Origin of the sequence: Pseudomonas sp. 2(2015) (assembly GCF_000955865.1) — a bacterium.
Taxonomy (GTDB): domain Bacteria; phylum Pseudomonadota; class Gammaproteobacteria; order Pseudomonadales; family Pseudomonadaceae; genus Aquipseudomonas.
This window is the reverse complement of the sequence record NZ_JYOF01000015.1, coordinates 3,535-233,537: the sequence shown is the minus strand read 5'-3', so window position 1 is coordinate 233,537 and position 230,003 is coordinate 3,535. Positions and strand designations below refer to the sequence as shown.

The window sequence follows — 230,003 nt, the reverse complement described above, 5'->3', positions numbered from 1 at the left end:
GTAATAATCTTCGTCCAGCGGCGGTTCGTCGTCGCGGTCCATGCCGGCCGGGCTGTAGCCGATACCGTCGTCGGGCGTCGGCATATCCACTGCGGTTGCCTGCTGAACCGGCGCCGGCGGCGCTTCAACGACAAGCGGTTCAGGCTCGACCTCGACCTCGACCTCGACGGCGACAGGATCGTTCCAGGGCAGATCGACCACCGGCTCAGGCGCAGAGACCCCGACAGGGGTGGGCTCTGGCTCTGCAACGGGTTCCGGTTCCGGTTCAGCAACCACAGGCACCGGTGCAACCGCCATGGCTGGCGCAGCCTGGGGGGCTACTGCCACCGCGTTTGCAGAATCAGCTGTGGCCTGGCTGATCCCCACCGGCTTTAGCACTGGTCTCGGTGCATCGTCGCTGTCGGCGGGGCGGAACGCCAGCATGCGCAGCAGGACCATTTCAAAGCCGCCACGCGGATCTGGTGCCAATGGCAGGTCGCGACGGCCGATCAGGCCCATCTGGTAATAAAACTGCACATCTTCGGCCGGCAATGCCTGGGCCAAAGCCAGCACCCGGTCACGATCGCCCTGGCCGTTGTCAACCGCCTCAGGCAGCGCCTGGGCAATGGCCACGCGGTGCAGCACATTGAGCATTTCGGCGAGCACGCCGTTCCAGTCCGGCCCCTGCTCGGCCAAATGGCGAACGGCTTCGAGCAAGGCCCGGGCGTCACCTTCGAGCAACGCCTGCAGCACGCCATACACCTGGCCATGATCCAGAGTGCCGAGCATCGCCCGCACATCTGCGGCCAACACCTTGCCTTCACCGAAGGCGATGGCCTGGTCGGTCAGGCTCATGGCGTCGCGCATCGAGCCGTCCGCGGCGCGGCCGAGCAGCCACAGGGCGTCGTCTTCGAAAGGGACGTTTTCGGCCCCGAGCACATGGCTCAGGTGCTCGACGACCCGTTCGGGGGTCATGTTCTTCAGCGAGAACTGCAGGCAGCGCGAGAGGATGGTCGCCGGCAGTTTCTGCGGGTCGGTGGTGGCGAGGATGAACTTGACGTAGGGCGGCGGCTCTTCCAGCGTCTTCAGCAAGGCGTTGAACGAGTGGCTGGAGAGCATGTGCACTTCGTCGATCAGGTAGACCTTGAAGCGCCCGCGGCTCGGTGCGTACTGCACGTTGTCGAGCAGCTCGCGGGTGTCTTCGACCTTGGTGCGACTGGCGGCGTCGATTTCGATCAGGTCGACAAAGCGCCCCTCGTCGATCTCCCGGCACACCGAGCAGGTACCGCAAGGCGTCGAGGTGATGCCGGTTTCGCAGTTAAGGCACTTGGCGATGATCCGCGCAATGGTGGTCTTGCCCACACCGCGGGTACCGGTGAACAGGTAGGCATGGTGCAGGCGCTGGTTGTCCAGCGCGTTGATCAAGGCCTTGAGCACATGGGTCTGGCCGACCATTTCGCGGAACGAGCGCGGACGCCATTTACGTGCAAGAACCTGATAACTCATCGAAAACCGTCGCGACTGCAAGCTGAAGACCGCTAATCGTAGCGGAGCGGGGGCAAAATTGCACCCTGCCGATCTCGGCTAAGCTGTCAGGCGGGCCGGCATCAGGGAGGATGCAGCATGTGGCGAATCGTGGGTGCACTGCTGCTGATCAGTTCTGCCAGCTTCGCGCAGCAACCGGTGCTGCGCTTTTCGGTGGCCGAGAGCTGGACCATGCCGCTGATTCGGGTGGAGCAGGAGCAGCCGGTCGAAGGTATTTTGCATGACCTGATGCTCGCTGTTGCCCGCGAGGTCGGGCATCACCCCGAATTTCACGTCCTCCCGCGCCTGCGCCTGCAGCAAGCCATGGACAACGGCGATGTCGATGTGCGCTGTTATGTTGCCCAGTCCTGGCTGAACACTACCTCGGATGCCTATTTGTGGAGCCTGCCGCTGTTTCAGCAACGCGACTGGCTAGTCGGTCAACCCGACCAGACACCGCCGCTGACGCCCACGCAATTGGCGCCCCAGGCCATTGGCACCGTGCTCGGCTACACCTACTCGACCATCGAACCGCTGTTTGCCAGCGGCCATTTGCATCGCGAGGACAGCCGCAATCAACTGTTGGTGCTGAACAAGTTGCACGCCCGCCGTTACCACTATGCCATCAGCAACCAGCTGTCGCTTGACTGGTTCAACCGGCAACTCCCTTCTGAGCAGCAACTGCGCCCGCTGACTGTGGTCGAGGAGCAGACCCTGGCCTGCCTGGTGCGTAACGATCCGGCCTTGCCGGTCCAAGGCATCCTGCAGGCCTTGCTGCGATTAAAAGCGTCCGGGGAGATTGAACGAATGATCGAGCGCTATACACACATCCGTGGACAACCGCCCCAATCAAGCTCCCCGCCGCCCTCATGACCGGTCAGCCACCGGGGGCAGCCGGTATGCCCAGCGCTTCGCGGGTCAAACGCAGCAACAGCGCGGCCTCATCCATCGCCTGTTGCAACTGCCGGCCGCGTTCAAGCTGCAAACGTTCGGCCTCGGGCAGGCTGGCCTCGCGTAACCGTTGCGCAGCGCTGAGCTGATTGAAGCGGGAATCCAGTTCAAGCCACGCCGAGGCATGCCGCTGATGCAGGTACTCGACCCAGTTCGGTTGCCTGGTCATGAAGCGCGGCAAGCGCGCCTGTACCTGCGCCCCTTGCACATGGGCCAGCGCCGCGTCGAGCTGCGCGGTTGAAAGGGCAAGATCGGTGAGGATCAGATCCCGGGCATCGCCCGGCAACGCAAGCCGCCCGTACAGCTCTTGTTGGTAAAGCAACTGCAACTCGTCTCTGCGCGCAAACAGTTCGGGCTCCAGCAGCACCTGATCGATCACAAAGCGCCGCAACTCCTCACGATTGAAGGAGGCCCGGGCGAAATCCAGCAGTTGTCGCGGCCCGTGCTCCTGCAAGGCATCCAGCAAGGCGCGATGCCCTTGAACCCTGCTTTCCAGATTCTCAAACGCCAGCAACGGATGACCTATGCTCTGTTGCGGATCACCGGCAAAGCGCAACAGGTCTTCGGCCATCGGCCCTTCGACGGCGTAATGCAAGATCCCCGCGACCCGTGTGCGCATCGACTCTGACTGCTCCTGCGCTTCGACGGTCTGGGCCAAGCGCTCCAGGACTGTCATCAAATTGCCGGCCTGGGGCTCGTTGCGCAGTCGCTGCCAGTATTCGACAAGCTGGCGGTTGGCAGACGCCGGAGCAGTCCAGAATTGTTGTGCGGCATCACCGCCCGGCAACCGCACAGGCGTCGGCGGCGCCTGTAGCCGACGTAGCCGTCGATACTGCTCGTCGGTCAATGCATTACCTTCCAGCTCGATCATGCGCAAAAAACTGCGTGGTTCTTCAAGGAAGTGTTCGGGCAACTGGCTGATCTGGTTGTCGCTCAGGTCGACCCACTCCAGCCTTGAGCGATCGTGCAGGCTTTCCGGCACGCGGGTGATCTCGGTATTGTTCAAGGTCAGGATACGTAGCTGGGGCAGCCTGCTCACATCGGGCGGGATGCCCAGAGGGTTGCCCTCCAGGTGGAGGCTGTCCAGATTCAAAAGATCACCTATTCTCGCGGCATCGCGGGCATCAAGCACAATCCGGTTGTTGCTCATGCGCAGGTTCTGCAGGCTCAGGCGATTTTCGATTGCTGGCGGAATCAGGGCCAGCTCATTACCGGAAAGATCCAGATAACGAAGACGGCCAAAGTGGGCGAGAAACTCCGCCGGCACGGTCGCCAGGTTCATGCCTGCCATATCCAGCTCCAGCACATGATGCAGGTCCACCGCCTGCAACTCGGGCAATTCGCCAACCATCAGGCCTCCCAGATCCAGGCGATAACCCAGGGTTCGCCCTAATGGCGTGCGTATGCTCAGCGACTGGTGACGCCAGGCCTGGACCAGGCGCTCGCTGAATTGCTGGCGACCGAGCGCCTGCTCACTGTCCACTGAAGCACCTTGCCAGCGCCGCAGCCCGGATTGCAGCCCTTGCAACTCTTCGCGACGGCGCTGCAACAGCGCGCGGGCCTCGGCGGGTCGAGCACGATAGGGCTCTAGGTAAGCGGCGATCTCTTCAGCTGAATAGTCAGGGTAAAGCTCAAGGATTTCTTCTTCAATGGAACGGGGTGACACCGGGAGCCGTGCCCCGCCCCCACTCAGGGCATAGCCCAGGCGACCATCGGAAAAACGCTGAAGCGGCGTCCACCACTGCTCTTTTACGCCCCCCAATACGCGCCCAACCATGGCCCGCTGTGCACCGGCCTGCACGCCAAGCTGACGGCGCAAGGCCGGCAGATCTTCTGCAGCGTCCAGCCCGGCCAGTTCCCACGCCAGCTCAAGCAGGTCGCGAGGCGCAGCTTCAGGCCGTTGACCGTCGATGTACAGGTCGCCTCGGCGGATCAGGGTCGGGCCTTGCACCGCAGGACCGACCCCTTCGATACCAAGTTCCAGCGCAGCAGGCCAGCGCGGGTCCTGCATCAGCATATGCAGCAGCAGCCGGTCACAATCAGTGTTGGCCATTTGCGGCCAGAAAAACCCCTCCAGCGCATGCGCCAGCCGTGTCTCACTCAAAGCTTGCCGCGCCTGCCTGGCCAGCCGCAGGGGCACACGACGGCTGTCAGCCATGCGCAAGCGCTCAGCGCTGGTGGCACTGGCTTCGATTTCCTCGACCATGGCCGGCTCCAGGCCAGGGAAATCACGCGCCACCAGGGACGATACAGGTGGCCGCTCGGCGGCCAGGCAGTGCTCGAAAAATCGCCGCCAGTTTGCCTTGAGCCACTCCTGCACTTGCCCTTGCGGCGCCGGCTCATCCGCCGAAGAAGACATCAGTTGCAACGCGCGCATCAGCAAACTTTCATCGGCTACGGCTGCCGGGTTTTGCAACTGCTGGCTAAAACGCTGCAAGCGCCGCTGCAGCCGCGCCCGCTCGCAGGCATCCACAAGAGCCCCGCTGGGTGGACGCCGATGCAGATGCAATTGACGCAACTGTGCTTCATCGGCACCACTGACGGCGAGTACCGAAGTTACCTCCTCATCGCCGAGATCTTCAACACTGGGGCCCAGTCGACGAAACAGGTACTGACTGCCTTGCCAGCGGTGTGGACTGTCAAAGCGGCTGCGCCAGGCGCCCTTGCCATTGTGTTCCAGCACCGGCGCCCAAGCGCCACTGCGCACGGGATGGCGAATGCGCCAGCTCCCCGTCTCGGCGTCTTGCTCGACGCGATAGAAACTGTCCTCCATGCGCACAACCTGTTGTTCACCGATCTGGTAAATACCTTGCTCGGACGCCGTCCCGGCAATCGTCGAGTCCAGGTCAAGGGCATAGGGCTTCAGGTCAGGCAAGCAAAGACGTAGCGCGCCATTGTCCTTTCTCACCAGGGCCAGCGCCTTGAACAGCGCCGAGTTGCGTACCAGCGTTGCCGCCGTGCCGACAACGACTGCCCCGGCCGCCAGCCCGGCCACTTCGCCAACAACATGGGTAAGGCAATTGAACGCCTCATGACGATCACCTTCGGCCCAATCATCCAGCCCGGTAAACACCTCTTTCATCAATTGACTGGCCACCACCCCGAACAGCACCTCACCTAAACCTGGCACCACAAAGGCCGCCAGACCCAGCACATCCAGGCCAATTTCCAACGCCTTGTCCAGCGCGGCCTGGCGTTCGCTGGCATCCAGCGTTGCGGTGGGCACCGCGATGAAACGGGCATCATCCTGAAGCTGCTCCAGGCACTGATTGAACAAGTCCTCGAACAGCGGCTCCGGCCGCAGGATGGCATCCAGCGCCAAGGACGGACTGGACAGCGCCACTCGCTGGCCATTGCGCTGTTCAAACAGCCGGTTTTGCAGCTGCGTATGAAGCGCCGGCCATTGACGACGCAATGCCAAACGCATAAAGAACTGCCGGTAGCTGTCCCGGGACAGCTTGCCGGCCAGGTCCTGCTCGAACTCATCCCAACCGGCGTACTCCTTGAGGGGTGAAAACGGGTCCTGGGGGATGTGCACCAGCAAGCGGACCCAGGACCGCTGAATCGCGGCCAGATGCCCCAGCGGCTGAAAACTGAACTCGAAGACACTGACCCCACGCAGTTCGATCCCCGCCAGCTTCAGCCGTTTGAGCCGTAGCGGCACGCCCTGTTCCTGGATCCCGGTCTTGAGCTCACTGATTTCAAGCACTTGCTTGTACATTGCCGCGCTGATTGCCCCGCGCATCAGCGCCACATGAGCATCGACCTGCAAAGCGTACCGGTCACACTCGCGGAACAGCTCACGGGTCGACTGGGGAATGCCGACAACGCCATCGGGATCGAACACCGAATCAATGTGTTTTTGATACTGCCCACCCAGATCCAGTTCGCGGCAGAACCTGACGAAATCCAGAACACTGACGCCCTGCACTCGCCTACCGGCATGCCGAAAGGATGACATCCTGACCAGGGCGCTATCACTCTGCTGCTCAGCGGCAGTGAAATTGTGCAAGGCCGCTTGCAGCAATCCCTGCTCGGTGTAATTTCGTTGCCAGAACCATTTAAGACCGGGAGGTTGCCAGGCGCCAAGGAGCCGATTGACGCGAATCAAACGATCACCCGTGGGCTTTAGTCTCGAACCGAAGCGTCGACGCAACGCCTCGTCGAATCGCGCTTGGGCAAACACCTGAACCGACTGCAGCGGCGCCAGCAAGCGGGCCCGCGCCGCCCGACTGGCCTCGCAGGCACGCATGCTGACACTCAGCTTTGCCAACAGTGCTGGCGGAGCAGAACGCAACCAGGCAGGTAGCTGTTGGCGAAGGAATTCGAGATTGAGGCTGGCGGCGGAAAAATCCGCAGGTGATGTGGCCGCTGATGGTACTTGCTCGGGGGCTGACATGAAGATTCTCCCTGTAGGTCCAAAACCACAGACACTACGGGGCTGTCGAGCAGCTACGGCACTACAGGGTTATCGCACGCGCGCGAAAAACGGCAACGTAGGTTGTTGCGCCAGCGTTTTGGAAAAATCTTAGAGAGGAGGTGATGCAGAGCGCCCACAGGCAAGATGGGTGGCGACCCCACCAGCCACACCCCGGCACACAATGTTCCCGCTGTGGCTGCTTCCTTCCGGATCTGACCAGGTTCACGGGTAATCGTTGCGGGGGGACCGATGGGGTCACCATAACGCATGCTCATCTGGCGATGAGCCGCGCCATTGTACCGGCATCAACTCAAGATACAACCACTAAATTCAAAAAAACCATCACCACTCAATGACTTGGCATTGCTTCACGGGAGCGCAGCACCCGCTTGGTCGGCTATCGGTGACGTTGGCTGGGTGACCCGCAGGTGGATAAAATGCAGCTTGGCAACCACCGGCTTACCCAGCACGAACGGATAGAGATCCACCTGGCCCATGCTGCGCGACAGCTCATTGAGCATTGCTGACAGCTCGACCCAGGCATTGATGAAGGCGAGAAACTCCTTTGCCCCGGGGTCGTCCGGGCGATAGAGGTCCTCACGCGTGAACGGCGGGAAGTCCAGCTCCAGGCTGCTGGCATTCATGCCCAGTGCCAGCGCCGTGTCGAGCGCATCGGTCATGTGCAGGTAGTGTGCCCAGGTTTCAGCCCAGTCTTCCCAGGGGTGCATGGTCGCATAGGCACTGACGTGAGCAGCCGCCCAATCACTTGGCGCCCCTTGCTGATAGTGACGTTCCAGCGCCTCGCTGTAGCTTTCGCGCTCGTCACCGAACAGGTCACGAAAGCCGTCGAGCCAATGGCTGTCGGCAATCAGACGATCCCAATAGTAGTGACCGACTTCATGACGCAGGTGGCCCAGCAGGGTGCGATAGGGTTCGTGCAGTTGCACGCGCACCCGCTCGCGCCAGTCATCATCGGCCTCGCGCACGTCGAGAGTAATCAGGCCATTGGCATGGCCGGTGATGGGCGCGTTGCCCTCAAGATCGACGCCGATGAAATCAAAGGCCAGGCCCGGGCCGTCCTGCGCGCTTTTCGGCTCCACCGGCAAGCCCAGGTGCAACAGCTGCGCGGTCAGCCGGCGCTTGGCGGTTTCCAGCTTGCGCCAGCGCGGGTGGTTTTCAGCAATGCCAAGGTCGGGGATGGTGCGGTTCAGGCGACAGGCCAGGCACAGGTTGTCGAGCTCATGCTCGGCCAGCAGCCAGTTGCAGGCCGCCGGGGTGTCGAGGTTGGCACAGCGGCGCAGCGGCCCGGCTTCAGGCTCGCCATCGAGCAGCCAGAGCCCCTCTGCAGGGCCGGGCGACAGGCTGGCGACACGGTTGCTTAGCGGCCAGTAGCCCAGTGCCGACTGGCAGGCCAGGCACTGGCTGTTGCGAAAGAACACCGACTGCCCACACCGGCATTGCCAGACCCGATCCGGACGTTGTTGCTGGCTGACGAAGGGCGCCGCGATCCTGGCGCCCAGCTGTTCGAAAAAACGGTACATGGCGATCCCTCCTGGCTGCCTGCCAAGACTAGACCATGGCGAACGCCACCAGTGCCGCCTTTAGACCTCGATACCCTGCCCGGCCAGGAAGCTGACAAAAGCATCTTCATCCAGCACCTTCAGGCCCAGCTCATTGGCCTTGGCCAGCTTCGAGCCGGCGCCGGGGCCGGCGACCACGCAGTGGGTCTTGGCCGAGACCGAGCCCGCAACCTTGGCCCCCAGGCTTTCCAGCTTGTCCTTGGCCACATCGCGGCTCATGCGCTCCAGCGAACCGGTCAGCACCCAGGTCTGGCCGGCCAGAGGCAAGCCCTCGGCGACTTTCTTCTCGCTCGACCAGTGCATGCCGAAGTCGCGCAATTGCGCTTCGATGGCCAGGGCCAGGGCAGCGTTCTCAGGCACCTGGAAGAACGCGCGAACCGCTTCGGCCGGCTTGGCCGCCAGGGCCTGGCGCAGGTCGATGCCATCGGCGGCGATGATCTTCTCCAGGCTGTCGAGCTTGGCCACCAGCTTCTCGGCACCGGTGGGCCCGACCGAGGGAATATCCAGTTTGGCAATCAGCCCGGCCAAGGTGGTACTCGCAGCGAATTCGGCGCCCAGCTCGCCTTCATCCTGCAATTGCAGGCCGCGCTCAAGCAACTGGGCGATCACTGTGCGGTTGTGTTGGTCTTCGAAAAAGCTGTGGATCTCGTGGGCGACTTCCAGGCCGATATCCGGCAGGTAGGTCAGCACTTGCGGCAGCGCCGCCATGACCCGCTGCAACGAACCCAGCGAGCGCGCCAGGACCTTGGCGGTCTCCTCGCCCACGTCCGGGATGCCCAGTGCATAGATGAAACGCGCAAGGCCCGGCTGCTTGCTCGCCTCGATCGCCGCCAGCAAGTTCTTGCTCGACAGTTCGGCAAAGCCCTCGAGGTCGACAATCTGCTCGAACGTCAGCTGGTAGAGGTCGGCTGGCGAACGGATCAGGCCTTCATCCACCAGTTGCTCGACACTCTTCTCGCCCAGGCCTTCGATGTCCATGGCCCGCCGCGATACATAGTGGATGATCGCCTGCTTGAGCTGCGCAGCGCAGGCCAGGCGGCCGACGCAACGGTACACGGCGCCCTCGCTGACGGTCTCCTTGCCCTTGCTGCGCTTGACCAGCTGGGTGCGCTCGACTTGCGAGCCGCACACCGGGCACGCGGTAGGAATGTGCACCGGACGGGCGTCTTCAGGGCGACGCTCGGTGACCACCTGCATGACCTGCGGGATCACATCGCCGGCGCGGCGGATGATCACCGTGTCGCCGATCATCAACCCCAGGCGCGCCACTTCGTCCATGTTGTGCAAGGTGGCATTGGACACCGTCACGCCCGCCACCTTGACCGGCTTGAGCCGCGCTACGGGGGTTACCGCGCCAGTACGGCCGACCTGGAACTCGACATCCAGCACTTCGGTCAGCTCTTCCATGGCCGGGAACTTGTGGGCAATCGCCCAGCGTGGTTCACGGGCACGGAAGCCCAGCTCGCGCTGGGAAGCCAGGCTGTTGACCTTGAACACCACGCCGTCGATCTCGTAAGGCAGCTCGTTGCGCCGGGCGCCGATATCGCGGTAGTACTCCAGACACTCGGCAACGCCAGCGGCATGGCGCAGCTCGCGACTGATCGGCATGCCCCAGGCCTTTAGCTGCTCCAGGGTGCCGATATGGGTGTCGGCAATCGGCGCCGAGACCTGGCCGACGCCGTAGCAGCAGAACTCCAGCGGGCGGCTGGCGGTGATTTTCGAATCCAGCTGGCGCAGGCTGCCGGCGGCAGCGTTGCGCGGGTTGGCGAAGGTCTTGCCGCCGGCGTCGATCTGCGCCTGGTTCAAGCGCTCGAAACCGGCCTTGGACATGAACACCTCGCCGCGCACTTCCAGCACCGTCGGCCAGCCCTCACCCTGCAGCTTGAGCGGAATGTTGCGCACGGTGCGCACGTTAACGCTGATGTCTTCGCCGGTGGTGCCATCGCCACGGGTGGCGCCCTGCACCAGTTGCCCGTCGCGGTACAGCAGGCTGACCGCCAGGCCGTCGAGCTTGGGTTCGCAGCTGTAATCGACGGCGGTGCCATCACCCAGCAGGTCACCGGCCGGCAGGTCCAGGCCCTCGACCACGCGGCGGTCGAATTCGCGCAGGTCGGTTTCTTCAAAGGCGTTGCCCAGGCTGAGCATCGGCACTTCGTGACGCACCTGGCTGAACGCCGAAAGCGCCGAGCCACCGACACGCTGAGTCGGCGAGTCAGCGGTCACCAGCGCCGGGTGTTCGGCTTCCAGGGCCTTGAGTTCATTGAACAGGCGATCGTATTCGGCGTCTGGCACGCTCGGCTCATCGAGCACATAGTAGCGATAGTTGTGCTGGTCGAGCTCGGCGCGCAGTTCAAGGATTCGGGATTCGGCGGTCATGGTGTGTCGTCTCTTGCAAAGCAAAAGAGCAGCCTTGGCTGCTCTTGCGTGTTTCTTATCGCGGGGCAAGCCCGCTCCTACTAGCGCTTCTGGGTCAGCGCGCGGCGCTCGAACTCGACAATGCGCTGGCGGTAGTGCTCGATGGTCTGCGCGGTCATCACGCTGCGCTGGTCATCCTTGAGCTCGCCATTGAGTTCGTGGGCCAGCTTGCGCGCTGCCGCCACCATCACGTCGAAGGCCTGCTTGGGGTGACGCGGGCCTGGCAGGCCGAGGAAGAAGCTCACTGCGCGAGTGCTGAAGTGATCGATGTCGTCGAGGTCGAACACACCGGGCTTGACCGCGTTGGCCATCGAAAAGAGCACTTCGCCATTACCGGCCATGCTTTCGTGACGGTGGAAGATATCCATTTCACCAAAGCGCAGGCCGCTTTCAAGAATGTTCTGCAGCAATGCCGGGCCCTTGAAGCCGCCTTCATCGCGGGAAATCACACTGATCACCAGTACTTCTTCAACCGGCGGCAGGTCTTTGTCCGGCGCGGAACCGTAGCCGCTGGTTTTCGGGCTTTCATCCGGGAAGTCGTCGTCGGCATTGCCAAACAGGTCCGGCTCACGCGGTTCGGCGGCCAGGTTCAGGTCGCCCTGCTGAGGCTCGCTGCCGCGCTTGTTGCGCTTGCTCTTGCCGACCTTGGGTTCACGCTCACGCTCACGCCCGGCACTCATCGACGGCAGATCGTGCTCGTCCAGCGCTGGCTCTTTGTGGTTGTCGAGCACGCGCGGCTCACCGATCACTTCAGGGGAGCTGTCATCGTCCGGCAGGTTGGAAAAGCTGCGGTCCAGACGGAATTTCAACTTGCCCTTGCCGCCGCGCATGCGGCGCCAGCCGTCAAAAAGAATACCGGCAATGACAATAATGCCGATGACGATCAGCCACTCGCGCAGACCGATTTCCATGTAATCCCGTGCCTCTGTAAAAAATGCTGAAAAATAAAGGGTTTAAACCCCTTTAAAACGTGGCGCCAACTCTATGTTCTGACAGGCGTTTTACCCACGCAAAAAAATAAGTGACATTAAGCTAGCACGACCAAAGATAACTTTACACCGTCTGTCGCAACTGACAGGGCCATTTACCGCAGGTTCACGCGTTATTGCTTCAAATCAGGCGTCGACCATGGCCATCGCCTCCTCCACATCCACCGCCACCAGCCGTGAACACCCCGGTTCATGCATGGTCACGCCCATCAGTTGATCAGCCATCTCCATGGCAATCTTGTTGTGGGTGATGTAGATGAACTGCACCGTCTGGCTCATCTCTTTCACCAGCCGGGCGTAACGCCCGACGTTGGCATCGTCCAGTGGCGCATCGACTTCATCGAGCATGCAGAACGGTGCCGGGTTCAACTTGAAAATGGCAAATACCAGGGCCAGGGCGGTCAGCGCTTTCTCACCGCCCGAGAGCAGGTGGATGGTGCTGTTCTTCTTGCCCGGTGGCCGCGCCATGATCGTCACCCCTGTATCGAGTAGATCTTCGCCCGTCAGTTCCAGGTAAGCGCTGCCGCCACCGAAAACTTTTGGGAAAAGTGCCTGTAATCCGGCATTTATCTGATCAAAGGTATCTTTGAAGCGGTTGCGGGTTTCCTTGTCGATCTTGCGAATGACGTTCTCGAGGGTGTCCAGGGCTTCGACCAGATCGGCGTCCTGGGCATCCAGGTAGCGCTTGCGTTCGGACTGCTGCTGGTACTCGTCGATGGCCGCCAGGTTGATCGCACCCAGGCGCTGGATACGCGCATCGATGCGTTCGAGCTCCTGTTCGGCTTCCTGCTCGCTGGCCTGCTCGCCCAGGGTCGCCAGCACCCCGTCGAGGTCGTAACCGTCGGCGAGCAGTTGCTCCTGCAAGGTCTTGCGCCGCACGCTCAGCCCTTGCCACTCCAGGCGGTGCTGCTCGAGCTGGCCACGCAGCAACTGCGATTGCTGTTCGGCCTGGGTGCGGCGTTTTTCGGCATCACGCAGCTCGCGGTCGGCTTCGTCCATGTGCAGGCGCGCCTGACGCATCTCGTCGTCGACGCTCATGCGTTTTTCCAGCAGCTCTTCAAGCTTGAGGCGCAGTTCTTCGAGCGGTGCCTCGCCCTCCTCCAGGTTCAGGGTCAGCTGTTCGCGTTTTTCGCTCAGGCGCTCGGACTGCAGCTCCAGCCGCTCCAGGGCCTGGCGGGTGGAATCGTGCTGGGCGCGCAGCGACCCCAGGCGCACGGCCAGCTGGTGGCCGTGGTCCTTGTGCTGGCGGGCTTCCTGGCGCACCCGGTCGAGGCGCTCGCGCAGGCTGTCGCGTTGGGCCAGCAACAGTTCGCGCTGTTCGGTGTCCTGGGCCATCAGGTCGAGGGCTTCCTGCAGCTGCAGGCGCGACTCACCGAGGTTTTCGTGCTCGATGCTGCGTTGTTCAAGCAGCTCGGCAAGCTCTTCTTCCAGGCGCCGGCGGCGCAGGCTCAACTGCTCGGCGCGGGCCTTGCCGGCCGAGAGCCTGGCGTTGAGTTCGCTTTGCTGGCGCGCTTGGTCCTGGGCGCTGCGACGCAACTGCTCGCGGCGCTCTTCCAGTTCTTGCTGCTGCTCGCGCAGTTCCTGCAATCTGGTTTCCAGTAGCTCCAGCGCCGCTTCATGCTCTTGCAGCTCTTGGCCCAGGCGCTCCAGTTCCTGGCCACGGGCGAGTACGCCACCCTGGGCGTCGCTGGCGCGGCTAACACGCAAAAAGTGCCGGCCAACCCAGTAGCCGTCACGGCTGATCAGGCTTTGCCCGTCTGCCAGCTGAGCGCGCAGGGTCAGGGCCTGATCGAGGCTCTCCACCGGTTTGACCTGGCCGAGCCAGGGCGCCAGGTCGATGCGCCCCTCGACCTTGTCGAGCAGGCTGCCGGGAATACGCACGCCTTCGCCACGGCTGGCGAGCAGGCGCAACTCGCCCTGATCGAAGGCACTGAGGTCCAGGCCATTGAAGTCTTCGACCACTACCGCCTGCAGGTCGGCGCCGAGCACGGTTTCCACCGCCAGTTCCCAACCCGGCTCGACGCGCAGGCCTTCAGCCAGGCGCGGACGCTGCTCCAGGCCCTGCTCACGCAGCCATTGCGCGGTGCCGGTGCCGGGGTCGAGTGCCGCCTGCTGCAAGGCTTCGAGCGAAGCCAGGCGGCCGCCCAGGCGCTGCAATTCGCCCTGGGCTTGCTGCTGGGCCTGCACCGCCTGCTGCAGTTGTTCGCGCAGGGTTTCTAGCTGCTCGACGACCTGCAGCTCTTCTAGCTGTAGTTCTTCGAGCAGCAATTCACTGCTGGCCACCTGCTCGCCCAGTTCGAGGATTGCCGCGTCTTCCGGGTCGGCGCTGAGCTGGTCGCGCTCTTCGCCAAGCTTGCGCTGGCGCTCGGCCAAGCGCTCGAGGCTGGTTTCCAGCTGCTGGATGCGCGCCTGCTGCACTTCGGCCTGGCGCCGCGGTTCGGCCGAGCGGGTGTTGAAGCTGTCCCACTGCTCCTGCCAGCCGTGCATGGTGGTTTCGGCGTCTTCCAGGGTGGCGGCGGCCTCTTCGGCGGCGGCCAGGGTCAGCTCCTGCTCGGGTTCGAGCATCTGCAGCTCTTCGCCCAGGGTGGCGAGCATCGTGCGGTCGTGGCCCAGGTGCGACTCGGTTTCGAGGCGCGCGCGCTCGGCTTCCTTGAAGTCATCCTGCAACTGGCGCAAGCGCTGCTGGCCGTGCTGGATGCTCTGCTCGACCCGGGCGATATCGCCGCCAACCGAATAGAAACGCCCCTGCACCAGGTTGAAACGCTCGGACAGCTCGTGATGGCCATCACGCAGGCGCTCGATGCTGGCATCGGCATTGCGCTGTTCGGCCACCAGCGCTTCAAAGGCCACTTCCTGATCGCCAATCACCGCTTCGCGCTGGCCGACCTGATCGTTCAAGGCCTGCCAGCGCAGGGCTGCCAGTTGCGCCTTGAGCTGGCGTTCCTCGGCCTTGTATTCCTTGTACTTCTCGGCCGCCTGGGCCTGGCGATGCAGACGTTCGAGCTGGCGCTCGAGCTCTTCGCGCAGGTCGGTCAGGCGTTCGAGGTTCTCGTGGGTACGGCGGATGCGGTTCTCGGTCTCGCGCCGGCGCTCCTTGTACTTGGAGATGCCCGCCGCTTCTTCGATGAAATTGCGCAGGTCCTCGGGCTTGGCTTCGATCAGCTTGGAGATCATCCCCTGCTCGATGATCGAATAGCTGCGCGGGCCCAGGCCGGTGCCGAGGAAGATATCGGTAATGTCCCGGCGCCGGCATTTGGCGCCATTGAGGTAGTAGGTGTTCTGCCCGTCGCGGGTCACCTTGCGGCGAATGGAGATTTCCGCATACGCCGCGTACTCACCGACCAGGGTACTGTCGGAGTTGTCGAAGACCAGTTCGATACTGGCCTGGCTCACTGGCTTGCGGCTGGTCGAGCCATTGAAGATGACGTCGGTCATCGACTCGCCACGCAGGTTTTTCGCCGAGCTTTCGCCCATCACCCAGCGCACCGCGTCGATGATGTTGGACTTGCCGCAGCCATTGGGCCCGACCACCGCCGCCATGTTGCTGGGGAAGTTGACCGTGGTCGGGTCGACGAACGACTTGAACCCGGCTAGGCGAATGCACTTTAAGCGCATGCTCAGGCAGTCGCCAGCGCCGCCAGCACCAGCTCGCAGCTGCGCTGGCAGTACTCGGCCAATACCGTGCGGATACGCACCTGGTCTCGGGCCACCACGGCTTCGAGCAGGTTGGCGAACAACACCAGGAAGTCGTTCATGTTGGCCTTGCGCTGGTCCAGCGCCAGGTAATAGGTACGACTCATGGCCGGCTGCAGGTTCTCGACGGTTTCCTGCAGGTACGGATTGTTGGCAAACGGATAGGCGGCGCGCATCACCGCGAAGCTTTCATCGACGAAGGCGCGGATGTCCTGGCGCTCGAACGCGCCGGTCAGGCGCTGCTGGATCTTGAGGAACGGATGCAAATCGCCATCGTTGCGCCAGTTAAGGGCCACGGCGTTGCCGAGCAGGTTGTACAGCTCGCCCATCAGCGTGCACAGGCTGCGCACATTGTGCTCATTGAGCTCGGTCACATGGGCGCCACGGCGCGGCAGGATGGTCACCAGGTGGCGGCGTTCGAGGATCAACAGCGCCTCGCGCACCGAGCCACGGCTGACATTCAATGCCTGAGTGACCTTCTGCTCCTGGATCCGCTCGGCGGGCTTGAGCTCGCCGCGGATGATCCGCTCGGCCAGGTAATGGGCAATTTGCTCGGAGAGGCTGTCCGGCGCCTTGAACGTCATGGTTTTCCTTCAAAATCATTGAACTGTGCACAAGCGCCGAATTGTAGCGCACTTGCCCCTGCGCCGCGCAGTGGCCGTAAGGCAGAAGTTGGCATGATTGGCGCAAAAGATTCGCTTCACACAGGGCCAACTATGCTCATAACAGAGCACCTGTGAAAGGGCGGAAGCGCCACGAGAAATTTCCTGACCCAAAGGTCAGAAAATTGTTGACCTGAAAATCAAGTCTGCTTACAGTCCGCTCAACAACAATAAGTCGCTTGTGAGGCCTTCCCGTGATCCAGTTTCTACTTAACCAGGAGCTGCGCAGTGAGCATGCCCTGGACCCCAACCTGACCGTGCTCGAGTATCTTCGCGAACACCTGGGCAAGTCCGGTACCAAGGAAGGCTGCGCCAGCGGCGATTGTGGCGCCTGCACCGTGGTGGTCGGCGAGCTGGCCGAGGGCGAGGACGGCGGCGAGCACATTCGCTACCGCAGCCTCAACTCGTGCCTGACTTTTGTCTCCTCGCTGCACGGCAAACAGCTGATCAGCGTCGAAGGGCTCAAGCACCAGGGCAAGCTGCACAGCGTGCAACAGGCCATGGCCGATTGCCACGGCTCGCAATGCGGCTTCTGTACTCCGGGCTTTGTCATGTCATTGTTCGCCCTGCAAAAGAACAGCGACGCACCGGATTTGCACAAGGCCCAGGAAGCCCTGGCCGGCAACCTCTGCCGCTGCACCGGCTACCGGCCGATCCTCGCCGCCGCCGAGCAGTCGTGCTGCCAGGCCCAGCCGGATCAGTTCGACAGCGGCCAAGCGCAGACCATCGCTCGCCTCAAAGCCATCGCCCCAAGCGAAACCGGCGAGCTCAACAGCGGCGACAAGCGCTGCCTGGTGCCGCTGACCGTGGCCGACCTGGCCGAGCTGTACGGTTCGCACCCCGAAGCCCGCTTGCTGGCCGGCGGCACCGACCTGGCGCTGGAAGTCACCCAGTTCCACAAGACCCTGCCGGTGATGATCTATGTCGGCAACGTCGCCGAACTCAAGCGCATCGACACTCAAGCCGAACACCTGGAAATCGGCGCGGCCACGCCATTGACCGACTGCTACGACGCCCTGAGCCGCGAATACCCGGATTTTGGCGAACTGCTGCACCGCTTCGCCTCGCTGCAGATCCGCAACCAGGGCACCCTGGGCGGCAACATCGGCAACGCCTCGCCGATCGGCGACTCGCCGCCCCTGCTGATTGCCCTGGATGCGCAGATCGTCCTGCGCAAAGGTGACAACACCCGCACCCTGGCCCTGGAAGACTACTTCATCGACTACCGGATCACCGCGCGTCAGGAAAGCGAGTTCATCGAGAAGATCATCGTGCCACGGGCCCGCGCCGACTGGGCGTTCCGCGCCTACAAGGTGTCCAAGCGCCTGGACGATGACATCTCGGCAGTCTGCGCGGCATTCAACCTGCGTATCGAGAACGGTGTTGTCGGCGCAGCGCGCATCGCCTTCGGCGGCATGGCGGCGATTCCCAAGCGCGCCCGCGCCTGCGAAGCGGCGCTGGTCGGCAAGGCCTGGAACCAGGCCAGCGTCGAGCGCGCCTGCCAGGCCCTGGCCGAAGACTTCACGTCGCTCTCGGATTTCCGGGCGAGCAAGGAATACCGCCTGCTCAGCGCGCAGAACCTGCTGCGCAAGTACTTCATCGAACTGCAAACGCCGCACATCGAAACTCGGGTGACCGCTTATGTCTAACCATCACGTCGCCAAAAGCCAGGCCGAAATGGCAGAACTGTTCAGCCAGGACCTGACCACCGGGGTCGGCCGCAGCCTCAAGCACGACAGTGCCGACAAACATGTGTCGGGCGAAGCGGTGTACATCGATGACCGTCTGGAGTTTCCCAACCAGTTGCATGTGTATGCGCGCCTGTCCGACCGCGCCCACGCCCGGGTGCTGAGCATCGACACCAGCCCCTGCTACGCCTTCGAGGGCGTGCGCATCGCCATCACCCATGAAGATGTGCCGGGCCTCAAGGACATCGGCCCGCTGCTGCCCGGCGACCCGCTGCTGGCGATCGACACCGTCGAGTTCGTCGGCCAGCCAGTGGTTGCCGTCGCTGCCCGTGACCTGGATACCGCGCGCCGCGCGGCGATGGCCGCGATCATCGAGTACGAAGACCTGGAGCCGGTGCTGGATGTGGTCGAGGCACTGCGCAAGAAGCACTTCGTGCTCGACAGCCACACCCACCAGCGCGGCGATTCGGTCAGCGCCCTGGCCAGCGCCCCGCACCGCCTGCAGGGCAGCCTGCACATCGGCGGCCAGGAGCACTTCTACCTGGAAACCCAGATCTCCTCGGTAATGCCTACCGAAGACGGCGGGATGATCGTCTACTGCTCGACCCAGAACCCCACCGAAGTGCAGAAGCTGGTGGCCGAAGTGCTCGACGTGCCGATGAACAACATCGTCGTCGACATGCGCCGCATGGGCGGCGGTTTCGGCGGCAAGGAAACCCAGGCGGCAAGCCCCGCCTGCCTGTGCGCGGTGATTGCCCACCTCACCGGCCAGCCGACCAAGATGCGCCTGCCGCGGGTCGAGGACATGCTGATGACCGGCAAGCGCCACCCGTTCTATATCGAGTACGACGTCGGCTTCGATGACAACGGCCGCCTGCATGGCATCAATTTCGACCTGGCCGGCAACTGCGGTTGCTCGCCGGACCTCTCGGCCTCTATCGTCGACCGTGCGATGTTCCACGCCGACAACGCCTATTACCTCGGCGATGCCACCATCCACGGCCACCGCTGCAAGACCAACACCGCCTCCAACACTGCCTACCGTGGCTTCGGCGGCCCGCAAGGCATGGTCGCCATCGAGGAGGTGATGGACCATATCGCCCGCCACCTGGCCCTCGACCCGCTGGCGGTGCGCAAGGCCAACTACTACGGCAAGACCGAGCGCAACGTCACCCACTACTACCAGACCGTTGAGCACAACATGCTCGAAGAGATCACTGCCGAGCTCGAAGCCAGCAGTGACTACGCCGAGCGCCGCGAATCGATCCGCCGCTTCAACGCCAACAGCCCGATCCTGAAAAAAGGCCTGGCGCTGACCCCGGTAAAATTCGGCATCTCGTTCACCGCCAGCTTCCTCAACCAGGCCGGCGCCCTGGTGCATATTTACACCGATGGCAGCATTCACCTGAACCACGGTGGCACCGAGATGGGCCAGGGCCTGAACACCAAGGTCGCGCAGGTGGTAGCCGAAGTGTTCCAGGTGGATTTCCAGCGTATCCAGATCACCGCGACCAACACCGACAAGGTGCCCAACACCTCGCCGACCGCGGCTTCCAGCGGCGCCGACCTGAACGGCAAGGCGGCGCAGAATGCCGCCGAGATCCTCAAGCAGCGCCTGACCGAATTTGCCGCACGCCAGTACAAGGTCAGTGAAGAGGACGTCGAATTCCGTAACGGCCATGTGCGCGTGCGCGATGAAATCCTCAGTTTCGAAGCGCTGGTACAACAGGCCTATTTCGCCCAGGTGTCGCTGTCGAGCACCGGTTTCTACAAGACCCCGAAGATCTATTACGACCGCAGCCAGGCCCGCGGCCGGCCGTTCTACTACTTCGCCTTCGGCGCAGCCTGCGCCGAGGTGATCGTCGACACCCTGACCGGCGAGTACAAGATGCTGCGCACCGACATCCTGCACGACGTCGGCGCCTCGCTGAACCCGGCCATCGACATCGGCCAGGTCGAGGGTGGTTTCATCCAGGGCATGGGCTGGCTGACCACCGAAGAGCTGGTGTGGAACGCCAAGGGCAAGCTGATGACCAACGGCCCGGCCAGCTACAAGATCCCGGCGGTAGCGGATATGCCGGTGGATTTGCGGGTGAAACTGGTGGAAAACCGCAAGAACCCGGAAGACACGGTGTTCCATTCCAAGGCCGTGGGCGAGCCGCCGTTCATGCTCGGCATTGCCGCCTGGTGCGCGATCAAGGACGCCGTGGCCAGCCTTGGCGATTACCGCGTGCATCCGCTGATCGATGCGCCAGCGACGCCGGAGCGGGTGCTCTGGGGCTGCGAGCAGATGCGCAAGGCGCTGGCGGCGCAGCAGGCTGCTGCCGAGGTTGAGACAGTGACACCGTGAGTCCGCTATCGCTGGCAAGCCAGCTCCCACAGGATCTGTGTACACCGGACCTGTGGGAGCGGGCTTGACCCGCGATGAGGCCAGAACAGGCACCACATAGGTAACTGAACATGCACACCTGGATCAACGCCCTGTCCGACCTGCAATCACGCGGCGAGCCCTGCGTACTGGTGACCATCATCGAAGAGCGCGGCTCGACGCCGCGCAACGCCGGCTCGAAGATGGTCGTCAGCGCCGAGCAGTTGTTTGACACCATCGGCGGTGGCCACCTGGAATACAAGGCCATGCACATCGCCCGGCAAATGCTCGCCGAGCGCCGCGAAGCGCCGCACCTGGAGCGCTTCAGCCTCGGCGCCAGCCTCGGCCAGTGCTGCGGCGGTGCCACCGTGCTGCTGTTTGAGCCGATGGGCCAGGTTCAGGCGCAGATTGCCGTCTTCGGCGCAGGCCATGTCGGCCGCGCTCTGGTACCCTTGCTCGCCGCCCTGCCCTGCAAGGTGCGCTGGATCGATTCGCGCGAGCAGGAATTCCCCGAGAGCATTCCCGCCGGGGTCAGCAAGATCGTCAGTGAAGAACCGGTGGATGAAGTCGATGAGTTGCCCGCTGGCAGCTACTGCATCGTCATGACCCATAACCATCAACTGGATCTGGAACTGACCGCGGCGATCCTCAAGCGCAATGATTTCACCTGGTTCGGCCTGATCGGCTCGAAGACCAAACGCGTCAAGTTCGAGCATCGCCTGCGCGAGCGCGGCTTTGCCGAGGAACGCCTGCAGCGCATGCGTTGCCCGATGGGCATCGCCGAGGTCAAGGGCAAGCTGCCGATCGAGATCGCCGTGTCGATTGCCGCAGAAATCATTGCCACCTACAACGCAAGCTTTGGCCAGCACAACAACGCTGCCAACGCCGGCCCCATTGCCCAATTGCTGCCGCCATCACGGCGCAGCCAAGCCATATGACGAGAGCCCTATGAGCGCAACCCGCAAAGCCTACCGTGCCGCCATCCTGCACAGCATCGCCGACCCTGCTGAAGTAGGCGTCGAAGCCTCCTATCAGTATTTCGAAGACGGCCTGCTGGTGATCGACAACGGCAAGATCAGCGCTGTCGGTCATGCCCGCGACCTGCTGCCGAGCCTGGCCGCCGACATCGAGGTCGAGCACCATCAGGACGCCTTGATCACCCCGGGCTTTATCGACACCCATATCCATTTCCCGCAGACCGGCATGATCGGTTCCTACGGCGAGCAGCTACTGGACTGGCTCAACACCTACACCTTCCCCTGCGAAAAGCAGTTCGCCGACAAGGCGCATGCCGACAAAGTCGCGAAAATCTTCGTCGAGGAACTGCTGCGCAACGGCACCACCACCGCCCTGGTGTTCGGCAGCGTGCACCCGGAATCGGTCAATGCCTTCTTCGAAGAAGCCGAGCGCCTGGACCTGCGGATGATCGCCGGCAAGGTGATGATGGACCGCAACGCCCCGGACTACCTGACCGACACCGCCGAATCCGGTTATGTAGAAAGCAAGGCGCTGATCGAGCGCTGGCATGGCAAGGGCCGCCTGCACTACGCAGTGACCCCGCGTTTTGCGCCGACCAGCACCCCGGAGCAACTGGCCCTGGCCGGCCAGCTGCTGGGCGAATACCCCGACCTGTACATGCACACCCACCTGAGCGAGAACCTCAAGGAGATCGACTGGGTCAAGGCGCTGTTCCCGGAGCGCAAGGGCTACCTCGACGTCTACGATCACTACAAGCTGCTCGGCCAGCGCTCGGTGTTCGCCCACGGCGTACACCTGTGCGACGACGAATGTCAGCGCCTGGCCGAAACCGGCTCGGCCGTGGCCTTCTGCCCGACTTCCAACCTGTTCCTCGGCAGCGGCCTGTTCAACCTGCCGCAGGCCGAGAAGTTCAAGGTCAAGGTCGGCCTGGGCACCGACGTCGGCGCCGGCACCAGCTTCTCGCTGCTCAATACCCTGAACGAAGCCTACAAGGTCATGCAGTTGCAGGGCGCGCGCCTGAGCCCGTTCAAGTCACTGTACCTGGCAACCCTGGGCGGCGCCCGGGCGCTGAGCCTGGATGACCGTATCGGCAGCCTGCAGCCGGGCAACGATGCCGACTTCGTGGTCCTCGACTACAAGGCCACGGCGTTGATGGACTACCGCATCCAGCAGTCCAACAGCATCGACGAGACGCTGTTCGTGCTGATGACCCTGGGCGATGACCGCACCGTCAAGCAGACCTTCGCTGCCGGGCGCTGCGTGCATCAGCGCTAAGGCTCGCGGAACAGCCCCTTGTACAGCGCGCCGCCGATCACCGCCCCGATCAGCGGCGCGACCCAGAACAACCACAGCTGCTGCAACGCCCAGCCACCGACGAAAATCGCCGGCCCGGTGCTGCGCGCCGGGTTCACCGAGGTATTGGTGACCGGTATCGAGATCAGGTGGATCAAGGTCAGCGCAAGGCCGATGGCAATCGGCGCAAAGCCTGCCGGGGCACGGCTGTCGGTGGCGCCCATGATGATCAGGATGAACATCGCGGTCATCACCACTTCACTGGCAAAGCCTGCCGCCAATGAGTAGCCGCCGGGGGAATGCTCGGCATAGCCGTTGGACGCCAGCCCCGCCGACAACTCGAAACCGGCCTTGCCGCTGGCAATGAAGTAGATCACCGCCGCACCGAGAATTGCCCCGATCACCTGGGCGATGACGTAGGGCAGCAGGTCTTTGAGTGGAAACCGCCCACCCACCACCAGCCCGACCGACACTGCGGGGTTGAGGTGGCATCCGGAAATATGGCCAATGGCGAAAGCCATGGTCAGCACGGTCAGGCCGAAGGCCATGGCCACTCCGACCAGGCCGATACCAATGGGGAACGAGGCGGCGATCACCGCACTGCCGCAGCCACCCACCACCAGCCAGAACGTCCCGATCAGTTCAGCACCCATGCGTTTGCTCAGGGGCATCGACATATACCAGTCCTCAAGTAGTTGAAGTTCTACGCAAAGCGCGCAAGCCCAACTGCTTGATGAAGGTTTGCGGTGGATCAGGTGAGAATCTAGCAGAGGCTGGATAACCTGCCAGTGGCCGCAAACTGGGTGTTACTGGCCTTCAACCCTTGAGCGGTGCAACCCCACCACGCTTCTTGGTTTGCAGCAGGTGGGAGAACACCGCGTGCAGGTCATCCGAAGCGCTGTCTTCGTCGAGGTTGAGCTTGCTGTCGATGTGGTCCATGTGGTGCATCATCAGGCTCACCGCCTGGTTGACGTCACGGGCCTCGATGGCGTCGATCAGCTGCATGTGCTCGTCGTAGGAGCAATGCGAGCGGTTGCCGCTTTCGTACTGGGCGATGATCAGCGAGGTTTGCGACACCAGGCTGCGCTGGAAGCTGATCAACGGCGCGTTGCCCGCCGCTTCCGCCAGTTTCAGGTGGAACTCGCCAGACAGGCGAATACCGGCGCCGCGATCGCCACGGGAGAAGCTGTCGCGCTCTTCGCGGACCATCTGGCGCAGTTCGTTGAGTTGCTCGGCGGTGGCGTGCTCGACCGCAAGCTCGGTGATGGCGCGCTCGACCATGCGCCGCGAGAAGAACACCTGGCGGGCCTCTTCGACCGTCGGGCTGGCCACTACCGCGCCGCGGTTGGGCCGCAGCAGCACCACGCTTTCGTGGGCCAGGCGCGACAGCGCGCGACGGATGATGGTGCGGCTGACGCCGAAGATCTCGCCCAGGGCTTCCTCGCTCAATTTGGTACCCGGCGCCAGACGCTGCTCGAGGATGGCCTCGAAAATGTGCGCGTAGACGATATCGTCCTGGGTTCCGCTACGACCGGCCTTGCCGGTACGCACTGGTTTCTTGAGAGGTTGCAGCTGTTCGTTCATGGGCACTCGAGCACGGAGATCCGCCAGTCGGACCCTGACTGTAATACCAGCCAGAGGGGCGATGGCAAGTCCTGGTAAGAAAATTAAACGATTAAGGTATTGGCACATTGTACACAGCCGCAGGGATTTCTGCAGGTGCCGATGGCCTTTATAGCTACGCCTGCAAATTATCTGGCCACAACAACGAAAACATTATTTGCATTCTTTGTATACAAACGCATAATCCATCCGTGCAACTTCCTGACCCAGAAGTCAACAAACGGTCCGGTGGCCTGCCATCCCATCCGCCTCACAGAGCCCCCCAGTGCGTGCGCAGGACTGGTTCTGGAAAACAAGAAAAGACTTGAGGAGTACACGCTGTGGAAAGCCGCAAATCCGACGCCCCTACGCTGGATCTTGCCCCACCGCTCGAAACGAGCTGGCTGGAGCGGATTTTCAAACTCAAGCTACATGGCACCACCGTCAAAACCGAGATGATCGCCGGGTTGACCACCTTCATCACCATGGCCTACATCATTTTCGTCAACCCCAACATCATGGCCGATGCCGGCATCGATCACGGTGCGGCGTTTGTCGCCACCTGCATCGCTGCCGCCCTCGGCTGCCTGTTGATGGGTCTGTACGCCAACTGGCCGGTCGGCCTGGCACCGGGCATGGGCCTGAACGCCTTCTTTACCTACACCGTGGTCGGGACCATGGGCTACACCTGGGAAGCCGCGCTGGGCGCGGTGTTTGTCTCCGGGGTGCTGTTCATGCTGCTGACTTTGTCGCGGGTGCGCGAATGGCTGCTCAACAGCATTCCGGTCAGCCTGCGCCATGCCATGGGTGCCGGCGTCGGATTGTTCCTCGGACTGATCGGTCTTAAAACCGCAGGGATTGTCGTCGACAGCCCGGCGACCCTGATCAAGCTCGGCTCGCTGCACGAGCCCGGCCCGCTGCTGGCAGCCATCTGCTTTCTGATGATCGCGGTGCTCAGCTACCACCGGGTGTTCGGCGCGATCCTGATCAGCATCATCAGCGTCACCCTCGCCGGCTGGGGCCTGGGCCTGGTGGAGTACGGCGGCTTGTTCTCGCTGCCGCCGAGCCTGGCACCGACCTGGATGGCCATGGATGTTGCCGGGGTGTTCAACGTCAGCATGATCGCGGTGGTGTTTGCCTTCCTCTTCGTGCACATGTTCGACACCGCCGGCACCCTGATGGGCGTAGCCCAGCGGGCCGGCCTGGTGAATGCCGACGGGCGCATCGAGAACCTGTCGCGGGCGCTTAAAGCAGACAGCGCCTCGAGCGTGTTCGGTGCGGTGGTTGGTGTACCGCCGGTGACCAGCTATGTAGAAAGCGCGGCAGGTGTCGCCGCCGGCGGCCGTACCGGGCTGACCGCGGTGGTAGTCGGCCTGTTCTTTATCGCCGCAATGTTCTTCGCCCCGCTGGCCGGGATGATTCCTGCCTACGCCACGGCTGGCGCGCTGATCTATGTGGCGATGCTGATGATGGGCAGCATGGCCCACATCAACTGGGATGAAGCCACTGACAGCATCCCGGCGATCGTCACCGCGATCATGATGCCGCTGACCTTCTCGGTCGCCGACGGCATCGCCCTGGGCTTTATCACCTACGTGGTGCTCAAGGCCGGCACCGGACGCTACAAGGAGATCTCGGCCAGCCTGTGGGTACTGACGGCGATCTTCATTGCCAAGTTTGTGTTCCTCTAACACGGCACACTGCGACAACAGAGCCTCACCTTCGGGTGGGGCTTTTTGTTGTTTGCCGGGGCCTGTCGCGAGCCCCGCGAAAAGGCAGCACAAAGGTCCGGGCAAAAAAAAGCCCGCAGTGTGAGCGGGCAAGGGACCTACGAAGATTCTTCTAGCGACCAACTAGCTTCCACGATAGGTCGAGTAACTGTAAGGCGAGATCAACAACGGCACGTGGTAGTGATCCTGTTCGGCGCTGATGCCGAAACGCAGTACCACCACGTCAAGAAAAGCAGGCTCGGGCAGTTGTACGCCGCGGGCACGGTAGTAGTCGCCGGCGCTGAACTGCAGCTGGTAAACGCCGCTGCGGTAATCATCGCCTTGCAGCAGCGGTGCGTCGCAACGGCCATCGCTGTTGGTCAGGGTAGTGTTCACCAGTTCCAGCTGCTGGCCTTCGACCCGGTACAGCTCGACCTTGATCGAGCTGCCAGGGCAGCCATGAGCGGCATCCAGTACATGCGTGGTCAAACGTCCCATTGCTTGCTCGCCTCTGTTCTATCTGTGGGCAAAAAATACCCGCACGCCAGCGTCAGGAAGCCCGACAACGTGCGGCCGTCGGATTATTAAGACATTTTTCTATGAAATTGTACACAATAATTCGGTATTCTTTCCTTGCACGCCGCTCATCCCCTGTAAATAGGCCATCAGTCGCAAAACCACGCCAATAGCCGACGCATCCGTCATTAGCTGACCGATCAGGCAGGTTTCTTGCAGGGCTCCTTATAGAGGTGGGAGTGGCCAAAAAGGCAAAGAAAAGCGAAAAAACAGGCTTACAAATCGCAAACAAAGTTGTATACAATCATTCCATCGTCGTGGCCGATACCCTACCCGGGTACCCACGCCCTCCGTATTCACGTACAAGAAGGAAGACTGCAGTGAGCGCTGATTACCCTCGCGACCTGATCGGTTACGGCAACACCCCACCTCATCCGCGCTGGCCGGGGAATGCCCGCATTGCTTTGTCTTTCGTGCTCAACTACGAAGAAGGTGGCGAACGCAACATCCTTCACGGTGACAAAGAGTCCGAAGCCTTCCTCTCGGAAATGGTCGCCGCCCAGCCGCTGCAGGGCGCGCGCAACATGAGCATGGAATCGCTGTACGAGTACGGCAGCCGTGCCGGCGTCTGGCGCCTGCTCAAGCTGTTCAAGGACACCGGCGTGCCGCTGACCATCTTCGCCGTGGCCATGGCCGCCCAGCGCCATCCGGACGTGATCCGCGCCATGGTCGAAGCCGGCCACGAGATCTGCAGCCATGGCTACCGCTGGATCGACTACCAGAACATGGACGAGGCCCAGGAACGCGAGCACATGCTCGAAGCCATCCGCATCCTCACCGAACTCACCGGTGAACGGCCGCTGGGCTGGTACACCGGCCGTACCGGGCCGAACACCCGGCGCCTGGTGATGGAGGAAGGCGGCTTCCTCTACGACAGCGACACCTACGACGACGACCTGCCTTACTGGGAACGCAACAACCCCACCGACAAGCCGCACCTGGTGATCCCCTACACCCTGGACACCAATGACATGCGCTTCACCCAAGTACAGGGTTTCAATTGCGGCGAGCAGTTCTTCCAGTACCTCAAGGACGCCTTCGATGTGCTCTACGAAGAAGGCGCCGAGGCACCGAAAATGCTCTCGATCGGCCTGCACTGCCGCCTGATCGGTCGCCCGGCGCGCCTGGCTGCGCTCAAGCGCTTCGTCGAGTACGCCAAGAGCCATGACCAGGTCTGGTTCGCCCGGCGCGTGGACATCGCCCGTCACTGGCATGCCACCCACCCTTTCCAAGCCGAGAACGCCTAATGACCGCATTCAAGACCCTGAAGCCTTCGACCCTGGATCGCACAGCGTTTGTCGAAGCCTTCGCCGACATCTACGAACACTCGCCATGGGTTGCCGAAAAGGCCTACGACCTCGGCCAGTTGCACGAAGCCGACCAGATCGAAGCCCTGCACCAGCGCATGAGCGACATACTCCTGAGCGCCGACCACGCCGCCCAGCTGGCGCTGATCAATGCTCACCCGGACCTCGCCGGCAAGGCCGCGATCCAGGGTGAGCTGACCGAATCGAGCACCAATGAACAGGCCGGCGCCGGTATCCACCAGTGCACCGCCGAAGAGTTCGAGCGTTTCACCGAACTCAACGATGCCTACAAAGAGAAGTTCAAGTTCCCGTTCATCATGGCGGTCAAAGGCAGTAACCGGCACCAGATCCTCGCCGCCTTTGAAAAGCGCATCCACAACTCGGTCGAGGCGGAGTTCAAGGAAGCGCTGGCGCAGATCAACCTGATTGCCCTGTTCCGCCTGCTGCAGCTTTAAGGGCGTCGACCGCCGGGCTGGCCCGAGTGCGCGACGCGAGCGTACCCAGGGCCTGACCGGCGCCACAACGGCACCCTCCACAACACAGAATAAAGAGAATCCGCATGCGCACTTTAGTGATTGAGCCCCTGAGCAAAGAAGCCTTCGCCCCTTTCGGTGACGTGATCGAAACCGACGGCAGCGACCACTTCATGATCAACAACGGCTCGACCATGCGCTTTCATCGTCTGGCCACGGTCGAAACCGCACAACCCGACGACAAGGCGATCATCAGCATCTTCCGCGCCGATGCGCAGGACATGCCCCTGACCGTACGCATGCTGGAGCGCCATCCGCAGGGCAGCCAGGCTTTCATTCCGCTGCTCGGCAACCCCTTTCTGATCGTGGTCGCGCCCGTTGGCGATGCACCTGTATCAGGCCTGGTCCGTGCCTTCATCAGTAATGGAAGGCAGGGCATCAATTACCATCGCGGCGTCTGGCACCACCCGGTGCTGACGATCGAAAAGCGGGATGACTTCCTGGTGGTTGATCGCAGTGGCACTGGCAACAACTGCGATGAGCATTTTTTCAATGAGGATGAGCAATTGATCCTCGCCCCCCACCAATAAGAGAAGACCTGAGCGCCCGGCTACAGGGTGCCAGGGTAGAGGTAAAGACTGTGGAAGCACATCTGTTGGAATGGCTGAACCTGAGCGTGCGTTGGGTTCACATGATCACTGGCGTGGCATGGATTGGCGCGTCGTTCTACTTTGTCTGGCTGGAAAACAACCTCAACCGGGCCAACCCGCGCGACGGTCTGTCCGGCGATCTCTGGGCGATTCACGGTGGCGGGATCTACCACCTGGAGAAGTACAAGCTGGCTCCGCCAAAAATGCCGGAGAACCTGCACTGGTTCAAATGGGAAGCCTACTTCACCTGGATGTCGGGTATCGCCCTGCTGTGCCTGGTGTTCTACTGGAACCCGACCCTCTACCTGCTGGCCCCTGGCAGCACCCTGAGCGGTGGTGAAGGGATTGCCATCGGTGTCGGTTCGCTGATCGCCGGCTGGTTCATCTACGACTTCCTCTGCGACTCGCCACTGGGCAAGCGCCCTGGCCTGCTCGGCCTGGTCCTGTTCGTGCTGGTCATTGCCGCCTGCTACGGCTTCAGCCAGGTGTTCAGCGGCCGCGGCGCGTACCTGCACACCGGCGCGATCATCGGCACCATCATGGTCGGCAACGTGTTCCGCATCATCATGCCGGCCCAGCGCCAGCTGGTGGCCGCCATCGAAGCCAACCAGACCCCCGACCCGCTGCTGCCGGCCAAGGGCCTGCTGCGTTCGCGACACAACAACTACTTCACCCTGCCGGTGCTGTTCATCATGATCAGCAACCACTTCCCGAGCACCTATGGCAGCCAGTACAACTGGTTGATCCTGGGCGGTATAGCGGTGGCTGCGGTGTTGGTGCGTCACTACTTCAACACCCGTCATGACAGCAACAAGTACGCCTGGACCCTGCCGGTCGGCGCCCTGGCGATGATCTGCCTGGCTTACGTTACCGGCCCTGCGCCGATGCCGACTGCGCCACAGCAGGCCGCCGCCAAGGTTGAGTACCAGCCGCTGCCGGAAACCGCCCTGGGTGGCAAGACCGCTGCCGAGAAAGCCGCCGAACAAGCTGCCGCCCCTGCCCAGCCAGCCGCCCCTGCTGCTGCCCCGGCCGAGGCCACCGCCAAGCTCGACGATGCCGGTTTCGACAAGATCCACAGCGTCATCCAGGAACGCTGCGCGGTGTGCCATTCGGCCAAGCCGACCAGCCCGCTGTTCAGCGCCGCCCCTGCCGGGGTGATGCTCGATACCCCGCAGCAGATCCAGCAACAGGCCGCGCGCATCCAGGCGCAAGCGGTAGCCACGCAGATCATGCCCCTGGGCAACATCACGCAGATGACCCAGCAGGAACGTGAACTGATTGGCGCCTGGGTCGCCAAGGGAGCACCGACCAACTAAGGCAGCCGCAAGCTGCCAGCTGTAAGCGGCAAGCAAAAAAAAGCTGCAAGCCAAGCGCGACCTCCTGCTTCTTCTTGAAGCTTGGCGCTTGAAGCTTGCAGCTCCAAGAATAAAAACAAAACCGAGGTGTTGCATGTCCGAGTCACGCAAGGCGTACATCCCTGTTGCGCCCCCACGACAGCCACTGCCCCTGTTCCAACTGTTCCTGGTGGGTCTGCAGCATGTGTTGCTGATGTACGGAGGCGCGATTGCCGTGCCGCTGATCATCGGTCAAGCCGCCGGACTTTCTCGTGAAGAAGTAGCTTTCCTGATCAATGCCGACCTGCTGGTCGCTGGTGTCGCCACCATCGTCCAGTCGTTCGGCATTGGTGCTGTCGGCATCCGCATGCCGGTGATGATGGGCGCAAGCTTTGCCGCGGTCGGCAGCATGGTGGCCATGGCCGGCATGCCCGGCGTCGGCCTGCAGGGGATTTTCGGCGCGACCATCGCCGCCGGCTTCTTCGGCATGATCATCGCGCCGTTCATGTCCAAGGTGGTGCGCTTCTTCCCGCCCCTGGTGACCGGCACGGTCATCACCTCGATCGGCCTGTCGCTGTTCCCGGTTGCCGTCAACTGGGCCGGCGGCGGCGCCGATGCCGCACCCTTCGGCTCCCCCGTGTACCTGATCGTCGCCGGCCTGGTGCTGGCCACCATCCTGCTGATCAACCGCTTCATGCGTGGCTTCTGGGTCAATGTCTCGGTGCTGATCGGCATGGGCCTGGGCTACATCATTGCCGGCTCCATCGGCATGGTCGACCTCACCGGCCTGAGCGAAGCGCCCTGGGTCCAGGTCGTCACCCCGCTGCACTTCGGCATGCCGACCTTCAGCCTGGCGCCGATCCTGTCGATGTGCCTGGTGGTGGTGATCATCTTTGTCGAGTCCACCGGCATGTTCCTCGCCCTGGGCAAGGTCACCGACCGTGAAGTCACCCCGGGCATGCTGCGCCGCGGCCTGATGTGCGATGCCGGCGCATCGTTCGTGGCCGGCTTTTTCAACACCTTCACCCACTCCTCGTTCGCCCAGAACATCGGCCTGGTGCAGATGACCGGCGTGCGTTGCCGCTACGTTACGGTAGTTGCCGGAGGTTTTCTGATCCTGCTCAGCCTGCTGCCAAAAGCGGCGTTCCTGATTGCCTCGATTCCGCCAGCAGTACTCGGCGGCGCCTCGATTGCCATGTTCGGCATGGTCGCCGCCACCGGCATCAAGATCCTCCAGGAAGCCGACATCGCCGACCGTCGTAACCAGTTGCTGGTGGCCGTCAGCGTCGGCATGGGCCTGATCCCGGTGGTGCGCCCCGAATTCTTTGCACAGATGCCGCAGTGGATGGAACCGATCACCCATAGCGGCATTGCCATGGCCACCGTCAGCGCGTTGATCCTCAACCTGCTGTTCAACATCCTCGGTGGCGCCGAGCGCGCCGCCCACAACGACACCGCCCACCAGCACTGAGCCTTTGGGCGGCGCTTGCCGCCCGGCGTCACCCTAGCAACATGCAAGGCCGTCGACCCGTGGGAGCGGGTCGGCCGGGGCGCTTCGCGCCAAAAAACCGAAAACCAACAATAACAAAGCCGGGAATCACAACATGAAAGGCATCACCACTTCCCTCCTGCTGGGTAGCAGTCTGCTGGCCACCTTGCCAGCCGCCGCAGGGGACTTGCTGCTCTGGCACACCAACAGCCTCACCTACCTCTACGGCAAGGACTTCCAGGTCAACCCGGCGATCCAGCAGACGCTGACCTTCGAACACGCCAACAAGTGGAAGTACGGCGACACTTTCCTGTTCATCGACAAGATCTTCTACAACGGCGGTACCGACCGCAACAAAGGCAGCAACACCTACTACGGTGAGTTCAGCCCGCGGCTGTCGCTAGGCAAGATCTTCGATCGCAAATTCGAGTTCGGTCCGATCAAGGACGTACTGATCGCCATGACCTACGAGTCGGGCGAAGGCGACAACGAGGCCTACCTGATCGGCCCCGGCTTTGACCTGGCGATTCCCGGCTTCAACTACTTCACCCTCAACATCATGCAGCGCAACACCGAAGGCAGCCGCCCAGGTGATCGTGTCTGGCAGATTACCCCAACCTTTTCCTACACCATCCCCGTGGGCAAGTCCGACGTGCTGATCGATGGCTACATGGACTGGGTGGTGGACAACGATCAAACCCGGCGCGGCACCTACCACGCCAACCTGCAGTTCAACCCGCAGGTCAAATACGACCTGGGCAAGGCCCTGAACCTGGGCGCCAAGCAGTTGTACGTAGGTATCGAATACAGCTACTGGAAAGACAAATACGGTATCGAGAACAGTGGGAAGCTCGACACCAACCAGAGCGTTACCAGCGCCCTGGTTAAGGTTCACTTCTAAAAGCTGACCAAACGCACAGTTTTTGCCACACCTGCTCCAGGACGGAGCACTTGAGGACCGGCGCGCAAGCCAGTAATCTGCGCGCCCCCTCGCTCAGGGCAGGACGGATCCTGTCTGCGTTTGCTGACCGCTCAGTCAATGAATTCGGGCGGTTGGCAAGCGTCACGCCATCCAGCAATACCCTTTTCATCTGTTCAGTCTGACGTCGAGCAGGATTGTTGAGCCAGCCCCAAAAAGTTGGCCCAGCTCTTGCCAAACAGCTGTGGCCAATCGAAAAAAACTGACTCAGAAGACAAGTAATTACCCAAAAGGTGCCACACCAGAGCACCGACACAGAATCAATCAAGGGAGCAACTACGCGATGCGTATTACCAACAGCCTGATCCTCGCCAGCGGCCTGCTGGCGGCCAGCACCGGCGCCAGCGCCGGTGACCTGCTGCAATGGCAGAACAACAGCCTGACCTACCTGTGGGGCAAGAACTTCGCCGTCAACCCGTCGATCCAGCAGACCGTGACCTTCGAGCACGCCGATGCCTGGAAGTACGGCGACAACTTCATCTTCGTCGACAAGATCTTCTACAACGGCGACAAGGACTTCAACAACGGCCCCAACACCTATTACGGCGAGATCAGCCCGCGCCTGTCCTTCGGCAAGATCTTCGACCAGAAGCTGGCCTTCGGCCCGGTCAAGGACGTGCTGCTGGCCATGACCTACGAGTTTGGCGAAGGTGACACCGAGTCCTACCTGATCGGCCCGGGCTTCGACCTGGACATCCCGGGCTTTGATTACTTCCAGCTGAACTTCTACCAGCGCCACACCGAAGGCAGCCGCGCCGGTGACAACGTCTGGCAGATCACCCCGGTATGGTCCTACACCATTCCCGTGGGCAAGTCCGACATCCTCATCGATGGTTTCATGGACTGGGTCGTCGACAACGATGCCACCAGCCGCCGTGGTACCTACCACGCCAACCTGCACTTCAACCCGCAGGTCAAATACGACCTGGGCAAGGCGCTGAACTGGGGCGAGAAGCAGTTGTATGTCGGTTTCGAATACGACTACTGGAAGAACAAGTACGGCATCAAGGACAGCGATGCCTTTGATACCGATCAGAACACGGCCAGCTTCCTGGTCAAAGCGCACTTCTGATCCGCACGGATACAAAGTTGCGCCTTGCACGGGCGCAACTTTTGATAAGCAAATCAAACTTCGGAAAACTCTTACATCAACTAGGGAATTTTCCTATAAACAAATTCAACCGATACTCGCGCGCCGCACATTCAGACGCAAATACAAACCAGCGGCCGCAAGCCCCGGTGCTATAACCCCAAACGTCAACAAACTGAACACCACCGCCCGGTGATCGATCAGGCGCAGCACATCTGCCAACAGAATACCCAGGCAGACCAGCACGCCCAGCCCAGCCACGCCCAGGCAACTGCCCGGCACAGAAGCAAAGCGACGCCTGCGCGCGCAAAGCAAAACCATCACGCACAGGCTGGTCCAGGCCAATGCAGTGGCCATGTACAAGCCCAAGTGAAAGACATCGTAGGTCAATGTTCTGAAGGGCATTCATGGGCTCCTTATTTAGTTATCAGGGGCAATTATCATTAGCGCCTCGTGCGCATCCTTGCGGCATGAAAGAACCATCACTATAAACCACAGTCAAACTTCTTCACTGCATTTATTTGACAAATTTTTTTCATTTCAAGCGTTAGTTTGCCATCCCACTTCCCCCGCAATAACAAGGCAAACGCCATGCACGCTACACGCTCAGCGCCGGTGCGCTATCTACTGCTATTAACGTCGTTGTGGTTGGTTATTTTCTTACTGACAAGAAGCGCCCTGTACTTCACTCACCTGAGCGAAGCCGGGGGGCATTTTTACTCGATCTTTGCCACCGGTCTGGTCTATGACCTGGGCTTTCTGATTTATGCCGCCCTGCCTCTGGCCGTCTACCTGCTGCTGTGCCCGGCAACGCTGTGGCGGTTGCGGGCGCATCGCGGGTTGCTGCGGGTGGTGATGTTCGCCAGCGTGTTCGTGATGTTGTTTGTCGCCGTTGCCGAATGGCTGTTCTGGGACGAGTTCGGCGTGCGCTTCAACTTCATCGCCGTGGACTACCTGGTGTACTCCGATGAGGTACTGAACAACATCCTCGAGTCCTACCCCATCGGCCTGATTCTCGGCGTACTGGCACTGGTCGCGCTGGTAGTGACCCTGGCCATTGCCAAACCGTTGCGCCAGGCCCTGGATGCACCTTTGCCCAGTTGGCGTAAACGTCTTGCCAGCCTTGCTGGCCTGGCACTGCTGGCCGGCAGTTGCGCGCTGTTGATCAACCAGGACATGCCTCGCGGCCAGGGTGGCAATGCCTACGCCCGAGAACTTGCAAGCAACGGGCCGTACCAGTTCTTTGCCGCGTTTCGCAACAACGAACTGGACTATTCACAGTTCTACGGCAGCCTCAGCGAAAGCCAATCCACCCAGCTGATTCGCGCTGAACTGCAAGAGCCTAACGCGCGCTTCGACGATCAGGAGCCCATGGGCATTCGCCGGGAAATCACTGCCTCGGGTAGCCCGCGCACGCCGAATATCGTCCTGGTCACCATCGAAAGCCTGAGCGCCAAGTACCTGGGCAGCAACGGCGATACCCGCAACCTTACCCCCAACCTCGACGCACTGCGCAAGCAGAGCCTGTACTTCAACAACTTCTATGCCACCGGCACGCGCACCGACCGCGGCCTGGAGGCGATCACCCTGTCGATGCCGCCAACGCCCGGGCGTTCGATCGTCAAGCGCATCGGCCGTGAAAGCGGCTTCGCCAGCCTTGGCCAGCAACTGGCCGAAGTCGGCTATGACAGCGTGTTCGTCTACGGCGGGCGTGGCTATTTCGACAACATGAATGCGTTCTTCAGCGGCAACGGCTACCGCGTCGTCGACCAGAGCAGCGTCGCCGAAGCCGACATCAGCTTCAAGAATGCCTGGGGCATGTCCGATGAAGACCTGTACACCCAAGCGCTAAAACTGGCGGACGCCGACCACGACAACCAGGTGCCGTTCTTCCTGCAACTGATGACCACCTCCAACCATCGCCCCTACACCTACCCCGATGGCCGTATCGATATTCCGTCAGGCAACGGCCGCGATGGCGCGGTGAAGTACACCGACCATGCCATCGGGCGCTTTTGGCAACAGGCGCGCAGCAAACCCTGGTTCGACAACACCCTGTTCATCTTTGTCGCCGATCACACGGCCGGGAGTGCCGGCAAGGAGGACCTGCCGGTCAGCAACTATCAGATCCCGCTGTTCATCTACGCCCCGAAGCTGATCGAAGCGCGCGAGGAGTCAAAACTGGCCAGCCAGATCGACCTCGCACCGACCCTGCTGGGCCTGTTGAACATGAGCTACACCTCGACCTTCTTCGGTCGCGACCTGATGCTCGATGACCGCCTGCCACCGCGGGTGCTGATCGGCAACTACCAGCACCTGGGCCTGTTCAACGGCCAGGACCTGGCCATCCTCAGCCCGCGTGACGGCTTGCGCCGCCACAACCAGGCGCTGGGTGAAAGCCAGGAAGTGAACAGCAGCACCAGTGACCCGTTGATCCAGCGCGCAATCGCCTACTACCAGGTCGCCAGCTACGGCTTCACCCACCACCTGCTCGACTGGCTGCCCGCAGCCAACGAGCGCACAGCACTGAAGAACTGATCGAACCTCGCGGCATCAGGCTCTGGCAGCACGCCAGAGCTTGCCGATGACCGCCACCACCGCCAGTACCGCGGCGCCGGCAACGATACCGACGCCGGCGTTGAGCAAGGCGCCGGTCAAGGCGCCGCCGCGGCCTGCGCTGAAGGCTTCAATGGCATGGTGCAGCGGCGCCACGCCGTGCACCAGAATCCCGCCACCGACCAGAAACATCGCCGCCGTGCCGATCACCGACAGGCTTTTCATCATGTAAGGCGCCGCGCGCAGGATGCCGTTGCCGATCGCCTTGGCGGCGCTGGAAGCCTTCTGGGTCAGCCACAGGCCCAGGTCATCGAGCTTGACGATGCCGGCCACCAGGCCATAAACACCGATGGTCATGACAATGGCGATGCCCGAGAGCACGATGATCTGCTGGGTCAGCGGCGCATGGGCGACCGCGCCCAGGGTGATGGCGATGATCTCGGCCGAAAGGATGAAGTCGGTGCGCACCGCGCCCTTGATCTTGCCTTGCTCGAAGGCCACCAGGTCGACTGCCGGGTCCGCCACCGCCTCGGTCAGCGCCGCATGCTCGGCCTGGTCTTGCTCCTTGCTGTGGAGGAACTTGTGCGCGAGCTTTTCGAACCCTTCAAAGCACAGGAACGCGCCGCCGACCATCAGCAGCGGCGTCACCGCCCAGGGGATGAAGGCGCTGATCAACAGCGCCGCCGGGACCAGGATCAGTTTGTTGAGGAACGAGCCCTTGGCCACCGCCCAGACCACCGGGATTTCCCGCTCGGCGCGCACGCCGGTAACCTGCTGGGCATTGAGCGCCAGGTCGTCGCCCAGCACCCCTGCGGTCTTTTTTGCCGCGACCTTGGTCATTACCGAGACATCGTCGAGTACCGTGGCGATATCGTCGATCAATACCAGAAGACTGCTTCCTGCCATGTTTGCCTGATTCCAGCGGGTTGAGAGGGCCACAGTCTAGCTCAAAGTCGCCACCTTGAGCCGCTTGCGAACCCGGTGCTACCATGCGCAACCGCCCTCCCAGGCCCGGGTGCCGCCAGCGGCCAGACACGAGGAACAGCGTCAACCATGAGCAGCATTCGCGAGCGCAACAAAGAACTGATCCTGCGCGCGGCCAGTGAAGAGTTTGCCGACAAGGGCTTCGCTGCCACCAAGACCAGCGACATCGCGGCCAAGGCCGGCCTGCCCAAGCCCAACGTCTATTACTACTTCAAGTCCAAGGAAAACCTCTACCGCGAGGTCCTGGAAAGCATCATCGAACCGATCATGCAGGCGTCGACACCGTTCAATGCCGACGGCGATCCCAAAGAAGTGCTGAGCGCCTACATCCGCTCCAAGGTGCGCATCTCCCGCGATCTGCCGTTCGCCTCCAAGGTGTTCGCCAGCGAGATCATGCACGGCGCGCCGCACCTGAGCCCGAGCCAGGTCGAGCAGCTCAACGACCAGGCCCGGCACAACATCGAGTGCATCCAGGCGTGGATCGACCGCGGCCAGATCGCCCCGCTCGACCCGCACCACCTGATGTTCAGCATCTGGGCCGCGACCCAGACCTACGCCGACTTCGACTGGCAGATCTCGGTGGTCACCGGCAAGGCCAAGCTCGATGACAGCGATTATGAAGCGGCGGCGCAGACCATCATTCGTTTGGTGCTCAAGGGCTGTGAGCCGGACGCTTAGGCAAATTTGCCGAGATCCCTGTGGGAGCTGGCTTGCCAGCGATGAGGCCAGCGAGCGCTTTGCGCTCGATCGCTGGCAAGCCAGCTCCCACAGGTTCCGCGATAGGCCTTAAGCCGCTACACCGGCATCCGCCGTCAACCCCGCCTCCTCGATCGCACTGATCGCGCACTGCTCGTCGATATCCGACGTATCGCCACTGATACCGATCGCTCCCAGCACCACGCCTTGCTGATTACGAATCAGCACCCCACCCGGCGCCGGCACCACCGGGCTTTGACCCAGGCCATTGAGCGCGGCGAAGAACGCCGGGCGCTGTTGCGCGTCCAGCGCCAGCAGGCGCGAGCCCTTGCCCAGGGCAATTGCGCCCCAGGCCTTGCCCATCGCCACTTGCGGGCGCAGCAGGCTGGCGCCGTCTTCACGCTGCAGGGCCAGCAGGTGACCGCCGCTGTCCAGCACCGCCACGGTCAGCGGCGCGGAGGAGATCTTGCGCCCGGCCACCAGCGCAGCGTTCACCAGGCTGACAGCGACTTTCAGGGTCAAAGCGTTCATGGAAAGGTCCTCTTGTTGTTAGAAGCCCGAGGGCAGGTGTAAAAATCAATAGAACAAATAGAACACAATAGCGAATATTTTTGTATACAATAATTTCGACGCGATGAACCAATTCTGACGAAACGCCATTTTTAAAGGCTTCCCGACGAAAGCGCCGATCGCCGATGAAAATGGATTGACCAGAGTCGCCTGGCGTGAATACACTCTGGTGAAAAGCCATTTGTATACAATTACAAAATCAAAGAGGCACAAAACCATGAGCAAAATGAGAGCAATTGATGCAGCCGTTCTGGTGATGCGCCGCGAAGGTGTGGAAACCGCGTTTGGCATTCCGGGTGCAGCCATCAACCCCCTGTACTCGGCCCTGAAGAAAGTCGGCGGTATCGATCACGTCCTCGCTCGTCACGTTGAAGGCGCCTCGCACATGGCCGAGGGTTACACCCGCACCAAGGCCGGCAACATCGGCGTGTGCATCGGCACCTCCGGCCCTGCCGGCACCGACATGGTCACCGGCCTGTACAGTGCCTCGGCCGACTCCATCCCGATCCTGTGCATCACCGGCCAAGCGCCGCGTGCCCGCATGCACAAGGAAGATTTCCAGGCCGTCGACATCACCAGCATCGTCAAGCCGGTGACCAAGTGGGCGACCACCGTTCTGGAACCCGGCCAGGTGCCATATGCGTTCCAGAAAGCCTTCTATGAAATGCGCTCCGGCCGCCCAGGCCCGGTGCTGATCGACCTGCCGTTCGACGTGCAGATGGCCGAGATCGAATTCGACATCGATGCCTACCAGCCGCTGCCGGTGCAAAAGCCTGCGGCCAACCGTGTCCAGGTCGAGAAAGCCCTGGCCATGCTCGACACTGCCGAGCGTCCATTGCTGGTTGCCGGTGGCGGCATCATCAACGCCGATGCCTGCGACAAGCTGGTGGAATTCGCCGAGCTGACCGGCATCCCGGTGATCCCGACCCTGATGGGCTGGGGCATCATCCCTGACGATCACCCGCTGATGGTCGGCATGGTCGGCCTGCAGACCTCGCACCGCTACGGCAACGCCACTATGCTCAAGTCCGACGTGGTGCTGGGTATCGGCAACCGTTGGGCCAACCGTCACACCGGCTCCGTTGACGTCTACACCGAAGGCCGCCGCTTCATTCACGTCGACATCGAGCCGACCCAGATTGGCCGCGTGTTCACCCCGGACCTGGGTATCGTTTCCGACGCTGGCGCCGCCCTGGACGTGTTCCTGGAAGTGGCCCGCGAGTGGAAAGCCGCCGGCAAGCTCAAGGACCGCAGCGCCTGGCTCGAAGACTGCCAGCAGCGCAAGTCGAGCCTGCAGCGCAAGACCCACTTCGACAACGTGCCGGTCAAGCCGCAGCGCGTTTACCAGGAAATGAACCAGGTGTTCGGCAAGGACACCTGCTACGTCAGCACCATCGGTCTGTCGCAGATCGCCGGCGCACAGTTCCTCCACGTCTACAAGCCGCGCCACTGGATCAACTGCGGCCAGGCCGGCCCGCTGGGCTGGACCATTCCTGCGGCGCTGGGCGTGGTCAAGGCCGACCCGACTCGCAAGGTCGTGGCACTGTCGGGCGACTATGACTTCCAGTTCATGATCGAAGAGCTGGCAGTGGGCGCGCAGTTCAACCTGCCCTACGTCCACGTGCTGGTGAACAACTCCTACCTGGGCCTGATCCGCCAGGCCCAGCGCGGCTTCGAGATGGATTACTGTGTGCAGCTGGCGTTCGAGAACGTCAACGCGCCGGAACTCAACGGTTATGGCGTCGATCACGTCGCCGTGGTCGAAGGCCTGGGCTGCAAGGCCCTGCGCGTGACCGAGCCTGGCGAGATCGCCCCGGCCCTGCTCAAGGCGCAAAAGCTGGCTGAAGAGTTCCGGGTACCGGTGGTGGTCGAGGTTATCCTCGAGCGCGTGACCAACATTTCCATGGGCACCGAAATCAACGCGGTCAACGAATTCGAAGACCTGGCCCTGGTCGGCAACGACGCGCCAACCGCGATTTCCCTGCTCGACTGATCGCTGCGAAGGCCCTGCTGCCGGGTGCACAGGGCCCCTTTTTGCAAGGAGACAACCATGCCACGTTTCGCCGCCAACCTGTCCATGCTGTTCACCGAGCAGGACTTCCTCGCCCGTTTCAAGGCTGCTGCCGACGCCGGCTTCAGCGGTGTCGAGTACCTGTTCCCGTACGACTTCAGCTCGGCTGAAATCAAGCAGCAGCTCGATGCCCACGGCCTGACCCAGGTGCTGTTCAACCTGCCGGCCGGCGACTGGGCCAAGGGTGATCGCGGCATCGCCTGCGACCCGGCCCGTGTCGAGGAATTCCGCGCCGGTGTCGATCTGGCCATCGCCTACGCCCAGGTGCTGGGCAACACCCAGGTCAACTGCCTGGCCGGCATCCGTCCACAAGGCCCGGACTGCGCCACGGTGCGCAAGACCTTCGTCGACAACCTCAAGTTTGCCGCCGACAAGCTGCAGGCCGCCGGGATCAAGCTGGTCATGGAAATGATCAACACCCGCGACATCCCGGGCTTCTACCTGAACACCACCAAACAGGCGCTTGAGATCCAGGCCGAGGTGGCGAGCAGCAACCTGTACCTGCAATACGACATCTACCACATGCAGATCATGGAGGGCGATCTTGCCCGTACCGTGGAAAGCAACCTGGCCAAGATCAACCACATCCAGCTGGCCGACAACCCCGGCCGCAACGAGCCGGGCACTGGCGAGATCAACTATCGCTTCCTCTTCGAACACCTGGACCGTATCGGCTACCAGGGCTGGGTGGGCTGCGAATACAAGCCGCTGACCACCACCGAAGCGGGCCTTGGCTGGCTGAAGACCCATAACGCGATCTGACGCACTGACGGGCTTCGAAAATCCCTGTGGGAGCTGGCTTGCCAGCGATGAGGCCCTCACAGCTACACCGCATTGTTCCCATCGCTGGCAAGCCAGCTCCCACAGGGGCCCGGCCCGCCAGCCGAGATTGAATAATTACAAGAGGCAATTCTCATGGCTAAAATCGGATTTATCGGCACCGGCATCATGGGCCGCCCAATGGCGCAGAACCTGCAAAAAGCCGGTCACAGCCTGTTCCTCTCGACCCACCACGACGCCGCGCCTGCCGACCTGGTCGCCGCCGGCGCCGTAGCCCTGGCCAACCCGAAAGAAGTGGCCCAGGAAGCTGAATTCATCATCGTCATGGTCCCCGATACCCCGCAGGTTGAAGCGGTGCTGTTCGGCGACAACGGCGTGGCCCAGGGCGTCGGCCCGAACAAGGTGGTGATCGACATGAGCTCGATCTCGCCAACCGCCACCAAAGCCTTTGCCGAGAAGATCAAGGCCACCGGCGCCACCTACCTCGACGCGCCGGTGTCCGGCGGTGAAGTCGGTGCCAAGGCCGCGACCCTGAGCATCATGGTCGGCGGCTGCCCGAACGCCTTCGAACGCGCCCTGCCGCTGTTCCAGGTCATGGGCAAGAACATCACCCGCGTCGGCGGCAGCGGCGACGGCCAGACCGCCAAGGTCGCCAACCAGATCATCGTCGCCCTGAACATCCAGGCGGTGGCCGAAGCGCTGCTGTTCGCCGCCAAGAACGGCGCCGATCCTGCCAAGGTGCGTGAAGCACTGATGGGCGGCTTCGCTTCGTCGAAAATCCTCGAAGTGCACGGCGAGCGCATGATCAAGGGCACCTTCGACCCGGGCTTCCGTATCAGCCTGCACCAGAAAGACCTGAACCTGGCCCTGCAAGGTGCCAAGGAACTGAACATCAACCTGCCCAACACCGCCAACGCCCAGCAAGTGTTCAGCACCTGCGCGGCCATCGGCGGCGCCAACTGGGACCACTCGGCGCTGATCAAGGGCCTTGAGCACATGGCCAACTTCTCGATCCGCGGTGAAGAGTAAGAGGCCAGTTGCAAGCTTCAAGCTGCAAGTAAAAGCAGGCCGCGCGTCGATCCGCTTTCTCTTGCGGCTTGGAGCTTGAAGCTTGCCGCTTTCAGCGCCCCTGGGTCGGCCTGCACGGAGGCGGGCCCAGGGGCGTTTTTGATTTTGAAAAACAATAAGATTGGAGCCTGCCATGTCGGTCGATCCGCAACACTTTCTGCGCGAGCTGTTCGCCACGGCCATCGATGCCGCGCATCCCCGCCAGGTCCTTGAAGCCCACCTGCCCAGCGACCGCAGCGGTCGCGTCATCGTCATCGGCGCCGGCAAGGCTGCCGCGGCCATGGCTGAAGTCGTCGAGCGCGCCTGGAAGGGCCCGGTTTCCGGCCTGGTGGTTACCCGCTACGGCCATGGCGCCAGCTGCTCGAAAATCGAAGTGGTCGAAGCCGCCCACCCGGTCCCGGATGCCGCCGGCCTGGCCGTGGCCAAGCGGGTACTGGAAATGGTCAGCAACCTCACGGCTGACGACCGGGTGATTTTCCTGCTCTCCGGCGGTGGTTCGGCGCTGCTGGCGCTGCCGGCCGAAGGCCTGACCCTGGCCGACAAGCAACAGATCAACAAGGCCCTGCTCAAATCCGGCGCCACCATCGGCGAGATGAACTGCGTGCGCAAGCACCTCTCGGCGATCAAGGGCGGGCGCCTGGCCAAGGCCTGCTGGCCGGCCACCGTCTATACCTATGCGATTTCCGATGTACCCGGGGATCTGGCCACGGTCATCGCCTCCGGCCCCACCGTGGCCGACCCGAGCACCTCGGCCGAAGCCCTGGCGATCCTCAAGCGCTACAACATCGAAGCGCCTGCTGCGGTCACCGCCTGGCTCAACAACCCGGCCTCCGAGACCGTCAAGGCCGACGACCCGGCCCTGGCCCGCAGCCACTTCCAGCTGATCGCCCGGCCCCAGCAGTCGCTGGAAGCGGCAGCGGTCAAAGCCCGCCAGGCCGGCTTCAGCCCGCTGATCCTTGGCGACCTCGAAGGCGAGTCGCGCGAGGTGGCCAAGGTCCATGCCGGCATCGCCCGGCAGATCGTCCAGCACGGCCAGCCGCTGTCGCCACCCTGCGTGATCCTCTCCGGTGGCGAAACCACCGTGACCGTGCGCGGCAATGGCCGTGGCGGGCGCAACGCCGAGTTTTTGCTGAGCCTGACCGAAAGCCTCAAGGGCCTGCGCGGGGTCTATGCCCTGGCCGGTGACACCGATGGCATCGACGGCTCCGAAGACAACGCCGGCGCACTGATGACCCCGGACAGCTACGCCCGCGCCGCGGCCCTGGGCCTGTCGGCCAGTGACGAGCTGGACAACAACAATGGCTACGGCTACTTCGCCGCGCTCGATGACTTGATCGTTACCGAGCCGACGCGGACCAACGTCAACGATTTTCGCGCCATCCTGATTCTCGAGAGTGCCTGACATGACGCCTGATAAAAAAGTCAAAATCCTTGCCACCCTCGGTCCTGCGATCAAGGGCATCGATGACATCCGCCAACTGGTCGAGGCCGGGGTGAACATCTTTCGCCTGAACTTCAGCCACGGCGAGCACGAAGACCACGCCCTGCGCTACCAGTGGATCCGCGAGGTGGAGAGCCAGCTCAACTACCCGCTGGGCATCCTCATGGACCTGCAGGGGCCTAAACTGCGCGTCGGCCGTTTTGCCGAGGGCAAGGTCCAGTTGCAACGCGGCCAGGCCCTGCGCCTGGACCTGGACAGCACCCCGGGTACGCTTGAGCGGGTCAACCTGCCGCACCCGGAAATCATCGCTGCGCTGGAGCCGGGCATGGACCTGCTGCTCGACGACGGCAAGCTGCGCCTGCGGGTGACCGCCAAGCACAGCGACGCGATCGAGACCGAAGTGCTCAACGGCGGCGAGTTGTCCGACCGCAAGGGCGTCAACGTGCCGCAAGCGGTACTCGACCTCAGCCCGCTGACCGCCAAGGACCGCCGCGACCTGAGCTTCGGCCTGGAGCTGGGCGTGGACTGGGTGGCGCTGTCGTTCGTGCAGCGCCCGGAAGACATCGTCGAAGCGCGCCAGCTGATCGGTGACCGCGCCTACCTGATGGCCAAGATCGAAAAGCCCTCGGCGGTGACCCAACTGCGCGCCATTGCCGAGCTCAGCGACGCGATCATGGTTGCCCGTGGCGACCTGGGCGTGGAAGTGCCGGCTGAAAGCGTGCCGCAGATCCAGAAGAGCATCATCAACACCTGCCGCGAACTGGGTAAACCGGTGGTGGTGGCCACACAGATGCTCGAATCGATGCGCTTCTCCCCGGCCCCGACCCGCGCCGAAGTCACCGACGTCGCCAACGCCGTGGCCGAAGGCGCCGATGCGGTGATGCTCTCGGCCGAGACCGCTTCGGGCGACTACCCGCTGGAAGCGGTACAGATGATGAGCAAGATCATCCGCCAGGTGGAGAACGGCCCGGACTACCAGGCGCAACTCGACGTCGGCCGGCCGAAAGCCGAGGCCACCGTGTCGGATGCCATCAGCTGTGCGATCCGCCGCATCAGCGGCATCCTGCCGGTGGCGGTGCTGGTCAACTACAGCGAATCGGGGGCTTCGACCCTGCGCGCTGCGCGCGAGCGGCCACGGGCGCCGATCCTCAACCTGACGCCCAACCTGTCCACCGCCCGGCGCCTGAGCGTGGCCTGGGGTGTGCATTCGGTGGTCAACGATCGCTTGCGTCAGGTCGACGAGATCTGCTCCACCGCCCTGGAGATCGCCCAGGCCCAGGGCATGGCCAGCCGCGGCGACACGCTGTTGATCACTGCCGGTGTGCCTTTTGGCAAGCCGGGGTCGACTAACACGCTGCGGATCGAGACCTTGATCTGAGGTAGACCGCTCCCACAGGTTTGTGGGAGCTGGCTTGACCCGCGATGAATGCAACACAAACCCCAGGTGGGACAACCCGGCCCAAAGAGGCTCCCCACTCCACATCAACCCAGACTGCCCCCATGTACACCAAGAATTTCGTCAACCCGTGCCCCGACTGGGCCACTGCCTTGCTCAACGGCTTCAGCCAGGTGCTGCTGCAGCGCAATCCGCTGTGTGGCCTGTGCTGCCTGCTGGCTATCACCCTGACCGCGCCCGACCTGGTCGGCGGCGCGCTGCTCGGGGCCCTCGCCGGGCTGCTGACTGCCCAGCGCCGTGGCTACAACCGCACTGACCGCCAGGCCGGCCTGTACAGCTACAACGGCGTGCTGATTGGTCTGCTGATCAGCTATGCCCTGCCCTGGTCGGCGATTCTGCCGCCACTGATCATCGCCGCTGGCGGCCTGAGCAGCATGCTCGTGCACCAGTGGCTCAAGCGCGGCCCCAGGCAACTGCTGCCTGCCTATACCGCGCCGTTCGTGTTGCTCGGCTGGGCCGCCCTGGCCATGGCCGAACCCGCCAGCGCCACCAGCACCAGTGTCGAGGCCAACCCGCTGTTCGCCCTGGCCCGCGGCCTTGGGCAGATCTTCTTGCTCGACCAGCCGCTGGCCGGCGTGCTGATCGCCCTCGGCCTGCTGATCTCCAATCGCTACGCCGCCGTCTGGGCCCTGCTCGGCTCGGCCATCGGCGGCAGCGTGGCGTTGATCGGTGGCGAGGCCACGGCGGCCTACAACGGCCTGTTCGGTTTCAATGCCGCCCTCGCCGCCCTGGCCTTCAGCCAGGAACGCCAGCGGCCCTGGCTGCCGCTGCTGGCCATCGTCCTGGCAATTGCCCTGCAACCAGCGGTGAGCCTGCTGCCGGTCGCCGGCCTGACCGCGCCGTTCATTCTCGCCTGCTGGCTGCTGCACGCCGGTGGCCGCCTGCTGCGCTTGCCGGCATCCCACAGCCGGCGTCGCTTGCACAGCTGAGGTGCAGCCCCTAGGCTCTGCCCATCTGCCTTTGGAACGAGCCTATGGACACCCCTTCGAGCTGGCGCGAGCGGCTCTACGTCATCGTCTTTCAAACCGACACCACGGCCGGCCGGCGCTTCGACAAGATCCTCCTGCTGATCATTCTCGCCAGCCTGGTAACGGTGATCCTCGACAGCATCGACGAGGTGCACCAGGGTTATGCCGGGTTGCTGGCGGCCGTCGAGTGGGGCTTTACCGCGATCTTTCTGGTCGAGTACCTGATCCGCTTGTATTGCTCGCCCAAGCCCTTGCGCTACGCCTTCAGTTTTTATGGCCTGGTCGACCTGCTGGCGATCGTCCCGGGGATCATCGCCCTGTACTACAGCGACGCCCAATACCTGCTGATCATCCGCGTCGTACGTATGCTGCGGATCTTTCGCGTGCTCAAGCTCAGCCCCTACCTCAAGCAGGCCCATTACCTGCTCGCGGCGCTGCGCGGCAGCAAGCAGAAGATCATCGTGTTCCTGCTCAGCGTCTCGACCCTGGTCACCGTGTTCGGCACCCTGATGTATGTGGTCGAAGGTCCCGAGCATGGCTTTACCAGCATCCCCAAGGGCATCTACTGGGCGATCGTCACCCTGACCACGGTCGGCTTTGGCGACATCGTGCCAAAAACCCCGCTGGGCCAGGTGTTGTCGTCGATGGTGATGATCACCGGTTACTCGATCATCGCCGTGCCCACCGGGATTTTCACCGCCGAGCTTGCCAACGCCATGCGCGGCGAACAGCTACAGCACGACTGCCCGGTGTGCCGGAAAAACAGCCACGAGCACGGCGCGGCGTTCTGCTCGCGCTGCGGCAATGCGCTGTTTAAAAAAATGGAATAAGCAAAGCACTTTTTAATCTTTTAGCGCCTAAAGCCCAACCGTTATAGTCGCTGGCATAATGCCTTTAACGCTAACTCGAACAAGGAATGCGCAGTGAAAAAACTCTTCAGTGCCTCGCTTCTGGCCGCAAGCCTCGCCTTCGGCTCCGTGGCCCAGGCTGCTCCGGCGCCGCTGCTGAACGTCTCGTACGACGTGATGCGCGACTTCTACAAGGATTACAACGCCGCGTTCCAGAAGCACTGGGAAGCCGAGCACAAAGAGAAGATCACCGTGCAGATGTCGTTCGGTGGCTCGAGCAAGCAGGCCCGTTCGGTAATCGACGGCCTGCCGGCTGACGTCATCACCATGAACATGGCCACCGACATCAATGCCCTGGCCGACAACGGCAAGCTGGTGCCGGACAACTGGGTCACGCGCCTGCCGAACAACAGCGCGCCGTTCACCTCGGCCACTGTGTTCATCGTGCGCAAGGGCAACCCCAAGGCCCTGAAAGACTGGCCCGACCTGCTCAAAGACGGCGTCCAGGTCATTGTGCCAAACCCGAAAACCTCCGGTAACGGCCGCTACACCTACCTCTCGGCCTGGGGCTATGTGCTGAAGAACGGCGGTGACGAGAACAAGGCCAAGGACTTTGTCGGCAAGCTGTTCAAGCAGGCGCCAGTGCTCGATACCGGTGGCCGCGCCGCCACCACCACCTTCATGACCAACCAGATCGGCGACGTGCTGGTGACCTTCGAGAACGAAGCCGAGATGATCGCCCGCGAGTTCGGTCGTGACCAGTTCGAAGTCATCTACCCAAGCGTCTCGGCCGAAGCCGAGCCACCGGTGAGTGTGGTCGACAAGGTGGTCGAGAAGAAAGGCAGCCGCGCCACCGCCGAGGCCTACCTGAAATACCTGTGGTCGCCCGAGGCCCAGGAAATCGCCGCCAACAACTACCTGCGTCCGCGTGATCCAGCGGTGCTGGCTAAGTACACCGACCGCTTCCCGAAAGTCGACTTCCTCTCGGTCGAGAAGACCTTCGGTGACTGGCGCACCGTGCAGAGAACCCACTTCAACGATGGCGGGATTTTCGACCAGATCTACACCGGGCAGTAATGGCCTCATCGCGGGTCAGTCGAGGTGACGCCTCGACTTGACCCGCGATTGCTTCACCCCCTATCGAACTTACCCTCCCATTTGCTGATCAGTTCATTGACTACCCTTTCCGTCATCCACGGCTCAAGGAGTGCCCAGTGACCCGATCTTTACTCACCTTGCTGTTCAGTTGCCTGTTGAGCAGCCAGCTGTTCGCCGCCGAACCTTCGCCCGCCGCACCAACACCTGAACCTGAACCCGTGGTCCAGGGCGGCCTGCTCGGCGCCATTGCCGATGGCCTGGACGATGTCAGCTCGGAACTGAATGTCGACAGCCACCTGTTCGACAGCTGGCGCCTGCGCGCCGACCGCGCCGCCAATGAAGTCGATCAACTGGTCAACCGCCACGCCGGTCGCGATGGCCTCGACCTGCTGGGCGATTTCGCCCTGCTGAGCATCACCTGGCTGGTCGCCTTCGCGGTGCTCACCAACCTCGGCCGCCTGCTGGCCCATCGCAGCAACAACAGCCGCCCGCTGCGCCAACGCCCGCGCCTGCAGAAACTGCTCGGCTACCTGCTGCCCTATACCCTGCCGGCCCTGGCCAGCCTGCCGACCACGCTGTACGTCAGCCACTATCTGGAGCCGTCGGTAGGCCGCGCCCTGGGCCTGAGCCTGGCCTATGCCACCAGCAGCGGTATCTTCTCGACCTCGATCATCCTGTGCCTGATCACCCTGTTCGACACCGGCCACAAGCGCGCGGCGGTGCGCATCATTCGCCAGCTGGCGCCTCGGCCGCTGTTCATGATCGGCTTTCTGGCGGCCTGGAGCGATGCCCTGACCAGCCCGCAGATCGCCCGGCAACTGGGCGGCAACATCACCAGCAGCGTGGCGGTAATCACCGGCCTGCTGGCGACCCTGGCGTTCGCCGTCCTGGTGATTCGCCTGCGCCGCCCGGTGGCGCACCTGATCCGCAACCGCGCGCTCAAGGAGCGCTTGCAGCACCGCGCCGTGCAGGAAACCCTGCGGATCTTTTCCTGGCTCTGGTACCTGCCGATCCTGATGATGATCCTGGTCTCGGCCATCACCCTGATCGGCGCCGGCGAAGAGAGCCAGAAGGCCCTGCAAAACGCTTTGCTGACCACCATTTTGCTGATCGCCACGCTGTTTCTCAGCACCACCTTGCAGCACCTGTTCAAGGCCCACGACATCGAACCCGGGCAACGCCTGCGTCCGTACAAGGAACTGCTGCGCAACCTTGCCCACGCGCTGCTGCGCATCGCCATGGCAGTGGCCTTCATCGAGCTGCTGGGGCGCATCTGGGGCTTTTCGGTGCTCGATTTTGCCCTGCGCAACAGCCTGGGCCGGGCGATCAGTGATTCACTGAGCAGCATCGGCCTGATCCTGCTGGTCACCTGGCTGCTGTGGGTGGTGATCGACACGGCGATCCAGGAAGCCCTCAAGCCCACGGTCGGGCGGCGCTCGTCGCGCCAGCCGAGCACCCGGGTGCGGACCATCCTGCCGATGCTGCGCAATGCCATCAAGATCATCCTGGTGGTGATCTGCACCATCACCACCATGGCCAATCTGGGCATCAACGTCGCGCCCTTGCTGGCCGGCGCCGGGGTGGTCGGCCTGGCGATCGGTTTCGGCTCCCAGCAACTGGTGCAGGACGTGATCACCGGGCTGTTCATCCTCATCGAAGACACCATCGCCATCGGCGACTGGGTGGTGCTCGATTCCGGGCATGCCGGCACGGTCGAGAGCCTGACCATCCGCACCTTGCGCCTGCGTGATGGCAAGGGCTTCGTGCACTCGGTACCGTTCGGCCAGATCAAGGCGGTCACCAACCAGTCACGGCAGTTCGCCTATGCGTTCTTCTCGGTGCAGTTCAGCTACCAGACCGACGTCGACAGCGCGCTGAAACTGATCCGCGAAGTCGGCCAGTCGATCAGCGAAGACCCGCTGCTGCGCCACAGCCTGCAAGGGCCGCTGCAGGTGTTCGGGGTCGACAGCATGAACCTCAACGGCATCACTTTGACCGCGCAGTTTCGCACCAGCTCCGGCGGGCAATATGCGGTCAATCGCGCCTTCAACGAACGGCTGAAAAAGCGCGTCGACCAGACCGACGACGTGAGCTTTGCGCAATACAATCCGCCACCGCAAAAAGTCGCTGAAGAACCGGCCTGATTGCTTTAACCCCAGCGGCCATCGGTGCTAAAGTCGCGGCCATGAACCGCGCCCCCTCCGACCGCCCGCTGATTGCCTGGACCATGTACTTCTGTGTCCTGTTCAATCTGTTCGCCTGCGGTATCGGTCACGGGCAGATGATGGGCCTGCAACTCAACGGTATCGGCGGCGCCTATTGCTCGGCCATGGGCAGCGCCGGGCCGACGCTGAAAAGCGATTTCGGCGATCAGACGGTGGCCGGCTGGGACAGCATGCAGACCTGCCCGGTGTGCGCTGCCGCCGTGGTCTGCCTGGGCCTGGTGCTGGTCATCGGCTGGCTGCTGGCGGTTACCCGGGTACGTCGCTATCACCGTGAACTGCGCAGCAAAGCGCCGCCGCGATATTGCTGGCCGGCCGCCAACCCCCGCGCCTCCCCACTTCTGGCTTGAACCTCCTGGCAGCCGCTTGGGCTGCCCGAAACCGGCCGTTTTTTGCTGTGCCTGCCTGACAGGTGCAGGCGGCCGCTGGCTCAATTTCCAGAGTGTGATTCATGCCCTACTCCTATCGCCTTTACGGTTGCGCGGCGCTGCTGTGCGCGTTGCCCTTCCACGCTGTGGCCGAGGCGCCGCTGACCCTGCCCGACCTGCGTATCAACAGCCGCGCCGACGCCGAAGACGGCGTGCTGCTCGACACCCCGTCGCAAACCGCTTCGCGCCTTGGCCTCACCCCGCGGGAAACCCCGGCCTCGGTGAGCATCGTCAACCGCCAGCAGATCGAGCAACGCGGCGCGCAGACCACCCAGGACGCGCTTAACGGCGTGCCCGGCATGACCGCCGCCTCACCACCGGGTTCGGCAGGCTCGGTGGCTTACCGGGGGTTTTCCGGGGGGCAGATCACCCAGCTGTTCAACGGCATCAGCGTGCAGTACGACTCGGTTGCCGCGCGCCCGGTCGACAGCTGGATCTATGACCGCGTCGAAGCCGTCGGCGGGCCGTCGAGCTTCCTGTTTGGCGCTGGCGCCGTCGGCGGCTCGATCAACTACATCAGCAAACTGGCCAGCCGCGACGAGAACTTCAACGAAGGCAGGATCAAGTACGGCTCCTACGACAGCAGCGAGACCTCGTTCGGCTTCAACCATGCGCTCAACGACGGCGATGGCATCCGCAACTACGCACGCCTGGATTTCAGCCACAGCAAGAGCAACGGCTATGTCGATCGCGAAGAGCGCGATGCCTGGACCGTGGCGTTCTCGCTGCTCACCGACATCAACGACCAGCTGTCCCACACCCTGGCCGTGGAGTACCAGAACGAAACGGTCGACAGCCCCTATTGGGGCAGCCCGGTGCTCAACCCGCTGGGCGGCGAAATGAAGGTCGACGAGAGCCGCCGCTTCGAAAACTACAACGTCGAGGACGGCCGCTACGAGCAGCGCGTTCGCTGGCTGCGCTCAATCACCGAGTACCGCTTCAACGACAACACCTCGCTGCGCAACACCCTCTACCACTACAACACCGAGCGTGATTTTCGTAACCTCGAAACCTACGCCTACAATGCCGACAACAGCCGGGTCAACCGCTCCAACGCGCTGCTGCAACGCCATGACCAGGAGCTCAACGGCAACCGCTTCGAATTGCTGCACGAGGGCCAGTTGTTCGGCCTCAACAGCCAGTGGTCGGCGGGCCTGGACTACAGCCACAACGTGCAGATGACCTACCCGCGCTCGATCACCGGTATTTTCGACAGTGTCGATCCGGCCAGCTTCGAACCCGGGCATTTCTATGACCTGAAGGGCATGGTCCCGGGCTTTCAGAAGAACCGCGAGAACACCGTCGACACCTGGGCGGCGTTCGTCGAGAACCGCCTGCAACTGACCGAGCGCCTGTCGCTGCTGACCGGTTTGCGCTATGACCATATCGACCTCGATGTGCACAACTACCGCACGGTCGATGCCAACAACCCGCTGGACTTCCAGCGCAGCTACGAGCCCACCACCGGGCGCATCGGCCTGGTCTACGAGCTGACCCCGGCGGCCAACGTCTATGTGCAGTACAGCACCGCCGCCGACCCGCCCTCGGGCATGCTCAGCACAGCCAGTTTTGCCACCGTACGCGACTTCGACCTGAGCACCGGCAAGCAGCTGGAAGTGGGCAGCAAGTTCAGCTTCCTCGATGGCCGCGGCGCCGCCACCGTTGCCGCCTACCAGATCGAGCGCAAGAACCTCGCCACCGCCGATGCCGCCAACCCCAGCGTCACCCAGCCGGTGGGCAAGCAGACCTCACGCGGGGTAGAAGTGGCCGCCTCGCTGCACGTCACACCGAAGCTGTTGGCCGAGGGCAACTTTGCCTACGTCGACGCCCAGTACGACGAGTTCAACGAGAACGTCGGCGGTCGCTCGATCTCGCGCAAGGGCAATACCCCGACCAACATCCCCGAGCGGGTCGCCAACCTGTGGCTGACCTACGACATCGACCCGAGCTGGCAAATCGGTGCCGACAGCCGCTACGTGTCTTCGGTGTATGCCGACGCAGCCAACACCCGCTACGCGCCGGCCTACACGATCTTCGGTGCCTTCGTCGGTTTCAAGGTCGATGACGACACGCGCATCACGGCCCGGGTGCGCAACCTGACCGACGAGGTGTATGCCCGCTGGACCTCCTCGAGCATGCTCTACCTCGGTGCCCCGCGCACCCTGGAGCTGGCCGTGCAGACGCGCTTCTAGGACGCCGCCGATGAAACGTTACCTGTACCTGTGGCACCGCTGGCTGGGCATCGGCTTATGCCTGTTCATGGCCCTGTGGTTCTTCTCGGGGATGGTCATGCTGTATGTCGGCTACCCCAAGCTGACCCCGCGCGAGCACTACGCTCACCTGCCGCAGTTGCGCGTTCAGGATTGCTGCGTCGACCTCGGCACTGCCCTGCGCAGTGCCGATGCCGGGCGCACCCCGGCCAGCATCCGCCTGAGCACGGTGGCCGGCACGCCGCGCTACCTGTTCAGCTATCCAGGCCGGGCCAGCGTGGCGGTGGACGCCCGCACGGGCCAGCGCCTGCAGGCGATCGATCGCGAACAGGCCCTGGCCAGTGCGCATCAATACGATCCGCAGGCAACAGCCCGTTATGCCGGGGTGGTGACCGAAGACCTGTGGAGCCACTCGCGCGCCCTCGACGCCGAGCGCCCGCTGCAGCGGGTGCAGCTCGACGATGGCGCACGCACCCTGCTGTACATCTGCGGCCATACCGGCGAAGTGGTGCGCGATGCCAGCGCCCTGGAGCGCGGCTGGAACCTGGTCGGCGCCTGGCTGCACTGGCTGTATCCATTACGCGGCATTGGCGTCGACGGCCTGTGGAGCAACCTGGTGATCAGCCTGTCGCTGGCCGGCACGCTGATGGCGTTGCTTGGCGCGGTGATCGGGATCCTGCGCTGGCGCCTGCGCAAGCCCTACCGCAGTGGCTCGCGTTCGCCCTACCGGGGCTTTGCCCGCTGGCACCATATTGGCGGCTTGCTGTTTGGCGTGCTGGCGATTACCTGGATTTTCAGTGGCTTGATGTCGATGAACCCGTGGCGGCTGTTCAGCAGCTCAATGCCGTTGAATGTTGCGGCCTATCAAGGCGGGCCGTTGACCGCGGCGGCTTTTCCGCTGTCGGCCTCTGAGGCGCTGGCGCGGTTCGAGCAGCAAGGTTTCAAGGCCCGTGAGCTGGAATGGCGCTTGATTGCGGGTGCGGGGTACCTGGTCGGTCATGATGGCGCCGGGCGCACGCGGGTGCTGTCGATGGCCGACGGCCAGGTGCTCGAACGCCTGCCGCGGGAGGTGCTGGAGCGCGCCGCACAAGCGATCCTGCCCCAGGGCCAGATGTACAGCGAGCAGCTTGAAGCCTACGACTTCTACTACTACGCCCGGGCCGAGCAAAGCATGCTCGGCCACCTGGAAAAGCGCTTGCCAGTGTTGCGCGTACGCTTTGCAGACCCGCAACAGACCTGGCTGCACCTGGACCTGTACACCGGCGAGGTGCTGGGTGTACTGGACCAGCCGCGGCGCGTGTCGCGCTGGTTGTTCTCGTTGCTGCACAGCTGGGACTGGCTACCGCTGTTGCAACGGCGGCCATTGTGGGATGCCTGGATGATCGCCTTCAGCCTGGGCGGGCTGGTGCTCAGTGTCAGCGGTGTGGTGCTGGGCTGGCGGCGCTTAGCCAAGTAGGAGCGGGCTTGCCCCGCGATAGCATTCTGTCCGCCACATCGCATCGCGGGCAAGCCCGCTCCTACACAAGGGCCCTGAACACCAGCGCCTTCAAGCCACCCGCCGGATCGCTGTCGGGAAACTCCGGCGGGTTGGCCAGGCGTTCGACAAAGCTCAGCTCCGGTGCTTGCTCAGCCATGCCTTCGATGAGAAAGTCCGGGCCAACGGCCGGGTCGTTGACGCAGGCCAGCACCGTGCCGCCGGCGTTCAACAACTCCGGCAGGCGCCGCAGGATCTTGCGGTAGTCCTGGGTCAGGACAAAGCTGCCCTTCTGGAAGCTTGGCGGGTCGATGATGATCAAGTCATAGGGCCCGGACTTGCGCACCTTGCCCCACGACTTGAACAGCTCATGGCCAAGAAAACTCACCTTGCCCAGGTCATGGCCGTTGAGCCGATGGTTATCGCGCCCGCGGCTCAATGCCGAGCGCGCCATGTCCAGGTTGACCACCTGCTCGGCGCCACCGGCAATCGCCGCCAGCGAAAAACCGCAGGTGTAGGCGAACAGGTTGAGCACGCGCTTGCCCGCCGCCTGCTCACGCACCCAGCGCCGACCATAGCGCATGTCGAGGAACAGACCGGTGTTCTGCTTGAGGCCCAGGTCCAGCTGATAGCGCAAGCCGTCCTCATCGATCAACCAGTGCTCGCTGGGGGTACCCAGCAGCCACTGCCCGGGGCTGTCCGGCAGGTAGCGGTGCTGAATCAGAATGGCCTGGCCGCGCCAGCCTGGCGCCTGGGCAAGCGTCAGGAGCATCTGCTCCAGGGCCGGCAACTGGCCTTCGGGCGGCTGGCGAAACAGCGACACCAGCAACACCCCCTGCAGCCAGTCCACGGTGATCTGCTCAAGCCCCGGCCAGCAGCGCCCGCGGCCATGGAACAGGCGCCGGGTTTCGCTCGGCGCCGGGTCGAGGGCGGCGAGCAGGTGCTGCTGGAGGGTGTCGATCACAGAGGTCATGGGCAGATTCAATCGGGTAAAGCCGGCTATTCTACCCTGCCAGATCAGGTTCGACCCGCGCGATTCAACGGTGCGCAGCCACCAGACACAGCATGGGCCGTTCCTGCTCTTCGGCCAATGCCGGGCAGGCCTGGATCTGTTCAGCGCTCGGCCCCCACTCCTGTACATGGGCCAGAGTAAAACCGGCGCCAATCAGCTGATTGAGCAAGGTGCCCAGGGTGCGGTGGTACTTGATCACGCCATCGGCCAGCCAGTTGGTCACGCGCTGGCCCTCGTGCTGATAGCTGTCCACCGGCCAGGTCTTGCCGCCGTCCGCAGCGACGATCCAGCCAGGATTGCGCGAAGCCATGTAGATCGGATGCTCGATCGAGAACACCAGCCGTGCACCCGGGCGCAAGGCCGCGTGCACGCTGGCGAACAGGCGCGGCAGATCGTCAATGTAATGCAGGGTCAGGGAACTGTAGGCAAGATCGAAGGCGGCCTTGGGCAATTGCAGAGTGTCGAGGTCTTCGCGGGCGTAGCGGATGCGCGCATCGAGCGTGCTCGACCGCGCCTTGTCGAGCATCAGCGACGAGACGTCCAGGCCCAGCACCGAGGCTGCGCCCTGCTCCGCCGCCCAGCGGCAGAACCAGCCGTAACCGCAACCGAGGTCGACCACATCAAGGCCCTCCACTGGCGGCAACAGTGCTTGCAGTGCCGGCCATTCGGCAGCACCGGCCAGGCCTTCGCGCGAGCGCCCGAGCTGGCTGTAACCGTGGAAAAAATCCGGATTGTCGTAGATGTTCTGGGCCATCGGCGCGGTCCTTCATAAACAGGTACAAGCATCTACACTAGCATTCCACCCCTGTGCTGGAGAACGATCATGAGCGACACTCCGTCCATAGTCCTGGTCCATGGTTTCTGGGGCGGCGCCGCCCACTGGAGCCGGGTCATCCTCGAACTGTCACGCCTGGGCCACCGCAACCTGCATGCGGTGGAGATGCCCTTGACCTCGCTTGCCGATGACGCTGAACGCACGCGCAAAATGGTCGCCTCGATACCCGGCAAGGTGCTGCTGGTCGGGCATTCCTACGGCGGTGCGGTGATTACCCAGATGGGCAACCAGGCCAATGTCGCAGGCCTTGTGTACATCGCCGCCTTCGCCCCCGACAGCGGCGAAAGCCCCGGCGCCATCACCGCCAAGAACCCGCCGCAAGCGGCAGCCAACCTGCAACCAGATGGCGATGGCTACCTGTGGATCAAACCCGACAAACTGCACGAAAGCTTTTGCCAGGACCTGAGCAAGGATGAAGGGTTGGTGATGAGCGTGACCCAGAAGGCGCCACTGGCCAGCACCTTCGGTGACACCATCGGTGAGCCCGCATGGAAGCACAAACCCAGCTGGTACCAGCTCTCGACCCAGGACCGGATGATCCACCCGGACAACCAGAAACTCATGGCAGAACGCCTGCAGCCCAAGGAGCTGCTGACCCTGGAGGCCAGCCATGCCTCGCTGGTGTCCAGGGCCGCCGAAGTGGCCGCCCTGATCGATCGCGCAGCCGTCAGTCTGGCTTGACCGCCGGGGCCTTGAGCGCAGGCTTGAACCACCAGCCTTGCTGCATGCCGGCCGCGGCCAGCAGGATCGCGGCCACACCCAGCCATTGCAGCGGCGCCAGGCGATGGCCAAAGGCGAACCAGTCGACGAAAATCGCTGCGATCGGGTAGATGAACGACAGCGCCCCGGTCAAGGCGGTCGGCAGCTTCTGGATCGCGCCGTACAGCAGCACATACATCACCCCGGTGTGGACGATGCCCAGGGTCACCAGGCTGGCCAGCGCACCGACGTCGCCCGGCAGGCCACTGGTATTGGCCCAGGGCGCCAGCAGGAGGATGCCGGTGCACACCTGGATCAGCGCGATCAGGTGCGGCGGCGTGCCGCTCAGGCGTTTGATGATCAGCGCCGCCACGGCATACAGAAACGCCGCGCCCAGGGCCAGGGCGATGCCCAGCAGGTAGTCGTTGCCAGTGCCACCCTGGCTGCCATGGGCACTGACGATCGCCAGCATGCCGGCAAAGGAGACCGCTAGCCAGAACAGCTTGGGCGCGGTGATTTTCTCACCGAGAAACAGCGCCGCCAGGCCCACCAGCATGAACGGCTGGACGTTGTATACCGCAGTGCCGATTGCAATCGAGGCGCGTGAGTAGGAGGCAAACAGCAGCACCCAGTTGCCGACGATGGCCACGCCGCTGAGTACCGCCAGGGCGAAGGTGGCCAGGGTCAGGATACCGGGCTTGAGAAAGCCCATGGCCAGGCAGATCAGCAGCAAGGTGCCAGCACCGAACACACAGCGCCAGAACACCACATCCAGTACCGGTTGCCCGGACACCAGCACGAACCAGCCAATGGTCCCGGATATCAACATCGCGGCGACCATCTCGAACGACCCACGGCGGATTGAACTGTCCATCACTCACCTCCTTGACGATGGGCAAATTATGGCAAGGGCAGCGGCGACCGTTCCAGTGGATAAAACAGGCTAGACTGACCTTGTACCTTTACTATCAAGGCAGTTTTCGCATTTTGCCTAACGAGGCCTGTATGACCGACGATATCGACCAACTGTTGATCAAGGCACTGATGGAAGACTCGCGGCGCTCGCTCAAGGCCCTGGCGCAGCTCAGCGGGCTGTCAGCACCGAGCGTCAGCGAACGCCTGCGCCGCCTTGAAGAGCGTGGCGTGCTCAAGGGCTACACGGTAGAGATCGACCCGCGCTGCTTCGGCTACCAGCTACAGGCCATCGTCCGCGTGCGGCCGCTGCCCGGGCAACTGCAGGAAGTGGAGCGGCAGATCATGGCCATCCCCGAGTTCACCGAGTGCGACAAGGTCACCGGCGATGACTGCTTTATCGCGCGCCTGCACGTGCGCTCGATGGAAGAGCTCGATACCGTGCTGGACAAGCTCAACAGCCACGCCGAGACCAACACCGCGATCGTCAAGAAGACCCCGGTGAAACGGCGCTTGCCGCCGATGGCCTGATAACAGCGCAGAAACTACTGCACCGGCTCACTCGACGGCCTGGCAATCAGGCCCTTCAGTTCACTGGTCATCGCAAACTCCAGGTTCAGGCCATTGGGCGGGATCGGCTGCTGGAACCAGCGGTTGTAGATCGACTCGATGCGCCCGCTGCGATAGACATCCGCCAACGCTTCATTGACCAGCGCCAGCAAGCCGTCATCGCCCTTGCGCACCATGCAACTGTAGATCTCCTTCGATTGCGCCTCGCCCACCACCACCCAGTCGTGCGGATTGCGCGCCTTGGCCCGCTCGCCGTACAGCAGCGCATCATCCATGTAGAACGCCGCCGCGCGCCCGGACTGCAGCATCATGAACGCCTCGCCGTGGTCCTTGGCACTGATCACCGAAGCCCCCAACCGGTGCTCCAGGTTGTAGTTCTTCAGGTACTTCTCGTTGGTGGTGCCGGCGGTGCTGACCACATTCTTGCCCTTGAGGTCATCCAGGCCCTGGATGCCGCTGTCTTTTTTGGTCAGCAACTGGCCTTTGACGAAAATAAAGCCATAGGAGAAATCCACCTGCTTCTGCCGCTCGGCGGTGACCCCGGTGGTGCCGCACTCCAGATCGACCGTGCCGTTCTGCACCAGCGGGATGCGCGTCTGCGAAGTCACCAGGTTGTAGCGCACCTTGAGCGGCGGCACCGCCAGCTTGGCCTGCAGGTGCTTGACGATCTCAGCCGCAAGATCGACCGAATAGCCCATGGGCTTGCCGCTGTGGTCGCCCACATAAGAAAACGGAATGGACGAGTCGCGATAGCCGAGGGTGATGCTGCCGGATTCGGCGATTTTCTTCAGGCTGCCGCTGAGCGCCGGCGTTTGCGCCAGCAGCGGCTGCGCGAAGCACAATGACAGGGCAAGCAGAGCAGGACGGTGCAAACGGGTAATCGACATCGGGACACTCCTTGCGGTTGTTGTTCTTGTTCGGTTCAGGCCGCCCGCGGGGTCAGGCCGTGCAGGTCGATTGACGGCGCGCGACCCGCGATCAGTTCGGCCAACAGCTGGCCGCTGGCGCAGGCCAGGGTGAAACCCAGGGCGCCATGGCCAAGATTGAGCCACAGGTTGCGGTACGCCGTGGCCCCGAGCAACGGTACGCCGCTGGGGGTGGCCGGGCGCATGCCGGCCCATTCGCGGGCCTGGGCGTAGTCGGCGGCATCGGGCAAGGTCGCCCCGGCCAACTGGCGCATGCTGGCCAGCCGTGCCGGATCGAGCGATTCATCAAAGCCGACGATGTCGACCATGGCGGCGACGCGCAGTTGGTCATCGAGGCGGGCATAGACGATTTTGCGGTCGTAGTCGGTGATGCTTACCTGCGGTGCCCGCTGCCCGGCCTTGATCGGTGCGGTCAGGCTGTAGCCCTTGAGCGGATAGATCGGCAACTGCAGCCCCGGCAGGCCGAGGCTGGCGCTGCGGTGCCCGGCGCACAGCACCAGGCGCTCCACCGGCACGACCTGCTCGCTCAGCTCAAGCGCCTGCACTACCCCACCACTGTGGCGGATGCGCGTCACTGCCTGCCCGAGCATCAGGCGGCATTGCCCCGACGCCTGCAGGCGCTCGACCAGGGCCAGGCAGAAACGATGACAATCGGCGACCTCTTCATCCGCGGTGAACACCCCGCCAATGAACGGCGCATCGGCCAGGGCCGGTTCCAGCGCGCGGATCTCCTGCGCATCCAGCACCTGCTGGCCCTGCGGGTCGAGCAGGTGCTGGCGGGCATGGGCAAAGGTTGCGCGATTACGAAAGGTCACCAGCTTGCCATTGCGCCGCCAGGCAAAGCCGTCCAGGCCATCGTCCTCGCGCCATTGCTTGAGCGTACCCTGGCTGTGCAAGGCCAGGCGTAGCAGGTGTGCGGCATTGGTGCGATTGACCGAGCTGCGACACGCCGCCATGAACGCGCCCATCCAGCGCCACTGCGCAAAGTCCAGGCGCGGGCGCAACTTGAGCGGCGATTCACTGCGCAGCAGCCAGCCCAGCGCCTGCAACGGCACCCCGGCATCGGCCAGCGGCGCGACATAGCGATACGACAACTGCCCACCATTGGCAAAGCTGGTGCCGCCCGCCAGGCCCTCGCGTGCCTCGACCAGATCGACGGCAAAGCCTTCGCGCACCAGCGCGTAGGCCGTTGCCAGACCAATCACGCCGCCGCCGATCACCGTTACCCGCTGTGCCATGTGCTTTCATCCGCCAATCTGAAGGCCTTCAGACTAGGCCCGGTGACAGCCTGACGATAATGAATAAAAATGGGCAGACCATAAACAAAGGTTATGGGCTACCCCATGCGCTTGCGTCATATCGAAGTGTTCCAGGCCATCCGCCAGACTGGCTCCATCAGCGGCGCCGCGCAGTTGCTGCACGTCACCCAGCCGGCGGTGTCGAAAATACTCCAACACGCCGAAGCGCAGCTGGGTTTCCCGCTGTTCCTGCGGGTGCGCGGCAAGTTGCAGATCACCCCCGAGGCCCTGGCCCTGGAACGCGAAGTCGACAAGGTCAGCGACAGCGTTGAAGGGGTGCGGCGCCTGGCCGCCAGCCTGCGCCGGCAACCGGGCATGAGCCTGCGCATCGGGGCGACGCCGGCGCTGGCCCTGGCGTTGTTTGCGCCGGTGATCCGCCAATGGGCCGAGCGCCACCCGCAGTCCGAATGCGAACTGTCGAGCCTGCACAGCCGCGAGCTGGTGCAGCAGTTGCTGATGCGCGAAATCGATGTCGCCCTGACCTTGCGCCACCCCGAACACCCCGGCCTGAATGTCCAGCCCCTGGCCCACGGCAAGCTGGTGGCACTGGCCCCCAAAGGCTACTGGAGCGCAGACAGCCAGGGCTTGGCGCTGGCAATTGAAGAACTGGCCGATGCGCCCTTGATCGGCCTGAGCAGCAGCGACCCGCTGGCCGCCCAGGTCGGCCAGTACCTGAAGAACCTTGAGCCGGCGCCGCGCACCAGCATCCGGGTGCAGACCTACTCCCTGGCCCGGGCCATGGTCGAATCCGGAGCCGGGCTGGCCTTGATCGATCCGTTCACCGCCCAAGGCTCGGCGCAAACGCTGGTGCGGCCGTTGGATCCGGCCTTGCCGATTACCCTGTACGCCCTGACCCGCGCCAACGAAAGCCAGCCGCACACGCTCGACGACCTCTTGCAACTGTTCAGCGAACGGGCCGAAGAACAGATCGCCCACGTCAGCCGCGCGTCTCGCCTTGAAAAGCGCTGACAAGCAGCCCATCCTTGCGCCCCCACCTTTGCAAGGATCGCAGCATGGTTCGACTTTTCATTGCGTTTGCCGCGCTGTTCGCCAGTGCCACCGTCCTGGCCGTGCCGCCCGTGCACGTCTATCGCGGCACCCAGGGCGACACCGCCATTGAAGTCGCCCTGACCTACGACGCCCAGCACAAGACCCTCGAGGGTTACTGGCTTGATGAACAGCGCCAGTGGCTGATCCCCCTTGAGCGCACGCCCCATGACTATCGCTTGCCGCTGTTGATCAACATCTTCAACAACCCGGAGCTGCCGTCCGCTGCGCTACTGATTCAGCCGTTTGCCTTCAGCCACGACCGCGAGCTGACCGGCACCCGGGTTGATCTGCGCAACCGCGAACGACAGGCGCTGGCGCTCAAGCGCGTGACCCGCTTCAGCGACCGTCAGGATTCGTCATGGCAGGGCGAACTGCTGCAACTGCCGCTGGACGGCCGCCGGCTATTTCGCGTGCATGCACACAAGGCCGCCGGCGAGTATGTCGGCACCATCGATCGCATCACTGTCCTCGATCGCACCAGCGGCCAGCCGGTGCAGGTCATCGATAACCTGGCGCTGTTTTTCCAGGGCACTGCGAGCCTGAGTTTTGCCGACTTCAACGCTGACGGTGTGACCGATTTCAAGGCCATCCCGGTCGGGCAATTGGCCAGCGGCGGTGCTGCAGGGCAAAACCCGCAGTACTACGTGTATCAAGCCGACAGCAATCGCTATGAGCTCAAGACCGAGCAACAAGCCAGGGAGCGCAACCAATGAACACCTTGGGCAAATGCCTGCTGGGCGCCGGGTTGCTCGGCCTGAGCCTGGGCGCCCAGGCTTACCAGTCCGTTTACCAGGGCACCCTGGGCAAGCAGGCGATCACCCTGGTGATCGAGAAAACCAATGACTACAAGCACGGTTTCTACTTTTACGACCGCTACCGCACGCCGATCCGCCTCAAGCGCTCGGTCAACGCCGGCCGCCAGTTGTTCATGGACGAACTGGACGGCGCCGGTCTGCCCACCGCTCGGCTGAAGTTCTACAACCCCGATGACAACGCCGCCACCCAGCCGATACTCGGCACTTGGACGGCCTACGCCAATGCCCGGCAGCTTCCCCTGGAGTTGCGCCTGGTAGCGGACTTCGGTCATCAACAGGTCTGGCCTGCCGGCACTGCGTCACTGCCCCAGGCGGCCTCTACCGAGCGTTTCTATTTCCAGATTCCGCTGGCCGATGACCACGACCGGGTGAAGACCATCGAGGTCATCGACAAGGCCAGCGGCAAGCGCGTGCAAACCCTCGACGTAGGCCTGCCCGGTTGCTACAGCCAGGGTATCGACAGCGTCAAGGTGCGTCTTGAAGGCGGCAGTACCCAGGTGCTGCTGGAAGCCAACAGCTATTGCCTGGGCAAGGTGTTTGAATGGCGCGAGGCCAAGGGTCGGTTCGAAGCGCTGAACTGAGTATCAGCTCGGGCAGCTGTGCTCGCCGTTGTTCAGGCCCTGCTTGTAGTTGCGGCTGAGCAGGCTGGCCTTGCCGTCGTGCCAGGTCAGGGTCAGTACGTACATCGAGTCGAAGTCCTCGCCGTCCCAGTCGTCGGTGATCACCCGTTTTTCACCGAGGGCCTTGCCGGCCACGGTGTTGATCAGTTCCGGCAGGTAGCCGTGGGACCAGGCGGTATAGACGGTGGCGTTGCGGTACTTGTCCTGCAGCAGTTCGTCGGCCAGATCGCCGGTATCGTTGGCGCCGAAGTCGATGTTCACCGGCAGGCCGAGCTTGATGGCACTGGGGCTGATGGTCATCAGCGGGCGGATATAGCTGTAGGCGTCGTCGTTGCTGCCCTCTTCGACGTGCCGGGACGGGTTGGCCGCGAACACATAGTCGGCCTTGCCGAACTTCTCCGGCAGCAAGGTGGCCAGGTCCAGGGCGCGGTTCAGGCCCTGGCAGTTGAGCTGCCCCAGGCCCTCGCCGGGCTTTTCGGCATGACGCAGGAACACCAGGGTCTGCACACCGTCCACAGGTGCTGCGCGGCTTTCCAGCGCCTCGACGGCCAGCAGGCCGACACCGGCAAGCAGGGCAAGGGACAACGCAGCGTGACGGTGACGCTTGAACAGGGAGGGCAACTTCATAGGGCTCTTCACAGCAAAAAGGGTTGAGGCTGACCCGCCTGTGCCACCCCGCGGCCGAAGCCGCGGGGGGATCCCTGTCTGATGCTCCATCCGTGGAATCGGGCATGCTTCAGAGTACAAGAATGCCATTTGGTTCGATCCCTGAGCGCTCGGCCCTGAGCCAGAGCTACTGTAGCGCCTTGATGTTGCTGAATTAAGACCGACGGCGCTCAATCGTCGCGGGTAAGGACTTCGAGCAGCTCGATCTCGAAGGTCAGGTCGGAGTTGGGCGGGATCTTGCCCAGGCTGCGCTCGCCATAGCCCAGGTGCGCCGGCACCAGCAGTTTGCGCTTGCCGCCGACCTGCATGCCCATCAGGCCCTGGTCCCAGCCCTTGATCACCCGGCCGGTGCCGATCACGCACTGGAACGGCTTGCCGCGGCTGTGGGAGGAGTCGAACTCCGTGCCGTCGGCGAGCCAGCCGGTGTACTGGGTGGTGATCAGCGCGCCCTTGACCACGGCCTTGCCGTCGCCTGGCTGGATATCGATGATTTGCAGTTCGCTGCTCATGCTTGACCTCGTTGAAGCGGGATATACCTTTGGTGGCCAGCGTTTTCGCAGGGTTGGCGAGGTTTTGCAAGGCCAGCGATCAAGCTTGGGCAGTCACCACCACCCTGCCCGGCTCGTGCTGGCGCATCGACCAGCAGACGCCGCCGATCACCAGGACAATCGCCAGGCCCTCCAGCAGGCTCGGGCCGCTTTGACGCCAGATGAAGGCGTAGAGCAAAGCGAACAGGGTCTCGAAGACGATCAACTGGCCGCTCAACGTCACTGGCATGCGCTTGGACGCGGCATTCCACAGCAGCGCCGCCAGCCACGAGCCGAACACCGCGCAACCCAGGCTGTACAGCCAGAACAGCGTCCAGCGCTCAGGCGCCGCCTCGACCTGCAACTGCGCCGGCTGCCACAGTGCCAGCAGCGCCACCAGCACCAGGCTCAACACGCCGGTCATCACCCCGTTGAGCACCGACCATTGATGGCTGTCGAAATGCCCGCACTGCTTGAGGTAACGGCTGTTGTGCACCGCGTACCAGGTCCAGCAGGCCAGCGCGCCGAGGGCATACAGCACCCCGGCCAGTTTGTCGGCCACCGCTCCCGGCTCAAGGGCAAAGGTCTGCAGGTTGATGCACAGCATGCCGGCCAGGATCAGGCCCAGCGGCAGCAACAACTGGCGCAGCGCCACCCCGCCGCTGTCGTGACGGCCATACAGGGTGATGGTCAGCGGCAGTACGCCGACAATCAACGACGCCGGCGCTACACCCAGGCGCTGGATCGCCGCCACCAGGCAGATGAAGTACAGCAGGTTGCCGATCAGCGCCAGGCGCCCGATCATCCACAGGTCGCCCAGGGTCAGGCGTCCGAGGGCCTTGCGCATGGGAATCGCCAGCACCAGGGTCACCAGGCCGAACAGCACGAAACGCGCGCAGCTGAGCAGCACCGGGCTGAACTCCGGCAACAGCTGCGGCACCATCAATACCAGCCCCCACATCGCACCGGCTACCCCGGCATACGCCACACCCCGTTTCACGCGCCTGCTCCTGATCTAAGAAGAGCGCAGGCTAACGCCTGGACAGCGCCCGGACAAAAGATCATTCGGCATGCAGGCATTCCCTGCAGGAATACCTTTCACGCTGAAAGCATCGACCTTATGATTCAGACATTCCCCAGACCGGACCGTCACATGAGCCGCTTCAGCCGTCACCTGCCGCCCCTGGACACCCTGATCGCGTTCGAGGCAGTGGTGCGTACCGGCAGCTTTACCCGCGCGGCCAGCGAGCTGTACCTGACCCAGAGCGCGGTGAGCAAACAGATCAAGCTGCTGGAACAGCACCTCGGCGCGCTGCTGTTCGAGCGCCGCGCCCGGGGCATCGCATTGACGGCGGCCGGCGACGGCTTCAATGCCATCGTCGAGCCCATGCTGGAAAGCCTGCTGGCCAATGTGCTGCGTCTTAAAAGCGGCCACGGCAGCCGCAACGTCAGCGTCATCTGCACCCATGCGGTGGCCCAGTACTGGTTGTTTCCGCGCCTGCTGCGCTTCAACGAACAGCACCCGGAGCTGACGGTGAACATTCATGCCAGCAACGAAATCAGCGAAAGCGATATTGGCAATTACGACTTCGGCATTCTCTATGGCCATGGCCACTGGAGCTCGCTCAAGGCCAGCAAGTTGTTCGATGAGGCCATCTACCCGATCGCCAGCGTCAAACGTGCCCTGCCCGCTGTGCAGTCACTGAGTGCGTTGCAAGCCTTGCCGTTGATCCAGCTGGATGCCTCGGCCTGGAACTGCCTGGACTGGCAGGACTGGTTCGGCCATCAGGGCTTGCGCTACCAGGCGCCGGCCAATGCGGTGACCTTCAACCAGGTCAACCTGGTGTTCGATGCGGTGATGCAGGGGATGGGCGTGGGCCTTGGCTGGGAGTTCATGGCCCGCGAGCGGATCGACAACGGCCTGATCCGCCAGGTCTCGGAGTTTGTCGTGCACACCGGGCAAGCCGACTACCTGGTGCACGACAAACAGGCCCTGCGCTCGCCGGCGGCGCAGGTGTTCGAGGACTGGTTGCTGGCGCTTAGCTGAACATGGCTTCGACTTCGGCTGCGGTCATCGTCGGCGTGCCTCGGGCCAGGCAGTAGTACTCAGGTTTCTTGTCGATATACACCTGTAGGTCGAACACCCAGTCGGTGTCACCCTCAAGTACACCCACCGACACCGCGTCGAAATTGCCGGATTTCAGCCGGTACAACAGGTGCGTGCCACAGGCGCCGCAGAACCCGCGCTGGGCCCAGTCGGAGGAGTCATGGAACACCGGCTGGCCGCGGGTGAACTTCACCGGCTGCGCGCAGTGCACCGACAAAAACGGCCCGCCGCCCCACTGCCGGCACATGCCGCAATGGCAGGCGTTGACGCTGGCTTTCTCAAGGCTGACGCTGAGTTTGACGGCGCCGCACAGGCAGCTACCGTGTTTTTCCAGGGACATGATCAAGGCTCCTTGCTGGGAGAAGAGCCGGCAAGTCTAGCAGCTGTCAGGCCGTGACCGGGGTCAGCACCGGCTCGCCGGCAAAAAACGCCTGCAGGTTGCGTAGCACCAGTTCCACGGTGTCGCGCGCCGCTTCCGGCGACTGGCCGGCGACGTGCGGGGTCAGCACTACCGTGGGCAAGGCCTTCAGGGCTTCGGGCACTGCCGGTTCGTCATCGAACACATCGAGCCCGGCACCGGCGATCACGCCGTTTTCCAAGGCATCGACCAGGTCCGCCGTGCTGACGACGCTGGCCCGGGCGATGTTGACCAGAAAGCCCTCTGCCCCCAGCGCTTCAAGCACCGGCTTGTCGATCAACTGGCGAGTAGCGGCGCCGCCCGGGGTGGCGACAATCAGAAAGTCCGATTCCCGGGCCAAGGCCAGGGGGCTGTCGCAATAGTGATAAGCGACGTCGCTACGCGGCGTGCGGTTGTGGTAATTCACCGGCATGTCGAAGCCCTGCGCCGCCCGCTTGGCGATCGCCAGGCCGACCGCGCCGAGGCCGAGAATGCCCAGGCGCTTGCCGCTGACCGACGGGCTGATCACCCGGTTCCACTCGCCACGGCGGGTCGAGGCATCGGCGCGGGGAATATCGCGCACCACCGCCAGCAGCAAGGCCATGGCATGGTCGGCGACCGCCGTGGCATTGGCGCCAGCACCGTTGGTCACGGTAATACCCCGGGCAGCAGCGGCCGCAAGGTCGACCTGCTCGTAACCGGCACCGATCACACAGATGATTTTCAAGGCGGGCAACGCGGCCATTTCATCGGCGTACAGGCCTAGCGGACCCCGGGTCAGCACTGCATCGATCTGGCTGCCATGGCGGGCAATGGCCTCGGCGCGCAAGGCCGGGGTCTGCGCGCGGATCAGGCGAAAGCCGTTGTGTTCCAACAGGGGAAGGTAGTCGTCGACCGTTTCTACCAGCACCAGTACCGTTTGTGTCATGCCTTGCTCCCGGGCTATTGGCGAGGGGGCATTATGCGCAGCTCAGGTTACTGGGCGAAAGCCCGGCCCAGACCGCCCGGCACGCCACTGCTGTCGGTTTCCTGCCAGGGGCCGTTGAGGTTGGTCGACCAGCTCCAGCCGTTGTTCCAGCGGTAGTAGGTGCGCTGGCGATAGAAGGTGTTGGTCTTGCCGTCGAGCACATACACGCCCAGGCGCGGGTCCCAGTGGCTGGCGCCACCGGGCGGAGGCGCAAAGCTCGGTGAGGTACGCTGCACTGGCTTGGGCACCGGGGTCACGGCCGGCTTGCTCGGCACCGCGCCCGGCTTGGGCGCAGGCTTGCTGCCCGGGCCCGGCGGCAGGGTTTCGATTGGCGGCGCGGTGGGTTCGGAGGGCTGGTGAACGGTACATGCACTCAAGCCCACAACCAGGGAAAGAAGGGTCAGGCGTGCGATGCTGTTCATAGTCGGTCTCTTACTGGTCCGGGCTGTCGATGGTCAGGTGCTGCGCAGCGGTCGTGCTGCTGGCCAGCGGAGCACCCTTGCCAACCCATTCGCCCTGGGTCGGCTGGCCAGCGCGAGAGATGCGCGCAACCAGTTGGACTTCAGGGAAGCTCGACAGTTTCATGTTCGGCATCATCGCGTCGCTGTCGCTCAGCTCGACCTCGATCGGCAGCTGCGCCACGGTTACCCGCTTGGCCGCCAGCGGCATCGGCGGGCCGGAACTTGCACGGGCAAAGATGAATACAGTGTCATCGGCCTTGACCTTGTCCTTGAGCGCCGCCGCAAGCTCGACCCGAACCTTCAGGCGTGCCGTGCCCTGCTCGGCAACTGCCGGTGCGGCCTTGCCCTCGCCGGCCTTGAGCTTGTCGCTGGCGCGCTCGATACCGCCCTGCAACGCTGCCCGCGAGGCGTCGCCCTCGGGCAGTTGCGCCAGCAGGCGGTTCCAGTAATCAATGGCTTGCTGGTAGTGCTCAGCCTCGAATGCAGCGATGCCCAGCAGGCCAAGGCTGGTGACTTCGTTGGGGTCGGCCTTGAGCGCTTCGTCGGTGAGGGCCTGCAATTGCCCGCTCCATTGCTTGTTGTTGGCAAAGTACAGCGCCTGCGCCCACTGCCCGAGCAGCTCCGGCTGGCGCCCGGCAACCGCGGCGGCACGCTCGAAGACGTTGGCGGCGTCGGCCGGACGCTCCTGGGCCATGTAGGCACGGCCAAGGAAGTACAAGCCTTCGGCCGAATCCGGCTGGGCCTTGACGGCCAGCTCCAGGCGGCGGGTCATTTCTTCCATGGACTGCGGCGCCTTGGCGAACTGCTGGGTCAGCTCGACCTGCTCGCTGGCACCAAAGTGCAGGTACAGGCCCAGGCCCATCAGCGGCACCAGCACCGCCGCCAGCAGCGGCAAGGGTTTGCCCAGGCGGCCCAGGCGCTGCGGTTCAGCGCCCTCGGTGTCGGCCAGCAGCTCGCGCGCGGCCTCGTCGCGGCCCTTGCCGAACTGCTCGGCATCGAGCACCCCGGCGGCCTGCTGGCTTGCCAGTTCGGCGACGCGCTCCTGATACAGGGCGACGTTGAGGGCGGTACGGTCTTCTTCCTGTTGCGCACGACGGCCGCGCAACACCGGGATCAGCAAAAAGCTCAGGGCCACCAGCAACAGCAGGCCTGCAGCAAGCCAGAAATCAGTCATGGGTCTGTTCTTTGTCCAGCAATTTGGCGAGGCGCTCACGCTCCTCGGACGAAAGGTCGGCGTTGCCTGCTGCCGCCTGGCCACGGCGCTTGCGCACGATCAGCGCGAGCACGGTGAAGCCGCCCAGCAGCAACACGCCAGGGCCAAACCAGAGCAGCCAGGTGCGGGCGCTCAGGGCCGGTTTGTAGCGGACGAAATCACCGTAGCGATCGACCATGAAGTCGATGATCTGCTGATTGCTCTGGCCCTCGCCGAGCATGCGGAAGATCTCCCGGCGCAGGTCGGCGGCAATCGGTGCGTTGGAGTCGGCGATGTCCTGGTTCTGGCACTTGGGGCAGCGCAGTTCCTTGGTCAGCTCGTGATAACGCGCGCGTTCCGCCTCATCGGCAAACTGGTAGGTATCGATCGCCGCCTGGGTTACCCCGGCCAGGCTCAGGCCGAGCACGGCGGCCGCCAGCCAGCGCTTCATGGCTTGGCCTCATCGACCAGGCTCTGGTACTGCGGCGCCAGTTGCTCGCGCCAAACGGTCGCGTCAACCACCCCGACGTGCTTGTAGCGGATGACGCCCTTGGCATCGATCAGGAAGGTTTCCGGCGCGCCATAAACACCCAGGTCCAGGCCCAGGCTGCCCTGCTCGTCACGGATGTCGAGCTGGTAGGGGTTGTGGAACTCGGCCAGCCACTTCAGTGCGGCGGCGTTGTCGTCCTTGTAGTTGACGCCGTGGATCACCACGCCCTGCTCGGCCAGCTTGTTCAGGTACGGGTGCTCGACCTTGCACGACGGGCACCAGGTGGCCCAGACGTTGACCAGCGCCGGCTTGCCGAGCAGGTCGGCCTCGGTCAGCGGCTTGCCGTCGACCGATTGCAGGGCAAAGGCCGGGAACGGCTTGCCGATCATCGCCGAGGGCAGTTCGCTCGGGTCGAGGAACAGCCCGCGGTAGAGAAACACCGCCACCAGCAGAAACACCGCCAGCGGCAGCACCATGATCCAACGCTTCATGCAGTAGCTCCAGACATGCCCAGTGCCTCACGCACACGGGTTTTGACCTTGACGCGATAGCGACCATCCAGTGCCGCCAGCAAACCGCCCAGGCCGGTCAGCAGGCCGCCCAGCCAGATCCAGCGCACAAACGGTTTGACGTGCACCCGCACCGCCCAGGCGCCGTTATCCAGCGGCTCGCCGAGGGCGACGTAGAGATCACGGGTGAAACCGGCATCGATGCCGGCTTCGGTCATCATCGACTGCTGCACGGTGTACAGGCGTTTTTCCGGGTGCAGCACGCTGATCTCACGACCGTTTTCAACCACCCGCACGGTGCCCTTGTCGGAGGTGAAGTTTGGCCCCTCAAAATGCTTGGCGCCCTCGAAGATGAACTGGTAACCGGCCAGCTCCACCGACTCGCCCGGCGCCAGGCGCAGGTCGCGTTCGGCGCTGTTGTTGCTCGACAGCACCACGCCCAGGGCGCACACCGCCAGGCCCAGGTGGGCGACGTGCATGCCCCAGTAGCTGCGGTTGAGGCCGCGCAGGCCTTTGAACAAGCCTTTGTGGCGGGTCTTGTCGAGGATGTCGCGGGCCCCGGCCAGGACAATCCACGCAGCCAGGGCAAAGGTGGTCAGCACCTGCCAGTCAAAGTCATCCACCAGCAGGCCGCCGATCGGCGCCAGCACGGCGCTGGCGATCAGCACCGGGGTGAGCATGCCCAGCAGCCATTTGCTCGGGGTGTCTTTCCAGCGCACCAGCACGCCCACCGCCATGACCACCATCAACAGCGCCATCAACGGGATGAACAGCGCATCGAAGTACGGCGGGCCGACCGACAGCTTGGCCCCGGTCAGGGCATCGAGAATCAGCGGGTAAAGGGTGCCGAGCAGGATCATCGACGCCGCCACCACCAGTATCAGGTTATTGGCCAGCAGCAGGGTTTCCCGCGACCACAGGGCAAAACCGACCTGGCTCTTGACCACTGGCGCGCGCAGGGCGAACAGGGTCAGCGAGCCGCCGACCACGAACAACAGGAAGATCAGGATGAAGATGCCGCGCTCAGGGTCAGAGGCAAAGGCGTGCACCGAGGTCAGTACCCCGGAACGCACCAGGAAGGTGCCCAGCAGGCTCAGGGAGAAAGCGGCAATGGCCAGCAGCACCGTCCAGCTCTTGAACACGCCGCGCTTCTCGGTGACCGCCAGCGAGTGAATCAGCGCGGTGCCGACCAGCCAGGGCATGAACGAGGCGTTCTCGACCGGGTCCCAGAACCACCAGCCACCCCAGCCCAATTCGTAATAAGCCCACCAGGAACCGAGGGTGATGCCGATACCGAGGAAGGCCCAGGCGACGATGGTCCACGGCCGCGACCAGCGCGCCCAGGCGGCGTCCAGGCGCCCGCCAAGCAAGGCGGCGATGGCGAAGGCGAAGGCCACCGAGAAGCCCACGTAGCCCATGTACAGCATCGGTGGGTGAACGATCAGGCCGATGTCCTGCAGCAACGGGTTGAGGTCGGCGCCGTCGCTCGGCATCTGCGGCAACAGGCGCTTGAACGGGTTGGAGGTGATGATCAGGAACGACAGGAAGCCGACGCTGATCATGCCCATCACCGCCAGCACCCGCGCCAGCATCACCTGCGGCAATTGCCGGGAAAAGATCGACACGGCAAAGGTCCAGCCGCCGAGGATCATCGCCCACAGCAGCAGCGAGCCCTCGTGGGCGCCCCACACGGCGCTGAACTTGAAGTACCAGGGCAAGGCGCTGTTGGAGTTGTTGGCCACATAGGCGACCGAGAAGTTGTCGGTCATGAAGGCGTGGGTCAGGCAGGCGAAGGCGAACGCCAGGAAGGCGAACTGGCCCCAGGCGGCCGGGCGCGCCAGGCTCATCCACAGGCTGTCGCCGCGCCAGGCGCCGAGCAGCGGGATGGTGGCCTGGACGCAGGCGAAGCAGATCGCCAGGATCATCGCCAGCTGGCCCAGTTCAGGAATGATCAGTGCCGCATTCATGGCTTGGCTCCGGCATCGGTGGCGACCTGGCCGCTTTCCTTGAGGGCCTTGGTGACCTCTGGCGGCATGTATTTCTCGTCGTGCTTGGCCAGCACTTCATCGGCCACTACCACGCCTTCGGCGTTGAGCTTGCCCAGGGCGACGATGCCCTGCCCTTCGCGGAACAGGTCGGGGAGGATGCCGCGGTAGGTGATCGGCACCGATTTGTTGAAGTCGGTGACCACGAAGCGCACGTCCAGCGAGTCGCCGGAGCGTTGCAGCGAGCCTTTCTCGACCATGCCGCCAGCGCGGATGCGGGTGTCCAGCGGCGCTTCGCCGTTGGCGATCTGGGTCGGGGTGTAGAACAGGTTGATGTTCTGTTGCAGGGCACTCAGGGCCAGGCCCACGGCAATGCCAATCCCGGCCAGCAGGCCGAGGATGATGAACAGACGCTTTTTACGCTGCGGATTCACGGTTTGTTCTCCCGGCGCAGACGGCGCGCCTGTTCTTGCAAATAACGGCGCTTGGCGCGCACCGGCGCGGCGACGTTGAGGGCCAGCACCAGCAGGCAGATGCCGTAGGCCGACCAGACGTACAGGCCGTGATGGCCCATGGCGAGAAAATCACTGAAGGAGGCAAAGCTCATCGCGCCATCTCCCGACCCAGGCTGTTCAATACCTCCTCCTTGACCCAGCTGGCGCGCGCCTCGCGCTTGAGCACTTCAAGGCGCATGCGCAGCAACAGCACGGCGCCGAAGAAGCAGTAGAAACCCAGCACCGTCAGCAGCAGCGGCAGCCACATCTCGGCGGGCATCGCCGGCTTTTCGGTGAGGGTGAAGGTGGCGCCCTGGTGCAGGGTGTTCCACCACTCCACCGAGTACTTGATGATCGGGATGTTGATCACCCCGACGATGGCCAGCACCGCGCAGGCCTTGGCCGCGCTCTCACGATTGCTGATGGCATGGCTCAGGGCAATGAGACCGAAGTACAGAAAAAGCAGGATCAGCATCGACGTCAGTCGCGCATCCCAGACCCACCAGCTGCCCCAGGTCGGCTTGCCCCAGATGGCGCCGGTGACCAGCGCCACGGCGGTCATCCACGCGCCGATGGGCGCCGCGCATTGCAGGGCGACGTCGGCGATCTTCATCTTCCACACCAGGCCCACCACCCCGGCCACCGCCAGCATCACGTAGCAGGACTGGGCAAGCATCGCCGCCGGCACGTGGATGTAGATGATCCGGAAGCTGTTACCTTGCTGGTAATCCTGGGGCGCGAAGGCCAGGCCCCAGACAACGCCGATGCCGATCAGCAGGATGGCGGCAATCGCCAGCCACGGCAGCATCCGCCCGCTGATGGAATAGAACCATTTGGGTGAACCCAGTTTGTGAAACCACGTCCAGCTGATTGCGCTGCTTTTCATCACGGTACATCCAGGGTCTTTGCTGGGCTGGGCCCAGACCTCATTATTCGCCGACGCTGATCTTCAGGCCAGCCGCTATTGCAAAGGGTGCCAGAGTTACTGCCAGGGCGGTCAGGCTGCCAAGCCAGAGCAGATAACCGGTCGCCGGCATAGCTTGCAGTGCCGCCTGCAAGGCGCCACTGCCCAGGATCAATACCGGGATATATAACGGCAAAATAAGTAGCGCCAGCAGCAGGCCGCCACGTTTCAAGCCGACTGTCAGGGCCGCACCCACGGCGCCCAACAGGCTCAGTACCGGGGTACCGAGCAAGAGCGATGCCAGCAGTACCGGCAGGCACGCCGCAGGCAAACCTAGCATCAGTGCCAGCAAGGGTGCCAACAATACCAGTGCCAGGCCGGAAAAGGCCCAGTGTGCCAGCACTTTCGCCAGCACCAGAAGAGGCAGGGGGTGCGACGAAAGGACCCACTGTTCGAGCGAGCCATCCTCGAAATCACTGCGGAAAAGCCCGTCCAGCGAGAGCAGAACCGATAAAAGCGCTGCCACCCAGACCAGCCCCGGAGACAAGGTTTGCAACAATTGAGTCTCGGGTCCGACCGCCAACGGGAACAGCGCAACGACGATGGCGAAGAACACCAGCGGGTTGGCAAGCTCGGCAGGACGTCGGCACAACAGGCGCGCTTCACGGCGCAACAACAGCACAAAGACACTCATGCGGCCCACTGCCCCAGGTTCAGTTCACGGTAACCGGACGGCTTGCGCTCCAGCGTGTGGTGGGTGGTCAGCACGACCATGCCGCCCTGCTCGCAATGGGCGGCCAGGTGCGCTTCGAGCTGGGCCACGCCCTGTTTGTCGAGGGCAGTGAACGGTTCGTCGAGAATCCACAGCGGCGGGCTGTCCAGGTACAGCCGGGCCAGGGCCACGCGGCGTTGCTGGCCGGCCGACAGGGTGTGGCAGGGGACGTCTTCGAAGCCGCGCAGGCCGACCGCTTCAAGGGCCGTGCGGATGGCCGCCGGCGCTGCCGGGCGATGCAGAGCGCAGAGCCAGGCGAGGTTCTCTTCGGGGCTGAGGACATCCTTGATGCCGGCGGCGTGGCCGATCCACAGGAGGATCCGCGCCAGCTCGTTGCGCTGCTCGGCCAATGGCTTGCCGCTGACTAGAATCTGCCCGGCGGTCGGGCTCATGAGCCCGGCCATCAGGCGCAACAGGCTGGTCTTGCCACTGCCGTTGGGGCCGCTGATCTGCAGCATGTCGCCTGCGCCCAGGTGCAATTCGAGGTTTTCGAAGAGCATTCGCCAGTCGCGCTCGCAGGCCAGGCCCACGGCTTGGAGATGAGGGGTCACGGTTTCGCCTTATGCTTGGGATGCCTGTCTCAAGTCGGTCCCGGCCTTGCCGTTATACTGGCAACGACGATGTGGCCCGGCCGCGCTGATCGCCAAAGATCGGGCGGCATTATACATGTGATGTCCTACTGCAAAGAGGGCTATTTCAACAGGTTGCGAGCGGATGACAGGCGAAATCAACAACCTCGGCACACAGATTCCGGCCAGCCCGCAGCTGCGCTCGGCGATGACCGGCGAACTGCTGCGCCTGCTGCAACCGCAGCAGGCCCTGCTGGCCCCGGGCGAAACCGCCAAGGCCGAGGTCTTGGCCCTGCGCCAGGTCGGCCAGGACTTCCAGATGCTGCTCAAGCTGACCCAGGACAACGGCAAGCAAACCAATGTCCAGGCCAGCAGCACCCTGCCCCTGGCCCAGGGCAGCCAGCTGGCGGTCACCCAGAGCAGCAATGCCAACCTGAGCATTACAGTGCAGCAAGCCATCGCCAGCAGCGTCGCCACCCTGACCCGCATCGACACCCGCGAGCTGCCGGTGGGCACCCTGCTGCAAGGCAAGGTCGTTACCAGCCAGGCATTGCCGGCAAACGCCGGCCAACTGGCGCAGTTTCGCTCGCTGGTCACTTTGCTCGGCGGCCCGCAGGCTGGCGCCACCCTGGCCATCGACAGCCCGCGCCCGCTAACGGTGGGCAGCTTGCTCAGCGCCCGGGTGCAGGGCGATCAGTCGCTGAGCTTCGTGCCGCTCAGCGGCCGCCAGGAGCAACTGGCAATCAGCCAGCAACTGAGCAGCCAGCAGAGTCGCCAAGCCTCACTGCAGGGTTTGCTCAGCGCCCTGCAGCAGGTGCGCAGCGATAACAATCAGCCCGCCGAGGTACGCGTCAACGTCGACAAGTTGCTGGCCAGCCTGCCGGATGTGCGTCAGCTCAGCGACCCTAAAGGCCTGGCCCAGGCCCTGAGCAACAGCGGCGTGTTTCTTGAGGCCAAGCTGCTGGCCGGGCTGCCCGCGACACTCGCACCTGACCTCAAGGCGCAGGTGACGCGCCTGGTGGCGCAACTGCTGCCGGGGCTGCCGGGCAACGCCACCTTCAACCCCGCCGCGGCCGCCAGTACCCTGGCCCAGGTCATGCCCGGCATGGTCCGCAGCGCCCTGGGCATGCTCGGCCAGGTCAGCCCGCGGCCACAGCCCGGCGGCTTCCCCCTGCCCTCACGGTCATTGCCAAGCCAGGATGGGGAAGGCGACCTCGAGCACCTGTTGCGCCTGGCCGCCTCAGCCATCTCGCGCCTGCAAAGCCATCAGTTGGCAAGCCTTGAGCAGACCGGCACCACCGCCGATGGCAACCTGCAAACCACCTGGCAACTGGAAATCCCCCTGCGCAACGGTCAGGACTTCATGCCGCTGCAAATGAAGCTGCAGCGCGAAGAAACCCCGGAGCAGCAAAGCGACCCGGAACGTGAGCGTCGCGATCCTCTGGAAATGCTCTGGCGCATTGAGCTGGCCTTCGATCTCGATCCACTGGGGCCACTGCAGGTGCAGGCGCAAATCACCCAGGGCAGCCTGTCGAGCCAGCTATGGGCCGAACGGCCGAGCACTGCGCAATTGATCGAAAGCCAGCTTGGCAACTTGCGCGAACGCTTGCTGGCCCGTGGCCTGAACGTTACCGAACTGCACTGCCATCACGGCACACCGCCCCAGGGGCCGCGTACACACCTGGAACAACGATGGGTGGATGAACAGGCATGAGCGACAAGAACCCACGCCAGGCCATCGCCCTGACTTACGACGGTCAGCAGGCCCCGACCCTCAGCGCCAAGGGCGACGACGAGCTGGCCGAGGCAATCCTGAAGATTGCCCGCGAGCATGAAGTGCCGATCTACGAGAACGCCGAACTGGTGCGCCTGTTGGCGCGCATGGAATTGGGCGATCAGATCCCCGAGGCCCTGTACCTGACCATCGCCGAAATCATCGCCTTTGCCTGGCAGCTCAAGGGCAAGGTGCCGGTGGGGTTTGTCGACGAGGGGCCGCAGGAGCGCGATATCACCCCTACCGACCTGAGATTGCCGGGTACCTGAAAGCATCGCGGGGCAAGCCCGCTCCCACACAAGGTGTAGGAGCGGGCTTGCCCCGCGATTGATTCACTGCAACCCTCAGCTGCGGTGCAACTTGCTCATCAACTCCGCCTCAGCCTGGGTCAAACCACAGGACTGGGTCAGCTCATCGACGCTGGCACCCATGCCCACCAGCCGCGCCGCTTGCGCAAACGACAGGCTGTTGGGGTCACGCTGCTCCAGTTGCAGGAGCTTGTCCGGCAAGGGCGCAACCACCGCGCGCAGCTCGTGCAGGGCTTCGCCCATACGCACGCTGCCGTTCTGGTAGTCGTCCAGGCTTTTGGCCAGGTCCTTGATGCGCTGGTCACGCACGGCATCGCCCTGGGCCTGTTGCGCGGCCAGCTCGCGCTGGCGCTTGCTGTAGTTCAGGAAGAACCACAGGCTGACCGCCCAGAGCAGCGCCAGAAATATGACTGCAACCTCGAGGATCAACTCAGATGTTCTCCAGCTCGGACCACTCTTCCTCGGTCATCATCTTGTCCAGCTCGACCAGAATCAGCAGTTCGTTGTTCTTGTTGCACACGCCCTGGATGAACTTGGCCGATTCTTCGTTGCCGACATTCGGCGCGGTCTCGATTTCCGACTGACGCAGGTAAACCACTTCGGCAACGCTGTCGACCAGAATGCCGACCACTTGCTTGTCGGCTTCGATGATGACGATACGGGTGTTGTCGGTGATCTCGCTGGACAGCAGGCCGAAGCGCTGGCGGGTGTCGATCACGGTGACCACGTTACCGCGCAGGTTGATGATGCCCAGCACGTAGCTCGGGGCACCCGGGACCGGGGCGATCTCGGTGTAGCGCAGGACTTCCTGCACCTGCATCACATTGATGCCGTAGGACTCGTTGTCCAGCTTGAAGGTCACCCACTGCAGGATCGGATCTTCGGAACCTTGTGCAGACGATTTTTTCATTCCCCTATCCCTCAAATTCCGCCATCGGCGGTGTGCTCAGTGCGGTCGCGGCAGATGCGGCCGATTATTTATGGGTGTTGTGCAGTTGCTTGACTGCGCCGCTGGCGATCAACTCGGCCAGCTCGGCGACGTCGAGCAACGCGCACATGTGTTCAATCACGGTGCCGGCCAGCCATGGCCGCTGGCCACGCTGGCTGCGCCACTTGATCTCGTTGGGGTCCAGGCGCAGCGAACGGCTGACCTGATGCACCGCCAGGCCCCATTCGTAGCCCTGGACCGAAATCACGTACTGCAGGCCCTGGCGAAAGTCGTCCCGGTAACGGTCGGGCATGACCCAGCGGGCGGTGTCCAATACCTTGAGGTTGCCGCTCTGGCTCGGCAGGATGCCAAGGAACCAGTCAGGCTGGCCGAACAGTGGTGTCAGTTCATGGCCGGCCAGCGAGTAAATCGAGCCCAGGCACACCAGCGGTACCGCCAGGGTCAGGCCGGCAACATCGAACAGCAGGCATTCGAACGGCTCGGCGGCCCAGGCCGGACGGCCATCGATGGTGGCCGGCGGTACCGGTTGATTGGGCGCCGGCGGCAGGTGCACGTCCACCAGCGGCTCGACCGGTGCAACCTGGGCAACCTCAGGCACTTCGACCACAGGCTCCAGCACAGGCTCGACAACCGCTGGCAAGGTCAGCGGCAATACCGGCCGAGATGGCTCGGCAAACGGCCGTGGTTCGGGTTTTACTGCGGCCTGGGCCGCCACCTGGGCATCACGGGCCTGCTCTTCGCGCACAGCCGCCTGGAATTCGTCGGGCTCAACCGAAACTGGCAGCACTTCGTCGAGTTCTTCGGTGGCCTCCTGCAGCAAGCCATCGAGGTAGCTCTGCAGGGCCATCTGCGGCCGGCTGGCAAGCTGTTGAGGACGATTCATCAGGCCACCTGCAAGGCAAGGTTCTGCGTCAGCAGGTGCTTGAGCAAGGCGCGGTAAGCCACCACGCCGCGGCTTTTGCCGTCGAACTGCGAGGGTGTCAGCCCAGCCCGGCTGGCATCACGCAGGCGCGTGTCGACCGGGATGTAGCCTTGCCAGATATGCTCGGGGTAAGCGTCGCGCAGCACCCGCAAGGTACCCATCGAGGCCTGGGTACGGCGGTCGAACAGGGTCGGCACGATGTGGTAAGGCAAGGCCTGCTTGCGCGAGCGGTTGACCATCGCCAGGGTGCTGACCATGCGCTCCAGGCCCTTGACCGCCAGGTACTCGGTTTGCACCGGGATCACCAACTGCTGGCTGGCCGCCAGGGCGTTGACCATCAGCACGCCGAGCAACGGCGGGCTGTCGATGATGGCGTAGTCGAAATCCTGCCAGAGCTGCGCCAGAGACTTGGCGATCACCAGGCCCAGGCCACTCTGGCCCGGCGACTGGCGCTCAAGCACGGCCAGGGCGGTGCTCGAGGGCAGCAGCGAGATTTTCTCGTCGCTGGTGGGCAACAGCAATTGCCCGGGCAAGCCCTCGGGCACCGTGCCCTTGTGCAGGAACAGGTCGTAGCAACTGTGCTCCAGCGCATCGGGGTTGTGCCCGAAGTAGCTGGTCATCGACCCGTGCGGGTCGAGGTCGACGACAACCACGCGCTTGCCCGCCTCGGCCAGCAGGCCGGCCAGGGCGATGGACGTGGTGGTCTTGCCGACTCCACCTTTTTGATTGGCTACTGCCCAGACTCTCATTGCGTTGCTTCCTCCCGGTACGGCAGCCTGCCCTGCCGGGATCGGTTATAGGGTCGGTGACGGGGAATTGACGCGATTGTCGCCCACCGTCGGTGCTACCGCTGGCGGTGCAGTTTGTGTGCCAGCCCGCTTCATCGCCGCGTCCGGGGTGGCATTGGCGCTGCCAGTGCCAGTCAGGCTGCGGCGTACTTCGAGGTTGCGCGAGATCACCAGCACCACCCGTCGGTTGCGCGCCCGGCCTTCAGCGCTGTCGTTGGCGGCGATCGGCTGGAACTCGCCATAGCCGACCGATGCCATGCGCGCCGGGTTCACCCCTTCCATCGCCAGCAGCCGGACGATACTCGCCGCCCGTGCCGATGACAGCTCCCAGTTGGTCGGGTACTGCGCGGTGCGAATCGGCAGGTCGTCGGTAAAGCCTTCGACGTGCACCGGGTTGGCGAACGGCTTGAGGATCTTCGCCACCTTCTCGATGATGTTGAACGCCACGTCGCTGGGCATGGCGTCGCCGCTGCCGAACAGCAGCGAGGAATTGAGTTCGATCTCGACCCACAGCTCGTTGCCGCGCACGGTCATCTGGTCGGACTTGATCAGGTCGCCGAAGGCGTCGCGCACGTCATCGGTGATGGTCTTGAGCGGGTCGCTGCTGGTTTGCGCCAGGCCCGCATCGACCTGCTCGCTGTCCTTGATCAACGGCTCGGCCGGCTTGACGCTGAGCGGGCGCTCGTCGCCAATGGGGATCGGCTTCATGCTCCGCTCGGGGTCGTTGAACACGCCGATCAGCGCCTGGGAAATGACCTTGTACTTGCCCTCGTTGATCGACGAGATCGAATACATGACCACGAAGAAGGCAAACAGCAAGGTGATGAAGTCGGCGTAGGACACCAGCCAGCGTTCGTGGTTTTCATGCTCTTCGGGTTGTCGACGGCGCGCCATGTGTTACTCCATGAAGCCCTGAAGCTTCAGCTCGATCGAGCGCGGGTTTTCGCCTTCGGCGATCGACAGCAAGCCTTCCAGAAGCATTTCCCGGTAGCGCGACTGACGCAGGGCCAGGGCCTTGAGCTTGTTGGCGATCGGCAGCAGGATCAGGTTGGCACTGGCAACACCGTAAATGGTGGCGACGAAGGCCACGGCAATGCCGTTGCCCAACTGCGACGGGTCAGCAAGATTGCCCATGACGTGAATCAGGCCCATCACCGCACCGATGATACCGATGGTCGGCGCATAGCCGCCCATGCTCTCGAACACCTTGGCGGCCTGCACGTCGCGGCTTTCCTGGGTGTAGAAATCCACTTCGAGAATGCTGCGAATGGCTTCCGGCTCGGCGCCGTCGACCAGCAACTGCAGACCTTTGCGTGCGTACGGGTCCGGCTCGGCATCGGCGACGCCTTCCAGGCCCAGCAGGCCTTCCTTGCGTGCGGTCAGCGACCAGTTGACGACCCGGTCGATACCGCCAGCCAGGTCGACCCGTGGCGGGAACAGGATCCAGCGCACGATCTGCAGCGCGCGCTTGAAGGCGCTCATCGGCGATTGCAGCAAGGCCGCCGCCAGGGTGCCGCCGAGCACGATCAAGGCCGCCGGGCCATTGAGCAGTGCCGACAGGTGGCCGCCTTCGAGGTAGTTGCCGCCAACGATGGCGACAAAGGCCAGGATGATCCCGATAAGGCTCAAGACATCCATCAGACGCAGGCCTCGACCAGGTGCTTGCCGATCTCGTCCAGGCCATACACGGCGTCTGCCAGGTTGGCTTTGACGATGGCCATGGGCATGCCGTAGATCACGCAGCTGGCTTCATCCTGGGCCCACACGGTGCTGCCGCCCTGCTTGAGCAGGCGTGCACCTTCACGGCCGTCGGCGCCCATGCCGGTGAGCACCACCGACAGCACCTTGTCGCCATAGGACTTGGCCGCCGAACCAAAGGTGATGTCCACGCACGGTTTGTAATTCAGGCGCTCGTCGCCCGGCAGGATCTTCACCGTGCCGCGGCCGTCGACCATCATCTGCTTGCCGCCAGGGGCCAGCAGGGCCAGGCCCGGGCGCAGCATGTCGCCGTCCTCGGCTTCCTTGACGCTGATCTTGCACAGCTTGTCGAGGCGCTCGGCAAACGCCTTGGTAAAGGCCGCCGGCATGTGCTGGATCAGCACGATCGGCGCCGGGAAGTTGGCCGGCAACTGGGTCAGAACCCGCTGCAGGGCAACCGGGCCGCCGGTGGAAGTACCGATGGCAACCAGCTTGTAGGGTTTGCGCTTGGGTGCCGGCGAAGCACTCGATGCTGGCGCAGCCGCTGCGCGCACAGGTGCTGCGGCGCGTGGTGCAGGCGTGCTGCCCAGGCTGCTGACGGCAGGTTGCGCGGCTGGCTGCGGCGCGGGCGCCGGGCTTGCGTAGGCACTGAAACGACGGTTGCTGCGGGAAATGGTATGAACCTTTTCACACAGCAGTTGCTTGACCTTCTCCGGGTTGCGCGAGATGTCTTCGAAGTTCTTCGGCAGGTAGTCGACCGCACCGGCATCCAGCGCATCGAGGGTGACGCGGGCGCCTTCGTGGGTCAGCGAGGAGAACATCAGCACCGGGGTCGGGCAACGCTGCATGATGTGACGCACGGCGGTGATGCCATCCATCATGGGCATTTCGTAGTCCATGGTGATGACATCGGGCTTGAGCGACAGCGCCTGGTCGATCGCTTCCTTGCCATTGGTCGCGGTACCGACGACCTGGATAGTCGGGTCCGCTGAAAGAATTTCCGAGACGCGGCGGCGGAAGAAACCGGAATCATCCACCACCAGGACCTTGACTGCCATAAACACTCCATTAGGGGGCGCGGCATGTGAGCCGCGCCACCAGAATCAAATACGCCGGGCGGCGTAACGCTTGAGCATGCTCGGTACGTCGAGGATCAGCGCAATGCGCCCGTCACCGGTAATGGTGGCGCCCGACATGCCCGGGGTGCCCTGGAGCATCTTGCCCAGCGGCTTGATGACCACTTCTTCCTGGCCCACCAGTTGATCGACGACGAAGCCGATCCGCTGGGTACCCACCGAAAGGATCACCACATGGCCCTCGCGCTGCTCTTCATGAGCGGCCGAGCTGACCAGCCAGCGCTTGAGGTAGAACAGCGGCAAGGCCTTGTCACGCACGATCACCACTTCCTGGCCGTCGACCACGTTGGTGCGCGACAGGTCGAGGTGGAAGATCTCGTTGACGTTGACCAGCGGGAAGGCGAACGCCTGGTTGCCGAGCATGACCATCAGCGTCGGCATGATCGCCAGGGTCAGCGGCACCTTGATGACGATCTTCGAGCCCAGGCCCTTGGTCGAGTAGATGTTGATCGAGCCGTTGAGCTGGGAAATCTTGGTTTTCACCACGTCCATGCCCACGCCACGCCCGGACACGTCGGAAATCTCGGTCTTGGTCGAGAAGCCCGGGGCGAAGATCAGGTTGTAGCACTCGGTCTCGCTCAGGCGATCGGCGGCGTCCTTGTCCATCACTCCGCGCTTGACCGCAATGGCACGCAGCACGTCGGCGTCCATGCCCTTGCCGTCATCGGAGATCGACAGCAGGATGTGGTCGCCTTCCTGTTCGGCCGAGAGCACTACCTTGCCGCCGCGGGACTTGCCCGAGGCTTCGCGCTCTTCCGGGGTTTCGACGCCATGGTCGACGGCGTTGCGCACCAAGTGCACCAGCGGGTCGGCCAGGGCCTCGACGAGGTTCTTGTCGAGGTCGGTCTCTTCGCCGACCAGCTCCAGGTTGATTTCTTTCTTCAACTGCCGGGCCAGGTCGCGAACCAGGCGCGGGAAGCGCCCGAAGACCTTCTTGATCGGCTGCATGCGGGTTTTCATCACCGCGGTCTGCAGGTCGGCGGTCACCACGTCGAGGTTCGACACGGCCTTGGACATGGCCTCGTCGCCACTGTTCAGGCCCAGACGCACCAGGCGGTTACGCACCAGCACCAGCTCGCCGACCATGTTCATGATCTCGTCGAGCCGCGCGGTGTCGACCCGTACGGTGGTTTCGGTTTCGCTGGCAGGGTGCTTTTCGGCAGCCGGAGCGGCCTGGCGTGCAGGTGCAGGCGCCGCAGCCGCTGCTTTGGCCGCAGGGGCTGGTGCAGCAGCTGGCTTGGCGGCAGGTGCTGGCGCAGGCTTGGCCGCCGCTTTCGCAGGTGCTGCGCTGGCAACTGGTGCAGCCGTGGCTACTGCGTCCGGAGCAAACTTGCCCTTGCCGTGCAGTTCGTCGAGCAGCGCTTCGAACTCGTGCTCGGAGATGTGATCGCCAGCCGCGGCAGGCGCGCAGGCTTCCACAGGCGCGGCAGCAGCGCCCGGCAGCGCATCGACGGCAAAAGTACCCTTGCCGTGCAACTGGTCGAGCAGCGCTTCGAATTCATCGTCGGTGATGTCGCCACTGACATCGCCAGCGGCAGCTGCAGCAGCCGGCGCTTCAGCCGCGCCGCCGAGGTTGTCGGCGGCGAACTGGCCCTTGCCGTGCAACTGGTCAAGCAGCGACTCGAACTCGGCGTCGGTGATTTCGTCACCGGCAGGCTCGGCGTCCTGGGCTTGTGCCTCGGCCTTGACTGCATTGAGCGAGTCGAGCAGTTGTTCGAATTCGGTGTCGGTGATGTCCGCCTCGGCCTCGGCCGCCGGCGCTTCAACCACCTCGGGCTCAGCGGCAGGGGCTGGTGCTTCGTCTTCCCCGGCAGGCTCGGCCAGGCGCGACAGCGCCGCCAGCAGCTCTGGGGTCGCCGGGGTGATGTCGCTGCGCTCGCGAACCTGGCCGAACATGCTGTTGACCGTGTCCAGGGCTTCCAGGACCACGTCCATCAGTTCGGAGTCGACGCGTCGGGCACCCTTGCGCAGGATGTCGAACACGTTTTCGGCGATATGGCAGCACTCCACCAGCTCGTTGAGCTGGAGGAAGCCGGCGCCCCCTTTTACAGTGTGAAAACCGCGAAAGATCGCATTGAGCAGGTCGGCATCATCCGGTCGGCTTTCCAGCTCGACCAATTGCTCGGACAGTTGCTCAAGAATTTCGCCGGCTTCTACCAGGAAATCCTGAAGGATTTCTTCATCGGCGCCGAAGCTCATTAAACGTGCTCCCTAAAAACCCAGACTGGACAGCAGATCGTCGACATCGTCCTGACCGGACACAACGTCTTCACGCTTATCGGCATGAATCTGCGGACCTTCACCCCGAGTCGGATGTTTTTCTTGATCTTTTTCAGCGCGCAGCTGCTGGTGGTCATGTTCGATACCGGCAAAACGGTCAACTTGACTTGCCATCAGCACGAGCTTGAGCAGATTGCTTTCTACTTCGGTGACCAGCGCCGTGACGCGTTTGATCACCTGGCCGGTCAGGTCTTGGTAGTCCTGAGCCAGAAGAATGTCATTGAGGTGGCTGGCGACCTTGCGGTTGCCCTCCTCGCTGCGCGTCAGGAAACTGTCGACACGCTTGGCCAGCTCACGGAACTCCGGTGCCGCCACTTCGCGGCGCATGAAGCGCTGCCAGTCGACGCTCAGCGCCTTGGCCTCGTCGCTCAGTTCGTTGAGTACCGGCGTGCTGGCTTCGACCAGGTCCATGGTGCGGTTGGCCGCGCCCTCGGTCAGCTTGACCACGTAGGACAGGCGTTCGGTCGCATCGGTGATCTGCGACACTTCCTCGGCTTGCGGCATGTGCGGGTCGATCTGGAAACTGACGATCGCGCTGTGCAGCTCGCGGGTGAGTTTGCCGACTTCCTGATACAGGCCAAGGTCACGGGTCTGGTTCAGCTGATGGATCAGTTGCACCGCGTCGCCGAACTTGCCTCGTTCAAGGCTGTCGACCAGTTCCCGGGCGTGTTTCTTGAGTGTCGACTCAAACTCGCCCAAGGATGATTGTGTTTGCTCCATAGCGCCCCCGTGGCGTACCTCAGCTATTGACGCGCTCGAAGATCTTTTCGATCTTTTCTTTCAGCACCTGGGCAGTGAACGGCTTAACCACGTAGCCGTTGACCCCGGCCTGGGCGGCTTCGATGATCTGCTCGCGCTTGGCTTCGGCAGTCACCATCAGCACCGGCAGGTGCTTGAGGCGCTCATCGGCACGCACTTTGCGCAGCAGGTCGATACCGGACATGCCAGGCATGTTCCAGTCGGTCACCAGAAAGTCGAAATGACCGCTTTCGAGCATCGGCAGTGCGGTGTTGCCGTCGTCGGCTTCCTGGGTGTTGGTAAAGCCCAGATCACGCAACAGGTTCTTGATGATCCGCCGCATCGTCGAAAAGTCGTCCACGATGAGGATTTTCATGTCTTTGTTCAATTAGACCTCCAAGCAGTCTTTAACGCGTTCAGCGCGGAACGCGCATTCAATCAATTCGGCACTACATTTCACGACTGCATCGAACCTGCGTTCAACGCGCCCGCCATTCCCCCAGGCGACCACGCAAACGTGCCGCGCACTGGCTGTGCAACTGGCTGACACGCGACTCGCTCACCCCCAGGACCTCACCGATCTCCTTGAGGTTGAGCTCTTCGTCGTAGTACAGCGCCAGGACCAGACGCTCGCGTTCCGGCAGGTTGGCGATGGCATCGGCCAGGGCTGCCTGAAAACGCTCGTCTTCCAGATCGCGCGAAGGCTCGAGCTGGGCACTGGCACCGTCCTCGTGCAGGCCTTCATGTTCGCCGTCCTGCAACAGGTCGTCGAAACTGAACAGGCGGCTGCCCAGGGTGTCATTCAAAATCCCGTAATAATCATCGAGACTCAATTGAAGTTCGGCAGCAACCTCGTGATCTTTAGCGTCACGGCCGGTTTTTGCTTCAATTGCACGAATCGCGTCACTGACCATGCGGGTATTGCGGTGTACCGAACGCGGCGCCCAGTCGCCCTTGCGCACTTCATCGAGCATGGCGCCACGGATGCGGATGCCGGCGTAGGTCTCGAAACTGGCCCCCTTGCTGGCGTCATACTTGTTGGCGACTTCGAGCAGGCCGATCATCCCGGCCTGGATCAGGTCCTCCACCTGCACACTGGCCGGCAGACGTGCCAACAAGTGGTAGGCGATGCGCTTGACCAGCGGCGCGTAACGCTCGATCAGTTCGTACTGGGCGTCACGCGAAGCCTTGCTGTACATCCGATAACCACTGGCGTTCATAGCACCGGACCCGCACTCGTCGGTTGCACCAGGCGCTCGACGAAGAACTCCAGGTGCCCCCGTGGGTTGGCAGGCAGCGGCCAGCTATCGACCTTCTGGGCAATGGCCTTGAATGCCAGCGCGCACTTGGAACGCGGGAAGGCTTCATAGACCGCTCGCTGCTTCTGCACCGCCTTGCGCACACATTCGTCGTAAGGCACCGCACCGACGTATTGTAGGGCGACATCGAGGAAGCGATCAGTGACCTTGGTCAACTTGGCGAACAGGTTGCGCCCTTCCTGAGGGCTCTGGGCCATGTTGGCGAGGACGCGGAAGCGGTTCATGCCGTAATCGCGGTTGAGCAGCTTGATCAGCGCGTAGGCGTCAGTGATCGAAGTGGGCTCGTCGCACACCACCAGCAGCACTTCCTGGGCGGCGCGGACAAAACTGACTACCGAGTCACCGATACCTGCAGCGGTGTCGATCACCAGCACATCGAGGTTGTCGCCGATCTCGCTGAAGGCCTGGATCAGGCCGGCGTGCTGGGCCGGAGCCAGGTGCACCATGCTCTGCGTGCCCGAGGCCGCCGGCACGATGCGCACACCGCCGGGGCCTTGCAGCAGCACGTCGCGCAGTTCGCAACGGCCTTCAATGACATCGGCCAGGGTGCGCTTGGGCGTCAGGCCCAGCAGCACATCAACGTTGGCCAGGCCCAGGTCGGCGTCCAGCAGCATGACCCGACGGCCAAGCTCAGCCAGCGCCAATGACAGGTTCACTGACACGTTAGTCTTGCCAACGCCACCTTTGCCGCCGGTCACGGCGATCACCTGTACGGGATGCATGCTACCCATGTTTGTTCTTTACCTTGTCTTACTTAGACCGAGGCCACATGACTGGGCTGCGCTTTCAACACCTGAAAAATGCCTGGCAGACCATTGATGTAGGTACTTTGCAACGTATTCATATTCCCCTCAGCCCACGCGTTTGCCGGAGCTGTGGTAGAGATCAGCGAACATGTCGGCCATGGCCTCTTCGCTGGGCTCGTCCTGCATCTGCACGCTCACTGCGCGGCTGACCAACTGGTGCCGGCGCGGCAGGTGCAGGTCGTCAGGAATGCGCGGGCCATCGGTAAGATAGGCCACCGGCAGTTCGTGACTGATTGCCAGGCTCAATACTTCGCCGAGGCTGGCGGTTTCATCTAGCTTGGTCAGGATGCAACCGGCCAGGCCGCAGCGCTTGTAGCTGTGGTAGGCGGCGGTCAGCACCTGTTTCTGGCTGGTGGTTGCCAGTACCAGGTAATTCTTGGCCTGAATCCCGCGCCCGGCAAGGGTTTCCAGCTGCATGCGCAGCGCCGGGTCGCTGGCTTGCAGGCCGGCGGTATCGATCAGTACCACGCGCTTGCGCAGCAGCGGGTCGAGGGCCTGGGCCAGCGACTGGCCCGGGTCGACGTGAGTAACCGAGACATTGAGGATCCGCCCCAGGGTCTTGAGCTGCTCCTGGGCGCCGATACGGAAGCTGTCCATGCTCACCAGGGCCAGGTTCTGCGCGCCGTACTTGAGCACGTAGCGCGCGGCGAGCTTGGCCAGGGTGGTGGTCTTGCCCATGCCGGCCGGACCGACCATGGCAATGACACCGCCTTCTTCGATCGGTTCGATTTCCGGCACCTGGATCATCCGCGCCAGGTGCGCCAGGAGCATGCGCCAGGCGTGACGCGGCTCTTCGATTTCGGTGGTCAGCTCGAGCAGTTCGCGGGCAATCGGCCCGGACAGGCCGATGCGCTGCAGGCGGCGCCAGAGGTTGGCCTGCTGCGGCTTGTTGCCCTGCAACTGGCTCCAGGCCAGCGAGCCGAGCTGTACTTCAAGCAGTTCGCGCAGGCCCGAGAGCTCCGAGCGCATCGAGTCGAACAGGCGCGGGTCGATGGGTGCCGCAGCCGGTGCAGCAGGCACGGCCGGCGCTTCGACCTGCGGGTCGACCAGCGGCTCGGAAGCAGTCAGCGGCAAGCCGGCAAACAGCTGGCGATTGGCATCTTCGCTCTCGCTGCGGCTGCTCAGCTCGGCCTGGGCGGTGACGATGCGCGACTGGGTCTTGCGCAGCTCGTCCTCGAGCTCGACATTCGGCACCCGCGGCGCCAGGGCGGACAGCTTGTAGTCCAGCGCAGCCGTCAGCTCGACACCGCCAGCAATCCGTCGGTTGCCAATGATGGCGGCATCGGCCCCCAGCTCATCGCGAACCAGCTTCATGGCCTGACGCATATCGGCGGCGAAAAAACGCTTAACTTGCATAACCCACTACCTCAGCCGTTCGGGCCCACTGTGGCGACGATGGTAACTTGCTTGTTGTCAGGTATTTCCTGATACGCCAAAACATGCAAATTCGGTACAGCCAGGCGACCGAAGCGCGACAGCATGGCTCGTACCGGTCCTGCGACCAGGAGGATCGCCGGCTGCCCTTGCATCTCCTGACGCTGGGCGGCTTCGATCAACGAACGCTGAAGCTTTTCGGCCATGCTCGGTTCCAGAAGAACACCGTCTTCCTGGCCTTGCCCAGCCCTTTGCAAACTATTGAGCAAAATCTGTTCCAATCTTGGTTCAAGGGTGATCACAGGCAGCTCGGACTCAACGCCGACAATGCTTTGCACGATAGCGCGACACAATCCGACGCGCACCACCGCCACCAGCGCGGCGGTATCTTGACTCTTGCCCGGGTTGTTGGCGATGGCTTCGGCAATGCTGCGAATGTCGCGCACCGGAACCTGCTCGGCGAGCAACGCCTGCAGCACTTTGAGCAGGCCCGACAAGGAAATGACGCCCGGCACCAGCTCCTCGGCAAGCTTGGGCGACGCCTTGGCCAGCACCTGCAGCAGCTGCTGCACTTCTTCGTGGCCGATCAGCTCGTGGCAGTGCTTGTGCAGAATCTGGTTGAGGTGGGTGGCGACCACGGTACTGGCGTCTACCACCGTGTAGCCCAGCGACTGCGCCTGGCTGCGCTGGTTGACGTCGATCCACACCGCTTCCAGACCAAAGGCCGGATCGCGGGCGGCAATGCCATTGAGGGTACCGAACACCTGCCCGGGGTTGATCGCAAGCTCGCGGTCCGGGTAGATCTCGGCTTCGGCCAGGATCACCCCCATCAGGGTCAGGCGATAGGCACTGGGCGCCAGGTCGAGGTTGTCGCGAATGTGCACCGTGGGCATGAGAAAGCCCAGGTCCTGGGACAACTTTTTGCGCACGCCCTTGATCCGCGCCAGCAACTGGCCGCCCTGGTTGCGGTCCACCAGCGGAATCAGCCGGTAGCCGACCTCAAGGCCGATCATGTCGATCGGGGTGACGTCATCCCAGCCCAGCTCCTTGGTTTCCATCGCGCGCTGTGGCGATGGCAGCAGGTCCTGCTGGCGTTGCACCTCTTCCAGGGCCTTGAGCTTGGCCTGGTTCTGCTTGCGCCACACCAGGTAGGCGCCGCCGGCGGCCAGCAGGCCGAGGCTCAGGAAGGCGATGTGCGGCATGCCCGGCACCAGGCCCATGACGATCATCAGGCCAGCCGACACCGCCAGGGCCTTGGGCGAATCGAACATCTGCCGGTTGATCTGCTTGCCCATGTCCTCGGAGCCCGAGGCGCGGGTAACCATGATCGCCGCCGCGGTGGACAGCAACAGCGAGGGCAACTGCGCCACCAAACCGTCACCGATGGTCAACAGTGCATAGACCTTGCCGGCGTCGGCAAAGGTCATGTTGTGCTGGAACATACCGACGGCCATGCCGCCGATCAGGTTGATGAACAGGATCAACAGGCCGGCGATGGCGTCACCGCGAACAAACTTGCTGGCACCGTCCATCGAACCATAGAACTCGGCCTCGCCGGCCACTTCGGCGCGCCGCGCCTTGGCCTGGGCCTGGTCGATCAGGCCGGCGTTGAGGTCGGCGTCGATGGCCATCTGCTTGCCGGGCATGGCGTCGAGGGTGAAGCGCGCGCTCACTTCGGAAATACGCCCGGCACCTTTGGTGACCACCACGAAGTTGATGATCATCAGGATCGCGAAGACGACGATACCGACCACGTAGTTACCGCCGATCACCACCTCGCCGAAGGCCTGGATCACCTTACCGGCGGCCTCGTGGCCGTCATGGCCGTGTAGCATCACCACCCGCGTGGACGCCACGTTGAGCGCCAGGCGCAACAGCGTCGCCACCAGCAGGATGGTCGGGAACGCGGCGAAGTCCAGCGGGCGCAGGGCGTAGACGCAGACCAGCAGGACCACGATCGACAAGGCGATGTTGAAGGTGAAGAACACGTCGAGCAAAAACGGCGGGATCGGCAACATCATCATTGCCAGCATCACCAGCAGCAACAGCGGCACACCCAGGTTACCCCGGCCTAGACCGACCAGGTTGCTACGGGCACTGTTGATTAACTGAGAGCGATCCACCGGTATTCCTCGTTAGCTCAAGCAAAACTTTGACGCGTTTGAGGCGCGCAGCGCTGCCTTTGCAAGAAGCTTTCCAACTTTGCCAAACGAGGTGGTTTGAGTGGCTCGGGGCTGCTGCGCAGGCAGCGCCGATCAGGAATCGCGACGCAAATCCGGCGGGATCGGCAGATCCTTGAGCGGCTCCGGCGGCTTGCCCTTGCCGGCGCGATACTGGCGGATCTGGTAGACGTAGGCCAGCACCTGGGCCACTGCCAGGTACAAACCGGCGGGAATCTCTTCTTCAAGCTCGGTGGAGTAGTAGATCGAACGCGCCAGCGCCGGCGATTCGAGCACCTGGATCTTGTGCTCGTTGGCGATCTCGCGAATTTTCAGGGCGATGAAGTCGGCACCCTTGGCCAGCAGCAGCGGCGCCGCGCCCTTCTCCGGGTCGTACTTGAGCGCCACGGCATAGTGGGTCGGGTTGGTGATGATCACGTCCGCCTCGGGAATCGCCGCCATCATCCGCCGCTGCGAAGCCTCGCGCTGCAGTTGGCGAATGCGTTGCTTGACCTCGGGCTTGCCTTCGGAGTCCTTGTACTCGTCGCGCACCTCTTGCTTGGTCATCAGCAGCTTCTTGTGCGCCTGCCAGAGCTGGATCGGCACGTCCACCGCGGCAATGATCAACAGCCCCGCTGCCATCCACAGCGCACTCCAGCCAACTACCTGGACGCTATGGATGATCGCCTGCTCCAGCGGCTCGTTGGCAATCGCCAGCAGGTCATCGCGATCAGCCGACAACACCGTCAGGGCGACGATCAGAATCATGAAGAACTTGGCCAGCGCCTTGAGCAGCTCGGACAAGGCGTTGACCGAGAACATCCGCTTGATCCCCGATAGCGGGTTCATGCGGCTGAACTTCGGCGCCAGGGAGCTGCTGGAAAACAGGAACCCGCCCAGCGACACCGGGCCGATGATTGCCGCAATCAGCAGCACCAGCAATACCGGCTGAGTCGCGAGCAAGGCCATCTTGCCGGAGGCCATGAGGAAAATGCCCATGGACCGCTCATCGATGAGCACCTCGCGGGACAAGCTGAAATTGATGCGCATCAGCTCCATCAGGGTTTGCGCCAGGCCACCGCCAAACGCCAGCAGCGCTCCAGCGCCCGCCAGGGTCACCGCGACCGTGTTGAGTTCCTTGGAACGGGCAATCTCGCCCTTCTCGCGCGCGTCCTTCTTGCGCTTGTCGGTGGGGTCTTCTGTTTTGTCCTGACCGCTTTCGCTTTCTGCCATGCTCAGCGCGCCCGTGCCAGTTCACGCAGCCACTGCAAGGCTTCGGAAGCCAGTGACTGATAGTGAGGAAGAATATCGGCCAGGGTGATCCAGAAGATCACCATCCCCAGCACCAGGGTCAGCGGAAAGCCGATGGAAAAGATGTTCAACTGCGGCGCCGCCCGGGTCATCACGCCAAAGGCGATGTTGACCACCAGCAGCGCGGTCACCGCCGGCAATACCAACAGCATGGCTGCACCCAGCACCCAACCCAGGCGCCCGGCCAGGTCCCAGAAATGATTGACCAGCACACCGCCGCCCACCGGCAAGGTGGTAAAGCTCTCGGTCAGCACCTCGAAGACCACCAGATGGCCGTTGATGGCAAGGAACAGCAAGGTCACCAGCATGGTCAGGAACTGGCTGACCACCGCCACGTTGACGCCGTTGGCCGGATCGACCATGGAGGCGAAGGCCATGCCCATCTGGATTGCGACGATCTGCCCGGCGATCACGAAAATCTGGAAGAACAGCTGCAGCGCCATACCAAACACGGCGCCAATGATGATCTGCTCGGCCACCAGCAACATTGCCCTGAGATCCAGCGATTCGACCACCGGCATCGGCGGCAGGCCGGGAACGATGACTACGGTGATTGCCAGAGCGAAATACATGCGGATACGTGTCGGCACCAGGGTGGTACCGAAAATAGGCATGGTCATCAGCACCGCCGTGACGCGAATCAACGGCAGAATGAAACTGGCCACCCAGGCGCCGATCTGCGCGTCGGTCAGCTCAAGCATCGCCGGGTCAACCGATCAGCTGCGGAATGCTGCCGTACAACGACAGAATGTATTCCATGAATTTCTGCACCAGCCACGGGCCAACCACGATCAGCGTCACCAACATCACCAGCAGGCGCGGCAGGAAGCTCAGGGTCTGTTCGTTGATCTGCGTGGCGGCCTGGAACATCGCCACCACCAGGCCCACCAGCAGGCTTGGCACCACCAGGATGGCAACCATCAAGGTGGTCAGCCACAACGCATCGCGAAACAGGTCGACAGCCACTTCAGGGGTCATGGACTTCTTCTCCTCGCGGCGTCAGACGCCGCCGAAACTGCCGGCCAGGGTACCCATGATCAGCGCCCAGCCATCGACCAGGACGAACAGCATGATCTTGAACGGCAACGAGATGATCAGCGGCGACAACATCATCATACCCATGGCCATCAGCACACTGGCGACCACCAGGTCGATGATCAGGAACGGGATGAAGATCATGAAGCCGATCTGGAACGCGGTCTTGAGCTCCGAGGTGACGAAGGCCGGCACCAGGATGGTCAATGGCGCCTGATCGGGGCTGGCGATGTCGGTGCGCTTGGACAGGCGCATGAACAGGTCCAGATCGCTTTCGCGGGTCTGCGCCAGCATGAAGTTCTTCAACGGCGCCTGGGCCTTGCTGATCGCATCCTGGGCGCTGAGCTTCTCGGCCAGGTAGGGCTGCACGGCCTCCTGATTGATGCGGTCGAACACCGGCGCCATGATGAACAGGGTCAGGAACAGCGCCATGCCGTTGAGGATCTGGTTCGACGGCGTCTGCTGCAGGCCCAGGGCCTGGCGCAGAATGGAAAAGACAATGATGATGCGGGTAAAGCTGGTCATCAGCACGACGAACGCCGGGATGAAACTCAGCGCGGTCATGATCAGCAGGATCTGCAGGCTGACCGAATACTCCTGCTGGCCGTCGGCCCCGCTGGACAGGGTGATCGCCGGGATCGACAGTGGATCAGCCGCCAGGGCCAGCGGCGCCGCCAGCATCAGCAGCAGCGTCAACATCATGCGCAACGCGCCCATCACGACCTTCCCTTCTGATCCTTGCCCATCAGCTCCATCAGCCGCTGGGCGAATTCTGGTGTTGCCTGGCGCGCACTGGCGGGCACTTCAACCGGCTCGGCCATGACATGCAAGGCCTCGATGGTGCCTGGCGAATGGCCGATGAGGATCTGCTCCTTGCCGACCTGGATCAGCAACAGCCGATCACGCGGCCCCAGCGAACGGCTACCGAGGATCTCGATCACCTGGCCACTGCCGGGCGCGGCGTTCTGCACCCGGCGCAGCAGCCAGGCGAGGACGAAGATCAACCCCAGCACCAGCAGCAGCCCCAGCACCAGCTGGGTCAACTGCCCTGCCGCGCTGCCACTGCTTGCCGGTGCCACTACCGCAGCCGCCGGCTGCGTGGCAGCCAGGGCGACATCCACGTACAGGCCGCAGGCCAGGCCCAGGCCGTTGCGCAGGAGCTTGCTCACTCAGCGCAGCTTCTTGATGCGTTCGCTCGGGCTGATCACGTCCGTCAGGCGGATGCCGAACTTTTCGTTGACCACCACCACTTCGCCGTGCGCAATCAGAGTGCCGTTGACCAGCACGTCCAGCGGCTCGCCGGCCAGGCGGTCGAGCTCGATCACCGAACCCTGGTTGAGTTGCAGCAGGTTGCGGATGTTGATCTCGGTACTGCCGACTTCCATGGAAATGCTCACCGGAATATCCAGGATCACATCCAGGTTCGGACCATCGAGGGTGACCTGTTCGTTGCTGCGCGGCGAGCTGCCGAACTCTTCCATGGCCAGGCGGCTGGACGCCGGCGCGCTGGCAGTGTCGGCCGCGAGCAAGGCGTCGATGTCGGACTGGCCGGCATCGCCGGTTTCTTCCAGGGCCGCAGCCCATTCATCGGCCAGGGCCTGGTCCTCCGGGGAGGTGATGTCGTTTTCGTTAGCCATTTTGTCCTCGACGGGCAATCAATTCGGAGTTGGAACCACGAGCGCCTCAGCGGCGCTCGATCGGATCGATAATCTGCAGGGCCAGGGTGCCCTTGTGCGAACCCAGCTTGGCCTTGAACGACGGCACGCCGTTGGCCCGCAGGATCAGCTCATCCGGCAGCTCGACCGGAATCACATCGCCCGGCTGCATGTGCAGGATGTCGCGCAGCTTCAGCTGGCGACGGGCAACCGTGGCGCTGAGCGGCACGCTGACGTCCAGCACGTCTTCGCGCAGGGCCTTGATCCAGCGCTCGTCCTGGTCGTCCAGATCGGACTGGAAACCGGCATCGAGCATCTCGCGCACCGGCTCGATCATCGAGTACGGCATGGTCACGTGCAGGTCGCCGCCACCGCCATCGAGCTCGATGTGAAAGGTCGAAACCACCACCGCCTCGCTCGGCCCGACGATGTTGGCCATAGCCGGGTTGACCTCGGAGTTGATGTACTCGAAGTTGACCGGCATGATCGCCTGCCAGGCCTCCTTGAGGTCAACGAAGGCCTGGTCGAGGACCATGCGCACCACGCGCAACTCGGTCGGGGTGAACTCGCGACCTTCGATCTTGGCGTGACGACCGTCGCCACCAAAGAAGTTATCCACCAGCTTGAACACCAGCTTGGCGTCGAGGATGAACAGCGAGGTACCGCGCAACGGCTTGATCTTCACCAGGTTGAGGCTGGTGGGCACGTACAGCGAATGCACGTACTCGCCGAACTTCATCACCTGCACGCCGCCGACTGCCACGTCCGCAGAGCGGCGCAGCAGGTTGAACATACTGATGCGGGTATAGCGGGCAAACCGCTCGTTGATCATTTCCAGGGTCGGCATGCGACCGCGGACGATCCGATCCTGGCTGGTCAGGTCATAACTTTTGACACTGCCGGGCTCGGCATTGCTTTCGGTTTGTACCAGACCATCGTCGACGCCATGCAGCAAAGCATCGATTTCATCCTGGGACAGCAGGTCCTGCACGGCCATCTGGGGCTCCTACTGCAATACGAAATTGGTGAACAGCAACTGGTCGATGACCGGCTTGCCGACTTCCTTCTGCGCCACTTCCTGGACACTGGCAGTGGCCTTCTGGCGCAGCATTTCCTGGCCGACCGGGCTGGACAGGGTGTCGAAGCCCTGGCCCGAGAACATCATGACCAGGTTGTTGCGAATCACCGGCATATGCACCTTGAGGGCATCCAGCGCTGCCTGGTCACGCCCCTGCATGGTGATGCTCACCTGCATGTAGCGCTGGCGGCCGTTCTGGTTGAAGTTGACCACGAAGGCCGGTGCCAGCGGCTCGTAGATCGCTGCCGGCTTGAGGTTGGCCAGGGCCGGATCGACCGCAGGCTTATCCTCGGACTTGTGCAGGAAGAACCAGGTGGCGCCGACCGACAGGCCGATGGCAAGCAGCAATGCCAGCACCAACAGCAGGATCAGCTTGAGTTTGCCTGTAGCGGCGGGGTCTTTCTCTGCTTCGCTCTTCGCCATGCCAATAATCCGTCATTCATCGGAGATTTCAGTCACATGGCGAGGGTTGAGCAAGTGTTATGCCAACCTGGAAAAGCAAGGTCGGCTAGCACAAAGAGCACAGCCAATCAGGCGTAGTAATCCACCGCGCTGGAACCCACAACCGACTGCTGCTCGACCGGCATTGCACCTGGAGCGATTTCAGCGGACTCAGCGGATTCACCAGCTTCATTACGCCGTGCGGCCACGCCACTGAGTTTCGGCGTGTCCTGGGCGCCCTGCTGCTGGCCACCACGGGACTGGTCAGCGACGTTGACGTCCGGCTGGCCGAGCCCCTGCTGGGCAAACATTTCCTTGAGCCGGTGCACCTGGTTTTCCAGCGCCTCGCGCACCCCGGCGTGACCACTGACAAAGGTCACCTGGGCCTGCTGTTCCGGCGCCAGGTTGACCCGGATGTCCAGGCGCCCGAGCTCGGCCGGCTCAAGCTTGATATCGGCCGATTTCAGGTTCTGGCTGGACAGGTACATGACCCGGTTGACCAGGCCTTCGGTCCAGCCGCCCTGGTTCATCGCCAACGGCTGCTGCAGCGGCGTGGCCACCGGCACGGCATTGGCGGTCTTGGCCGTGGCGGCCAGGGTCAGGTTGCTCAGGCGCTCGGCAAAGTTGTCGACACGCGTATCGCTGGAGGCGCTCTTGAGGTCCTTGAGGCCATCATCGAGCAGGCCACTGAAGGCTTTTTCACCCGGCTCGCCTGATTCGGCATCGGCACCTGGCTTGTCCAGCAGGGCCGCCAGTGTATTGACGGCAGGCTGCGCCGTCGGCGCTTCAGGCTGGGCATTGCCGGCCTTGCCAGCGGCATGGGCAGACGTAGTGCCCTGGGCCTGGGCACTTTGCTCAAGGGCCAGGCGCAAGGCTGGCAGGTCAGACAGCGGATCGGCCTCAGGATCGAATTCGGGCGCTTCGGCTACCGGCTGGGCCGGCGCCGCAGCCACCTGCAATTGTGCTGCCGCAGCCTGAATCACCGGCGCCACGGTTTCAGCCTGGGCCTGGATCAATTGCGCGCCGGGCTGGGCGTCGGTCACTTGACCCGCCACCAGGCTGGGGTCAAGCAGGGTGGGATCAGCCACCAGCGCCGGATCGACCTCGGTGCTGCCCTGCTCCTCAGGCAAACTATTGCCGCTGTCGGCAACCTTCGACGAATCAGCGGCCGTTTTATTGCCGCTGCCCGGGGCGGTGACGACCTTCTCAGGCACAGGCGCGTCCTTGGTGCCTGCAGTCGTCTCGCGAGACTGCTTGGCATACACATCGGAAAAGCCAGACGCCTTGTCGTTAGAGGCCTGCAGCGATTTATCCGGCGCACCGGCAGTGGCGCGCGACGGCTTCGTCACGGCACTGGCTTGCAACAGGGGGTTGGAGGCGACAGGCATGCAGGAGTCTCCGCTACAGAAGTCGTAATCGTGAATTAGCGAAGACTACGCAAAACTCGCGCCAGGTTTGCCCTCGCGCTCAACCAATCGATACTCGCTGGCGTTCGTCGTGGTAAAGGTCACGAACGGCCGCATACTCGCGATCGATCTGGTTGATCAGGTCTTCGATGCCTTGCAGCGGGCCGTGATTGACGCGGTCTTCGAGCTGCCTGCACAACTCGGCCAACGCTACCGCCCCCATATTGCTGCTACTGCCCTTGAAACTGTGCGCGGCATGCGCCAGCTCGTCGGCGTTCTTCGCCTCATGCAATTGACTGAGGCGTTTTTCGGAATCTTCAAGAAAGGTTTCCAGCAAGTACAGGTAGCCATCTTCCATGACCTCCTGCAAGTCGCTGAGCACCTTGCGATCGATGTGAATGTCGGACACTTGCTCACTCCTTGATCAAGTTGGATTATGCCAGAGCCTCCCAGGCGAACTCCACGCATGCGCGGCGCCCCTCGTCGGCCCATTCGGCACGCCGGCTCAACCGGCGTATGAGGGTCAGACCGCGTCCGCACAACCCTTGTTCGGACACAGGCCTGGCCAGCACTTTACTCACATTGAAGCCCTTGCCGCTATCTTCGACTTCAATCTTCAGACGCCCGCCTTGGCGATCCGGCTCGACCCGAAGGGAGACGCGGATGAAGCCCTCGTTCAACGCCTGCAGGCGCTCGTCGCGCATCTGATAGTAGGCGGCAAAGCCCTGCGCATCGCGCTTTAGCGCCGAGTCCAGCCCCAGCACGCCGTGTTCCAGGGCATTGGAATACAGCTCGGTGAGGACACTGTGCAACGCCCCGCTCTGAGCCCGCAAACCGTGTATTTCCTGCAACAGCTGTAGCAAATAAGGTAATGGATTGAAACGTTTTAGCGTGTCGGCGCGAAACTCGAACTGCAGCGACCAGTCCAGCGGACTGGACTGCCCACTGTCAGAATAGATCACCGGCAGCGGCGACAACAGTTGCGGTTCGACCACCTCGATATCCAGCAGGCTGACATCATCGCGCGAGCGACCACGAAACGCTTCCAGCGCCTGCAGCACCTCCCCGAACAACAGTGCCGGCTGTCGATTGGCACTCAGCACCCGACGCAGGCGCTCGACACCGAACAGCTGGTCATTGTCATCACTGGTATCGACCACGCCGTCAGACAACAGAAACAGGCGCTCGCCCAGGGCCAACGGCAGCACCTGGGTGGCGTCATCAAAGCGCTCCGGCGCCAGGATACCCAAGGGCAAATGACGCGACACCAACGCCACAGGCTCACCCCCACCGGCGGGCAACAGATAGCCGTCGGGCATGCCGCCATTCCAGACCTCGACCACCCGCCGCTGGAAACTCAGGTTGAGCAACAATGCACAACAGAACATGTCCACCGGCAGGATGCGCTTGAGCTTGGCGTTCATCTCGCGCAGGGTTTCGGCCAGGCCGTAACCCTTGGCTGTCATGCCATAGAACACCTCGGCCAGGGGCATCGCCCCCACCGCCGCCGGCAAGCCGTGGCCGGTGAAGTCGCCGAGCAGCACATGCATGTCACCTGCCGGCGTGAAGGCGGCCAACAGCAAGTCGCCATTGAACAGGGCATAAGGTGACTGCAGGTAACGGATGTTCGGCGCACTCAGGCAACCGGCATGGGCCACCTGGTCGAACACCGCCTTGGCGACCCGCTGCTCGTTGAGCAGATGAGTGTGATGGCGGGCAAGCTGGTCACGCTGCTCCAGCACCGTGGCCTGCAGCCGGCGCATACGCTCCATCGCCTTGATTTTGGCGGCCAGGATCACCGGGCTGTAGGGTTTTGCCAGAAAATCGTCGCCACCTGCCTCCAGGCAACGGACCAGCGCCTGTTCTTCGCTAAGCGAAGTGAGAAAGATGATCGGCACCAGCGCTTCACCGGCCAGCGCCTTGATCTGGCGCGCCGCCTCGAAACCATCCATGACCGGCATCAGCGCATCGAGCAGGACCATGTGCGGGCGCTGCGCGGCGAACAGCGCCAGCGCCTGCTCGCCATTTTCGGCGGTGAGCACCTGATGCCCCTGCTTGCGCACAAGGGTGGCCAGCAACAAACGATCAGCAGCACCATCCTCGGCGATCAGGATGGTGAGCGCCTCGAAAACATGGGCTGGCTGGTTCAACTGATGTCGAACAGCTTGTCGAAGTTGGAAATGGCGAGGATCTTTCGCACATCGGAGCTGGTGTTGACCACACGGATTTCCGAGTCGTCGCCGCCGACGTGATCACGCAGCAGCAACAGCATGCCCAGGGCCGAACTGTCCAGATAGGTGGCCTCCTTGAGGTCGACAACCACGGAGTCCGGCATGTTCTGCTTGAGCTCGTAAGCCTGGCGAAATTCCAGGTGCTTGCCAAAGTCAAAACGCCCCCTGACCTTGATCGTCAGTTTTTTCCCATCCGGGGATACTTCAGATACAACTGCCATGTCGATGATTCCTTCCATTGCGACGATTGCAGACATCTAGAAGGTTTAGCAGCCCCACCCCCCGGCAGCAAGCACTGCCGACCAAAGCAGCTTCAGTAGCGATCGTGGCGCGGCAGGCGCTGGGACAGTTCATCGAGCAGTTTTTGTTCGCGCTTGTCTTCCACCATGCGCGCCTCGTCGATGTAGCGCTGCACCAGCTTGCGCAAGCCCTCGACCCGGGCATAGGCCTGCTGCCAGGTGCCGCGGGCGTTCTTCAGATTGTTCTGGTGCCAGGCCAGGCTTTGGCGCTGCTGAGTCATGGCAGTTTCCAGCTGGCCGAGAAAGCTCTGGTAGTTGACCAGCCAGCTACCGGACACGCCCTGCCCACCGCGGTTGATCCACTGCAACTGGTAGTCTTCGCGAAAACGGTCAAGTTCACTGAGCTTGGCCTGGGCCATGTTCACTTGCTGCTGGAATTGCCCCAGGCGCTGGGCGGCCTGGCGCTCGGCGTTTTCCGCCATCTCCACCACCGGCGCCAGACGCGCGGCACGGCTTGGCTGGGCCATGGCCTATCAGCCGCCTGCCGCAGGCAAGGGGGCAAACACGCCAGCCAGGTGCTCGCGGCTTTGCTGCATGCCGACATTGTCGTTCAGGCCCTGGCGCAGGAAGTGCACCAGGCGCGGCTGCAGGGTAATGGCAAGATCGGTTTCGGCGTCTCCACCGGCGACATAAGCGCCGACGCTGATCAAGTCGCGGCTTTGCGACAGGCGCGACCACAGCTGTTTGAACTGCTGCGCTTCGGTCATCTGCTCGGGGCTGACCACCTGTGGCATGACCCGGCTGATCGACGCCTCGATATCAATGGCTGGGTAGTGCCCCTCCTCGGCCAGGCGCCGGGACAGCACGATGTGGCCGTCGAGCACGCCCCGCGCCGAGTCGGCAATCGGGTCCTGCTGATCGTCGCCCTCGGACAATACGGTATAGAACGCGGTGATCGAGCCACCACCGGCCTCGCCGTTACCGGCGCGCTCCACCAGCTTGGGCAGCTTGGCGAACACCGACGGTGGATAGCCCTTGGTCGCTGGCGGCTCACCAATAGCCAAGGCAATTTCCCGCTGGGCCTGGGCGAAACGGGTCAGCGAATCCATCAGCAACAGGACGTTCTTGCCCTTGTCGCGAAAGTACTCGGCAATGCGCGTGCAGTACATGGCCGCGCGCAAGCGCATCAGCGGCGCATCGTCGGCGGGCGAGGCCACCACCACCGAGCGCTTGAGGCCTTCTTCGCCAAGAATGTGCTCGATGAACTCCTTGACCTCGCGGCCGCGCTCACCGATCAAGCCGACGACGATAATGTCCGCCTCAGTAAAGCGGGTCATCATGCCCAGCAGCACACTCTTGCCCACGCCGGTACCGGCGAACAGGCCCAGGCGCTGACCGCGGCCAACCGTCAACAAACCGTTGATGCTGCGAATGCCGACGTCCAGCGGCTGGCTGATCGGGTCGCGGTTGAGCGGGTTGATGGTCGGGCCGTCCATCGGCACCCAGTCTTCGGCTTTCATCCCGCCCTTGCCGTCCAGGGCACGACCGGCGCCGTCAAGCACCCGGCCAAGCATGCTCATGCCCATGGGCAGGCGACCGCTTTCAGCCAGCGGCACCACGCGCGCCCCAGGGGCGATGCCGGCAACGCTGCCGACCGGCATGAGGAACACCTTGCCGCCAGCAAAACCCATGACCTCGGCCTCGACCCGCACCGGGTGATAGCTGTCGTCATTGATCACCACGCAGCGGCTACCAACCGCCGCGCGCAGGCCTTCGGCCTCGAGGGTCAGGCCGACCATGCGTAGCAGGCGGCCCTCGACCACCGGCTGAGACGGCAAATTGACGGCGTCGGCATACGCCCCCAGGCGCTTGCCGAAACTGGTTCGTTCAAGGCGCATCAGGGGCATCCAGCTCAACCTGCACATCCGCCGCTGCCGGGTGCAGGCTTTGGTCATGGAGCTGATCGAACAATTGCGCCATGGCCTTTTCGATACGGGTTTCCATACTGGCATCGATGCGGCTGTGATCAGTCTCGATGCGACAGCCTCCTGGCAGCAGGGCTTCGTCTTCGAGCAGCTTCCAGCGCTCCTCGTGACGCTCGCGCAGGGCTTTGACCTGCTCGAAGTCCTGCGGATTGATATGGATGCGGATGTTCTCGGCACCCATCGGCAGCAACTTCAGGGCTTCACGCAGTACCTGGCCGATCTGGCTGGAATCGCTGCGCAGCTCGCGACCGATGACCTCGCGGGCGATGTGCCCGACCAGGTGGACCACGGCCTTTTCGATCTGGCTGTCTTGTTCGGCGATGGGTTCGAGCAGGTGGGTCATGACCTGTTCGAGGCTGGCCAGTTTGGTGGTCAACGCCTCTTCGGCTTCCTGGCGGACTTTGAGCTGGGTGCTGTGAAAACCCTCGCGTTCGCCGGTGGCAAAGCCCTCGTTGTAGGCTTCCTGGCGAATGCTTTCAAGCTCTTCGAGGGTCAGTGGCTGGACTTCTTCCAGCGGCACTTCTTCGATTTCGTCCTGAACCGCTTCGGGCTCCGGTTCAGGCTCAGGCTCTGGTTCCGGGTCGAAACTGGGCAGCGCCCAGCGGTCGAAGCCCTCGACGTCGTTAGCGCGAATCAGTTCACTCAGGTGCTCGTTGGTTGACATGATTGCACGCACTCGTAAAGCATCGCGGGTCAAGCCCGCTCCCACAGGAGCGCTGTGGGAGCGGGCTTGACCCGCGATAAGGTCTTAGATCATCTCTTCGCCGCCCTTGCCACCGAGCACGATTTCTCCGGCTTCGGCCATACGGCGGGCGATGGTGAGGATTTCCTTTTGCGCCGTCTCGACGTCGCTGACGCGCACCGGGCCCTTGGCCTCGAGGTCGTCGCGCAGCAGCTCGGAGGCACGTTTGGACATGTTCTTGAAGATCTTCTCCTTGACCTTCTCGTCGGCGCCCTTGAGCGACACCACCAGCACGTCGGAAGACACTTCGCGCAGCAGCGCCTGGATACCGCGGTCGTCGACATCGGCCAGGTTGTTGAAGACGAACATCAAGTCTTCGATCTGCTCGGAGAGGTCGCCGTCGATGTCGCGGATCGCGTCCATCAGCTGGCCTTCGACGGAGCTGTCGAGGAAGTTCATGATGTCCGCGGCACGCTTGATACCACCCAGGGTGGTGCGCGCGGCATTGGAGTTGCCCGAGAACTGCTTCTCGAGGATCTGGTTCAGCTCCTTGAGCGCCGCCGGCTGGACGGTATTGAGCGACGAGACGCGCAGGATGATGTCCAGACGCACCTTGTGGTCGAAGTTGCCCAGCACTTCACCGGCCTGGTCCGGGTCCAGGTAAGCCACGACGATGGCCTGGATCTGCGGGTGCTCGTAGCGAATGACATCGGCAACCGCGCGCGGCTCCATCCACTTGAGGCTGTCCAGGCCGCTGGTGTTGCCACCGAGCAGGATGCGGTCGATCAGGCCGTTGGCCTTGTCCTCGCCCAGGGCCTGGGTGAGCATCTTGCGGATATAGCCGTCGGAACCGACGCCAAGGCTGGTCTGGTCGCCGACGATCTCGACAAACTCGCTCATCACCTGCTCGACCTGCTCGCGATGGACGTTGCCCATCTGCGCCATGGCCACGCCGACCCGCTGCACTTCCTTGGGGCCCATGTGCCGCAGCACCTGCGCGGCATCGGTTTCACCCAGCGACAGCAGCAGGATCGCAGCCTTGTCGACACGGGTCAGTTTGGCGGTAAGGGCTCGGTTATCACTCATCGGCGTTGATCCACTCTTTCACGACCTGGGCCACGCGACCCGGGTCTTCGGCCACCAGGCTCTTGATTGCATTGAGCTGTGCGTCATAACCCTCGCTCGGGCTTGGCAGCAGAATGCTTTGCGGACCACCCAGGCTGACGCGGTCGTTGGCCAGCTCGCCATCCAGACCGAGCATGCCGCCCAGTTCCATGTCGCCATCGGCACCGGCGCCTTGCTTGCCATTGCCGGTGATGTTGTTAAGTACCGGACGCAGCACGCCGAACACCAGGACGAGGATGAACAGTACGCCCATGACCTGCTTGATGATGTCCCAGAACCACGGCTGCGAATAGAACGGAATCTCGGCAATTACCTCGCCACGGTCGGCGGCGAACGGCACGTTGATCACGCTGACACTGTCACCACGGCTGGCATCGAAGCCCACCGCGTCCTGCACCAGGCGGGTAAAGCGTGCCAGGTCTTCGGCAGCCCACGGGGTGCGCGCGGCATCGCCGGTGGCCGGGTCGACCTTGAGCTGGTCATCGACCACCACCGCCACCGACAGGCGGGTCAAGCGGCCCTGCTGCTGGCGGGTGTGGCTGATGGAACGGTCAAGCTCGAAGTTCTTGGTCGACTGCTGACGCTTGTCGGCCGGGTACGGTGCAAGCATCGGCTGGCCGGTGGCCGGGTCCATGATCTGCTGGCCGTTGGCATCGAGCAGCGGCTGGCCAGGCTGGATGGCGCTGGCGGCGGTTTGCGTGCCACCGGTGGTTTGCGGAGCCGAGGCCGGGCCGGGCGGCTGGTTGCTGAGGGCACCAGGCACGCCCTGCGGGCCCATGCTGCTGGAGCGCTGTTCGTTGACCGACTGCTCGCTGCGCAGCGCCGGCTGGTCAGGGTTGAACTGCTCGGAGGTGGATTCGACCGCGCTGAAGTCAACGTCCGCCGATACTTCGGCCTTGTAGCGGTCGTTGCCCAGCACCGGCTGGAGAATGTTGTGCACACGCTGGGTGAGCAGGCCTTCCATGCGGCGGCTGTAGTCGAACTGCTTGCCGGCCATGGTCAGCTCGGAATTCTCGACCTGATCGGAGAGCAGGTTGCCCTTCTGGTCGACCACGGTGACCTGGGACTTGTTCAGTTCCGGCACGCTGGTCGCCACCAGGTTGACGATGGCCATCACCTGACCGGCTTCCAGGGCGCGGCCCGGGTACAGCTCGACCAGTACCGAAGCACTTGGCTTGCGCTCGTCACGGACGAACACCGAGCTCTTCGGGATCGCCAGGTGCACGCGTGCACCCTTGACGTTGTTGAGGCTGGAAATGGTCCGCGCCAGTTCGCCTTCCAGGCCACGACGGTAACGGGTGGCTTCCATGAACTGGCTGGTGCCCAGGCCCTGCTCCTTGTCGAGGATCTCGAAACCGACATTGCCATCGCTCGGCGCCACGCCGGCGGCTGCCAGCTTCAGGCGGGCACGGGAAATATCGTCGGCCTTGACCAGCAAGGCGCCGGAATTGGGTTCGACGTTGTAGGGGATATCGGCAGCGGCCAGGGTCTCCATGACCTGCTTGGTGTCCATGCCGGCCAGGCTGCCGTACAGCGGCCGGTAGTCCGGTTGCTGCGACCACAGCACCACGGCAAAGCCGATCGCCACGCTGGCGGCCAGACCGACCAGCAGGCCGACCTGACGCAGCATGGGCATCTGCGAGATGTTTTCCAGGAACGACATGCCGAACAACGGCGGCTTGGGCGCTGCTGCGCTGCTTTTCGCGGGCACGTTATCGACGACTGCTTCGGCCATGACTCAATCTCGCCCTTATACCGGCATCTGCATGATGTCTTGATAGGCCTGCACCAGCTTGTTACGCACCTGGGTCAAGGCCTGGAACGACACAGTGGCTTTTTGCGAAGCGATCATCACGTCGGTCAGGTCAACCCCGCTCTTGCCGATTTCGAAGGCGCTGGCCAGCTGCGAGGAAGCCTGCTGGGTGTCGTTGACCTTGTTGACGGCCTGGCCGAGCATGTCGGCAAAACTGCTGGAGCCGACCTCAGGCGCAGCGGCAGCCTTCGGCATCGACATGGCGTCCATTTGCATGGCCCGCATGTCCAACATCAATCGATTAAATTCAACACCTTGGCTCATGGACTTCTCTCTCCGACGGCCCGCATTTTTTTGACACTCACGCAGCGGATAGGCAGGACATAGCAACAAGAGTGCCAGCTCTGCCCGCGGCCCGAACAAAAACTCTAATTCATTAATGGCTCAGCTGGCGTACAGGCTGGCCTCGACATCCATGCCGGCATCACGCATCTGCGCCAGCTTGTAGCGCAGGGTGCGCGGGCTGATGCCCAGGCGCTCGGCGGCCTCCTTGCGACGACCGCGCTCGGCGCGCAAGGTGTCGATGATCATCTGGAACTCATGGCGACGCATGTCATCACCCAGACCGCCCGCCGCCTCGGTTTCAATATTCGGCACGACTGCGGCGACCGGCGCTGCAGCGAACATCGGCAGGACCCCGGCGAGACAGAAATCCGCCGCTTCGATCACCCCACCCTGCTGCAGGATCAAGGCACGCTGAATGGCGTTGTCCAGTTCGCGTACGTTGCCCGGCCAGGCATAACCTTGCAGACACGCCTGAGCATCAGGCGAGAGTCGAACCGGGGCATGCTTCATTTTATTGACGTGGCGCGCCAGCAATCGCTCGGCCAGCGGCAGAATATCGGCGCTACGTTCGCGCAGCGGCTTCCACGCCAGCGGGAACACCGACAGGCGATAGAACAAGTCTTCACGAAAACGCCCCGCCGCCACCTCGCCGGCCAGGTCACGGTTGGTGGTGGCGACCACGCGAATGTCCAGGGCAATCGGCTTGCGCCCGCCAACCCGCTCCACCTCACGCTCCTGCAACACCCGCAGCAGCTTGGCCTGCAAGCCCAGGGGCATTTCGGAAATCTCGTCGAGCAGCAAGGTGCCGCCATCGGCCTGTTCAAATTTGCCGGCCTGGGCGGCGATGGCGCCGGTGAACGAGCCTTTCTCATGACCGAACAGGGTGGCTTCGAGCATGTTGTCGGGGATCGCCGCACAGTTGATCGCCACGAACGGCTGCTCGGCGCGCAGGGACTGCTGATGTATGTAGCGCGCCAGCACCTCTTTGCCAGTGCCTGACTCGCCGGAGATCAGCACAGTCGAATCGCTGCGCGCAACCCGCGCCGCCAGCTCCAGCAACTGCGCACTGGCAGGCTCGCGCGCCACCGGTCCGTCGCCTTCGCCCGCCGCAGCCACCCCCAGAGCATGGCGTGCCACCAGCTCAAGCAATGCCTTGGGCTCAAATGGCTTGACCAGGTAATCGGCCGCGCCCTGGCGCATGGCCTCGACCGCGCGCTCGACGGCGGCATGCGCGGTCATCAGCAACACCGGCAACTGCGGCTGGCGCGCGCGCAGCAGGGCCAGTAACTGATGGCCGTCCATGCCGGGCATGTTCACGTCACTGACCACCAGGCTGAACGCCTCGCCAGCGACCACTTCCAGTGCTTCTTCGGCCGAACCTACGGCCTGGTAGGCAAAGCCGCCCAGCTCCAGGGTATCGGCCAGTGCCTGCCTCAGGGCGCGGTCATCTTCGACCAGCAGCACCTTGATTGCTTTCATTACTCTGCCTCCACCGACTGCGCGCCGATTAGCGGCAGGCTGATCCGGGCGCAGGTGCCGCGACCGGGTCGCGAACGTAATTGCAAACTGCCCTGGTGGGCCCTTGCCACCGCCTTGACTACCGCCAGACCGAGCCCGGTGCCGGTAGCCTTGGTGGTCAGGAATGGCTCGCCCAGGCGCGCCAGCAAGGCACTGTCGATACCGGCGCCGGCATCACTGATACACAGGTGCAAGACCTGCTCGCGCCGGTATAGGTGAACCTTGAGCCGCGCAGGCTCGCCACTGGCCTGCAGGGCGTTTTCGATCAGGTTGAGCATGGCGCCGACCAGGGTGTCACGGTTGCACAGCAACTCGCCCAGGTGACTGTCGCACTGCCAGCGCACCGCATGACCCTGAACATGGGTCTGCGCCGCCTGCTGCAGGGCCTGGAACAATGCCTTGGGTGTCAGCCGATCGGTCAGCGGCAACTCGCCGCGGGCGAACACCAGCATGTCGCGCACCTGGTGCTCGAGCTCGTGCAGGCGCTCCTTGAGGTTGCCGGCAAAGCGTTGCTGGGTTTCCACCGGCAAGTTCTGCTCGGCCAGGTGGCTGGCGTAGAGCATGGCCGCCGACAAAGGCGTGCGGATCTGGTGGGCCAGCGACGCAACCATGCGCCCCAGCGACGACAAGCGCTGGTGGCGGGCCAGTTGGTCCTGCAGGTGACGGGTTTCGGTCAGGTCATTGAGCAGTACCAACTGCCCGGGCTCGGCATCCAGCGAGCGGGTGGCAATCGACAGGCGCCGGCCATCACGCAGCGACACTTCATGACCGTCATCCTCGCGCGGAGCAAAGCTGCGAGCGATCACTTCACGCCACAACTCACCCACCAGCGGTTCGCCCAACAGGTCGCTGGCGGCGGGGTTGGCCTCACGCACCCGGCCCAGGCCATCGATAACGATCACCCCGCCCGGCAGCAGGGCCAGCAGGTTCTGCAGGCGGTTGGCCAGGCGCTCCTTCTCGGCAAGCTCGGCCATGCGCTGGGCGCTGACCACCGCCAGCTCGCCCTTGAGCTCGGTAACCCGGGCTTCGAGCAGGCTATAGGACTCACTAAGCTGGCTGGAAACCTGGTCGAACATGGCAAAGGCCTGCTCAAGACCAAGGCGGCTTTCCTGTTCGGCGGCGTTCGGCCCCTTCGGTTCAGGGACACAGGAGATGGTGGCGACCTGGGGCATCATGCTCTCTCGCGTGGCTGACCGTCATAAAACGGTGTGTTGCCTGCGATATAGCAATAGCCGTGCCGGATAGTTTGGGTGTGGCGGCGAGGAAACCAGCGAGGTGGCAGCAAAGGCCGATGGGACGGGCGTTACAGCCCCTTGAAAGATAGGGTTATTAGCCATGATGAGCGCATTGCGCGACTCACCATGGCCACCCAGGCGTCAATCCTCCGCCTGCTCATCCCCTTCGCGGCGGCTCATGCCGTACTTGCGCATCTTCTCCACCAGGGTGGTGCGACGAATGCGCAGGCGCTCGGCAGCGCGGGCGACGATACCGTTGGCATCATCCAGCGCCTGCTGGATCAGGCCCTGCTCCAGGCCACCGAGGTAGTCCTTGAGGTCCAGGCCTTCAGGCGGCAGCATCGCATGGCTGGCGAAGTTCGGCGTATGGCCGTTGATGGCCACGCGCTCTTCGAGGTCCGAGCGCAGGCTGTCGACCAGTTGCTCGTCTTCGTCGTCGACGTAGCGGAATTTCTTCGGCAGCTCCGACACGCCGATCACCCCGTACGGGTGCATGATCGCCATGCGCTCGACCAGGTTGGCCAGCTCGCGGACGTTGCCCGGCCAGCCGTGCCGGCACAGCGACATGATCGCGGCCGAGTTGAAGCGGATCGAACCGCGCTTCTCGTGCTCCATGCGCGAGATCAGCTCGTTCATCAGCAGCGGGATGTCCTCGACGCGCTCGCGCAGCGGGGCCATCTCGATGGGGAAGACGTTGAGGCGGTAGTACAGGTCTTCGCGAAAGGTCCCCACCTCGATCATGCTTTCGAGGTTCTTGTGGGTCGCGGCGATGATGCGTACATCGATGCTCTGGGTCTTGTTGCTACCCACGCGCTCGAAGGTGCGTTCCTGCAGCACGCGCAGCAGCTTGACCTGCATCGGCAACGGCATGTCGCCGATCTCGTCGAGGAACAGGGTGCCGCCGTTGGCCAGCTCGAAACGCCCGGCACGGCTGGTAATCGCCCCGGTAAAGGCACCCTTCTCGTGGCCGAACAGTTCGCTTTCCAGCAGCTCGGCCGGAATCGCCCCGCAGTTGACCGGCACGAACGGCGCTTCGCGGCGCTTGGAGTGGTAGTGCAGGTTACGCGCAACCACCTCCTTGCCGGTGCCCGACTCACCGAGGATCAGCACGCTGGCGTCGGTATCGGCCACTTGCTGCATCATCTGGCGCACGTGCTGGATCGCCCGACTGGTGCCGACCAGGCTGCGGAACAGATTGGGTTCGCGCTGGCGGCCGCGCTCGCGGGCCTGGTCGTACATCTCGCGATAGACCTGGGCACGGTGCAGCGAATCGAGCAATTTGCTGTAGCTCGGCGGCATTTCGAGGTTGGAGAGTACGCGACGGCGCAGGTCGTCCGGCAGCTCGGCAGAAGAAATTTCGCCCAGAAGCAGAACCGGAAGGAACTCATCCCATCCAGCCACTGTCTTAAGCAAGCCCATCAGACTTGCCGGAGCATTCACGGTCCCGATCAGGACACAGAGCACTTCACGACTGGATGACAACGACTCGACAACCTGCTGCCAGTCATGGCTCGAGCAGGGCAGATTTTCTTCGCCAAGAAAATTCAACACCACCGCCAGATCACGGCGGCGAGCGCTATCGTCATCGATCAGGAGAATTTTGGTTTCACGCCACATGCAATAACAACTTCCCTAGTCATCTCGGCGCCCTTGTAAGGGCAAGCTCGACATCATTCCGACTGAACGGTCAGTGTTCGGACGTCTGAAATTAGAAAACAGCCACTAGTTAAGTCAAAAAACCGTACATAGTCAAATTTATGGCGCACTGCTTTTTGTTTTGCCCAGTTTCAGCTGAACAAATGGTATACCTTTGCCGCGTTTTTGGCTTGTCGGATCTGCGTCATCTCATCGACTATTGATTGACGCTCCCCACTTGCAACTTCAATTAATTCCTTGTAGACGCCCAGCAACTCCTCGAGCTTGCTGCGCAGCGTCAGCTCATCCACCGACGCTTCGGCCAGCACATCGTCCACGCACAGACGGCAACTGACGTCGAGCTCGCTGATCGCCTCCCAGTCACGACTGGCCAGGGCACCCAGCAATGCCTCGCGGGTTTGTTCGATACGTTCGAGCACGACACTCATTGCAATCTCCTAGGCGTCGGCGAGTTGATCGCCGATCGCGTCCCAGCCTTCCTTGACGGTAATCAGCAGGCGCGCCACTTCGTTGAGGATTTCCGGATCGTTCTGCACATTCGCCTCGACCAGGCGCTTGCTCATGTACGAATACAGGTTATCCAGATCGGTCAGCGAATCGGCGTGGTTTTCCAGGTCCAGGCCTTCACGCAAACCGCCGACAATACCGATGGCCTTGCCGATCAGGATGCCGCGCTGGGCCACGTCGTTACGCGCCATGGCACCCTTGGCCTGGGCAATGCGATCAAGACCGCCCTGCATCAGCATCTGCACCAGACGATGCGGGCTGGCCACGGAGGTCTGGGCCACGCCGTTGACTTTCTGGTACTGCCGAAGGGCCAACATCGGATTCATGTTCTACCTCGTCACCGCAAAAAAGGTTTCATATACCGCTTGTATCGCCTGCGCGTCAAAAAACTTTAGCGCGTACGGCAAAAAGCCCGGAGTCCCCCTAGGGGTACTGCCGGGCTTCTGGCACAACGCCGAATCAGGAGTTTTTCTGCTGCGCCTCGATCGAGGCGAACATCGAGGCGATGTTCTTGCGCTGGGCTTCGAGCTTGCCCACCAGGGTATCCATGGCCACGTAGCGCTTGGTCAGGGATTCGGTCAGCGAAGTGATGCGCCGGTCCAGGGCCAGCTGCTGGTTGTCGAGGTCCTTTTGCAGCTTGTCCAGGCCAGCCTTGCGGGTGTCGAGGATGCCACCTGTCTGCAGGTACGGCTCGACCGCCTTGGTCATGTGCGCGAACACGCCTTCAGTGCCGGTGAACAGCTCCTGCACGTCCGGGCCGAGCTTCTTGTCCTTCATCGCGGCATCGTACTTGGTGGAGTTGAACTCCAGGGTACCGTCCTTTGCCGTGTTGATGCCCAGCTGGCTGAGGGTGGTCAGACGACCACTGCCCGACTCGGTCGCCAGTTGCTTGCGCAAGTCCGACAGCATCGAGCGCGTGGTCGGATCGTTGGTCAGCGGCCCGAGCACAGTCTTGCCATCAGCGTCCTTGGACACCGCCGTCAGGCTGTTGGCCGCCTTGACCAGGGTGTTGTAGGCATCGACAAAGTTCTGCACCGAGGCCTTCAGGCCGGCAGTGTTTTCACCGACCGTTACCTTGATAGGCTTGTCAGTGGCAGTAACCTGCAGCAGCTCCAGGCTCATGCCACTGATTGCGCCGTCGACGGTATTGGACTTGCTGGTAACCTTCAGGCCGTCGATGCTCAGCTCGGCGTCCTGGGCGAGGCCGTCGATGTAGCCGGCACCATCACCGTTCATTTTGGTAGTACCGTTGATCTTCAGCTCATCGATACCGTCGACCGAAATATCGCTACCTTTACCGGTCTTGGTTGAGCTGAAGACCAGGCGCGAGCCGTCCTTGCCATTGACGATGTTGGCAGTGATGCCCTGCTCGGCCAGCGACGAGTTGATCGAGTCGCGAACCGATTGCAAGGTCGCACCTGCCCCCACCTTCACAGTGTGGACCACGCCATCCTGGGTAATGGTCAGGTCGCCTTCAGGGATCGAAGTGCTGGCCCCGCCGGCAAAGTTCTGGCTGGCCACCTTGGACGCGGTCGCCAGCTTGTCGACCAGAACGGTGTAGGTACCGGGCACCGCCTTGTTGTTCGACGTGGCCTTGACCGTGGTGTCACTGCTGGAGGTCGCGGTGTAGGCACTGAAGGCTGGCGCCTTCGGATCGTTGAGCTTTTTCATCGCTTCCTGGTAAACAGAAAGCGCACTCTTGAGCGACGCTACCCCGGAAAGCATGGCCGTGTTGTTGGCGGTCTGGCGTTTGATCTGGTTCGCCTTGGGACCGGTGTCCGCCTTGACAAGCACATCAACGATCTTGTTGATGTCTACGCCGGAACCCAGACCGACACTCGGTAAAATTGTACTCGCCATTGCTACTCCCTCATGGTTGCGCGCCGCCCTAGCCTTGCCAGACTAGCGAACTTGCCGCTCAGCCGCCAGCATCAGGCCTTGGCGTTGAACAGCAGGCTGTTTACATCGCTCAGACTGTGAGCGATCTTCAACGCCTCTTCCGAAGGAAGTTGGCGGATCAGCTCTCCGGTCTCGCTGGCGATGACTTTAACTATAATTCGGCCGGATTCTTCATCCGTGGAAAATTCAAGGTTGCGACGCGATGACGCAAGGAACTTCTCGATGTCCTTGACCGCGCTCTTGACCTTCTCAGCTTCGGACAGCCCCTTGTCGGTAGCCTCCTTGACTGGCGTGATGGCTTCAACTGCCGCTACGGGCTTGGTCGCAGGGCGTTCGGTGGTCGGCTCGACCGGCTTTACCGTCGGGTAAGACAGGTTCAGCTTGACGCTCATATCCATGTCACCACCTCTCAATGCAAAAGGCGGAGGAGTGCCATAGATGCACTCCCCCGCCGACAACTACCGAGTGATTAGCCCAGCAGCTTCAGTACAGCCGACGGCAGTTGGTTGGCCTGGGCCAGAACCGAAGTCGAAGCTTGTTGCAGAGTTTGCTGCTTGGTCATCTGAGCAGTTTCAGCGGCGAAGTCGGTATCTTGTACGCGACCACGAGCAGCTTCAGCGTTCTCGTTGATGTTTTGCAGGTTGTTGATGGTGCTGGTCATACGGTTCTGCACCGCACCCAGGTCAGCACGAGCGGTACCGATCTTCGCCAGAGCGGAGTCGATCGCGCCCATGGCAGCCGAGAAGTTGGTCTGGGCAGTGGTGCTGTCGCTACCGGCGATGGTGATGGCGCTGGTGATACCCAGGTCGCTGGCCAGGAACTTGGCGCTCAGGTCGATGCTGATCTGGTTTTCGCCGCCAGTGTTGGAACCAACCTGGAAGGTCATGGTGCTAGCCGAACCGTCCAGCAGGTTTTTGCCGTTCAGCTGGGTGGACTGGGCGATACGAGTCAGTTCCGCAGACATCTGCTTGAACTCGTTGTCCAGCGAGGTACGGTTAGTCGAATCGTTCGAGTCGTTTCGCGATTGCAGAGCCAGTTCACGCATACGCTGCAGGATGTTGACCTGCTCTTGCATCGCGCCTTCAGCGGTCTGGGCGATCGAGATACCGTCGTTGGCGTTTTTGATTGCCATGGTCTGACCGCGGATCTGCGAGGTCATACGGGTAGAGATCTGCAGGCCGGCGGCGTCGTCTTTGGCGCTGTTGATTTTCAGGCCGGAGGACAGACGGCTCATCGAGGTGCTCAGAGCGTCGGAAGCGCGGTTCAGGTTCTTCTGAACGCCCAGGGAGGTAGTGTTGGTGTTAACGGTTAATGCCATGACGAATTCCTCGTGTTTGGGATACTGCGGCTTCCGGCCCTGGCATCCGCCGGGTGTGGCCTAGAGAACCTTCGTAATAGTTATCGTCGTCTGGCGCGGTTGCTTTAGGGGTTTTTGCAAATTTTTTAATGGCACCCTGCCACCCCAATGAAATCAAGGGTTTGACGCCAGAAAAACACTCCCCGACTAATTGCGCAGATAAAAAAAAGCGCCACCGGTGCAACCGGCAGCGCTTTATTGACAAGCAGAGGCTGAAATCAGTCCTTGCGCTCGATGATCGCCGAGCCCCACGACAGGCCCACACCGAAACCGCTCAGGGCCACGCGCTGGTGGCGCGAACCCAGAACGTGCTTCTCAAGCAACAACGGGATGCTCGACGACACGGTATTACCGGTTTCGACCATGTCCTTGACGAACTTGTCCGGGTCGTCCTCGAAGCGCCGGGCGACGGCGTCGACAATCGCCGCACTGCCCTGGTGAATGCAGAACAGGTCGATGTCAGCCGGTGCCAACTGGCTTTCGCCCAACAGCTCATGCAGGTGCGCCGGCACCTTGAGCAAGGCAAAGTTGAACACCTGGCGGCCGTTCATGAAGAACACCCCGTCACTGACCTTCAGGTGCGCAGCGCCGCCGCCGTCAGTACCGAACTTGGCCTTGCCCAGCTGCCACTGGGCGCCCTCGCCCATCCAGGTGACGGTCGCAGCATCACCGAACAGCATGGTGGTGTTGCGATCTTCCGGGTCGACGATCTTCGAATACGGGTCAGCGGTGATCAGCAGGCCGTTTTTCAGTCCCGCCGCCTCCATGAAGCCTTTCATGGCATACAAGCCGTAGACATAGCCCGAGCAGCCCAGGGATATATCGAAGGCCGCCACGTGGGTCGGCAGGCCCAGTTTGTCCTGGACGATGGCAGCAGTGTGCGGCAAGCCTTCTTCGTCGCCGTTCTGGGTGACAACGATCAGGGCGTCGATGGACTCAGGCACCAGGCTCGGATTGGCAGCGAACAGGGCCTTTACCGCCTCCACACACAGGTCGGAGGTTTCCTGGCCTGCATCTTTGCGCGGCAGGAAGGTCGAACCGATCTTGCCGAGAATGAATTCCTGGTCCTTGGCGAATTTCGCACCCTGGGCGTAGTTGTCCACACCCTCGACAGGTACGTAACTCGCAATGCTTTTGATGCCAATCATTGTGGCTTCCCGATAGATATGCGGATTTTCACGGGCACTGGAACCTGGTAACCAAGGGTTTGCGAGCCTGCGCGCACCCCGCCCGCCAGTACCGCCCGACGACTCAATAGATTAAAGATGCCCGTTTCGACTGCCAAGTCACTGTTGCACAAAGATTACCCATCACAAATGTCAGCCATTGGCACTTTGTGACTATCAAAGATTGCTAGTTTGGCGGGTGTCGACGCTGCGAAAGGCACCCCGGGAGGCTGGCGACACGGGACGAGCACGCCATCCACCGGGCTGCCGATCGACTCGGGCAACGCGGTGGACGCGGGGTCAGCTGGGGATCAGGCGGGCAACCAGGCGCTGCGCCAACGCTGCAGATGATCCTCGTCGAGCATCCAGCACCGATGAACGGCATCCCTGAGCTCATCACCGCGGCGCTGGGCAGCATCAAGATTGGCCAGGTGCAGGCCAATAGCCTCGATCCAGTGCTCGTAGCTGTTGTGCACACGGGACACGGGCAAGTCGTCCTGCTCCTGGCCGATGTCGCTACAGATCACCGGCACGGCGCATGCGCCGAACTCCAGTTGACGCTGGTTACCTCTGCAAACATTGAACAGGGTCTGCTGCAGCGGCACCAGAGCGAGGTCCAGGTTCAAGCCTGCCAGCTTTTGTGGGTACTGCTGAACTTCGACACCCTCGTGGTACTCGTGTACATAGGGCCGCAGGCTATTGGGGCAGAAGCCGAAGAAAACCCACTCGACATCCGCAGTCAAGGCCTTGATAACGGGCGCGATAACCTCCAGGTCACTTGCCTGCTCGCTGCTGCCGACCCACCCCAGGCGAGGCCGGCCAGCCGTTCGGCGCTGCCCCCTTATATGGCGCCAGGCGTCGATCGACAAGCGCGTCTCGACCACCCGGATATCGCCATGCAGGCCGGCAAACGCCTGTGCCAGCGCCGCCGTCGGCACCACCAGGCGGTCGACGCACCCCAGGGCTTGCTGCAGGCTGTGGAACACATCCTCGCCCAGGCCCTCACGGCGGGCACTGCCCACCGGCAGATCTGGCAGGTAGTCGCTCAGCTCCAGAACCGTAAAGGCACGCGAGAACGCCTGAATCCGCCGCATGACTTCAAGGCGCGGTGCATCCAGCCCACCCTGGAACACCACTACATCCGCTGCCAGGCGCTCCAGCTCGACCAGGGGCGTCAACCCCGGCGACACCCGGCCATCGATGTAACCGGCAGCCTTCAAGCCATTGAATGGACGCACTACCCGCGAATAGCCCAGTTCACCCTGATCAAGCGGATGGACCACCAGCACCGGCATCTCTCGCTGCCCCTGTGGCGGCTGCCAGGTCGACTGCAGGCTGGCGACCTTGAAGCCACCGGCATGGGCCAGCGACAGATGGCGGTTGTAGGCCGGATCATGGGCCAGCACCGGCAACCAGCGCGCATACAGGGCGTCCTCTTCTTCCACACTGGCATCGGCCATTGCCGGCCTGTCGATCAACAGTTGTGCATGAGGCGTCCAGACGTTGAGGTAACCGGCCTGGCGCAGGCGCAAGCACAGATCGACGTCCATCCAGCGCGCCAGTGCAGGCGCCTCGTCAAACCCGCCGGCCTCGACAAACAGGTCGCGGCGTACCATCAGGCATTCACCGCTGAGCGCCGAGTAATTCTGATCGACCGTGAGCCGCTGCATGTAGCCGGAGTCGCTGTGAGCGTAGCCGGCAAATACCCGCCCCACCGGCCCGCGCAAGCCCAAAACCAGCCCAGCGTGGTGAATCCTGCCGTTCATCGACAGCAGCTTGGCGCCCACGGCTGCGACCTCCGGACGCTGGGCGTGATTGAGCAACTGCTGCAACCAGCCCTTGGCAATCGGCGCCGCTGTCGCATCCAGCCACAGCAGGTACTCACCGCGCGCCAGCCGCCCTGCGTCATTGCGCAACAGTGCCGGGCACTGGCCCTGGGCAAAAGACAGCACCCGCAACTGATCGCCACCGATTTGCTCGATCCCCTGCAACCATTGGCGCACTTGCGGTTCGTCACTTCCCGGATCGAGCAACAGGACCTCGTAGCAGGGGTAGTCGGTGTGCTGCAACAGCGCCTCAATGCAGCGCTGGAACTGTTCGAGGGCACCATCGAGCAAAATCACAATGCTCACCATGGGCTGATCGGCATGCCCATAGTCCAGTCGATAGTGGCCAGGCAGGTGCGAATCGACGTGCGCCTGAGCATAGCCCCGGGCCTTGAGATGACGCCCTACCACCTCCCGCTCGCTGGCACAGTCAGCGAAGCGCAACGCTTCGCTGACCAACAGCGGCTCACTGATATGCTCGATACCACTCAAGCCGCGCTGCTCGACCAGGCGCAGCTGGTACTCCAGCTCGAACGCCTGGCCACAGCCGGTATCGAAGCCGCCTTGCGCCAGGAACTCGCTACTTCGCAACAGCCAGTGCGGCGAGACACTGGCCGGCAGGCTCAAAAGCAGATCAAGGTTCAGGTCTGGCCGAAGCGAAATACCCAACGAGCCGTTGCCCATGCGCATGGCTTCGTCAGCGTAGGCGGCAACACAGGCATCGGCTGCATTGACAAGCTCCAGGGCCACCAGCAACAAACCGCCAGGGGTGAACTCGACCCCCGCCTCGACCACCATGAACCAGTCGCAGCCGCTGTCGGCCACGACCCGGTTGATGACCTCGCTACGCTGCGCTGCCTGGCACGGCCGGTGGTGCACCGATAAGCCCGGCACGTCTGACGCTGGCGACGCAGCCCCGAGGGTCACCACCTGCAGGTGGCGATAAAGGCACTGATCGGGAGCAAGGCTCTCAAGGGTACGCATCAACGCCTGATCAGCGTCGTCACTACCCAGCACCAGCACGCCCAGCATCGGCGCGCGGCCGCTGGCCAGGCGCTGCATCAATGCCGCGCGTTGCGGTTCTTCGGGGCAGCGCTGCTCGAGCCAGGCCAGCATGCCTTGCTTGTCCGCCAGTGCCTGCTGTTGCGCTGCCGCCTGGGTTTTTTCAATGAAGACATCCAGCTGCTGCCAGAACGGCTCGGTGACCGCGACGTAACGCTGCAAGGCCCCCTGCACCCCGGCACGGGCAACCTCCAGCGCATCGGTTTCATCCGACAAGGCAAAACCTTGCCTGCCGAAGAAGATACCGTCGAGAAACACCTGATCGACGCTGTGCCCGGCCATGAAGATCACCGGGCAACCGCATAGCACAGCAATGGCACAGGTCATCGACCATTCATAGCTGTACAGCACTTCGGCACTGCGCAGGACCTTGGCCAGTTCAACCAGCGACAGCGGGTTGGCAACACTGAGCAGGCGAATGCCTGCCGGCAGCGAGGCATAGTCCACCTGATCCAGAGGATGCCGGTTCTGATACAGGTAATGCCCCTGGCGAGGCACGCTAGGATCAGGTGCATTGAACAGCGAGATATCGATAATCGGGAAGCACAACAGGTCGGCGACACTGACCCCCTTCTTGGCGGCGATCCGCGCATCGTAATAGAACAGCAGATCGTCCGGCTCTTCCTCCATCGCCCTGCCCGTCAGGAAGCCCTCGACGTTCAACAGGTAGCGTGCGACTACTTTGCCGCTGAGCGGGTTGCCGCTGGTGACTTCCGGATAGACCGTAATGGGCACCTTGCCGCTGGCGATATGGCGATCGGCGGTCGCCTGGTCGAGCAGTGGCGTTTTCAGCTCGGGGTTGACCACCTTGCCGCCGCAAATATAGGCCTCGCGGCCGCTCAGGTTCAACGCGTGGCACAGGTAATGAAGCGTGCAGACTCCTGAAGACGTCTCCCGGTAATCCGGCGCCGCAATATAGTAGGGATGCGCCGGCTTGGTATAGATCAGCTGCAAGCGAGCCATCGCCTGCTCAAGCCTATACCCATCAACGCCCAGGGTATTCGACATCTTCAAACTCCAGAATTGGTTGGAAACCCGACAGCCAAGGACAGGTTGCCCAGGCAACGGCGGTGGCCTGCGAGGCGAACTGTCAATAATCTGCCATCGCCCCCCTGCCAGTGCAGGAGCACAAGGCTGTAGACACGGGGGCTTAGCGAATCGCAGGCATGAAAAAGCCGGGCATTGCGCCCGGCTTTGCATATTTCGCGCCAGAGACCTGTTAAGGCAACCACTCCAGCACGCCGTTGCCACCGGCCACTACTACACGCGAAACGTCAACGCCATGCTCGACATCGACTACAACACGGGTGCTGAAGGCTGCCGGCCAGCGCTGGACCAGCGCTTGGCACTGTTCCCGCGCAGGCAATGGCACTGCGACGTTAAGCACTTGCGCCTGGGGTACGCAGATCGCCAGCAAACCGGCTTGTGCAGCCTTCAGGCACAGGTCGACATCGGTACCACCCGCAAGCTGTTCATCCAGCCCGGCACACTGCTCGAACAACGCCTTGCCCACCATCAGGCAGTCGGCCGACACCGCCTGGCAACCTCTTACCGCTTCCAGCCCGGGCAATGTCACTCGCACACGCGAAGCACCCTGCCGGGCATTGCGTACCAGGCCACTGCCGAGCAGCTCGTAACCGGCATGACTGATGACGCCATCGCGATCGAACATCTGGCAACCGACAACACCCACCTCAGGGCGCTGAGCCTGGTTGAGCAGGGATTCGATCCAGGCCGGCGACACCACCTCGCTGCGGCTCGACATCAGCACCAGGTACTGCCCCTGGGCCTGGGCCGCAGCCTGGTTGACCATCTGTGCCCGCACCGACGACTCACAGGCAAACAAGCGCACCCGCGATCCCAGCCCCTGCACCGTGGCAAGGCCTGCGGCTACCGCCTCGGCATTGGCCGCCTCGCAGGTGACGATCACCTCGTAACGGGCATAGCGAGTACGCTGGACCACGCTTGCCAGGCTTACTTTGAGCTGCTCGAGATCGGAATCGGCAACCAGCACAATGCTCACTTGCGGGGTCTGCGGATGACGGAAGTCAACCTGGAAGGTACCGTCGGTACTTTCGTTGACCTGGCCACGGTAACCCAGCACGTTCAAATGACGCTTGAGGGTGGTCAGGGCTTGACCAGCCATCGACTCCGGCGCTTGCTGGCCGATCACCAGGTACTCGTCCAGGTGGGCCATGCCGCTGATACCGCTGGCTTCGACCAGACGCAGGAGCAGATCGAATTCCAGCGCTTGCGCACAGTCTTCGCTGTAACCGCCCAGGTCGACAACGGCCTGGCGACGCACCAGCCAATGCCGGGCCATCAGGTCAGGACGACTGCGCAGCAGGTCCAGGTCGCAACCAGGACGTACGACGCTGAGCAGGCGCCCGTCGCTGTCGCGCTGAACTTCGTTGGCACAGATCGCATGGCACGCCTGGGCGCCAGGCAGCTCGACCTGCAAACGCAACAAGCCGCCGGTAGCCAGTACATCGCCCGCCTGCAACATCAGCAGCCATTCGCTGGAAAGCTGGCGTACCACCTGGTTCAGGTGCGCAACCATGTTGACCGGCGTAACCTTGATAAAGTGCAGGGCATCCCGGGCCGTGGTGATGGCCGGCAGTTCGCCGGCCTTGAGCACGACAATCTTGAAGTTGCGCAAACCGCTGGCGACCAGGCTGTCGAAGGTATCCTGCAAACCTGCGTTATCGTCCGCAAGATCGATCACCACAAAGGCTGTCTGCGGCGCCGGGGTTTTCCCCAGGTGGGCAAAAATGCGCTCGCGGGCGGCGCTGTCCGGGGTGGCCGCAGCGATTGCCGCCAGCACCTTGCCCGAAGGCGTGCTCGCCAGCTGCGTCTGCACAGCGGTAGCCGGCAGCAATTGGAGCTGCTCCAGCCAGGTGCCAAGGTCGCGGCGCAGCCCCTGGTCCTGCTCGCCCAGGCCTGCCAGCAGGCGCTGGCAAACCTGCGGGTTGAACACACCCAGTGCAAAGGCCTGCCAGTAGCGGGCCATGAGGCTCTCGGCGGTATCGTTGGGATGCTCGGCAAGCAATGCTTGCTGCCGTACCCAGGTACCTTCCAGCGCCCGGCTGTGAAGCTGTCCGGCGGGCCAGGCATGGACCATGAACTCGCTCGAGCGCAACTGACCGAACACGCTGCCGTTGTAGTACGGCATATCGACAAACTGGGTTGGCTCGAACGTCACTTGTGGTTCGGACGACAGGCTGTCCCAGCGCGAAGTGAACAGCAATGGCGCCTCACAGCGCGAGTGGGTATTGCGCACGAAGGCATTGAGGACTTCGAAGCCCCTGGCACTGGCAAATACCGTTGCCTGCTCGCCATCCCAGTGCTGGAGCTGGCGCACAGCCTGGCTCAGCAACTCTTCGCGAGCCTGCTCGGAAAGACTCCAGGGACGGTATTCGACCATCGCACTGGTGTGCGCCAGCAGCCGCGATGCGCCCTGGGCCAGCAGCCCATAGGAAACCGCCACACACCAGCTATCGAACGACAGGTTCGCCGGCACGCTGCGCACCGCGGTTTTCAACACCTCGGTCCTGATCACTGCCCGCCACGCCTGCAAACCGTACTCGGCATGCACGGCAATACGCCCCAGGGCGTTGCTGGCATGCAACTGAGCCTTGGGCGCAGAGCCGATCTTGTAGTAGTCCACGTCGCCATTACCAGGCTGGTAACCCAGCGAGTAACCTTGAGCCATTACGTAATCGGCGTCGCCTTGCAAGGCTTGCACCGCCGCAGCGATGCCATCGGTCAGGAGGAAATCACACTCCAGGGTCAGCACCGCAAACGCGGTATCGACCTGCTCCAGGGTCTGCAGCACCTGCTCGGACCAGTCACCGACCGACGTTTGCGACGCCGGCGCTGCGAGTGTCTGCAGGTGTGCAAAGCGCGCCTGATAATAGTGAGCGGCGCGCCCTGAATAGCCAGGCTCGTCCTGACCCAGCAAGACGACGGTGACGTCATCCAGCAGCGCTGCACAACCGATTGCTTGTTCGCCCATAGTGCACCTAGTTCTCATGTTATCTGTCATGGCCAGCATCAAGGCCGGCCACTGTCGTTAATCGGCCAACCAGGCGTTAGCCCAGTGCTGAAGCTTGTCGGGTGTCAGCATGAAGTCGCGCAGCACCACTTCGCGCAGGGCATCGCCCAGGCGATAACTGGCCTGGGGATCGTCCAGATGCATGCGGATCGCTTCCAGCCAGGCCTGCGTCGAGTTGCCGGCCACCCGCGTACAAGGCAGGTAGCCCTGATAAGCCTTGGTATCGGAACACACCACGGGGAAGCCGCAGGCGCCATACTCGAGCAAGCGCAGGTTGCTCTTGCAGTCGTTAAACAGGTTGGTTTCCAGCGGTGCCAGCGCCAGATCCAGGTTCAGGCTCGCCAGCTTCTGCGGATAGAGCGACATGGCAATGCCGGTGTGGTACTCCTTGACGTAGGGCCTGAGCACCTCCGGGCACATACCAAAGAACACCCAGTCGACCTCGTCGGCAAGCTCGCGGACCACCTCGGCCAGCAGCTCCAGGTCACCTTGATGGCTGGTGCCCCCAGCCCAGCCGACACGCGGCTTGAGGGTGGTTTGTCGATGACTCTTGAGGTCGCTCCACATGTGCATCGCCAGCATGTTCGGCACCACCCGGATATCATGGTGCATGCTCGACAGCGCATCAGCCAGCGGCTGGGTCGACACCACCACACGGTCGCACAGGGAAATGCCGCGGCTCACCAGTTCGCGCATGTTCTGCGGCATGTTGCGGCTGTGCGCATTCTTTTTCGGCACGTCGATGATGTAGTCGTCGATCTCGTAGATTCGCCGCGCACTGGAAAAGGTTTTGACCCGCTCGATATCCCGAATGGTACTGGCCATGTAACGGCACTGCAGGATGATCGAGTCCGGCTTGCAACGCTCCATTTCGATAGTGTTGGGCGTGGCGTAATCCAGCTGACCCTGGATCCAGCCGGCCCGCTCCAGCTCGGTAAATGGCTGCACCACCCGGTAATGCCCAACCGCCGTGGTGTTGACCGGCAACGCCAGCACATAGGGCAATGGCCGGCTGATGAACGGGTCCCAACCACTACGCAAGCCCGGTTCCAGGTTGTAGCTGGACAGCTTCAGGCTAAGGTTGCGGTTGTAGGCCGGATCGTTGGCCACCAGGGGCAGCCAGCGCTGGTAGAAGGCGCGTTGGTCCCGTTCTATCGCCTTGGTGTCGACAACCTGCTCGACTGGCAGGCGCGCCACCATCGAAAACGGTGTCCAGACCACCAGGTAACCCTGCTCACGCGCACGCAGGCAGAAATCGGCGTCGAGCAACTCAACGCTGAATGCCTGGACATCCAGACCACCCAGCGCATCGAACAGGTCGCGCCGCACCAGCAGGCAATGGGCGCTGACAGCGCTGAGGTTCTGTACCGCAAGCAAGCGGTTCATGTAACCACCGGCATCGACCGGCTGACCGTAGAACGGGCTTCCCGCCAGGCCATGCACACCCAGCAGCAGCCCGGCATTGACCACCATGCCGGCGCTGCTACACATCTTCGGACCGACAATGCCGACTTCCGGACGCTGGCCCTGGCGCATCAATTCGCTCAGCCACTGGCCATCGAACATCAGGCAGCCAGGGTCGACCAGCAACAGATAGCTGCCTCGCGCCTGCTCGGCGGCCTGGTTGATCAGTTGCTGCCCGGCGCTGTCCTCGGACTGGACAATGTGCAACTGATCGCTGCCCAGTTGCCGCATCGCAGCAAGCCAGGACTGCAGATCCTGAGGCTCGTCACCCTTGGTGGCGATCAGTACTTCATAGTTGCGGTAGGCGGTGTGTTCGAAAATCGATTCGACACAGCGCCGAAGCGCCTGCAGGTCTTGCCCGGCCACGATGATGATCGACACCGCGGGCGTATCAGCGTGCTGGTACAGCACTCGGGTCAACATGCTGTTTTCGGCCGATACCAGCTCGGCCTCGATACCCAGGCGCTGCAGGTGCGCCTGCAATACGCGTGGTGCCTGGGCCAGGCAGGCCGGCTCGGACTGCCAGCTGGAATAGCTGTACTGACTTTGCACCAGCAGTTCGGCGACGTGCTCGACCACCTGCAAACCATGGCTTTCAACCATCCGCCAGAGCAGATCTTGCGGCGCCAGGACGTCATAATCAGCCGTGAAGCCGCCCAGCTCCAACAGCCGGGTCCGCTCGAAGGCCAGCATTCGTCCGACGTAGGGGAAGCTGCGCATCAGATCGAGGTTGAAGTCGGGTTTGAAGATCGGCTGGCCAACCTGCAGGTTATCGTCACTGCCCTCATCGGTGTACAGGCACAACCGGTCCGTGTGCAAGGCCAGGCGCTCGGCCATGATCACCAGGGCATGAGGATGCAGGCGATCACCGGCGCGTAGCAGCAACACCCAGTCTGCCGATTCGGCCCTGGCGATCCGCGCATTGAGCTGTTCAAAACCATTGCCACGCAAAGCGCTGTACTCGACACCCGCATCACTCGCAGGCGGCTCTTGAGTGCCAAGCACCCAGACCTGATGCGGCGCATAAGACTGGGCGGCCAGGCTGTCGAGTGTCGACTTCAACGGCATCGCCTCGCCCTGTGGATCGAACACCACAGCAACGATGCGCGGTTGTCGTGGCCATTGCTCGATCCGTTTGGGCAGCAGGCTGATCTGCGCGGGCGACAAAGTGCGGCACTCAAGCCACTCGGCATAGAGCTCGGCAAAGCTCAGGCTGTGGGTACCGACTTGCTGCTGATAGTGGCCCATCTGCCCGGCGTACAACCGGGTCAGTTCATATTCGTCCCACTCCAGCGTCTCGCCTGGGCGAAAATCCTCAAGCGCCACGTAGCGAATCCAGCCGGTGGCCGGCGGCGCTTCGCCGGTGTTGGCAGCGAGCATCTGCTGCAACCATTCGCTCTCGGTCTTGTGTGCAAGGGTGATGCCGGCCTGATGGCTCAGACGCCCGGCATGGACCCGCTCGATACTGAGCATGTTAGACAGGTAGGCCAGGTGCCCACGGCGCAACAGGCACATGTACAGCGCCATGTCCAGGCGCGCAACGAACCCTGCGCCCTGCTGCACCAACTGCGGTAGGTACTGCTCTACCGCAGCCCGGCGCATGAGCATGTGACTGATGCCGCCAAACAGGTTGGGAACCTTGCTGGTGACCGCATCGAGCATGTCACCGCCGTTGAGGATCGCGCTGCAAGGGGCAATCACGCAGTTGGCCGGCCGCGGCGGCAACAGCGTCTCGTCCGCCGCGCAGATCAGCCGGTGGTTGACCACCATGTTGACCTCGGGGCAATCGGCCATGATCCGCGCCTGTTGCTCGATGCAGTTTTCGATCAACCAGTCGTCGTCACAAAGAAACTTGATGAACTCGCCCCGGGAGTGCTCCAGGCATTGCAGCAGGTTACCGGCAAAGCCCAGGGTCGCGGGGTTGCGCGAATAGCGCAGTTCGCAGCTTGCCTGCGCAACCCTCTCATCGAAAATGGCCTTGATCTCGTCCCCCTGACTGTCGTCGCAAACGATGACCTCGAGGTTGGTGTAGCTCTGGGAGATGGCACTGAGCAGCGCGCGACTGAAGAACTCGGGGTTGAAGGCAGGAATGGCGATGCTGACGAGGGGTTGTTCGATCATAGTGGTAGGCCTGGAGAGGGTTCCGGGTGATGCCGGCAGGGGGCATCACCCGGTGATGTTGCGCAAAGATGTATCAGAGCCGGTTGAACAGGCTCAGCGAGGAGATCTTGGTGAACGCCAATTGCGACGCCTGCAGCATTGTCTGCTGCAGGTTCAGGCGGATCAGCACATCGGCCGGATCGGCGTCGCGGATCGAACTCTGGGTCTTGGTATTGGCCATCTTCAGGCTTTCGTTGGTATCGGCCTGGACGTCCAGGGCGGCACCCCGGGCACCGATCGAGCTGATCGCCTCGGCAACCTTGTTGGCGCCGCTTTCCAGGTTACCGATGGCCGACTGCAACGCCCCCTGGTATTTCTGCCGCGCCGCCAGGTTGTTGTCGACCGGCAATTCAAGCGCCTTGCGAAACTCCGAGATGGTGTCGAGGATATTCTGGGTCTGATGGGTATCGACCTTGACCGAGAACTGGTCGCCGCTAGCCGGCACTGCCGAGAAGTCGAAGTCGACACCGGCAATATTGGCCTTGGTCGCCGGGGTACCGGTCAGGTTGCCAGTGGCCACCGGGCGCGCATCCGGCCCCATTGGCTGGGCATACACTTCATAGGCCGAGGCACTGGTGAACTTGATGATCGCGCCACCGCCAGGAAAGGCATTGTGGTACGCCGTCTGGTCGGTAATCTTGGCTCCGGTGATCTGCGATGACGAGGTATTGCCGGCGCTGCGCGAGCCACTGACTTCGTCGGGTTTGGAGCTTAGCGAGAAGCTGTGACCGGCGATGACCGCGTCCGGGTTGGCCTTGTCGGCATCCGTCAGGTTGATGTCCAGGCGCATCTCGACACCACGGAAGGTGATGTTGGCCGGCTTTTTCGGGTCGAAGGCGCCTTCACCGGTGGCTTCCAGGGTCACGTCGTTGTTGGCTGCGTCAGTGATCTTGAACTGCGTGCTGCTGGTGAAGGTGATGGTGTACGGCTCGCCACCACGGAAACGATCGTTGTACTGGGTGCTGCCGGAGACCTGGCCATTGGACAGACTGACACGGCCGTCATCCACGGCCGGCGAGGTCAGCGTGGTCTGGCTGCGGCTGGTGTTCAGCGCCTGTTCGAACACACTGTAGCCACTCTCGTTGGTAGCCATGGTGAGCATGTCACCGACCTGCAGGCTCAGGGTGCTCTGGTCGCCCTGGTAGGTGTAGGTACCATCGGCATTACGCACGTAGGGCGGGGTGTCGCCACGGGAGCCGGAGAACAGGTATTTGCCGTTCTCGTCACGGCTGTTCATCAGGCTGTAGAGCTGCTCTTCGAGCTGGGTCAGTTCCTGGGCATCGGCCTTGCGGTCGGCGTCGGTGTAGCCACCGCTGCCGGCGCTGATGGCCAGTTCCTTGACCCGCGCCAGGATGTTGGTAATGCCGTTGAGGGTCGACTCGGAGGTGCCCAGGCTGTTGCGCACGTTGGTGATGTTGCCATCGTACTGGTCGATCAGGTTGCTCTGCTGTTGCAGTTGCAGCAGGCGGGCAGCCCCTACCGGATCATCGGCAGCGGTACGCACACGAATGTTGTCGCTGGCCTGCTGGCCGGTCTTGACCACGTTGGAAAAGTTGCGCTGATAGTTCGCGGAGCTGGTTTCGTAAAACTGGGAAGTAGAAATACGCACGGTCTACCACTCCTTAAAGGGCGTTGATCAGCGTGGAGAAAATTTCCTGCGCCGCTTTGATGATTTGCGACGAGGCCGTGTAGTACTGCTGGTACTTGATCAGGTTGCCGGCTTCTTCGTCGAGCTGTACGCCCGACAGCGAATCGCGTGCGCCCCGGGCCGACTCATGCAGGGCGCCGGTAGAGTCGACGTCCATCTGCGCCTGGGCAGTCTTGCCGCCGACGTTTTCCACCAGCTTGCCATAGGCGTCGGTGAGGCTGATGCCCTTGCCGTTGGCGCCGACTTCAACCGTACCTTTGGTCTGCAGGTCAATCAGCGCCTGGCCGTTGCGGTTGTTGTCCGAACCCGAGCCGGTCATGCCGATGGTGTAGTTGTCACCCTGCTTGGGTGCACCCGAGACGCTCATCTCGAAGGTGAAGGACTTCTGGTTGCCGCTGGCATCCTTGATCGGCGCGCCGGTGGAATCGACCATCGGCACCGAGAACTGCAGTTTGTTTTCCTGACCGGGAATAATGGTGCCGCTACCCAGGGTACCGCCCTTGGCATCGAGCAACTTGTAGGTCTGCGGGTTGGCCTTTTCGTCACCGAACACCAGCTTGACCGGGGTCGAGTACTTCAGGCCATTCTGCAGATCCAGGCGCTGGGCCGGGTCGTAGATGTCCAGGGTCGAGGTCAGGTTGGGCTGTCCGATGATCCCGGTGCCCTGGTTGCCGGCACCACTGGTAGACGTCAGCGGCGATGCCAGCGCCAGGCGCTTGGGGTCGGTAAGGACGGTGTCCAGGTTGGTCGCGGCATTACGTGTCGGGGTGATCTTGAAGGTGTCACCGGCCTGCAGCGCGCCGCCATTGAGGTTGAGGCTGAAACCGTCGATGACCGGTGCCGGATCGTCATTGAGATCATAGGAACCGACCACGCTGCCCTCCGGCAGCTTCTTGACGCTGTAACCCGTGGCGCTGGTGAAGGTCACCTGATAGTCGCTGGTGCTCAGCTTGCCGGTGTCCTTGATGGTCACATCGAGGTTGCCGGAGCCTGCGCTGTTGCCCGCCTGGGCAATGCTGCGCTGGCTGATCAGTTCGGGGCTGTTGATGTTGTTGAACAGGGCCGCGCCGAACTCGCCGTTCTTGTCGATACCCTGGGCCAGCTGGCTGTTGATCCGATCGGCCATGACCAGGGCCACGCGCCCCAGTTCGTTCAGCGACGGGTCGAGCACTTCGCTGCGATAGCGCAGCAGGCCGCCGATCTCGCCACCGCGAAGGCTCGAGGTAACGTCCATGGTGGTGCTGCCACGGTTGAGCTGCACGACAAATCGGGTCGGGTCGGTCTTGCTCGGCGCGGTCTCGAGGTTGTTGGTGGTTTTACCCAACACCAGCGGCTGGCCGTTTTCCAGGTAGATATCGAGGTTGCCTTCGCGCTCGACCACCTGGGTACCGACCAGCTCGGAGAGCTGACGCACCGCCTCGTTGCGTTGATCGAGCAGGTCGTTGGGGGTGCCCTGCACCACCGCCACCTTGGAGATCTGATCGTTGTACTGGGCAATGGTTGCCGTCAGCTTGTTGACCTGGTCGGCCATCGAAGCGAGGTTGCCATTGATGTTGCTGTTCTGCTCGTTGAGCTGGCTGGCGATGGTGTTGAAGCGCTTGCTCAGCGATTGCGCGCTGGTCAGCAGCAGCTGACGCGAGGCATCTTCATTGGGCTTGGCAGCAGCGCTCTGCAAGGCACTGAAGAAGCTCTTCAAGGCCCCCGTGATACCCGTGTCGGCGCCCGACAGCATCTGGTCGATCGGCCCGACCTGCTTCAGGTACGAGGCGGCATCGCTGCTCAGCGAGGTGGTGGTACGCAACTGGTTTTCAAGGTAGGCGTTGTACACCCGACGCACATCGGAGAGGGTCGTGCCGGTGCCGATGAACACACCGCCAACCTGCTGCGCGCCGTTGGACCGCTGCACATTCTGCTGGCGCGAATAACCGGCAACATCGGCATTGGCAATGTTGTTACCCGTGGTGTGCAGGCCCGCCTGGTTGGCGTTGAGCCCCGACATCCCGATGTTGATCAAACTCGCCATGGTTCAAACCTTATAGTTTCGTTGTAGTGCCAATCGCTGCGTAGCTTTCGTACGATTTCATCTGTTTGGCGATCTGCGAAATCTTGCTCGCGTAGTCCGGGTCGGTTGCGTATCCGGCTTTCTGCAGCTCGCGTACAAACTGTTCCGGTTTATCGGCAGCCTTGACCGCTTCTTTATAGCGCGCGTTGTTCTGTAGCAGGCTGACCAGGTCATGGAAGCTGTCCTGGTAGGAATCGTAGGAACGGAACGCCGCGGTCTCCTTGACGAACTGCCCGTCACGAAACTCGCTGGTGATCGCCCGCGCCTGGCCGCCCTGCCAGTTGCCGGTAGCCTTGATGCCAAACAGGTTGTGACTGCTGCTGCCATCGGCCTGGCGCATGACCGATTTGCCCCAACCGGTTTCCAGCGCCGCCTGGGCCACCAGGTAGCGCGGATCGATACCGATGCGCTTGGCAGCCTGCTCGGCCATTGGCAGCATGGTGGCAACGAATTCATCCGACGAGCCGAATGCGCGCTTGGCCGGCGCCAGCGGCGGCTGGGCCACGGCGCGACCATAAATGCGCATCGAACCCGGCGCGGCAAAGCTCTGCGCCGACTGCCAGTCACCCTTGACCACGGCATCGGTCATGGCCGTGGTGCGTTGCGGCAAGGCTGCGGTGTTGGTGGTGGCAGCGACGGCACCGGCGGACGGCACGATGCCGGCCAGCAGGCGATCGGTGAGTTTGCCCGGCAGCGCCAGGCGCCGCGAGTTGAGCGCCGCCATGTCGTTGCGGGTGACGGCGGTTTCTTCGCTGCGCGCAGGCTCGGCAACCTTGCTTGCCCACAACGGCCGCTGCTGGATATCCACGCGCGGGAAAGGGCTGTTGTTGCTCGCAGCGCTGGCCTTCTGCTTGGACAGCTGGCGCATCAGCACTTCCTGCAGGCCGATGCCGCCGCCCTCGCGGGACATGCTCACCGCCAGCTGCTGGTCGTACATCTGCTGGTACTGCTTGGTGGTCTCGGTGTTGAGCGGGTTGTCCTTGGCCAGCACATCGCTGGCCGAGCGCATCGACTTGAGCATCTCGTTGAGAAACAGCGACTCGAATTCCTGGGCCACCTTGCGCAGGTTGGCATCGCTGTCGCGATCACCGACCTTCAGCGAGTTCAGGCGATTGAGGTCGGTGTAGGCACCACTGTCGGCGGCATTGAAAGCACTTTTAGGCATATCCATGGCCAGCCCCCTCAGATCACGATCAGGTCGGCTTGCAGGGCGCCGGCCTGTTTCAGGGCTTCGAGGATCGCCATCAGGTCACCGGGCGCAGCGCCCACCTGGTTCACCGCACGGACGATTTCATCCAGGGTGGTACCGGGGCCGAACTTGAACATCGGCTTGGCTTCCTGCTCGGCATTGACCCGTGAGCGCGGCACCACGGCAGTCTCGCCATTGGAGAACGGCCCCGGCTGGCTGACGATCGGGTCTTCGGTAATGGTCACGGTCAGGCTGCCGTGGGTGACCGCCGCCGGCGACACCTTGACGTTCTGGCCAATGACGATGGTACCGGTACGCGAATTGATGATGACCTTGGCCACGGCCTGGCCCGGATCGATCTCAAGGTTCTCGAGAATCGACAGGTAGTCGACCCGCTGGCTCGGATCGAGCGGCGCAGTGACACGCACCGAACCACCGTCCAGGGCCTGGGCCACACCCGGCCCGAGCAGCTCGTTGACCTTGTCGACGATGCGCTTGGCGGTGGTGAAGTCCGGGCGGTTAAGGTTAAGGGTCAGGCTGTTGCCCTGGTTGAAACCACTGGGCACGGCGCGCTCGACCGAGGCACCACCGGGGATGCGACCGGCCGACGGTACGTTGACGGTAATCTTCGAGCCGTCGCGACCTTCGGCATCGAAACCGCCGACCACCAGGTTGCCCTGGGCAATGGCGTAGACATTGCCATCGATACCCTTGAGCGGGGTCATCAGCAGGCTGCCACCGCGCAGGCTCTTGGAGTTGCCGATCGAAGAGACGGTGATATCCACCACCTGCCCCGGCTTGGCGAACGCCGGCAGGTCGGCATGCACCGACACCGCAGCGACGTTTTTCAGCTGCACGTTGCCCGAGCCTGGCGGCACCTTGATGCCGAACTGCGAGAGCATGTTATTGAAGGTCTGCAGGGTGAACGGCGTCTGGGTGGTCTGGTCACCCGTGCCGTTGAGCCCCACCACCAGGCCGTAGCCGATCAGCTGGTTGGTGCGCACGCCGGAAATGCTGGCGATGTCCTTCAGACGCTCGGCCTGCACGGCGAACGCAGTGGACAGCAGAATCGTAGCGGCAATCAGCTGCTTGAAGTTGAACATGGTCATCCGAACCTAGAAAGGCCAAAGCGGGCTGATGAAGAACCGGTCAAACCAACCAGGCTGGCTGGCGTCGGCAAACGAGCCGGTACCCGAATAGGTGATGCGCGCATCGGCAACACGGGTAGAAGGCACGGTGTTGTCGGTGGCGATGTCATCGGCACGGATCATCCCGGCGATACGTACCAGCTCATCACCGGTGTTGAGGGTCAGCCACTTCTCGCCGCGCACGGCAATGATGCCGTTGGGCAACACGTCGGCCACGGTGACAGTGATCGAGCCGGTCAGGGTATTGCCCTGAGCCGCCTTGCTGTCGCCCTTGGTTGCACGGTCGCCGCTGTAGCCGGCACTGAGGCTCAGATCGCCATCACCAAATGGATTATTGGTGGTCAAGCCACCGCCAAACAACGAGGTCAGGCCGATATCGGCCTTGCTGTTCTTGGCAATCTGCGAGTTGGCGTTCTTGCTCGCCTGGGTGCGCTCGTTGAGGGTAATGGTGATGATGTCACCCACCCTGAAAGCCTTGCGGTCGCTGTACAGGTTCTGGTCGAAACCGGCCTGGTAGATCGAGCCGTTGTTGGCCGCCGCCGGCAATGGCGTGCGCGGCAATACCGGCGCGTAGTAAGGATCGTTGGGCTTGGGCGTCGGCGCGACGCAGCCGGCCAGCAAGGCGATCCCACTCAGGGCAAGCACGGATAACAAACGACTCATGACTCTGACCTCACGGTGTAACAGGCGCCGTTCAAGCGACCTCGAAGACTTCACTTACAGGTTCTGGGTAACGTACGAGAGCATCTGGTCGGCGGTGGAAATGACCTTGGAGTTCATTTCGTAGGCCCGCTGGGTGGTGATCATGTTGACCAGCTCTTCAACGGTGCTGACGTTGGAGTTTTCCAGGGTTTGCTGCTGCATCACGCCAAAACCGTTGAGGCCCGGGGTACCGATCTGCGGCGCGCCGCTGGCGGCGGTTTCCAGGAACAGGTTGCCGCCCATGGCCTGCAGGCCGGCCGGGTTGATGAAGTCGGCGGTCTGGATGTTGCCGATGATCTGCGCCGCCGGGTTGCCAGCAGTGGTGATCGACACGGTGCCGTCCTGGCCAACGGTGAAGGTCTGCGCCTCTGGCGGCACGACAATCGCAGGCTCCAGGGCAAAGCCGTTGGCGGTGACGATCTGGCCGTCGGAGTTCAGGTGGAAGGTACCGTCGCGGGTGTACGAAACCGTGCCGTCCGGCTGCAGGATCTGGAAGAAGCCACGACCGTTGACCGCCATGTCCAGCGGGTTCTCGGTGGTCTGCAGGCTGCCGGTGCTGAAGTTTTTCTGGGTGCCGACAATGCGCACACCGGTACCCACTTGCAGACCCGACGGCAGCTCGCTGTCCTGGGTCGACTGGGCGCCTGGCTGACGCTTGATCTGGTAGAGCAGGTCCTGAAACTCGGCGCGATCACGTTTGAAGCCGGTGGTCGAGACGTTGGCCAGGTTGTTGGAAATGGTCGTCAGGTTGGTGTCCTGGGCGGACAAACCGGTTTTACTGACCCAAAGAGCCGGAAGCATGCTGTTCTCCTCGCGCGCCTGTTTTACGGCGCTACGTCTGTGTAATTAGCCGATCTGCAAAACCCGAGCCATGGCTTCGTCGCCTTCCTTGGCCGTGGTCATCATCTTGATGTGCAGTTCGAATTGACGGGACAGCGCCAGCACCGAGGTCATTTCCTCGACCGCATTGACGTTGCTTGACTCCAGGAAACCGGAAACCACCTGGACGTTGGCGTCGGCAGGCGCGGGCTGGCCGCTCTTGGTGTGGATCATGCCGTCCAGGCCCTTGGTCATGGTCTTGAGGTCCGGATTGACCAGCTTGATGCGGTCGACCTCGGCCATGACCCGCGGGCCTTCGCCCATGGCGCGGATGCTGATGGTGCCATCCTGGCCGATCTCGACCTTCTGCTCTGGCGGCACGGCAATCGGCCCGCCATTGCCCATCACCGGCATGCCGTTGCCGGCGCGCAGCACACCCAGGCCGTCAATGTTGAGGCTGGCGGTGCGCACATAGGCTTCACTGCCATCCGGAGCCTGTACGGCAATGAAGCCGTCGCCGCCGATGGCGATATCCAGGTCACGGCCGGTCTCTTGCATCGAGCCCGGGCTGAAATCGGTGGCCGGGCGCTCGGTCATGGCGTAGGCCCGCGCCGGAAAGCTGTCACCAAACACCGGCATCGAACGCGCCTGCTCCAGGTCGCGCTGAAAACCGCTGGTGGAAATGTTCGCCAGGTTGTTGGCATGGGCCTTTTGCGCCAGCGCATTCTGGCTGGCGCCGGTCATGGCCACGTATAGCATCTTGTCCACAGTCATCCTCCGCTGCGCTGGCGAACACTTGCCGTCCGCCGCTGCTCTGCAGTGCCTGTAGCAAGTTTCAAACCAACTTTTGCAAAAGACCCAAAAGCCCAATAGAACAAGGGTTTCAGCGCTGCGCGAAGACTCGCATGGAGAAAGCGCCGTCGAAATTACGGCGCCGGTTTGCCGCTAGCGGCAAGCTTAGTACTCGCGGCAGGCCGCGTTATTGAAAGGACCGGCAAAACGCTTCCAGCCCTCGCCCGGGGAAAACTGCGCGCACACCAGGCGCCCGGTGACCTGGCTTTCCCAGCGATACCAGGGCGCGGCATCGGCCCGGACCTGGCTCATCAACAGCACGACAAACAGCGCCAGCAGCCATCGCTGCAACATGATCGATACCCCCGAAATACAAGACCCCTTCCGAGAAAGGGGTCTGTTTATACCAACTACCTTACACCCGCATCAGGCCATCTGGATGATGGTCTGCATGATGGTGCTCTGGGTCGAGATGGTCTTGGCGTTAGCCTGGTAGTTGCTCTGCGCCTTGATCAGCTCGACCAGCTCGTTGGTCAGGTTGACGTTGGACGCCTCCAGCGAGTTGGAAGCGATGGCGCCCAGGGTACCGGTTTTCGGTGCATCGATACCCGGGATACCCGAGGAGTAGGTTTCGGTCCAGCGAGTACCACCCATAGGCTGCAGGCCTTGCTCGTTGGCGAAACTGGCAATCGCGACCTGGCCGATGGCACGCGACTGCTGGTTGCTGAAGCTTGCGAACATCACGCCGCTGGAGTCGATGCTCAGGCTCGACAGGATACCGGTAGCGTAACCGTCCTGGCTTTGCGACAGGCGCGTGGTCGGGGTGTTGTACGAGGTGGTGTCGGTCATGTCGATGGCGATACCGCCAGCATTGGCAGCCGAACCGTTGGAACCCCAGACCGGTGGCTTGGCACTGGCGTTGGTCACCTCGGCAGGAATCCAGCCGGTCAGCTTGAAGACCTTGTTGACCACTTCGTAGCCCGAGCCCGCAGCGCCGGCAGTCATGCTCTTGACGCTACCGTCGGAGTTGAACACGATGGTGCCTTCCAGCGCCTTTGGCGGCTCTTCGGCAGGGTTCAGCGGGTTGCGGCCATCGATCAGGGTGTACGACTTCCAGGTATTGGTCCCGGTCTTGACGTAGTACTGATCCATGACGTGCTCGTTACCCTGGCTGTCGTAGATCTTGGTGGCGAAGGTCTTGTTCCAGCTGTTTTCGTCGGTCGGGCTGAAGGTGGTGGTCGCCGGAATGACCTTGTCCGACGAGTTCAGGTTCAGGCCCTGATCGATCGCGGTGGTGCTCTTTGGCGCCAGCGCCGAAGTATCGATCTTAAGGTCAGTCAGCACGCCATTGATGATCTTGCCGTTTTCATCAACGCCGTAGCCGCGCAGGCGCAGGCCGTCAGCAGTGACGACATAGTTGTCCTTGTTGGTCTGGAAGGCACCGGCACGGGTGTAGCTGAGCGCACCGTTGTCGCTGAGCACGAAGAAGCCCTGACCCTGGATACCCATGTCCAGCACGTTGCCGGTGTTGGTGATATCGCCATTGGTGAACTGCTGCGATACCGCGGCCAGGCGCACACCGTTACCGATGTTGTTGGTACCGACGCCGAGCTTGTTGGCCGAGTAGACGTCGGCGAATTCTGCGCGCGACGATTTGAAACCGGTGGTGGCGACGTTGGCGATGTTGTTGCCGGTCACGTCCAGTTGCTTGTTGGCTGCATAGAGACCGCTAAGGCCGATATTGAATGACATCTTTCACTCCTTGTGCCGCGTTAGCCGGCTCTATATACCGATGGTTTGGACTTTGGACAGGGCAATACTGCCCAGGCCGGCGAGATTGAGCATCATCTCGCCGCCAGTCTGACTGATGGTGACGCTGCTGACGGTGGCCGGCAGCATGGTGTACATGTCCAGCTGCTTGCCTTCGACGGTGGTCTTGGCGGCAAAGGTGTAGGTACCCGGGTCGACTTTCTCGCCCTTGTCGTTGGTACCATCCCAGACGAAAGCGGCATTGCCGGCCTTCTGTGCCCCCATGTCGATGGTCTTGACCAGCTTGCCATCCTTGTCGGTAATGGTGACGGTGGCATTGCTGAGCGCCTGCGGGACCACCACCGAACCATTGAAGCTCTTGGTGGTGTCGACCACGGCCTTGTCGGTCTGGGCGATCACCGAGCGGCCGACCAGCGACGAGGCCTGCAGTGCCTGCGAGGACTTGTAGTTGCCGGAAATCGCGGTCACCGACTCGTTCAGCGAGGTGATGCCTTCCAGGCTGCTGAACTGCGCCAGCTGGGCCACGAATTCGCTGTTGTCCTGCGGATCGAGCGGGTTCTGGTGCTGCATCTGGGTCACCAGCAACTGCAGGAACGCGTCCTTGCCCAGTGCCTGCTTGTTGGCGCCGGTCTTGCTGTTGGTGGCCGAGGCGATACCGGCGGCGCTGTTGGCGCTGGTTTCGCTGTTTTTCTTGCCCGACGCCTTGATGACGTCGTTCAGGCTTACGCCGGCTGTTGGGTCATTAACACTTGCCATTGGCTTAGTCCTTTATCACTGACCCAGGGTCAGGACCTTCTGCATCATGGATTTGGCCGTGTTCATCAGCTCGGCGTTGGTCTGGAACGAGCGGCTGGCGGAGATCATGTCAGCCATCTCTTCCACCACGTTGACGTTCGGGTAGTAGACGTAGCCGTCCTTGTTCGCCGCCGGATGGTTCGGCTCGTAGCGCGCCTCAAGGTTGCTCTGGTCCTCGACCACGCCGAGCACCTGCACGCCCTGGCCGGCAGCGTCCTGGTCCTGAAACAGCGACTGGCTGACGCCGGCCTGGGCCTGCTGGAAGGTGGTGGCGAATACCGGGTGACGGGCGCGGTAGGTCTGGTCGATGCTCGACGAGACGGTCTCGGCGTTGGCGATGTTCGAAGCGACGGTATTCAGACGCGTGGTCTGGGCGCTCATGCCGCTACCGGCAATGTTGAAGACACTGGCGAGGGACATGACTTACTCTCCGCGCAGGGCCGATACCAGCCCTTTGAATTTACTGTTGAGCAGCGTGAAGCTGGCCTGGAAACCCACGGCGTTTTCCGCATAGCTCGATTGCTCGAGCTGGGCATCGACGGTGTTCTGGTCGATCGACGGCTGCATCGGCGTGCGGTACTGCAAGGTCTCGTCGCCCATGCTCAGGCCTTCGGCCTCGATGTGCCGGGCGTTGGTACGATCCAGTGCGAAATGGCCCTTGCTGGTCTGCTCGGCCTGCGCCGCCAGCACCGAAGCGAAGTCCATGTCGCGCGCCTTGTAGTTTGGCGTGTCGGCGTTGGCGATGTTGTTGGCCAGCACCTCGGCACGCTGGGCGCGAAAGCCCAATGCCTTTTCGTGGATGCCGAGCGCTTTGTCGAAGCTGATGCTCATGTCGTGGAAACCTTCGAAGGTTTTTCGTTGACTGTGTCAGAGCAAGAGCCATGCCAAAAAACAAAACCCCGTAAATACGGGGCTTTGAGGAGTTTGCCGCCAGCGGCAATGCCAGAAAAGTGGCAAAAGAGCGGCAAGCGGCAAGCTTCAAGCGGCAACGCTTGAAGCTTGCCGCTAAAGCCTACTTGGCCTGGTAGATGATCCCCGGGCTGCACTGGACCATCTGGTAGTGATCCGGCAAACCGTTGAGCGCTTCAGAAGCACCCAGGAACAGGTAGCCTCCCGGCTTGAGCGTGCCGTGAATGCGCAGCAGGATGTCCTTCTTGACCTGGGCCGAGAAGTAGATCAGCACGTTGCGACAGAACACGATGTCGAACTTGCCCAGGCTCGCATAACTGTCCAGCAGGTTGAACGAGCGGAACTCGACACGGCTGCGGATCGGCGCCTTGACCGCCCAGCGCCCCGGCCCCTTGACATCAAAGTAGCGCTGCAGGCGCTCCTGGGACAGGCCGCGGGCAATCGCCAGGCTGTCGTACTCGCCGGTCTTGCAGTTGGTCAGCATCGAGCCGGAGAGGTCGGTGGCGACGATCTGCGCACCCATCTTCAACTGGCCGATGTTGCTGCGCTCGAACTCGTCGATGGCCATGGAGATCGAGTACGGCTCCTGACCCGACGAACAGGCAGCCGACCAGATGCGCAAGCGCTGGCCGGGGTTGGCCTTGATCTGCTCGGGCAAAACCTTGTTCTTCAGCACTTCGAACGGGTAGGTGTCGCGAAACCAGAGGGTTTCGTTGGTGGTCATGGCATCGACCACCTGCTCGCGCAAACCGCTGCGCGGCTGGCTCTGGATACGCTGCACCAGTTCGCCCAGGGACTTGATGCCCTGCTGTTCCATCAGCTTGTTGAGACGGCTGGAGACCAGGTATTGCTTATTTTCGCCCAGCAGGATGCCACAGGCTTTTTCCAGGAAGACCCGGAACTGTTCGAAATCCAAATTACCCGTAGACAATGATGCCGCCTCTTAAATCGTATGTACCGCCAGGGGCAAAGGCCCCCGGCCGTTAGTGCGTGGCCTTGATCCGATCAACAACGCGCTGGGCGAGGTCGTCCGGGCGGAATTTGGCCAGGAAGTCATCAGCACCGACCTTCTTGACCATCGCCTGGTTGAACACCCCGGAAAGCGAAGTATGCAGGATGATGTGCAACTTTTGCATGCGCGGGTCGCTGCGAATCTCGGCGGTCAGGGTGTAGCCGTCCATCTCCGGCATCTCGATGTCGGAGATCATCATCAGGAATTCTTCCTCCGGCCGCTTGCCCTCGTCGACCAGCTTGCGCAGGTAGTCGAGCGCCTGGCGACCGTCGTTGAGCGCCACCACTTCGACGCCAACGGTCTGCAGGCAACGACTGACCTGCTTGCGTGCCACCGACGAGTCATCGACCGTCAGCACCCGCAGCATCACAGCCTTGTCCTGCACTTCGGCATCGACCACGCCGGCGGAGATCGCCTCGGAGGTCGGCGCCACTTCGGCGAGGATCTTCTCCACGTCGATGATCTCGACCATCTTGTTGTCGACCCGGGTCACCGCCGTCAGGTAGTGATCGCGCCCGGTGCCCTTGGGTGGCGGATGAATCTCCTCCCAGTTCATGTTGACGATGCGCTCCACCGAATGCACCAGAAACCCCTGGGTCTTGGTGTTGTACTCGGTGATGATGACGAAACTCTTGCTGGTTTCTTCACTCAGACCGGGCATCCCGGTCGCCATCGCCAGATCGAGGATCGGGATGGTTGCCCCACGAATATTCGCGACACCGCGCACGACGGGGCTGGATTTGGGCATAACGGTCAGGTTCGGACACTGCAGCACTTCCCTTACCTTGAACACGTTGATGCCGTAGAGCTGCTCGCCATTGAGACGGAACAACAGCAGCTCCAGGCGGTTTTGCCCTACCAGTTGCGTGCGCTGGTTCACCGAATCCATTACACCAGCCATGCCAGACTCCTTCACCAAACGCTTCGAGCTTCGTACCCAGTCGGCACGCGCTTTGCTTTTTTTAATCGTATGAACATGAAAACGACATTTTTCCGACGCCTGACCCGCCACCTGCCCGGCTTCCTTGCTGCGCTGTGCCTCGCGGCCCCTGGCGTTCGAACTCTGGCTGACGCTTTCACCTTGCCTGAACAGCTTATCGGTGTCACCCAAGGGTTTCTTGAATTCACCGTAGAAGACTACCTGGCCACCAGCCAGACCGAAGGCCGCTACGAGATCCAGGTCAACAACCTCGACCCGCGCCTGCGCATGCCACTGTGCGACCAGCAACTGGGCGCTTCGCTGGAGAGCCCGGCGCAGCCGCTGGGCCGCGTGACCGTGCGGGTTCGCTGCGACGGCAGCTCACCGTGGACGGTGTTCGTGCCCGCCCAGGTACGTCTTTTTCGCAATGTGGTGACCGTGGTCCGTCCGCTCAAGCGCGACAGCGTCGTCGGCGAACAGGACGTCGCCCTGCGCGAACGCGACGTGGGCATGCTCAACCAGGGCTTTCTCGCCAGCCTCGACCAGGCGGTGGGGCTCAAGGTTATCCGACCAACGGTCATGGATCAGGTCCTCACCCCCCAGCACCTGGAGCAGGCCGAGGTGGTGCGCAAAGGCGACCAGGTGGTGATCACCGCTCGCAGCGGCAGCCTGGCTGTGCGCATGCCAGGCGAAGCGCTGAGCAAGGGCGGCCTGAGCGAACAGATCCGCGTGCGCAACCTCAACTCCAAGCGGGTGGTCAAGGCCAGGGTGACCGGGCCGGGCCAGGTGGAAGTGGCCATGTAGAGCACTGAATCAATATCAATGCTGGCGATCAGGAACTGCTTTTCCTAAACTGTGTCCCATTGGATGCCCCGAAACGGCTGCGCACGCCTTTGAGCATTTGCGCCTAAAGTTTCTTTCGGGTTGGCCGAAAACAAGGCAAGCGTCCAAACACCCAGAGGTTTTCTGATCATGGTCATCGACTTCAGTCGTTTGAATAATTCCCCGTCGGTTGCCGGCGGCGTGCGCACTGGCAGCAGCCAGGAAAGCACCGCCAGCGCAGCTTCGGCCAAGGCCGGCAGCGTTGCTGAAAGCAGCGCCAGCGGGGAAACCGTACACCTCAGCCACGAGGCCCAGCAGTTGCAAAAGGTCAGCGACAAGCTGCGCGACCAGCCGATTGTCAACAGCGCCCGGGTGGCCGAGTTGAAACAGGCTATCGCCGACGGCAGCTACCAGGTCGACAGCAACCGCGTCGCCAGCAAACTGCTTAATTTCGAAGCCCAGCGCTAGCCCCTGGCGCGCTGACTTCAGGACGCTTGAACCAAAGAGCCAGCCATGCACGACACTACTCTGCTGCAACTGATCGAAAACGATATTGCTCCAGCGCAAGAACTGCTCGAATTGCTGCAGACCGAGAACGTTGCCCTGCACGGCCGCGACATGCCGCTGCTGGAAAACATCCTGGCGCGCAAGCAGTCGCTGGTGATCCTGCTCGATCAGCATGGCCGCCAGCGCAGTGAACTGCTTGCCGGCCTGGGCCTGTCCCAGGACCGCGAAGGTGTCGCCCAACTGGCCAGCAACTCCTCTTTCGGTGACCTGCTGCTGCAACAACTGGATGTGCTTGGCCAACTGCTGGCTGACTGCCAGGCGGTCAACGAGCGCAACGGCCGCTCGATCCAGATCCAGCAGAGCACTACCGCCAACCAGATCAGAATCCTCATGGGCGGCGAAGCACCGTCGCTCTATGACAGCCGCGGGGCCACCTCCCCCCTCGCCAAGCCGCGGGCGTTGAGCCAGGCTTGATTCCCTGTATCAAGGCACGGAACATACTGGCAAAATGCCGTAACTTGCGTGTGACGTTTTTGCCTGGAGAATGATTAACCGTGTTCAATGAAGCAGAAGCTCCGCAGCCTCCGAAGGTGCTCACTACTCCTTTGGAAATTGCCGCCAACTTGCGGTCGCTGCAAGAGAGCCATGACCCGCTGATCATCACTTTCCACGAACGCAGCCAGCGTTTTCAAAGCTATGTGGTCGAGGTCGACCGCGAAGGCAATCGCCTGGCCCTTGATGAAATGATCCCTCGTGACGGCGAACGCTATCTGCAGAATGGCGAACCATTTCGCGTTGAAGGCTTTCATGATGGCGTGCGTATCGCCTGGGAATGCAACACACCGTTGAGCATTGTCGAGGAAGATGGCCATCGCTGCTACCGCGGCACCCTGCCTACCGAAGTCGCCTACCACCAGCGCCGCAATGCCTTTCGTGCAGCGCTGAAGCTGACCCAGCTGGTGGACGTCGTGCTTGACGGCGAAAAACTCAAGGGCAACGGCGCGCTGCGCGGCAAGTTGCTGGATATTTCCGCAACCGGCTGCAAGCTGCGCTTTGAAGGCAATGTCGAAGAGCGCCTGCAATTGGGCCAGGTTTACGAGAAGTTCGCCAGCGGTGCACCGCTGGGTTTGTCCCAGGTCGAGGTCGAGTTGCGTCATCTGCATTTCGAAGAGCGCATCAACGCCACCTTCGCCGGCGTGCGCTTTCACAACCTCAACGGGCAGATGCAGCGCAAGGTGGAAACCTTCGTTTACCAGCTGCAGCGTGAAGCACGGCGCTTCGATAAAGACGACTACTGAGTCGACCCCATCGCGGGGCCCGCTCCCACGGGCCCCGCGATGGCATCACACCTGTGTCGGCTTGACCTCTTCAGCCACAACCTCTGCGTCATCCCCCTCCTGCGCCTCGGTATCTTCAGCCGCCACCGGCGTCTGCATCTGATCCTGCACCACCTGCTCGTCAACCCGTGGGTCCAGCGCTGCCGACAACGGTGAACCTGCCGCCGGCATGGCCACGTGATGCAGCGGCGCATCGTCGACCTGGTGCAAACCGGTCACCGCTTTCGGGCGGATCCGCCAGACCAGCACCAGGGCAAAGAAAACGAAGAAGGCATAGAGCATCTGGTTGCCCAGCACCTTCATCAACACCCCGGCCACCAGCGGCCCGATACTCGCGCCCACGCCATAGGTCACCAGCAGCATCGCCGTCAGCGACACCCGCCGTTCGCCCTCGACGTGGTCGTTGGAAAACGCCACCGCCAGCGGATACAGGCAGAACTGCAGCAGCGACACGGCAAAGCCTGCGACAAACAATACCTCCAGCGGCACTGATGGCATGATCGCCAGCGGCAGGGCAACAATCGCCAGGCCCACGGCAACGCTACGAATCAGCAAGGCCCGGTCATAGCGATCGGACAACCAGCCCAGCGGCCACTGCACCAGCAGACCGGCGAAGATGCAGCAGCCCATGAACAGACCGACCTGCTCGGTGCTCAGCCCCTGCTTGGACGCATACAGCGGCGCCAGGCCGTAGAACGAGCCGACGATCAGGCCGGCCCCCAGCACGGTACTCAGCGACTGCGGCACCCGTTTGATGAAGAAGCGCGGCTCCATCGGCGCCGGCCGCAATGGCGCCGGGTGAATCCGTCGGGTGAGTGCCACCGGCACCAGGCACAGGGCGAAGCACATGGCGACCAGCATCAGCAGTTCAAGGCCCAGCTGCGGGTGCGCCACCAGGATCAACTGGCCGAGCACCAGGCCCAGGTACGAGGCAATCATGTAGCCACTGAACACCGCACCTCGCTGCTTGGCGTCGGCCTGCTCGTTGAGCCAGCTTTCGATGACCATGTACTGGCACATCATCCCCAGGCCGACGATGACCCGCAGCAGCACCCAGGCCGGCAACCAGCTGACCAGGCCATGGCCGAGCACCGCCGCGCCGACAATGCCGGCGCAGGTGGCATAGGCACGGATATGCCCGACCCGGGCAATCAGCCGGTGGCCGATCTTGCCGCCCAGGGCCAGGCCGAAATAGTTGGCGGCCATCAGCGCACCGACCCAGAGGCTGTCGACATGATCGGCAGCCAGGCGCAAGGCCAGGTAGGTACTCAACAAGCCGGAGCCGATCAACATCATCAGCGCAGCGAAATACAGCGCGCGAAAAGACTTCCAGATCTGTCGCATCAGCGTCCCGAACGGCTCCTTGAGCTGGTGGAAAAACTGCTTGAAAGCATAAGTGAAAATAACCGCCTTGCAGTTGATGCAGATAAAAAAACAGGTGACAGGGTGTTTACCAACACCGCTGCCACCTGCCTTGAAACTGAGCGATTGCCCCGGCAAAAACGCCTCGCCGGTTATGCCTGCGCGGCCAGCACGCGGCGCTCCCACGGGGTGATCTCATCGAAGAAGCTGGTCAGCTCCAGGGTCTTGGTGGCGATGTAGCCTTCGATGAACTCCTTGCCGAACAGTTCCCGCGCAAGCTCGCTACGCTTCAGACGCTCCAGGGCCGCATGCAAGGTACATGGCAGGCTCAAATGATCCGGCACCTCGAATTCGCCCTGGATCGCCGGCGTCGGTTCGAGTTGCTGCTCGATGCCATAAAGCCCCGCGGCGAGACTGGCGGCAATTGCCAGGTAAGGGTTGGTATCGGCGCCTGGCAAGCGGTTTTCGACCCGTCGCGCCACTGGCGAGCTGGCCGGAATGCGCAGGCCGGCGGCGCGGTTGTCTTCGGACCAGCAGGCATTGTTCGGTGATGCGTAGGGGTGGCAAAGGCGCTGGTAGGAGTTCACGTTCGGCGCGAACAAGGCGGTGAAGTCGGCCATGCACGCCTGCTGGCCGCCAATGAAGTGATAGAACGCCGGGGTCGGCTTGCCCTCGGCATCGCTGAAGACATTGCCCCCGCCCTCCACCGCCACCACGCTCTGGTGAATGTGCATGGAACTGCCCGGCGTATGCGCCAGTGGCTTGGCCATGCACACCACGGTCAGGCCATGCTTGAGCGCGACTTCCTTGAGCAGGTGCTTGAACAACAGGGTCTGGTCGGCCAGCAACAGCGGATCGCCGTGCAGCAGGTTGATCTCGAACTGGCTGACGCCCATTTCGTGCATGAAGGTATCGCGCGGCAGGCCCAGTGCCGCCATGCAGCGATAGACCTCGCTGAAGAACGGGCGCAGGCCGTTGTTGGAACTGACGCTGAACGCCGAATGACCTTCTTCGCGACGACCATCCTTGCCCAGCGGCGGCAAAAACGGCTGGTCGGGATCGCTGTTGGGGGCGAAGACAAAAAACTCGAGTTCGGTCGCCACCACCGGCGCCAGGCCACGAGCGGCGTAACGGGCAATTACCGCCTTGAGCAGGCCTCGACTGGAGAGCCCGGAGCTTTCACCGCTAAGCTCGAGCGCATCGCAAATCGCCAGGGCCCGTGGCTCGTCGCTCCAGGGCAGGCGATAGATATGCTGCGGGTCGGCGACCAGCGCCAGGTCGCCGTCGTCGCTGCCATAGAAACGCGCCGCCGGGTACCCGCCCATGATGCATTGCAGCAGCACACCGCGGGCCATCTGCAGGCGCCGGCCTTCAACAAAGCCTTCAGCGGTCATCACCTTGCCGCGCGGTACACCATTGAGGTCCGGGGTAATGCACTCGATCTCATCAATGCCCGTCAATCGCTCGGCGAGAGAGTTTTGGCCATTGGTCGTCATGACTCTATCCTTGTTGTTTTCGCATGCCGGGAACGGCGACGGCTACAACATAGGCACCGGCCGTTCGAAATTTCAAGCGCCAAACGGACGATGTGATCGTAATTATCTACACGGGCTAACCTGGCAGCGTCAGGCCATTGGCTGGCAGCGGCAGCGCGGTCTTGTAGCGCACCTGCTTCAAGGCAAAACTCGAACGGATGTTGGCCACCCCCGGCAGGCGGGTCAGGTAGTCGAGAAAACGCTCCAGGGCCTGGATGCTCGGCAGCAGCACGCGCAGCAGGTAATCCGGGTCACCGGTCATCAGGTAGCACTCCATGACCTCCGGGCGCTCGGCGATTTCTTCTTCGAAGCGATGCAGCGATTGCTCGACCTGTTTCTCCAGGCTGACATGGATGAACACGTTGACATCCAGGCCCAGCACCTCCGGCGCCAGCAAGGTCACCTGCTGGCGAATCACCCCGAGTTCCTCCATGGCCTTGACCCGGTTGAAGCAGGGGGTTGGCGAGAGATTCACCGAGCGCGCCAGCTCGGCGTTGGTGATACGGGCATTTTCCTGGAGGCTGTTGAGAATGCCGATATCCGTACGATCCAGTTTGCGCATGAGAGAAAATCACCTGTTTTTTGTCTTTATAAGGAATGTTTATCCGCTAGCCGAGGCAAAGGCAACGAAGTTGAGAAAAATATTCTTCAGGCGCCGGAATATCATGTAGGACAAGACTGACTCCCTGGTCACAAGCCGGGTGTCAGCAGCGACCGCTTCAAAGCTCAACAAAAACACAAGACAGAGCGAGCGTAAAAAAGCATGAACGAGTACGCCCCCCTGCGTTTGCATGTGCCCGAGCCTACAGGCCGGCCAGGCTGCCAGACTGATTTCTCCTACCTGCGTCTGACCGATGCCGGTCAGGTTCGTAAACCTCCCGTCGATGTAGAAGCCGCCGATACCGCGGACATCTCCTCTAGCCTGATCCGGGTGCTGGATGACAAGGGCAATGCCCTGGGCCCCTGGGCCGAGGACGTCAGCCCCGAAGTCCTGCGCCAGGGCATGCGCACCATGCTCAAGACCCGGCTGTTCGACAGCCGCATGGTGGTAGCCCAGCGGCAGAAGAAGATGTCGTTCTACATGCAGAGCCTGGGTGAAGAAGCCATCGGCAGCGGCCAGGCCATGGCCCTGAACCGCAGCGACATGTGCTTTCCCACCTACCGCCAGCAAAGCATCCTCATGGCCCGCGACGTGTCGCTGGTAGAGATGATCTGCCAGCTGCTGTCCAACGAGCGCGATCCGCTCAAGGGGCGCCAGTTGCCGATCATGTACTCGGTGCGCGAAGCCGGCTTCTTCACCATCAGCGGCAACCTGGCGACCCAGTTCGTCCAGGCGGTCGGCTGGGCCATGGCTTCGGCCATCAAGGGCGATACCAAGATCGCCTCGGCCTGGATCGGTGACGGCGCCACCGCCGAATCGGATTTCCACACCGCCCTGACCTTCGCCCACGTCTACCGCGCGCCGGTGATCCTCAACGTGGTCAACAACCAGTGGGCGATCTCGACCTTCCAGGCCATCGCCGGCGGTGAATCGACCACCTTCGCCGGGCGTGGCGTAGGTTGTGGCATTGCCTCCTTGCGTGTCGACGGCAACGACTTCATCGCTGTCTACGCCGCTTCACGCTGGGCCGCCGAACGCGCCCGCCGCGGCCTGGGCCCGACGCTGATCGAATGGGTCACCTACCGCGCCGGCCCGCACTCGACCTCGGACGATCCATCCAAGTACCGCCCGGCCGACGACTGGAGTCACTTCCCCCTGGGCGACCCGATCGCCCGCCTCAAACAGCACCTGATCGCCATCGGTCACTGGTCCGAGGAAGAGCACCAGGCGGTCAGCGCCGAGCTCGAAGCCGAGATCATCAAGGCGCAAAAAGAAGCTGAGCAGTACGGCACCCTGGCCGGTGGCCAGATGCCAAGCCCGGCGTCTATGTTCGAGGATGTCTACAAGGAGATGCCGGAGCACCTGCGCCGGCAGCGCCAGGAACTGGGGATCTGACATGAACGATCACAACACTTCAATCCAGTTGGAAACCGCCATGGCGACCACCACCATGACCATGATCCAGGCCCTGCGCTCGGCCATGGACATCATGCTAGAGCGCGATGAAGACGTAGTCGTCTATGGCCAGGACGTCGGCTACTTCGGTGGCGTGTTCCGTTGCACCGAAGGCCTGCAGACCAAGTACGGCAAGTCGCGGGTGTTCGATGCACCGATCTCCGAAAGCGGCATCGTCGGCACCGCCGTGGGCATGGGTGCCTACGGCCTGCGCCCGGTGGTGGAAATCCAGTTCGCCGACTACTTCTACCCGGCCTCCGACCAGATCGTTTCGGAAATGGCCCGCCTGCGCTATCGCTCGGCCGGCGAGTTCGTCGCCCCGCTGACCCTGCGCATGCCTTGCGGTGGTGGTATCTACGGCGGCCAGACGCACAGCCAGAGCCCCGAGGCGATGTTCACCCAGGTCTGCGGCCTGCGCACCGTGATGCCGTCCAACCCCTATGACGCCAAGGGCCTGCTGATCGCCTCGATCGAGAACGACGACCCGGTGATTTTCCTCGAGCCCAAGCGCCTGTACAACGGCCCGTTCGACGGCCACCACGACCGCCCGGTAACGCCGTGGTCGAAACACCCGGCCAGCGCCGTGCCGGATGGCTACTACACCGTACCGCTGGACAAGGCGGCGATCACCCGCCCGGGCAAGGACGTCACCGTGCTGACCTATGGCACCACCGTCTATGTCTCGCAGGTGGCCGCTGAAGAAACCGGCGTCGATGCCGAAGTCATCGACCTGCGCAGCCTGTGGCCGCTGGACCTGGAAACCATCGTCGCCTCGGTGAAAAAGACCGGCCGCTGTGTGGTGGTGCATGAAGCCACGCGCACCTGCGGTTTTGGCGCCGAGCTGATCGCGCTGGTCCAGGAACACTGCTTCCATCACCTCGAAGCCCCGATCGAACGCGTCACCGGCTGGGATACCCCCTACCCGCACGCGCAGGAGTGGGCGTATTTCCCCGGCCCTTCGCGAGTGGGCGCGGCATTGAAACGGGTCATGGAGGTCTGAATGGGCACGCACGTCATCAAGATGCCGGATATCGGTGAAGGCATCGCACAAGTTGAACTGGTGGAATGGTTCGTCAAAGTTGGCGACACCGTCACAGAAGATCAGGTCGTGGCCGATGTCATGACCGACAAGGCCACCGTCGAAATCCCTTCGCCGGTCAGCGGCAAGGTGCTGGCCCTGGGCGGCCAGCCCGGTGAAGTCATGGCGGTCGGCAGCGAGCTGATCCGCATCGAAGTCGAAGGCGCCGGCAACGTAGGAGCGGGCTTGCCCCGCGAAGAGGCCCCCGCAGTCACCGCCAAGGCCCCTGAACCCGAGCCGAAACCTGCTGCATCAGTGCCTGCTGCTGCCCCCGCAGCCTCGGCCCACCAGCCCGCCGCCATCGTCCCGCGCCAAGCCCACGACCGCCCACTGGCCTCGCCCGCGGTGCGCAAGCGCGCGCTGGACGCTGGTATCGAGCTGCGCTACGTACACGGCAGCGGCCCGGCCGGGCGCATCCTGCACGACGACCTCGACGCCTTCCTGGCCCAGCCCACCACCAGCACCCAGAGTGCCCCGGGCGGGTACGCCAAACGCAGCGACAGCGAGCAGATCCCGGTGATCGGCCTGCGCCGCAAGATTGCCCAGCGCATGCAGGATGCCAAGCGCCGCGTCGCCCACTTCAGCTACGTCGAGGAAATCGACGTCACCGCCCTTGAAGAGCTGCGCCTGCACTTGAACAAGAAGTGGGGCGACAGCCGTGGCAAGCTGACCCTGCTGCCATTCCTGGTGCGCGCCATGGTCGTTGCCCTGCGCGAGTTCCCGCAGATCAACGCCACCTACGACGATGAAGGCCAGCTCATCACCCGCCACGGCGCAGTGCATGTCGGCATCGCCACCCAGGGCGACAACGGCCTGATGGTGCCGGTGCTGCGCCACGCCGAAGCCGGCAGCCTGTGGAGCAACGCCGGCGAGATCGTGCGCCTGGCCAATGCCGCCCGCGGCAACAAGGCCAGCCGTGAAGAACTGTCAGGCTCGACCATCACCCTGACCAGCCTCGGCGCCCTTGGCGGCATCGTCTCGACGCCGGTGGTCAACACCCCGGAAGTGGCGATTGTCGGGGTCAACCGCATGGTTGAACGGCCGATGGTCATCAATGGCCAGATCGTCATTCGCAAGATGATGAACCTCTCCAGCTCGTTCGATCACCGGGTGGTCGACGGCATGGACGCGGCACTCTTCATCCAGGCCATCCGCGGCCTGCTCGAACAACCTGCCAGCCTGTTTGTGGAGTGACCATGCAACAGACGCTCAACACTACCCTGCTGATCATCGGCGGCGGCCCCGGCGGCTACGTCGCCGCCATTCGCGCCGGCCAGCTGGGCATTCCCACGGTACTGGTCGAAGGCCAGGCCCTGGGTGGCACCTGCCTGAACATCGGCTGCATTCCGTCCAAAGCGCTGATTCACGTCGCCGAGCAGTTCCACCAGACCCAGCAGCACAGCCAGCAGTCGAGCCTGGGCATCAAGGTCTCGCCACCGAGCCTGGACATCACCCAGAGCGTGGCCTGGAAAGACGGTATCGTCGATCGCCTGACCAGCGGCGTCGCCGCCCTGCTGAAAAAGCACGGGGTCAAGGTGATCCATGGCTGGGCAAAAATTCTCGACGGCAAGCACGTCGAGGTCGACGGCCAGCGCATCCAGTGCGAACACCTGTTGCTGGCCACCGGTTCCAGCAGCGTTGAACTGCCGATGCTGCCATTGGGCGGCCCGATCATCTCCTCCACTGAAGCTCTGGCCCCGAAAACCCTGCCCAAGCACCTGACCGTGGTCGGCGGTGGTTACATCGGCCTGGAGCTGGGCATCGCCTACCGCAAGCTCGGCGTCGAGGTCAGCGTGGTCGAAGCCCGCGAGCGCATCCTGCCGACCTACGACAGCGAACTGACCGCGCCGGTGGCCGAGTCGATCAAGAAGCTGGGGATCAAGCTCTACCTCAAGCACAGCGTCGAAGGCTTCGATGCCGGCCACCAGGCCTTGCAGGTGCGCACGCCCGAAGGCGAACTGCTGCAACTGAGCACCGACCAGGTGCTGGTCGCGGTCGGCCGCAAGCCACGTACCCAGGGCTTCAACCTGGAAAGCCTGGCGCTGAAGATGAACGGCTCGGCGGTGGCCATCGACGAGCAATGCCAGACCAGCATGCTCAACGTCTGGGCCATCGGCGATATCAGCGGTGAACCAATGCTCGCCCACCGGGCCATGGCCCAGGGTGAGATGGTTGCCGAACTCATTGCCGGCAAATCGCGGCGCTTCGAGCCGGCCGCGATTGCCGCGGTGTGCTTCACCGACCCGGAACTGGTGGTCGTCGGCAAGACCCCGGAACAGATCGAGCAGGAGGGCCTGGACTGCATCGTCACGCAGTTCCCGTTCGCCGCCAACGGCCGGGCCATGACCCTGGAATCGAAAAGCGGCTTCGTGCGCGTGGTCGCCCGTCGTGACAACCACCTGATCCTTGGCTGGCAAGCGGTTGGCGTGGGCGTCTCGGAACTGTCCACAGCCTTTGCCCAGTCACTGGAGATGGGCGCTTGCCTGGAAGATGTGGCCGGTACCATCCACGCTCACCCGACCCTGGGTGAGGCGGTGCAGGAAGCGGCGCTACGCGCCCTGGGTCACGCCCTGCATCTGTAGACACTGAAGCGGCTGAGGCCGATTTGACCCGCTGCCCCGTGCAGCGGGTCCTTTTTCATTCACCGATCTCATCCTTGCCGGCCGCCTTGGCCCGGTACAGCGCCTGGTCCGCGCGGCCCAGCAATTGCGCTTGCCCTTCACCCTCCAGCCATTCGACCACGCCATAACTCATGGTCAGCAATCGCTCGCCCACCGGCGGCGCCTGCTCCAGCGCCTGGCGAATCTGCCGCGCCAGTTGCAATGCCTCTTCGCGCTGGGTGCCCGGCAGCACTGCCACGAACTCATCACCGCCCCAGCGTGCCAGCAAGTCACCGGCACGCAGGCAAACCTTGATCCGCTCAACCGATGCGATCAGCGCCTGGTCACCCTGGGCATGGCCATACTGATCGTTGATCGGCTTGAAGTCGTCGATATCCATGACAATCAGCGCTAGCGGCTGGCGAAACCGCCGTGCCCGCTCGCACTCTTGCTGCAGGACCTTTTCCAGGCGGTAACGGTTGGCCACCAAGGTCAGCGCGTCGCGTTCGGCCAGGTCGCGGTTCTCGTCGAGCTGGCGCTGCAGTTGCTGGTTGACCCACGACAGCTCGCGGGTGCGCTCGGCGATCTGCGCTTCCAGCGACAGGTTTTCCAGCTGCAGTTGCTCGACCAGGCGCTTGCCATCGTCGATATTGCGATGAGCGCCGAGCATCCGCGCCACCGAACCATCCGGGTTGCGCTCAATGATGTGACCGCTGTCCTCGATCCACAGGAAGTTGCCGTCCTGGCAACGGCAACGGTACTCGATGCGGTACTGGTCGGAGCGGTCGCTGATGTAGTCCTCGAAATGGCTCATCACCCGCGGGTAGTCCTCGGGGTGGATCACGCCTTCCCAGGTCAGTACGGTGTTGTCCAGCGAGTGGCTGGGGTAGCCGAGCATCCGGTACCAGCCGGGGTTGCGGTAGACGTAGCCGGTATTGGCATTCCAGTCCCAGATACCGTCGCTGATCAGGTCCAGCAGGGTGTGCAACTGTTCTTCCCTGAAGTCGCCCAGCGGGGCCTTCAATGGTGGTGTGTCTGACGTTTGAGTCATGGACGATCTCCCTTGTCCAGGCAACTACGCCCCAGCCGGATGTTGGTGCTGCCGGTTTGAAATGACTTGCCGCTGACGGCAAGGGTTTACCTCTTCGGGGCAAAGCATGCGCCGATTCACCAGCCGCCGTACAGCGCCACCCCCTGAATATACTAGCGCGTAAGCCTGTCAGCAGAGCTGGCACAAGACTTGCCATCGATCGAAGGTCAACTTGCATCCATCAAGGAGAGTGATCAGGTGAGTAGCATCAATGCCCTCGGCGTCCACACGCCAGTCATCAACCCGACCCGTGGCGTGGCCGAAGCCGCCGCCGAACAGGCCCAGTTCCGCCCGCCGGTGCCAACCAGCAGTGCCAACCGCCAGCAGCAAAGCCAGGCCAACACCTCCCAGCAAAGTGCCGAAGACGCCCGCGAGGAAGCCTTCGCCAAGCTCAAGGTGCAACTGCAGAACCCCGACGTGGACATGCGCGAGCAAGCCACAATCAGCGCCAGCGAAACCGGCAAGAGCGCTGCCCAGCAATTTCGCGAGTACATGGCCCTGAGCCCGGCAGAGAAGATCAAGCTCAAGCTGCTCAATGAGCTGGGCATCAGCCAGGAAGAGTTCGAAGCCCTGCCGCCGGCGGAAAAGGACAAGATCGAGCGCAAGATTGCCGAGCAGATGAAAAAGCAGACCGAGCTTGAGTCGCTGGCCAGCCTGAACTCCGAACTGCAAGGCCCGGCGATGTCAGCCAAGCTGGTGGCCAACCTGACCGCCACCCAGGGCGGCAGCGATGACGCAAAGGATCAGGACCTGGCGTCAGCCTCGGCCCTGACCCAATCGGCGAAGGCCTGAACCTCGGGGCGCTGCAAGGCGTCCTGACGGCACACCAGGTAGTAGGCAAAACGCGCTGGCCAGGGTTTGTCGAGGGCCATCTGCAGCTTGCCGCTGGCCAGGTCTTCAGCCGCGTGGGTGTCCTGCACCAGGGCGATGCCCTGGCCTGCAGCCGCGGCACGCAGTAACAGCAGGTCATCCTCGAAACTCGCACCGCGTGCTGCCCGCGGGTCCTCGGCAACGCCATGGGCCTGCAGCCAGAGCATCCAGTCAGCGCGATCGGCATCGTGCAACAACGGGTACTTCAGGCAATCGGCGGGCCGTTTCACGGCCGGCCCTTGGGCCAGCAACTGCGGGCTGGCCACCGGCAGCAAAACCGGCGCCATCAGGCGCACGGACTCCAGCCCCGGATACTGCCCCAGGCCATGGCGCAGGGCGACGTCAATGCGCTCGCGGTGAAAATCCACCAGCTTGGCCGAGGCCTCGACGCGCACTTCGATCTGCGGGTGCAAGGCGTTGAAGCGCCCTAAACGCGGCACCAGCCAGGAGGCGGCAAACGACGGTACGGTGCTGATGGTCAGAGCCTTGCCTGGCGCCAGTTGCTCCAGCAACGCCAGCGACGCCTCGATCTGATCGAATCCCCTGAGCAGCCCCGGGTACACCCGCGCACCGGCTTCGCTAAGGTGCACGCCATGGCGACCGCGCACGAACAGCACCACGCCCATGCGCTCCTCGAGCAGGCGCACCTGCTGGCTGACCGCCCCAGGCGTAACCCCCATGTGCGCAGCGGCGGCCTTGAGGCTGCCCAGCCGGGCCGCTTCAGTGAAGGCCCGCAATGCCAACAACGGTAGAACTGCGCCCATTTTTACCCTCTCCATGGTTTAGAAAAACTATCGCCAAAGCGCAGGATTGATCGTTTTTCAAGCAGCCCAGGCGCGCCTAGCATAGCCCGTCTCTGATCACTCCTGAAGAGAAAGCCCATGCCGCTAATTCTGTATAGCGATAGCTCACCTAATGGCTTCAAGATCACCATCGCCCTCGAAGAGCTGGGGCTGCCCTACACCCTCAAGCATGTACAGATCGACCATGGCGAGCATCGCCTGCCTGAGTTTCTCGCACTCAACCCTCATGGCCGCATTCCGGTGCTGGTTGATCCCGAGCGCGATGTCACTCTGTTTGAGTCAGCGTCGATCCTTTTGTACCTGGCCGACAAGAGCGCACGCCTGCTGCCCGATTCCCCCTGTGAACGCTGGGCGGCCATCACCTGGTTGCAGTTTCACGCGGCGAGCATGGGGCCGATTCTCGGCCAGCGCGTGCATTTCGAACGGTTCGCCGAACAGCCCTGCCCCGAAGCCATCGCCCGCTACCGGCGCCTGAGCGAAGAGGTATTCAGCACCCTCGACCAGCGCCTGACCGACCGGCCCTGGCTGGCGGGCAGCAGTTACTCGATCGCCGACATTGCCACCTTCGGCTGGACCCATATCGCCCGGATCATCGACTTTGATTTCAGCCACTACCGACACCTGAGCGCCTGGCATGAACGCGTCAGTCAACGCCCTGCCGTGCAGCGCGGTATCCGCCTGCCCGCCCCCGCAACCGGCCCCTGAAGGACTAAAAGGAATTAACCGATGAACCCAACCCTGAACGGCGCCAGCGCCCACGCCTTCGCCCACCACCCTGGCTATCGACGCATGTTCGCCGCCGACCGCCTGACCCTGGGGATCTTCCTGCCGCTGCGCTTCTATCGCGGCGACATGGCCGTGCTCACTGGCCAGGCCGCGCTGGTCAGCGACATCGACCGCCTGGGCTTCGCCGGCGTCTGGGTGCGCGATGTGCCGCTGTACGATCGGCACTTCGGCGATGCCGGCCAGCTGTTCGACCCCTTTGCCTACTTGAGCTACCTGGCCGCGCACACCCGGCGCATCGCCCTGGCCACGGGCAGCGCGATCTTCGCCTTGCGCCACCCGATCGACCTGGCCAAAGCCGCCTGCACCATCGACCAGCTGTCAGGCGGGCGCCTGGTGATGGGCATCGCTTCCGGGGATCGGCCGGTGGAGTTTCCCGCCTACGGTCTGGATCATGCTGAGCGCGGCGAACGCTTTGCCGAGGCCGTGAACTATTTCCGCCAACTGCTGCACAAGGGCGACCACCCGATTGAATCAACCCTCGGCCAAATGAGCGGCGCGCAACTGCTGCCCAAGCCCGTTGGCGGCGCCATCCCGCTGCTGGTCACCGGCAGCTCGCGCCAATCCATGCAGTGGCTGGGCGAACAGGCCGATGGCTGGCTGACCTTCCCTGATGCGACTGAAAACATCCTCGGCCCCCGGCGCCTGGCCGAGAAAATCCGCGCCTGGCGCGACTGCATTCCCGGCGGCGGCTTTCGCCCGCACGTGACCAACGAGTGGATCGATCTGGACGCCAACCCCGATTTTCCGCGCACGGCGATGCAAGGCGGCTACGTGCTGAGGACCGGGCGCAAGGGGCTGATTGATCTGCTCGGGGAATGGCAGGATGCGGGGGTCAATCATGCGGCACTGGGCATTCAGTTTTGCCAGCGCCCGGCGGCGGAGGTGATTCAGGAGCTGGCAGAAGAAGTGCTGCCGTCATTTGCATCCCATGAAGGACCGTTGCCGTTGCGCCAGGATTGGTAGATCCCAGGCCGCAGCTGTTGCTGCGGCCTGACACCAGGCATCATCGAGTGTTGCCAATCACCGCACTCATGTATTGATTCAAATCGCGAAAATCCTGAACTCGCCAAGCGTACGGCGCCACCTTCACACCATTCTCGCGCAGCGTTCTGGGGATCAAGTCGCCGTTGGGGCGAAGTATTACCGATGAGACGATAACGCCCGGGTAGTCTTTCAAGCGTTTCTTGAATGCCGAGGTGGTCAGATCAGGGGTGGGCGGGTTGCTTTTGTTCGCCAAGGGCCCGGTCCCCTTGATGTCTGCCCCATGGCACATGGCGCATCGTTGCAAAAAGAGCTGTTTGCCATTGGCATTATCCGCCAAGGACGCGGATGCCTGAGTCAACGATAGAATCCCGAGCGCAGCGATGATTAGTCTTTTCATTTTCAGGGCTTTATTGACTCTTCATGCAGCTGCGCCGTTGCCGCAAAGAAACGCAGCAGTCCGAAGAATGGCCAGAGAGGCGAAAGTGAGATGGTGTCCCAGGGCAGGTTCGAACTGCCAACCTTCCCCTTAGGAGGGGGATGCTCTATCCAATTGAGCTACTGAGACACAGAGCCGGCAACGGGCGTCGCGCGGCAAGGACGGCGTGCATGTTAACCAGCAGGCCGGCATTTGTCATGTCATCCGTGGGGCTTTTTGCCTGTGGGTTTTTCAACGGATCGTGCAATCTGCAATGAGGCAGTCAGCCATCATTGCAGATTGCACGCAAAAGCGCACAAAAAACCAGCTTAAGCCTCTGATTTTAAAGGATAAAACACGATAAAGAGGCTGGCATGCAGTGTGCATTGTCTAGTTCATGACACGTGGCTCGGGGCCCCGCCCCGCCTTTGCGGAGTATGTCCATGAACAGCACCCTGCTTCTGCTCAACGCCCTGGCCCTGGCTACCCTGGTTGGCCTGGTGGTGCAACCCGACAGCATCGCCACTGCGGCACAAGCCCATGCGGCACCGGCGATGAAAGCGCAACTGGCCGTGTTCGGCGCACAGGCTGCGCACGTGCAAAGCGCACCGCTTGCAAGCAGCGAACGGCTGGCGTTCTAGGCTTCAACCCAGGCCAGGCACACCCTGTTCGCGCAACAGCCCAAGCAAGCGCTGCACCGCCTCGTCCAGCGAGCTGGAGTTGTCCAGTACTTGCACCTCGCCTTCTTCTACCCTCACCTGCTGCGCCCGCGCCAGGCGCTGCTCGATGTCTTGCGCAGTTTCCCGGCCGCGATCCAGCAGGCGCTGGCGCAGTACGTGATGGTCGACCCGCAGCAGCACCGGCAACAGGTCGGGATAGCGTTCACGCGCCTGCTGCAGATGCGCGCGCGAGCCATTGACCAAAACCGCGTGCCCTGCAGCCAGCCAGGCATCGATTTGCAACGGTATGCCATAGGCCAGGCCATTGGCCTGCCACTGCAGGGCAAAGGCGCCCTCGGCGCTCAGGCGCTGGAACTCTTCGAGGGAAACACCGACGGCGTCTTCACCCTTGGCCTCGGCCGAGCGGGTGATCACCCGCCGGGCGATGTGCACGTTCAGGCGCTGCAATTGAGCGCGCGCTGCATCGATAAGGGAATCTTTGCCAGCCCCCGAGGGTCCCATCAGGTACACCAGGCGACCCGGGTTCGCTGTACGCCGCGTCGCGCTTGCGTCATGCTGCATAGCCACTATGCTCAATGGTAGGAAAGCACGCGCATTCTAGACGCTTTCCATGGCCTTTTCTGCCTGATGCATGGCGTTGTCGACGAAGGTCTGCAGGCGCGGAAAAAGAGAAAATGAAAACTTTTCAAACCAGTACTCATTTCTGATAATTGGTACTGGCAAAACGCCTTTATCCGGTTCAATATTTGTCACAGAATTGACGCCAAGGAACCGGCGATAATGAGGCATGATTCACGCCTCATTCACAATTCAGGTTGAACATTTTGACGCCGGGATGGTCGTAGTGACATCGTGCGGCCAATTTCGAGAACCGCTTCCCCCTGAACTAAACCGGTCAATTATATGCGCCCAATGAAACAGGCTATTTACTCAAGCCGCACCGCTGACAAATTCGTCGTCCGCCTCCCCGACGGAATGCGTGAGCGCATTGCCGAGGTAGCGCGCAACCACCACCGCAGCATGAACTCGGAAATCATCGCTCGCCTGGAGCAGAGCCTTATTCAGGAAGGTGCGCTGGGTGAAGAACTGAGCATGCGTCTGGACAGCCCGGAACTGTCCCTGCACGAACGCGAACTGCTGCAACGTTTCCGCCAGCTTTCCCATCGCCAGCAAAACGCGCTGGTGTCGTTGATTGCCCATGACGCCGAGATGGCAGCTGACGCTTCCTGATTGCGTGGCTCAATCACTCAAGGCCAATGCCCGTGCATTGGCCTTTTTTATTGCCTGGCTCAAACCCGCCTGCTGCGCGACAACAACCACAGCAGATAGAAACCACCGAGCAAACCCGTGGTCAAGCCAATGGGCAGGTTGAGATTGAAGGCCAGGCGCTGACTGATCAGGTCGGCCACCAGCAACAACACCGCGCCCATCAACGCGCCAGACAACAGCGGCACTTCTGGTGCAGCAGTCAGACGCCTGGCCAGTTGCGGGGCAGCCAGGGCGACAAAGGCGATGGGGCCCGCTGCCGCCGTGGCAATCGCGGTCAAGCCCACAGCCGCCAATACCATGATCAGCCGCGTACGCTGCGGGGCAATGCCGAGCTGACTGGCGCTGTCATCGCCCAATTCCAACAGGTCGATGTGTCGCGCATGGCCAATCACCACGGGCACGATGGCGATGAAACCCAGTGCTGCTGGTAGCACGTGAGACCAGGTCCGGGTGTTGAGCGAGCCGGCCAGCCAGATTTGCGCCGACATCGCCCGGTCAAGGTCGCCCATCACCAGCAGTACGGTGTTGAGCCCCGAGAGCATCGCCCCCACGCCAATCCCCACCAGCACCAGGCGATAGCCACCAGTGCTGCGCCCGCGCATCGACAGCACGAACACCAGCAAGGCCGTGCCCACCCCCGCCAGCACCGCCGCCAGCGAGGTACCCAGGGGGCCGGCATCAAACAGGATGATCTGCACGATGGCACCGCTGGCAGCGCCGGTGGTAAAGCCGATGATATCCGGCGAACCAAGGGCGTTGCGCGAGATCGACTGGAAAATTGAACCGGCCATGCCCAGCGCGCCGCCGACCAGCAACGCCGTCAGCACTCGGGGCAAGCGAACCCGTTGAACGATCCGCTCGGCGGTCGGGTTGCCACCACCTGCGAACAGGCTGTCAAACACCTGACCTGGTGTCAGCGACAACGAACCTACGCCCAGCAACATGATCGCCAGCCCTGCCGCCAATAGCGCCAACAGCGCACACACCACCGCAACCCGAGGCCGCCAACGCAACGAGTAATTGCCCAGGCGCAGCACCGCACCCGTCATGACCGACTCATCCGGAACCTGCGCACGATGACGATGAAGAACGGCCCGCCGATCAACAGGGCAATGATCCCGGCCGCGACTTCCGCTGGCGCCGCCACGACCCTACCGATCACATCGGCGCCCAGCAGCAGGATCGCCGCCAACAACCCGGCATACGGCAGGATCCAGCGGTAATCAGGCCCCACCAGCCGCCGGGCCAGGTGCGGCGCGAGCAGGCCGACGAAACCAATCGGCCCGGCCGCCGCTGTTGCTGCCCCGGCCAGCAACATCACCGCCAGGCACGCGAGCAGCCAGGTGGCGCGAAGATTGACGCCGAGCGCCCGGCCAAGATCCGCGCCCAGGGCCATGGCATTGAGGTTGCCGACCATGGCGATGGCCAGCGCCAGCCCGACTGCAACGACCACCGCCAGCACGCCAAGGGTCTGCAAGCCGCTGCCTTCGACCGAGCCTGCCGACCATTTGCGAAAACTGTCGAATACCTCAAGGGGAGCATTGAGCAGGATGATGCCAGTGATCGACACCAGCATCACCGACAAGCCTGCCCCAGCCAGCACCAGGCGCACCGGATTGGTCCCGGTTTCGTGGGCCTGGCCCAGGACGAACACGGCAACGCCGGCCAGCCCGGCGCCGGCAAAGGCAAAGCCGACATACTCGACAATGCTCACCAGCTTGAACAGGGTGACAGCGATGATCACTGCCAGCGCCGCACCGGCGTTGATGCCCAGCAGCCCGGGTTCGGCCAGCGGGTTACGCGTCAGCGCCTGCATCAGCGCCCCGGCCACGCCCAGGGCCAGGCCTGCGAGAATCGCCACCAGAGTGCGCGGAACACGCAGTTCGCGAATCACCAGATGCTGATTGTTCTGTGGGTCATACGCCCAGAAGGCATCGGCGATTTCGCCAAGAGCGATGCTGCGCGAACCGATCAGCAAGCTGCAGGCGGCGACCAGCGCAAGCACGCCCAGGCCGCACAGCAGCCCCGATGAGCGCATGCGCCGTTGGCGATTGAAAACCATGGCGGGCAACACGGCAGTCGCCATGACTCAGCGCAGGTGCCGGGCGACGGTATCGATCATCTGCCGGCCAGAGTAGTAGTCGATACGAAACGAAGTCGGGCCCAGCGCGTAGACCTTTTTCTGCACCACCGCCGGCAGGTTGGCCAGCAGCGGGTCGGCAACAAACGCCTGTACATCGGCATCGGTGCCACCCAGCAGGAACACGCTTTCACCGGTGATCGCAGCCGAAAGGTTTTCGCGGGAAATGAACTCGAAGTCGACGGCGCGAGTGACCTCACCGCTCATGGCCGGCGGCAGGCTCGCGACCTTGATCCCCAGCGCGGTGAACAAGCGGGCCTGCGGGCTGGACGCACGGCCAACAGAATAACTGCCACCAATGTTGTAGCCGACGATACTCACCCCGCCCACGGGCGCTTTGATCGTGGCAGCGGCGCGCGCGGTGTAGTCGTCAAAATCCTTGATCGCCGCCGCTGCCTGCGCCTGCAGCCCCGCCGCCTGACCAAGGCGGGTAGCGATCTGTTGCCAGCTCTGGTTCGAATAATTGACCACGACGGTGGCGATGCCCTGGGCCTCAAGCTCGGCCTGGTGCTGGACGACGCTATCGGCGCCAGTGGCAACCAGTACCAGCAGGTCGGGATTGACGCCGATCACCGACTCGATATCGAACACCAGGTTGGGGTACAGCACCTCGACTTTGCGCTGATCCGCAACCGCCGCCCACTGGCTGAAAAAGCCCTTGCTGTCGGTCATCCGGCTCGGCGTGGTGGCCGCGCTGGCAACCAGTGGCGCCTCCATGGCCAGCAAGATGCCGGTGACACTCGGCGAAGTCGAAGCAATGCGCAGCGGTTTGGCGGGCTCGCTGGCGGCACTTGCCGGGCTCGGCCCAACGGCGCTGCAGGCAAGCAGGATCAGCGCCGCAACAGCAAGCATTGGCGCGAAGGTGAGCTTTTTCATCGGCAATCGGTCTTTTGCTACAAGGGCGGCAGGAAGGGTTCGAGAACGGGCACAGGCTCGTCTAAACGTGGATGCGATGCAATCGCATTCCATATTGCAGAATTAATTCTGCACATGCAATACTCGCCGCCGAGCTGCCAGCAAGGAAAGGCTACCCATGACGCATCGCCTGCATGCTGACGCCGTGACGCTGCGTTACGATCAGCGCACCATCTCCAGCGACCTCTCCATCGCCATTCCCGACGGCTCTTTCACGGTGATCGTCGGGCCCAATGCCTGCGGAAAATCCACTCTGCTTCGAGCCTTGTCGCGGCTGCTGGCCCCAGCCCATGGTCGTGTGGTGCTCGACGGCAAAAGCATCACCGCGCTTGCGGCCAAAGAGGTTGCCCGGCGCCTCGGCCTGCTGCCGCAAAGCGCCACGGCCCCGGAAGGCATCACGGTCGCCGACCTGGTGGCTCGCGGGCGCTTCCCCCATCAGTCGTTCTTGCGCCAATGGTCGCCAGCCGATGAGCAGGCGGTCAACGCCGCCATGGCCGCCACCCAGGTCAGCGCGCTGGCCGAGCGGGCGCTGGACGAGCTGTCCGGTGGCCAGCGCCAGCGGGTCTGGATTGCCATGGTGCTGGCGCAGGAAACACCGATCCTGCTGCTCGATGAACCGACCACCTTTCTCGACATCGCCCACCAGATCGAATTGCTCGAACTGCTCAGCGATCTCAATCGCCAGGGCCGAACCATCGTGGCGGTGCTGCACGATCTTAACCAGGCCTGCCGCTATGCCACGCACCTGATCGCCATGCGCGATGGCGCGGTGCTGGCCGAGGGCGCGCCCGGGGCGATTTTCACCGAGGCGCTGGTGCAAGAGGTATTCGGCCTGCCGGCGGTGATCATTGCTGACCCCGTCAGCGGCACGCCGCTGGTGGTGCCCAAGGGTCGCCAGGCTCAACCGCGCTGAGCGAAAATCCGCCCGCCGGTGGCCTGGTTGACCAGGCCGGCTTCGCGGTGCAGGGCGTCGCGATCCTCTGCTGACTTGAGCTGGCCAAGGTCAGTGACCGTGGTCATTACGCAGGCGATTTCCTGCTGCGCATCGAACACCGGCGCCGCCTGGCCGGTGACGTTCGAGAGCAGATGGCTGGTCAGCTCGGCCCAACGGCCATTACGCACCTGATCGAGCAGCGCCTTGTTAGGCGGCGTGCCACGAAAATGCGCGGGCTGCTGCTTGCGCGCGGCATCGATCACAGCTTTGGGTAGGAACGCCTGGAACACCAGGCCGCACGCGGTGTTGTCGATCGGCAGGATGTCGCCCAGGGCCAGCGGGTTGATCGAGAAGTAGGCGCTGCGGTACCAGCGCACCAGGGTCGGGCCGCGGTCGGTCCAGATCGCCACCCCGCCGCTGGCGGCATGCTGTTGGGCCAGGGTCTTCATGTGCTGGGCGGCAATATCCACCGCATCGACGCGCTTCAAGGCGCTGATGCCGATGTTCAGCGCTGCCGGCCCCAGGTCGTAGAGGCCGCTGGCCGGGTCCTGCTTGGCCAGGCCTTCCTTGACCAGGCTCTGCAGATATCGATGGGCGGTCGAGCCACCGGTCGCGGTGCGCCTGGCAACCTCCCCCAGCGCCAACTCACTCTCGGCATTGGCCAGTACCTGGAGAAAACGCACCGCAATCGACACCGACTGAATAGTGCCGGAGCGCTTTTCCGGGGCTGCTTGCGCCTCTTCGTCCAGGGCGGTCATCTCGTTGCTCAATTCTTCGCTCTCCTCGCCGGCGCGCACGGTCGCGCTTGTTGGCGGCCATGATACCGATTCCCTGAACCCGCACCTATTGCCATTTTGTGGAATGAATTCTTTATTGAGGAACGCAATAGCACCGTGCTACCCTCGAACGGGAAAGAGGATCATTCTCATTTGGGGGCATCTTGAAGGCACATCCACATCGCACACTGCGCCAAGGCTTTAGTGTGTTCACACTCTCGACATTGCTGGCTTCGCCCTACGCATTCGGGCAACCCGAGGTTAATGGCGGCAAGCCAGGCATTATTTTCGAGCCGATCATCGTCACCGGTGAAAAGCTCGAACGCGAACTCAAGGACACCGCCTCCTCCGTGTCGATCAAGACCGCCAAGGAGATCGACAAGGAAAAGACCGGCAGCGCCTCGGTGGCCGAAGTACTCAATGATGTGCCCAACGTGATCTACACCGACTCGGTCGGCGCGCCGATCATCCGCGGCCAGGACACCCAGGGCCCGAACAACGGCCAGAATGTGTTCTGGGGCGGCACCGTGCCACGGGCGACAATCAACCTTGACGGCCATTACCTGAATTACAACGAGATGTTCTTCGGCGCCACCTCGGTCTGGGATATCGACAGCATCGAAGTGTTCCGCGGCCCGCAGACCACCTCGCAAGGGGCCAACGCGATTGCCGGTGCGATCATCGTCAACACCAAGGATCCGACCTTCACTCCCGAAGCTGCCTACCAGACCGAGGTCGGCAGTTATGACGCCAAGCGCAGCTCGGTGGCTGTTTCCGGCCCGTTGATGGGCAACGAACTGGCCGGCCGCCTGGCGGTGGACTACTCGGCTCGCGACACTTTCATCGATTACGACAACCCGAAGTTCCAGCGCGGCAAGGCCGACCAGAACTTCCGCGCCGTCACCGCCCGGGCCAAGCTGCTGTGGGTGCCCGAGTCGCTGCCGGGCCTTGAGGCCAAGTACACCTTCGCGCACAACGACAGCAACCGTCCAAGCCAGGAGGCCGCCTCGGCGCCCTTGCACAAGCTCGACCACGACACCACCACCATGCCCAGCTGGGAGCAGGACACCAACACCAGCGTGGTGGATGTCAGCTACGACTTCGACAACGGCATCAAACTGTTCAACCAGGCGCAATACTCGCTGTCCAACGTGCGGCGGTTCACCGGCATCGCCGGCGAAGGCGACGCCGATATCAAGCAGAAAAACGCCTCCAACGAATCGCGCATCACCTTCGGCGACGCATTGGATACCCTAAGCGGCATGGGTGGCATCTACTACGCCCACACCAAGACCGACGAAACCCTGAACCTGCGCGGGCTCTCAGCCTTCGATGACACCAAGGAGAACCTCGGCATCTTCGGCGAACTCAGCTACCGCCTGAGTGAGCGCTGGACCTTGAGCACCGGCCTGCGCTTTCAGCAGGATCACATCGAGCGCCAGGGCAATTCGGTGCTGGCACCGACGGCACTGGACTACGAGAAAACCTTCTCCGCCCTGCTGCCCAAGGTCTCGCTGGCTTACGCAGCGACGCCGGACTGGACCGTCGGCGCCCTGGTCAGCCGCGGTTACAATCCCGGTGGCGTGTCGCTCAACCTGACCACCCGGCAATGGGCGTACTTCAAGGAAGAGTCGATCTGGAACTATGAGCTGTTCAGCCGCGCCAACCTGCTCGACGACCGCCTGATCCTCAGCAGCAACCTGTTCTACATGGACTTCAAGGACGCTCAGTACAACATCCCGGTGGTGATTTCCCCGGGTGTCGCCCAGTCCTACACCATCAACGCCGAAAAGGCCCACGCCTATGGCCTGGAGCTGAGCGCCGACTACCGTGTGCTCGACAACCTGACCCTCAAGGCCAGTGCCGGCGCCTTGCGTACACGCATCGACAAGATCTCCAGCAACGCCGACTACCAGGCCAACGAGTTTGCCCGCTCCCCCGGTTACACCCTGAGCTTTGGCCCGAGCTGGGACATCACCGACAAACTCAACCTCAACGTCCAGGTCCGTCACCTGGATGGCTATTACTCCGACACCGCCAACACCTCGTCCTACTCGGTGAAGCCCTACACCCTCACCGATGCGCGGATGAGTTACCAGTTCAACAAGCAGGTGCAGCTGTACGGCTACGTGAAGAACGTGTTCGACGACCGCTCGCCCACCTATATGCAGCAGAACCGCGGCATCGGCGGCACCGAGGCGAGCATGACCCTGCCGCGCATGGTCGGCGTCGGCGTCAAGGGCGCGTTCTGAGTCCATCAAAAGACCACAAGGAGAATTGCAAGGATGAGTACCCCCAAGCGCCTGCACATTGGCCTGTCACTGGCACCGACCTGGTTGAGCGGCGATGGCTGGCGGCGCGAGAACAGCAACATAGAAGGTATTTTCACCGCCGAGTTTGCGATTGATCTGGCCAAGCGCGCAGAAGCTGCACACCTGGACTTTGTCTTTCGCCCCGATGTTCATGCTTTGGTGCCGCAGATGCTCGAAAGCGGCTCGGGCTTCGCCAGCCTCGACCCGAGCATCCTGCTCGCCGCAGTTGCCCAGCACACCTCGAAGATCGGCCTGGTTTCGACCGTATCGACCACCTTCCTGCCGCCCTATGTAGTCGCCCGCCAGCTGCAATCTTTGAACTGGATCAGCAAGGGCCGGGTCGGCTGGAACATCGTCACCGCGCTGCAAGGCCACGAGAATTTCGGCCTGACGGCAATGCCCAGTGCCGATGAGCGTTACCAGCGGGCTGCGGAGTTCACCCAGGTAGTCCATCGGTTATGGGACAGCTTCCCCAGCGACGCCCTGAAACTGGATCGCAGCACGGGCCGTTACGCCGACGCCTCACAGGTTCGCCCGATCGACCACGACGGCGCTCACCTGAAGGTCAAGGGCCCACTCAACCTGCCGGTGTACGCCAACACCCGAATCCCGCTGGTGCAAGCCGGCGCATCCGATTCGGGCCGTGACTTTGCCGCGTCGGTGGCCGACCTGGTATTCGCCCCCACGCCGGATATCGACGCTGCGCTCGAGCTGCGTCACGACCTGTCCCGCCGCGCTGAAAAACACGGCCGCGATCCGGCCGACATTCGCCTGCTGCCCGGCCTGAGCCTGTACCTGGCCGAGACCCGCGAACAAGCCCGCGAGCTGTTCATGTGCACCCACGCGCGCATCGACAAGCCGCGCAAGTTTGCCTCGATCAAGGAGATGACCGGGCTCGACCTCAACCAATGGCCAGAAGACCGCCCGATCACCGCCGCTGACCTGCCTGCGCCCGTGAGCAATCCTGGCAGCCGTACCCACACCAACCTGCTGCGACGCCTGATCGAACGTGAATCGCTGCGGGTCAGTGAGTTACTGTTGCGCCCAGAGGTGATCTCGGCTGCACACTGGCAGGTGATCGGTACGGTGGACGATGCCGTCGAGAGTATTGTCGAATGGGCTGCATCCGGTGCCATCGATGGCTTTATCGCGGCGCCCGGTGGCTCGCTGGAATCGGTGCACCTGTTCCTTGAACAGGTGATGCCACGCCTGGTGCAGGCCGGGTTGTTCCGCGAGTGCTACAGCGGTTCGACCTTTATCGAGCACCTCACCGAGCAATAAACGCCAGGCAAAAAAACACCCCTCGCGAGGTGCTCAATCAGAGCAGGAAGATGGTGGCAAGGCCCAGGAAGATGAAGAAGCCACCACTGTCGGTCACCGCCGTGATCATCACGCTGGAGCCCATCGCCGGATCGCGGCCCAGGCGTACCAGGGTCATCGGGATCAACACCCCCATCAGCGCCGCCAGCAACAAGTTGAGGGTCATGGCGCCGGTCATGACCACGCCGAGCGACCAGCTGTCATACAGCAGGTAGGCGACCACACCAATCACTCCGCCCCAGATCAGGCCGTTGATCAGCGACACTGCCAGCTCCTTGCGCATCAACCGCGAGGTGTTGCCGGGGCTGACCTGGTCGAGGGCCATGGCGCGCACGATCATGGTGATGGTCTGGTTGCCGGAGTTGCCGCCGATACCGGCAACGATCGGCATCAGCGCCGCCAGTGCCACCAGTTTTTCGATCGAGCCTTCGAACAGGCCGATCACCCGCGAGGCGACGAAGGCAGTGATCAGGTTGATTGCCAGCCACGCCCAGCGGTTACGCAGCGAGCGCCAGACCGAGGCGAAGATGTCTTCTTCTTCGCGCAGACCGGCCATGCTCAGCACTTCGCTTTCGCTTTCTTCACGAATCAGGTCGACCATTTCATCGATGGTCAGACGGCCGATCAGGCGATCGCTCTTGTCCACCACCGGCGCGGAAATCAAGTCGTAACGCTCGAACGCCTGAGCGGCATCGTAGGCGTCTTCATCCGGATGGAAGCTCACCGGATCGCTGGCCATGACCTCGGCGACTTTCTTCTCCGGGTCGTTGACCAGCAAGCGCTTGATCGGCAGCACGCCCTTGAGGATGCCGTCGTAATCGACCACGAACAGTTTATCGGTGTGGCCTGGCAGCTCCTTGAGCCGGCGCAGGTAGCGCAATACCACTTCGAGGCTGACGTCTTCGCGGATGGTGACCATCTCGAAGTCCATCAATGCACCGACCTGGTCCTCGTCGTAGCTCAGGGCCGAACGCACGCGTTCGCGCTGCTGGGCATCGAGGCTTTCCATCAGCTCGTGGACAACGTCACGGGGCAGCTCGGGCGCCAGGTCAGCCAGTTCGTCGGCGTCCATTTCCTTGGCAGCGGCGAGCAGCTCGTGATCGTCCATGTCGGCGATCAGGGTCTCGCGGACCGAGTCGGACACTTCGAGGAGGATGTCACCGTCGCGCTCGGCCTTGACCAGTTGCCAGACGGTCAGACGATCGTCCAGCGGCAAGGCTTCGAGAATGTAGGCAACGTCGGCGGAGTGCAGGTCGTCGAGCTTGCGCTGCAGCTCGACCAGGTTCTGGCGGTGAACGAGGTTTTCTACCAGGTCATGGTGATGACCTTCCTGACGGTGGGTCAGGTCTTCGACCACGCGTTGACGCTGCAGCAGTTCGACCACCTGGGCCAGGCGATCCTGCAGGCTTTCTTGCGTCTTTTTTACTTCTACTTCAGTCATAGGCGAACTCCACTCCCAGCAGCGGAGCACGCCGGGAGATCAATCAGTCAATTCTTGATTGGCAAAACTTGCTATTGAGTAACTACTGGGTAAGTCCATGGTGGTATTCCACAAGCCCCGGCGGGGCTGACGGGCGCAATCATACACCGCTTGAGCTGTCAGGGTGCTGAAAAAATCGCGGCTAGAACAATCGTTTGCGAGACATACTTGTGACAACGTATGCAGGCAACAGTGCGACGGCGGTAGCGCGAAAAAAAACACATCGGGATCGGCATAAAATAGCGCGGGGCTGGCACGGCAACGATGACAGTCTATTCATCACGCCTTACCGGAAGATGAATGCCGGAAAGCAAAAAGCCCGCCTTGATAGGCGGGCTTTCTGTTGTATGGTGCACTCAGGAGGATTCGAACCTCCGACCGCTCGGTTCGTAGCCGAGTACTCTATCCAGCTGAGCTATGAGTGCAGGTTGGCGCTTGATGGACCAGATCACCTCTGGTTACAGCTAAAGCAACTTTCAAACTGAAAACTGCTTCGGTGTATGGTGCACTCAGGAGGATTCGAACCTCCGACCGCTCGGTTCGTAGCCGAGTACTCTATCCAGCTGAGCTATGAGTGCAGGGTTGGCGCTTGATGGACCAGATCACCTCTGGTTGCAGCTGAAGCAGCATTCAAGTTGAAAACCGCTTCGTCGTATGGTGCACTCAGGAGGATTCGAACCTCCGACCGCTCGGTTCGTAGCCGAGTACTCTATCCAGCTGAGCTATGAGTGCATTTGTTACCGCGCATTATAGGCCGCTAAATCATTTTGCCAACCACTTTTTCGTTTAATTTCAACGACTTAGGCGATTCAGGCAGATTACAGCGTCCTACATGAATAATGGCGGAGAAGGGGGGATTCGAACCCCCGATACCCTTGTGAGGTATACTCCCTTAGCAGGGGAGCGCCTTCGGCCACTCGGCCACCTCTCCGCAACACGGGGCGTATAATAACCAGACCCTTCCCCGTTTGCAAACTCTTTTTTGAAAAAAACTCGATAAAAATTAATGGGTTGGTTCTTCGTCCTTCTCTTTCTTGATCCGCAGGTAGATTTCCTCACGGTGGACGGCCACTTCTTTAGGGGCGTTGACCCCTATCCGCACTTGGTTTCCTTTGACGCCGAGCACGGTCACGGTGATTTCGCCGTCGCCAATGATCAGGCTCTCGGCGCACCGACGAGTCAGAATCAACATAGCTTTCTCCTCACGCAATTCAGTTCAGGGATAACAGTCTGCAAAAAAAAGGGCTTCAGCCTACAACCCGTGACGGCTGCTGACCTACGCCTAAGTATTGACTAGCGCGAGCAAAAGCACAGATTTCTCACGCCAGCCAGAAACACGAAGGGCGCGGCATGGCCGCGCCCCCAGAGGCAGCCGCCTTACTCGCCCTGTCGGGCAGGGGCGTCCAGCTCGAAGGCGGTGTGCAGGGCGCGCACTGCCAGCTCCAGGTACTTCTCTTCTATTACCACCGAGACCTTGATCTCGGAGGTGGAGATCATCTGGATGTTGATGCTCTCCTTGGCCAGCGCTTCGAACATGCGGCTGGCAACACCGGCGTGGGAACGCATGCCGACGCCGACGATCGAGACCTTGGCGATGTTGGTGTCACCTACCACTTCGCGAGCGTTGAGCTCGGCGGCGGTCTTGTCCAGGACCTTGTGGGCCTTGTCGTAGTCGTTGCGATGCACGGTGAAGGTGAAGTCGGTGGTGTTATCGTGCGAAACGTTCTGCACGATCATGTCGACTTCGATGTTCGCGGCACTGATAGGGCCGAGGATCTTGAAAGCAACGCCCGGGGTATCCGGTACGCCACGGATGGTCAGCTTGGCTTCATCGCGATTGAAGGCGATGCCGGAAATGATCGGCTGTTCCATGGATTCCTCTTCATCAATGGTAATGAGGGTACCCGGACCCTCCTGGAAGCTGTGCAGCACGCGCAGCGGGACGTTGTACTTGCCGGCGAACTCGACGGCGCGGATCTGCAGCACCTTGGAACCGAGGCTGGCCATTTCCAGCATCTCTTCAAAGGTGATCTTGTCCAGGCGCTGGGCCTGGGCCACCACGCGCGGGTCGGTGGTGTAGACACCATCGACATCGGTGTAGATCTGGCACTCGTCCGCCTTGAGCGCTGCCGCCAGGGCCACGCCGGTGGTGTCGGAGCCACCGCGACCGAGGGTGGTGATGTTGCCGTGCTCGTCGACCCCCTGGAAACCTGCAACCACAACCACGCGGCCGGCCTTGAGGTCGCCACGAATCTTCTGGTCGTCGATCTGCAGGATGCGCGCCTTGTTGTGCGCGCTGTCGGTGAGGATCCGCACCTGGTTACCGGTGTAGGACACCGCCGGAATACCACGTTTGATCAGGGCCATGGCCAGCAAGGCGATAGTCACCTGCTCGCCAGTGGAGACGATCACATCCAGTTCACGCGGAACCGGCTGATCGCTGATCTTCTTGGCCAGGTCGATCAGGCGATTGGTTTCGCCGCTCATCGCCGACAGTACTACCACCAGGTCATCGCCGGCTTCGCGGAACTTCTTGACCTTGTCGGCAACCTGCTCGATTCGCTCGACTGTGCCGACCGAGGTACCGCCAAATTTCTGTACGATCAACGCCATTTCAAAGCCGCCTCAGCCCATGAAGGGCACCCAATAAACATTCAAACGACGCCATGGCCCGCCACTGGACGGCGGGCCGATGTACGCCTTAAACGCCCTGCTCCACGAATGGCACGGTCAGGGCCAGCGCGTTGTCCAGCGCGGCGGTGTCTACGCCACCACCTTGCGCCATGTCCGGACGACCACCGCCCTTGCCACCCACCGCGGCAGCGGCTTGCTTCATCAAATCACCGGCTTTGAGTTGGCCAGTCAGGTCTTTGGTCACACCGGCAACCAGTACGACCTTTTCCTCATGGACACTGCCGAGCAGGATCACTGCGCGGCCGAGTTTGTTCTTCAGTTGATCGACCAGCGCCAGCAGCGCCTTGCCATCCTGGCCATCCAGACGCGCGGCCAGGACTTTCACGCCCTTGACCTCGACGGCTGCACTGGACAGGTCGTCGCCAGCAGCGCTGGCGGCCTTGGCCTGCAGTTGCTCCAGCTGTTTTTCCAGCTGGCGGTTGCGCTCCAGCACTGCCGAGAGCTTGTCGATCAGGTTTTCGCGGCTACCCTTGACCAGTTGCGCGGCTTCCTTGAGCTGCTCTTCGGCAGCGTTCAGGTAAGCCAGTGCGGCAGCGCCGGTGACCGCTTCGATCCGGCGTACGCCGGAGGCCACGCCACCTTCGCTGATGATCTTGAGCAGGCCGATATCACCGGTACGCTTGGCGTGGATACCGCCGCACAGCTCGACGGAGAAATCGCCGCCCATGCTCAGCACCCGCACGCTGTCGCCGTACTTCTCGCCGAACAGCGCCATGGCGCCCTTCTGCTTGGCGGTTTCGATATCGGTCTCTTCGGTTTTCACCTCGGAGTTCTTGCGCACTTCGCGGTTGACGATGTCTTCCAGGGCCTTGAGCTGCTCCGGCTTGACCGCCTCGAAGTGACTGAAGTCGAAGCGCAGGCGCTGGCTATCGACCAGCGAGCCCTTCTGTTGTACGTGATCGCCCAGCACCTGGCGCAGCGCAGCGTGCAGCAGGTGGGTGGCAGAGTGGTTCAGCGAGGTGGCGTGCTGGACGTCGGCATCGACCCGGGTCTGCACCTGGGTGCCGACAGTCAGGGTGCCGCTGGCCACCACACCGTGGTGCAGGAAGGCGCCGCCGGTCTTGGTGGTGTCGCGCACGTCAAAGCGCACGTTGTCGGCCTGCAGGTAGCCGGTGTCGCCCACCTGGCCACCGGACTCGGCGTAGAACGGCGTGCGGTCGAGGATGACCACGCCCTCCTCGCCTTCGCCCAGCTGCTCGACAACCTTGCCGTCCTTATAAAGAGCAACGATGCTGGCGCTGCCTTCGGTGGCGTTGTAGCCGGTGAACTCGGTGGCCACGTCGACCTTGACCAGGGTGTTGTAGTCCAGGCCGAAGGCGCTGGCGGAGCGGGCACGCTCACGCTGGGCTTCCATCTCGCGCTCGAAGCCTGCTTCGTCGATGGTCAGCTCGCGTTCGCGGGCGATGTCGGCGGTCAGGTCCATCGGGAAGCCATAGGTGTCGTACAGTTTGAACACCACGTCACCCGGCACCACGGTGCCCTTGAGCTCGGCCAGGTCCTGCTCGAGGATCTTCAGGCCCTGCTCCAGGGTCTTGGCGAACTGCTCTTCTTCAGCCTTGAGCACGCGCTCGATGTTGGCCTGCTGCTGCTTGAGCTCGGGGAAGGCTTCGCCCATCTCGGCGACCAGGGCGGCGACGATCTTGTAGAAGAAGCTGCCGGTGGCGCCCAGCTTGTTACCGTGGCGGCAGGCGCGACGGATGATGCGGCGCAGGACGTAGCCGCGGCCTTCGTTGGACGGCAGCACGCCGTCGGCAATCAGGAAGCTGCAGGAACGGATGTGGTCGGAAACCACTTTGAGCGACGACTGCTCGGCATTGGCGCAGCCGATGGCGGCGGCCGAAGCGCTGAGCAGGTTGCGGAACAGGTCGATCTCGTAGTTCGAGTGCACATGCTGCATGACCGCACTGATGCGTTCCAGGCCCATGCCGGTATCCACCGACGGTGCAGGCAGCGGGTGCAGCACGCCATCGGCAGTGCGGTTGAACTGCATGAAAACGTTGTTCCAGATCTCGATGTAACGGTCGCCATCTTCTTCCGGCGAGCCGGGCGGGCCGCCCCAGATGTCGGCGCCGTGATCATAGAAGATCTCGGTGCAAGGGCCGCACGGGCCGGTATCGCCCATGGTCCAGAAGTTGTCGGAGGCGTAGGGCGCGCCCTTGTTGTCGCCAATGCGCACCATGCGCTCGGCCGGTACGCCGATCTCTTTGGTCCAGATGTCGTATGCCTCGTCGTCGCTGGCATAGACGGTGACCCAGAGTTTCTCTTCCGGCAGGTTCAGCACCTTGGTCAGGAAGGTCCAGGCGTAGGTGATCGCGTCCTTCTTGAAGTAATCACCAAAGCTGAAGTTGCCCAGCATTTCGAAGAAGGTGTGGTGACGGGCGGTGTAGCCGACGTTTTCCAGGTCGCTGTTCTTGCCACCGGCGCGCACGCATTTCTGGCTGCTGGTCGCGCGGGTGTAGGCGCGCTTTTCCTGGCCAAGGAAGCAGTCCTTGAACTGGTTCATCCCCGCGTTGGTGAACAGCAGGGTCGGGTCGTTGCCCGGAATCAAGGAACTGGAGGCAACTCGGGTGTGTCCCTGCTCTTCGAAGAAGCGAAGGAAGGCTTCACGGATTTCTGCGCTTTTCATAGGTTCTTCCACGGAAACGGCGGCCTTAAGGCAAATGCTTGCGTCAAATTGACGAAACGACGGCAAAGGGCCGCATTATATCGGGCCTTAGGCTCGGGTGCAGTGTGTTTATGCTATAGAAACCGTCAATTGGACGGCCTGCAACGACAACGTCAGCGAAAAACCGCTCGCTGGCACCCTGCCCGGCCTCTCAGGGCCTGTTGTGATCTGCTGACACGGTATTACTGGGGCCGTATAAAACAATTGGCAAGGTTTCCCTGATGAAATGTCGTTCATCCGGAAAAAACCGTTAGCAGCCTATACGTTTACCTGACATCTGTGCTAATAATTCCCCGCCGCCGATACCGGTGGCAACGTTCTCAGGGCGGGGTGCAATTCCCCACCGGCGGTAATTGCGCGCAATGCGCATAGCCCGCGAGCGCTTGCAGGCCAGCCTGCAAGGTCAGCAGACCCGGTGTGATTCCGGGGCCGACGGTCATAGTCCGGATAAAGAGAGAACGGGATAGGCGCAGCCGCGCCTGTCGCTTTGCACCTGCACGGCGAAATCCCCTTCGATCCAGCGCCCTGTTTCTCATACAAACAGGAGTCCGTTTCAATGCAACCTACCGCAATCGATAGCAAGAACCCTTCCCACGAGCGCATCGCCTTCATCCAGGCTTGCTGGCACAAAGACATTGTCGACCAGGCGCGCAAGGCATTCGTCGAGGAAATGGGTAAACAAGGCTATCAGCCCAGCGACATCGATTTCTTCGAAGTCGGCGGCGCTTTCGAGATCCCCCTGCACGCCAAGCTGCTGGCCCGTGGCGGCCGCTACGCTGGCATCGTTGCTGCCGGCCTGGTGGTCGATGGCGGCCTGTACCGCCACGAGTTCGTCGCCCAGTCGGTGATCAGCGGCCTGATGCAGGTGCAACTGGAAACCGAAGTGCCGGTGTTCTCGGTAGTGCTGACCCCGCACCACTTCCATGCCGGCGACGAGCACCAGAACTTCTACTTCGAACACTTCCTGGTCAAGGGCGTGGAAGCGGCGAAAACCTGCGCCGATACCTTGCAGAAGTTGCGTGCGTTGCGCCGTAACGAAGTAGCGCAAAAACGCGCAATCTAATCCTGCATCACCAGCGCCGGCCGCACCGCTGCGGCCGGTTCTTGGGCCCATGGCACCGCTCAACGATGGGCCTGGCAGCCTCCCCGCCTTGCGCACAGATGCATAAATATGTAGTGCCCGGACATGTTCAAACCTCCATAGCCTGACGTTTTCCCAACGCCCAATGGAGTGGACATGTACAACCTAAGCAACCCCAATCCGACTTACTACCTTACCGGGCGCGGCTCGGGCTATGCCCACTTCCAGTATGACGATGACCCGTATCCTGGCGCGGTCCGTCAAGTGATCCTGCTGCATGAGGACAGCAATGTCACCGTCACCTCGGAACACTTCAAGCACTCGGTAACCAGCGCCCCTCACACAAGCCAGGTGGATATACAGGTCCGGTTACCTGCTGGAAATATTGAAATTTCAACCCTGGACTGCAACCTGCTCGCTGAATTCGGCACGACCAGGTTTGTCCTGGCGATGAACGACGATCAAATACTGGTCCTGCGCACTCAAAACGCTGGCAGCAGGATCTCGATCACTGAAGACGTGCATCACCAAGTCATTATCAATGCCGGTGATGGCAACAACCATATCGAAACAGGCAGCGGCGACAGCAAAATCTACGTCGGGGCCGGCAACAATCGTATTGTCCTGGGCACAGGGCTTACCTACATCGAAACGGGCTCAGGGGAAAACCGTATCGACGGCAACATCCTGCTGGGTAGCGCAGGCAGTGAGATTTTCTACGCTCGCAACTTGCCCGGCGACAGCCGCTTCAGCCAACCGGTAAGCCCTGAACATGCGGCCCTGGGCAACAAGAGCATTTGCCCACAAGGAGACTCACGCTTTCAGCGCCTGATCGCCGACCACCTAGACCTGCTGCGCAAAACCAGCGCGGGAAGACAGCTGCTAACGGCGCTGGACAACAGGCCCTCGATCACGGTGGACGAAATCCTGAACCATTTACCCTCGGGCTATGAGCCCGACATGGATTTCGATGACGATATCGGCGATCACTTCGTTACACCGAACGGCGATCCGGGCATTGGCGACGCTGGCGGCAAACTGCACTTCAACCCTGCAGGGCCAGCTTCCGACGACCTGCCCCTGCTGGATTTCTACCGTTGCCTGTGCAAGGCATGGAACTCCCTCACCGGCACGGTCTTCCCAGGCACCTCGACGATTACCACGCGCACCGGCAAGCAACAGGAAGTAGCTAATTTTGAACTACAGGCCATCGGCATTATTACCAGCCATACGCCTTACGATTTCGGCTTGACTGCCAATGCCCCCGCCCTGAGTACCAATCCAGCGCCATTTACTGAAAACGCCTTGCGCCTGGAGCTGGGCCTGGCGCCGCGAATTCACTTTTAAGTTCAAACGTGCCCATCTCAAGCAAGGCCCTGATCTGACGCGGGCACGATCAAAATCCCCGCCCGAAGGCCATTCTTGACTTTCGGGTTGGGGAAGATGATGCGCGCGCCCTGCTCTTCGACAATCCAGCGGGTATCGGCGATGTCCTCGGCCAGCAGGTAACCGGGTTCGAGCTCTGAAAAATTCTCGACATCGGCCGGCAGGTTCAGGCGAAAATGCTCGCTGTGCTTGATGATCTCGCGCGCCACGCTGAACAGTTTCAATCCATCCAGGGCCTCAGGCGGCTCGGGTTCGGTGCCATCGATAATCTGTTTGAGGCGGGTTTCCAGGCGATCGACGTTGACCGCGCCGTTCTCTCCGAACGGCCGCGCCTTGCCAAGTTCCAGGGTAAAAGCTTCGGCCCCCAGTTGCTCATAGGTGTAGGCCGTGAAGGTGATCGACACCTTGCTCTGCAGCAGCACCGCCTCCATGCCGGCCGCGCTCAGGCGCGCCAGTTCGCGACGCGAATGCTGGCGGCCTTCCTTGTACGGATAGAGCGCGAACTGCTCGATCTTCGAACCGCGAATGGCGGTGTGCAGGTCGTAATGCAGGCGGGTGCGATCAGGCACACTGAAGAAAGTCGCCGCCAGGCGCTCCAGCTCGCAGGCGCGCAGGGCCTCGGGGCCGCTGGTCTGATCGTGGCGACCATTGAACAGGCGGTTGACGTCTTGCTCGATATAACGCTCGCCGCGGCGGATCGCGTCAGGGTTACCGAACAGGAACAGAATACGCGCGCGCGGCTTGAGATCGCCGCGGGCAATGTCGTGCAGCAACCGGTCAAGCAGCTCGATCGGTGCGGTTTCGTTGCCATGGATACCCGCCGACAGCAGCAGGTCCAGGCCATTGTCAAGGGCATCGGGCGGGCGCACTTCGAGGGCGCCCTCGCCGAGCCAGCGCATGCGTACGCCTTCGACAGTCAGCTGGGTCTTCTCTGCCGGTTCACGACCGGCCAGGGTCAGTTCAAGCAGTTTGCCGAGGGCGAGCATGGGCTATTCCTTAGTGATGGTGGCCGCAATCGGGACCATGGACGTGATCATCATCGTCGCCGGCATCGGCCGGTTCCATTTCCAGCTGCAGGCTCACCAGGTTGGTGGCCAGCGGGCGCAGCAGCAGGTTGGCGTACTCGGTGTCGTCTTCTTCAACGTCGACGCCGATCAGCAGCTGACCACGGCCATCCTGCTGAATCCATACCTCCTTGCCTTGCCAGACCACCGCAAAGCGGGTGCAGGAAGTTTCCAGCTGGGTACCATCTTCATCTTCAAGGATCAGCTGCAGGGCGTCGGACATAGTCGAATTCTCTCTCAAGGTTGGAGTTGGAACGGATAGACCGAACCCAGTTTGAGGATCTGGGTCAGTTCATCCAGTGCCGTACGACATTCCAGCAACAGCTGCGGATCGGCCAGGTCGGTTTCGCTCAGGCGATCGCGGTAGTGCTTGTCGACCCATTGGGTCAAGGTGTCGTACAGCGGTGCGGTCATGATAACGCCTGGATTGACCGCCGCCAGTTCCGTTTCTTTCAATGCCACACGCAAGCGCAGGCACGCCGGCCCGCCACCGTTCTGCATGCTTTGCTTGAGGTCGAAGACCTTGACCTCGCCGACCGGCCCGCCCGAGCGGGTCAAGGACGACAGATAGGCCCAGACCCGCTCGTTGTTACGGCACTCTTCCGGCACGATCAGCAGCATCGAACCATCGGTGCGAGACAGCAACTGGCTGTTGAACAGGTACGAACGCACCGCGTCCTCTACCGTTACAGCCGAGCGCGGTACGCAGATCGCCTTGAAGTTGCCGCCTCGTTTAGCCAGTTTAGCCTGCAGTTGGCCAAGCATCGCCTCGGTCTCAAGGAAGGCGTCCTCGTGGTAGAACAGCACTTCGCCGTTACCTACCGCGATCACGTCGTTGTGGAACACGCCCTGGTCGATCACCGCCGGGTTCTGCTGGGCGAACACCACGCCCTCCTCGCTCAGGCCGTGCAGGCGTGCGACGGCTTGCGACGCCTCAAGCGTCTGGCGTGCCGGGTACTTCTGTGGCGCCGGGTAGCGGGTGTCGAAGGCGCTGCGGCCATAGACGAAGAACTCGACACCGGCCTCGCCGTAGCTGCGGCAGAAACGTGTGTGGTTGGCCGCGCCTTCGTCACCGAACTGCGCTACCGCCGGCAAAGCGGCGTGGTGGGCAAAATGCTTGTTATCAGCAAACATGGCGCCGAGCACGCGGCTGGTGGTCGGGTGCTCGATGCTGCGGTGGTACTTGCAGTTGAGGTTGGCGGCCGTGAAGTGCACGCGGCCGTCCGCAGTGTCGGCACTGGGGCTGACGGTGGCGGCGTTGGCCACCCACATGCTCGAGGCCGAGCAGCTGGCGACCAGCAACGGCATGGCCTCTTTGGCCGCACGCTCGATCACTTGTGCGTCGGTTCCAGTGAAACCCAGGCGGCGTAGTGCTGCCACGTCCGGGCGCTCCTGCGGGGCCAGTACGCCTTGCTGGAAGCCCATCTCCATCAACGCCTTCATCTTCGCCAGGCCCTGACGCGCCGCTTCACGCGGGTTGGACGCCTGCTGGCTGTTGCTTTGCGAAGCAACGTTACCGTACGACAGCCCGCCGTAGTTGTGCGTCGGTCCGACCAGACCATCAAAATTCACTTCAAACGATTTCATCGGCAAGGCTCCGTGGACCTTTTGTTATAGGGAGACGCCGGGCGTCAGTGTCGCAGGCAGGGTCAGGCTGGCGGTCTCCAGCGAGGCTACCGGGTAAGCGCAATAATCAGCCGCGTAATAGGCACTGGCGCGGTGGTTGCCGCTGGCGCCCACGCCACCGAATGGCGCGCTGCTGGCGGCGCCGGTCAGTTGCTTGTTCCAGTTGACGATGCCGGCGCGGCTTTGCAGCCAGAAGTACTGGTAACGCGCGTGGGAATCGGACAACAGGCCGGCGGCCAGGCCGTACTGGGTGTTGTTGGCTTCGGCGATGGCCGCATCGAAATCACTGTAGCGAATCACCTGCAGCAGCGGGCCGAAGAACTCTTCGTCCAGGCGCTCGGCGACTGCGCTGACATCGATGATGCCCGGGGTCAACAGGGCAGCGGTGGCTTGCGGCTGGGTCATTGGCAGCAGCGACACGCCGCCGTTGCCGAGCAGGTGCGCCTGGGCATCGAGCAGTGCCTTGGCCGCGCCCAGGGAAATCACCGAGCCCATGAACGGCGCCGGCTGCTGGTCGAAGGCACCGACCGTAATGTTCTTGCTCACTTCGACCAGGCGTTTGAGCAGCGCATCGCCCCAGGCGCCTTGCGGCACCAGCAGGCGGCGCGCGCAGGTGCAGCGCTGGCCGGCGGAAATGAACGCCGACTGGATGATGGTGTACACCGCAGCGTCGAGGTCCTTGACCTCGTCGACCACCAGCGGGTTGTTGCCGCCCATCTCCAGGGCCAGGATCTTGTCCGGGCGCCCGGCGAACTGCTGGTGCAGCAGGTTGCCGGTGCGGCTGGAGCCGGTGAAGAACAAACCGTCGATGCCCGGGTTGGCAGCCAGGGCCACGCCGGTTTCGCGGGCGCCCTGGACCAGGTTGAGCACGCCTGCCGGCAGGCCGGCGTCGATCCAGCACTTGACCGTCAGCTCGGCGACTTTCGGAGTCAGCTCGCTGGGCTTGAACACCACGGTATTACCGGCCAGCAGCGCCGGGACAATATGCCCGTTGGGCAGGTGGCCGGGGAAGTTGTACGGGCCGAACACCGCAACCACACCGTGAGGCTTATGGCGCAGCACGGCGGTGGCATCGGCCAGCGGGCCGCTCTTTTCACCGGTGCGTTCGCGGTAGCTCTGTACCGAAATCGCTACCTTGTTGACCATGCTGGTCACTTCGGTGGCGGCTTCCCACAGCGGCTTGCCGGTTTCTTCACCGATGCAGCGCGCCAGCTCGTCGGCATTGGCCTTGAGCGCCGCGGCAAAGGCTTCAAGCACGCTGATGCGCGCTTCCAGCGACTGCAGCGCCCAGCCGGCAAAGGCCTGGCGCGCGGCCTTGACCGCACTGTCGACCTGCCCGGCGTTGGCGCCCTGGCCTTGCCAGACAACCTGCTGGCTGACCGGGTTAAGTGATTGCAGCGCTTCGCCCTGCCCTGCCTGCCAACTGCCGGCGATAAAGTGAGTCGTCATTATTTGGCCTCCCGGGCAGCAGACAGTGGTACCGCACGCACCTGGTCACCAGCGCTCAGGCGCAGGCGTTTGGCGGTTTGAGGATCGACCACCAGGGTGCCGGCAGCAAGGCGCGCCGGTGCGGCAGTAATGCGGCAGTCTTCACGCTTGCGGTTGTGGATGATGAAGGGGGTGGCATCGTCGCCTGGAGTGCCAACAGCCAGCACCAGTGCCTGGCTGTCGTGCACCGCACGGATCTTGGCGGTCTCGCACTCCACCGCAGGGCCTGCGTCAAAGATATCGACATAGCCCTGGTAGCTGAAACCTTCGCTCTTGAGCATCGCCAGCGCAGGCTCTGTGTCGGTGTGCACCCGGCCAATGACGTTGCGCGCCGCTTCCGAGAGGAAGCAGGTGTACAGCGGAAACTTGGGCATCAGCTCGGCAATGAAGGCCTTGTTGCCGACACCGGTCAGGTAGTCGGCCTGGCTGAATTCCATCTTGAAGAAGTGCCGGCCCAGGCTTTCCCAGAACGGCGAACGACCCTGCTCGTCGGACATACCGCGCATTTCGGCAATGATCTTGTTGCCGAACAGCTCCGGGAACTCGGCGATAAACAGCAACCGCGCCTTGGCCAACAGGCGGCCATTGAGGCCACTGCGGTGATCGGCGCGCAGGAACAGCGAGCACAGTTCGGAGTTGCCGGTCAGGTCGTTGGCCAGGAACAGGGTGGGAATTTCCCGGTAGATGTTCAGCTCCTGGGAAGCGCTGACGGTCAGGCCGACCCGGTAGTTGTACCAGGGCTCACGCAGGCCGACCGCGCCGGCGATGGCAGAGATACCCACCACCACGCCTTCGTCGTTTTCCAGCACGAACAGGTAGTCGGCATCGCCGCGCTCGGCTTCGCCACGGAAGGTTTTCTCGGCCCAGCCGACCCGGTGCGACAGGCGCTCTTCATTGGCCGGCAAGGTGGTCAGGCCGGTGCCGGTGCTGCGCGCCAGCTCGATCAGCGCGGGTAAATCGCTGCTGCGTACGGGACGAACGATCATGCTATCTCCTCGGGCGGCGGCCTTTGGCCTGCCGCAAAACTCGACCTGGGTGCTCGATTATCGAACCGCAGGGATCAAACCGCGACCAGACGCACGCTGGCGCCTTCGCCGACGCCCAGGGCTTCGGCGGCTTCAAGACTGAGGCTGACCGGCTTACCGGGGGCCCAGTCGAGCTCCAGCAGCACTGCGCGGTAGTCCTGCAACTGGCCATTGCTGACCAGGTACGGGCGCCCGCCCTTGCTGGCAGAGTCGTCCAGCTTGACCGGCATCACCCGGCTCTGGGCAATCGACCGGATCCCGGAAACCCGCGCATGCAGGGTCGGGCCGCCGTCGAAAATGTCGATGTAGTGATCGGTCTCGAAGCCTTCGCGCATCAGGATGTCGAAGGTGATCTGCGCCCGCGGATGCACCTGGCCCATGGCCTCCTGCGCGGCGTCCGGCAGCAGAGGCACGTAGATCGGGTAATGGGGCATCAGCTCGGCCAGGAAGGTCCGGCTCTTGAGGCCGCACAGGCGCTCGGCCTCGGCGTAGTTGAGGTCGAAGAAGTTGCGCCCGATGGCGTCCCAGAACGGCGAATCACCATGCTCGTCGCTGTAGCCGACAATCTCGGTCACCACCGATTCGGCAAAGCGCTCCGGGTGGGCGGCCATGAACAGCAGGCGGCCACGGGAGTTGAGCTCGGCCCAGCCGCTGCCGACCAGTTCCGGCAGTACGTAGAAGCTGGTCAGCAGGCTGTTGCCGGTCAGGTCGTGGCACTGCGAGAGGACGTGGATCTTGTTGTGGATCTTCAGCTCGCGCGACGCATGCACGAAGGTCTCGTTGCGAAAGCTGTAGAACGGCTCGGAATAGCCGGCCGAGGCAACGATGGCCGAGCAGCCGACCAGCTTGCCGCTGCTGCTGTCTTCGAGAACAAAGAAGTAGCTCTCTTCACCGTTGAAGCTGACTTCAGCGGCGAAGGAGGTTTCCGAAGCGGCAATCTTGTCGCTCAGGCGACCGGCATCATCCGGCAAGGACGTGACACCAATGGGGCTGTCTGCGGCAAGACGCTGCACTTCGCCCAGATCAGCCATTTGCGCGGGGCGCATCACCAGCATGGTGTCACTCCTTTCGGGTATACAGGCCGACATCCGCCGGCTCAGATAAAAACAGCAGGCGCCCGCAGGCACCTGCTCTGGAATTCGGTATCACCGGCCCCGCAGGGCCGATGACAGGACTGCAGGCGTGAATCAGGCCTGAGTCAGTTTTGCCGCGGCACGCTCGAAACGATCCAGGCCTTCGTCGATGTCGGCATCTTCGACCACCAGGCTCGGGGCGAAACGCACGACATCCGGGCCGGCTTGCAGGACCATCAGGCCTTCTTTCTCGGCGGCGTTGAAGACGTCCTTGGCCTTGCCCTTCCAGGCTTCAGACAACACGCAACCGATCAGCAGGCCAACGCCACGTACCTGGGTGAACAGGCCGTACTTCTCGCCGATCTGCTCCAGGCGCGCCTTGAACTTCTGGTGCTTGGCCTTGACGCCGGCCAGCACTTCGGGGGTGTTGACCACATCCAGCACGGCGTTGGCCACCGCACAAGCCAGCGGGTTGCCGCCGTAGGTGGTGCCGTGGGTGCCGACGGCCAGGTGCTTGGCCAGGTCTTCGGTGGTCAGCATGGCGCCGATCGGGAAACCGCCGCCCAGGCTCTTGGCGCTGGAGAGGATGTCCGGAGTCACGCCGTAGTGCTGGTAGGCGAACAGCGAGCCAGTACGGCCAACGCCGGTCTGCACTTCGTCGAAGATCAGCAGCGCGTTGTGCTTGTCGCACAGCTCGCGGGCGCCTTGCAGGTAGGCAACGTCAGCCGGGACCACGCCGCTTTCACCCTGGATCGGCTCGATGACCACAGCGCAGGTCTTGTCGGAGATCTGTGCTTTGAGCGCTTCCAGGTCGTTGTACGGCACGTGGCTGATGCCGGTGATTTTCGGCCCGAAACCGTCGGAGTACTTCGGCTGGCCGCCGACGCTGACGGTGAACAGGGTACGACCGTGGAAGCTGTTAACGGTGGCGATGATTTCGTGCTTCTCGGGGCCGAAACGGTCGTGGGCGACACGACGGGCCAGCTTGAATGCGGCCTCGTTGGCTTCGGCACCGGAGTTGCAGAAGAACGCACGGTCGGCAAAGGTCGCGTCGACCAGCTTGTGCGCCAGGCGCAGGGCCGGCTCGTTGGTGAACACGTTGGACACGTGCCACAGTTTGTTGGCCTGCTCGGTCAGGGCGCCAACCAGCGCCGGATGCGCATGGCCAAGCACGTTTACGGCGATGCCGCCGGCGAAATCGATCAGCTCGCGGCCCGCCTGATCCCACACGCGGGAGCCCGCTCCACGGACGGGAATGAAAGCCGCCGGTGCATAGTTGGGGACCATCACTTGATCGAAATCGGCGCGTTGCACCGGAGCTTGCGGAGCGGACATCGGAGTCTCCTGAAGAGGAACGCCTGCCTGGAACTGGCGAGCGATGGGGGGATTGTAAGGACAGATCGGCGCCTGACCTTGCCGCCAAGCGACAACTTCTTATAGCGCCAAACCCTGTTTTACCAAGGCTTTCGGCAATGCGACAAATAGGGTCGCAAAGGCGCAGTTTAAACGCTGCGGGGAATATGCGGGAGATTCTGTATGGGCGGTTCGATCGCGGCGACCCGACTTGCCCCGCGATCAAAAATCAGCCGCGCTCGGCGGGTACCGAAGACAGTTCGAACGGGCTGCTGCTTCGTCGCTGGTTACGATCTTCGCGCGGCGTGGCACCGAAGAAGTTGCGATAGGCGCTGGAGAAATGCGGCCCGGAAGAAAACCCGCATGAGAGGCCGATCTGGATGATCGACTTGCTGGTCTGCATCAGCATCTGCCGGGCCTTGTTCAGCCGCAGCTCCAGGTAATACTGGCTCGGCACGCGATTGAGGTACTGCTTGAAGATCCGCTCCAGTTGGCGGCGCGAGACGCATACATGTTGGGCGATCTCGTCGGTGGTCAGCGGCTCTTCGATATTGGCTTCCATCAGCAGCACGGCCTGGGTCAGCTTCGGGTGGCTGGAGCCCAGGCGGTTCTGCAGCGGAATGCGCTGGCGCTCGCCGCCCTCGCGAATCCGCTCGACCACCAACTCCTCCGACACCGCACCGGCAAGCTCGGCACCGTGATCGCGGGCTAGCACCGCCAGCAACAGGTCGATCACCGACATGCCGCCGCACGCTGTCAGGCGGTCGCGGTCCCAGTCGAACAGGTGGCTGGTGGCGATGACCTTGGGGAAACGCTCGGCGAAATCATCCTGCCAGCGCCAGTGCACTGCGGCCCGGTAACCATCGAGCAGGCCCAGTTGCGCCAACGGATAGACCCCCGCCGACAAGCCGCCGACCACGCAACCGGCACGCACCAGTTGCTTGAGTGCGCTGGCCAGGCTCGAGGCCACGGCCTGCGGCGGCTCGTCCGCCAGCAGGAACAGCTTCTGACAGCCTTCGAGCTTGCCCGCCCACGGCTCGCCCGGCAGGCGCCAGGCACCCTCGCCATGCGCTTCGGCCTGCAGGAAGGACAACTCGTAGACCACTTCCGGATGAACCTTCTGTGCTACCCGCAACACCTCCTCGGCCAGCGCCAGGGTCAGGGCTTTGGTGCTGGGCCAGATGAGAAAACCGATTCGCTGGGTGGTCATGGGATGCGGTCCGAAACCTGAGAGAGGTCAAGAAGTTAGAGCCTGGTCAGGCTGCGCTTGATACGCAGCATGACCCATTTTGGTGCAAAGCGGCAATCTTACTTCAAGCTGCCCGAGAGGAACTGCTGCAGACGTTCCGACTGCGGATTGACCAGCACTTCGCGCGGGTTGCCGCTCTCTTCCACCAGGCCCTTGTGCAGGAACACCAGCTGGTTCGACACCTCACGGGCAAAGCCCATTTCGTGGGTGACCACGACCATGGTCCGGCCTTCCTGTGCCAGCGACTGCATGACCTTGAGCACGTCGCCAACCAGCTCCGGGTCGAGCGCCGAGGTCGGCTCGTCGAACAGCATCACTTCCGGCTCCATGGCCAGCGCCCGGGCAATCGCCACGCGCTGCTGCTCACCACCGGACATATGCCCAGGATAGGCGTCCTTGCGGTGGGCGACACCGACTTTGGCCAGGTAGTGCTCGGCTTTTTCCAGGGCGTCTTTCTTCGACATGCCGAGCACGTGCACCGGCGCTTCGATGATGTTTTCCAGCGCGGTCATGTGCGACCACAGGTTGAAGTGCTGGAACACCATCGACAGGCGCGAACGCATGCGCTGCAGCTGCTTGGGATCAGCGGCCTTGAGCGCGCCATCCTTGTTGGCTACCAGCTTCAACTCTTCGTTGTTGAGCAGGATCTTGCCCGCGTGCGGCTGCTCGAGCAGGTTGATGCAGCGCAGGAAGGTACTTTTGCCCGAACCGCTGGAGCCGATGATGCTGATCACGTCGCCTGCCTTGGCCGCCAGGGACACGCCCTTGAGCACTTCGTGACTGCCGTAGCGTTTATGCAGGTCTTGGATTTCGAGTTTGTACATGCTGTCGATTCTCACAAAGCAGTCAGTCTTGAGCTAACGCTCAGGGCGAAAAAGTGGGCGCAGGCCGTCAGTGCTTGCGCGGCGCCAGGTAGCCCAGCCAGCGGCGCTCAGCCAGCTTGAACAGGCGCACCAGAATGAAGGTCAGGCACAGGTAGAACACGCCGGCCGTGATGTAGGCCTCGAACGGCAGGTAGTACTGGGCGTTGACCGTGCGCGCCGCACCGGTGATGTCGATCAGGGTGACGATCGACGCCAGGCTGGTGGTCTGCAGCATCATGATCACTTCGTTGCTGTACTGCGGCAGCGCCCGGCGCAGGGCCGATGGCAGGAGGATGCGGCGGTACATCTTGACCCGCGACATGCCCATGGCCTTGGCCGCCTCGATCTCGCCATGGGGCGTAGCCTTGAGGCTGCCGGCGATGATCTCGGCGGTATAGGCGCTGGTGTTGATGGCAAAGGCCAGGCAGGCACAGAAGGTTGCACTGGACAGCCACGGCCAGAGGAAGCTTTCACGCACCGCTTCGAACTGGGCCAGGCCGTAGTAGATCAGAAACAGCTGCACCAGCATCGGCGTGCCGCGGATCACGTAGGTATAGAGCCAGGCGCTCATGTTCACCAAAGGCTGCTTGGAGACCCGCATCAGGCCCAGCGGGATCGCCGCCAGCAAACCGAACAGCAGCGACAGCGCCAGCAGCTTGAGGGTGGTCAGCAGGCCGCTCAGGTACAGCGGCAGCGCTTCCCAGATGACGTTGTAGTCGAAAATCATAGATCAGCCGCCTTTACGCCAACCGAGTAGCGCTTCTCGAGGTAACGCAGGGCCAGCAGCGAAACACTGGTGATCACCAGGTACAGCGCCGCTACCGCCAGGAAGAAGGTGAAAGGTTCGCGGGTGGCATCGGCCGCCTGCTTGGCCTTGAACATCATGTCCTGCAGGCCCACTACCGAAATCAGTGCGGTTGCCTTGGTCAGGACCAGCCAGTTGTTGGTGAAGCCGGGGATCGCCAGGCGAATCATCTGCGGCACCAGCACCCGGAAGAACACTTGCAGGCTGCTCATGCCATAGGCCATGCCGGCTTCGGCCTGCCCCTTGGGAATGGCCATGAACGCCCCGCGGAAGGTTTCCGACAGATAGGCACCAAAGATGAAGCCCAAGGTGCCGATACCCGCCATCAGCGGATTGAGGTCGATGTAGTCGTCAAAGCCCAGTAGCGGCGCGACGCGATTGAGCAGATCCTGGCCGCCGTAGAAGATCAGCAGGATCAAAACCAGATCGGGAATCCCGCGGATCACGGTGGAATACAGATCGCCGAGCCAGGCCAGCCAGCGCACTGGCGACAAACGCAGCGCCACACCGATCAGACCGAGCACGATGGCCAGGGCCATGGACGACAAGGCGAGCTGTAGCGTCAGCCACGCTCCGTCGAGGATGACTGCCCCGTAGCCTTTCAACATGATGAGGTCCTCGACCTTAGGGATGAAAAAATGGTGCAAACCTCAGAGTCTCTGCTGCTTGCACCATTGAACAGGTGAAACGTCGACGATTTACTTGGCGTCTGGGCCGTAGATGTCGAAGTTGAAGTACTTGTCCTGAATCTGCTTGTACTTGCCGTTGGCACGAATGGCCGCGATGGCAGCGTTGATGCGATCCAGGTTGGCCTTGTCGCCTTTGCGCACGGCAATACCGATGCCGTCACCGAAGTACTTGGCGTCGGTGAACGATGGGCCAACGAAGGCGAAGCCTTTACCGGCGTCAGTCTTCAGGAAACCGTCTTCCAACAGCGTAGCATCGGCGACGGTGCCATCCAGACGGCCAGCGGCGACGTCCAGGTAGATTTCGTTCTGGGTGCCGTAAGGAACGATGGTGGCGCCTTGCGCACCGAACACTTCCTTGGCGAAGCGATCGTGGATCGAGCCGCGCTGCACGCCGATCTTCTTGCCCTTGAGCTCAGTCAGGCCTTCGCTGACCGCAGTACCTTCCTTCATCACCAGGCGTGCCGGGGTCAGGTAGTACTTGCCGGTGAAGTCCACGGACTTCTTGCGATCGTCGGTGATCGACATGGACGACAGGATGGCGTCGATCTTGCGCACTTTCAGCGCCGGGATCAGGCCATCGAACTCTTGCTCGACCCAGGTGCACTTGGCCTTCATTTCTTCGCACAGGGCATTACCGATGTCGTAGTCGAAGCCGGCGATGCTGCCATCAGGCTGCTTGAAAGCGAACGGTGGGTAGGCGGCCTCGATCCCGATTTTCAACGGTTTCTCATCAGCCAGCGCTGCCAGGGAAAACACGGACAGCGCCAGGGCGCCAAGCAGTGCGAGTTTCTTCATCTGGAACTCCATCGGTAAAGGGCAATACGAGGCAGGGTTGAGAACTGCCCGATATGCGAATGGGTACAACGCGAGCTGCGCAGGGTCGGCATTGAAGCAGACGCGACGAGCGAGTGATCGGCATTTTAACGACAGCTCCGAAGCCGATATTTCTTCAATGCGACAACTAGTTACAGAAGCGCAGGAACGCGGGGGCGCAGATATTGACAGCTTTCACGGAATATGCAAAAGCAAAAGACAAATAACCAATCAATGAAGCAATAAGCGGGCCTATTATTGGCAAAGCCTTCTAATCCGGCAAGCGCAGCGTTTCAGCAGGCGAAAACGGGTGGCTGAAATGCCCTGAAAACGTACGGTGGCGTTTCGCAATGCCCCGCTTTTGTGCGAAAGCGGTGACAGAAGGGTTACCGATGATTGTCGAAGTAACAGAAAGCGCAAAGCCCCGCCGGAGTAACCCGGCAGGGCTTTGCGTGGACCCGATCGCTGTGTAGGAGCGGGCTTGCCCCGCGATACCTTTAGGCCGAAGCCTTGCTCATGTCCTTGTGGGTATCGATCAGGTGCTGCACCACACCCGGATCGGCCAGGGTCGAGATATCACCCAGGCCGTCGTACTCGGCCGTGGCGATCTTGCGCAGGATGCGGCGCATGATCTTGCCCGAGCGGGTTTTCGGCAGGCCGGGCGCCCACTGGATGACATCCGGCGAGGCAATCGGGCCGATTTCCTTGCGCACCCAGTTCTTCAGCTCCAGGCGCAGTTGCTCGGTTGGCTCGACGCCGCCATTGAGGGTGACGTAGACATAGATGCCCTGCCCCTTGATGTCGTGCGGTACGCCAACCACTGCGGCCTCGGCGACTTTCGGGTGGGCGACCATGGCACTTTCGATCTCGGCGGTGCCCATGCGGTGGCCGGAGACGTTGAGCACGTCATCGACGCGACCAGTGATCCAGTAGTAGCCGTCTTCGTCGCGACGGGCACCGTCACCCGTGAAGTACATGCCGCGGAAAGTCTTGAAGTAGGTGTCGACGAAGCGGTCGTGGTCACCGTACAGCGAGCGCGACTGGCCCGGCCAGGAATCGAGGATCACCAGGTTGCCTTCGGCGGCGCCTTCGATCAGGTTGCCAAGGTTATCCACAAGGGCCGGCACCACACCAAAGAACGGACGGGTCGCCGAACCCGGCTTGAGCGCGGTAGCGCCTGGCAGCGGGCTGATCAGCACGCCCCCGGTTTCGGTCTGCCACCAGGTGTCGACGATCGGGCAACGCTCCTTGCCGACAGTGTGGTAGTACCAGTTCCAGGCTTCCGGGTTGATCGGCTCGCCCACCGAGCCCAGCAGGCGCAGGCTGGAACCATCGGCACCGGCGACGGCAGCCTGACCTTCAGCCATCATCGCGCGGATGGCGGTCGGCGCGGTGTAGAGGATGTTGACCTTGTGCTTGTCGATGATCTTCGACACGCGGGTGATGTCCGGATAGTTCGGCACGCCTTCGAACAGCACGGTGGTCGCGCCGTTGGCCAGCGGGCCGTAGACGATGTAGCTGTGGCCGGTGACCCAGCCGACGTCGGCGGTGCACCAGTAGACTTCGCCCGGACGGTAGTCGAACACCCGTTCATGGGTCAGCGCGGCGTAGACCATGTAGCCGCCGGTGGTGTGCAGCACGCCCTTGGGCTTGCCGGTGGAGCCGGAGGTGTAGAGGATAAACAGCGCTTCTTCGGCGCCCATTTCCTTCGGCGCGCAGTGGCTGGAGGCAACCTTCATCAGGTCTTCGTACCAGATGTCGCGGTGCTGGTGCCAGGCGATGTCGCCACCGGTGCGCTTGCAGACGATGATCTTCTGCACGCTGCTGGTTTCGGGGTTGGTCAGGGCCAGGTCGACGTTGGCTTTGAGTGCGGTGCGACGACCGCCACGCAGACCTTCGTCAGCGGTGATGACGATCTTTGACTTGCAGTCGATGATGCGCCCGGCCAGTGCCTCGGGCGAGAAGCCGCCGAACACCACCGAGTGGATCGCACCGATGCGGGCGCACGCCAGCATGGCGACCACGGCCTCGGGGATCATCGGCATATAGATGGTGACCACGTCACCGCGGTGCACATCCTGGCCACGCAGGGCGTTGGCGAACTTGCACACTTGCTCGTGCAGTTCACGGTAGGTGATGTTGCGGTGTTCGGAGGGGTCGTCGCCTTCCCAGATGATCGCGACTTGATCGCCGCGCTCGGCCAGATGGCGGTCCAGGCAGTTGTAGGAAACGTTCAGAGTGCCGTCAGCAAACCATTTGATATCGACATGGTGGTCGTCGAAGGAGGTCTGCTTGACCTTGGTGAAAGGCTTGATCCAGTCGAGGCGCTGAGCCTGCTCGCGCCAGAAGCCGTCCGGGTTGATCACCGACTGCTGGTACATGGCCTTGTAGGTCGCCTCGTCGGTCAACGTCTTGGCCGCAACCTCGGGACGAACGGGATACAGGGGAGCCGCACTCATCTTTGTTACCTCGGTGTAATAGTTGTTTTTGTATGACCTCGTTGTAACTGTACCAGACTGCGCCGGCCATTCGACGTTGGTAGTAACGCCCTGGTCTTTTCTCCCTGCGACAAACCGCGAAGGCTCAAGGTCGGGCCTGCACGGCGAAAAAATAAAATTACCCGGCAGTCTGCCAGGCGATTGTTACAGTTTCTGCCAACAGTGTTTATCAAAACCGTGGCTGTTTAAGCGCAGGCCGCACTCCTAGAATTCACCTCGCCAGCAACGGCACCACGATTAACTTTCTTGTAGCCCCCCACGAAGGGAAGTTAATCGGCAAATAATCGTGATAGTTGATCCTGCTGTACACGCGGCGCCACAAGCGCTGCGTGCCCCCTTACGACCTTAGACAGGTAAAAATGAAGATGAAAGCTTTACTGGTATTGGCACTGGGTAGTCTTTGCAGCGTGGCGATGGCCGACGAAGTTGCAAATGGCGGCGCCGAGCAGATTCCGGTTGAACAGTACAGTTACTCGCAACATCTGGACATCGCCAAGGTCATTTCCATGAGCGAAGTGCCGAATGTCTGCGAAGTGGTCCCAGCGCGCATGACCTACGAAGACTCCCAGGGCAAGCGCCACATTCTCGAGTACCGGGTGATGGGTAACGGGTGCTCGAACGGTTGATCCAACGGGTTGACCGCCTGCAGCGCCTCGGTTGGCATTCAACGAGGCGCGCTGCACTATTTGGACAGTACACCTGCAACTAATAACCTGCCTGTATTACCCATACTTTATTAACGCCAGATTAATTAATCCGATTTGCCGACTGCATGTTCACGCAACTTGTTGGCAATCGTGGTGTGGGAAACTCCCAAGCGTTTACCCAGCGCCCGACTGCTGGGAAATTCGCTCATCAAGCGCTCCAGTACTGCCTTCTCGAAACGCCCGACTATTTGCCCCAGGTCGCCCTCAAGGGAAAACTCGCCCAAGGGTTGCCGGCCGCCGTAGTCCGGCAGGCGAATATGTTCAGTCTTGACCACCCCGCCGTCACATAGCGACACGGCCTGAAACAGCACGTTCTCCAGTTGCCGCACGTTGCCCGGCCAGTGGTACTGGCTCAAACGCTCCATGGCCGCTGGCGCAAGCTTGGGCAGCGGGCAACCGATCTGCCGGCTGGCCTGGTCAAGAAAGTGCTCGACCAGCGGCGGCAAGCCGTCCAGGCATTCGCGCAGCGGCGGAATATGCAGCGACAGCACGTTGAGGCGGTGGTAAAGGTCCTGGCGGAATTCGCCACGGGCGCACAACTCGGACAGATCGACCTGGGTGGCACAGATGACCCGCACATCCAGGTACACCTCTTCATCACTGCCTACCCGACGAAAGCAGCCGTCCTGCAGAAAACGCAGCAGTTTTACCTGCAGGCGAGGACTCATCTCACCGACGCCATCGAGGAACAGCGTGCCGCCTGCCGTCAGTTCCAGCAGCCCCAGCTTGCCCTCGGCCCGCGCGCCTTCAAACGCCCCCGGGCCGTAACCGAACAGTTCGGTCTCGGCCATGGACTCGGGCAAGCCGGCGCAGTTGAGCGCCATCAACGGCGCCTGGCCACGGGGGCTGGCCAGGTGACAGGCACGGGCCAGCAACTCCTTGCCGGTGCCGGTCTCGCCTTCGATCAGCAATGGTGCATCCAGCGGCGCCATGCGCCGCGCTTCGCGCACCACCGCAGCCATCACCCGCGAACTCTGGAAGATGCTGTCGAAGCCACGCAACTCCTGCTTGCGCACGTTATAGATGCGCTCGCCTATGCGGTCGGCGCGGTGCAGAGTCAACACCGCACCGGCCAGGGCTTCGCTGTCGTCGTGCTCGGACTGCAGCGGCGCAATATCAGCGAGGAACACATCGCCCTTGACCTTGACCCGCAGGCCGTTGATACGCGACTTGTTCGCCCGCACCAGCTCCGGCAGGTCGAAATCCTCGGCATAACGCGACAGCGGAATGCCCGGCACCTCGTCGACACGCACCCCGAGCAGCTGCGCCGCAGCGCGGTTGGCAGCCACAATGGAGCCGCCCATGTCGATCGACAGCACCGGGAAATCCAGCGCGCCAAGCAAGGCATTGAGCTCCATGTGCCGACGCTCGCTGGGCATCAGGCCGACGCGCTTGACCCCGAACACCCCGGCGATCGATTCGAATTTCGGCCGCAGGGCCTGGAACTGCAGGTTGATCAGGTTCGGGCAGTGCAGATAGATGGCATTGCCATGCTCGCCACCGACCTCACCGCGGGCGACGTTGATGCCGTACTCCACCAGCAGGTTGAGAATGTCGCGCAGGATGCCGATGCGGTTCTGGCAATGCACTTTAATACGCATGAAATGTCCTACAAGAAGGTCTGGTAAGCGCCACGGCAAGCAAGTTTTTGCAGCGACCGAAGAATAGTCGTAAAGATTATGTGACAGATAACCGCAGTTTCAAGGATTAAAGCACCCGTTTTTTCGGGATTCCGGCTATTTCGTAAAGTTATCGTTACAAAATCCGAGGCAGTTCAAGCGCGAAGCTGCCGTCAGGACGCTGCAAACCGGACCAATGCGGGTTATCACTAGGGCAATGGCTTGAACACATAACAAGAATGGCCCTCAGCAGGAGAGCAGCATGAAACAGACGCAATACGTGGCTCGCGAGCCCGATGCGCAGGGTTTTATCGACTACCCGCAGCAGGAACACGCGGTGTGGAACACCCTGATTACCCGTCAATTGAAGGTGATCGAAGGCCGCGCGTGCCAGGAATACCTGGACGGCATCGAACAGCTGGGCCTGCCTCACGACCGTATCCCGCAGCTGGGTGAGATCAACAAGGTGCTGGGCGCCACCACCGGCTGGCAAGTTGCCCGGGTACCTGCCCTGATCCCCTTCCAGACCTTTTTCGAACTGCTGGCCAGCAAGCGCTTTCCGGTAGCCACCTTCATTCGTACCGAAGAAGAACTCGACTACCTGCAAGAGCCGGACATTTTCCACGAGATCTTCGGCCATTGCCCGCTGCTGACCAACCCCTGGTTCGCCGAATTCACCCACACCTATGGCAAGCTCGGCCTGCAGGCCACCAAGGAAGAGCGCGTGTACCTCGCCCGCCTCTACTGGATGACCATCGAGTTTGGCCTGGTCGACACCCCGCAAGGCCGCAAGATCTACGGCGGCGGCATTCTTTCTTCACCGAAAGAGACCGTCTACAGCCTGTCCGGCGAGCCCGAGCACCAGGCGTTCGATCCGCTGGAAGCCATGCGCACGCCGTACCGCATTGATATCCTGCAGCCGCTGTACTTCGCCCTGCCCAACCTCAAGCGCCTGTTCGACCTGGCCCACGAAGACATCATGGGCATGGTCCACACGGCAATGAAGATGGGCCTGCACGCACCGAAATTTCCACCCAAGGTCGCCGCCTGAGCGACCTTGCAAACCAATAACAAACCACTTGCGGAAAACCTTATGAACGCCTTGAACCAAGCCCACTGCGAAGCCTGCCGTGCCGATGCTCCACAGGTCAGCGACGAAGAACTGCCGGTACTGATCAAGCAGATCCCGGATTGGAACATCGAAGTCCGTGACGGCATCATGCAGCTGGAAAAAGTTTTCCTGTTCAAGAATTTCAAGCACGCCCTGGCCTTCACCAACGCCGTTGGCGAAATCTCCGAAGCCGAAGGCCATCACCCAGGCCTGCTGACCGAATGGGGCAAAGTCACCGTGACCTGGTGGAGCCACTCGATCAAGGGCCTGCACCGTAACGACTTCATCATGGCCGCGCGCACCGACGAGGTCGCCAGCACCGCAGAAGGCCGCAAGTAATGCACTTCGGCGCCATCGGGCGCGTACCCGGCGATCCGATCCTCGGGCTGATGGAGGCGTATGCCAAGGACAGCAACCCGAACAAGTTCGACCTCGGTGTCGGCGTGTTCAAGGATGCCCAGGGCCTGACGCCGATTCCGGCCGCGGTCAAACAGGCTGAACAGCGCCTGCTTGAGCAACAGGCAAGCAAGAGCTACGTCGGCGGTCATGGCGATGCGGCATTTGGCCGACTGATCAGCGAACTGGTACTGGGCAGTGATTCGTCGCTGCTCAGCCAGCAGCGCGCCGGCGCCACCCAGACCCCGGGCGGCACCGGTGCCCTGCGCCTGGCGGCGGAGTTCATCGAACACTGCCTGCCGGGCCGCGGTATCTGGCTGAGTGATCCGACCTGGCCAATCCACGAAACCATCTTCGCCGGCGCCGGCCTCAAGGTCAGCCACTATCCCTATGTCGGCACCGACAACCGTCTGAACGTCGCCGGGATGCTGGCCGCCCTGGAAGTTGCGCCCAAGGGCGACGTAGTGTTGCTGCACGCCTGCTGCCACAACCCGACCGGATTCGACCTGAGCCAGGACGACTGGCGCGCCGTGCTCGAGGTGGTGCGCCGCCGTGAGTTGCTGCCGTTGATCGACTTCGCCTACCAGGGCTTTGGCGATGGTCTGGAAGAAGACGCCTGGGCGGTACGGCTGTTCGCCGCCGAACTGCCTGAGCTGCTGATTACCAGTTCCTGCTCGAAGAACTTCGGCCTCTATCGCGACCGCACCGGCGCTCTGCTGGTGTGCAGCCACGATGCCGACAAGCTGCTGGATGTGCGTAGTCAACTGGCATTACTGGCGCGCAACCTGTGGTCGACACCACCGGATCATGGCGCGGCGGTAGTGGCGCAGATTCTTGGCGACGCCGACCTCAAGCGCCTGTGGGTCGAAGAAGTCGAGGCCATGCGCCAGCGCATTGCCGAGCTGCGGGTCGGTCTGGTCGAGGCCCTGGCGCCCCACGGCCTGAGCGAACGTTTCGCGCACATCGCCGAGCAACGCGGGATGTTCTCCTACACCGGCTTGTCACCGGAGCAGGTCAAGCAACTGCGTGAGCGCCACAGCGTGTACATGGTTGGTACTGGCCGGGCGAACATCGCCGGCGCCGATGCGGCACGCCTTGAGGCACTGGCTGCGGCCATCGCCGACGTCTGTCGCTAAAAGCATCGCTGGCAAGCCAGCTCCCACAGGTCATGCATACACCGGACCTTGTGGGAGCTGGCTTGCCAGCGATCGGCTGCGCAACAGCCCCGGAAGATCCGCCGACCTTCAACACCAATCGGCAGGAAAATTCATACTGTCATTCAGACTCCTGTATCCTGCACAGGCTTTCACAAGCCCATGCGCGCCTTGCGCAGCCTTTCCACACACTTGCGAGGAACGACGAGATGCATGAAATCCCGAATCTTCCCTTCCCAAGCCTGAACCCAGAAGAGCAGACTCCTGCCACTCACAGCGCCGAACCAGCCCAGGCTGAATACGACGGCGACGAAACTTCCAGCGCCGACCAGGAATAACTCGCGCAACGATCAGACTGTGTGAAAACGGCTGATGCAGGGACCACCCCGTCAACACGTTTTCACACCGTCAAGAATTCCCCTTTACGAAAGCCCGCACATGCCCGACTCACCGCGCCCCCTTGCGGTCACCCTGCAAGTCGTCTCCATCGTCCTGTTTACCTTCATCGGCTACCTGAACATCGGCATTCCTCTGGCCGTTTTGCCTGGCTATGTGCACAACGACCTGGGCTTCGGCGCCGTAGTCGCGGGCCTGGTGATCAGCGTGCAGTACCTGGCCACTCTGCTCAGCCGCCCCTACGCCAGCCGCCTCATCGATAACCTGGGCAGCAAGCGCGCGGTGCTCTATGGCCTGGCCGGTTGCGGCTTGAGCGGCGTGTTCATGCTGCTTTCGGCGTGGCTGCAACATGCGCCCTGGCTAAGCCTGGCCAGCTTGCTGGTCGGGCGCCTGGTGCTGGGCAGTGCCGAAAGCCTGGTGGGTTCGGGCTCCATTGGCTGGGGCATTGGCCGGGTCGGCGCGCAACACACCGCCAAGGTAATCTCCTGGAACGGCATCGCCAGTTACGGCGCGCTGGCCATCGGCGCGCCGCTGGGCGTGGAACTGGTGCAACGCTTCGGCCTGTGGAGCATGGGCGCCAGCATTTTACTGCTGTGCGTACTGGGTCTGGCGCTGGCCTGGCCGAAAACCGCCGCCCCGGTAGTGGCGGGTGAACGCCTGCCGTTCCTGCACGTGCTCGGGCGGATATTCGGCCATGGCTCAGGGCTGGCCCTGGGCTCGATCGGCTTTGGCACCATCGCCACCTTCGTCACCCTGTACTATGCCAGCCACAACTGGAACAACGCGGCCCTGTGCCTGAGCCTGTTCGGCGCCTGCTTCATTGGCGCGCGACTGCTGTTTGGCAATCTGATCAATCGCATAGGCGGGTACCGGGTGGCGATCGCCTGCCTGTCGGTAGAAACCCTCGGCCTGCTGTTGCTCTGGCAGGCACCGAGCGCCGAGCTGGCCCTGGCCGGTGCGGCGTTGAGCGGCTTTGGTTTCTCGCTGGTGTTTCCGGCCCTGGGGGTCGAAGCGGTGAACCTGGTATCCGCCTCCAACCGCGGGGCGGCCGTGGGCGCCTATTCGCTGTTCATTGACCTGTCGCTGGGCATCACCGGCCCGTTGGCCGGGGCAATTGCCGCCGGCTTCGGCTTTGCCTCGATCTTTGTCTTTGCCGCCGGCGCCTCGTTCTGCGGCCTGCTATTGAGCCTGTATCTGTACCGCCAGGCCCGCCTGCAACCGCCGCGGCATTTGTCTCAGTAATCGATCTTGCCGCGCCCGGCCTTGATGACGCCGCGCTTGCTCTTGGTGTCCAGGCGCCGGGTTTTCGAGCCCAGGGTCGGCCGGGTCGGGCGCCGCGCCTTTTCCACTTTGGTCGCCGAGAGAATCAGTTCGCGCAGGCGCTCCAGGGCATCGGCGCGGTTCTGCTCCTGGGTTCGATACTGCTGGGCCTTGATGATGATCACCCCGTCCCGGGTAATGCGGCTGTCGCTCAGCGCCAGCAGACGCTCCTTGTAGAACGGCGGCAATGACGAAGCCTGGGTGTCGAAACGCAGGTGCACGGCGCTGGAGACCTTGTTGACGTTCTGCCCGCCGGCGCCCTGGGCGCGGATGGCAGTCAACTCGATCTCGTCGTCCGGGATCTGCACCGCGTTGGATAACTGCAACATCACACATCCTTTGATCAAACATTCAGGCCGACTCAGGTATTCGGCAGCGTCCCCGCTCAGCTTCTTGCGCTCCCAGGCACAGCACCTGGGCTACACGCTGTACGCAGCCCTGGTCCACCGGGGACAACTGGCGAAACAAAATCAGCAGCTCGTTTTCGACTTCACTCAAGCGTTGCACAGGCGAAGCCTTACTTTCCGTGTTGAATGCGCAGGTTTTATGCTCCGACATGATCACCCTTCCCTAGCGAGACTGAATGCATCGACGTTACGAGCAATTCCCTGCGGACCCACCAGGACCGTTCCGAGCGTTTCGTAGGAAAATTGAGATAATAGCTATACGCCACTACCCTTCGCGTCGTGCATGGCCCCGACAATTCTATGCACAACTTCTTGGTCAGCGATAGCCAGTGATCGGTACTGAGCCAGCAATCGCTGCTCCGGTTCATTCAACGAAGCGCCATCATCGATCGTGCGCACACCGGTGATCACGTAGCGCACATCGACACCAACCCCGGCGACCGCCGCCAGATACGCCGCATCCGGGTTGCGCTCGCCTTTTTCATAGCTGCCCTGGGTATTGCGGTTGACCCCGCCAAGCTGGGCGAAATCATCCTGGCGAAGGCCCAGGCGGGTACGCTCCTGACGCAATCGTTCACCGCTTTGTGCCGATTTCGGTGCAGTTGTTGCACAATTTTTCAATCAAAACCCCTTTACACGAACATTTTTTTGGGCATAATCGGCATCCGAACAACACAGACAGCCTTGCCGAGCACTATGCCCCCGCTGTTTACTCCTGGGCAAGGCCAAGCAAAGCACATAAAACCAAACATTCGCACGTTCTATCGTCTAGCCAAAACGTGTGAAAAATCGTCACGGATGACACAGGATCAGGGCTCGCCCTGGTAACTGGTACAGCAGGCATGCCCAGCGCGCCTGACGAGCCATCCGCTGCCGGCCCCACCCTAAGACCAACCACGGCACGGAGGTTCATTCATTTTCAAAGGACCGAATAATGAACACCAAGCCTTTGTGCACCCTGACCGCACTGCTGACCTTTGTCAGTGCTGGCGCCCATGCCAGCAGTACCGACGTCAATATCAGCGGCACCATCACTCCTGCAGCTTGTACGCCGTCGCTCTCCAGCAATGGCCAAGTCGATTTCGGCAACATCAGCATGCCCGATCTCACTCCGCAGCCCGGCATCCCCGACCACTCGGTCCTGGCGCCGCGCAGCCTGACCTTCAGCGTCATCTGTGACCGTGCCACCCGCTTTGCCCTGGTAGCCACCGGCAACCGTCGCGACAGCAGCTCGATCCCCCTGCCCAAGGCGTTTGGCCTGGGCACTACCAGCGGCGGAGAGGCCATCGGCTTCTACAGCGCGACCTGGCCCGACAACGGCGCCACCCTCGACAACCTGCCGGCCGACACCCTGTATTCCGAAGACAGCGGCAGCACCTGGGTGAAAGTCCCAGGCAGCGGCTTCGAGCACCTGGGTGACAAGCCCGAGTCACGCCTGGGCTTTGCTCTGCGGGGGCAGACCAGCCCCAGCGCAGCCGAAGTCCTCAACCTGCGACTGGACGTGGCCGGCTGGCTGCGCAACGACATGACCCATGTCGATGAGGCGCTGCTCGATGGGCACATGACCATCGAGTTGCAGTACCTCTAGCGGGTAACAGAACGCCCACGCGTTACAAGTAATTACTAGAACCCGCCGAACGCCCGACGTTTTTCCCTGGCAAGTCCGACAGGGAACAGACAACTGCGCTCGCGAAACGGGTCACATCGCAATACCCAACACCAACACTTAAAAGGAAAACCGTTGTGAAAAAGTCCGTATTGTCCCTTGCCGTGCTGATAAGCCTGACCACTGCCAACGCCATGGCAGCCACCACCGACCTGACCGTGTCCGGAACCATTACGCCGGCCGCTTGCACCCCCACCCTGAGCAATGGTGGGCAGGTGGAGTACGGCTCGCTGGCATTGACCGAGCTTGAAGAAACTTCTGCTGGCTACCAGCTGCCCAATAAAACCTTGAGTTTCTCCATCGAATGCAGCGCACCGGCCGCCTTTGCCCTGATCGCCAACGACAACCGCCGCGACAGCAGCCCGGCCAACCCCTGGCTGTTCGGGCTGGGAACCCATCAAGACCAGGCCATTGGTCACTTCGCGATGAAGTGGAACTATGAAACCCTCGTGATTGATGGCACCCAGGGCTATACCATTGAATCTCACGACAACGGCAACACCTGGAGCAATATCCTCGACGGCGTTCTGTATGACGCCGGACGTGCGCCGTCCCACCTGGTGGGCTTCTCCACCACCGGCAGCGAACTGGGGCCGGCTCCAGCGACCAGCGTCAACCTGACCATGATTGTCGGTGGTTTCATCAACAAAGACCTGACCCTGAACGGGGCCATGGAGCTCGACGGCAGCGCCACCCTCGAAGTCAAGTACCTGTAAGGCAACGGCCGCTATCCAACTGATACAAAAGGCCCCTGATCGCCGAATGGCGTTCCCCTGCCTGCTGGACAGCAGGACGGGGGAACCGCGCTCGCGAGACAGGACACTTGCACCCTACAGAACTTGAAGGACCGTACTGTGAAAAAGTCCGTACTGAGCCTTGCCGCACTTATGAGCCTGGCCACTGCCAACGCCATGGCCTCCACTGCCGAACTCACTGTGACCGGCACCATTACCCCGACAGCCTGCACCCCTACCCTGGGCAATGGTGGCGTGGTCGATTACGGAAACATTGCCTTGTCCAATCTGGAAGAAGGGCCAACCGAGTACAAGCTTCCGGCTAAAACCCTGAGCCTCTCGATCGATTGCGACGGCCCTACCACCTTTGCCCTGGCTGCCAATGATAATCGACGAGATGCCACTGATCCGCGAAACTATCGCTTTGGCCTGGGCATGCACGAGGGCGAAAGCTTCGGCTCTTACATGATGTCGTGGGAATTCGAAAATACCCTGATCGATGGTGAGCAGGGGTACAACTTCTACTCAGACGATGGCGGTCATTCCTGGAGCGGACTAGGTGACGACCGAGGCAGTCTGGCCGATACCGGCAAAACACCGGGCTTTCGCGCAGGGATCGCCAAATCGATACAACTACGCCCCGACCCCGCCAGAAATGTGAGCCTGCTGATGGACCTTCGGGGCTACATCAAGAAAAGCCTGACCGTCACCGGCACGATCCCTATCGATGGCAGTTCTACCATTGAAGTGTTCTACCTCTGACCGCAGATCCCAAGGGGCGCGAACAGGGAACCCTCGCACCCCGGCCATGACCCACGGCCAGTGCACTCCCCCGCCATGAGCTTGCCGGATGCAACTCAAGGGGAGCTGCGCCCGACGCCGCACAAGAACATTACAACCATGACTATTGCGTGCAAATCCTTTGCCGGCGGCCTGCTGCCTGCGATTTTTATCTGCACCCTACCCCTGATGCAGGCACACGCCGACGGTATGGTGCCCAGAACCTCGGTGGTGATCGTTGAAGAAGCCCGCGCCAACGGCAGCGACTTCGTGGTCACCAACACCGATCCGCATGCCGCCCTGCTGGCGGTATTTATCGAAAACCCGAGCGAAGACACCGACAACCTGCTGGTGGTGCAGCCCACGGTGGCGCGGGTCGAAGCCGGCAAAGAACAACAGGTGATCTTCCACTACGTCGGCAAGGAACAGTTGCAGACCCAACGCTTGCGCCGGGTGATCTTCGAAGGTATCCGCGAAACCGCAGCGGGCGATCCCGGGGCCATGCGGGTCAACTTCGGCGTGCGCCAGAACCTGCCGGTGATCCTCCATCCCAAGGGCCTGGCGCGCAACAGCGAACCGTGGAAAGGCCTGACCTGGCGCATCGACGGCAAGCAACTGCGGGTGGAGAACAACACCCCCTACGTGGTGCGCCTGGCCCAGGAGCTGAAACTGTTGCCCGGCCAGCACGCCCTGGACCTTGGCCGCACCTACCTGCTGGCCAATCAAACCATCACCCTCGACTTGCCTGATGCCGCCGCTGCGGCCAACACCGTGCGCTTTCAGCCGGCCACGGTCTATGGCTTTGCGGTCGATCCATACGAGGCACGCATCCTGTGAAGGTCATCGACAATGCCATTGGCAAACCGCGACCACGCGAGCAACTGATACTGGGCCTGTGCCTGACCCTGCTGGGGCTTGAGACCTTCAAACCGGCGCGAGCCGCCAATGAAGCCGCAGCGCCCGGGCACAGCGTGTTCGACCAGGAGGTCCTGCGCCAGCGCGGTATCGACCCCAAGCTGGCCGCCCTGTTTGGCCGGCAAACCCGCTTCCCGCCAGGGCGTCAGCAGATCAGTTTGAGCGTCAACGGCCGCGACAAGGGCACCACCCAGGCGCGTTTCGGCGAGGATGGCAGCCTGTGCGTCGATAATCCCTTGCTGGCCTTCGCCGGGCTGCGCCAACCCGCCGAGTGGTCCACCACCCTGGATGCCCAGGAGCAGCCTGCCGATCCGGACTGCCTGGCCTTGGCCACAGCGTTCCCCCAAGCCCAGGTCGAACTGCAACCCGGTCAGCACCAGGTGCGACTGTTCGTACCGGACCAGGCGCTGCTGGACGAGCGGCAATTGTCCGACGACTACAGCCAGGGCGGCATTGCCGGGTTGTTGAACTACGACATTTTCAGCTCGTTCAACCGCTACGATGGCCAGTCCAGCCGTTATGCCGCGGCCAATACCGAACTGGGCCTGAACCTGGACAACTGGATCCTGCGCAGCCGCCAGGTGCACAGCCGCTTCGATGGCAAGATGCGCAGCGAAATGCTCGACACCTATGTGCAACGCAGCTTCGCCCAGCACCGCAGCCTGTTCCAGGCCGGCGAGATCAGCCTGGTCAACCCGGTGCTCAACGGCGCGCAGATCATTGGCGCGCAGCTCACGCCGGAGTATGGCCTGCTCTCGCAGCTCGACAACGCCAGCGTGCAGGGTATCGCCAACAGCCAGGCGCGGGTCGAGGTGCACCAGAACGGCGCCTTGCTGTACAGCACCGTGGTACAGCCCGGGCCCTTCACCCTCACCAACATCCCGCGCATCACCTCGCGTTCGGACCTGGAAGTGACGGTGATCGAAACCAATGGCGAGCAACGGCGCTTTCGCGTACCGGCCAGCCTCGCCGCCAGCGCCCGCCCGCAAAGCGGCTACAGCGTCGGCGCCGGCGTGGTGCGCAGCCATGGCCATGGCAGCGACGACCCGGCGGTGGTGAGCCTGGGTCAGTCTGGCGCCCTGGGCAATACCTCGGTCATCAGCAGCGGCCTGATCCTCGCCCAGGGCTATCGCAGCCTTGGCGCCAGCCTCGGCACCGCGCTCACGCCGCAGCTCAGCACCGAGGTGTTTGCCATCGGCGCGCAAGCCAGCAGCCTCGATCAACAGGGCGCGCAACTGGGCGGCCAGCTCAACTGGCAAATGCACGAGCAATGGAGCAGCCTGGTGGCCGCCAACCACCGCAGCCGCGGCTACCGCGAACTGCTCGACAGCACCTACCGCGACAATGATCAGTTCGCCTCCAGCTACCGCGACCAGTTCAGCACCAGCCTGCGTTGGGCCAGCCGCGCCCTGGGCAGCCTCAACCTGGGATACACGCAAAGCACCTACTACGAGCACGACAGCACGCAACGGCTGTTTTTGTCCTGGGGCAACAGCTACGGCGGTGTCACACTCTCGGCGACGGTGGAAAAAGCCCTGAGCAGCAGCGACGGCTACAACGATGACGCCGTGTATTTCAGTGCCAGCATCCCCCTGGATGGTCGCCGGCGCCTGCGCAGCAGCGTGCGCCATAACGACAGCAGTACCACCAGCACGGTGGCTTACAACGAGCAGGTCAGTGACAGCCTTGGCTATCGTCTGGGCGCCGAACATCGTTCCGGCGATTCCAGCACCCTGGCCAGCGCCGGTCTTTCGGCATTACCGCGCTACACCCAGCTGGACCTGAACTACAGCGGCGACGGCGACAACAGCAACTACAACCTCGGCCTGCGCGGCGGCATCGCCGTGCATGGGGCCGGGATCACCCCCTCGCCCTACCCGATCCGCGATACCTTCGCGATCCTCTCGGTCACCGACACCCCCGGCGTCAAGGCCAGCACCCCGAGCGGCCCGGTGTGGACCGATCATGCCGGCAACGCGGTGGTGGCCTCGCTCACCGCCTATGGCAAAAGCCCGGTCGAGGTCGACACCCAGAGCCTGCCGACCCACATCAACGTCGACCAGGGCGCCGGCGTACTGCGCGCCACTCGCGGCGCGGTGCCGCGCCTGAGCTTGCGCGCCTGGAGTGTCCGCCGGGTACTGCTGACTTTGCTCGACAGCAGCGGCCAGCCATTGCCCAGCGGCGCGTCGGTGTTCGACGATCGCGGCCGCTTCATCAACCTGGTGCAACCGGGCGGGCTGGTGTTCATCGACAACAGCGCCGACATCGGCCACCTGATCATCAGCGACCACCAGGCCCGCGAATGCCGCGTCACCCTCGACCCGGATACCGGCGCCAGCAGCGACAGCTACTACACCCAGGCCCAACGCACCTGCAGTTGACCCCCCTTCGCGACGACATGACGCCAGACGGCAGCTACACCTTGTGTCGTCCTTCCATACACCGCTTTGGTGAGGATGCGTCAAATCATGAACACCCGGTACAAACCCCAGCTTGCAATGCTCCTTCTCTGCGGCCTGCCGCTGACAGCCTTCGCCAATGAATGCCGATTACAGATCACGCCGACGCCGCTGGACTATGGCACCCTCGACCGCAGCCGCCTGCAGCCCGGCAGCCCAGGCCTGGCACTGCCGGAGAAATCCGCGCAGTTGACCCTGAGCTGCAGCGAAAGCACCGACCTGAGTGTGTTCTATACAGCCAATGCCCTGGACGGCGAGCGCTTCGAACTCGCCGCTGGCGGGCACTACCGAATACGTGCCGCCGATGCCGTGGTCGACGGCGAACGCGTTGACCTGGCCCGGATCGAACAAACCGGCGCCGTGCCGGGCCCGGCCAGCGCCTCGCTGGGCTGGCAGCCGCGTAGCGGCATGGTCCCGGTCCGGGCCGGCAAAGCCGTGCAAGGCCGCAGCCTGAATCTGACCCTGGTGTTCGAAGCCGAGCTGTCTGCCAAGGCTTTCGAAGTGCGCGAGTCGACCTCATTGCGCAGCAGCGGGCAGTTCGCTGCCCCGGCCTCCGGCAGCACTGCCGAACTGGCCTTGCAATGGCAGATCCAGCCAGCGGCCTGCACGCCATTGCTGTCCCAGGGCGGGGTGGTGGACTACGGCAAGATCAGCCTGCAGAGCCTTAACAGCGACAAGCGCACGCGCCTGCCCACGCGCCAGCTGAACCTGTCGATCCAGTGCGACAGCCCGGCGCGCTATGCCCTGCTGATGCAGGACAACCGCGACGGCACGGCGGTGGTCGATTCGCTGAATTTCTACGGTTTGGGCCGCGATGCCAGCGAGAACAAAATCGGCCTGTACGAGGTGCAGATCGACCCGTTGCACATCAGCGCCGACCAGTTGCCGGCGGTGTACCTCACCCAGTCGACCCGCGGCACCGGCTGGAGCACCGCAGGCAGCACCAGCAAAGCGCTGACCACCACTACCCTGCTCGGCTTCAATGATGTCGAGAACAACAGCAACGGCCCGATCGCCATCCGCCACCTGAGCACGCCAATCAACATCATGCCGGTGATCGCCGCCACCAGCGAACTGGACAACCGCCAGGACATCCACCTCGACGGCTCGGCGACGATCGAGATCATTTACCTGTAAACGAAAACGCCCCGGATAACCGGGGCGTTTTTTCAACCGTGTGAATCAGCGCTTGAGCGAGGCCGGGGTAGCCGCTGCCGCCGCTTTGCTGCGGTTGGTTTTCAGGCTGTAGCAGACCACCATCACCAGCAGCCAGACCGGAATCGCGTAGACGGAGATCTGGATGCCCGGGATCTGCAGCATGATGCCCAGGATCAGCACCACGAAGGCCAGGCAGATGTAGTTGCCATAGGGGTACCACAGCGCCTTGAACAGCGGGGTCTGGCCGGTCTTGTTCAGGTGCTGGCGGAACTTCAGGTGCGAGTAGCTGATCATCGCCCAGTTGATCACCAGGGCGGCCACTACCAGCGACATCAGCAGCTCCAGCGCGTGCTGCGGGATGAAGTAGTTGAGCAGCACCGCGACCAGGGTCACCGCTGCCGAAGCCAGGATCGAACGCACCGGCACACCGCGCTTGTCGATCTTCGCCAGGCCCGCCGGGGCATCGCCCTGTTCGGCCATGCCGTAGAGCATACGGGCGTTGCAGTAGGTACCGCTGTTGTACACCGACAGCGCCGCGGTCAGCACCACGAAGTTGAGGATGTGCGCAGCAACATCACTGCCCAGCAGCGAGAACACTTGCACGAACGGGCTGGCGCCGTAGGTTCCACCGGCGGCATCGAGGCTGGTGACCAGGCTGTCCCATGGGGTCAGCGACAGCAGCACGACCAGGGCACCGATGTAGAAAATCAGGATGCGGTAGATCACCTGGTTGATCGCTTTGGGGATCACAGTCTTCGGCTTGTCGGCTTCAGCAGCGGTGAAACCGAGCATTTCCAGGCCGCCGAAGGAGAACATGATGATCGCCAGGGCCATGACCAGGCCGCTGACGCCATTGGGGAAGAAGCCGCCGTGTTCCCACAGGTTGCTCACCGAAGCTTGCGGGCCGCCGCTACCGCTGGCCAGCATCCAGCTGCCCAGGGCGATCATGCCGACAATGGCCAGGACCTTGATGATCGCGAACCAGAACTCGGCCTCGCCGAACACCTTGACGTTGGCCAGGTTGATCGCGTTGATGAGGATGAAGAAAGCAGCCGCCGAGGCCCAGGTCGGGATCTCCGGCCACCAGTAGTGCACGTACTTGCCGACGGCGGTGAGCTCCGACATGCCCACCAGGATGTACAGCACCCAGCAGTTCCAGCCCGACAGGAAGCCGGCAAAACCGCCCCAGTATTTGTGCGCGAAGTGACTGAAGGAGCCGGCTACCGGCTCTTCGACGATCATCTCGCCGAGCTGGCGCATGATCATGAAGGCAATGAAGCCACAGATCGCATAGCCGAGGATCATCGACGGGCCCGCCGACTTCATCACCCCGGCCGAACCCAGGAACAGCCCGGTACCGATTGCACCGCCCAGGGCGATCAACTGGATATGGCGATTTTTCAGGCCGCGTTTCAGCTCGCCTGAATGCGTGTTTTGTCCACTCATGAACGAAGTCACCTGCTTGTTTTTATCTGTGACGGAATCGGACCCACCGCGCTCGTGGCGCAGCGGAATTAACAAGGTGATTACCTTGAGGATCTTGGCCAACTGCTGCCCGTCCAGGGCATAAGCCGTGGGCGAATCAGCCGGGTGTCAGCAAGAGTGCGCGGTACGCATTGGGGTCACAGTTAAAACGCGGCGCATTGTATACCCCTACAGACGCGCAGGGGTCAACACGTTGCGTGACTGTCTGACGACAAAACGCACCGGTCCTGAGGAAGGGTTCTAGCCTGGGGAGGTAATCGGCGTACATGGCGCCTCCATTTGTTCTTATTGAATGCCCGGCTCTCCGGCCCGGCTTTGCACACGGCAATGGCGCCTATCTCACCGCTCCCGGGGCCTGCGAACAAGCTGTTGACGGGCAGGTAAAGCGCCCTGGCCCGGGGCTTTCGGCAAGTTCTGTTTACACCCATAGAAATCTCCAGCCAGGGCCCGTGTACCGGCTGATATTTGTAACGATTTATTTACATGATGGTGTAAAAACTTTCCACGGCTTACGGAAGTGTCTGTAAGACAAGGAAATTTGCGCAAAAAAAAGCCAACCCGAAGGTTGGCTTGTTTAACCGGCCCGACTTACGGGCGCGGTTTGTTGCGGGTGCTGCCCGGACGCTTGGGCGCCGGCTTGCCGCGCTTGTTCATGTCGCTTGGGCGCTCGGCCACGGTGCTGCTGCCACGGCCGCTGTCCTTACGCGGCGCTTCACCACGCGGCTGACGGGCCGGACGCTCGTCGCCACGGGGCTGGCGAACCGGACGCTCGGCTTCACCACGAGGCTGGCGCGCAGGGCGCTCGCCGGTTGCAGCGCCATCCTGGGCCGGACGCAGGGTGCGCACGCGCTCGCCACGGCCCAGCGGACGGGTGGACTTGCGCTGCAGGCGCTCGAGCTTGTCCTTGCTCTTGTGGTTCAGGGCCGGCATGGCCACTGGGGTCAGGCCCACTTCGGCGGCAAGAATGTCGACTTCCTGCTGGCTCATTTCGCGCCAGCGGCCCATCGGCAGGTCGGAGTTGAGGAACACCGGGCCGAAACGCACGCGCTTCAGACGGCTGACCACCAGGCCCTGGGATTCCCACAGGCGGCGTACTTCACGGTTGCGACCTTCCATCACCACGCAGTGGTACCAGTGGTTGAAGCCTTCACCGCCAGGGGCTTCCTGGATGTCGGTGAAACGCGCCGGGCCGTCTTCGAGCACGACACCGGCCTTGAGGCGGGCAATCATGTCTTCGTCGACTTCACCACGCACACGTACCGCATACTCACGGTCCATTTCGTAGGACGGGTGCATCAGGCGGTTGGCCAGCTCACCGTCGGTGGTGAACATCAGCAGGCCGGTGGTGTTGATGTCGAGGCGACCGATGTTGATCCAGCGGCCTTCTTTCGGCCGTGGCAGGCGGTCGAACACGGTCGGACGGCCTTCCGGGTCGTCACGGGTGCAGATCTCACCGTCGGGTTTGTTGTACATGATCACCCGGCGCACGGTTTCGGCAGCTTCTTCGCGCTTGATCACGCGGCCGTCGACCGAGATCGCATCGTGCAGGTCGACGCGCTGGCCAAGGGTGGCATTGACGCCATTGACCTTGATCCGGCCCTGGCTGATCCAGGCCTCGACGTCGCGGCGCGAGCCCACGCCGATACGGGCAAGAACTTTTTGCAGTTTCTCGCCTGATGGCGGCAATGGCTGGGTTTCTTGCAGGTCTTTTTCACTCATGCTGGGCACCTCCCGGTGTATTTACGAAAATCTGGTATGGCGAACAAGCGCCAAAAAGGGTCGCGAATCATACGCTGATCGCAGCGTGAACGCACCTGAGACTAGCCGAAATTGCAAAAGTTGCCGGGTCTATCCGCCCGAAGGCCAGGGTTACTGATGCGGCGTCTGCAGTTCGGTTGCCAACGGCTCGTCGTCCAGATCCACCTGGGTGTCGTCGACCAGGTCATCGAAATCGGTCTTGAGCCCTTCTTCCATGGCGTCCAGTTCGGTCAACAGGCTGCGGAAGCTGGTTTCTTCCTGGGGCTCTTGCGGCTCGGCACTGGCATCGGCCAGGGCCTGCAGGTGCGCCGGTACCGGGGCATCGTCCAGTTCCAGTACCGGTTCGGGCTCAGGCTCCATCTCGCGCAACTCGGCCAGCGGCGGCAGGTCATCGAGGTTCTTCAGGTTGAAGTGGTCGAGAAAGGCCTTGGTGGTGGCGAACATCGCCGGTTTACCCGGCACTTCACGGTAGCCGACGATGCGGATCCACTCGCGCTCGAGCAGGGTCTTGATGATGTTGGTGTTGACCGCCACACCGCGCACGTCCTCGATCTCGCCGCGGGTGATGGGTTGGCGGTAGGCGATCAGCGCCATGGTCTCCAGCAGGGCCCGGGAGTAGCGCTGCGGGCGCTCTTCCCACAGCCGGCCGACCCAGGGCGCGTAGTCTTCGCGGATCTGCAGGCGGTAACCCGAGGCCACCTCCTTGAGCTCGAAGGCGCGGCCATTGCAGGACTTGCGCAGCACCTCCAGGGCCTTCTTGAACACCGCAGGTTCCGGGCGCTCGGCTTCCTCGAACAATTCGTACAGGCGCTCAAGGGATTGCGGTTTGCCCGAGGCCAACAAAAAGGCCTCGAGCAGGGGCGCCAGGTCGCGCGGTTCGTTCAGGTTCATGGGCTTGCTCAGTTGTTACTCGGCGCGGGCGCGTACATGGATCGGCGCAAAGGGCTCATTTTGCACCAGTTCGATCAAGGATTCCTTGACCAGTTCGAGAATCGCCATGAAGGTCACCACCACCCCGAGCTTGCCCTCCTCGGCGCTGAACAGCTCGACGAAGGGCACGAAGCCGCCGCCCTTGAGGCGCTCAAGCACTTCGCTCATGCGCTCGCGGGTCGACAACGCCTCACGGCTGACCTGGTGGCTTTCGAACAGATCACCACGGCGCAGCACTTCGGCCATCGACACCAGCAGCTCTTCCAGGCTGACCTCGGGCAACAGCTTGCGCACCTTGGCCTGCGGCGCGTCCAGGCGCGGCACGATGACCTCGCGGCCAACCCGGCTGAGGCCGTCGATGCCTTCGGCGGCGGCCTTGAAGCGCTCGTACTCCTGCAGGCGGCGGATCAGTTCGGCACGCGGGTCGGCCTCTTCTTCTTCGACCTCGGCCGAACGCGGCAGCAGCATCCGTGACTTGATCTCGGCAAGCATCGCCGCCATCACCAGGTACTCGGCGGCCAGTTCCAGGCGCACGGTTTTCATCAGTTCGACGTAGCCCATGTACTGGCGGGTGATTTCCGCCACCGGGATGTCGAGGATGTCGACGTTCTGCTTGCGAATCAGGTACAGCAGCAAATCCAGAGGCCCTTCGAAGGCCTCCAGAAACACTTCCAGGGCGTCCGGCGGAATGTACAGGTCCACCGGCATCTCGGTCATGGCTTCGCCGTACACCAGCACCAGCGGCAGTTCCTGCTGGGCGCCTGCTTGTGGGTCGATACTGCCTTGGGGGGTGGTCGCCTGGCTCACGCTTCGACCATGAACGGCGCAGGGTCGCCGCAACCGACGCGGATCACTTCCGGCTCATCGCCCGCCAGGTTGATCACGGTCGAGGCCTTGAGGTCTCCAAAGCCGCCATCGACGATCAGGTCGACATGATGCTCCAGGGCCTGGCGAATCTCGTAGGGATCGGTCATCGGCTGGTCTTCGCCGGGCATGATCAGGCTGACGCTCATCAGCGGCTCGCCGAGCTCTTCGAGCAGGGCCAGGGCAATCGGGTTGGACGGCACGCGCAGGCCGATGGTGCGGCGCTTTTCGTGCAGCAGCAGGCGCGGCACTTCGCGGGTGGCGTTGAGGATGAAGGTGTACGGCCCCGGTACATGGGCCTTGAGCAGGCGAAAGGTGGCGGTGTCGATCTTGGCGAACAGGCCCATCTGCGACAGGTCGCAGCAGATCAGGGTGAAGTTGTGGTTCTTGTCCAGCTGACGCAGGCGACGAACCCGTTCAACCGCGTTCTTGTCGCCGATCTGGCAACCCATGGCGTAGGAGGAGTCGGTGGGATAAACCACCACGCCGCCCTTGCGGATGATTTCGACGGCCTGTTTGATCAGGCGCGGTTGCGGGTTTTCCGCATGAATCTGGAAAAACTGACTCACGTTCTCTTCCTGTTCAGACTGCCGCGATAGGCTGCTCATGTTTGAATCGGCGCCACAGTGGTGGCAGGTCCTCTGGCAATGGCCGGTAGACACCGATCTCGCCCCAGGTGCCAGGGCCATGGAAATCACTGCCGGCGCTGGCCAGCAGACCGAATTCACGGGCCAGGATCGACAGAGTGCCTACCTGTTCGGCCGGCATCATGCCGTTGACCACTTCCAGCGCCTGCCCGCCTGCTTGAATATAGTCGGCAATCAGCCGGCGGCGCTTGCTGCGGGTTAAATCGTAGTGCATCGGGTGGGCCAGGCTGACCCAGGCATCGGACTGGCGCAACGTCTCGACGGTCTCCTCCAGGGTTGGCCAGTGCAGCTTCACGTCGCCCAGCTTGCCGGCCCCCAGCCACTTGCGAAACGCCTCGGCGCGGTCTTTTACATAGCCTGCGCGCACCAGGTACTCGGCAAAATGCGGGCGCGCCGGGGCATTGCCGCTGTCGCCCAGTTCCTGCTGGATGGCCCGCGCGCCGTCGAGCGCGCCCTTCATGCCCTTGAGTGCCAACCGTCGGTCGATTTCTTCCGAACGCAACCAGCGACCACGGTGCAGCGACTCGACGGCGGCCTGCAACGGCGCGGCGTCGAGGGGGAAGTTGTAGCCCAGCACATGAATGGTCGCCCCGCCCCAGGTGCACGACAGCTCGATGCCGCTGACCCAGTGCATGTCCAGGGCCTGGGTGGCGGCGCGGGCTTCGAGCTGGCCTTCGAGGGTGTCGTGGTCGGTCAGCGAGAGCATCCGCACGCCGTGCTCATGGGCCCGGGCGACCAGAACCGTTGGCGACAAGGCGCCGTCGGAGGCCGTACTGTGGCAGTGCAGATCAACATTCATAGGTGGCGCTTTCGCTGTCATTGATGTTTGTTATTATGCCGTCACATCCTGCTTCTGGCTGCCATTGTGAAACAATTCATCGATTTCATCCCGCTGCTCCTGTTCTTCATCGTCTACAAGCTTGAACCGCGTGCCGTCGAATTCGCCGGGCACACCTTCGAACTGGGCGGCATCTACAGCGCCACGGCGATGCTGATCATCAGCTCGCTGGTGGTCTACGGCGCCCTGTTCCTTCGCCAACACAAGCTGGAGAAAGGCCAGTGGCTGACCCTGGTGGCCTGCCTGGTGTTCGGCGGCCTGACCCTGGCCTTCCACAGCGAAACCTTCCTCAAATGGAAGGCGCCGGTGGTCAACTGGCTGTTCGCCCTGGCCTTCACCGGCAGCCACTTCATCGGCGACCGGGTGCTGATCAAGCGCATCATGGGCCACGCCCTGACCCTGCCGGAGCCGGTATGGACGCGCCTGAACATCGCCTGGATCGGCTTTTTCCTGTTCTGTGGCGCGGCCAACCTGTTCGTCGCCTTCACCTTCCAGAGCTTCTGGGTCGACTTCAAGGTGTTCGGCAGCCTGGGCATGACCGTGCTGTTCCTGGTGGCCCAGGGTGTCTACCTGTCGCGCCACCTGCACGACAGCGACCCGAGCACTCCGCCTTCCACTCCCAAGCACGAGGAATGACATGCTTTACGCCATCATTGCCACAGACGTAGCCGATTCGCTGGAAAAACGCCTGGCCGCGCGCCCGGCGCATATCGAACGCCTGCAGCAGCTCAAGGAGCAAGGCCGCGTGGTACTGGCCGGCCCGCACCCGGCCGTTGACAGCAACGACCCAGGCGCCGCAGGCTTCACCGGCAGCCTGATCGTCGCCGAATTCGACTCGCTCAGCGCCGCCCAGGCCTGGGCCGACGCCGACCCGTACATTGCCGCCGGCGTCTACGCCAACGTCATCGTCAAGCCGTTCAAGCAAGTCCTGCCGTAATGCCGCAGGGCGGTGGCCAAGCCGGCGCACCGCCCCTTGCAGCTTTCTCTTGGCAAATGCTCATTATTCTCGCCCGATGGCCGACAACCTCCTGAACCATCCAATGGAATCAGGAGTTCCGATGCGTCAAGGTCCGTTGTCCCTGCTGCTGTGCCTGTTGCTGCTGACCCCATTGGCCCAGGCTGAAGAGCCCAGCGGCTCCAGCACCCCGCTGTCGCTCAGTGCCGGCAGCCAGATCACCGAGCTGCAACAGCGCCTCAAAGAAAGCGAGCGCCTGCGCGAAACCCTGGTCCAGCAACTGCACAACGCCGACAGCGAACGCGAAAGCGCCCAGCTCACCCGTCTGCGCCAGGAAAACCAGAAACTGAAGCTGGCACTCAAGGAATTGCAGGCCAGCGCCGCGCCGAAACTCATCACCGAGCAGCAACAATGGTTCCTGATTGGTGGCGCAGTTGCCCTGTTTGCAGCACTCTGCGGTATCTTTGCCAGTGGCGGACACAGAAAGCGTCGGCAATGGTTGAATTGAGTGAGTCATGAGCGAGCTGTTACTGATTGATGATGACCAGGAACTCTGCGAGCTGCTCGGCAGCTGGCTGACCCAGGAAGGTTTCGTGGTACGTGCCTGCCACGATGGCCACAGCGCCCGCAAGGCGCTGGCCGAACAGGCGCCGGCCGCCGTCGTGCTGGACGTGATGCTGCCCGACGGCAGCGGTCTTGAGCTGCTCAAGCAGCTGCGCAGCGAACACGCCGAACTGCCGGTGCTGATGCTCTCGGCCCGTGGTGAGCCGCTGGACCGGATTCTCGGCCTGGAGCTGGGCGCCGACGACTACCTGGCCAAACCTTGCGACCCGCGTGAACTCACCGCCCGCCTGCGCGCCGTGCTGCGCCGCAGCCACCCCAACGCGACGCCGAGCCAGGTGGAAATCGGCGACCTGTGCTTCAGCCCGGCCCGCGGCGTGGTCAGCATCGACGAGCAAGAGCTGGCCCTGACCCTCTCCGAGAGCCGCATCCTCGAAGCCCTGCTGCGCCAGCCCGGCGAGCCGCTGGACAAGCAGGAACTGGCGCAGATCGCCCTGGGCCGCAAGCTGACCCTGTACGACCGCAGCCTGGACATGCACGTCAGCAACCTGCGCAAGAAGATCGGCCCGCACGCCGATGGCCGCCCGCGCATCGTCGCCCTGCGCAGCCGCGGCTACTACTACAGCCTGTAATGTCAGCACGGCGCGCAGGCATCTTTACCCAAGCTTTACCCTTGCCTGACCGCCGCTGACCTTGATCTCCCTAGACTGGGCACATCCGGTAACGACCGGCCTCAGAAAGGAGAGTCACCATGCGCAAGACCCTTATCGCCCTGATGTTCGCCGCTGCTCTGCCCACCGTTGCCATGGCCATGCCAGATGCCGGCGGCCCGCGCCACGGCGAGCACCACCGCGGTGGAGCGCCTTTCGCCCAGCTGGACCTGAGCCGCGAACAGCGCCAGCAGATCGGCAAGCTGATGGGCGAGCAGATGAAAAGCCGTCAGGAAATCACCCAGCGCTACCTGGAAAAACTCCCGGCCGCTGACCAGAAGGCCCTGAAAGACGAGCTCAAGGCCAAGAAGGACAAGACCCAGGCCGAGATTCGCGCCCTGCTCAAACCCGAACAGCAAAAGCAGTTCGACGAAATGAAGAAAAAGCAGGATGAACGCCGCGCCGAATGGGCCGAGTTCAAAGCCTGGAAAGCTGAAAAAGCCAACAAGGCCCAGTAAGCTGTCAGCCACCCGCCCGGCCTGCCCCAGCAGGCCGGGCTTTTTCCGTTAGAGGTGCCTCTTTTGCGTTCATTGTTCTGGCGCATCCTGGCCAGTTTCTGGCTAGCCATCGCCCTGGTTGCCGGGCTGTCGATCCTGCTCGGGCACATGCTGAACCAGGACGCCTGGATTCTCAGCCGCCACCCGGGCCTCAATACCCTGGCCAAGAACTGGACCCAGCGCTATGAACAGCAAGGGCCGGAATACGCCCAGCATTACCTCGAACACCGCAAGCGCCGCTACAACATCGATGTGCAAGTGCTCAACGACAGTGGCGACGCCGTCGTGCCCGGCACCTTCCCGCGCCGCGCCGCCGCCTTCGAGGCGCGCCGCCACAACGACGACCGGCGCCTGCCGTGGCGCCGCCTGACCGAGGAATACACCAGCCCCGACAGCGGCGAGACCTACCTGCTGATCTACCGGATCCCGCACCCGGAACTGGATGCCTGGCACCGCGACAGCCTGCTCTGGCCGTTGAGCGCCCTAGGCATCGCCCTGGTGGTGCTGACCCTGTTCAGCCTGCTGGTGACCCTGTCGATCACCCGCCCGCTGAGCCGCTTGCGCGGCGCCGTGCATGACCTGGGGCAAACTACCTACCAGCAGAACAGCCTGGCGCGCCTGGCCAACCGCCGCGACGAGTTCGGCGTATTGGCCAACGACTTCAACCGCATGGGTGCGCGGCTGCAGAGCCTGATCGGCAGCCAGCGCCAGCTATTGCGTGACGTTTCCCATGAACTGCGCTCGCCGCTGGCGCGCCTGCGCATCGCCCTGGCCCTGGCCGAACGTGCCGAGCCCGAGCAGCGCCAGGCCCTGTGGCCGCGCCTGACCCGCGAGTGCGACCGCCTCGAAGCGCTGATCAGTGAGATTCTGGTGCTGGCCCGGGTCGATGCCGAACAGGCACGGGCCGAACCGGTGGACCTTGATGCCCTGCTGGCCGCCGTGCACAAGGACGCGCAACTGGGCGCGCCGGAGCAGGAGATCCTGCTGCAGCATGAACCCGGGCTCAACCTGCAAGGCTGGCCGACGCTGCTGGAGCGGGCGCTGGATAACCTGCTGCGCAATGCCGTGCGCTTCAACCCGGCCGGGCAGCCGATTGAAATCACCGGGGTGCGCGAAAGCGACAAGATTGTGCTGAGTGTGCGTGACCATGGCCCGGGAGTGGCCGCAGAGCACCTGGCGCAGCTGGGCGAGCCGTTCTACCGGGCGCCCGGGCAGAGTGCCGCAGGCCATGGCCTGGGGCTGGCCATTGCGCGCAAGGCGGCGGAGCGCCATGGCGGCAGCTTGAGCCTGGGCAATCATCCCCAGGGCGGGTTTGTTGCCACGCTAGAGTTGCCACTGGCAAGGCCTGACTCAATATAGCTTCGCCGGGCAAGCCCGCTCCTACATTGTGGGAGCGGCGGTGCGACGCCTCGACTTGCCCCGCGATGAGGCCCTAACCCCCGCTGCTACTCCCAGGCACTGACAAAATCAGCCGTCGCCAGCACCGGCGCGGTGCGCGGTTCATTTTGTGGAGTACCCAGGTACAGGAAGGCGATGATCTCTTCGTTGTCCGCCAGCCCCAATCCCTTGGCCACATGCTTGCTGTACGAAAGCTCACCGGTACGCCATACCGCACCAATACCCTGGGCATGAGCCGCGAGCAAAATACCGTGGGCCGCGCAACCGGCCGCCAGGCGCTGCTCGGACTGCGGCACCTTGAAGTGATCCTGCAGCCGCGCAACCACAACCACCAGCAACGGCGCCCGCAACGGCATGGCCCGGACCTTGTCCAGCGCCGCCTGGCCGGTCTCGCCATTGAGTTTGACCGCTTCGGCGAGCAGTTCGCCAAGCTTGGCTCGCGCCTCGCCCTCGACCGTCAAGAAGCGCCAGGGCCGCAACTGGCCGTGGTCCGGTGCCCGCAGGGCGGCCTGAAACAGCGCCTCGCGTTGTGCGGTATTGGGTGCCGGATCCAGCAGACGTGGAACCGAAACCCGGTTGAGCAATGCGTCGAGAGCCTCCATTGGCTACCCCTTGTGGATAAATGTCGGGCTATTCTAGCGTTTACTTAAAAAGGTCCATAGGTAGAATGGCGCCCTTCCGTTTTGAGTCAGAGCAGATCACATGGCGTTGCCGACCTTAAGGATCATTGGTTTCATCATCGGCATCTTCCTGATCACCCTGGCGATCAGCATGGTCGTGCCCATGGCCACCCTGGTGATCTTCGACCGCACGGGCGACCTGCCGTCGTTCCTGTGGGCCAGCATGATCACCTTTATCGCAGGCCTGGCGCTGATCATCCAGGGCCGCCCCGAGCACGTGCACCTGCGCCCGCGCGACATGTACCTGCTGACGGTCAGCAGCTGGCTGGTGGTGTGCATCTTCGCCGCCCTGCCGTTCCTGCTGACCCAGCACATCAGCTACACCGACGCCTTTTTCGAAAGCATGTCCGGCATTACCGCCACCGGCGCCACCGTACTCAGCGGCCTCGACAGCATGTCGCCGGGTATCCTGATGTGGCGCTCGCTGCTGCACTGGCTCGGCGGTATCGGCTTTATCGCCATGGCCGTGGCGATCCTGCCGCTGCTGCGCATCGGCGGCATGCGCCTGTTCCAGACCGAGTCCTCGGACCGCTCCGAGAAGGTCATGCCACGCTCGCACATGGTCGCCAAGTCGATCGTGCTGGTGTACATCGGCATCACCACCCTCGGCGCCCTGGCCTTCTGGCTGGCGGGCATGAACGCCTTCGATGCGATCAACCACGCCATGTCGGCGATTTCCACCGGCGGTTTCTCTACCTCCGACCAGTCCCTGGCCAAGTGGGACATACCGGCGGTGCATTGGGTAGCGGTGGTGGTGATGATCCTCGGCAGCTTGCCGTTCGCCCTGTACGTGGCGACCATCCGCGGCAACCGCAAGGCGCTGATCAAGGACCAGCAGGTCCAGGGCCTGTTGGCGATGCTGGTGGCGACCTGGCTGGTGCTTGGCACCTGGTACTGGGCCACCACCAACCTGCACTGGCTCGACGCCCTGCGCCACGTGGCCCTGAACGTCACCTCGGTGGTCACCACCACCGGCTTCGCCCTGGGCGACTACAGCCTGTGGGGCAATTTCTCGCTGATGCTGTTCTTCTACCTGGGTTTTGTCGGCGGCTGCTCGGGTTCGACCGCTGGCGGCATCAAGATTTTCCGCTTCCAGGTGGCCTACATCCTGCTCAAGGCCAACTTGAACCAGCTGATTCACCCCCGGGCGGTGATCAAGCAGAAGTACAACGGCCACCGCCTCGATGAAGAGATCGTGCGTTCGATCCTGACCTTCTCGTTCTTCTTCGCCATCACCATCTGCGTCATCGCCCTGGCCCTGTCGCTGCTGGGTGTCGACTGGATGACCGCCCTGACCGGCGCCGCCAGCACCGTATCGGGCGTCGGCCCGGGCCTGGGCGAAACCATCGGCCCGGCCGGCAACTTCGCCACCCTGCCGGATGCGGCCAAGTGGATTCTAGCCTTCGGCATGCTGCTCGGGCGCCTGGAGATCATTACGGTGCTGGTGCTATGTATGCCGGCGTTCTGGCGTCACTGACCGGCGGATCCTCTACCGGGGCCACCACGGCCCCGTTCAAGCGCGCCCGGTACTCGCCAGGGGTGACATCGAACCAGCGGCGAAACGCCCTGAAAAAATTGCTCGGGTCGGCGAAACCCAGAAGATAGGCAGCCTCCAGCAGGGTCATGTTGGCTTGCGCCAGGTACTGCTCGGCAAGCTCGCGGCGGGTATCGTCCAGCAGCGTCTGAAAGCTCGTGCCCTCTTCCTGCAAGCGCCGCTGCAAGGTGCGCTGCGACAGGTGCAGGGCCTGGGCGATGGTTTCGCGCTTGGGCTCGCCCTGGGGCAAAACCCGGCACAACACCTGGCGCGCACGATGGGTAACCCGGCTTTCCGAGAAGCGCGCCAGGTATTCGCCAGCAAAGCGGTCGTGCAAGGTGGCCATGGCCTCGTTGGCGGTCGGCAGCGGCGCCTCCATATCAGCGCGCTCGAACACCAGCGCATCGTAAGGTGCGCTGAACACCAGCGGGGCATGGAATGCGGTCTTGTAAGGGCCCAAGTCCTTGGGCTGCGGCCCCTGGACCAGCACCCGACGCGGCTGGATCACTCGCCCGCTGAGCCAGCTGCACAGCGCCAGGGCGCAGGCCAGCGAGGCTTCGGCACTGTGCCGGGTGGGTGGCAGGTGATCGCCATGCACGGTCAGAATCAACGCATAGCCGTCGGGCTCAAGGCGAAAACTCAGGTCGGAGCTTTCGGCGATAATCCGCTGATAGCGCACCAGCCGCTCGAAACCTTCGGCCAGGGTGCGGCTCGACATCAGCGCGTAGCCGACCACATGAAAGGACGCCGGGCGTACCACCCGCGCCATGTTCAGGCCAATCGCCTGGTTGCCGGAAAGATCGACCGCCAACTGCCACAGGCGGGTCATGGAGTCCTGGGTGAAGCGTGCGTCGGGGTCGTCCAGCGCGGTGAAATCCAGGCCAAGTTGCTTGAACATGGCACGGCAATCGAGCCCTTCCAGTTCAAGTGCCTTGACGATCCCTGATGCCCAGCTTGCTGACGTGGTTCTTTCGCTCATGGCTGGCTTCTTTTGTTACCGACAAGCCGCTCCTGCGGCGATCTCAAAGGATACTCAATTGGCGCCTATTGTCACTGCTCTGTAGTGTTACTCACTCTAGACTCAGATCAGGCTCCACGCCGTGTATCTTCGTCAGATTGACCAGACTCTGGAGCAGTGTCGTGAACAGCCCTCAGCAATTTCGCAGTTTTGCCGAGTTCTACCCCTATTACCTCGGCGAGCACAGTAATCCCACCTGCCGGCGCCTGCATTTCGTCGGTACCAGCCTGGTCATCGCCGTACTCGCCTTTGCCCTGGGCAGCGGCAACTGGTTGCTGCTACTGGCCCTGCCCTTTGCCGGTTACGGCTTTGCCTGGGTCGGGCACTTCTACTTCGAGAAAAACCGCCCCGCCACCTTCAAGCACCCGCTGTACAGCCTGATTGGCGACTTCGCCATGTACCGCGACATGCTGCGCGGCAAGGTCAGCTTCTGATTTCGGCCCGCAAGGTCAGAAACCCGTCCCGGGCGGCCACTGCCCCGACCAACGGTACAGGTAGAGTGCCCTGAAACCCCGCGTTTCGGAGCGCCGATGAACCAGCAAGCCCGCTTTAACCACATGCAGGACGGTACCGAGCAGGATTGGGCAATCATCGCCGAGGATTTCAGGGCCTATGCCAGCCAGCTGGCCGATCGCATCCTGGCGCACCTGCACCTGCTCGATGGCGACTTCGGCGGCTTTCCCATCGACCGCCTGAGCCACTCCCTGCAAACCGCCAGCCGCGCCTGGCGTGACGGGCGCGATGAAGAGTACGTGGTCTGCGCGCTGCTGCACGACATCGGCGACACCCTGGGCAGCTACAATCACCCGGACATCGCCGCCGCCATCCTCAAGCCGTTCATCAGCCCGGAAAACCTGTGGATGGTGGAAAAACACGGGGTGTTCCAGGGCTACTACTTTTTCCATCACCTGGGCATGGACCGGCACCTGCGCGAGCAATTCCAGGACCATCCGCAGTACCAGCAAACCATCGAGTTCTGTGCCCGCTACGATGCCGCCGCCTTCGATCCGGGCTACGACAGCCTGCCCCTGAGCTTCTTCGAGCCGATGCTGCAGCGCCTGTTCGCCAAGCCCCGGCAGTCGATCTACAAGGCCGCGCTAGAGCAACCCACCGCCACTGCCTGAATCCACCAGCTCCTCCAGCCCGGCCTGGCGCCGGGCGGCTTCGGCCTGGGCGTCGGCCAGGCGATAAAGCTCGATGCTGCCGTCCCAGTGCTCGATCAGTGCCGTGCACGACTCGACCCAATCACCGCAATTGAGGTAATCCACCTCGCCGACCTTGCGGATCTCGGCATGGTGAATGTGCCCGCAGACCACACCATGAAAGCCGCGTTTGACGCACTCATGGGCGATGGCCTCCTCAAAGTCGCTGATGAAGCTGACTGCGCTCTTGACCTTGTGCTTGAGGTACGCCGACAGTGACCAATAACCGTAGCCATAGCGCGCACGCCAGTGGTTGAGCCAGCGGTTGAGGGTCAGGGTGAATTCGTAGGCCGAATCGCCGAGGAACGCCAGCCAGCGGTGATAACGGGTGATCACGTCGAACTGGTCGCCATGAATCACCAGCAGGCGCCGGCCATCGGCGGTCAGGTGCTCGGCCTGGTCGACCAACTGGATATTGCCCAGCACCAGCTTGGAGTAGCGACGCAGGAACTCGTCATGGTTGCCGGTCACGTAGATCACCTCGGTGCCGCGCTTGCTCATGGTCAGCAGGCGGCGGATCACGTTGGTGTGCGCCTGGGGCCAGTACATGCCGCCGCGCAGCTTCCAGCCGTCGATGATGTCGCCGACCAGGTAGATGCGATCGGCCTGGTAACCCTTGAGAAACTGCGACAGGTGTTCGGCCTGGCAATCCCGGGTGCCCAGGTGCACGTCCGAGATCCACAGGGTGCGCACGCGCTGTTTGCGCGAGGGTCTGACAAGCTCGGCACGGGTCATCGGCAGGCTCCGGGAAGGTTTGCGCCAGCTTGCCAAGCAGCGGTGAATCGAACATGACCGCCCGGTGTCGGTCTGATGACATGCCCGGCCCGCCTGCTTGCCTGTACACTGCTGCGATTGCCGGAGGAGCCTTCGATGAGCCGCGCCCCGATACTTTCCCTGCGCCATTATCGCCACGACCTGATCGCCCATAGCCACGACCACCCGCAACTGGTGTTCGGCCTGCGCGGGCGCCTGGAATTCGAGGTCGAAGGCCGCGGCGCGCAGCTGGACCGCCAGGACCTGATGGTGGTCCCGGCTGGCCGCCATCACACCTGCGGCAGTACTGTCGGCAGCGATTGCCTGGTGCTGGACGTCCCGGTCGACAACTGGCTGGGCCAGAGCCTGGGCGCGCACCTGGACGCCAGCCAGCGCCTGCTGGAGCGGGCCGGGCCGTTGAACCTGGACCATCGTCAGCAGCAGTTGGTCGACTGGCTGGCGGCCAGCCCGATCAACGATCCGCTAATCGCCCAGCAAGGTGCAGTGTTGCTGCTGGCCAGCCTGAACGGCGGCGCGGCGCCCGTTGCGCCGACAACCTCACTGCCCTATGCCCGCTTCGATGCGCATATCGAGCAGAACGCCGCCTACCCGCTGCAGGTGGCCGACCTGGCGCGCCTGGCCGGGCTATCCAGCGCGCGCCTGCATGCGCGGTTCATGGCTGAATGCGGGGTCACGCCCATGGACTATGTACGCCAGCGTCGCCTGCTACGCGCGCGGCAGCTACTACGCGATACCCGCTTGCCGATCGGCGATATTGCCTGCCAGGTCGGCTACAGCTCGCAAAGCGCCTTTGCCGCCGCCATGCTCAAGGCGTTTGGCCGCACGCCTGGTGCCTTGCGCCGCGATTGTGCCGACAATTGACGCGAGGACCGCGACAGACAGCGCCAGCGCCGCCCCCGTAAACTGGCGCCGCTGCCCTGCTCTCTGACAAGGACCACCATGAATCACCGCACTGCCCTCGGCGCCCTGCACATCGGCGCACTGTTTTTCGGCCTGACCGGCGTATTCGGCAAACTGGCCAGCGCCGCGCCGGCGATCATCGTCTTCGGCCGAGCCGCTTTTGCCGTGCTGGCATTGGCCGTGTTCGCAGGCTTTGCGCGCAAGGCCTGGCAGCCCCTGCAGGCCCAGGACTGGCGCCGCCTGCTGCTCGGCGGCGTACTGCTGGCCGGGCACTGGGTGAGCTTTTTCATTTCGGTGAAAGTCGCCGGTGTCGCCATCGCCACCCTCGGCTTTGCCAGCTTCCCGGCCTTTACCGTGATCCTTGAAGGCCTGCTGTTTCGCGAGCGCATCCGCACCAACGAGATCGTCCTGGTGCTGCTGGTGAGCATCGGCCTGGTGCTGGTAACCCCGGACTTCGACCTGGCCAGCCAGGCCACCGGCGGCCTGCTTTGGTCGCTGCTGTCAGGCCTGCTATTTTCACTGCTGTCATTGACCAACCGTGCAGGCTCCGGGCGCATCCCGGCGGTGCAGGCGGCACTGTGCCAGAACGCCGTGGTCGCCCTGTGCCTGTTGCCGGTGGCCGCGCCGGCGCTGGGCAGCGTCAGCGCCATGGACTGGCTGTGGATCGGCCTGCTCGGGGTGTTCTGTACCGGCGTCGCCCACAGCCTGTTCGTCGCCAGCCTGGCGGTGATCAAGGCGCGCACCGCTGCCGTGGTGTTTGCTCTGGAGCCGGTCTACGGCATCGCCATGGCGTGGTTGATCTTCGCCGAAACCCCGACTTTGCGCATGCTTATGGGCGGTGTGCTGATCATTCTCGCCATCGTCATTTCCAGCCGCCTGGCGGCCGGCAATCAAGTAGGCAAGGCGGCGCTCGCCGAGGGCTGATTGTCAGGGCCGGTCGTTGTGACCCAGATCACGCTGCGGGTCGATCTGGTCGCGCACGCGCTGCTTGAGCACCTTGGCTTCAGGGAAGCCGCCATCGGCCTTGCGCTCCCAGATCTGCACGCCGTCGCAGGTAATACGGAAGGAGCCACCGGTGGCGGGTTCAAGGGCCACCCGCGCCAGATCGTCACTGAAGGTGCTCAGCAGTTCCTGGGCCAGCCAGGCGGCACGCAGCAGCCATTGGCACTGGGTGCAGTAGGTAATGACAATTTCCGGTTTATGCGCGGACATACACTGAAGGTCTCCTGACAGGTGGGCGCGCTTATACTAGCGGTCTTTAGCCTTCGCTCCGAGAGTCATGATGCACCGCCTGCTGTTATCCCTGCTGCTGATGTTCGTTTGCTTCCCGCTGCTGGCCGCCGAAGCGCCCCGACCGAAAGTCGGCCTGGTGCTCTCCGGCGGTGCTGCCCGTGGCCTGGCCCATATCGGCGTGCTCAAGGCCCTGGAAGAACAGGGCATCAAGGTCGATGCGATTGCCGGCACCAGCATGGGCGCGGTGGTCGGCGGCCTGTACGCCTCCGGCTACAAGATCGACGAACTGGAAAAGCTCGCCCTCAACATCGACTGGCAGCAGGCGCTGTCCGACGCGCCGCCGCGCAAGGACGTGCCGTTTCGGCGCAAGCAGGATGACCGCGACTTTCTCGTCAAACAAAAGCTCAGCTTTCGCGACGACGGCAGCCTGGGCCTGCCGCTGGGGGTGATCCAGGGCCAGAACCTGGCGCTGCTGCTGGAAAGCATGCTCGCCCACACCAGCGACACCCGCGACTTCGACAAGCTGCCGATTCCCTTCCGCGCCGTGGCCACCGACATCGCCAGCGGCGAAAAGGTGGTATTCCGTCGTGGCCACCTGCCCCAGGTGATTCGCGCCAGCATGTCGATCCCGGCGGTATTCGCCCCGGTCGAGATCGATGGCCGGCTACTGGTCGATGGCGGCATGGTCGACAACATTCCCCTGGACGTCGCGCGCGAGATGGGTGTGGACGTGGCCATCGTCGTCGATATCGGCACCCCGCTGCGCAGCCGCAAGCAGCTGGCAACCGTGGTCGATGTGCTCAACCAGTCGATCACCCTGATGACCCGACGCAACTCCGAAGAGCAACTGGCAGCGCTGCACCGCGACGACATTCTCATCCAACCACCGCTGTCGAGTTTTGGCGTCACCGATTTCGGCCGCGCCCAGGACATGATCGACGCCGGCTACCGCGCCGCCCGCGCTTTGGACGCACGCCTGGCGGTGCTCAAGCGCCCGCAGGCCAGCGACGGCGAGCTGCTGGCCGCACGCTCGCCGAGCCAGCGCACACCGGTGATCACCGCGATCCGCATCGAGAACGATTCAAAAGTCAGCGACGACGTGATCCGCTACTACATTCGCCAACCCATCGGCGAGCCACTGGAACTGGGCCGCCTGCAGAACGACATGGGCACCCTGTACGGCCTCGACTACTTCGACCGGGTCCAGTACCGGGTAGTGCACAAGGGTGACGACAACACCCTGGTGATCAACGCCCGTGGCCGTCGCGGCGGCACCGACTACCTGCGCCTGGGCCTGAACCTGTCGGACGACATGCGCGGCGACAGCGCCTTCAACATCGGTGCCAGCTACCGGGTCAACGGCATCAACTCCCTCGGCGCCGAATGGCTGACCCGCGCGCAGATCGGCGACCAGCAAGAGCTGTACAGCGAGTTCTACCAGCCGCTGGATGCCGGCTCGCGCTATTTCATCGCGCCATACATTGACCTCGGCTCGCAAAACATCGAGGCGACCCTGGACGACGACCCGATTGCCGAATACCGCCTGGAGCGCTATGGCTTCGGTCTCAACCTCGGCCGGCAGATCGGCAACAACGGCGAAGTGCGCTTTGGCGTCGGCCAGGCCTGGGGCCAGGCCGAGGTGCGCATCGGTGACCAGGACCTGCCCAAGGTCAACTTCAACGAAGGCTTCTACGAGCTCAAGTACTCGTTCGACACCCTCGACAACGTCTACTTCCCCCACAGCGGTGAGGACATCAACCTGACCTTGCGCCAGTTCGACCCGAACCTGGGCTCGGACCAGCGTTACCGGCAGTGGGATTTGAACATCGACAAGGCCATGAGCAGCGGCCCCAACACCTGGGTGGTGGGCGGACGCTACGGCAGGACCCTGGATGATGCCGAAGTGGTCACCTCAAGCTTCGTGCTCGGCGGCGCCCGGCAGCTGTCGGGCTTTCGCCAGGATTCGGTATCCGGGCAAAACGTCAGCCTGATGCGCGTGGTCTACTACCGCCGCCTGACCCCACGCGCCTACCTGCCGCTGGACTTCCCGTTGTACCTGGGCGGTTCGCTGGAGCGCGGCCGGGCCTGGAACAACGACAACGAGTTCGACAGTGGCTACATCAATGCAGCCAGCATCTTCGTCGGTTTCGAGACGCCCCTGGGGCCGCTGAACTTCAGCTACGGGGCCAACAGCGAGAATCAGAAGGCGATGTACCTGAACCTGGGTCACACCTTCTGAGCAGGATCAGGACTTTTCCAGGTTGGCCAGGATCCGCGCATGGACGCGCATGCAAATGCGCATGTCCTCTTCGTCAACACCGACGAACAGCTCGGCGCGCAAGGCGTTGGCAATGGTTTCGATCTGGTCGATCAAAGGCTTGGCCGGTGGGCAGAGGAGGATTTTTTTCGCCCGTCGGTCTTCGAGCACCGCCTGACGGCGCACCAGCCCCTGGGTTTCCAGGCTATCGAGCAAGCGGGCCAGGGTCGGCCCCTCGACGCCGACACTCTGGGCCAGCTCGCGCTGGGTCGGCGCCTCATCGAAACGAGCCAGGTGCAGCAGCACCAGCCAGCGGGCCTGGGACAGGTTCAGCCCGGCCAGGCGGCGATCCAGTTCGGCGCGCCAGCCGCGGGACATGTGTGCCAGCTGCATCCCGAATTTGTGTTGGTCGGTCAACGGCATAGAGAAACTCATCATCAGAACTAATTATTAGTCAGCTAACCATGACCGTGAGCCGCAGGCAAGGCTCATACGGCTGGCGGTGCTTCGATAATCGTTATAAATGATGACAAGGCCGGTTTTACATCTCGAATTCGGCAGCCAGCGCGGCCCGTACGCAATACAAAACACCTTCGGGCACTCGCCCGCCAAACTGCTCGGCAATCGCCGACACCGGCGGCAACTCGCCTTCCCCATCGAGGAAGGCATCCTGAACTTCGCCCAGCAGGTCTTCCGGCAGGTCCAGGGCCTGGTCCAGCGACAGCTCCTGGCGGCCAATGGCCTCGGCAAGCAGGCTGTAGACGTTCTTTTCGCTGCAGTTCAGCTGCCCGGCGATCTGCATCGGAGTCATGCCGGCGCGGGCCAGGCTGACCAGTTCGTGGCGCAGGTCGGTGACGATCTTTGGCGCTTCGACGCCGCCACCCAGCACTTCGAGGAAGGCTTCGCCGTAACGCTCGAGCTTGCGCGCACCGACGCCGCTGACCCGGCCCATCTCGCTGAGGCTGGTGGGCTGGCTGCGCAGCATCTCCAGCAGGGTCGAATCGGGGAAGATCACATACGGCGGCACGCCATGTTCTTCGGCCAGCTTGCGGCGCAACGCACGCAGGGCTTCCCATTGTTCGCGCTCTTCGCCACGCACCAGCTGGCTGGCCGGGCTGCCGCCACTGCTGCTGCCACCCTTGCTGCTGGTTTGTGGCTTGAGATCTTTACGCAGCTCGAGGCTGACTTCACCGCGCAGCAACGGCCGGCACGTGTCGGACAGGCGCAGGCCGCCGTAACCTTCGAGGTCGATGTCGGCCAGGCCGCGGGCGACCAACTGGCGGAACAGCGAACGCCAGTCGTGCTCGGAGCGGTCCTTGCCAACGCCGTACACGGCCAGTTTCTCGTGGCCGAAATTGCGGATCTTTTCGTTATCGCGGCCCAGCAGCACATCCACCAGGTGGCCGACGCCATAACGCTGACCGGTACGGTACACCGCCGACAGCGCCTGGCGCGCAGGCTCGGTGGCATCCCAGGTCTGCACGCCATCGATGCAGTTGTCACAGTGGCCGCACGGCTGCGGCAACTCTTCGTCGAAGTAGTTGAGCAGGGTCTGGCGGCGGCAGCGGGTTTCTTCACACAAGGCGAGCATGGCATCGAGCTTGTGTTGCTCAATGCGCTTGTGGCGCTCGTCGCCTTCAGAGTTTTGCAGCATCTGCTTGAGCATTACCATGTCTTGCAGGCCGTAGGCCATCCAGGCATCGGCAGGCAGGCCGTCACGACCGGCGCGGCCGGTTTCCTGGTAGTAGGCCTCGAGCGACTTGGGCAGGTCGAGGTGAGCAACGAAGCGTACGTTGGGCTTGTCGATGCCCATGCCGAAGGCAATGGTGGCGACCATGATCAGGCCTTCCTCGTTGAGAAAGCGCCGCTGGTTGGAGGCGCGGGTCTCGGCAGGCAGGCCGGCATGGTAAGGCAAGGCCGGGAAGCCCTGCTCGCACAGGTAGGCGGCGACGTCGTCGACCTTCTTGCGCGACAGGCAGTAGACGATACCGGCGTTGCCGCGCCGCTCGCCGAGGAACGCCAGCAACTGCTTGCGCGGCTGCTCCTTGGGCACGATGCGGTAGAAGATGTTCGGCCGGTCGAAGCTCGACAGGAAGCGCTCGGCGTTCTGCAGGTGCAGGCGGGTGACGATCTCTTCACGGGTGCGCATGTCCGCGGTGGCGGTCAGGGCAATGCGCGGCACGTTGGGGAACAGCTCGGCCAGTTGCCCCAGTTGCAGGTACTCGGGACGGAAGTCATGGCCCCACTGCGACACACAGTGGGCCTCGTCGATGGCAAACAGGGCGATGTCGAGGGTACGCAGGAAATCGAGCATGCGCGGCTGCACCAGGCGCTCGGGGGCCAGGTAGAGCATCTTCACTTCGCCGCGGCGGATACGCCCGGCCAGTTCGCGTTGCTGCTCGGCGCTGAGGGTCGAGTTCAGCGAAGCGGCGGCCACGCCCAATTCGTCGAGGGTCGCCACCTGGTCGTCCATCAGCGCGATCAACGGCGATACCACCACCGCCAGGCCAGGGCGCAACAGGGCCGGGACCTGGAAGCACAGCGACTTGCCGCCGCCGGTGGGCATCAGGACCAGCGCATCGCCACCCTTGGCCACGCATTCGATGATCGCGCCCTGGCGACCCCGAAAACTGTCGTAACCGAAGATGTCCTTGAGGACGCGCTGAGCCTGTTCGAGCATAAAAACTCCAAAAATCGCAGAACCATCCTGGGCACAGGCTGGACGAAAAACCCGCTGGCGACACCCGAAAATGCGTAAGCGGCTTTTACCCGACCCCCGAGTTACAAGGGCCCTGGGATAAAAGCCGGGCATTATACCGGAGCCTGCGGCCTAGCAGGATGCTCTGCGATAGACGTCTTCCTTTGCCTCGTTTGCGCTGCAAGGTGCTAGAATTCAGTATCGTTTATTCCCAAGGTAGCCCCGTAATGTCCTTCGCCGAGCAACTGACCCGCCTGCAAGCCTTCCTCGACGCCGACGAGCTGCATGAAGAGGCGCTCGACTACGTGGCCGCCCACGGTTTCCTGACCGCGCTGTCGATCGGTGCCGAAGAGGTTCCCGAGCGCGAATGGATCGACGCCCTGTTCGCCGAAGAGCCGCATTACAAGGACGACGCCCAGCGTGAAGAGATCGAAGCCACGCTGATCCAGCTCAAAGCCCACGTTGCCCGCCAGCTGGCCAGCGACGAGGAATTCGAACTGCCGTGCGACCTCGACCTGGGTGAAGACCCGGACGACTCCGACCTGCGCGGCTGGTGCATCGGCTTCATGGAAGGCGTGTTCATGCGCGAAGAGGCCTGGTTCGAGACCGCTGAAGACGAAGTCAGCGAGATGCTCCTGCCGATCATGGTCGGTTCCGGCCTGTTCGATGAACAGCCAGAATTCGAAGACATCGCCAAGGACGCCAACCTGCAGGACGACATGATCGTGCAGATCCCTGAAGCCCTGACCGCGCTGTACCTGCTGCTGCACGCGCCGGACGAGAAGCCAGCCCTGCTCAAGCCTCGCCACCACTGAGTCGGCGTCCATGCGCTACCTGCTGCTGGCCATCGGCTGGCTCAGCGTCGCGCTGGGGGTGATCGGGATCTTCCTGCCGGTACTGCCGACCACCCCGTTCCTGCTCCTGGCCGCTGCGTGCTTTGCGCGCAGCTCGCCGCGCTTTCACCACTGGCTGGTCAACCACCCCAAGCTCGGGCCGTGGATTCGTGACTACCTCAGTGGCGAAGGCATTCCCCTCAAAGGCAAGGTCTACGCCATCGGCCTGATGTGGCTAAGCATCGGTTTGTCCTGCTACCTGGTGCCGCTGATCTGGGCGCGGGGGTTCATGCTCACCAGCGCGGTGCTGGTGAGCATTTACATCCTGCGGCAAAAGACCCTGCGACGCCCGTCCTAAGACAGC

At 62.7% G+C, this 230,003-nt stretch carries 213 protein-coding genes, 5 tRNA genes, 1 other RNA gene, 1 pseudogene and 1 riboswitch (1 of these 221 running past the window's edge); of the genes and pseudogenes, 79 read left to right on the top strand and 141 right to left on the bottom strand.

All coding sequences use genetic code 11. From position 1 onward, the window contains the following. Nucleotides 1-1,485, bottom strand: partial view of a DNA polymerase III subunit gamma/tau gene (gene dnaX, locus UB48_RS20645; RefSeq protein WP_045200453.1) — the 5' portion only. It extends 519 nt beyond the left edge of the window; 1,485 of the gene's 2,004 nt are visible here — the first part of the coding sequence; the start codon lies at nt 1,483-1,485; the stop codon falls past the left edge of the window. 117 nt (nt 1,486-1,602) lie between these two features. Here dnaX and UB48_RS20640 point away from each other — a divergent pair, with 117 nt between their 5' ends. Continuing rightward, nucleotides 1,603-2,376 (top strand): ABC transporter substrate-binding protein, encoded by a 774-nt coding sequence (locus tag UB48_RS20640; RefSeq protein WP_045200451.1) that lies wholly within the window; start codon nt 1,603-1,605, stop codon nt 2,374-2,376. 4 nt (nt 2,377-2,380) lie between these two features. Here the strand turns inward: UB48_RS20640 and UB48_RS20635 are convergent, their stop codons facing one another. From UB48_RS20635 to UB48_RS20610, 7 genes are all read right to left on the bottom strand, one after another. Further along, nucleotides 2,381-6,706: a DUF6543 domain-containing protein gene (locus tag UB48_RS20635; RefSeq protein WP_177329174.1), complete on the bottom strand. Its 4,326-nt coding sequence runs from the start codon at nt 6,704-6,706 to the stop codon at nt 2,381-2,383. A 323-nt stretch (nt 6,707-7,029) separates the two neighbouring features. After that, nucleotides 7,030-7,126: signal recognition particle sRNA small type (gene ffs / locus UB48_RS27430), an RNA gene on the bottom strand. Nucleotides 7,127-7,242: 116 nt separating this feature from the next. Continuing rightward, complete coding sequence (locus tag UB48_RS20630; RefSeq protein ID WP_045200447.1) at nt 7,243-8,415, bottom strand: putative zinc-binding metallopeptidase; 1,173 nt, start codon at nt 8,413-8,415, stop codon at nt 7,243-7,245. A 60-nt stretch (nt 8,416-8,475) separates the two neighbouring features. After that, nucleotides 8,476-10,830, bottom strand: coding sequence for an NAD-dependent DNA ligase LigA (gene ligA, locus UB48_RS20625; protein ID WP_045200445.1), 2,355 nt, complete (start codon nt 10,828-10,830; stop codon nt 8,476-8,478). A gap of 80 nt (nt 10,831-10,910) precedes the next feature. Beyond that, nucleotides 10,911-11,780: a cell division protein ZipA gene (gene zipA / locus UB48_RS20620; protein WP_045200443.1), complete on the bottom strand. Its 870-nt coding sequence runs from the start codon at nt 11,778-11,780 to the stop codon at nt 10,911-10,913. 204 nt (nt 11,781-11,984) lie between these two features. Continuing rightward, nucleotides 11,985-15,473 carry a chromosome segregation protein SMC gene (gene smc / locus UB48_RS20615; RefSeq protein ID WP_045200440.1) on the bottom strand — a complete coding sequence of 1,163 codons (3,489 nt, stop codon included), beginning with the start codon at nt 15,471-15,473 and terminating at the stop codon, nt 11,985-11,987. 2 nt (nt 15,474-15,475) lie between these two features. Continuing rightward, nucleotides 15,476-16,135, bottom strand: a complete 660-nt coding sequence (locus tag UB48_RS20610) for a GntR family transcriptional regulator (RefSeq protein WP_045200438.1) — start codon at nt 16,133-16,135, stop codon at nt 15,476-15,478. 272 nt (nt 16,136-16,407) lie between these two features. On the opposite strand from UB48_RS20610, the gene xdhA reads away from it, so the two are divergent. The 4 genes from xdhA (at nt 16,408) to guaD (ending at nt 22,522) form a co-directional block, all read left to right on the top strand. After that, nucleotides 16,408-17,862: a xanthine dehydrogenase small subunit gene (gene xdhA / locus UB48_RS20605; RefSeq protein ID WP_045200436.1), complete on the top strand. Its 1,455-nt coding sequence runs from the start codon at nt 16,408-16,410 to the stop codon at nt 17,860-17,862. Then, entirely contained in the window at nt 17,855-20,251 is a 2,397-nt protein-coding gene (xdhB, locus tag UB48_RS20600; RefSeq protein WP_045200434.1) for a xanthine dehydrogenase molybdopterin binding subunit, read from the top strand. The genes xdhA and xdhB overlap by 8 nt, the downstream gene beginning before the upstream one ends. 110 nt (nt 20,252-20,361) lie before the next feature. Next, nucleotides 20,362-21,207, top strand: coding sequence for a xanthine dehydrogenase accessory protein XdhC (xdhC, locus tag UB48_RS20595; RefSeq protein WP_045200432.1), 846 nt, complete (start codon nt 20,362-20,364; stop codon nt 21,205-21,207). A gap of 10 nt (nt 21,208-21,217) precedes the next feature. Continuing rightward, nucleotides 21,218-22,522 (top strand): guanine deaminase, encoded by a 1,305-nt coding sequence (guaD, locus tag UB48_RS20590; RefSeq protein WP_045200430.1) that lies wholly within the window; start codon nt 21,218-21,220, stop codon nt 22,520-22,522. Here the strand turns inward: guaD and aqpZ are convergent. Together aqpZ and UB48_RS20580 are read right to left on the bottom strand one after the other, a co-directional pair. Continuing rightward, nucleotides 22,519-23,217 carry an aquaporin Z gene (gene aqpZ / locus UB48_RS20585; RefSeq protein ID WP_045200428.1) on the bottom strand — a complete coding sequence of 233 codons (699 nt, stop codon included), beginning with the start codon at nt 23,215-23,217 and terminating at the stop codon, nt 22,519-22,521. The genes guaD and aqpZ overlap by 4 nt on opposite strands. A gap of 139 nt (nt 23,218-23,356) precedes the next feature. Continuing rightward, on the bottom strand, nt 23,357-24,124 hold the full coding sequence (locus UB48_RS20580; RefSeq protein WP_036994364.1) for a GntR family transcriptional regulator: 768 nt from the start codon (nt 24,122-24,124) through the stop codon (nt 23,357-23,359). Between the two features lie 389 nt (nt 24,125-24,513). On the opposite strand from UB48_RS20580, the gene UB48_RS20575 reads away from it, so the two are divergent. Beyond that, nucleotides 24,514-25,833 (top strand): NCS2 family permease, encoded by a 1,320-nt coding sequence (locus UB48_RS20575; RefSeq protein ID WP_230090949.1) that lies wholly within the window; start codon nt 24,514-24,516, stop codon nt 25,831-25,833. 162 nt (nt 25,834-25,995) lie between these two features. Here UB48_RS20575 and uraH read toward each other — a convergent pair whose 3' ends face one another. Continuing rightward, nucleotides 25,996-26,349 (bottom strand): hydroxyisourate hydrolase, encoded by a 354-nt coding sequence (gene uraH, locus UB48_RS20570; RefSeq protein ID WP_010225132.1) that lies wholly within the window; start codon nt 26,347-26,349, stop codon nt 25,996-25,998. A 398-nt stretch (nt 26,350-26,747) separates the two neighbouring features. Between uraH and puuE the strand changes: the two genes are divergently transcribed. The 7 genes from puuE (at nt 26,748) to UB48_RS20535 (ending at nt 33,731) form a co-directional block, all read left to right on the top strand. Beyond that, entirely contained in the window at nt 26,748-27,674 is a 927-nt protein-coding gene (puuE, locus tag UB48_RS20565) for an allantoinase PuuE (protein ID WP_045200424.1), read from the top strand. After that, nucleotides 27,674-28,189, top strand: coding sequence for a 2-oxo-4-hydroxy-4-carboxy-5-ureidoimidazoline decarboxylase (uraD, locus tag UB48_RS20560; RefSeq protein ID WP_045200422.1), 516 nt, complete (start codon nt 27,674-27,676; stop codon nt 28,187-28,189). Before puuE ends, uraD begins: the two co-directional genes overlap by 1 nt. Before the next feature lie 104 nt (nt 28,190-28,293). Then, entirely contained in the window at nt 28,294-28,797 is a 504-nt protein-coding gene (locus UB48_RS20555; protein WP_045200421.1) for an ureidoglycolate lyase, read from the top strand. A 50-nt stretch (nt 28,798-28,847) separates the two neighbouring features. Then, the gene (locus UB48_RS20550; protein ID WP_045200420.1) at nt 28,848-30,173 is read left to right on the top strand and encodes a urate hydroxylase PuuD; all 1,326 of its coding nucleotides are present in this window, start codon (nt 28,848-28,850) and stop codon (nt 30,171-30,173) included. Nucleotides 30,174-30,306: 133 nt separating this feature from the next. Next, on the top strand, nt 30,307-31,662 hold the full coding sequence (locus UB48_RS20545) for a nucleobase:cation symporter-2 family protein (protein ID WP_045200418.1): 1,356 nt from the start codon (nt 30,307-30,309) through the stop codon (nt 31,660-31,662). A 133-nt stretch (nt 31,663-31,795) separates the two neighbouring features. Then, nucleotides 31,796-32,581 carry an outer membrane protein OmpK gene (locus tag UB48_RS20540; protein ID WP_045200416.1) on the top strand — a complete coding sequence of 262 codons (786 nt, stop codon included), beginning with the start codon at nt 31,796-31,798 and terminating at the stop codon, nt 32,579-32,581. 361 nt (nt 32,582-32,942) lie between these two features. Next, nucleotides 32,943-33,731, top strand: coding sequence for an outer membrane protein OmpK (locus UB48_RS20535; protein ID WP_045200414.1), 789 nt, complete (start codon nt 32,943-32,945; stop codon nt 33,729-33,731). 105 nt (nt 33,732-33,836) lie between these two features. Here UB48_RS20535 and UB48_RS20530 read toward each other — a convergent pair whose 3' ends face one another. After that, the gene (locus UB48_RS20530; RefSeq protein WP_045200412.1) at nt 33,837-34,154 is read right to left on the bottom strand and encodes a hypothetical protein; all 318 of its coding nucleotides are present in this window, start codon (nt 34,152-34,154) and stop codon (nt 33,837-33,839) included. 186 nt (nt 34,155-34,340) lie between these two features. Between UB48_RS20530 and UB48_RS20525 the strand changes: the two genes are divergently transcribed. Next, nucleotides 34,341-36,287: an LTA synthase family protein gene (locus tag UB48_RS20525; RefSeq protein ID WP_045200411.1), complete on the top strand. Its 1,947-nt coding sequence runs from the start codon at nt 34,341-34,343 to the stop codon at nt 36,285-36,287. Between the two features lie 15 nt (nt 36,288-36,302). Here UB48_RS20525 and UB48_RS20520 read toward each other — a convergent pair whose 3' ends face one another. After that, nucleotides 36,303-37,211, bottom strand: a complete 909-nt coding sequence (locus UB48_RS20520; RefSeq protein WP_045200409.1) for a DUF808 domain-containing protein — start codon at nt 37,209-37,211, stop codon at nt 36,303-36,305. Nucleotides 37,212-37,358: 147 nt separating this feature from the next. On the opposite strand from UB48_RS20520, the gene UB48_RS20515 reads away from it, so the two are divergent. Beyond that, complete coding sequence (locus UB48_RS20515) at nt 37,359-37,967, top strand: TetR/AcrR family transcriptional regulator (protein WP_010225109.1); 609 nt, start codon at nt 37,359-37,361, stop codon at nt 37,965-37,967. Between the two features lie 108 nt (nt 37,968-38,075). Here UB48_RS20515 and UB48_RS20510 read toward each other — a convergent pair whose 3' ends face one another. Further along, nucleotides 38,076-38,516, bottom strand: a complete 441-nt coding sequence (locus UB48_RS20510) for a heme-binding protein (protein ID WP_045200407.1) — start codon at nt 38,514-38,516, stop codon at nt 38,076-38,078. A 256-nt stretch (nt 38,517-38,772) separates the two neighbouring features. Here UB48_RS20510 and gcl point away from each other — a divergent pair, with 256 nt between their 5' ends. The 12 genes from gcl to UB48_RS20450 all read left to right on the top strand — a co-directional run bounded on the left by gcl (nt 38,773) and on the right by UB48_RS20450 (nt 54,601). Further along, nucleotides 38,773-40,548, top strand: coding sequence for a glyoxylate carboligase (gene gcl, locus UB48_RS20505; protein WP_045200404.1), 1,776 nt, complete (start codon nt 38,773-38,775; stop codon nt 40,546-40,548). A 57-nt stretch (nt 40,549-40,605) separates the two neighbouring features. Next, the gene (gene hyi, locus UB48_RS20500) at nt 40,606-41,388 is read left to right on the top strand and encodes a hydroxypyruvate isomerase (protein WP_045200402.1); all 783 of its coding nucleotides are present in this window, start codon (nt 40,606-40,608) and stop codon (nt 41,386-41,388) included. A 153-nt stretch (nt 41,389-41,541) separates the two neighbouring features. Continuing rightward, complete coding sequence (locus UB48_RS20495) at nt 41,542-42,435, top strand: 2-hydroxy-3-oxopropionate reductase (protein WP_045200397.1); 894 nt, start codon at nt 41,542-41,544, stop codon at nt 42,433-42,435. Between the two features lie 172 nt (nt 42,436-42,607). Next, a complete protein-coding gene (locus UB48_RS20490) occupies nt 42,608-43,876 on the top strand; it encodes a glycerate kinase (protein WP_045200395.1) in 1,269 nt (422 codons plus the stop codon). A gap of 1 nt (nt 43,877) precedes the next feature. Beyond that, nucleotides 43,878-45,293, top strand: a complete 1,416-nt coding sequence (pyk, locus tag UB48_RS20485) for a pyruvate kinase (protein WP_045200392.1) — start codon at nt 43,878-43,880, stop codon at nt 45,291-45,293. Between the two features lie 122 nt (nt 45,294-45,415). Continuing rightward, nucleotides 45,416-46,300: an urea transporter gene (locus UB48_RS20480; RefSeq protein WP_045200390.1), complete on the top strand. Its 885-nt coding sequence runs from the start codon at nt 45,416-45,418 to the stop codon at nt 46,298-46,300. Between the two features lie 44 nt (nt 46,301-46,344). Next, nucleotides 46,345-47,169, top strand: a complete 825-nt coding sequence (locus UB48_RS20475) for an ion transporter (RefSeq protein ID WP_045200389.1) — start codon at nt 46,345-46,347, stop codon at nt 47,167-47,169. A gap of 93 nt (nt 47,170-47,262) precedes the next feature. Further along, complete coding sequence (locus UB48_RS20470; protein ID WP_045200388.1) at nt 47,263-48,264, top strand: sulfate ABC transporter substrate-binding protein; 1,002 nt, start codon at nt 47,263-47,265, stop codon at nt 48,262-48,264. Between the two features lie 137 nt (nt 48,265-48,401). Next, a complete protein-coding gene (locus tag UB48_RS20465) occupies nt 48,402-50,429 on the top strand; it encodes a mechanosensitive ion channel family protein (protein ID WP_045200387.1) in 2,028 nt (675 codons plus the stop codon). 41 nt (nt 50,430-50,470) lie between these two features. Further along, nucleotides 50,471-50,857, top strand: coding sequence for a DUF2946 domain-containing protein (locus UB48_RS20460; protein ID WP_045200385.1), 387 nt, complete (start codon nt 50,471-50,473; stop codon nt 50,855-50,857). Nucleotides 50,858-50,958: 101 nt separating this feature from the next. Further along, a complete protein-coding gene (locus UB48_RS20455) occupies nt 50,959-53,127 on the top strand; it encodes a TonB-dependent siderophore receptor (protein ID WP_045200383.1) in 2,169 nt (722 codons plus the stop codon). A gap of 10 nt (nt 53,128-53,137) precedes the next feature. After that, on the top strand, nt 53,138-54,601 hold the full coding sequence (locus tag UB48_RS20450; RefSeq protein WP_045200381.1) for a PepSY domain-containing protein: 1,464 nt from the start codon (nt 53,138-53,140) through the stop codon (nt 54,599-54,601). A 61-nt stretch (nt 54,602-54,662) separates the two neighbouring features. On the opposite strand, the gene UB48_RS20445 is transcribed toward UB48_RS20450, so the two are convergent. Both UB48_RS20445 and UB48_RS20440 read right to left on the bottom strand, forming a co-directional pair. Then, nucleotides 54,663-55,592, bottom strand: coding sequence for a class I SAM-dependent methyltransferase (locus UB48_RS20445; protein WP_045200376.1), 930 nt, complete (start codon nt 55,590-55,592; stop codon nt 54,663-54,665). Between the two features lie 64 nt (nt 55,593-55,656). Next, a complete protein-coding gene (locus tag UB48_RS20440; RefSeq protein ID WP_045200374.1) occupies nt 55,657-56,385 on the bottom strand; it encodes a bifunctional 2-polyprenyl-6-hydroxyphenol methylase/3-demethylubiquinol 3-O-methyltransferase UbiG in 729 nt (242 codons plus the stop codon). A 69-nt stretch (nt 56,386-56,454) separates the two neighbouring features. Between UB48_RS20440 and UB48_RS20435 the strand changes: the two genes are divergently transcribed. Then, nucleotides 56,455-57,147, top strand: coding sequence for an alpha/beta hydrolase (locus UB48_RS20435; RefSeq protein WP_045200372.1), 693 nt, complete (start codon nt 56,455-56,457; stop codon nt 57,145-57,147). Here UB48_RS20435 and UB48_RS20430 read toward each other — a convergent pair. Next, nucleotides 57,134-58,039: a DMT family transporter gene (locus tag UB48_RS20430; RefSeq protein ID WP_045200370.1), complete on the bottom strand. Its 906-nt coding sequence runs from the start codon at nt 58,037-58,039 to the stop codon at nt 57,134-57,136. The two genes, UB48_RS20435 and UB48_RS20430, sit on opposite strands and share 14 nt — an antisense overlap. A 131-nt stretch (nt 58,040-58,170) precedes the next feature. Between UB48_RS20430 and UB48_RS20425 the strand changes: the two genes are divergently transcribed. Then, entirely contained in the window at nt 58,171-58,608 is a 438-nt protein-coding gene (locus tag UB48_RS20425; protein ID WP_045200368.1) for an Lrp/AsnC family transcriptional regulator, read from the top strand. A 14-nt stretch (nt 58,609-58,622) separates the two neighbouring features. Here the strand turns inward: UB48_RS20425 and UB48_RS20420 are convergent, their stop codons facing one another. Together UB48_RS20420 and UB48_RS20415 are read right to left on the bottom strand one after the other, a co-directional pair. After that, the gene (locus UB48_RS20420) at nt 58,623-59,534 is read right to left on the bottom strand and encodes a transporter substrate-binding domain-containing protein (protein ID WP_177329173.1); all 912 of its coding nucleotides are present in this window, start codon (nt 59,532-59,534) and stop codon (nt 58,623-58,625) included. 35 nt (nt 59,535-59,569) lie between these two features. Continuing rightward, nucleotides 59,570-60,811, bottom strand: coding sequence for a D-amino acid dehydrogenase (locus UB48_RS20415; RefSeq protein WP_045200366.1), 1,242 nt, complete (start codon nt 60,809-60,811; stop codon nt 59,570-59,572). A gap of 105 nt (nt 60,812-60,916) precedes the next feature. Between UB48_RS20415 and UB48_RS20410 the strand changes: the two genes are divergently transcribed. The 3 genes from UB48_RS20410 to UB48_RS20400 are packed head-to-tail and all read left to right on the top strand — an operon-like array spanning nt 60,917 to nt 63,317. Continuing rightward, on the top strand, nt 60,917-61,840 hold the full coding sequence (locus tag UB48_RS20410) for a LysR family transcriptional regulator (RefSeq protein ID WP_045200567.1): 924 nt from the start codon (nt 60,917-60,919) through the stop codon (nt 61,838-61,840). 44 nt (nt 61,841-61,884) lie between these two features. Further along, nucleotides 61,885-62,634, top strand: a complete 750-nt coding sequence (locus tag UB48_RS20405; protein ID WP_052676546.1) for a hypothetical protein — start codon at nt 61,885-61,887, stop codon at nt 62,632-62,634. After that, nucleotides 62,631-63,317 (top strand): hypothetical protein, encoded by a 687-nt coding sequence (locus tag UB48_RS20400; protein WP_045200364.1) that lies wholly within the window; start codon nt 62,631-62,633, stop codon nt 63,315-63,317. The genes UB48_RS20405 and UB48_RS20400 overlap by 4 nt, the downstream gene beginning before the upstream one ends. Nucleotides 63,318-63,320: 3 nt before the next feature. On the opposite strand, the gene UB48_RS20395 is transcribed toward UB48_RS20400, so the two are convergent. The 3 genes from UB48_RS20395 to UB48_RS20385 all read right to left on the bottom strand — a co-directional run bounded on the left by UB48_RS20395 (nt 63,321) and on the right by UB48_RS20385 (nt 65,549). Continuing rightward, a complete protein-coding gene (locus tag UB48_RS20395) occupies nt 63,321-63,983 on the bottom strand; it encodes a hypothetical protein (protein WP_045200362.1) in 663 nt (220 codons plus the stop codon). A gap of 209 nt (nt 63,984-64,192) precedes the next feature. Then, a complete protein-coding gene (locus UB48_RS20390) occupies nt 64,193-64,531 on the bottom strand; it encodes an FKBP-type peptidyl-prolyl cis-trans isomerase (RefSeq protein WP_045200360.1) in 339 nt (112 codons plus the stop codon). 79 nt (nt 64,532-64,610) lie between these two features. Further along, nucleotides 64,611-65,549: a DMT family transporter gene (locus UB48_RS20385; RefSeq protein ID WP_045200358.1), complete on the bottom strand. Its 939-nt coding sequence runs from the start codon at nt 65,547-65,549 to the stop codon at nt 64,611-64,613. A 153-nt stretch (nt 65,550-65,702) separates the two neighbouring features. Between UB48_RS20385 and UB48_RS20380 the strand changes: the two genes are divergently transcribed. Beyond that, nucleotides 65,703-66,596 carry a LysR substrate-binding domain-containing protein gene (locus UB48_RS20380; RefSeq protein ID WP_045200356.1) on the top strand — a complete coding sequence of 298 codons (894 nt, stop codon included), beginning with the start codon at nt 65,703-65,705 and terminating at the stop codon, nt 66,594-66,596. Here the strand turns inward: UB48_RS20380 and UB48_RS20375 are convergent. From UB48_RS20375 to ccmA, 12 genes and pseudogenes are all read right to left on the bottom strand, one after another. Next, nucleotides 66,589-66,996: a GFA family protein gene (locus UB48_RS20375; protein WP_045200354.1), complete on the bottom strand. Its 408-nt coding sequence runs from the start codon at nt 66,994-66,996 to the stop codon at nt 66,589-66,591. The genes UB48_RS20380 and UB48_RS20375 overlap by 8 nt on opposite strands. Nucleotides 66,997-67,042: 46 nt before the next feature. Next, a complete protein-coding gene (locus UB48_RS20370) occupies nt 67,043-67,981 on the bottom strand; it encodes a 2-hydroxyacid dehydrogenase (protein ID WP_045200352.1) in 939 nt (312 codons plus the stop codon). Between the two features lie 47 nt (nt 67,982-68,028). Continuing rightward, nucleotides 68,029-68,442 (bottom strand): lipoprotein, encoded by a 414-nt coding sequence (locus UB48_RS20365; protein ID WP_045200350.1) that lies wholly within the window; start codon nt 68,440-68,442, stop codon nt 68,029-68,031. Between the two features lie 10 nt (nt 68,443-68,452). Next, nucleotides 68,453-69,655, bottom strand: a complete 1,203-nt coding sequence (gene ccmI / locus UB48_RS20360; RefSeq protein ID WP_045200348.1) for a c-type cytochrome biogenesis protein CcmI — start codon at nt 69,653-69,655, stop codon at nt 68,453-68,455. After that, nucleotides 69,648-70,124, bottom strand: a complete 477-nt coding sequence (locus UB48_RS20355) for a cytochrome c-type biogenesis protein (protein ID WP_045200346.1) — start codon at nt 70,122-70,124, stop codon at nt 69,648-69,650. The genes ccmI and UB48_RS20355 overlap by 8 nt, the downstream gene beginning before the upstream one ends. Then, nucleotides 70,121-70,654 (bottom strand): DsbE family thiol:disulfide interchange protein, encoded by a 534-nt coding sequence (locus tag UB48_RS20350; protein ID WP_045200344.1) that lies wholly within the window; start codon nt 70,652-70,654, stop codon nt 70,121-70,123. Before UB48_RS20350 ends, UB48_RS20355 begins: the two co-directional genes overlap by 4 nt. After that, on the bottom strand, nt 70,651-72,624 hold the full coding sequence (locus tag UB48_RS20345) for a heme lyase CcmF/NrfE family subunit (protein WP_176794336.1): 1,974 nt from the start codon (nt 72,622-72,624) through the stop codon (nt 70,651-70,653). The genes UB48_RS20350 and UB48_RS20345 overlap by 4 nt, the downstream gene beginning before the upstream one ends. 11 nt (nt 72,625-72,635) lie before the next feature. Next, nucleotides 72,636-73,091, bottom strand: a complete 456-nt coding sequence (gene ccmE / locus UB48_RS20340) for a cytochrome c maturation protein CcmE (protein ID WP_045200340.1) — start codon at nt 73,089-73,091, stop codon at nt 72,636-72,638. Beyond that, the gene (gene ccmD / locus UB48_RS20335; RefSeq protein WP_038996352.1) at nt 73,088-73,264 is read right to left on the bottom strand and encodes a heme exporter protein CcmD; all 177 of its coding nucleotides are present in this window, start codon (nt 73,262-73,264) and stop codon (nt 73,088-73,090) included. The genes ccmE and ccmD overlap by 4 nt, the downstream gene beginning before the upstream one ends. After that, nucleotides 73,261-74,037, bottom strand: coding sequence for a heme ABC transporter permease (locus tag UB48_RS20330; RefSeq protein ID WP_038996353.1), 777 nt, complete (start codon nt 74,035-74,037; stop codon nt 73,261-73,263). The genes ccmD and UB48_RS20330 overlap by 4 nt, the downstream gene beginning before the upstream one ends. A 43-nt stretch (nt 74,038-74,080) precedes the next feature. Beyond that, a complete protein-coding gene (gene ccmB, locus UB48_RS20325) occupies nt 74,081-74,737 on the bottom strand; it encodes a heme exporter protein CcmB (protein WP_256326753.1) in 657 nt (218 codons plus the stop codon). Then, a pseudogene (ccmA, locus tag UB48_RS20320) lies at nt 74,683-75,378 on the bottom strand (cytochrome c biogenesis heme-transporting ATPase CcmA); the annotation flags it as partial. The gene ccmB and the pseudogene ccmA, both read right to left, overlap by 55 nt. Nucleotides 75,379-75,541: 163 nt before the next feature. On the opposite strand from ccmA, the gene UB48_RS20315 reads away from it, so the two are divergent. Further along, entirely contained in the window at nt 75,542-77,110 is a 1,569-nt protein-coding gene (locus UB48_RS20315) for a flagellar hook-length control protein FliK (protein ID WP_045200336.1), read from the top strand. Then, nucleotides 77,107-77,439, top strand: a complete 333-nt coding sequence (locus UB48_RS20310) for an EscU/YscU/HrcU family type III secretion system export apparatus switch protein (RefSeq protein ID WP_045200334.1) — start codon at nt 77,107-77,109, stop codon at nt 77,437-77,439. The genes UB48_RS20315 and UB48_RS20310 overlap by 4 nt, the downstream gene beginning before the upstream one ends. 75 nt (nt 77,440-77,514) lie before the next feature. Here UB48_RS20310 and UB48_RS20305 read toward each other — a convergent pair whose 3' ends face one another. The 58 genes from UB48_RS20305 to UB48_RS20020 all read right to left on the bottom strand — a co-directional run bounded on the left by UB48_RS20305 (nt 77,515) and on the right by UB48_RS20020 (nt 140,584). Next, on the bottom strand, nt 77,515-77,907 hold the full coding sequence (locus UB48_RS20305; RefSeq protein WP_038996358.1) for a DUF2802 domain-containing protein: 393 nt from the start codon (nt 77,905-77,907) through the stop codon (nt 77,515-77,517). A 1-nt stretch (nt 77,908) separates the two neighbouring features. After that, the gene (locus UB48_RS20300) at nt 77,909-78,388 is read right to left on the bottom strand and encodes a chemotaxis protein CheW (RefSeq protein WP_010225041.1); all 480 of its coding nucleotides are present in this window, start codon (nt 78,386-78,388) and stop codon (nt 77,909-77,911) included. A 64-nt stretch (nt 78,389-78,452) separates the two neighbouring features. Continuing rightward, the gene (locus UB48_RS20295; RefSeq protein ID WP_045200332.1) at nt 78,453-79,310 is read right to left on the bottom strand and encodes a CheW domain-containing protein; all 858 of its coding nucleotides are present in this window, start codon (nt 79,308-79,310) and stop codon (nt 78,453-78,455) included. Next, nucleotides 79,310-80,098: a ParA family protein gene (locus tag UB48_RS20290; protein ID WP_045200330.1), complete on the bottom strand. Its 789-nt coding sequence runs from the start codon at nt 80,096-80,098 to the stop codon at nt 79,310-79,312. The genes UB48_RS20295 and UB48_RS20290 overlap by 1 nt, the downstream gene beginning before the upstream one ends. A 45-nt stretch (nt 80,099-80,143) precedes the next feature. Beyond that, nucleotides 80,144-81,031 (bottom strand): flagellar motor protein MotD, encoded by an 888-nt coding sequence (motD, locus tag UB48_RS20285; protein ID WP_045200328.1) that lies wholly within the window; start codon nt 81,029-81,031, stop codon nt 80,144-80,146. Between the two features lie 3 nt (nt 81,032-81,034). Then, nucleotides 81,035-81,775 carry a flagellar motor protein gene (locus tag UB48_RS20280; RefSeq protein ID WP_045200326.1) on the bottom strand — a complete coding sequence of 247 codons (741 nt, stop codon included), beginning with the start codon at nt 81,773-81,775 and terminating at the stop codon, nt 81,035-81,037. Then, a complete protein-coding gene (locus UB48_RS20275; protein WP_045200324.1) occupies nt 81,775-82,893 on the bottom strand; it encodes a chemotaxis response regulator protein-glutamate methylesterase in 1,119 nt (372 codons plus the stop codon). The genes UB48_RS20280 and UB48_RS20275 overlap by 1 nt, the downstream gene beginning before the upstream one ends. Before the next feature lie 45 nt (nt 82,894-82,938). After that, the gene (locus tag UB48_RS20270) at nt 82,939-85,170 is read right to left on the bottom strand and encodes a chemotaxis protein CheA (RefSeq protein WP_045200321.1); all 2,232 of its coding nucleotides are present in this window, start codon (nt 85,168-85,170) and stop codon (nt 82,939-82,941) included. A gap of 12 nt (nt 85,171-85,182) precedes the next feature. Then, complete coding sequence (locus UB48_RS20265; RefSeq protein ID WP_045200319.1) at nt 85,183-85,971, bottom strand: protein phosphatase CheZ; 789 nt, start codon at nt 85,969-85,971, stop codon at nt 85,183-85,185. Between the two features lie 19 nt (nt 85,972-85,990). Next, complete coding sequence (locus UB48_RS20260) at nt 85,991-86,365, bottom strand: chemotaxis response regulator CheY (RefSeq protein WP_036990294.1); 375 nt, start codon at nt 86,363-86,365, stop codon at nt 85,991-85,993. Nucleotides 86,366-86,468: 103 nt separating this feature from the next. Continuing rightward, nucleotides 86,469-87,209, bottom strand: coding sequence for an RNA polymerase sigma factor FliA (fliA, locus tag UB48_RS20255; protein WP_010225024.1), 741 nt, complete (start codon nt 87,207-87,209; stop codon nt 86,469-86,471). Further along, on the bottom strand, nt 87,206-88,039 hold the full coding sequence (gene fleN, locus UB48_RS20250; RefSeq protein ID WP_016393812.1) for a flagellar synthesis regulator FleN: 834 nt from the start codon (nt 88,037-88,039) through the stop codon (nt 87,206-87,208). Before fleN ends, fliA begins: the two co-directional genes overlap by 4 nt. Nucleotides 88,040-88,159: 120 nt before the next feature. Continuing rightward, a complete protein-coding gene (gene flhF, locus UB48_RS20245; RefSeq protein WP_045200312.1) occupies nt 88,160-89,470 on the bottom strand; it encodes a flagellar biosynthesis protein FlhF in 1,311 nt (436 codons plus the stop codon). A gap of 11 nt (nt 89,471-89,481) precedes the next feature. Then, complete coding sequence (gene flhA / locus UB48_RS20240; protein WP_045200310.1) at nt 89,482-91,611, bottom strand: flagellar biosynthesis protein FlhA; 2,130 nt, start codon at nt 91,609-91,611, stop codon at nt 89,482-89,484. A gap of 132 nt (nt 91,612-91,743) precedes the next feature. Then, nucleotides 91,744-92,880: a flagellar biosynthesis protein FlhB gene (gene flhB, locus UB48_RS20235; RefSeq protein WP_045200308.1), complete on the bottom strand. Its 1,137-nt coding sequence runs from the start codon at nt 92,878-92,880 to the stop codon at nt 91,744-91,746. Between the two features lie 2 nt (nt 92,881-92,882). Further along, nucleotides 92,883-93,659, bottom strand: a complete 777-nt coding sequence (fliR, locus tag UB48_RS20230; RefSeq protein ID WP_045200306.1) for a flagellar biosynthetic protein FliR — start codon at nt 93,657-93,659, stop codon at nt 92,883-92,885. 7 nt (nt 93,660-93,666) lie between these two features. Then, on the bottom strand, nt 93,667-93,936 hold the full coding sequence (fliQ, locus tag UB48_RS20225) for a flagellar biosynthesis protein FliQ (RefSeq protein ID WP_045200304.1): 270 nt from the start codon (nt 93,934-93,936) through the stop codon (nt 93,667-93,669). Between the two features lie 21 nt (nt 93,937-93,957). Further along, nucleotides 93,958-94,710: a flagellar type III secretion system pore protein FliP gene (gene fliP / locus UB48_RS20220; RefSeq protein WP_038996372.1), complete on the bottom strand. Its 753-nt coding sequence runs from the start codon at nt 94,708-94,710 to the stop codon at nt 93,958-93,960. Continuing rightward, the gene (gene fliO, locus UB48_RS20215; RefSeq protein ID WP_249744447.1) at nt 94,710-95,114 is read right to left on the bottom strand and encodes a flagellar biosynthetic protein FliO; all 405 of its coding nucleotides are present in this window, start codon (nt 95,112-95,114) and stop codon (nt 94,710-94,712) included. The genes fliP and fliO overlap by 1 nt, the downstream gene beginning before the upstream one ends. A gap of 48 nt (nt 95,115-95,162) precedes the next feature. After that, entirely contained in the window at nt 95,163-95,630 is a 468-nt protein-coding gene (gene fliN / locus UB48_RS20210; RefSeq protein ID WP_045200302.1) for a flagellar motor switch protein FliN, read from the bottom strand. A gap of 46 nt (nt 95,631-95,676) precedes the next feature. Continuing rightward, nucleotides 95,677-96,645, bottom strand: a complete 969-nt coding sequence (gene fliM, locus UB48_RS20205) for a flagellar motor switch protein FliM (protein WP_045200301.1) — start codon at nt 96,643-96,645, stop codon at nt 95,677-95,679. A gap of 9 nt (nt 96,646-96,654) precedes the next feature. Further along, nucleotides 96,655-97,149: a flagellar basal body-associated protein FliL gene (gene fliL, locus UB48_RS20200; RefSeq protein WP_045200300.1), complete on the bottom strand. Its 495-nt coding sequence runs from the start codon at nt 97,147-97,149 to the stop codon at nt 96,655-96,657. 107 nt (nt 97,150-97,256) lie between these two features. Then, nucleotides 97,257-98,555, bottom strand: coding sequence for a flagellar hook-length control protein FliK (locus UB48_RS20195; RefSeq protein WP_045200298.1), 1,299 nt, complete (start codon nt 98,553-98,555; stop codon nt 97,257-97,259). 79 nt (nt 98,556-98,634) lie between these two features. Continuing rightward, nucleotides 98,635-98,982, bottom strand: a complete 348-nt coding sequence (locus UB48_RS20190) for an Hpt domain-containing protein (RefSeq protein ID WP_045200296.1) — start codon at nt 98,980-98,982, stop codon at nt 98,635-98,637. A 25-nt stretch (nt 98,983-99,007) separates the two neighbouring features. Next, nucleotides 99,008-100,723 carry a fused response regulator/phosphatase gene (locus tag UB48_RS20185; protein ID WP_045200294.1) on the bottom strand — a complete coding sequence of 572 codons (1,716 nt, stop codon included), beginning with the start codon at nt 100,721-100,723 and terminating at the stop codon, nt 99,008-99,010. Further along, a complete protein-coding gene (locus UB48_RS20180) occupies nt 100,720-101,025 on the bottom strand; it encodes an STAS domain-containing protein (protein ID WP_045200292.1) in 306 nt (101 codons plus the stop codon). Before UB48_RS20180 ends, UB48_RS20185 begins: the two co-directional genes overlap by 4 nt. Before the next feature lie 92 nt (nt 101,026-101,117). Beyond that, nucleotides 101,118-101,570 carry a flagellar export protein FliJ gene (gene fliJ, locus UB48_RS20175; protein ID WP_045200290.1) on the bottom strand — a complete coding sequence of 151 codons (453 nt, stop codon included), beginning with the start codon at nt 101,568-101,570 and terminating at the stop codon, nt 101,118-101,120. Nucleotides 101,571-101,576: 6 nt separating this feature from the next. Beyond that, the gene (gene fliI / locus UB48_RS20170) at nt 101,577-102,941 is read right to left on the bottom strand and encodes a flagellar protein export ATPase FliI (RefSeq protein ID WP_045200288.1); all 1,365 of its coding nucleotides are present in this window, start codon (nt 102,939-102,941) and stop codon (nt 101,577-101,579) included. Continuing rightward, nucleotides 102,931-103,692: a flagellar assembly protein FliH gene (gene fliH / locus UB48_RS20165; protein ID WP_045200286.1), complete on the bottom strand. Its 762-nt coding sequence runs from the start codon at nt 103,690-103,692 to the stop codon at nt 102,931-102,933. Before fliH ends, fliI begins: the two co-directional genes overlap by 11 nt. Nucleotides 103,693-103,776: 84 nt before the next feature. After that, entirely contained in the window at nt 103,777-104,796 is a 1,020-nt protein-coding gene (fliG, locus tag UB48_RS20160; RefSeq protein ID WP_045189054.1) for a flagellar motor switch protein FliG, read from the bottom strand. Next, complete coding sequence (fliF, locus tag UB48_RS20155; RefSeq protein ID WP_045200285.1) at nt 104,789-106,570, bottom strand: flagellar basal-body MS-ring/collar protein FliF; 1,782 nt, start codon at nt 106,568-106,570, stop codon at nt 104,789-104,791. The genes fliG and fliF overlap by 8 nt, the downstream gene beginning before the upstream one ends. 15 nt (nt 106,571-106,585) lie before the next feature. Beyond that, complete coding sequence (gene fliE, locus UB48_RS20150; protein WP_045200283.1) at nt 106,586-106,912, bottom strand: flagellar hook-basal body complex protein FliE; 327 nt, start codon at nt 106,910-106,912, stop codon at nt 106,586-106,588. Between the two features lie 120 nt (nt 106,913-107,032). Then, nucleotides 107,033-108,412, bottom strand: a complete 1,380-nt coding sequence (locus UB48_RS20145; protein ID WP_045200281.1) for a sigma-54 dependent transcriptional regulator — start codon at nt 108,410-108,412, stop codon at nt 107,033-107,035. Continuing rightward, nucleotides 108,412-109,623, bottom strand: a complete 1,212-nt coding sequence (locus UB48_RS20140) for a PAS domain-containing sensor histidine kinase (RefSeq protein WP_045200279.1) — start codon at nt 109,621-109,623, stop codon at nt 108,412-108,414. Before UB48_RS20140 ends, UB48_RS20145 begins: the two co-directional genes overlap by 1 nt. 204 nt (nt 109,624-109,827) lie before the next feature. Next, nucleotides 109,828-111,303 (bottom strand): transcriptional regulator FleQ, encoded by a 1,476-nt coding sequence (gene fleQ / locus UB48_RS20135; protein ID WP_038996385.1) that lies wholly within the window; start codon nt 111,301-111,303, stop codon nt 109,828-109,830. Between the two features lie 170 nt (nt 111,304-111,473). Further along, nucleotides 111,474-111,770, bottom strand: a complete 297-nt coding sequence (locus UB48_RS20130; RefSeq protein WP_045200277.1) for a flagellar protein FliT — start codon at nt 111,768-111,770, stop codon at nt 111,474-111,476. 9 nt (nt 111,771-111,779) lie between these two features. Further along, on the bottom strand, nt 111,780-112,175 hold the full coding sequence (gene fliS / locus UB48_RS20125) for a flagellar export chaperone FliS (protein WP_045200275.1): 396 nt from the start codon (nt 112,173-112,175) through the stop codon (nt 111,780-111,782). Between the two features lie 133 nt (nt 112,176-112,308). Next, on the bottom strand, nt 112,309-113,709 hold the full coding sequence (fliD, locus tag UB48_RS20120; RefSeq protein WP_045200273.1) for a flagellar filament capping protein FliD: 1,401 nt from the start codon (nt 113,707-113,709) through the stop codon (nt 112,309-112,311). Nucleotides 113,710-113,780: 71 nt separating this feature from the next. Beyond that, entirely contained in the window at nt 113,781-114,146 is a 366-nt protein-coding gene (locus UB48_RS20115) for a flagellar protein FlaG (RefSeq protein ID WP_045200269.1), read from the bottom strand. A 71-nt stretch (nt 114,147-114,217) separates the two neighbouring features. Continuing rightward, the gene (locus UB48_RS20110; protein WP_045200267.1) at nt 114,218-115,066 is read right to left on the bottom strand and encodes a flagellin domain-containing protein; all 849 of its coding nucleotides are present in this window, start codon (nt 115,064-115,066) and stop codon (nt 114,218-114,220) included. 257 nt (nt 115,067-115,323) lie between these two features. Then, entirely contained in the window at nt 115,324-116,253 is a 930-nt protein-coding gene (locus UB48_RS20105) for a ketoacyl-ACP synthase III (RefSeq protein WP_045200264.1), read from the bottom strand. 329 nt (nt 116,254-116,582) lie between these two features. Next, nucleotides 116,583-120,167: a glycosyltransferase gene (locus UB48_RS20100; protein ID WP_045200262.1), complete on the bottom strand. Its 3,585-nt coding sequence runs from the start codon at nt 120,165-120,167 to the stop codon at nt 116,583-116,585. 211 nt (nt 120,168-120,378) lie between these two features. Then, a complete protein-coding gene (locus UB48_RS20095) occupies nt 120,379-123,174 on the bottom strand; it encodes a glycosyltransferase (RefSeq protein WP_082075483.1) in 2,796 nt (931 codons plus the stop codon). Between the two features lie 57 nt (nt 123,175-123,231). Beyond that, complete coding sequence (locus UB48_RS20090; protein WP_045200260.1) at nt 123,232-126,798, bottom strand: glycosyltransferase; 3,567 nt, start codon at nt 126,796-126,798, stop codon at nt 123,232-123,234. Between the two features lie 73 nt (nt 126,799-126,871). After that, entirely contained in the window at nt 126,872-128,446 is a 1,575-nt protein-coding gene (locus UB48_RS20085) for a flagellar hook-associated protein 3 (protein ID WP_045200258.1), read from the bottom strand. A gap of 13 nt (nt 128,447-128,459) precedes the next feature. Then, on the bottom strand, nt 128,460-130,508 hold the full coding sequence (flgK, locus tag UB48_RS20080; RefSeq protein WP_045200252.1) for a flagellar hook-associated protein FlgK: 2,049 nt from the start codon (nt 130,506-130,508) through the stop codon (nt 128,460-128,462). A 10-nt stretch (nt 130,509-130,518) separates the two neighbouring features. Next, nucleotides 130,519-131,718, bottom strand: coding sequence for a flagellar assembly peptidoglycan hydrolase FlgJ (gene flgJ / locus UB48_RS20075; RefSeq protein WP_045200250.1), 1,200 nt, complete (start codon nt 131,716-131,718; stop codon nt 130,519-130,521). 11 nt (nt 131,719-131,729) lie between these two features. Then, nucleotides 131,730-132,839, bottom strand: coding sequence for a flagellar basal body P-ring protein FlgI (locus tag UB48_RS20070; protein ID WP_010224970.1), 1,110 nt, complete (start codon nt 132,837-132,839; stop codon nt 131,730-131,732). Between the two features lie 12 nt (nt 132,840-132,851). After that, nucleotides 132,852-133,547: a flagellar basal body L-ring protein FlgH gene (gene flgH, locus UB48_RS20065; RefSeq protein ID WP_045200248.1), complete on the bottom strand. Its 696-nt coding sequence runs from the start codon at nt 133,545-133,547 to the stop codon at nt 132,852-132,854. Nucleotides 133,548-133,601: 54 nt separating this feature from the next. Then, nucleotides 133,602-134,387, bottom strand: coding sequence for a flagellar basal-body rod protein FlgG (gene flgG, locus UB48_RS20060; protein WP_045200246.1), 786 nt, complete (start codon nt 134,385-134,387; stop codon nt 133,602-133,604). Between the two features lie 45 nt (nt 134,388-134,432). Continuing rightward, nucleotides 134,433-135,173, bottom strand: coding sequence for a flagellar basal body rod protein FlgF (locus UB48_RS20055; protein WP_045200237.1), 741 nt, complete (start codon nt 135,171-135,173; stop codon nt 134,433-134,435). Nucleotides 135,174-135,362: 189 nt separating this feature from the next. Next, nucleotides 135,363-135,548 (bottom strand): hypothetical protein, encoded by a 186-nt coding sequence (locus tag UB48_RS20050; protein ID WP_052676549.1) that lies wholly within the window; start codon nt 135,546-135,548, stop codon nt 135,363-135,365. Between the two features lie 75 nt (nt 135,549-135,623). Then, nucleotides 135,624-136,949, bottom strand: coding sequence for a flagellar hook protein FlgE (flgE, locus tag UB48_RS20045; protein WP_045200234.1), 1,326 nt, complete (start codon nt 136,947-136,949; stop codon nt 135,624-135,626). 30 nt (nt 136,950-136,979) lie between these two features. After that, nucleotides 136,980-137,723: a flagellar hook assembly protein FlgD gene (gene flgD, locus UB48_RS20040; protein WP_045200232.1), complete on the bottom strand. Its 744-nt coding sequence runs from the start codon at nt 137,721-137,723 to the stop codon at nt 136,980-136,982. 15 nt (nt 137,724-137,738) lie between these two features. Continuing rightward, on the bottom strand, nt 137,739-138,182 hold the full coding sequence (gene flgC / locus UB48_RS20035; protein WP_045200230.1) for a flagellar basal body rod protein FlgC: 444 nt from the start codon (nt 138,180-138,182) through the stop codon (nt 137,739-137,741). A 3-nt stretch (nt 138,183-138,185) separates the two neighbouring features. Further along, nucleotides 138,186-138,593 (bottom strand): flagellar basal body rod protein FlgB, encoded by a 408-nt coding sequence (gene flgB / locus UB48_RS20030; protein ID WP_038996408.1) that lies wholly within the window; start codon nt 138,591-138,593, stop codon nt 138,186-138,188. 181 nt (nt 138,594-138,774) lie between these two features. Then, the gene (gene cheR, locus UB48_RS20025; protein ID WP_038996410.1) at nt 138,775-139,602 is read right to left on the bottom strand and encodes a protein-glutamate O-methyltransferase CheR; all 828 of its coding nucleotides are present in this window, start codon (nt 139,600-139,602) and stop codon (nt 138,775-138,777) included. 52 nt (nt 139,603-139,654) lie between these two features. Further along, nucleotides 139,655-140,584 (bottom strand): chemotaxis protein CheV, encoded by a 930-nt coding sequence (locus UB48_RS20020; RefSeq protein WP_010224956.1) that lies wholly within the window; start codon nt 140,582-140,584, stop codon nt 139,655-139,657. Between the two features lie 69 nt (nt 140,585-140,653). Here UB48_RS20020 and flgA point away from each other — a divergent pair, with 69 nt between their 5' ends. The 4 genes from flgA to UB48_RS20000 all read left to right on the top strand — a co-directional run bounded on the left by flgA (nt 140,654) and on the right by UB48_RS20000 (nt 143,229). Beyond that, nucleotides 140,654-141,406 carry a flagellar basal body P-ring formation chaperone FlgA gene (gene flgA, locus UB48_RS20015; protein ID WP_045200223.1) on the top strand — a complete coding sequence of 251 codons (753 nt, stop codon included), beginning with the start codon at nt 140,654-140,656 and terminating at the stop codon, nt 141,404-141,406. A 168-nt stretch (nt 141,407-141,574) separates the two neighbouring features. Next, nucleotides 141,575-141,892 (top strand): flagellar biosynthesis anti-sigma factor FlgM, encoded by a 318-nt coding sequence (gene flgM / locus UB48_RS20010; protein WP_045200221.1) that lies wholly within the window; start codon nt 141,575-141,577, stop codon nt 141,890-141,892. 45 nt (nt 141,893-141,937) lie between these two features. Further along, nucleotides 141,938-142,405 carry a flagella synthesis protein FlgN gene (locus tag UB48_RS20005; protein WP_045200219.1) on the top strand — a complete coding sequence of 156 codons (468 nt, stop codon included), beginning with the start codon at nt 141,938-141,940 and terminating at the stop codon, nt 142,403-142,405. An 80-nt stretch (nt 142,406-142,485) separates the two neighbouring features. Beyond that, a complete protein-coding gene (locus UB48_RS20000; RefSeq protein WP_045200217.1) occupies nt 142,486-143,229 on the top strand; it encodes a flagellar brake protein in 744 nt (247 codons plus the stop codon). A gap of 45 nt (nt 143,230-143,274) precedes the next feature. Here the strand turns inward: UB48_RS20000 and UB48_RS19995 are convergent, their stop codons facing one another. The 3 genes from UB48_RS19995 to bkdR all read right to left on the bottom strand — a co-directional run bounded on the left by UB48_RS19995 (nt 143,275) and on the right by bkdR (nt 146,727). Next, entirely contained in the window at nt 143,275-144,612 is a 1,338-nt protein-coding gene (locus UB48_RS19995; RefSeq protein WP_045200559.1) for an MFS transporter, read from the bottom strand. A 170-nt stretch (nt 144,613-144,782) separates the two neighbouring features. Beyond that, a complete protein-coding gene (locus UB48_RS19990; protein WP_176794338.1) occupies nt 144,783-146,024 on the bottom strand; it encodes a glutamine synthetase family protein in 1,242 nt (413 codons plus the stop codon). Between the two features lie 217 nt (nt 146,025-146,241). Then, nucleotides 146,242-146,727, bottom strand: a complete 486-nt coding sequence (gene bkdR / locus UB48_RS19985; protein WP_045189126.1) for a Bkd operon transcriptional regulator BkdR — start codon at nt 146,725-146,727, stop codon at nt 146,242-146,244. A 201-nt stretch (nt 146,728-146,928) separates the two neighbouring features. On the opposite strand from bkdR, the gene UB48_RS19980 reads away from it, so the two are divergent. Genes UB48_RS19980 through lpdA form a run of 4 tightly spaced genes read left to right on the top strand, consistent with a single transcriptional unit; the run spans nt 146,929 to nt 151,881 of the window. After that, nucleotides 146,929-148,161: a 3-methyl-2-oxobutanoate dehydrogenase (2-methylpropanoyl-transferring) subunit alpha gene (locus UB48_RS19980; RefSeq protein ID WP_045200210.1), complete on the top strand. Its 1,233-nt coding sequence runs from the start codon at nt 146,929-146,931 to the stop codon at nt 148,159-148,161. A gap of 1 nt (nt 148,162) precedes the next feature. Then, entirely contained in the window at nt 148,163-149,221 is a 1,059-nt protein-coding gene (locus UB48_RS19975) for an alpha-ketoacid dehydrogenase subunit beta (protein WP_045200208.1), read from the top strand. Next, nucleotides 149,222-150,493: a dihydrolipoamide acetyltransferase family protein gene (locus tag UB48_RS19970; RefSeq protein WP_045200207.1), complete on the top strand. Its 1,272-nt coding sequence runs from the start codon at nt 149,222-149,224 to the stop codon at nt 150,491-150,493. A gap of 2 nt (nt 150,494-150,495) precedes the next feature. Next, entirely contained in the window at nt 150,496-151,881 is a 1,386-nt protein-coding gene (lpdA, locus tag UB48_RS19965) for a dihydrolipoyl dehydrogenase (RefSeq protein WP_045200206.1), read from the top strand. A gap of 55 nt (nt 151,882-151,936) precedes the next feature. Here lpdA and UB48_RS19960 read toward each other — a convergent pair whose 3' ends face one another. Continuing rightward, nucleotides 151,937-152,950 carry a sensor domain-containing diguanylate cyclase gene (locus UB48_RS19960; protein ID WP_045200204.1) on the bottom strand — a complete coding sequence of 338 codons (1,014 nt, stop codon included), beginning with the start codon at nt 152,948-152,950 and terminating at the stop codon, nt 151,937-151,939. Between the two features lie 237 nt (nt 152,951-153,187). Here UB48_RS19960 and UB48_RS19955 point away from each other — a divergent pair, with 237 nt between their 5' ends. After that, nucleotides 153,188-153,781 carry a hypothetical protein gene (locus tag UB48_RS19955; protein ID WP_176794287.1) on the top strand — a complete coding sequence of 198 codons (594 nt, stop codon included), beginning with the start codon at nt 153,188-153,190 and terminating at the stop codon, nt 153,779-153,781. On the opposite strand, the gene UB48_RS19950 is transcribed toward UB48_RS19955, so the two are convergent. Next, nucleotides 153,733-154,623, bottom strand: coding sequence for a LysR substrate-binding domain-containing protein (locus UB48_RS19950; RefSeq protein WP_045200202.1), 891 nt, complete (start codon nt 154,621-154,623; stop codon nt 153,733-153,735). The genes UB48_RS19955 and UB48_RS19950 overlap by 49 nt on opposite strands. Nucleotides 154,624-154,740: 117 nt before the next feature. Between UB48_RS19950 and UB48_RS19945 the strand changes: the two genes are divergently transcribed. Both UB48_RS19945 and UB48_RS19940 read left to right on the top strand, forming a co-directional pair. Further along, nucleotides 154,741-155,367 carry a glutathione S-transferase family protein gene (locus UB48_RS19945; protein ID WP_045200200.1) on the top strand — a complete coding sequence of 209 codons (627 nt, stop codon included), beginning with the start codon at nt 154,741-154,743 and terminating at the stop codon, nt 155,365-155,367. 21 nt (nt 155,368-155,388) lie between these two features. After that, nucleotides 155,389-156,411, top strand: coding sequence for an LLM class oxidoreductase (locus UB48_RS19940; protein ID WP_045200198.1), 1,023 nt, complete (start codon nt 155,389-155,391; stop codon nt 156,409-156,411). A gap of 40 nt (nt 156,412-156,451) precedes the next feature. Here UB48_RS19940 and UB48_RS19935 read toward each other — a convergent pair whose 3' ends face one another. Then, nucleotides 156,452-156,829 carry a cytochrome c gene (locus UB48_RS19935; RefSeq protein ID WP_045200196.1) on the bottom strand — a complete coding sequence of 126 codons (378 nt, stop codon included), beginning with the start codon at nt 156,827-156,829 and terminating at the stop codon, nt 156,452-156,454. Nucleotides 156,830-156,920: 91 nt separating this feature from the next. Beyond that, a tRNA-Arg gene (locus tag UB48_RS19930) sits at nt 156,921-156,997 on the bottom strand. 293 nt (nt 156,998-157,290) lie between these two features. Between UB48_RS19930 and UB48_RS19925 the strand changes: the two genes are divergently transcribed. Beyond that, nucleotides 157,291-157,488, top strand: a complete 198-nt coding sequence (locus UB48_RS19925; protein ID WP_045200194.1) for a hypothetical protein — start codon at nt 157,291-157,293, stop codon at nt 157,486-157,488. A gap of 3 nt (nt 157,489-157,491) precedes the next feature. Here UB48_RS19925 and phnN read toward each other — a convergent pair whose 3' ends face one another. Then, nucleotides 157,492-158,088: a phosphonate metabolism protein/1,5-bisphosphokinase (PRPP-forming) PhnN gene (phnN, locus tag UB48_RS19920; protein WP_045200192.1), complete on the bottom strand. Its 597-nt coding sequence runs from the start codon at nt 158,086-158,088 to the stop codon at nt 157,492-157,494. A 36-nt stretch (nt 158,089-158,124) separates the two neighbouring features. Beyond that, entirely contained in the window at nt 158,125-158,316 is a 192-nt protein-coding gene (locus tag UB48_RS27425) for a hypothetical protein (RefSeq protein WP_082075482.1), read from the bottom strand. A gap of 114 nt (nt 158,317-158,430) precedes the next feature. Here UB48_RS27425 and UB48_RS19915 point away from each other — a divergent pair, with 114 nt between their 5' ends. After that, the gene (locus UB48_RS19915; protein WP_010226671.1) at nt 158,431-158,757 is read left to right on the top strand and encodes an Arc family DNA-binding protein; all 327 of its coding nucleotides are present in this window, start codon (nt 158,431-158,433) and stop codon (nt 158,755-158,757) included. 59 nt (nt 158,758-158,816) lie between these two features. Here the strand turns inward: UB48_RS19915 and UB48_RS19910 are convergent, their stop codons facing one another. Genes UB48_RS19910 through fepB form a run of 3 tightly spaced genes read right to left on the bottom strand, consistent with a single transcriptional unit; the run spans nt 158,817 to nt 161,818 of the window. Beyond that, entirely contained in the window at nt 158,817-159,845 is a 1,029-nt protein-coding gene (locus UB48_RS19910) for an iron chelate uptake ABC transporter family permease subunit (protein WP_045200189.1), read from the bottom strand. Further along, entirely contained in the window at nt 159,842-160,882 is a 1,041-nt protein-coding gene (locus UB48_RS19905; RefSeq protein ID WP_045200187.1) for an iron ABC transporter permease, read from the bottom strand. The genes UB48_RS19910 and UB48_RS19905 overlap by 4 nt, the downstream gene beginning before the upstream one ends. 3 nt (nt 160,883-160,885) lie before the next feature. Beyond that, the gene (gene fepB, locus UB48_RS19900; RefSeq protein ID WP_230090828.1) at nt 160,886-161,818 is read right to left on the bottom strand and encodes a Fe2+-enterobactin ABC transporter substrate-binding protein; all 933 of its coding nucleotides are present in this window, start codon (nt 161,816-161,818) and stop codon (nt 160,886-160,888) included. A gap of 151 nt (nt 161,819-161,969) precedes the next feature. Between fepB and UB48_RS19895 the strand changes: the two genes are divergently transcribed. Then, a complete protein-coding gene (locus UB48_RS19895; RefSeq protein ID WP_045200183.1) occupies nt 161,970-162,764 on the top strand; it encodes an ABC transporter ATP-binding protein in 795 nt (264 codons plus the stop codon). Here the strand turns inward: UB48_RS19895 and UB48_RS19890 are convergent. Further along, entirely contained in the window at nt 162,752-163,543 is a 792-nt protein-coding gene (locus UB48_RS19890; protein WP_082075488.1) for an IclR family transcriptional regulator, read from the bottom strand. The genes UB48_RS19895 and UB48_RS19890 overlap by 13 nt on opposite strands. A gap of 182 nt (nt 163,544-163,725) precedes the next feature. Here UB48_RS19890 and UB48_RS19885 point away from each other — a divergent pair, with 182 nt between their 5' ends. Beyond that, nucleotides 163,726-165,813, top strand: a complete 2,088-nt coding sequence (locus UB48_RS19885) for a TonB-dependent receptor (RefSeq protein ID WP_045200181.1) — start codon at nt 163,726-163,728, stop codon at nt 165,811-165,813. 33 nt (nt 165,814-165,846) lie between these two features. Further along, nucleotides 165,847-167,154: an NtaA/DmoA family FMN-dependent monooxygenase gene (locus UB48_RS19880; RefSeq protein WP_045200180.1), complete on the top strand. Its 1,308-nt coding sequence runs from the start codon at nt 165,847-165,849 to the stop codon at nt 167,152-167,154. A 37-nt stretch (nt 167,155-167,191) separates the two neighbouring features. Here the strand turns inward: UB48_RS19880 and mgtE are convergent, their stop codons facing one another. The 8 genes from mgtE to alaS all read right to left on the bottom strand — a co-directional run bounded on the left by mgtE (nt 167,192) and on the right by alaS (nt 173,993). Then, on the bottom strand, nt 167,192-168,634 hold the full coding sequence (gene mgtE, locus UB48_RS19875) for a magnesium transporter (protein WP_045200179.1): 1,443 nt from the start codon (nt 168,632-168,634) through the stop codon (nt 167,192-167,194). 387 nt (nt 168,635-169,021) lie between these two features. After that, nucleotides 169,022-169,098: transfer RNA gene (locus UB48_RS19870), tRNA-Arg, on the bottom strand. Between the two features lie 76 nt (nt 169,099-169,174). Then, nucleotides 169,175-169,251, bottom strand: a tRNA-Arg gene (locus UB48_RS19865). 77 nt (nt 169,252-169,328) lie between these two features. Beyond that, nucleotides 169,329-169,405: transfer RNA gene (locus tag UB48_RS19860), tRNA-Arg, on the bottom strand. 108 nt (nt 169,406-169,513) lie between these two features. Further along, nucleotides 169,514-169,604 (bottom strand) — tRNA-Ser (locus UB48_RS19855). Between the two features lie 72 nt (nt 169,605-169,676). Beyond that, the gene (csrA, locus tag UB48_RS19850; RefSeq protein WP_010226667.1) at nt 169,677-169,865 is read right to left on the bottom strand and encodes a carbon storage regulator CsrA; all 189 of its coding nucleotides are present in this window, start codon (nt 169,863-169,865) and stop codon (nt 169,677-169,679) included. A gap of 185 nt (nt 169,866-170,050) precedes the next feature. Then, nucleotides 170,051-171,286, bottom strand: coding sequence for an aspartate kinase (locus tag UB48_RS19845; protein WP_010226665.1), 1,236 nt, complete (start codon nt 171,284-171,286; stop codon nt 170,051-170,053). Between the two features lie 88 nt (nt 171,287-171,374). Beyond that, nucleotides 171,375-173,993, bottom strand: a complete 2,619-nt coding sequence (gene alaS / locus UB48_RS19840; protein WP_045200177.1) for an alanine--tRNA ligase — start codon at nt 173,991-173,993, stop codon at nt 171,375-171,377. A gap of 351 nt (nt 173,994-174,344) precedes the next feature. Continuing rightward, a riboswitch (FMN riboswitch) is annotated at nt 174,345-174,496 on the top strand. A 92-nt stretch (nt 174,497-174,588) separates the two neighbouring features. On the opposite strand from alaS, the gene UB48_RS19835 reads away from it, so the two are divergent. Then, complete coding sequence (locus UB48_RS19835) at nt 174,589-175,095, top strand: 6,7-dimethyl-8-ribityllumazine synthase (RefSeq protein ID WP_045200175.1); 507 nt, start codon at nt 174,589-174,591, stop codon at nt 175,093-175,095. Between the two features lie 174 nt (nt 175,096-175,269). After that, the gene (locus tag UB48_RS19830) at nt 175,270-176,460 is read left to right on the top strand and encodes a M91 family zinc metallopeptidase (RefSeq protein WP_045200173.1); all 1,191 of its coding nucleotides are present in this window, start codon (nt 175,270-175,272) and stop codon (nt 176,458-176,460) included. A gap of 17 nt (nt 176,461-176,477) precedes the next feature. Here the strand turns inward: UB48_RS19830 and astE are convergent, their stop codons facing one another. The 13 genes from astE to acs form a co-directional block, all read right to left on the bottom strand. After that, nucleotides 176,478-177,485 carry a succinylglutamate desuccinylase gene (astE, locus tag UB48_RS19825; RefSeq protein WP_045200172.1) on the bottom strand — a complete coding sequence of 336 codons (1,008 nt, stop codon included), beginning with the start codon at nt 177,483-177,485 and terminating at the stop codon, nt 176,478-176,480. 10 nt (nt 177,486-177,495) lie between these two features. Then, the gene (locus UB48_RS19820) at nt 177,496-177,786 is read right to left on the bottom strand and encodes a topoisomerase II (protein ID WP_045200170.1); all 291 of its coding nucleotides are present in this window, start codon (nt 177,784-177,786) and stop codon (nt 177,496-177,498) included. 14 nt (nt 177,787-177,800) lie between these two features. After that, nucleotides 177,801-179,150 (bottom strand): N-succinylarginine dihydrolase, encoded by a 1,350-nt coding sequence (gene astB, locus UB48_RS19815; protein ID WP_045200168.1) that lies wholly within the window; start codon nt 179,148-179,150, stop codon nt 177,801-177,803. 24 nt (nt 179,151-179,174) lie between these two features. Beyond that, a complete protein-coding gene (astD, locus tag UB48_RS19810; protein ID WP_176794339.1) occupies nt 179,175-180,641 on the bottom strand; it encodes a succinylglutamate-semialdehyde dehydrogenase in 1,467 nt (488 codons plus the stop codon). Continuing rightward, complete coding sequence (astA, locus tag UB48_RS19805; RefSeq protein ID WP_045200164.1) at nt 180,638-181,663, bottom strand: arginine N-succinyltransferase; 1,026 nt, start codon at nt 181,661-181,663, stop codon at nt 180,638-180,640. Before astA ends, astD begins: the two co-directional genes overlap by 4 nt. Before the next feature lie 74 nt (nt 181,664-181,737). Beyond that, on the bottom strand, nt 181,738-182,757 hold the full coding sequence (gene aruF, locus UB48_RS19800; RefSeq protein WP_045200162.1) for an arginine/ornithine succinyltransferase subunit alpha: 1,020 nt from the start codon (nt 182,755-182,757) through the stop codon (nt 181,738-181,740). Between the two features lie 132 nt (nt 182,758-182,889). After that, on the bottom strand, nt 182,890-184,110 hold the full coding sequence (locus UB48_RS19795; RefSeq protein WP_045200160.1) for an aspartate aminotransferase family protein: 1,221 nt from the start codon (nt 184,108-184,110) through the stop codon (nt 182,890-182,892). A gap of 247 nt (nt 184,111-184,357) precedes the next feature. Further along, complete coding sequence (gene argR / locus UB48_RS19790) at nt 184,358-185,338, bottom strand: transcriptional regulator ArgR (RefSeq protein ID WP_045200158.1); 981 nt, start codon at nt 185,336-185,338, stop codon at nt 184,358-184,360. Between the two features lie 98 nt (nt 185,339-185,436). Next, nucleotides 185,437-186,201, bottom strand: a complete 765-nt coding sequence (locus UB48_RS19785; protein ID WP_045200156.1) for an ABC transporter ATP-binding protein — start codon at nt 186,199-186,201, stop codon at nt 185,437-185,439. 67 nt (nt 186,202-186,268) lie between these two features. Then, nucleotides 186,269-186,967, bottom strand: coding sequence for an ABC transporter permease (locus UB48_RS19780; protein ID WP_045200154.1), 699 nt, complete (start codon nt 186,965-186,967; stop codon nt 186,269-186,271). After that, the gene (locus UB48_RS19775) at nt 186,964-187,653 is read right to left on the bottom strand and encodes an ABC transporter permease (RefSeq protein ID WP_045200553.1); all 690 of its coding nucleotides are present in this window, start codon (nt 187,651-187,653) and stop codon (nt 186,964-186,966) included. Before UB48_RS19775 ends, UB48_RS19780 begins: the two co-directional genes overlap by 4 nt. A 90-nt stretch (nt 187,654-187,743) precedes the next feature. Further along, a complete protein-coding gene (locus tag UB48_RS19770; RefSeq protein ID WP_045200152.1) occupies nt 187,744-188,529 on the bottom strand; it encodes an ABC transporter substrate-binding protein in 786 nt (261 codons plus the stop codon). 515 nt (nt 188,530-189,044) lie between these two features. Next, nucleotides 189,045-191,006, bottom strand: coding sequence for an acetate--CoA ligase (gene acs / locus UB48_RS19765; protein ID WP_045200150.1), 1,962 nt, complete (start codon nt 191,004-191,006; stop codon nt 189,045-189,047). A 404-nt stretch (nt 191,007-191,410) separates the two neighbouring features. Here acs and UB48_RS19760 point away from each other — a divergent pair, with 404 nt between their 5' ends. Next, the gene (locus tag UB48_RS19760) at nt 191,411-191,671 is read left to right on the top strand and encodes a DUF2790 domain-containing protein (RefSeq protein WP_045200148.1); all 261 of its coding nucleotides are present in this window, start codon (nt 191,411-191,413) and stop codon (nt 191,669-191,671) included. 125 nt (nt 191,672-191,796) lie between these two features. Here UB48_RS19760 and UB48_RS19755 read toward each other — a convergent pair whose 3' ends face one another. After that, nucleotides 191,797-193,353: a sigma-54-dependent phenylalanine hydroxylase transcriptional regulator PhhR gene (locus tag UB48_RS19755; protein ID WP_045200146.1), complete on the bottom strand. Its 1,557-nt coding sequence runs from the start codon at nt 193,351-193,353 to the stop codon at nt 191,797-191,799. A 280-nt stretch (nt 193,354-193,633) separates the two neighbouring features. Here UB48_RS19755 and phhA point away from each other — a divergent pair, with 280 nt between their 5' ends. The 5 genes from phhA (at nt 193,634) to UB48_RS19735 (ending at nt 197,670) form a co-directional block, all read left to right on the top strand. Then, on the top strand, nt 193,634-194,422 hold the full coding sequence (gene phhA / locus UB48_RS19750; RefSeq protein ID WP_045200144.1) for a phenylalanine 4-monooxygenase: 789 nt from the start codon (nt 193,634-193,636) through the stop codon (nt 194,420-194,422). Between the two features lie 42 nt (nt 194,423-194,464). Next, on the top strand, nt 194,465-194,821 hold the full coding sequence (locus UB48_RS19745; RefSeq protein WP_036994257.1) for a 4a-hydroxytetrahydrobiopterin dehydratase: 357 nt from the start codon (nt 194,465-194,467) through the stop codon (nt 194,819-194,821). Next, on the top strand, nt 194,821-196,014 hold the full coding sequence (locus UB48_RS19740) for an amino acid aminotransferase (protein WP_045200140.1): 1,194 nt from the start codon (nt 194,821-194,823) through the stop codon (nt 196,012-196,014). The genes UB48_RS19745 and UB48_RS19740 overlap by 1 nt, the downstream gene beginning before the upstream one ends. A gap of 62 nt (nt 196,015-196,076) precedes the next feature. Continuing rightward, complete coding sequence (locus UB48_RS27755; protein ID WP_156160224.1) at nt 196,077-196,370, top strand: hypothetical protein; 294 nt, start codon at nt 196,077-196,079, stop codon at nt 196,368-196,370. A gap of 100 nt (nt 196,371-196,470) precedes the next feature. Beyond that, nucleotides 196,471-197,670 (top strand): MFS transporter, encoded by a 1,200-nt coding sequence (locus tag UB48_RS19735; protein WP_045200137.1) that lies wholly within the window; start codon nt 196,471-196,473, stop codon nt 197,668-197,670. Here the strand turns inward: UB48_RS19735 and arfB are convergent. Then, nucleotides 197,664-198,077, bottom strand: a complete 414-nt coding sequence (gene arfB / locus UB48_RS19730; protein ID WP_045200136.1) for an alternative ribosome rescue aminoacyl-tRNA hydrolase ArfB — start codon at nt 198,075-198,077, stop codon at nt 197,664-197,666. The two genes, UB48_RS19735 and arfB, sit on opposite strands and share 7 nt — an antisense overlap. A 333-nt stretch (nt 198,078-198,410) precedes the next feature. Then, on the bottom strand, nt 198,411-198,725 hold the full coding sequence (locus UB48_RS19725; RefSeq protein ID WP_045200134.1) for a helix-turn-helix domain-containing protein: 315 nt from the start codon (nt 198,723-198,725) through the stop codon (nt 198,411-198,413). Between the two features lie 364 nt (nt 198,726-199,089). Between UB48_RS19725 and UB48_RS19720 the strand changes: the two genes are divergently transcribed. The 6 genes from UB48_RS19720 (at nt 199,090) to UB48_RS19695 (ending at nt 205,846) form a co-directional block, all read left to right on the top strand. Continuing rightward, nucleotides 199,090-199,743, top strand: coding sequence for a DUF1120 domain-containing protein (locus tag UB48_RS19720; RefSeq protein ID WP_045200132.1), 654 nt, complete (start codon nt 199,090-199,092; stop codon nt 199,741-199,743). 155 nt (nt 199,744-199,898) lie between these two features. After that, nucleotides 199,899-200,537, top strand: coding sequence for a DUF1120 domain-containing protein (locus UB48_RS19715; RefSeq protein ID WP_045200130.1), 639 nt, complete (start codon nt 199,899-199,901; stop codon nt 200,535-200,537). Nucleotides 200,538-200,675: 138 nt separating this feature from the next. Continuing rightward, on the top strand, nt 200,676-201,317 hold the full coding sequence (locus UB48_RS19710) for a DUF1120 domain-containing protein (RefSeq protein WP_045200128.1): 642 nt from the start codon (nt 200,676-200,678) through the stop codon (nt 201,315-201,317). Nucleotides 201,318-201,455: 138 nt separating this feature from the next. Further along, on the top strand, nt 201,456-202,172 hold the full coding sequence (locus UB48_RS19705; protein WP_082075481.1) for a fimbria/pilus chaperone family protein: 717 nt from the start codon (nt 201,456-201,458) through the stop codon (nt 202,170-202,172). Next, entirely contained in the window at nt 202,169-204,631 is a 2,463-nt protein-coding gene (locus UB48_RS19700; RefSeq protein ID WP_052676545.1) for a fimbria/pilus outer membrane usher protein, read from the top strand. The genes UB48_RS19705 and UB48_RS19700 overlap by 4 nt, the downstream gene beginning before the upstream one ends. Nucleotides 204,632-204,718: 87 nt before the next feature. Then, a complete protein-coding gene (locus tag UB48_RS19695) occupies nt 204,719-205,846 on the top strand; it encodes a DUF1120 domain-containing protein (RefSeq protein ID WP_045200127.1) in 1,128 nt (375 codons plus the stop codon). Nucleotides 205,847-205,891: 45 nt separating this feature from the next. Here UB48_RS19695 and UB48_RS19690 read toward each other — a convergent pair whose 3' ends face one another. The 6 genes from UB48_RS19690 to UB48_RS19665 all read right to left on the bottom strand — a co-directional run bounded on the left by UB48_RS19690 (nt 205,892) and on the right by UB48_RS19665 (nt 212,350). Continuing rightward, complete coding sequence (locus UB48_RS19690) at nt 205,892-207,313, bottom strand: amino acid permease (protein WP_045200547.1); 1,422 nt, start codon at nt 207,311-207,313, stop codon at nt 205,892-205,894. A gap of 627 nt (nt 207,314-207,940) precedes the next feature. Beyond that, nucleotides 207,941-209,071 (bottom strand): 23S rRNA pseudouridine(2605) synthase RluB, encoded by a 1,131-nt coding sequence (gene rluB, locus UB48_RS19685; RefSeq protein WP_045200126.1) that lies wholly within the window; start codon nt 209,069-209,071, stop codon nt 207,941-207,943. A 150-nt stretch (nt 209,072-209,221) separates the two neighbouring features. Next, the gene (gene scpB / locus UB48_RS19680; RefSeq protein ID WP_045200124.1) at nt 209,222-210,001 is read right to left on the bottom strand and encodes an SMC-Scp complex subunit ScpB; all 780 of its coding nucleotides are present in this window, start codon (nt 209,999-210,001) and stop codon (nt 209,222-209,224) included. Between the two features lie 15 nt (nt 210,002-210,016). Next, on the bottom strand, nt 210,017-210,715 hold the full coding sequence (locus UB48_RS19675; protein WP_177329175.1) for a ScpA family protein: 699 nt from the start codon (nt 210,713-210,715) through the stop codon (nt 210,017-210,019). 128 nt (nt 210,716-210,843) lie between these two features. Beyond that, entirely contained in the window at nt 210,844-211,473 is a 630-nt protein-coding gene (locus UB48_RS19670) for an L-threonylcarbamoyladenylate synthase (protein ID WP_045200120.1), read from the bottom strand. A gap of 13 nt (nt 211,474-211,486) precedes the next feature. Beyond that, nucleotides 211,487-212,350 (bottom strand): PHP domain-containing protein, encoded by an 864-nt coding sequence (locus UB48_RS19665; protein WP_045200118.1) that lies wholly within the window; start codon nt 212,348-212,350, stop codon nt 211,487-211,489. 66 nt (nt 212,351-212,416) lie between these two features. Between UB48_RS19665 and UB48_RS19660 the strand changes: the two genes are divergently transcribed. The 6 genes from UB48_RS19660 (at nt 212,417) to UB48_RS19635 (ending at nt 216,471) form a co-directional block, all read left to right on the top strand. Continuing rightward, nucleotides 212,417-213,025 carry a septation protein A gene (locus tag UB48_RS19660; RefSeq protein WP_045200116.1) on the top strand — a complete coding sequence of 203 codons (609 nt, stop codon included), beginning with the start codon at nt 212,417-212,419 and terminating at the stop codon, nt 213,023-213,025. A 1-nt stretch (nt 213,026) separates the two neighbouring features. Next, nucleotides 213,027-213,326, top strand: coding sequence for a YciI family protein (locus UB48_RS19655; RefSeq protein ID WP_045200113.1), 300 nt, complete (start codon nt 213,027-213,029; stop codon nt 213,324-213,326). Between the two features lie 121 nt (nt 213,327-213,447). Beyond that, the gene (locus UB48_RS19650; RefSeq protein ID WP_045200111.1) at nt 213,448-213,852 is read left to right on the top strand and encodes a translation initiation factor 2; all 405 of its coding nucleotides are present in this window, start codon (nt 213,448-213,450) and stop codon (nt 213,850-213,852) included. Nucleotides 213,853-213,859: 7 nt separating this feature from the next. Beyond that, nucleotides 213,860-214,537 carry a response regulator transcription factor gene (locus UB48_RS19645; RefSeq protein WP_045200109.1) on the top strand — a complete coding sequence of 226 codons (678 nt, stop codon included), beginning with the start codon at nt 213,860-213,862 and terminating at the stop codon, nt 214,535-214,537. Nucleotides 214,538-214,656: 119 nt separating this feature from the next. Continuing rightward, nucleotides 214,657-215,073 carry a Spy/CpxP family protein refolding chaperone gene (locus UB48_RS19640; protein ID WP_045200107.1) on the top strand — a complete coding sequence of 139 codons (417 nt, stop codon included), beginning with the start codon at nt 214,657-214,659 and terminating at the stop codon, nt 215,071-215,073. Between the two features lie 63 nt (nt 215,074-215,136). After that, nucleotides 215,137-216,471, top strand: coding sequence for a sensor histidine kinase KdpD (locus UB48_RS19635; protein ID WP_045200105.1), 1,335 nt, complete (start codon nt 215,137-215,139; stop codon nt 216,469-216,471). 86 nt (nt 216,472-216,557) lie between these two features. Here the strand turns inward: UB48_RS19635 and UB48_RS19630 are convergent, their stop codons facing one another. Beyond that, nucleotides 216,558-217,112 carry a nitroreductase family protein gene (locus tag UB48_RS19630; protein WP_045200103.1) on the bottom strand — a complete coding sequence of 185 codons (555 nt, stop codon included), beginning with the start codon at nt 217,110-217,112 and terminating at the stop codon, nt 216,558-216,560. 100 nt (nt 217,113-217,212) lie between these two features. Here UB48_RS19630 and UB48_RS19625 point away from each other — a divergent pair, with 100 nt between their 5' ends. Continuing rightward, nucleotides 217,213-218,667: a TrkH family potassium uptake protein gene (locus tag UB48_RS19625; RefSeq protein WP_045200101.1), complete on the top strand. Its 1,455-nt coding sequence runs from the start codon at nt 217,213-217,215 to the stop codon at nt 218,665-218,667. Here the strand turns inward: UB48_RS19625 and UB48_RS19620 are convergent. Then, a complete protein-coding gene (locus tag UB48_RS19620; protein WP_045200099.1) occupies nt 218,624-219,703 on the bottom strand; it encodes an AraC family transcriptional regulator in 1,080 nt (359 codons plus the stop codon). The genes UB48_RS19625 and UB48_RS19620 overlap by 44 nt on opposite strands. Nucleotides 219,704-219,864: 161 nt before the next feature. On the opposite strand from UB48_RS19620, the gene UB48_RS19615 reads away from it, so the two are divergent. Further along, nucleotides 219,865-220,176 carry a DUF962 domain-containing protein gene (locus UB48_RS19615; RefSeq protein WP_045200097.1) on the top strand — a complete coding sequence of 104 codons (312 nt, stop codon included), beginning with the start codon at nt 219,865-219,867 and terminating at the stop codon, nt 220,174-220,176. A gap of 96 nt (nt 220,177-220,272) precedes the next feature. Continuing rightward, nucleotides 220,273-220,866 (top strand): HD domain-containing protein, encoded by a 594-nt coding sequence (locus UB48_RS19610; RefSeq protein ID WP_045200095.1) that lies wholly within the window; start codon nt 220,273-220,275, stop codon nt 220,864-220,866. On the opposite strand, the gene UB48_RS19605 is transcribed toward UB48_RS19610, so the two are convergent. Beyond that, on the bottom strand, nt 220,840-221,679 hold the full coding sequence (locus UB48_RS19605; protein WP_045200092.1) for a UDP-2,3-diacylglucosamine diphosphatase: 840 nt from the start codon (nt 221,677-221,679) through the stop codon (nt 220,840-220,842). The genes UB48_RS19610 and UB48_RS19605 overlap by 27 nt on opposite strands. Before the next feature lie 135 nt (nt 221,680-221,814). Between UB48_RS19605 and UB48_RS19600 the strand changes: the two genes are divergently transcribed. Both UB48_RS19600 and UB48_RS19595 read left to right on the top strand, forming a co-directional pair. Next, nucleotides 221,815-222,579 (top strand): AraC family transcriptional regulator, encoded by a 765-nt coding sequence (locus tag UB48_RS19600; protein WP_045200091.1) that lies wholly within the window; start codon nt 221,815-221,817, stop codon nt 222,577-222,579. A gap of 78 nt (nt 222,580-222,657) precedes the next feature. Further along, a complete protein-coding gene (locus UB48_RS19595) occupies nt 222,658-223,542 on the top strand; it encodes a DMT family transporter (protein ID WP_045200089.1) in 885 nt (294 codons plus the stop codon). A gap of 3 nt (nt 223,543-223,545) precedes the next feature. Here UB48_RS19595 and UB48_RS19590 read toward each other — a convergent pair whose 3' ends face one another. Further along, entirely contained in the window at nt 223,546-223,830 is a 285-nt protein-coding gene (locus UB48_RS19590; RefSeq protein ID WP_045200087.1) for a SelT/SelW/SelH family protein, read from the bottom strand. 70 nt (nt 223,831-223,900) lie between these two features. On the opposite strand from UB48_RS19590, the gene UB48_RS19585 reads away from it, so the two are divergent. Next, a complete protein-coding gene (locus tag UB48_RS19585; protein WP_045200085.1) occupies nt 223,901-226,090 on the top strand; it encodes a patatin-like phospholipase family protein in 2,190 nt (729 codons plus the stop codon). A 6-nt stretch (nt 226,091-226,096) separates the two neighbouring features. Here the strand turns inward: UB48_RS19585 and UB48_RS19580 are convergent, their stop codons facing one another. Both UB48_RS19580 and recQ read right to left on the bottom strand, forming a co-directional pair. After that, nucleotides 226,097-226,531 (bottom strand): MarR family transcriptional regulator, encoded by a 435-nt coding sequence (locus UB48_RS19580; RefSeq protein WP_045200083.1) that lies wholly within the window; start codon nt 226,529-226,531, stop codon nt 226,097-226,099. 118 nt (nt 226,532-226,649) lie between these two features. Beyond that, entirely contained in the window at nt 226,650-228,788 is a 2,139-nt protein-coding gene (recQ, locus tag UB48_RS19575; protein WP_045200081.1) for a DNA helicase RecQ, read from the bottom strand. A 245-nt stretch (nt 228,789-229,033) separates the two neighbouring features. Between recQ and UB48_RS19570 the strand changes: the two genes are divergently transcribed. Both UB48_RS19570 and UB48_RS19565 read left to right on the top strand, forming a co-directional pair. After that, the gene (locus tag UB48_RS19570) at nt 229,034-229,621 is read left to right on the top strand and encodes a YecA family protein (protein WP_045200079.1); all 588 of its coding nucleotides are present in this window, start codon (nt 229,034-229,036) and stop codon (nt 229,619-229,621) included. Nucleotides 229,622-229,631: 10 nt separating this feature from the next. Continuing rightward, nucleotides 229,632-229,997, top strand: a complete 366-nt coding sequence (locus UB48_RS19565; RefSeq protein WP_045200076.1) for a YbaN family protein — start codon at nt 229,632-229,634, stop codon at nt 229,995-229,997. The last annotated feature ends 6 nt before the right edge of the window (nt 229,998-230,003 follow it).

Coding starts and splice junctions, on each gene's coding strand:
- UB48_RS20640 (WP_045200451.1), top strand. CDS start 1,603: ATGTGGCGAATCGTGGGTGCACTGCTGCTGATCAGTTCTGCCAGCTTC.
- UB48_RS20635 (WP_177329174.1), bottom strand. CDS start 6,706: ATGCGTGCCTGCGAGGCCAGTCGGGCGGCGCGGGCCCGCTTGCTGGCG.
- UB48_RS20630 (WP_045200447.1), bottom strand. CDS start 8,415: ATGTACCGTTTTTTCGAACAGCTGGGCGCCAGGATCGCGGCGCCCTTC.
- ligA (WP_045200445.1), bottom strand. CDS start 10,830: ATGACCGCCGAATCCCGAATCCTTGAACTGCGCGCCGAGCTCGACCAG.
- zipA (WP_045200443.1), bottom strand. CDS start 11,780: ATGGAAATCGGTCTGCGCGAGTGGCTGATCGTCATCGGCATTATTGTC.
- smc (WP_045200440.1), bottom strand. CDS start 15,473: ATGCGCTTAAAGTGCATTCGCCTAGCCGGGTTCAAGTCGTTCGTCGAC.
- UB48_RS20610 (WP_045200438.1), bottom strand. CDS start 16,135: ATGACGTTCAAGGCGCCGGACAGCCTCTCCGAGCAAATTGCCCATTAC.
- xdhB (WP_045200434.1), top strand. CDS start 17,855: ATGTCTAACCATCACGTCGCCAAAAGCCAGGCCGAAATGGCAGAACTG.
- xdhC (WP_045200432.1), top strand. CDS start 20,362: ATGCACACCTGGATCAACGCCCTGTCCGACCTGCAATCACGCGGCGAG.
- guaD (WP_045200430.1), top strand. CDS start 21,218: ATGAGCGCAACCCGCAAAGCCTACCGTGCCGCCATCCTGCACAGCATC.
- aqpZ (WP_045200428.1), bottom strand. CDS start 23,217: ATGTCGATGCCCCTGAGCAAACGCATGGGTGCTGAACTGATCGGGACG.
- UB48_RS20580 (WP_036994364.1), bottom strand. CDS start 24,124: ATGAACGAACAGCTGCAACCTCTCAAGAAACCAGTGCGTACCGGCAAG.
- uraH (WP_010225132.1), bottom strand. CDS start 26,349: ATGGGACGTTTGACCACGCATGTACTGGATGCCGCTCATGGCTGCCCT.
- uraD (WP_045200422.1), top strand. CDS start 27,674: ATGACCGCATTCAAGACCCTGAAGCCTTCGACCCTGGATCGCACAGCG.
- UB48_RS20555 (WP_045200421.1), top strand. CDS start 28,294: ATGCGCACTTTAGTGATTGAGCCCCTGAGCAAAGAAGCCTTCGCCCCT.
- UB48_RS20545 (WP_045200418.1), top strand. CDS start 30,307: ATGTCCGAGTCACGCAAGGCGTACATCCCTGTTGCGCCCCCACGACAG.
- UB48_RS20540 (WP_045200416.1), top strand. CDS start 31,796: ATGAAAGGCATCACCACTTCCCTCCTGCTGGGTAGCAGTCTGCTGGCC.
- UB48_RS20535 (WP_045200414.1), top strand. CDS start 32,943: ATGCGTATTACCAACAGCCTGATCCTCGCCAGCGGCCTGCTGGCGGCC.
- UB48_RS20530 (WP_045200412.1), bottom strand. CDS start 34,154: ATGCCCTTCAGAACATTGACCTACGATGTCTTTCACTTGGGCTTGTAC.
- UB48_RS20525 (WP_045200411.1), top strand. CDS start 34,341: ATGCACGCTACACGCTCAGCGCCGGTGCGCTATCTACTGCTATTAACG.
- UB48_RS20520 (WP_045200409.1), bottom strand. CDS start 37,211: ATGGCAGGAAGCAGTCTTCTGGTATTGATCGACGATATCGCCACGGTA.
- UB48_RS20515 (WP_010225109.1), top strand. CDS start 37,359: ATGAGCAGCATTCGCGAGCGCAACAAAGAACTGATCCTGCGCGCGGCC.
- UB48_RS20510 (WP_045200407.1), bottom strand. CDS start 38,516: ATGAACGCTTTGACCCTGAAAGTCGCTGTCAGCCTGGTGAACGCTGCG.
- gcl (WP_045200404.1), top strand. CDS start 38,773: ATGAGCAAAATGAGAGCAATTGATGCAGCCGTTCTGGTGATGCGCCGC.
- hyi (WP_045200402.1), top strand. CDS start 40,606: ATGCCACGTTTCGCCGCCAACCTGTCCATGCTGTTCACCGAGCAGGAC.
- UB48_RS20495 (WP_045200397.1), top strand. CDS start 41,542: ATGGCTAAAATCGGATTTATCGGCACCGGCATCATGGGCCGCCCAATG.
- UB48_RS20490 (WP_045200395.1), top strand. CDS start 42,608: ATGTCGGTCGATCCGCAACACTTTCTGCGCGAGCTGTTCGCCACGGCC.
- pyk (WP_045200392.1), top strand. CDS start 43,878: ATGACGCCTGATAAAAAAGTCAAAATCCTTGCCACCCTCGGTCCTGCG.
- UB48_RS20480 (WP_045200390.1), top strand. CDS start 45,416: ATGTACACCAAGAATTTCGTCAACCCGTGCCCCGACTGGGCCACTGCC.
- UB48_RS20475 (WP_045200389.1), top strand. CDS start 46,345: ATGGACACCCCTTCGAGCTGGCGCGAGCGGCTCTACGTCATCGTCTTT.
- UB48_RS20460 (WP_045200385.1), top strand. CDS start 50,471: ATGAACCGCGCCCCCTCCGACCGCCCGCTGATTGCCTGGACCATGTAC.
- UB48_RS20455 (WP_045200383.1), top strand. CDS start 50,959: ATGCCCTACTCCTATCGCCTTTACGGTTGCGCGGCGCTGCTGTGCGCG.
- UB48_RS20450 (WP_045200381.1), top strand. CDS start 53,138: ATGAAACGTTACCTGTACCTGTGGCACCGCTGGCTGGGCATCGGCTTA.
- UB48_RS20445 (WP_045200376.1), bottom strand. CDS start 55,592: ATGACCTCTGTGATCGACACCCTCCAGCAGCACCTGCTCGCCGCCCTC.
- UB48_RS20440 (WP_045200374.1), bottom strand. CDS start 56,385: ATGGCCCAGAACATCTACGACAATCCGGATTTTTTCCACGGTTACAGC.
- UB48_RS20435 (WP_045200372.1), top strand. CDS start 56,455: ATGAGCGACACTCCGTCCATAGTCCTGGTCCATGGTTTCTGGGGCGGC.
- UB48_RS20430 (WP_045200370.1), bottom strand. CDS start 58,039: ATGGACAGTTCAATCCGCCGTGGGTCGTTCGAGATGGTCGCCGCGATG.
- UB48_RS20425 (WP_045200368.1), top strand. CDS start 58,171: ATGACCGACGATATCGACCAACTGTTGATCAAGGCACTGATGGAAGAC.
- UB48_RS20420 (WP_177329173.1), bottom strand. CDS start 59,534: ATGTCGATTACCCGTTTGCACCGTCCTGCTCTGCTTGCCCTGTCATTG.
- UB48_RS20415 (WP_045200366.1), bottom strand. CDS start 60,811: ATGGCACAGCGGGTAACGGTGATCGGCGGCGGCGTGATTGGTCTGGCA.
- UB48_RS20410 (WP_045200567.1), top strand. CDS start 60,917: ATGCGCTTGCGTCATATCGAAGTGTTCCAGGCCATCCGCCAGACTGGC.
- UB48_RS20405 (WP_052676546.1), top strand. CDS start 61,885: ATGGTTCGACTTTTCATTGCGTTTGCCGCGCTGTTCGCCAGTGCCACC.
- UB48_RS20400 (WP_045200364.1), top strand. CDS start 62,631: ATGAACACCTTGGGCAAATGCCTGCTGGGCGCCGGGTTGCTCGGCCTG.
- UB48_RS20395 (WP_045200362.1), bottom strand. CDS start 63,983: ATGAAGTTGCCCTCCCTGTTCAAGCGTCACCGTCACGCTGCGTTGTCC.
- UB48_RS20390 (WP_045200360.1), bottom strand. CDS start 64,531: ATGAGCAGCGAACTGCAAATCATCGATATCCAGCCAGGCGACGGCAAG.
- UB48_RS20380 (WP_045200356.1), top strand. CDS start 65,703: ATGAGCCGCTTCAGCCGTCACCTGCCGCCCCTGGACACCCTGATCGCG.
- UB48_RS20375 (WP_045200354.1), bottom strand. CDS start 66,996: ATGTCCCTGGAAAAACACGGTAGCTGCCTGTGCGGCGCCGTCAAACTC.
- UB48_RS20370 (WP_045200352.1), bottom strand. CDS start 67,981: ATGACACAAACGGTACTGGTGCTGGTAGAAACGGTCGACGACTACCTT.
- UB48_RS20365 (WP_045200350.1), bottom strand. CDS start 68,442: ATGAACAGCATCGCACGCCTGACCCTTCTTTCCCTGGTTGTGGGCTTG.
- ccmI (WP_045200348.1), bottom strand. CDS start 69,655: ATGACTGATTTCTGGCTTGCTGCAGGCCTGCTGTTGCTGGTGGCCCTG.
- UB48_RS20355 (WP_045200346.1), bottom strand. CDS start 70,124: ATGAAGCGCTGGCTGGCGGCCGCCGTGCTCGGCCTGAGCCTGGCCGGG.
- UB48_RS20350 (WP_045200344.1), bottom strand. CDS start 70,654: ATGAAGCGTTGGATCATGGTGCTGCCGCTGGCGGTGTTTCTGCTGGTG.
- ccmD (WP_038996352.1), bottom strand. CDS start 73,264: ATGAGCTTTGCCTCCTTCAGTGATTTTCTCGCCATGGGCCATCACGGC.
- UB48_RS20330 (WP_038996353.1), bottom strand. CDS start 74,037: ATGAAAAGCAGCGCAATCAGCTGGACGTGGTTTCACAAACTGGGTTCA.
- UB48_RS20315 (WP_045200336.1), top strand. CDS start 75,542: ATGACAGGCGAAATCAACAACCTCGGCACACAGATTCCGGCCAGCCCG.
- UB48_RS20310 (WP_045200334.1), top strand. CDS start 77,107: ATGAGCGACAAGAACCCACGCCAGGCCATCGCCCTGACTTACGACGGT.
- UB48_RS20300 (WP_010225041.1), bottom strand. CDS start 78,388: ATGAAAAAATCGTCTGCACAAGGTTCCGAAGATCCGATCCTGCAGTGG.
- UB48_RS20295 (WP_045200332.1), bottom strand. CDS start 79,310: ATGAATCGTCCTCAACAGCTTGCCAGCCGGCCGCAGATGGCCCTGCAG.
- UB48_RS20290 (WP_045200330.1), bottom strand. CDS start 80,098: ATGAGAGTCTGGGCAGTAGCCAATCAAAAAGGTGGAGTCGGCAAGACC.
- motD (WP_045200328.1), bottom strand. CDS start 81,031: ATGGCGCGCCGTCGACAACCCGAAGAGCATGAAAACCACGAACGCTGG.
- UB48_RS20280 (WP_045200326.1), bottom strand. CDS start 81,775: ATGGATGTCTTGAGCCTTATCGGGATCATCCTGGCCTTTGTCGCCATC.
- UB48_RS20275 (WP_045200324.1), bottom strand. CDS start 82,893: ATGGCAGTCAAGGTCCTGGTGGTGGATGATTCCGGTTTCTTCCGCCGC.
- UB48_RS20270 (WP_045200321.1), bottom strand. CDS start 85,170: ATGAGCTTCGGCGCCGATGAAGAAATCCTTCAGGATTTCCTGGTAGAA.
- UB48_RS20265 (WP_045200319.1), bottom strand. CDS start 85,971: ATGGAGCAAACACAATCATCCTTGGGCGAGTTTGAGTCGACACTCAAG.
- UB48_RS20260 (WP_036990294.1), bottom strand. CDS start 86,365: ATGAAAATCCTCATCGTGGACGACTTTTCGACGATGCGGCGGATCATC.
- fliA (WP_010225024.1), bottom strand. CDS start 87,209: ATGAACGCCAGTGGTTATCGGATGTACAGCAAGGCTTCGCGTGACGCC.
- fleN (WP_016393812.1), bottom strand. CDS start 88,039: ATGGGTAGCATGCATCCCGTACAGGTGATCGCCGTGACCGGCGGCAAA.
- flhF (WP_045200312.1), bottom strand. CDS start 89,470: ATGCAAGTTAAGCGTTTTTTCGCCGCCGATATGCGTCAGGCCATGAAG.
- flhB (WP_045200308.1), bottom strand. CDS start 92,880: ATGGCAGAAAGCGAAAGCGGTCAGGACAAAACAGAAGACCCCACCGAC.
- fliR (WP_045200306.1), bottom strand. CDS start 93,659: ATGCTTGAGCTGACCGACGCGCAGATCGGCGCCTGGGTGGCCAGTTTC.
- fliQ (WP_045200304.1), bottom strand. CDS start 93,936: ATGACCCCTGAAGTGGCTGTCGACCTGTTTCGCGATGCGTTGTGGCTG.
- fliP (WP_038996372.1), bottom strand. CDS start 94,710: ATGGGCGCGTTGCGCATGATGTTGACGCTGCTGCTGATGCTGGCGGCG.
- fliN (WP_045200302.1), bottom strand. CDS start 95,630: ATGGCTAACGAAAACGACATCACCTCCCCGGAGGACCAGGCCCTGGCC.
- fliM (WP_045200301.1), bottom strand. CDS start 96,645: ATGGCCGTGCAGGACCTGCTGTCCCAGGATGAAATCGATGCTTTGCTG.
- fliL (WP_045200300.1), bottom strand. CDS start 97,149: ATGGCGAAGAGCGAAGCAGAGAAAGACCCCGCCGCTACAGGCAAACTC.
- UB48_RS20195 (WP_045200298.1), bottom strand. CDS start 98,555: ATGCCTGTCGCCTCCAACCCCCTGTTGCAAGCCAGTGCCGTGACGAAG.
- UB48_RS20180 (WP_045200292.1), bottom strand. CDS start 101,025: ATGGCAGTTGTATCTGAAGTATCCCCGGATGGGAAAAAACTGACGATC.
- fliJ (WP_045200290.1), bottom strand. CDS start 101,570: ATGGCCCAGCCAAGCCGTGCCGCGCGTCTGGCGCCGGTGGTGGAGATG.
- fliI (WP_045200288.1), bottom strand. CDS start 102,941: ATGCGCCTTGAACGAACCAGTTTCGGCAAGCGCCTGGGGGCGTATGCC.
- fliH (WP_045200286.1), bottom strand. CDS start 103,692: ATGTCAACCAACGAGCACCTGAGTGAACTGATTCGCGCTAACGACGTC.
- fliG (WP_045189054.1), bottom strand. CDS start 104,796: ATGAGTGATAACCGAGCCCTTACCGCCAAACTGACCCGTGTCGACAAG.
- fliF (WP_045200285.1), bottom strand. CDS start 106,570: ATGGCCGAAGCAGTCGTCGATAACGTGCCCGCGAAAAGCAGCGCAGCA.
- fliE (WP_045200283.1), bottom strand. CDS start 106,912: ATGAGCCAAGGTGTTGAATTTAATCGATTGATGTTGGACATGCGGGCC.
- UB48_RS20145 (WP_045200281.1), bottom strand. CDS start 108,412: ATGAAAGCAATCAAGGTGCTGCTGGTCGAAGATGACCGCGCCCTGAGG.
- UB48_RS20140 (WP_045200279.1), bottom strand. CDS start 109,623: ATGCCCCAGGTCGCCACCATCTCCTGTGTCCCTGAACCGAAGGGGCCG.
- fleQ (WP_038996385.1), bottom strand. CDS start 111,303: ATGTGGCGTGAAACCAAAATTCTCCTGATCGATGACGATAGCGCTCGC.
- UB48_RS20130 (WP_045200277.1), bottom strand. CDS start 111,770: ATGAGTGTCGTGCTCGAACGTATCGAACAAACCCGCGAGGCATTGCTG.
- fliS (WP_045200275.1), bottom strand. CDS start 112,175: ATGAATCCGATGTTGGCCCTTCGGCAGTACCAGAAAGTCAACGGCGTG.
- fliD (WP_045200273.1), bottom strand. CDS start 113,709: ATGGCGAGTACAATTTTACCGAGTGTCGGTCTGGGTTCCGGCGTAGAC.
- UB48_RS20115 (WP_045200269.1), bottom strand. CDS start 114,146: ATGGATATGAGCGTCAAGCTGAACCTGTCTTACCCGACGGTAAAGCCG.
- UB48_RS20110 (WP_045200267.1), bottom strand. CDS start 115,066: ATGGCATTAACCGTTAACACCAACACTACCTCCCTGGGCGTTCAGAAG.
- UB48_RS20105 (WP_045200264.1), bottom strand. CDS start 116,253: ATGATTGGCATCAAAAGCATTGCGAGTTACGTACCTGTCGAGGGTGTG.
- UB48_RS20100 (WP_045200262.1), bottom strand. CDS start 120,167: ATGTCGAATACCCTGGGCGTTGATGGGTATAGGCTTGAGCAGGCGATG.
- UB48_RS20095 (WP_082075483.1), bottom strand. CDS start 123,174: ATGGGCGAACAAGCAATCGGTTGTGCAGCGCTGCTGGATGACGTCACC.
- UB48_RS20090 (WP_045200260.1), bottom strand. CDS start 126,798: ATGATCGAACAACCCCTCGTCAGCATCGCCATTCCTGCCTTCAACCCC.
- flgK (WP_045200252.1), bottom strand. CDS start 130,508: ATGGCGAGTTTGATCAACATCGGGATGTCGGGGCTCAACGCCAACCAG.
- flgJ (WP_045200250.1), bottom strand. CDS start 131,718: ATGGATATGCCTAAAAGTGCTTTCAATGCCGCCGACAGTGGTGCCTAC.
- UB48_RS20070 (WP_010224970.1), bottom strand. CDS start 132,839: ATGTTCAACTTCAAGCAGCTGATTGCCGCTACGATTCTGCTGTCCACT.
- flgH (WP_045200248.1), bottom strand. CDS start 133,547: ATGAGTCGTTTGTTATCCGTGCTTGCCCTGAGTGGGATCGCCTTGCTG.
- flgG (WP_045200246.1), bottom strand. CDS start 134,387: ATGCTTCCGGCTCTTTGGGTCAGTAAAACCGGTTTGTCCGCCCAGGAC.
- flgE (WP_045200234.1), bottom strand. CDS start 136,949: ATGTCATTCAATATCGGCCTTAGCGGTCTCTATGCAGCCAACAAGCAA.
- flgD (WP_045200232.1), bottom strand. CDS start 137,723: ATGGCAAGTGTTAATGACCCAACAGCCGGCGTAAGCCTGAACGACGTC.
- flgC (WP_045200230.1), bottom strand. CDS start 138,182: ATGTCCCTCGCCAGTGTCTTCAACATTGCCGGTAGCGGCATGAGCGCC.
- flgB (WP_038996408.1), bottom strand. CDS start 138,593: ATGAGCATCAGCTTCGACAAAGCGCTCGGCATCCACGAAAAGGCATTG.
- UB48_RS20020 (WP_010224956.1), bottom strand. CDS start 140,584: ATGGCTGGTGTAATGGATTCGGTGAACCAGCGCACGCAACTGGTAGGG.
- flgA (WP_045200223.1), top strand. CDS start 140,654: ATGAACATGAAAACGACATTTTTCCGACGCCTGACCCGCCACCTGCCC.
- flgM (WP_045200221.1), top strand. CDS start 141,575: ATGGTCATCGACTTCAGTCGTTTGAATAATTCCCCGTCGGTTGCCGGC.
- UB48_RS20005 (WP_045200219.1), top strand. CDS start 141,938: ATGCACGACACTACTCTGCTGCAACTGATCGAAAACGATATTGCTCCA.
- UB48_RS19995 (WP_045200559.1), bottom strand. CDS start 144,612: ATGCGACAGATCTGGAAGTCTTTTCGCGCGCTGTATTTCGCTGCGCTG.
- UB48_RS19990 (WP_176794338.1), bottom strand. CDS start 146,024: ATGACCGCTGAAGGCTTTGTTGAAGGCCGGCGCCTGCAGATGGCCCGC.
- bkdR (WP_045189126.1), bottom strand. CDS start 146,727: ATGCGCAAACTGGATCGTACGGATATCGGCATTCTCAACAGCCTCCAG.
- UB48_RS19980 (WP_045200210.1), top strand. CDS start 146,929: ATGAACGAGTACGCCCCCCTGCGTTTGCATGTGCCCGAGCCTACAGGC.
- UB48_RS19975 (WP_045200208.1), top strand. CDS start 148,163: ATGAACGATCACAACACTTCAATCCAGTTGGAAACCGCCATGGCGACC.
- UB48_RS19970 (WP_045200207.1), top strand. CDS start 149,222: ATGGGCACGCACGTCATCAAGATGCCGGATATCGGTGAAGGCATCGCA.
- lpdA (WP_045200206.1), top strand. CDS start 150,496: ATGCAACAGACGCTCAACACTACCCTGCTGATCATCGGCGGCGGCCCC.
- UB48_RS19960 (WP_045200204.1), bottom strand. CDS start 152,950: ATGACTCAAACGTCAGACACACCACCATTGAAGGCCCCGCTGGGCGAC.
- UB48_RS19950 (WP_045200202.1), bottom strand. CDS start 154,623: ATGGGCGCAGTTCTACCGTTGTTGGCATTGCGGGCCTTCACTGAAGCG.
- UB48_RS19945 (WP_045200200.1), top strand. CDS start 154,741: ATGCCGCTAATTCTGTATAGCGATAGCTCACCTAATGGCTTCAAGATC.
- UB48_RS19940 (WP_045200198.1), top strand. CDS start 155,389: ATGAACCCAACCCTGAACGGCGCCAGCGCCCACGCCTTCGCCCACCAC.
- UB48_RS19935 (WP_045200196.1), bottom strand. CDS start 156,829: ATGAAAAGACTAATCATCGCTGCGCTCGGGATTCTATCGTTGACTCAG.
- UB48_RS19925 (WP_045200194.1), top strand. CDS start 157,291: ATGAACAGCACCCTGCTTCTGCTCAACGCCCTGGCCCTGGCTACCCTG.
- phnN (WP_045200192.1), bottom strand. CDS start 158,088: ATGCAGCATGACGCAAGCGCGACGCGGCGTACAGCGAACCCGGGTCGC.
- UB48_RS27425 (WP_082075482.1), bottom strand. CDS start 158,316: ATGCCTCATTATCGCCGGTTCCTTGGCGTCAATTCTGTGACAAATATT.
- UB48_RS19915 (WP_010226671.1), top strand. CDS start 158,431: ATGCGCCCAATGAAACAGGCTATTTACTCAAGCCGCACCGCTGACAAA.
- UB48_RS19910 (WP_045200189.1), bottom strand. CDS start 159,845: ATGACGGGTGCGGTGCTGCGCCTGGGCAATTACTCGTTGCGTTGGCGG.
- UB48_RS19905 (WP_045200187.1), bottom strand. CDS start 160,882: ATGGCGACTGCCGTGTTGCCCGCCATGGTTTTCAATCGCCAACGGCGC.
- UB48_RS19895 (WP_045200183.1), top strand. CDS start 161,970: ATGACGCATCGCCTGCATGCTGACGCCGTGACGCTGCGTTACGATCAG.
- UB48_RS19890 (WP_082075488.1), bottom strand. CDS start 163,543: ATGACCGCCCTGGACGAAGAGGCGCAAGCAGCCCCGGAAAAGCGCTCC.
- UB48_RS19880 (WP_045200180.1), top strand. CDS start 165,847: ATGAGTACCCCCAAGCGCCTGCACATTGGCCTGTCACTGGCACCGACC.
- mgtE (WP_045200179.1), bottom strand. CDS start 168,634: ATGACTGAAGTAGAAGTAAAAAAGACGCAAGAAAGCCTGCAGGATCGC.
- csrA (WP_010226667.1), bottom strand. CDS start 169,865: ATGTTGATTCTGACTCGTCGGTGCGCCGAGAGCCTGATCATTGGCGAC.
- UB48_RS19845 (WP_010226665.1), bottom strand. CDS start 171,286: ATGGCGTTGATCGTACAGAAATTTGGCGGTACCTCGGTCGGCACAGTC.
- alaS (WP_045200177.1), bottom strand. CDS start 173,993: ATGAAAAGCGCAGAAATCCGTGAAGCCTTCCTTCGCTTCTTCGAAGAG.
- UB48_RS19835 (WP_045200175.1), top strand. CDS start 174,589: ATGCAACCTACCGCAATCGATAGCAAGAACCCTTCCCACGAGCGCATC.
- UB48_RS19830 (WP_045200173.1), top strand. CDS start 175,270: ATGTACAACCTAAGCAACCCCAATCCGACTTACTACCTTACCGGGCGC.
- astE (WP_045200172.1), bottom strand. CDS start 177,485: ATGCTCGCCCTCGGCAAACTGCTTGAACTGACCCTGGCCGGTCGTGAA.
- UB48_RS19820 (WP_045200170.1), bottom strand. CDS start 177,786: ATGTCCGACGCCCTGCAGCTGATCCTTGAAGATGAAGATGGTACCCAG.
- astB (WP_045200168.1), bottom strand. CDS start 179,150: ATGAAATCGTTTGAAGTGAATTTTGATGGTCTGGTCGGACCGACGCAC.
- astA (WP_045200164.1), bottom strand. CDS start 181,663: ATGATCGTTCGTCCCGTACGCAGCAGCGATTTACCCGCGCTGATCGAG.
- aruF (WP_045200162.1), bottom strand. CDS start 182,757: ATGCTGGTGATGCGCCCCGCGCAAATGGCTGATCTGGGCGAAGTGCAG.
- UB48_RS19795 (WP_045200160.1), bottom strand. CDS start 184,110: ATGTCCGCTCCGCAAGCTCCGGTGCAACGCGCCGATTTCGATCAAGTG.
- argR (WP_045200158.1), bottom strand. CDS start 185,338: ATGACCACCCAGCGAATCGGTTTTCTCATCTGGCCCAGCACCAAAGCC.
- UB48_RS19785 (WP_045200156.1), bottom strand. CDS start 186,201: ATGTACAAACTCGAAATCCAAGACCTGCATAAACGCTACGGCAGTCAC.
- UB48_RS19780 (WP_045200154.1), bottom strand. CDS start 186,967: ATGATTTTCGACTACAACGTCATCTGGGAAGCGCTGCCGCTGTACCTG.
- UB48_RS19775 (WP_045200553.1), bottom strand. CDS start 187,653: ATGTTGAAAGGCTACGGGGCAGTCATCCTCGACGGAGCGTGGCTGACG.
- UB48_RS19770 (WP_045200152.1), bottom strand. CDS start 188,529: ATGAAGAAACTCGCACTGCTTGGCGCCCTGGCGCTGTCCGTGTTTTCC.
- acs (WP_045200150.1), bottom strand. CDS start 191,006: ATGAGTGCGGCTCCCCTGTATCCCGTTCGTCCCGAGGTTGCGGCCAAG.
- UB48_RS19760 (WP_045200148.1), top strand. CDS start 191,411: ATGAAAGCTTTACTGGTATTGGCACTGGGTAGTCTTTGCAGCGTGGCG.
- UB48_RS19755 (WP_045200146.1), bottom strand. CDS start 193,353: ATGCGTATTAAAGTGCATTGCCAGAACCGCATCGGCATCCTGCGCGAC.
- phhA (WP_045200144.1), top strand. CDS start 193,634: ATGAAACAGACGCAATACGTGGCTCGCGAGCCCGATGCGCAGGGTTTT.
- UB48_RS19745 (WP_036994257.1), top strand. CDS start 194,465: ATGAACGCCTTGAACCAAGCCCACTGCGAAGCCTGCCGTGCCGATGCT.
- UB48_RS19740 (WP_045200140.1), top strand. CDS start 194,821: ATGCACTTCGGCGCCATCGGGCGCGTACCCGGCGATCCGATCCTCGGG.
- UB48_RS19735 (WP_045200137.1), top strand. CDS start 196,471: ATGCCCGACTCACCGCGCCCCCTTGCGGTCACCCTGCAAGTCGTCTCC.
- arfB (WP_045200136.1), bottom strand. CDS start 198,077: ATGTTGCAGTTATCCAACGCGGTGCAGATCCCGGACGACGAGATCGAG.
- UB48_RS19720 (WP_045200132.1), top strand. CDS start 199,090: ATGAACACCAAGCCTTTGTGCACCCTGACCGCACTGCTGACCTTTGTC.
- UB48_RS19705 (WP_082075481.1), top strand. CDS start 201,456: ATGACTATTGCGTGCAAATCCTTTGCCGGCGGCCTGCTGCCTGCGATT.
- UB48_RS19695 (WP_045200127.1), top strand. CDS start 204,719: ATGAACACCCGGTACAAACCCCAGCTTGCAATGCTCCTTCTCTGCGGC.
- UB48_RS19690 (WP_045200547.1), bottom strand. CDS start 207,313: ATGAGTGGACAAAACACGCATTCAGGCGAGCTGAAACGCGGCCTGAAA.
- rluB (WP_045200126.1), bottom strand. CDS start 209,071: ATGAGTGAAAAAGACCTGCAAGAAACCCAGCCATTGCCGCCATCAGGC.
- scpB (WP_045200124.1), bottom strand. CDS start 210,001: ATGAACCTGAACGAACCGCGCGACCTGGCGCCCCTGCTCGAGGCCTTT.
- UB48_RS19665 (WP_045200118.1), bottom strand. CDS start 212,350: ATGAATGTTGATCTGCACTGCCACAGTACGGCCTCCGACGGCGCCTTG.
- UB48_RS19655 (WP_045200113.1), top strand. CDS start 213,027: ATGCTTTACGCCATCATTGCCACAGACGTAGCCGATTCGCTGGAAAAA.
- UB48_RS19650 (WP_045200111.1), top strand. CDS start 213,448: ATGCGTCAAGGTCCGTTGTCCCTGCTGCTGTGCCTGTTGCTGCTGACC.
- UB48_RS19645 (WP_045200109.1), top strand. CDS start 213,860: ATGAGCGAGCTGTTACTGATTGATGATGACCAGGAACTCTGCGAGCTG.
- UB48_RS19640 (WP_045200107.1), top strand. CDS start 214,657: ATGCGCAAGACCCTTATCGCCCTGATGTTCGCCGCTGCTCTGCCCACC.
- UB48_RS19630 (WP_045200103.1), bottom strand. CDS start 217,112: ATGGAGGCTCTCGACGCATTGCTCAACCGGGTTTCGGTTCCACGTCTG.
- UB48_RS19625 (WP_045200101.1), top strand. CDS start 217,213: ATGGCGTTGCCGACCTTAAGGATCATTGGTTTCATCATCGGCATCTTC.
- UB48_RS19620 (WP_045200099.1), bottom strand. CDS start 219,703: ATGAGCGAAAGAACCACGTCAGCAAGCTGGGCATCAGGGATCGTCAAG.
- UB48_RS19610 (WP_045200095.1), top strand. CDS start 220,273: ATGAACCAGCAAGCCCGCTTTAACCACATGCAGGACGGTACCGAGCAG.
- UB48_RS19605 (WP_045200092.1), bottom strand. CDS start 221,679: ATGACCCGTGCCGAGCTTGTCAGACCCTCGCGCAAACAGCGCGTGCGC.
- UB48_RS19600 (WP_045200091.1), top strand. CDS start 221,815: ATGAGCCGCGCCCCGATACTTTCCCTGCGCCATTATCGCCACGACCTG.
- UB48_RS19595 (WP_045200089.1), top strand. CDS start 222,658: ATGAATCACCGCACTGCCCTCGGCGCCCTGCACATCGGCGCACTGTTT.
- UB48_RS19590 (WP_045200087.1), bottom strand. CDS start 223,830: ATGTCCGCGCATAAACCGGAAATTGTCATTACCTACTGCACCCAGTGC.
- UB48_RS19585 (WP_045200085.1), top strand. CDS start 223,901: ATGCACCGCCTGCTGTTATCCCTGCTGCTGATGTTCGTTTGCTTCCCG.
- UB48_RS19580 (WP_045200083.1), bottom strand. CDS start 226,531: ATGCCGTTGACCGACCAACACAAATTCGGGATGCAGCTGGCACACATG.
- recQ (WP_045200081.1), bottom strand. CDS start 228,788: ATGCTCGAACAGGCTCAGCGCGTCCTCAAGGACATCTTCGGTTACGAC.
- UB48_RS19570 (WP_045200079.1), top strand. CDS start 229,034: ATGTCCTTCGCCGAGCAACTGACCCGCCTGCAAGCCTTCCTCGACGCC.
- UB48_RS19565 (WP_045200076.1), top strand. CDS start 229,632: ATGCGCTACCTGCTGCTGGCCATCGGCTGGCTCAGCGTCGCGCTGGGG.